At 59.2% G+C, this 228003-nt stretch carries 203 protein-coding genes and 7 pseudogenes (1 of these 210 cut by a window edge); 108 read left to right on the top strand and 102 right to left on the bottom strand.

From position 1 onward, the window contains the following. Positions 1-757: 757 nt before the first annotated feature. Positions 758-1018: a hypothetical protein gene (locus ACZZ0D_RS20010; RefSeq protein ID WP_463554086.1), complete on the top strand. Its 261-nt coding sequence runs from the start codon at positions 758-760 to the stop codon at positions 1016-1018. 297 nt (positions 1019-1315) lie between these two features. Continuing rightward, positions 1316-1783, top strand: a complete 468-nt coding sequence (locus ACZZ0D_RS20005) for a hypothetical protein (protein ID WP_463554085.1) — start codon at positions 1316-1318, stop codon at positions 1781-1783. Positions 1784-1920: 137 nt separating this feature from the next. Here ACZZ0D_RS20005 and ACZZ0D_RS20000 read toward each other — a convergent pair whose 3' ends face one another. The 8 genes from ACZZ0D_RS20000 to ACZZ0D_RS19965 all read right to left on the bottom strand — a co-directional run bounded on the left by ACZZ0D_RS20000 (position 1921) and on the right by ACZZ0D_RS19965 (position 12691). Continuing rightward, positions 1921-2901 carry a peptide ABC transporter ATP-binding protein gene (locus ACZZ0D_RS20000; RefSeq protein WP_053117064.1) on the bottom strand — a complete coding sequence of 327 codons (981 nt, stop codon included), beginning with the start codon at positions 2899-2901 and terminating at the stop codon, positions 1921-1923. Then, complete coding sequence (locus tag ACZZ0D_RS19995) at positions 2901-3869, bottom strand: ABC transporter ATP-binding protein (protein ID WP_129389065.1); 969 nt, start codon at positions 3867-3869, stop codon at positions 2901-2903. The genes ACZZ0D_RS20000 and ACZZ0D_RS19995 overlap by 1 nt, the downstream gene beginning before the upstream one ends. Before the next feature lie 10 nt (positions 3870-3879). Continuing rightward, positions 3880-4806: an ABC transporter permease subunit gene (locus ACZZ0D_RS19990; protein WP_053117066.1), complete on the bottom strand. Its 927-nt coding sequence runs from the start codon at positions 4804-4806 to the stop codon at positions 3880-3882. 11 nt (positions 4807-4817) lie between these two features. Further along, on the bottom strand, positions 4818-5828 hold the full coding sequence (locus ACZZ0D_RS19985; RefSeq protein WP_053117067.1) for an ABC transporter permease subunit: 1011 nt from the start codon (positions 5826-5828) through the stop codon (positions 4818-4820). A gap of 74 nt (positions 5829-5902) precedes the next feature. Continuing rightward, entirely contained in the window at positions 5903-7498 is a 1596-nt protein-coding gene (locus tag ACZZ0D_RS19980) for an ABC transporter substrate-binding protein (protein WP_463554084.1), read from the bottom strand. A gap of 76 nt (positions 7499-7574) precedes the next feature. Continuing rightward, entirely contained in the window at positions 7575-8993 is a 1419-nt protein-coding gene (locus tag ACZZ0D_RS19975) for an OprD family porin (RefSeq protein WP_463554083.1), read from the bottom strand. Positions 8994-9167: 174 nt separating this feature from the next. Next, positions 9168-10766 carry an ABC transporter substrate-binding protein gene (locus ACZZ0D_RS19970; RefSeq protein ID WP_159815356.1) on the bottom strand — a complete coding sequence of 533 codons (1599 nt, stop codon included), beginning with the start codon at positions 10764-10766 and terminating at the stop codon, positions 9168-9170. Positions 10767-11065: 299 nt separating this feature from the next. Continuing rightward, on the bottom strand, positions 11066-12691 hold the full coding sequence (locus tag ACZZ0D_RS19965) for an ABC transporter substrate-binding protein (protein ID WP_159815357.1): 1626 nt from the start codon (positions 12689-12691) through the stop codon (positions 11066-11068). Between the two features lie 1164 nt (positions 12692-13855). Here ACZZ0D_RS19965 and ACZZ0D_RS19960 point away from each other — a divergent pair. Next, positions 13856-14044 (top strand): hypothetical protein, encoded by a 189-nt coding sequence (locus ACZZ0D_RS19960; protein WP_463554082.1) that lies wholly within the window; start codon positions 13856-13858, stop codon positions 14042-14044. Between the two features lie 77 nt (positions 14045-14121). Then, a complete protein-coding gene (locus tag ACZZ0D_RS19955; RefSeq protein WP_463554081.1) occupies positions 14122-14307 on the top strand; it encodes a hypothetical protein in 186 nt (61 codons plus the stop codon). A gap of 112 nt (positions 14308-14419) precedes the next feature. Here ACZZ0D_RS19955 and ACZZ0D_RS19950 read toward each other — a convergent pair whose 3' ends face one another. Continuing rightward, a complete protein-coding gene (locus ACZZ0D_RS19950; protein WP_053117072.1) occupies positions 14420-15136 on the bottom strand; it encodes an SIMPL domain-containing protein in 717 nt (238 codons plus the stop codon). Positions 15137-15540: 404 nt separating this feature from the next. Here ACZZ0D_RS19950 and ACZZ0D_RS19945 point away from each other — a divergent pair, with 404 nt between their 5' ends. The 4 genes from ACZZ0D_RS19945 to ACZZ0D_RS19930 all read left to right on the top strand — a co-directional run bounded on the left by ACZZ0D_RS19945 (position 15541) and on the right by ACZZ0D_RS19930 (position 20121). Continuing rightward, entirely contained in the window at positions 15541-16803 is a 1263-nt protein-coding gene (locus ACZZ0D_RS19945) for an ATP-binding protein (protein ID WP_053117073.1), read from the top strand. After that, positions 16796-17356, top strand: coding sequence for a response regulator transcription factor (locus ACZZ0D_RS19940; protein WP_003221630.1), 561 nt, complete (start codon positions 16796-16798; stop codon positions 17354-17356). Before ACZZ0D_RS19945 ends, ACZZ0D_RS19940 begins: the two co-directional genes overlap by 8 nt. 96 nt (positions 17357-17452) lie before the next feature. Next, a complete protein-coding gene (locus tag ACZZ0D_RS19935) occupies positions 17453-19180 on the top strand; it encodes an ABC transporter ATP-binding protein/permease (protein WP_053117074.1) in 1728 nt (575 codons plus the stop codon). 194 nt (positions 19181-19374) lie between these two features. Beyond that, on the top strand, positions 19375-20121 hold the full coding sequence (locus ACZZ0D_RS19930) for a FadR/GntR family transcriptional regulator (protein WP_463554080.1): 747 nt from the start codon (positions 19375-19377) through the stop codon (positions 20119-20121). Between the two features lie 6 nt (positions 20122-20127). Here the strand turns inward: ACZZ0D_RS19930 and ACZZ0D_RS19925 are convergent, their stop codons facing one another. Beyond that, positions 20128-20475: a hypothetical protein gene (locus tag ACZZ0D_RS19925; protein WP_463554079.1), complete on the bottom strand. Its 348-nt coding sequence runs from the start codon at positions 20473-20475 to the stop codon at positions 20128-20130. Between the two features lie 159 nt (positions 20476-20634). Further along, positions 20635-20838 carry a hypothetical protein gene (locus ACZZ0D_RS19920; protein WP_463554078.1) on the bottom strand — a complete coding sequence of 68 codons (204 nt, stop codon included), beginning with the start codon at positions 20836-20838 and terminating at the stop codon, positions 20635-20637. Positions 20839-21272: 434 nt separating this feature from the next. Here ACZZ0D_RS19920 and kdgD point away from each other — a divergent pair, with 434 nt between their 5' ends. From kdgD to ACZZ0D_RS19895, 5 genes are all read left to right on the top strand, one after another. After that, positions 21273-22184, top strand: coding sequence for a 5-dehydro-4-deoxyglucarate dehydratase (kdgD, locus tag ACZZ0D_RS19915; RefSeq protein WP_053117076.1), 912 nt, complete (start codon positions 21273-21275; stop codon positions 22182-22184). Positions 22185-22246: 62 nt separating this feature from the next. Beyond that, positions 22247-23692, top strand: a complete 1446-nt coding sequence (locus tag ACZZ0D_RS19910; protein ID WP_463554077.1) for an aldehyde dehydrogenase family protein — start codon at positions 22247-22249, stop codon at positions 23690-23692. 235 nt (positions 23693-23927) lie between these two features. Beyond that, positions 23928-25289, top strand: a complete 1362-nt coding sequence (locus tag ACZZ0D_RS19905; RefSeq protein WP_053117078.1) for an MFS transporter — start codon at positions 23928-23930, stop codon at positions 25287-25289. Positions 25290-25300: 11 nt separating this feature from the next. Then, the gene (gene garD / locus ACZZ0D_RS19900; RefSeq protein WP_053117079.1) at positions 25301-26854 is read left to right on the top strand and encodes a galactarate dehydratase; all 1554 of its coding nucleotides are present in this window, start codon (positions 25301-25303) and stop codon (positions 26852-26854) included. A 253-nt stretch (positions 26855-27107) separates the two neighbouring features. Continuing rightward, positions 27108-28049 (top strand): AEC family transporter, encoded by a 942-nt coding sequence (locus ACZZ0D_RS19895; protein WP_159812145.1) that lies wholly within the window; start codon positions 27108-27110, stop codon positions 28047-28049. Positions 28050-28157: 108 nt separating this feature from the next. Here ACZZ0D_RS19895 and ACZZ0D_RS19890 read toward each other — a convergent pair whose 3' ends face one another. From ACZZ0D_RS19890 to gatC, 6 genes are all read right to left on the bottom strand, one after another. After that, positions 28158-28538, bottom strand: a complete 381-nt coding sequence (locus tag ACZZ0D_RS19890) for a carboxymuconolactone decarboxylase family protein (protein ID WP_016984177.1) — start codon at positions 28536-28538, stop codon at positions 28158-28160. Then, positions 28535-29596 (bottom strand): calcium/sodium antiporter, encoded by a 1062-nt coding sequence (locus tag ACZZ0D_RS19885; protein ID WP_463554076.1) that lies wholly within the window; start codon positions 29594-29596, stop codon positions 28535-28537. The genes ACZZ0D_RS19890 and ACZZ0D_RS19885 overlap by 4 nt, the downstream gene beginning before the upstream one ends. A 46-nt stretch (positions 29597-29642) precedes the next feature. Next, the gene (locus tag ACZZ0D_RS19880; RefSeq protein ID WP_212544076.1) at positions 29643-30014 is read right to left on the bottom strand and encodes a septal ring lytic transglycosylase RlpA family protein; all 372 of its coding nucleotides are present in this window, start codon (positions 30012-30014) and stop codon (positions 29643-29645) included. Between the two features lie 220 nt (positions 30015-30234). Beyond that, on the bottom strand, positions 30235-31680 hold the full coding sequence (gatB, locus tag ACZZ0D_RS19875; RefSeq protein WP_008085412.1) for an Asp-tRNA(Asn)/Glu-tRNA(Gln) amidotransferase subunit GatB: 1446 nt from the start codon (positions 31678-31680) through the stop codon (positions 30235-30237). A gap of 10 nt (positions 31681-31690) precedes the next feature. After that, a complete protein-coding gene (gatA, locus tag ACZZ0D_RS19870; protein WP_463554075.1) occupies positions 31691-33142 on the bottom strand; it encodes an Asp-tRNA(Asn)/Glu-tRNA(Gln) amidotransferase subunit GatA in 1452 nt (483 codons plus the stop codon). A 16-nt stretch (positions 33143-33158) separates the two neighbouring features. Continuing rightward, on the bottom strand, positions 33159-33446 hold the full coding sequence (gene gatC / locus ACZZ0D_RS19865) for an Asp-tRNA(Asn)/Glu-tRNA(Gln) amidotransferase subunit GatC (RefSeq protein ID WP_007901429.1): 288 nt from the start codon (positions 33444-33446) through the stop codon (positions 33159-33161). A gap of 214 nt (positions 33447-33660) precedes the next feature. Here gatC and mreB point away from each other — a divergent pair, with 214 nt between their 5' ends. The 8 genes from mreB (at position 33661) to tldD (ending at position 44979) form a co-directional block, all read left to right on the top strand. Beyond that, the gene (mreB, locus tag ACZZ0D_RS19860; RefSeq protein WP_002555108.1) at positions 33661-34698 is read left to right on the top strand and encodes a rod shape-determining protein MreB; all 1038 of its coding nucleotides are present in this window, start codon (positions 33661-33663) and stop codon (positions 34696-34698) included. A gap of 143 nt (positions 34699-34841) precedes the next feature. Beyond that, positions 34842-35972 carry a rod shape-determining protein MreC gene (mreC, locus tag ACZZ0D_RS19855; RefSeq protein WP_082341383.1) on the top strand — a complete coding sequence of 377 codons (1131 nt, stop codon included), beginning with the start codon at positions 34842-34844 and terminating at the stop codon, positions 35970-35972. Next, positions 35972-36463 (top strand): rod shape-determining protein MreD, encoded by a 492-nt coding sequence (mreD, locus tag ACZZ0D_RS19850; RefSeq protein ID WP_053117085.1) that lies wholly within the window; start codon positions 35972-35974, stop codon positions 36461-36463. Before mreC ends, mreD begins: the two co-directional genes overlap by 1 nt. Before the next feature lie 86 nt (positions 36464-36549). Beyond that, the gene (locus tag ACZZ0D_RS19845) at positions 36550-37146 is read left to right on the top strand and encodes a Maf family protein (RefSeq protein WP_463554074.1); all 597 of its coding nucleotides are present in this window, start codon (positions 36550-36552) and stop codon (positions 37144-37146) included. Between the two features lie 58 nt (positions 37147-37204). Beyond that, positions 37205-38662: a ribonuclease G gene (rng, locus tag ACZZ0D_RS19840; RefSeq protein WP_053117087.1), complete on the top strand. Its 1458-nt coding sequence runs from the start codon at positions 37205-37207 to the stop codon at positions 38660-38662. A gap of 75 nt (positions 38663-38737) precedes the next feature. Further along, on the top strand, positions 38738-42541 hold the full coding sequence (locus ACZZ0D_RS19835; protein WP_463554073.1) for a YhdP family protein: 3804 nt from the start codon (positions 38738-38740) through the stop codon (positions 42539-42541). A gap of 130 nt (positions 42542-42671) precedes the next feature. Continuing rightward, positions 42672-43532: a carbon-nitrogen hydrolase family protein gene (locus ACZZ0D_RS19830; RefSeq protein ID WP_053117089.1), complete on the top strand. Its 861-nt coding sequence runs from the start codon at positions 42672-42674 to the stop codon at positions 43530-43532. Positions 43533-43536: 4 nt separating this feature from the next. Then, the gene (gene tldD, locus ACZZ0D_RS19825) at positions 43537-44979 is read left to right on the top strand and encodes a metalloprotease TldD (RefSeq protein ID WP_159812152.1); all 1443 of its coding nucleotides are present in this window, start codon (positions 43537-43539) and stop codon (positions 44977-44979) included. Between the two features lie 90 nt (positions 44980-45069). On the opposite strand, the gene yjgA is transcribed toward tldD, so the two are convergent. Continuing rightward, positions 45070-45594 (bottom strand): ribosome biogenesis factor YjgA, encoded by a 525-nt coding sequence (gene yjgA / locus ACZZ0D_RS19820; protein ID WP_007915377.1) that lies wholly within the window; start codon positions 45592-45594, stop codon positions 45070-45072. Positions 45595-45702: 108 nt separating this feature from the next. Between yjgA and pmbA the strand changes: the two genes are divergently transcribed. The 6 genes from pmbA (at position 45703) to ACZZ0D_RS19790 (ending at position 51061) form a co-directional block, all read left to right on the top strand. Continuing rightward, the gene (pmbA, locus tag ACZZ0D_RS19815) at positions 45703-47049 is read left to right on the top strand and encodes a metalloprotease PmbA (RefSeq protein WP_053117090.1); all 1347 of its coding nucleotides are present in this window, start codon (positions 45703-45705) and stop codon (positions 47047-47049) included. A 242-nt stretch (positions 47050-47291) separates the two neighbouring features. After that, the gene (locus ACZZ0D_RS19810; protein ID WP_159812153.1) at positions 47292-47699 is read left to right on the top strand and encodes a FagA protein; all 408 of its coding nucleotides are present in this window, start codon (positions 47292-47294) and stop codon (positions 47697-47699) included. Then, positions 47680-49056 carry a class II fumarate hydratase gene (locus ACZZ0D_RS19805; RefSeq protein WP_463554072.1) on the top strand — a complete coding sequence of 459 codons (1377 nt, stop codon included), beginning with the start codon at positions 47680-47682 and terminating at the stop codon, positions 49054-49056. The genes ACZZ0D_RS19810 and ACZZ0D_RS19805 overlap by 20 nt, the downstream gene beginning before the upstream one ends. Positions 49057-49083: 27 nt before the next feature. Beyond that, the gene (locus ACZZ0D_RS19800) at positions 49084-49524 is read left to right on the top strand and encodes a hypothetical protein (RefSeq protein ID WP_016984162.1); all 441 of its coding nucleotides are present in this window, start codon (positions 49084-49086) and stop codon (positions 49522-49524) included. A gap of 1 nt (position 49525) precedes the next feature. Beyond that, a complete protein-coding gene (locus ACZZ0D_RS19795) occupies positions 49526-50137 on the top strand; it encodes a superoxide dismutase (protein WP_463554821.1) in 612 nt (203 codons plus the stop codon). Positions 50138-50167: 30 nt separating this feature from the next. After that, a complete protein-coding gene (locus tag ACZZ0D_RS19790; protein ID WP_053117093.1) occupies positions 50168-51061 on the top strand; it encodes a ZIP family metal transporter in 894 nt (297 codons plus the stop codon). A gap of 91 nt (positions 51062-51152) precedes the next feature. Here the strand turns inward: ACZZ0D_RS19790 and ACZZ0D_RS19785 are convergent, their stop codons facing one another. The 10 genes from ACZZ0D_RS19785 to ACZZ0D_RS19740 all read right to left on the bottom strand — a co-directional run bounded on the left by ACZZ0D_RS19785 (position 51153) and on the right by ACZZ0D_RS19740 (position 58175). Further along, the gene (locus ACZZ0D_RS19785) at positions 51153-51428 is read right to left on the bottom strand and encodes an HPr family phosphocarrier protein (protein WP_008085079.1); all 276 of its coding nucleotides are present in this window, start codon (positions 51426-51428) and stop codon (positions 51153-51155) included. Between the two features lie 15 nt (positions 51429-51443). Continuing rightward, positions 51444-52301 carry an RNase adapter RapZ gene (gene rapZ, locus ACZZ0D_RS19780; protein WP_053117094.1) on the bottom strand — a complete coding sequence of 286 codons (858 nt, stop codon included), beginning with the start codon at positions 52299-52301 and terminating at the stop codon, positions 51444-51446. A gap of 2 nt (positions 52302-52303) precedes the next feature. Then, positions 52304-52768: a PTS IIA-like nitrogen regulatory protein PtsN gene (ptsN, locus tag ACZZ0D_RS19775; RefSeq protein WP_053117095.1), complete on the bottom strand. Its 465-nt coding sequence runs from the start codon at positions 52766-52768 to the stop codon at positions 52304-52306. Positions 52769-52779: 11 nt separating this feature from the next. Continuing rightward, positions 52780-53088: a ribosome hibernation-promoting factor, HPF/YfiA family gene (hpf, locus tag ACZZ0D_RS19770; protein ID WP_007912419.1), complete on the bottom strand. Its 309-nt coding sequence runs from the start codon at positions 53086-53088 to the stop codon at positions 52780-52782. Positions 53089-53161: 73 nt separating this feature from the next. Then, positions 53162-54652, bottom strand: a complete 1491-nt coding sequence (locus ACZZ0D_RS19765; RefSeq protein ID WP_053117096.1) for an RNA polymerase factor sigma-54 — start codon at positions 54650-54652, stop codon at positions 53162-53164. A gap of 186 nt (positions 54653-54838) precedes the next feature. After that, on the bottom strand, positions 54839-55564 hold the full coding sequence (gene lptB / locus ACZZ0D_RS19760) for an LPS export ABC transporter ATP-binding protein (RefSeq protein ID WP_053117097.1): 726 nt from the start codon (positions 55562-55564) through the stop codon (positions 54839-54841). Next, positions 55564-56109 (bottom strand): lipopolysaccharide transport periplasmic protein LptA, encoded by a 546-nt coding sequence (lptA, locus tag ACZZ0D_RS19755; protein WP_053117099.1) that lies wholly within the window; start codon positions 56107-56109, stop codon positions 55564-55566. Before lptA ends, lptB begins: the two co-directional genes overlap by 1 nt. Further along, the gene (gene lptC, locus ACZZ0D_RS19750) at positions 56096-56668 is read right to left on the bottom strand and encodes an LPS export ABC transporter periplasmic protein LptC (protein ID WP_053117101.1); all 573 of its coding nucleotides are present in this window, start codon (positions 56666-56668) and stop codon (positions 56096-56098) included. The genes lptA and lptC overlap by 14 nt, the downstream gene beginning before the upstream one ends. Before the next feature lie 8 nt (positions 56669-56676). Further along, the gene (locus ACZZ0D_RS19745; protein WP_339449878.1) at positions 56677-57201 is read right to left on the bottom strand and encodes a KdsC family phosphatase; all 525 of its coding nucleotides are present in this window, start codon (positions 57199-57201) and stop codon (positions 56677-56679) included. Next, positions 57201-58175 carry a KpsF/GutQ family sugar-phosphate isomerase gene (locus ACZZ0D_RS19740; RefSeq protein WP_053117105.1) on the bottom strand — a complete coding sequence of 325 codons (975 nt, stop codon included), beginning with the start codon at positions 58173-58175 and terminating at the stop codon, positions 57201-57203. The genes ACZZ0D_RS19745 and ACZZ0D_RS19740 overlap by 1 nt, the downstream gene beginning before the upstream one ends. Before the next feature lie 275 nt (positions 58176-58450). Here ACZZ0D_RS19740 and ACZZ0D_RS19735 point away from each other — a divergent pair, with 275 nt between their 5' ends. The 10 genes from ACZZ0D_RS19735 (at position 58451) to hisC (ending at position 66396) form a co-directional block, all read left to right on the top strand. Next, on the top strand, positions 58451-59260 hold the full coding sequence (locus tag ACZZ0D_RS19735; RefSeq protein ID WP_159812156.1) for an ATP-binding cassette domain-containing protein: 810 nt from the start codon (positions 58451-58453) through the stop codon (positions 59258-59260). After that, a complete protein-coding gene (mlaE, locus tag ACZZ0D_RS19730) occupies positions 59260-60057 on the top strand; it encodes a lipid asymmetry maintenance ABC transporter permease subunit MlaE (RefSeq protein WP_053117109.1) in 798 nt (265 codons plus the stop codon). Before ACZZ0D_RS19735 ends, mlaE begins: the two co-directional genes overlap by 1 nt. Next, positions 60057-60524, top strand: coding sequence for an outer membrane lipid asymmetry maintenance protein MlaD (gene mlaD / locus ACZZ0D_RS19725; RefSeq protein WP_053117111.1), 468 nt, complete (start codon positions 60057-60059; stop codon positions 60522-60524). The genes mlaE and mlaD overlap by 1 nt, the downstream gene beginning before the upstream one ends. Before the next feature lie 10 nt (positions 60525-60534). Continuing rightward, positions 60535-61182, top strand: a complete 648-nt coding sequence (locus ACZZ0D_RS19720) for an MlaC/ttg2D family ABC transporter substrate-binding protein (protein ID WP_053117113.1) — start codon at positions 60535-60537, stop codon at positions 61180-61182. Beyond that, positions 61179-61484, top strand: coding sequence for an STAS domain-containing protein (locus ACZZ0D_RS19715; protein ID WP_212549714.1), 306 nt, complete (start codon positions 61179-61181; stop codon positions 61482-61484). The genes ACZZ0D_RS19720 and ACZZ0D_RS19715 overlap by 4 nt, the downstream gene beginning before the upstream one ends. Positions 61485-61599: 115 nt before the next feature. After that, positions 61600-61839: a BolA family protein gene (locus tag ACZZ0D_RS19710; protein ID WP_007912386.1), complete on the top strand. Its 240-nt coding sequence runs from the start codon at positions 61600-61602 to the stop codon at positions 61837-61839. 22 nt (positions 61840-61861) lie between these two features. Then, positions 61862-63127, top strand: a complete 1266-nt coding sequence (murA, locus tag ACZZ0D_RS19705; RefSeq protein WP_053117117.1) for a UDP-N-acetylglucosamine 1-carboxyvinyltransferase — start codon at positions 61862-61864, stop codon at positions 63125-63127. A gap of 127 nt (positions 63128-63254) precedes the next feature. Next, entirely contained in the window at positions 63255-63890 is a 636-nt protein-coding gene (gene hisG, locus ACZZ0D_RS19700) for an ATP phosphoribosyltransferase (RefSeq protein ID WP_053117119.1), read from the top strand. 125 nt (positions 63891-64015) lie between these two features. Then, positions 64016-65341: a histidinol dehydrogenase gene (gene hisD / locus ACZZ0D_RS19695; RefSeq protein ID WP_463554071.1), complete on the top strand. Its 1326-nt coding sequence runs from the start codon at positions 64016-64018 to the stop codon at positions 65339-65341. A 2-nt stretch (positions 65342-65343) separates the two neighbouring features. Further along, on the top strand, positions 65344-66396 hold the full coding sequence (gene hisC / locus ACZZ0D_RS19690; RefSeq protein ID WP_212549712.1) for a histidinol-phosphate transaminase: 1053 nt from the start codon (positions 65344-65346) through the stop codon (positions 66394-66396). Between the two features lie 119 nt (positions 66397-66515). Here the strand turns inward: hisC and ACZZ0D_RS19685 are convergent, their stop codons facing one another. The 3 genes from ACZZ0D_RS19685 to algW all read right to left on the bottom strand — a co-directional run bounded on the left by ACZZ0D_RS19685 (position 66516) and on the right by algW (position 70599). Next, on the bottom strand, positions 66516-67235 hold the full coding sequence (locus tag ACZZ0D_RS19685; protein ID WP_463554070.1) for a DUF4198 domain-containing protein: 720 nt from the start codon (positions 67233-67235) through the stop codon (positions 66516-66518). A gap of 12 nt (positions 67236-67247) precedes the next feature. Next, the gene (locus ACZZ0D_RS19680; protein WP_463554069.1) at positions 67248-69353 is read right to left on the bottom strand and encodes a TonB-dependent siderophore receptor; all 2106 of its coding nucleotides are present in this window, start codon (positions 69351-69353) and stop codon (positions 67248-67250) included. 88 nt (positions 69354-69441) lie between these two features. Continuing rightward, positions 69442-70599 carry a Do family serine endopeptidase AlgW gene (algW, locus tag ACZZ0D_RS19675; RefSeq protein WP_463554068.1) on the bottom strand — a complete coding sequence of 386 codons (1158 nt, stop codon included), beginning with the start codon at positions 70597-70599 and terminating at the stop codon, positions 69442-69444. A gap of 103 nt (positions 70600-70702) precedes the next feature. On the opposite strand from algW, the gene ACZZ0D_RS19670 reads away from it, so the two are divergent. From ACZZ0D_RS19670 to cysN, 3 genes are all read left to right on the top strand, one after another. Continuing rightward, positions 70703-71461 carry a Nif3-like dinuclear metal center hexameric protein gene (locus ACZZ0D_RS19670; protein WP_053117132.1) on the top strand — a complete coding sequence of 253 codons (759 nt, stop codon included), beginning with the start codon at positions 70703-70705 and terminating at the stop codon, positions 71459-71461. 236 nt (positions 71462-71697) lie between these two features. Beyond that, a complete protein-coding gene (gene cysD, locus ACZZ0D_RS19665) occupies positions 71698-72615 on the top strand; it encodes a sulfate adenylyltransferase subunit CysD (RefSeq protein WP_008085033.1) in 918 nt (305 codons plus the stop codon). 9 nt (positions 72616-72624) lie between these two features. Next, positions 72625-74523, top strand: a complete 1899-nt coding sequence (gene cysN, locus ACZZ0D_RS19660; RefSeq protein ID WP_463554067.1) for a sulfate adenylyltransferase subunit CysN — start codon at positions 72625-72627, stop codon at positions 74521-74523. Positions 74524-74695: 172 nt separating this feature from the next. Here cysN and ACZZ0D_RS19655 read toward each other — a convergent pair whose 3' ends face one another. From ACZZ0D_RS19655 to ACZZ0D_RS19645, 3 genes are read right to left on the bottom strand one after another with little or no spacing between them, the layout of a single operon-like run. Beyond that, positions 74696-75601, bottom strand: a complete 906-nt coding sequence (locus ACZZ0D_RS19655; protein ID WP_463554066.1) for an acyltransferase — start codon at positions 75599-75601, stop codon at positions 74696-74698. Further along, entirely contained in the window at positions 75602-77701 is a 2100-nt protein-coding gene (gene pta / locus ACZZ0D_RS19650) for a phosphate acetyltransferase (RefSeq protein ID WP_463554065.1), read from the bottom strand. It lies immediately after the preceding gene. Positions 77702-77761: 60 nt separating this feature from the next. Next, on the bottom strand, positions 77762-78088 hold the full coding sequence (locus ACZZ0D_RS19645) for a DUF3565 domain-containing protein (RefSeq protein WP_082341397.1): 327 nt from the start codon (positions 78086-78088) through the stop codon (positions 77762-77764). Between ACZZ0D_RS19645 and ACZZ0D_RS19640 the strand changes: the two genes are divergently transcribed. The 3 genes from ACZZ0D_RS19640 (at position 78057) to ACZZ0D_RS19630 (ending at position 80446) form a co-directional block, all read left to right on the top strand. After that, positions 78057-78542: an FKBP-type peptidyl-prolyl cis-trans isomerase gene (locus tag ACZZ0D_RS19640; protein ID WP_053117141.1), complete on the top strand. Its 486-nt coding sequence runs from the start codon at positions 78057-78059 to the stop codon at positions 78540-78542. The genes ACZZ0D_RS19645 and ACZZ0D_RS19640 overlap by 32 nt on opposite strands. A gap of 122 nt (positions 78543-78664) precedes the next feature. Next, on the top strand, positions 78665-79147 hold the full coding sequence (locus ACZZ0D_RS19635; protein ID WP_463554064.1) for a glutathione peroxidase: 483 nt from the start codon (positions 78665-78667) through the stop codon (positions 79145-79147). A gap of 195 nt (positions 79148-79342) precedes the next feature. After that, positions 79343-80446 carry an NADH:flavin oxidoreductase gene (locus ACZZ0D_RS19630; protein WP_282355775.1) on the top strand — a complete coding sequence of 368 codons (1104 nt, stop codon included), beginning with the start codon at positions 79343-79345 and terminating at the stop codon, positions 80444-80446. A gap of 111 nt (positions 80447-80557) precedes the next feature. Here ACZZ0D_RS19630 and ACZZ0D_RS19625 read toward each other — a convergent pair whose 3' ends face one another. Together ACZZ0D_RS19625 and cysZ are read right to left on the bottom strand one after the other, a co-directional pair. Next, entirely contained in the window at positions 80558-81757 is a 1200-nt protein-coding gene (locus ACZZ0D_RS19625) for a glycosyltransferase family 4 protein (protein ID WP_463554063.1), read from the bottom strand. 42 nt (positions 81758-81799) lie between these two features. Beyond that, complete coding sequence (gene cysZ / locus ACZZ0D_RS19620; protein ID WP_159812166.1) at positions 81800-82552, bottom strand: sulfate transporter CysZ; 753 nt, start codon at positions 82550-82552, stop codon at positions 81800-81802. A 312-nt stretch (positions 82553-82864) separates the two neighbouring features. Between cysZ and trxB the strand changes: the two genes are divergently transcribed. Beyond that, entirely contained in the window at positions 82865-83827 is a 963-nt protein-coding gene (gene trxB, locus ACZZ0D_RS19615) for a thioredoxin-disulfide reductase (RefSeq protein ID WP_463554062.1), read from the top strand. A gap of 188 nt (positions 83828-84015) precedes the next feature. Here trxB and ACZZ0D_RS19610 read toward each other — a convergent pair whose 3' ends face one another. The 6 genes from ACZZ0D_RS19610 to ACZZ0D_RS19585 all read right to left on the bottom strand — a co-directional run bounded on the left by ACZZ0D_RS19610 (position 84016) and on the right by ACZZ0D_RS19585 (position 87158). After that, the gene (locus tag ACZZ0D_RS19610; protein ID WP_102900671.1) at positions 84016-84354 is read right to left on the bottom strand and encodes a HopJ type III effector protein; all 339 of its coding nucleotides are present in this window, start codon (positions 84352-84354) and stop codon (positions 84016-84018) included. Beyond that, positions 84347-84643 (bottom strand): DUF1244 domain-containing protein, encoded by a 297-nt coding sequence (locus tag ACZZ0D_RS19605; protein WP_053117177.1) that lies wholly within the window; start codon positions 84641-84643, stop codon positions 84347-84349. Before ACZZ0D_RS19605 ends, ACZZ0D_RS19610 begins: the two co-directional genes overlap by 8 nt. A gap of 98 nt (positions 84644-84741) precedes the next feature. Beyond that, positions 84742-85113 (bottom strand): dihydroneopterin triphosphate 2'-epimerase, encoded by a 372-nt coding sequence (gene folX / locus ACZZ0D_RS19600; RefSeq protein WP_053117178.1) that lies wholly within the window; start codon positions 85111-85113, stop codon positions 84742-84744. Next, positions 85114-85674, bottom strand: coding sequence for a GTP cyclohydrolase I FolE (gene folE, locus ACZZ0D_RS19595; protein WP_463554061.1), 561 nt, complete (start codon positions 85672-85674; stop codon positions 85114-85116). A gap of 21 nt (positions 85675-85695) precedes the next feature. Then, positions 85696-86406 (bottom strand): dihydromonapterin reductase, encoded by a 711-nt coding sequence (gene folM / locus ACZZ0D_RS19590; RefSeq protein ID WP_463554060.1) that lies wholly within the window; start codon positions 86404-86406, stop codon positions 85696-85698. Positions 86407-86588: 182 nt separating this feature from the next. Further along, the gene (locus tag ACZZ0D_RS19585; protein WP_463554059.1) at positions 86589-87158 is read right to left on the bottom strand and encodes an antibiotic biosynthesis monooxygenase; all 570 of its coding nucleotides are present in this window, start codon (positions 87156-87158) and stop codon (positions 86589-86591) included. A 211-nt stretch (positions 87159-87369) separates the two neighbouring features. Between ACZZ0D_RS19585 and ACZZ0D_RS19580 the strand changes: the two genes are divergently transcribed. Continuing rightward, entirely contained in the window at positions 87370-88329 is a 960-nt protein-coding gene (locus ACZZ0D_RS19580; protein WP_463554058.1) for a MerR family transcriptional regulator, read from the top strand. 3 nt (positions 88330-88332) lie between these two features. Here the strand turns inward: ACZZ0D_RS19580 and ACZZ0D_RS19575 are convergent, their stop codons facing one another. Beyond that, positions 88333-88938 (bottom strand): hypothetical protein, encoded by a 606-nt coding sequence (locus ACZZ0D_RS19575; RefSeq protein WP_053117187.1) that lies wholly within the window; start codon positions 88936-88938, stop codon positions 88333-88335. A 54-nt stretch (positions 88939-88992) separates the two neighbouring features. Next, the gene (locus ACZZ0D_RS19570; RefSeq protein WP_463554057.1) at positions 88993-89469 is read right to left on the bottom strand and encodes a PAS domain-containing protein; all 477 of its coding nucleotides are present in this window, start codon (positions 89467-89469) and stop codon (positions 88993-88995) included. A gap of 153 nt (positions 89470-89622) precedes the next feature. Here ACZZ0D_RS19570 and ACZZ0D_RS19565 point away from each other — a divergent pair, with 153 nt between their 5' ends. Continuing rightward, a complete protein-coding gene (locus ACZZ0D_RS19565; protein ID WP_053117192.1) occupies positions 89623-90078 on the top strand; it encodes a flavodoxin in 456 nt (151 codons plus the stop codon). Here ACZZ0D_RS19565 and ACZZ0D_RS19560 read toward each other — a convergent pair. Next, positions 90068-90955 (bottom strand): LysR family transcriptional regulator, encoded by an 888-nt coding sequence (locus tag ACZZ0D_RS19560; RefSeq protein ID WP_463554056.1) that lies wholly within the window; start codon positions 90953-90955, stop codon positions 90068-90070. The genes ACZZ0D_RS19565 and ACZZ0D_RS19560 overlap by 11 nt on opposite strands. 97 nt (positions 90956-91052) lie before the next feature. Between ACZZ0D_RS19560 and ACZZ0D_RS19555 the strand changes: the two genes are divergently transcribed. From ACZZ0D_RS19555 to ACZZ0D_RS19535, 5 genes are all read left to right on the top strand, one after another. Next, positions 91053-91439, top strand: coding sequence for a CidA/LrgA family protein (locus ACZZ0D_RS19555; protein ID WP_463554055.1), 387 nt, complete (start codon positions 91053-91055; stop codon positions 91437-91439). Further along, the gene (locus tag ACZZ0D_RS19550) at positions 91429-92115 is read left to right on the top strand and encodes an LrgB family protein (protein ID WP_053117198.1); all 687 of its coding nucleotides are present in this window, start codon (positions 91429-91431) and stop codon (positions 92113-92115) included. The genes ACZZ0D_RS19555 and ACZZ0D_RS19550 overlap by 11 nt, the downstream gene beginning before the upstream one ends. Before the next feature lie 132 nt (positions 92116-92247). Beyond that, the gene (locus tag ACZZ0D_RS19545; RefSeq protein WP_053117200.1) at positions 92248-93030 is read left to right on the top strand and encodes a class II aldolase/adducin family protein; all 783 of its coding nucleotides are present in this window, start codon (positions 92248-92250) and stop codon (positions 93028-93030) included. Next, on the top strand, positions 93030-93932 hold the full coding sequence (locus ACZZ0D_RS19540) for an alpha/beta fold hydrolase (protein WP_463554054.1): 903 nt from the start codon (positions 93030-93032) through the stop codon (positions 93930-93932). Before ACZZ0D_RS19545 ends, ACZZ0D_RS19540 begins: the two co-directional genes overlap by 1 nt. A 202-nt stretch (positions 93933-94134) precedes the next feature. After that, positions 94135-95046 carry an SDR family oxidoreductase gene (locus ACZZ0D_RS19535; protein ID WP_463554053.1) on the top strand — a complete coding sequence of 304 codons (912 nt, stop codon included), beginning with the start codon at positions 94135-94137 and terminating at the stop codon, positions 95044-95046. 48 nt (positions 95047-95094) lie between these two features. Here ACZZ0D_RS19535 and ACZZ0D_RS19530 read toward each other — a convergent pair whose 3' ends face one another. Next, positions 95095-95718: a hypothetical protein gene (locus ACZZ0D_RS19530; protein ID WP_463554052.1), complete on the bottom strand. Its 624-nt coding sequence runs from the start codon at positions 95716-95718 to the stop codon at positions 95095-95097. Positions 95719-96389: 671 nt separating this feature from the next. Between ACZZ0D_RS19530 and ACZZ0D_RS19525 the strand changes: the two genes are divergently transcribed. The 4 genes and pseudogenes from ACZZ0D_RS19525 (at position 96390) to ACZZ0D_RS19510 (ending at position 104853) form a co-directional block, all read left to right on the top strand. Beyond that, positions 96390-98183: a DUF1302 domain-containing protein gene (locus tag ACZZ0D_RS19525; protein ID WP_212544053.1), complete on the top strand. Its 1794-nt coding sequence runs from the start codon at positions 96390-96392 to the stop codon at positions 98181-98183. 23 nt (positions 98184-98206) lie between these two features. Beyond that, positions 98207-99575: pseudogene (locus ACZZ0D_RS19520) on the top strand (DUF1329 domain-containing protein). Positions 99576-99714: 139 nt separating this feature from the next. Continuing rightward, entirely contained in the window at positions 99715-102276 is a 2562-nt protein-coding gene (locus ACZZ0D_RS19515) for a LuxR C-terminal-related transcriptional regulator (protein ID WP_463554051.1), read from the top strand. Between the two features lie 165 nt (positions 102277-102441). Next, on the top strand, positions 102442-104853 hold the full coding sequence (locus tag ACZZ0D_RS19510; protein ID WP_463554050.1) for a dermonecrotic toxin domain-containing protein: 2412 nt from the start codon (positions 102442-102444) through the stop codon (positions 104851-104853). A gap of 45 nt (positions 104854-104898) precedes the next feature. Here the strand turns inward: ACZZ0D_RS19510 and ACZZ0D_RS19505 are convergent, their stop codons facing one another. After that, positions 104899-105693: an IclR family transcriptional regulator gene (locus ACZZ0D_RS19505; RefSeq protein WP_053117216.1), complete on the bottom strand. Its 795-nt coding sequence runs from the start codon at positions 105691-105693 to the stop codon at positions 104899-104901. A 164-nt stretch (positions 105694-105857) separates the two neighbouring features. Here ACZZ0D_RS19505 and hmgA point away from each other — a divergent pair, with 164 nt between their 5' ends. The 4 genes from hmgA (at position 105858) to ACZZ0D_RS19485 (ending at position 110622) form a co-directional block, all read left to right on the top strand. Continuing rightward, on the top strand, positions 105858-107162 hold the full coding sequence (gene hmgA / locus ACZZ0D_RS19500) for a homogentisate 1,2-dioxygenase (RefSeq protein WP_463554049.1): 1305 nt from the start codon (positions 105858-105860) through the stop codon (positions 107160-107162). A 3-nt stretch (positions 107163-107165) separates the two neighbouring features. After that, positions 107166-108470 (top strand): fumarylacetoacetase, encoded by a 1305-nt coding sequence (fahA, locus tag ACZZ0D_RS19495; protein WP_463554048.1) that lies wholly within the window; start codon positions 107166-107168, stop codon positions 108468-108470. Between the two features lie 12 nt (positions 108471-108482). After that, on the top strand, positions 108483-109118 hold the full coding sequence (gene maiA / locus ACZZ0D_RS19490; RefSeq protein WP_463554047.1) for a maleylacetoacetate isomerase: 636 nt from the start codon (positions 108483-108485) through the stop codon (positions 109116-109118). 148 nt (positions 109119-109266) lie between these two features. Next, positions 109267-110622: an MFS transporter gene (locus ACZZ0D_RS19485; protein ID WP_463554046.1), complete on the top strand. Its 1356-nt coding sequence runs from the start codon at positions 109267-109269 to the stop codon at positions 110620-110622. Between the two features lie 79 nt (positions 110623-110701). On the opposite strand, the gene ACZZ0D_RS19480 is transcribed toward ACZZ0D_RS19485, so the two are convergent. Continuing rightward, positions 110702-111505, bottom strand: a complete 804-nt coding sequence (locus tag ACZZ0D_RS19480; RefSeq protein WP_463554045.1) for a transglutaminase family protein — start codon at positions 111503-111505, stop codon at positions 110702-110704. Between the two features lie 185 nt (positions 111506-111690). Here ACZZ0D_RS19480 and ACZZ0D_RS19475 point away from each other — a divergent pair, with 185 nt between their 5' ends. Continuing rightward, the gene (locus ACZZ0D_RS19475) at positions 111691-112710 is read left to right on the top strand and encodes a Leu/Phe/Val dehydrogenase (protein WP_053117228.1); all 1020 of its coding nucleotides are present in this window, start codon (positions 111691-111693) and stop codon (positions 112708-112710) included. Between the two features lie 145 nt (positions 112711-112855). On the opposite strand, the pseudogene ACZZ0D_RS19470 reads toward ACZZ0D_RS19475, so the two are convergent. Beyond that, positions 112856-113110 (bottom strand): annotated as a pseudogene (locus ACZZ0D_RS19470) (YebG family protein); the annotation flags it as partial. A 323-nt stretch (positions 113111-113433) separates the two neighbouring features. Here ACZZ0D_RS19470 and ACZZ0D_RS19465 point away from each other — a divergent pair. Next, positions 113434-113934 (top strand): phosphate-starvation-inducible protein PsiE, encoded by a 501-nt coding sequence (locus ACZZ0D_RS19465; protein WP_053117232.1) that lies wholly within the window; start codon positions 113434-113436, stop codon positions 113932-113934. On the opposite strand, the gene ACZZ0D_RS19460 is transcribed toward ACZZ0D_RS19465, so the two are convergent. Together ACZZ0D_RS19460 and ACZZ0D_RS19455 are read right to left on the bottom strand one after the other, a co-directional pair. Then, the gene (locus ACZZ0D_RS19460; protein WP_053117234.1) at positions 113931-114248 is read right to left on the bottom strand and encodes a DUF3509 domain-containing protein; all 318 of its coding nucleotides are present in this window, start codon (positions 114246-114248) and stop codon (positions 113931-113933) included. The genes ACZZ0D_RS19465 and ACZZ0D_RS19460 overlap by 4 nt on opposite strands. 341 nt (positions 114249-114589) lie before the next feature. Beyond that, positions 114590-115966, bottom strand: coding sequence for an L-serine ammonia-lyase (locus ACZZ0D_RS19455; RefSeq protein WP_053117236.1), 1377 nt, complete (start codon positions 115964-115966; stop codon positions 114590-114592). A 135-nt stretch (positions 115967-116101) separates the two neighbouring features. On the opposite strand from ACZZ0D_RS19455, the gene ACZZ0D_RS19450 reads away from it, so the two are divergent. Then, the gene (locus tag ACZZ0D_RS19450; RefSeq protein ID WP_159812191.1) at positions 116102-117049 is read left to right on the top strand and encodes a LysR substrate-binding domain-containing protein; all 948 of its coding nucleotides are present in this window, start codon (positions 116102-116104) and stop codon (positions 117047-117049) included. A 199-nt stretch (positions 117050-117248) separates the two neighbouring features. Next, positions 117249-117656, top strand: coding sequence for an HPF/RaiA family ribosome-associated protein (locus ACZZ0D_RS19445; protein WP_053117239.1), 408 nt, complete (start codon positions 117249-117251; stop codon positions 117654-117656). Between the two features lie 266 nt (positions 117657-117922). Here the strand turns inward: ACZZ0D_RS19445 and ACZZ0D_RS19440 are convergent, their stop codons facing one another. From ACZZ0D_RS19440 to ACZZ0D_RS19425, 4 genes are all read right to left on the bottom strand, one after another. After that, positions 117923-118291: an endonuclease domain-containing protein gene (locus ACZZ0D_RS19440; RefSeq protein WP_463554044.1), complete on the bottom strand. Its 369-nt coding sequence runs from the start codon at positions 118289-118291 to the stop codon at positions 117923-117925. Between the two features lie 237 nt (positions 118292-118528). Then, positions 118529-120862, bottom strand: coding sequence for a TonB-dependent Fe(3+) dicitrate receptor FecA (gene fecA, locus ACZZ0D_RS19435; protein WP_463554043.1), 2334 nt, complete (start codon positions 120860-120862; stop codon positions 118529-118531). 179 nt (positions 120863-121041) lie between these two features. Further along, positions 121042-121974 (bottom strand): DUF4880 domain-containing protein, encoded by a 933-nt coding sequence (locus ACZZ0D_RS19430; protein WP_463554042.1) that lies wholly within the window; start codon positions 121972-121974, stop codon positions 121042-121044. Beyond that, positions 121971-122459, bottom strand: coding sequence for a sigma-70 family RNA polymerase sigma factor (locus ACZZ0D_RS19425; RefSeq protein WP_463554041.1), 489 nt, complete (start codon positions 122457-122459; stop codon positions 121971-121973). Before ACZZ0D_RS19425 ends, ACZZ0D_RS19430 begins: the two co-directional genes overlap by 4 nt. A 186-nt stretch (positions 122460-122645) precedes the next feature. Here ACZZ0D_RS19425 and ACZZ0D_RS19420 point away from each other — a divergent pair, with 186 nt between their 5' ends. The 6 genes from ACZZ0D_RS19420 to ACZZ0D_RS19395 all read left to right on the top strand — a co-directional run bounded on the left by ACZZ0D_RS19420 (position 122646) and on the right by ACZZ0D_RS19395 (position 129054). Next, complete coding sequence (locus tag ACZZ0D_RS19420) at positions 122646-122951, top strand: DUF3649 domain-containing protein (protein ID WP_053117249.1); 306 nt, start codon at positions 122646-122648, stop codon at positions 122949-122951. After that, entirely contained in the window at positions 122948-124534 is a 1587-nt protein-coding gene (locus tag ACZZ0D_RS19415) for a PepSY-associated TM helix domain-containing protein (RefSeq protein WP_463554040.1), read from the top strand. The genes ACZZ0D_RS19420 and ACZZ0D_RS19415 overlap by 4 nt, the downstream gene beginning before the upstream one ends. Then, positions 124534-124860 (top strand): DUF3325 domain-containing protein, encoded by a 327-nt coding sequence (locus ACZZ0D_RS19410; protein ID WP_053117253.1) that lies wholly within the window; start codon positions 124534-124536, stop codon positions 124858-124860. The genes ACZZ0D_RS19415 and ACZZ0D_RS19410 overlap by 1 nt, the downstream gene beginning before the upstream one ends. A 1-nt stretch (position 124861) precedes the next feature. Next, positions 124862-125428, top strand: a complete 567-nt coding sequence (locus tag ACZZ0D_RS19405; RefSeq protein ID WP_053117255.1) for an RNA polymerase sigma factor — start codon at positions 124862-124864, stop codon at positions 125426-125428. Further along, complete coding sequence (locus ACZZ0D_RS19400; RefSeq protein ID WP_463554039.1) at positions 125425-126414, top strand: FecR family protein; 990 nt, start codon at positions 125425-125427, stop codon at positions 126412-126414. Before ACZZ0D_RS19405 ends, ACZZ0D_RS19400 begins: the two co-directional genes overlap by 4 nt. Positions 126415-126624: 210 nt before the next feature. Next, on the top strand, positions 126625-129054 hold the full coding sequence (locus ACZZ0D_RS19395) for a TonB-dependent siderophore receptor (protein WP_463554038.1): 2430 nt from the start codon (positions 126625-126627) through the stop codon (positions 129052-129054). A 201-nt stretch (positions 129055-129255) separates the two neighbouring features. Here ACZZ0D_RS19395 and ACZZ0D_RS19390 read toward each other — a convergent pair. Next, positions 129256-130132: pseudogene (locus ACZZ0D_RS19390) on the bottom strand (helix-turn-helix domain-containing protein). 139 nt (positions 130133-130271) lie between these two features. Here ACZZ0D_RS19390 and ACZZ0D_RS19385 point away from each other — a divergent pair. Next, on the top strand, positions 130272-131174 hold the full coding sequence (locus ACZZ0D_RS19385) for a DMT family transporter (RefSeq protein ID WP_159812200.1): 903 nt from the start codon (positions 130272-130274) through the stop codon (positions 131172-131174). 20 nt (positions 131175-131194) lie between these two features. On the opposite strand, the gene ACZZ0D_RS19380 is transcribed toward ACZZ0D_RS19385, so the two are convergent. From ACZZ0D_RS19380 to ACZZ0D_RS19365, 4 genes are all read right to left on the bottom strand, one after another. Further along, complete coding sequence (locus ACZZ0D_RS19380) at positions 131195-131704, bottom strand: DUF2165 family protein (RefSeq protein ID WP_463554037.1); 510 nt, start codon at positions 131702-131704, stop codon at positions 131195-131197. Positions 131705-131849: 145 nt separating this feature from the next. Then, entirely contained in the window at positions 131850-132824 is a 975-nt protein-coding gene (locus ACZZ0D_RS19375; protein ID WP_463554036.1) for a 2-hydroxyacid dehydrogenase, read from the bottom strand. Positions 132825-133531: 707 nt separating this feature from the next. Then, positions 133532-133906 carry a DUF6124 family protein gene (locus ACZZ0D_RS19370; RefSeq protein ID WP_008088901.1) on the bottom strand — a complete coding sequence of 125 codons (375 nt, stop codon included), beginning with the start codon at positions 133904-133906 and terminating at the stop codon, positions 133532-133534. Positions 133907-134286: 380 nt separating this feature from the next. Continuing rightward, on the bottom strand, positions 134287-135255 hold the full coding sequence (locus ACZZ0D_RS19365; RefSeq protein ID WP_008088899.1) for a LysR family transcriptional regulator: 969 nt from the start codon (positions 135253-135255) through the stop codon (positions 134287-134289). A gap of 280 nt (positions 135256-135535) precedes the next feature. On the opposite strand from ACZZ0D_RS19365, the gene ACZZ0D_RS19360 reads away from it, so the two are divergent. The 4 genes and pseudogenes from ACZZ0D_RS19360 (at position 135536) to ACZZ0D_RS19345 (ending at position 140430) form a co-directional block, all read left to right on the top strand. Then, positions 135536-137035 carry an efflux transporter outer membrane subunit gene (locus ACZZ0D_RS19360; protein ID WP_463554035.1) on the top strand — a complete coding sequence of 500 codons (1500 nt, stop codon included), beginning with the start codon at positions 135536-135538 and terminating at the stop codon, positions 137033-137035. Between the two features lie 141 nt (positions 137036-137176). Continuing rightward, positions 137177-139369, top strand: coding sequence for an FUSC family protein (locus ACZZ0D_RS19355; protein ID WP_463554034.1), 2193 nt, complete (start codon positions 137177-137179; stop codon positions 139367-139369). After that, positions 139359-139559, top strand: a complete 201-nt coding sequence (locus ACZZ0D_RS19350; protein WP_007914106.1) for a DUF1656 domain-containing protein — start codon at positions 139359-139361, stop codon at positions 139557-139559. The genes ACZZ0D_RS19355 and ACZZ0D_RS19350 overlap by 11 nt, the downstream gene beginning before the upstream one ends. A 10-nt stretch (positions 139560-139569) precedes the next feature. Continuing rightward, positions 139570-140430: pseudogene (locus ACZZ0D_RS19345) on the top strand (efflux RND transporter periplasmic adaptor subunit). 52 nt (positions 140431-140482) lie between these two features. On the opposite strand, the gene ACZZ0D_RS19340 reads toward ACZZ0D_RS19345, so the two are convergent. From ACZZ0D_RS19340 to ACZZ0D_RS19330, 3 genes are all read right to left on the bottom strand, one after another. After that, positions 140483-141778, bottom strand: coding sequence for an NHL repeat-containing protein (locus ACZZ0D_RS19340; RefSeq protein ID WP_463554033.1), 1296 nt, complete (start codon positions 141776-141778; stop codon positions 140483-140485). Between the two features lie 203 nt (positions 141779-141981). Then, positions 141982-142380: a DUF4440 domain-containing protein gene (locus ACZZ0D_RS19335; RefSeq protein ID WP_463554032.1), complete on the bottom strand. Its 399-nt coding sequence runs from the start codon at positions 142378-142380 to the stop codon at positions 141982-141984. Beyond that, positions 142377-143747, bottom strand: coding sequence for an MFS transporter (locus tag ACZZ0D_RS19330; protein ID WP_463554031.1), 1371 nt, complete (start codon positions 143745-143747; stop codon positions 142377-142379). Before ACZZ0D_RS19330 ends, ACZZ0D_RS19335 begins: the two co-directional genes overlap by 4 nt. Before the next feature lie 109 nt (positions 143748-143856). Between ACZZ0D_RS19330 and ACZZ0D_RS19325 the strand changes: the two genes are divergently transcribed. Beyond that, positions 143857-144738, top strand: coding sequence for a LysR family transcriptional regulator (locus ACZZ0D_RS19325; protein ID WP_463554030.1), 882 nt, complete (start codon positions 143857-143859; stop codon positions 144736-144738). A 106-nt stretch (positions 144739-144844) separates the two neighbouring features. Here the strand turns inward: ACZZ0D_RS19325 and ACZZ0D_RS19320 are convergent, their stop codons facing one another. The 15 genes from ACZZ0D_RS19320 to yaaA all read right to left on the bottom strand — a co-directional run bounded on the left by ACZZ0D_RS19320 (position 144845) and on the right by yaaA (position 164962). Then, positions 144845-145669 (bottom strand): SDR family oxidoreductase, encoded by an 825-nt coding sequence (locus ACZZ0D_RS19320; protein ID WP_463554029.1) that lies wholly within the window; start codon positions 145667-145669, stop codon positions 144845-144847. Between the two features lie 36 nt (positions 145670-145705). Continuing rightward, positions 145706-146170 (bottom strand): multidrug transporter, encoded by a 465-nt coding sequence (locus ACZZ0D_RS19315; protein WP_463554028.1) that lies wholly within the window; start codon positions 146168-146170, stop codon positions 145706-145708. Between the two features lie 237 nt (positions 146171-146407). Next, the gene (locus ACZZ0D_RS19310; RefSeq protein WP_159812211.1) at positions 146408-147859 is read right to left on the bottom strand and encodes a mannose-1-phosphate guanylyltransferase/mannose-6-phosphate isomerase; all 1452 of its coding nucleotides are present in this window, start codon (positions 147857-147859) and stop codon (positions 146408-146410) included. Between the two features lie 214 nt (positions 147860-148073). Further along, entirely contained in the window at positions 148074-148730 is a 657-nt protein-coding gene (locus tag ACZZ0D_RS19305; protein WP_105705573.1) for an alginate O-acetyltransferase AlgF, read from the bottom strand. Positions 148731-148744: 14 nt separating this feature from the next. Next, positions 148745-149920, bottom strand: coding sequence for an alginate O-acetyltransferase (locus ACZZ0D_RS19300; RefSeq protein ID WP_463554027.1), 1176 nt, complete (start codon positions 149918-149920; stop codon positions 148745-148747). 10 nt (positions 149921-149930) lie between these two features. Next, on the bottom strand, positions 149931-151496 hold the full coding sequence (locus ACZZ0D_RS19295) for an MBOAT family O-acyltransferase (RefSeq protein ID WP_053117293.1): 1566 nt from the start codon (positions 151494-151496) through the stop codon (positions 149931-149933). A 285-nt stretch (positions 151497-151781) separates the two neighbouring features. Then, positions 151782-152906 (bottom strand): mannuronate-specific alginate lyase, encoded by a 1125-nt coding sequence (locus tag ACZZ0D_RS19290; RefSeq protein ID WP_463554026.1) that lies wholly within the window; start codon positions 152904-152906, stop codon positions 151782-151784. 8 nt (positions 152907-152914) lie between these two features. After that, positions 152915-154375 carry an alginate O-acetyltransferase gene (locus ACZZ0D_RS19285; protein WP_053117297.1) on the bottom strand — a complete coding sequence of 487 codons (1461 nt, stop codon included), beginning with the start codon at positions 154373-154375 and terminating at the stop codon, positions 152915-152917. Positions 154376-154385: 10 nt separating this feature from the next. Next, positions 154386-155972, bottom strand: a complete 1587-nt coding sequence (gene algG / locus ACZZ0D_RS19280) for a mannuronan 5-epimerase AlgG (RefSeq protein ID WP_053117956.1) — start codon at positions 155970-155972, stop codon at positions 154386-154388. A gap of 26 nt (positions 155973-155998) precedes the next feature. After that, entirely contained in the window at positions 155999-157480 is a 1482-nt protein-coding gene (locus ACZZ0D_RS19275) for an alginate export family protein (RefSeq protein WP_008077270.1), read from the bottom strand. Beyond that, positions 157477-158982, bottom strand: a complete 1506-nt coding sequence (gene algK, locus ACZZ0D_RS19270; RefSeq protein WP_463554025.1) for an alginate biosynthesis TPR repeat lipoprotein AlgK — start codon at positions 158980-158982, stop codon at positions 157477-157479. The genes ACZZ0D_RS19275 and algK overlap by 4 nt, the downstream gene beginning before the upstream one ends. A 15-nt stretch (positions 158983-158997) precedes the next feature. Next, positions 158998-160167: an alginate biosynthesis protein Alg44 gene (locus tag ACZZ0D_RS19265; protein WP_053117301.1), complete on the bottom strand. Its 1170-nt coding sequence runs from the start codon at positions 160165-160167 to the stop codon at positions 158998-159000. A 35-nt stretch (positions 160168-160202) separates the two neighbouring features. After that, complete coding sequence (gene alg8 / locus ACZZ0D_RS19260) at positions 160203-161684, bottom strand: mannuronan synthase (RefSeq protein ID WP_371262356.1); 1482 nt, start codon at positions 161682-161684, stop codon at positions 160203-160205. A 372-nt stretch (positions 161685-162056) separates the two neighbouring features. Then, complete coding sequence (locus ACZZ0D_RS19255; protein WP_008087506.1) at positions 162057-163373, bottom strand: nucleotide sugar dehydrogenase; 1317 nt, start codon at positions 163371-163373, stop codon at positions 162057-162059. 809 nt (positions 163374-164182) lie between these two features. Continuing rightward, a complete protein-coding gene (gene yaaA / locus ACZZ0D_RS19250) occupies positions 164183-164962 on the bottom strand; it encodes a peroxide stress protein YaaA (RefSeq protein WP_053117306.1) in 780 nt (259 codons plus the stop codon). 252 nt (positions 164963-165214) lie between these two features. On the opposite strand from yaaA, the gene ACZZ0D_RS19245 reads away from it, so the two are divergent. From ACZZ0D_RS19245 to ACZZ0D_RS19220, 6 genes are all read left to right on the top strand, one after another. Continuing rightward, entirely contained in the window at positions 165215-166339 is a 1125-nt protein-coding gene (locus tag ACZZ0D_RS19245; RefSeq protein WP_159812216.1) for a polysaccharide deacetylase family protein, read from the top strand. Positions 166340-166676: 337 nt separating this feature from the next. Next, a complete protein-coding gene (locus ACZZ0D_RS19240; protein WP_053117311.1) occupies positions 166677-168071 on the top strand; it encodes a PhoH family protein in 1395 nt (464 codons plus the stop codon). A gap of 180 nt (positions 168072-168251) precedes the next feature. After that, on the top strand, positions 168252-168725 hold the full coding sequence (gene moaC, locus ACZZ0D_RS19235) for a cyclic pyranopterin monophosphate synthase MoaC (protein ID WP_212544017.1): 474 nt from the start codon (positions 168252-168254) through the stop codon (positions 168723-168725). Next, positions 168722-168964 carry a molybdopterin converting factor subunit 1 gene (gene moaD, locus ACZZ0D_RS19230; RefSeq protein WP_134174740.1) on the top strand — a complete coding sequence of 81 codons (243 nt, stop codon included), beginning with the start codon at positions 168722-168724 and terminating at the stop codon, positions 168962-168964. The genes moaC and moaD overlap by 4 nt, the downstream gene beginning before the upstream one ends. Positions 168965-168967: 3 nt before the next feature. Beyond that, a complete protein-coding gene (gene moaE / locus ACZZ0D_RS19225) occupies positions 168968-169420 on the top strand; it encodes a molybdopterin synthase catalytic subunit MoaE (RefSeq protein ID WP_463554024.1) in 453 nt (150 codons plus the stop codon). A 228-nt stretch (positions 169421-169648) separates the two neighbouring features. Then, the gene (locus ACZZ0D_RS19220; RefSeq protein WP_463554023.1) at positions 169649-170425 is read left to right on the top strand and encodes an ABC transporter substrate-binding protein; all 777 of its coding nucleotides are present in this window, start codon (positions 169649-169651) and stop codon (positions 170423-170425) included. A gap of 100 nt (positions 170426-170525) precedes the next feature. Here ACZZ0D_RS19220 and ACZZ0D_RS19215 read toward each other — a convergent pair whose 3' ends face one another. The 5 genes from ACZZ0D_RS19215 to ACZZ0D_RS19195 all read right to left on the bottom strand — a co-directional run bounded on the left by ACZZ0D_RS19215 (position 170526) and on the right by ACZZ0D_RS19195 (position 175844). Beyond that, positions 170526-171152, bottom strand: coding sequence for a helix-turn-helix transcriptional regulator (locus ACZZ0D_RS19215; protein ID WP_064393297.1), 627 nt, complete (start codon positions 171150-171152; stop codon positions 170526-170528). A 93-nt stretch (positions 171153-171245) separates the two neighbouring features. After that, on the bottom strand, positions 171246-172373 hold the full coding sequence (locus tag ACZZ0D_RS19210) for an NAD(P)/FAD-dependent oxidoreductase (protein ID WP_400651929.1): 1128 nt from the start codon (positions 172371-172373) through the stop codon (positions 171246-171248). A 151-nt stretch (positions 172374-172524) separates the two neighbouring features. Next, complete coding sequence (locus ACZZ0D_RS19205) at positions 172525-173469, bottom strand: ornithine cyclodeaminase family protein (protein WP_463554022.1); 945 nt, start codon at positions 173467-173469, stop codon at positions 172525-172527. A gap of 140 nt (positions 173470-173609) precedes the next feature. Beyond that, positions 173610-175091, bottom strand: a complete 1482-nt coding sequence (gene rhlB, locus ACZZ0D_RS19200) for an ATP-dependent RNA helicase RhlB (RefSeq protein ID WP_463554021.1) — start codon at positions 175089-175091, stop codon at positions 173610-173612. Positions 175092-175187: 96 nt separating this feature from the next. Continuing rightward, entirely contained in the window at positions 175188-175844 is a 657-nt protein-coding gene (locus tag ACZZ0D_RS19195) for an alpha/beta hydrolase (RefSeq protein WP_212544012.1), read from the bottom strand. 468 nt (positions 175845-176312) lie between these two features. Between ACZZ0D_RS19195 and ACZZ0D_RS19190 the strand changes: the two genes are divergently transcribed. The 4 genes from ACZZ0D_RS19190 (at position 176313) to ACZZ0D_RS19175 (ending at position 180475) form a co-directional block, all read left to right on the top strand. Beyond that, the gene (locus tag ACZZ0D_RS19190; protein WP_053117336.1) at positions 176313-177344 is read left to right on the top strand and encodes an amino acid ABC transporter substrate-binding protein; all 1032 of its coding nucleotides are present in this window, start codon (positions 176313-176315) and stop codon (positions 177342-177344) included. Between the two features lie 66 nt (positions 177345-177410). Next, positions 177411-178592 (top strand): amino acid ABC transporter permease, encoded by a 1182-nt coding sequence (locus tag ACZZ0D_RS19185; RefSeq protein WP_400755417.1) that lies wholly within the window; start codon positions 177411-177413, stop codon positions 178590-178592. Between the two features lie 10 nt (positions 178593-178602). After that, positions 178603-179700, top strand: coding sequence for an amino acid ABC transporter permease (locus ACZZ0D_RS19180; protein ID WP_008080192.1), 1098 nt, complete (start codon positions 178603-178605; stop codon positions 179698-179700). A gap of 10 nt (positions 179701-179710) precedes the next feature. After that, positions 179711-180475: an amino acid ABC transporter ATP-binding protein gene (locus tag ACZZ0D_RS19175; protein ID WP_053117341.1), complete on the top strand. Its 765-nt coding sequence runs from the start codon at positions 179711-179713 to the stop codon at positions 180473-180475. 51 nt (positions 180476-180526) lie between these two features. Here ACZZ0D_RS19175 and ACZZ0D_RS19170 read toward each other — a convergent pair whose 3' ends face one another. Together ACZZ0D_RS19170 and ACZZ0D_RS19165 are read right to left on the bottom strand one after the other, a co-directional pair. Then, a complete protein-coding gene (locus ACZZ0D_RS19170; RefSeq protein WP_463554020.1) occupies positions 180527-181015 on the bottom strand; it encodes a type II toxin-antitoxin system MqsA family antitoxin in 489 nt (162 codons plus the stop codon). After that, positions 181012-181323, bottom strand: a complete 312-nt coding sequence (locus ACZZ0D_RS19165) for a type II toxin-antitoxin system MqsR family toxin (RefSeq protein WP_053117347.1) — start codon at positions 181321-181323, stop codon at positions 181012-181014. The genes ACZZ0D_RS19170 and ACZZ0D_RS19165 overlap by 4 nt, the downstream gene beginning before the upstream one ends. A 166-nt stretch (positions 181324-181489) precedes the next feature. On the opposite strand from ACZZ0D_RS19165, the gene ACZZ0D_RS19160 reads away from it, so the two are divergent. After that, complete coding sequence (locus tag ACZZ0D_RS19160; RefSeq protein ID WP_053117351.1) at positions 181490-182149, top strand: FadR/GntR family transcriptional regulator; 660 nt, start codon at positions 181490-181492, stop codon at positions 182147-182149. Further along, positions 182139-183443 carry a CynX/NimT family MFS transporter gene (locus ACZZ0D_RS19155; protein ID WP_463554019.1) on the top strand — a complete coding sequence of 435 codons (1305 nt, stop codon included), beginning with the start codon at positions 182139-182141 and terminating at the stop codon, positions 183441-183443. Before ACZZ0D_RS19160 ends, ACZZ0D_RS19155 begins: the two co-directional genes overlap by 11 nt. Before the next feature lie 124 nt (positions 183444-183567). Here the strand turns inward: ACZZ0D_RS19155 and ACZZ0D_RS19150 are convergent, their stop codons facing one another. Beyond that, complete coding sequence (locus ACZZ0D_RS19150) at positions 183568-184497, bottom strand: IS110 family transposase (RefSeq protein WP_463552436.1); 930 nt, start codon at positions 184495-184497, stop codon at positions 183568-183570. Positions 184498-184894: 397 nt separating this feature from the next. Here ACZZ0D_RS19150 and ACZZ0D_RS19145 point away from each other — a divergent pair, with 397 nt between their 5' ends. The 3 genes from ACZZ0D_RS19145 to ACZZ0D_RS19135 all read left to right on the top strand — a co-directional run bounded on the left by ACZZ0D_RS19145 (position 184895) and on the right by ACZZ0D_RS19135 (position 186727). Further along, positions 184895-185365, top strand: a complete 471-nt coding sequence (locus ACZZ0D_RS19145; protein WP_463554018.1) for a nuclear transport factor 2 family protein — start codon at positions 184895-184897, stop codon at positions 185363-185365. 39 nt (positions 185366-185404) lie between these two features. Continuing rightward, complete coding sequence (locus tag ACZZ0D_RS19140) at positions 185405-185707, top strand: GIY-YIG nuclease family protein (RefSeq protein WP_463554017.1); 303 nt, start codon at positions 185405-185407, stop codon at positions 185705-185707. Between the two features lie 84 nt (positions 185708-185791). Beyond that, positions 185792-186727 (top strand): glutathione S-transferase family protein, encoded by a 936-nt coding sequence (locus ACZZ0D_RS19135; RefSeq protein ID WP_463554016.1) that lies wholly within the window; start codon positions 185792-185794, stop codon positions 186725-186727. 71 nt (positions 186728-186798) lie between these two features. On the opposite strand, the gene ACZZ0D_RS19130 is transcribed toward ACZZ0D_RS19135, so the two are convergent. Then, a complete protein-coding gene (locus ACZZ0D_RS19130; RefSeq protein ID WP_463554015.1) occupies positions 186799-187149 on the bottom strand; it encodes a glutaredoxin family protein in 351 nt (116 codons plus the stop codon). Then, entirely contained in the window at positions 187149-188153 is a 1005-nt protein-coding gene (gene yejK, locus ACZZ0D_RS19125) for a nucleoid-associated protein YejK (protein ID WP_463554014.1), read from the bottom strand. Before yejK ends, ACZZ0D_RS19130 begins: the two co-directional genes overlap by 1 nt. Positions 188154-188672: 519 nt before the next feature. Here yejK and ACZZ0D_RS19120 point away from each other — a divergent pair. Continuing rightward, positions 188673-188954 (top strand): HU family DNA-binding protein, encoded by a 282-nt coding sequence (locus tag ACZZ0D_RS19120; RefSeq protein WP_003221909.1) that lies wholly within the window; start codon positions 188673-188675, stop codon positions 188952-188954. Between the two features lie 206 nt (positions 188955-189160). On the opposite strand, the gene rlmF is transcribed toward ACZZ0D_RS19120, so the two are convergent. After that, entirely contained in the window at positions 189161-190180 is a 1020-nt protein-coding gene (rlmF, locus tag ACZZ0D_RS19115) for a 23S rRNA (adenine(1618)-N(6))-methyltransferase RlmF (RefSeq protein WP_463554013.1), read from the bottom strand. A gap of 224 nt (positions 190181-190404) precedes the next feature. Beyond that, positions 190405-193251, bottom strand: a complete 2847-nt coding sequence (locus ACZZ0D_RS19110; RefSeq protein WP_463554012.1) for a valine--tRNA ligase — start codon at positions 193249-193251, stop codon at positions 190405-190407. Positions 193252-193446: 195 nt separating this feature from the next. On the opposite strand from ACZZ0D_RS19110, the gene ACZZ0D_RS19105 reads away from it, so the two are divergent. Then, positions 193447-196407: an RHS repeat-associated core domain-containing protein gene (locus ACZZ0D_RS19105; RefSeq protein WP_463554011.1), complete on the top strand. Its 2961-nt coding sequence runs from the start codon at positions 193447-193449 to the stop codon at positions 196405-196407. A 4-nt stretch (positions 196408-196411) separates the two neighbouring features. Here ACZZ0D_RS19105 and ACZZ0D_RS19100 read toward each other — a convergent pair whose 3' ends face one another. From ACZZ0D_RS19100 to ACZZ0D_RS19090, 3 genes are read right to left on the bottom strand one after another with little or no spacing between them, the layout of a single operon-like run. Then, positions 196412-196807, bottom strand: a complete 396-nt coding sequence (locus tag ACZZ0D_RS19100) for a DNA polymerase III subunit chi (RefSeq protein WP_282356431.1) — start codon at positions 196805-196807, stop codon at positions 196412-196414. An 8-nt stretch (positions 196808-196815) separates the two neighbouring features. Next, the gene (locus ACZZ0D_RS19095) at positions 196816-197244 is read right to left on the bottom strand and encodes a DNA polymerase III subunit chi (protein ID WP_463554010.1); all 429 of its coding nucleotides are present in this window, start codon (positions 197242-197244) and stop codon (positions 196816-196818) included. A 60-nt stretch (positions 197245-197304) separates the two neighbouring features. Beyond that, positions 197305-198795 carry a leucyl aminopeptidase gene (locus ACZZ0D_RS19090; protein ID WP_159813864.1) on the bottom strand — a complete coding sequence of 497 codons (1491 nt, stop codon included), beginning with the start codon at positions 198793-198795 and terminating at the stop codon, positions 197305-197307. Between the two features lie 308 nt (positions 198796-199103). Between ACZZ0D_RS19090 and lptF the strand changes: the two genes are divergently transcribed. The 8 genes and pseudogenes from lptF to pdxJ all read left to right on the top strand — a co-directional run bounded on the left by lptF (position 199104) and on the right by pdxJ (position 207531). After that, entirely contained in the window at positions 199104-200225 is a 1122-nt protein-coding gene (lptF, locus tag ACZZ0D_RS19085) for an LPS export ABC transporter permease LptF (protein WP_053117386.1), read from the top strand. Beyond that, entirely contained in the window at positions 200218-201279 is a 1062-nt protein-coding gene (gene lptG / locus ACZZ0D_RS19080; RefSeq protein ID WP_053117389.1) for an LPS export ABC transporter permease LptG, read from the top strand. The genes lptF and lptG overlap by 8 nt, the downstream gene beginning before the upstream one ends. A 172-nt stretch (positions 201280-201451) precedes the next feature. Further along, complete coding sequence (lepA, locus tag ACZZ0D_RS19075) at positions 201452-203251, top strand: translation elongation factor 4 (protein ID WP_016986097.1); 1800 nt, start codon at positions 201452-201454, stop codon at positions 203249-203251. A 5-nt stretch (positions 203252-203256) separates the two neighbouring features. Next, positions 203257-204111 carry a signal peptidase I gene (lepB, locus tag ACZZ0D_RS19070; RefSeq protein ID WP_053117392.1) on the top strand — a complete coding sequence of 285 codons (855 nt, stop codon included), beginning with the start codon at positions 203257-203259 and terminating at the stop codon, positions 204109-204111. A gap of 183 nt (positions 204112-204294) precedes the next feature. Then, positions 204295-204984 carry a ribonuclease III gene (gene rnc, locus ACZZ0D_RS19065; protein ID WP_053117395.1) on the top strand — a complete coding sequence of 230 codons (690 nt, stop codon included), beginning with the start codon at positions 204295-204297 and terminating at the stop codon, positions 204982-204984. Then, positions 204977-205879: pseudogene (gene era / locus ACZZ0D_RS19060) on the top strand (GTPase Era). Before rnc ends, era begins: the two are co-directional and overlap by 8 nt. A 167-nt stretch (positions 205880-206046) precedes the next feature. Beyond that, positions 206047-206736 carry a DNA repair protein RecO gene (recO, locus tag ACZZ0D_RS19055; protein WP_053117398.1) on the top strand — a complete coding sequence of 230 codons (690 nt, stop codon included), beginning with the start codon at positions 206047-206049 and terminating at the stop codon, positions 206734-206736. Positions 206737-206784: 48 nt separating this feature from the next. Next, complete coding sequence (gene pdxJ, locus ACZZ0D_RS19050) at positions 206785-207531, top strand: pyridoxine 5'-phosphate synthase (protein ID WP_053117400.1); 747 nt, start codon at positions 206785-206787, stop codon at positions 207529-207531. A gap of 83 nt (positions 207532-207614) precedes the next feature. Here pdxJ and mltF read toward each other — a convergent pair whose 3' ends face one another. Next, entirely contained in the window at positions 207615-209075 is a 1461-nt protein-coding gene (mltF, locus tag ACZZ0D_RS19045; protein ID WP_082341386.1) for a membrane-bound lytic murein transglycosylase MltF, read from the bottom strand. Positions 209076-209360: 285 nt separating this feature from the next. Between mltF and purL the strand changes: the two are divergent. The 3 genes and pseudogenes from purL (at position 209361) to ACZZ0D_RS19030 (ending at position 215038) form a co-directional block, all read left to right on the top strand. Next, a pseudogene (gene purL / locus ACZZ0D_RS19040) lies at positions 209361-213258 on the top strand (phosphoribosylformylglycinamidine synthase). A 5-nt stretch (positions 213259-213263) separates the two neighbouring features. After that, a complete protein-coding gene (locus ACZZ0D_RS19035) occupies positions 213264-213575 on the top strand; it encodes a YqfO family protein (RefSeq protein ID WP_158830387.1) in 312 nt (103 codons plus the stop codon). A 1100-nt stretch (positions 213576-214675) separates the two neighbouring features. Then, complete coding sequence (locus tag ACZZ0D_RS19030; protein WP_053117409.1) at positions 214676-215038, top strand: DUF6124 family protein; 363 nt, start codon at positions 214676-214678, stop codon at positions 215036-215038. Between the two features lie 248 nt (positions 215039-215286). On the opposite strand, the gene nagE is transcribed toward ACZZ0D_RS19030, so the two are convergent. The 7 genes and pseudogenes from nagE to ACZZ0D_RS18995 form a co-directional block, all read right to left on the bottom strand. Further along, the gene (nagE, locus tag ACZZ0D_RS19025) at positions 215287-216999 is read right to left on the bottom strand and encodes an N-acetylglucosamine-specific PTS transporter subunit IIBC (protein ID WP_463554009.1); all 1713 of its coding nucleotides are present in this window, start codon (positions 216997-216999) and stop codon (positions 215287-215289) included. A 23-nt stretch (positions 217000-217022) separates the two neighbouring features. After that, positions 217023-219536 carry a phosphoenolpyruvate--protein phosphotransferase gene (gene ptsP, locus ACZZ0D_RS19020; protein WP_463554008.1) on the bottom strand — a complete coding sequence of 838 codons (2514 nt, stop codon included), beginning with the start codon at positions 219534-219536 and terminating at the stop codon, positions 217023-217025. 257 nt (positions 219537-219793) lie between these two features. Further along, a complete protein-coding gene (locus ACZZ0D_RS19015) occupies positions 219794-220816 on the bottom strand; it encodes an SIS domain-containing protein (RefSeq protein ID WP_110721222.1) in 1023 nt (340 codons plus the stop codon). Next, positions 220797-221903: an N-acetylglucosamine-6-phosphate deacetylase gene (gene nagA / locus ACZZ0D_RS19010; protein ID WP_008081654.1), complete on the bottom strand. Its 1107-nt coding sequence runs from the start codon at positions 221901-221903 to the stop codon at positions 220797-220799. The genes ACZZ0D_RS19015 and nagA overlap by 20 nt, the downstream gene beginning before the upstream one ends. Positions 221904-221927: 24 nt before the next feature. Then, the gene (locus ACZZ0D_RS19005; protein WP_463554007.1) at positions 221928-222659 is read right to left on the bottom strand and encodes a GntR family transcriptional regulator; all 732 of its coding nucleotides are present in this window, start codon (positions 222657-222659) and stop codon (positions 221928-221930) included. A 284-nt stretch (positions 222660-222943) separates the two neighbouring features. After that, positions 222944-223458: pseudogene (locus ACZZ0D_RS19000) on the bottom strand (L,D-transpeptidase family protein). A 74-nt stretch (positions 223459-223532) separates the two neighbouring features. Continuing rightward, positions 223533-224087, bottom strand: coding sequence for an NUDIX hydrolase (locus ACZZ0D_RS18995; protein ID WP_463554006.1), 555 nt, complete (start codon positions 224085-224087; stop codon positions 223533-223535). Positions 224088-224234: 147 nt separating this feature from the next. On the opposite strand from ACZZ0D_RS18995, the gene ACZZ0D_RS18990 reads away from it, so the two are divergent. The 5 genes from ACZZ0D_RS18990 (at position 224235) to purT (ending at position 227520) form a co-directional block, all read left to right on the top strand. Beyond that, entirely contained in the window at positions 224235-224834 is a 600-nt protein-coding gene (locus tag ACZZ0D_RS18990; protein ID WP_053117428.1) for a CoA pyrophosphatase, read from the top strand. 45 nt (positions 224835-224879) lie between these two features. Further along, entirely contained in the window at positions 224880-225404 is a 525-nt protein-coding gene (locus tag ACZZ0D_RS18985; protein WP_007954617.1) for a gamma carbonic anhydrase family protein, read from the top strand. Then, positions 225401-225616, top strand: coding sequence for a DUF1289 domain-containing protein (locus ACZZ0D_RS18980; protein ID WP_463554005.1), 216 nt, complete (start codon positions 225401-225403; stop codon positions 225614-225616). The genes ACZZ0D_RS18985 and ACZZ0D_RS18980 overlap by 4 nt, the downstream gene beginning before the upstream one ends. A 154-nt stretch (positions 225617-225770) precedes the next feature. After that, a complete protein-coding gene (locus tag ACZZ0D_RS18975) occupies positions 225771-226238 on the top strand; it encodes a VUT family protein (RefSeq protein ID WP_053117431.1) in 468 nt (155 codons plus the stop codon). 100 nt (positions 226239-226338) lie between these two features. Beyond that, complete coding sequence (gene purT, locus ACZZ0D_RS18970; protein ID WP_007908992.1) at positions 226339-227520, top strand: formate-dependent phosphoribosylglycinamide formyltransferase; 1182 nt, start codon at positions 226339-226341, stop codon at positions 227518-227520. A 102-nt stretch (positions 227521-227622) separates the two neighbouring features. Here the strand turns inward: purT and ACZZ0D_RS18965 are convergent, their stop codons facing one another. Then, a protein-coding gene (locus ACZZ0D_RS18965; RefSeq protein ID WP_463554004.1) for an MFS transporter crosses the window boundary here: on the bottom strand, positions 227623-228003 show its final stretch. The gene runs 936 nt beyond the window's last position; 381 of the gene's 1317 nt are visible here — the last part of the coding sequence; its start codon lies off the right edge, out of view; the stop codon is at positions 227623-227625.

Below are 228003 nucleotides of genomic sequence, written 5' to 3'. Positions count from 1 at the left end.
GTAAGCAAAAAAACGCTTGCTCCTACGTGCGGCCCGCTCGCTGGGGCTCGGGGTTCCTTCGCTCCGGGATCGATCCGGGCGCAGCGCCTACGGTTTGCTGCGCTGCACCTCCTCTCGCTGTGTTTGGCTTCGCCAAACGGTCGCTGCGCTCCCACGCCCGCATCAATCCCTCCACTCAGCCTTCCGATGTCGCCTGTGGATCAAGATCAAGATCAAGAGCAGGCGAGCTGACACTCGGCCTATTGAGTGGTGAGGAGCACGGGTTTCGGCTTTGGATTTGTGGTGTTTTTGCCCCTCATCGGAACGCCGCCCGCCCAGCCCTTTTCCGAGGGAGAGGGGGCCGATTTGTGAGCCTTTCAGAATCTGGGCTCGACTCGGTATCCCACGTCGGCCTACCTCTCCCAATCACCTCGATCAGTCCCCTCTCCCTCCGGGAGAGGGTTAGGGTGAGGGGCTTTTGATCTCAAGTCGGTTTTTTGTAATCTCTCGATGTACTTGGCCACAACGTTTGGCTGGCCAGTACGGTGCTTGTGCTGTTTAAAATCCGTTGACCCGCCAAGCCACTCGTTCGTCCACCCCGCACAACCCGTCACTTAGGTGATTCAGCTATCAGTGTTATTCAAAAGCAATCTGTCCTTCGAGGGCATTTCCACTCGGCCCTTAGCGTCCTATCTGGTGAACACGGCTGATCGGAACTAGATTTCACACAGCGCCAGTCAGGCACGTATGTCTCACCTGCAAAAAGAAGGAGTCGGTTATGAAGAGCAGATTGCTACGCGTTTTATTGCTATTGAAAGTGATGGTGATGCTGTCCCTCGGCACCGCGACGGCTTGGGCCGAGTGCGAGGATCACGATTCTCAGGCGTTCAACGGGCAGGTGGGGCACAGCGGGATGATGCTCGCCAAGTCCGAATCAGAGCCAGGCGATCAGGGGCAGGGCGGTGCCGCCGACGATGACGACTCGACCACCGACGAGCCGGACACTGATGATCCGGATGAGGGCGATAGCCAGACGTAGATCTAAGATCAAATAAACCCCTGGATGCGATATCCCTGTAGGAGCTGCGGCACGCTGCGATCTTTTGATCTGGATTTTATCAATCAGAATCTAAAGATCGCAGCGTGCCGCAGCGCCTACAGTTTTAACAACGTGTTGTCCGGATCGAGCAAGATCGACTTTTCGTCTGGAACCGTTTGTCAGATTTTCAGGATTATGTAGAGATACCTGTCAGATATGACAGTAGACGAAAGTCATTGAGTCTTTAAAAATGTCCTTGCAGTCTTGGGTTTTTTTATGACTAAAAGGAATGACATCATGAGTAATGAAAAAAGCGAGTATACAGTTGGGGAAATGAAAATATCGGGGCTTGATGTGTCAGGCATTACTACCCGGGAAGTTCACGCTGCCGTAATTCCACTCTATCCAAATTGTACTTTCATAGGTTCTTGGGGGGATGGCGAAAGTATGAGATTGAGTATTCGTTCACTGATTAAAAAAGACGATGTTTACAATGTGGATCACCCAGAAGGTCATGGCTTGGCCAAAGTTTATTATGAACAAGGCGAAGACCTGAAATATTACGGAGTCTCCGGAACAATTACAATTACAGATTTCGATAGTGAGTTACAGAAGGCCAACGTCTACGTTGATGTTTTGATGAAGGACAGGAAGTCGGAAGATACTAAGTCTGTCAGAATCGAAGGTGAGTTTGTTGGTTTTCAAATAATTGAAGTAAACTCGCCAGAAGGTCTGGCTTTAATTGATAAGGGAAAGATTTTTTAATGTTCCCATTAGCTGTAGGTTTCCTTTAATGGCGTTTATGAAGTTTCCCTGGATAAAACTTTTTGTTCATTTTTCAGGTGAGAAAAAATAATCCACAGCATGGATAAAACGCCCACGGTGACGTGGGCGTTCTTTTATTACGCCGCGCCGTCGAGGAATTGCTCGGCGTAGTGGCAAGCCACCTGCCGGTTATCCAGCGGACGCAGTGCCGGTTCTTCGGTGCTGCAACGCTCGGTCGCGTACGGGCAGCGCTTGTGGAAAGCGCAGCCCGGTGGCGGGTTCAGCGGGTTAGGCAGTTCGCCGACGATTTTGATTTTCGGCTTGTTCGGATCCGGGTGAATGGTCGGGGTCGCCGACAGCAGCGCCTGGGTGTACGGGTGCAGCGGGCGTTCGTAGATGTCGTTCTTCGGGCCCATTTCCACCGGGCGGCCGAGGTACATCACCATCACGTCATCGGCGACGTGTTGCACCACCGCCAGGTTGTGCGAGATGAACACGTAGGCGGTATTGAACTCCTGCTGCAGATCCATGAACAGGTTGAGCACCTGCGCCTGAATCGATACGTCGAGTGCCGAGGTCGGTTCGTCCGCCACCAGCACTTTCGGTTGCAGCATCATCGCGCGCGCCAGGGCGATACGCTGACGCTGGCCGCCGGAGAACATGTGCGGATAGCGCTGGTAGTGCTCCGGACGCAAACCGACCTGCTTCATCATCGCCTGGACTTTCTCGCGACGTTCGGCGGCGGAGAGGTTGGTGTTGATCAGCAGCGGTTCGCCGAGCTGGTCACCGACTTTCTGCCGTGGATTCAACGAGGCGTACGGGCTCTGGAACACCATCTGCACGTCTTTGCGCAGTTGCTTGCGCTGAGCCTTGTCGGCGCCGGCGACTTCCTGCCCGGCGATTTTCAACGAGCCGGAAGAAGGCTCTTCAATCAGCGTCAACGCACGGGCGAGGGTGGATTTGCCGCAACCCGACTCGCCTACAACAGCGAGGGTCTTGCCGGCTTCCAGTTCGAACGACACGCCGTTGAGGGCGCGCACGGTCGCGTGACCCTTGAACAGGCCACGGGAGACTTCGTAGTGACGGGTGAGGTCGCGGGCGGTAAGTACGACGGCCATTACGCCACCTCCTGGTTCAGCGGGTAGAAGCAGCGGGCGAGGCTGTGGGCTTTCGGATCAAGGCCTGGACGCTGCGCGCGGCAGCTGTCCTGCACGTACGGGCAACGCGGCGACAGCAGGCAACCCTGCGGACGGTCGTAACGGCCCGGAACGATGCCCGGCAAGGTCGACAGGCGTGAGGCGCCAAGGCTGTGCTCGGGAATCGCCTTGAGCAGCGCTTCGCTGTACGGGTGCGCCGGGATGTCGAACAGTTGCGGCACCTGACCGACTTCAACGGCTTGCCCTGCGTACATCACGCAGACGCGCTGGGCGGTTTCAGCCACAACCGCGAGGTCATGAGTGATCAGCACCAGGCCCATGTTCTGTTCTTTCTGCAACGCCAGCAGCAGATCCATGATCTGCGCCTGAATCGTCACGTCCAGAGCAGTGGTCGGTTCGTCGGCGATCAGCAGTTTCGGCTCGCCGGCAATCGCCATGGCGATCGCGACGCGCTGGCTCATACCGCCGGACAGTTGATGCGGGTAGGCGTCCATACGGCTGGCGGCACCCGGGATTTCGACTTTTTCCAGCAGTTCGATCGCACGTTTGCGCGCTTGCTTGCCGGACATTTTCAGGTGCAAACGCAGCACTTCTTCGATCTGGAAACCGACGGTGTAACTCGGGTTCAGCGCGGTCATCGGATCCTGAAAAACCATCGACAGGTCTTTGCCGACGATCTGCCGGCGCTGACGGTTGCTCAGTTTGAGCATGTCTTTGCCGTCAAAGTTGAGCGAGTCGGCGGTGACGATGCCGGGATGCTCGATCAGGCCCATCAGCGCCATCATGGTCACGGATTTACCCGAGCCCGATTCGCCGACGATGGCCAGTACTTCGCCTTTGTCGACTTTCAGGTCGAGGCCGTCGACCACCGGGGTCGCGGTCTTGTCGCCGAAGCGAACGTTGAGATTCTTGATTTCTAGCAGTGACATGGGAATCTCCTCAGGCGGCGTTCTTGAGTTTCGGGTCGAGCGCATCGCGCAGACCGTCGCCCATCAAGTTGATTGCCAGCACGCTGAGCAAAATGGTCAAACCAGGCAGGCTCACCACCCACCAGGCGCGTTCGATGTAGTCGCGGGCCGAAGCCAGCATGGTGCCCCACTCAGGGGTTGGCGGTTGTACGCCAAGGCCGAGGAAGCCCAACGCAGCAGCATCGAGAATCGCCGAGGAGAAGCTCAGGGTCGCCTGAACGATCAGCGGCGCCATGCAGTTCGGCAGCACGGTGATGAACATCAGACGCGGCAGACCGGCACCGGCGAGGCGCGCGGCGGTCACGTAGTCGCGGTTCAGTTCGCCCATCACGGCGGCACGAGTCAGACGCACGTAGGACGGCAGGGAAACCACAGCAATCGCAATCACGGTGTTGATCAGGCCAGGGCCGAGGATGGCGACAATCGCCACAGCCAGCAGCAATGACGGCAGGGCCAGCATGATGTCCATCAGACGCATGATGGTCGGGCCAATCATCTTCGGAAAGAAACCGGCGAACAGACCGAGGAGGATCCCCGGAATCAGCGACATCACCACCGAAGACAAACCGATCAGCAGCGACAGGCGCGAGCCCTGAATCAGACGCGACAGCAAATCACGGCCGAGTTCATCGGTGCCTAGCAGGAACTGCATCTGCCCGCCCTCAAGCCACGCCGGCGGCGTCAGCAGGAAGTCGCGGTATTGCTCGCTCGGGTTGTGCGGGGCGACCCACGGCGCGAACAGCGCGCAGAAAATCACCAGCAACATGAACAGCAGGCCGGCAACCGCGCCCTTGTTCTTGGAGAAGGCTTGCCAGAATTCTTTGTACGGAGACGGGTACAGCAGGCTTTGATCCGCGGTGGTGGCGGACGTCGCTACTGAGGAAGTTGGAGTGCTCATTGGATTGGACCTCAGCGCTGATGACGGATGCGTGGGTTGGCAAAGCCGTAGAGGATGTCCACTACGAAGTTGACCAGAATCACCAGGCAGGCGATTAACAGGATGCCGTTTTGCACAACCGGGTAGTCCCGGGCGCCGATGGCTTCGATCAGCCATTTACCGATGCCGGGCCAGGAGAAAATGGTTTCGGTCAGGACTGCACCGGCCAGCAGGGTGCCGACTTGCAGACCGACCACGGTGAGTACCGGAATCAGCGCGTTACGCAGACCGTGGACGAATACCACGCGCGACGGCGACAGGCCTTTGGCCTTGGCGGTGCGGATGTAGTCTTCGCGCAGTACTTCGAGCATCGACGAACGGGTCATCCGCGCGATTACCGCCAGCGGAATGGTGCCGAGCACGATGGCCGGCAGGATCAGGTGATGCAACGCGTCGAAGAACGCCCCGACGTCATCGGCCAGCAGCGTGTCGATCAGCATGAAACCGGTGCGCGGCTCGATGTCGTAAAGCAGATCGATCCGCCCGGAAACCGGCGTCCAGCCCAGGCTCACCGAGAAGAACATGATGAGGATCAGGCCCCACCAGAAGATCGGCATCGAATACCCCGCGAGGGAGATGCCCATCACCCCATGGTCGAACAGGGATCCTCGCTTGAGTGCCGCAATCACCCCGGCCAGAAGGCCCAGTATGCCGGCGAACAGTAGGGCGGCCATGGACAGTTCCAGGGTCGCCGGAAATAGAGAGGAGAACTCGGTCCATACACTGGTTCGCGTGCGCAGGGATTCACCGAGATCGCCTTGAGCCAGTTTGCCGATGTAGTCCAGATACTGGGCATACAACGGTTTGTTCAGACCTAGGCGTTCCATTGCCTGAGCGTGCATTTCGGGGTCGACCCGACGTTCGCCCATCATCACTTCCACGGGGTCGCCAGGGATCATGCGAATCAACGCGAAGGTCAGCAAGGTGATGCCGAAAAACGTGGGGATCAATAACCCCAGTCGGCGGGCAATAAAACTAAACATCTTGTGTAGTACCTCATCAGCCGGTTAGGCGTGCCCGGCGTCCCTCGGGGTCAGGGACGCGGGGAGTTTCTTATCTACTTCACCTGGGTGGTGGCGAAGTTATTGGTTGTGAGAGGGCTGATTTGATAACCCTCTACGTTGTTACGCATTGCGGTAAACATCCTGGTGTGGGCCATGCTGATCCATGGCTGATCCTGATTAAACAGCACTTGCGCCTGTTCGTAGAGCGCGGCGCGTTCGGCCGGATCTACTTTAGCCCGTGCTTCATCCAGCAGTGCCTGGAATTTCTCGTTGCACCAACGTGCATAGTTTTCGCCGTTCTTGGCCGCTTCACAACTGAGCATAGGCGTCAGGAAGTTATCCGGGTCGCCGTTGTCACCCGCCCATCCGGCAGACACCATGTCGTGCTCGCCGTTCTTGGCGCGTTTAAGCATTTCGCCCCATTCCATCACACGGATGTCGATTTTGATCCCGACTTTCGCCAGATCAGCCTGCATCATTTGCGCGCCGAGCATCGGGTTCGGGTTGGTCGGGCCGCCGCCGTTACGGGTAAACAGGGTAAACACGGTGCCGTCCGGAACCCCGGCTTCCTTGAGCAGGGCGCGGGCCTTGTCGAGGTCACGTGGCGGATTCTTCAGGTCGTGGTTGTAGCCGAGCAAGGTCGGCGGGTACGGGTTGACCGCGACCGAGGCGTTGCCTTTGCCGAACAGCGCGTTGACGTAGGCTTCCTTGTCGAAGGCGATGTCGATGGCCTTACGCACGCGCACGTCGCTCATGTATTTGTGCGTGGTGTTCATGGCGATGTACGAGACGGTCATCGCGTCGAGTTCTTCGACTTTCAGGTTGCTGTCTTTCTTGATGCTCGGGATGTCATCCGGCTTCGGATACAGCGCGACCTGGCACTCGTTGGCTTTGAGCTTCTGCAAGCGCACGTTGTTGTCGGTGGCGATCGCCAGAATCAGCGCTTCGGCTGGTGGCTTGCCACGGAAGTAGTCCGGGTTGGCCTTGAAACGTACCTGCGCATCTTTGGCGTAACGCTGGAAGATGAACGGGCCGGTGCCGATCGGCTTGCTGTTCAGGTCGCCGGTCTTGTTGGCCTTGAGCAACTGGTCGGCGTATTCGGCCGGGTAGATCGAGGAGAACGCCATCGCGATGTCGGCCAGGAATGGCGCTTCGCGGCGGGTCAGGGTGAACTTGACCGTGTTGTCGTCGACTTTTTCTACGCTTTTGAGCAGTTCTTTGAAGCCCATGCTTTCAAAGTACGGGAAGCCCACGCTCGACAGTTTGTGCCACGGGTGATTCGGATCCAGCTGACGCTGGAAGCTCCAGACCACATCGTCGGCGTTCATGTCGCGGGTCGGCTTGAAGTATTCGGTGGTGTGAAATTTGACGCCTTTGCGCAGATGGAAGGTGTACGTCAGACCGTCTTCGCTGATGTCCCAGGATTCGGCGAGCGCCGGGATCACTTCAGTGCTGCCGGGTTTGAAATCGGCCAGGCGGTTGAAGATGGTTTCGGCCACAGCGTCTGCCGTGACTGCAGTTGTGTACTGAACCATATCGAAGCCTTCCGGGCTGGCTTCGGTGCAGACGACCAAGGGTTTGGCCGAGACGCCAACAGCGACACTCAGCAACGCAGCCGCGATGGCCGCACGTAGGGGAAGCATTTTCATCGATAACCCTCTGCAATCGGTTGAAGACAAAAAGCCGAACGGCCGACTCATCATGAGTCAGCCGTCGGCAGGCGTTTTACAGAATGTTGAACGGAATGGTGGTCACCAGACGGAACTCGTTGATGCTGCCGTCAGCCTGGTTTTCGCTGGCACGGTGAGCGGTGTAAGTGCCGCGAACCGTGGTGGCTTTGAGCGGGCCGCTCTGTACCGCGTAGGTTGCACCGATGCCGTATTCATAGTGGGTTTCGCCGTCCATCGCCTGCACGCCGTCGTAGCCGCCACCCTTGTAGTGAGTGCCGTCGATGCCCCAGCCGCGCGCTTGGTAGATGTTGAATTTCAGACCCGGCACGCCGTATTCGGCCATGTTGATGCCGTAAGAAACCTGGAAGGATTTCTCGTTCGGGCCGTTGAAGTCGGACAGCAGGGAGTTGGCCAGGTAAATGCCGTTGGTTTCGTGCAGGTAGTCGAAGTACTCGTTACCGTTCACTTCCTGATACGAGAAGGTCAGGGTGTGGGCCAGGTGAGTCAGGCCGAACGACAGCGAGTAGGTGTCGTTGTCGATTTCGCCGAGCAGCTTTTTGCCTTCGTCGACGGTTTTGTAGTAGTTCAGGCCGGTGGTCAGGCTCAGTACCGAGCTGTCGCCCAATACGTGAGTGGCGCCGAAGTAGTACTGGTTCCAGATATCTTCAACCTGCGTGCCCCAGAGGCTGGTGGTCAGGCTGGCGAATGGCTGGTAGGAAATACCGGCGGTGTTGACGTGATCGGATTCCACCCGGCCGTTACCGTACTCGGTGCGGAATTTTTGCAGGCTCTGCTCCGAACGTGGCGAGACGCGGTCGAAGGTCGCCACGTCGAATGCCAGGTTGTTGAGCTCTTCGCTGTGGATCGCGACACCTTCGAAGCTCGAAGGCAGGGCACGGTTACCGATCACGTCGACTTGCGGGCTGCTGAAGTTCATGCGGCCGGCGGTCAGGGTGGTGTTGGAAACACGCGCTTTGATGTTGGCCAGGCCCAGTTTGCTCCACTGATCAACCGCGTCGCCGTTGTCTTTATGGGTCAGGGTACGGTTGTTACCGGACGCCGGGCCGGTTTTCGGCGCGCCGCCATTACCGGAGGCCAGGTTCTCGCGATCACGCTCCAGCGCGAGGGCGTTGTAGGCCGCGATTTCAGTGCTGAAACCGACAGTACCTTCGGTGAAGCCCGAGTTGTACTTGACGATGGTGCCCTGAACCCAGTTGATCCGGCGATCAGTCTCAGCCAGTTGACCGTCCTTTTTGTAGGCGAACTTGGCGCCACGCTTCAGTTGCTCGTTGGCGTACCAGTTACGGGTCGAACCGCTGATCGATTGACCTTCGACGAAACCGGTGGCTTCCGCCTGGGCGCTCTTGTCGTTGATCGTCACCGGGGTGAACGCCTGGCTCTGGGTTTCCGCATAAGCGGTTGCGGTGATGCTGTTTATGGCCAAGGCCAGTATCGCGGTGCTGCTCAGTTTCATGGGTGAAGCTCCTTTACTTTCTTTTTATGCCGGCTTTTTTGGGTTGGCCGGTTATTGGTTTAGAACTCATTCACACATCGCAAACGTTTGCCAAATGCCTGATTGGCGAATTTCGGCAAAGCGCTTGCGTGAGGGGCTAGACGGGCCCCTCAGCGTTGCGGCTAATCGGTTGGGTTAATCGATGCTGACACCCGAGAAAACGTTGCGTCCGAAGGGGCTCACCTTGAACCCTTCGATTTTCGTGCTCAGCGGCTGGTTGACCGTCGAGTGGGCGACAGGCGTGATCGGCACTTGCTGTTTCAGCAACTGCTGAGCCTGTTTATAGAGAACGGTGCGCTGGTCGCGGTCGGTGACGACCTTGGCCTGTTTGATCAGCTTGTCGTACGCCGGATCGCACCACATGGAGTAGTTGTTGCCGCCAATGGCGTCGCAGCTGTACAGCGTGCCGAGCCAGTTGTCGGGATCACCGTTGTCGCCGGTCCAGCCAATCAGGCTGATGTCGTGCTCGCCATTCTTGGTGCGCTTGATGTACTCGCCCCATTCGTAGCTGACGATCTTCACTTTCAGACCGATCTTGGCCCAGTCAGCCTGGAGCATTTCGGCCATCAGTTTGGCGTTCGGGTTGTACGGACGCTGCACCGGCATCGCCCACAGGGTGATTTCGGTGCCTTCCTTGACGCCCGCAGCCTTGAGCAGCTCTTTGGCTTTTTCCGGGTTGTAGGCGGCGTCTTTGATGCTGTCGTCGTAAGACCACTGGGTGGGTGGCATGGCGTTGACGGCCAATTGGCCGGCGCCTTGATAAACAGCGTTGAGAATCCCTTGTTTATTCACCGCCATGTCCAATGCCTGACGCACTTCGAGCTGATCGAACGGCTTGTGGCGGACGTTGTAGGCGATGTAACCGAGGTTGAAACCCGGTTTGGAGATCAGTTGCAGTTTCGGATCGTTCTTCAGCGCGTCGACATCGGCCGGACGCGGATGCAGGGTGATCTGGCACTCGTCAGCCTTGAGCTTCTGCACGCGCACGGAGGCGTCGGTGTTGATCGCGAAAATCAGGTTGTCGAGTTTGACCCGGCTCGGATCCCAGTACTGCTTGTTGCCGGTGAAGCGGATGTTCGAGTCTTTCTGATAGCTCTTGAACACGAACGGCCCGGTGCCGATCGGCTTCTGGTTGATGTCGCTCGGTTTGCCGTCGGCCAGCAGCTTGTCAGCGTATTCGGCGGACAGAACGGCGGCGAAGCTCATGGCGAGGTTCTGGATGAACGCGGCGTCGACGCTGTTGAGCGTGAACTCCACGGTCAGCGGCCCGGTCTTCTCGACCTTGGCGATGTTCTTGTTCAGGCTCATCCCGTTGAAATACGGGAACTCGGTCGGATAAGCCTTACGGAATGGCTGCTGTGGATCAAGCATGCGATTAAACGTGAACAGCACGTCGTCGGCGTTGAAATCGCGGGTCGGCTTGAAGTACGGCGTTGTATGAAATTTCACACCTTCACGTAAGTGAAACGTGTACTTGAGACCATCCTCGGAAATGTCCCACTTGGTGGCCAGACCCGGTACGACATTGGTCGCGCCTTTTTCGAACTCGACCAGACGGTTGTAGATCGGTTCGGCGGCATCGTTATCGGTGGCCGTGGTGTATTGCGCGGTGTCGAAACCCGCGGGGCTGCCTTCAGAGCAGAACACCAGACTTTTGCTGGCGGCGAAACTCGCGGACGTGGCGGCCATCAGGCCGGCGCCCAGCAATGCGGAAAAAACCAAGGTATGGCGCATGACGCTCCCTCTTTTTTAGTGTTGTGCAATGCGCCGCGTCTCGTCCTGAAACGTTGTGGTCGCATTGAGCTCAATCCAATACGTACGGCAAACCGGTGGCCCACACAGAAACTGGTCAGAACCCGACGGTATTTGCCGTGGGCCTGGCAGTAAATGCGTAAAAGCCTGAAAACCTCGTAGGAAAAGGCGACGCGGCCTCGCCACTGCAAGTCTCTGCAGCGGAATCGGCTGTAGGCAAATTCCTAACTTCCCGGCAGGTAAAACAGCGGCGACGTCATAAACGTCGCCGCTGCAGTGCCTTATTTGCTGACGCTGACGCCGTAGAAGGAATTCAAGCCGAATGGGCTGATCTTGAAGTCCTGCACGTTGGCGCGCATGGGTTGGTACACCGTCGAGTGAGCGATAGGTGTCATTGGGACTGCATCTTTGAGGACGTGTTGTGCCTCTTTGTACAGTTCGGTGCGCTTACCTTGGTCGGTTGTGCGCTTGGCTTCTTTGACGAGGCCGTCGAACTTCTTGTCGCACCACTTGGAGAAGTTGTTGCCGCTGAGCGAGTCGCAGCCGAACAGCACGTTCAGCCAGTTGTCCGGATCACCATTGTCACCGCTCCAGCCAATGATCATGGCCTGGTTCTCGCCACCTTTGGAGCGCTTGATGTACTCGCCCCACTCGTAGCTGGTGATCTTCACTTTCAAGCCGATCTTGGCCCAGTCGGACTGGAGCATTTCGGCCATCAGTTTGGCGTTCGGGTTGTATGGACGCTGAACCGGCATCGCCCACAGAACGATCTCGGTACCTTCCTTGACGCCGGCTTCCTTGAGCAGCTGTTTGGCTTTCTCAGGATCGTACTTGGCATCTTTGATGGTGGTGTCGTAAGACCACTGGGTTGGCGGCATGGCGTTGACGGCCAATTGGCCCGCGCCCTGGTAAACCGAATCGATGATCTGTGGCTTGTTCACAGCCATGTCCAGCGCCTGACGCACGCGCAGGTCAGCCAACGGGTTTGCCTCGTTGCTGCCCTTGACCTTATCCATCACGTTGTAGGCGATGTAACCCAGGTTGAAACCCGCCTGGTCAGGCATCTTCAGTGCTGGATCTTCTTTCAGCGCTTTCAGGTCGGCCGGACGCGGGAACAGGGTGACCTGGCACTCGTTCTTTTTCAGCTTCTGAATACGTACCGACGGGTCGGTGGTGATGGCGAAGATCAGGTTGTCGATCTTCACGTCTTCAGGCTTCCAGTAGTCCTTGTTCCCGGTGTAGCGGATGTTGGAGTCTTTCTGGTAGCTCTTGAACACGAACGGGCCAGTGCCGATCGGCTTCTGGTTGATGTCGGCGGCTTTGCCTTCCTTGAGCAGCTGGGCAGCGTACTCGGCGGACTGCACCGACGCGAAGCTCATGGCCATGTTCTGGATGAACGCAGCGTCGACTTCTTTCAGGGTGAACTTGACGGTGTGGTCGTCGACTTTATCGATCTTGGTGATGTTGGTGTCCATCCCCATGTCGGTGAAGTACGGGAATTCGGTCGGGTACGCCTTACGGAACGGGTCATCCTTGTTAATCATGCGATTAAAGGTGAACAGCACGTCGTCGGCGTTGAACTCACGAGTCGGCTTGAAATACGGGGTGGTGTGGAACTTGACGCCTTCACGCAGGTGGAAGGTGTAAGTGAGGCCATCGTCGGAGATGTCCCACTTGGTCGCCAGACCAGGAATCACAGCGGTGCCGCCGCGTTCGAACTGGGTCAGACGGTTGAACATGGTTTCAGCTGAGGCGTCGAAGTCGGTTCCGGTGGTGTACTGGCCCGGGTCGAAACCGGCCGGGCTGCCTTCGGAGCAGAACACCAGGTTAGTCGCAGCGGATGCGAAAGGTGCGGAGGCTAACAAGCCTGCGCCGACTAGAAACGGAATGACCGCGTGTTTAAGCATGTTGGCCTCATGATTTGTTGTCATTTTTTAGTAGTGAGGTACGACCTCGTGAGTCGTGCCTGCGGATACTTATGCAGGGGCCATACCCATTGCAAGATCCAGAGTGTGTGCGAGCGTTAAACGGTGGCACGTACGTACCTTAATGTCGCATCTGTGTAAGTTTTGACGCATTTGACCGTTTGCGCGGGTTTTTTACGGTGCAAATGGAGCCCCAAAACGGTGCATTGGTCACGTTGTGTGCGCCGGGGTGGGGCTGGGTGTTACTTATTTATACTGTTGGTTTTTGTAGGATTTTTCTGAGGTTTGGGTGGGGGCTTGGTGGGGGTTGGGTTGTGGATTTTTTTGGAGGTTGTACTGGGTGCAACTGGGGTGCTTCTTTTGGTAGCGCCTTGGGTGAATATCCTTTTTTTCGGGTGTTGCGGATTATGGTTCCGCCCTTACGGCGGGTCACTTTGGCAAACGCCCCAAAGTAACCAAAGGTCTTTGCCCTGACGTCCGGCCCTCGCTGAGGCTCGGGTTCCTTCGCTCCGGGTTCATCCGGGGGCATCGCCTACGGTTTGCTTCGCTGCACCTCCTCTCGATGCTTTCCCCGTATGAATCCCTCCCGCTCAGCCTCCCGACGGGCTCTGAGATCAAGATCAAAAGCAGGCGAGCTGACACTCGGCCTAGTGGTTGGCGTGGGTTTGCCGCGATTTCATGTAGGAGCTGCCGAAGGCTGCGATCTTTTGATCTTCGTTGGATTCGCCCCTCACCCCAGCCCTCTCCCGAGGGAGAGGGGGCCGATTGGTGGGCTTTTCAAAATTTGTGTTCGACTCGGTATCCCACGTCGGCGTACCTCGCCCAAACACCCCGATCAGTCCCCTCTCCCTCTGGGAGAGGGATAGGGTGAGGGTTTGCTTTTGGCTGTTTAAGTTTGCATCCGCGTTTCAGGGGCGCGTTCAGACTCGAGTGCAGTGGAAGGGCTTACTTTCGCTCACTGTTTTTAAATATAAAACGGAAGATGTTTATTTCGAATGGTTCTCCGAAAGTTACATATTTTGACGGCTACCTGTTACTTCTGACAGTAGACGGATTTTTTGATCTTGGGTTGAATGCCACTGCGCCTTTGCGTTTTTATTTGTAAGGGCATCGATGGATTGCAGAACATCTACAGGAAGGGATGATATGAGTTACCCAATTGTCACTGACTATAAAGGCTTCAAGATTCACGAAAATAACCCAAGCGATGCAGGGGATCATTTTCAAGGGTTTTACGCGGACGGTCGGCAATTTACCGGCCTTTGCAAATCCAGATCCGAGGTTGAGCACCTGATTGATGCCAGCCGAGCATACAGTAGCCGTCCAGGCGAGTAACTGTCTTGTAAACCAGACGGATCACTGATGCATAGTGATAAAGAGTGTTTACCACTTTTTTGCACGGAGTGATGGTTATGAACTATCCAAAAGTTATCGAGTACAAAGGGTGCTTGATTAAAGAATATGACCCGCAGTATCAGGCTAACTCTTTTCAAGTGTGTTACATGAACGGGGAACCTATGGGAGGGCTGGAGAAAACCTTAGCTGATGCGAAAGCGCAAATCGACTCCATGGATATCAGTTATAACGATGAAAGTTGAGCTCGATGGTGGATTATTAATTGGTTCATAGTCAGTGTGGTCAATCTGTTGTGAAAATAAAAAACCGGCAATCACTGCTGATCGCCGGTTTTTCATTCAACCCAAAATCAAATCACTGCATCAACACTTCAATCGAGCCATCCGCCGTCATGCTGACCTGGCTTGTGCCCGCTTCAACTTCCGGCGTCACCGGCGCTGCATCCATCGCCGCCGCTTTCATCATCATCGGCGCGCGCAGGTACGGTTGTGGGTAACCGTTGCTGTTGAGGTTCAGGTTGACGATTTTGTAGCCCTTGCCGCCGAGTGCGTCGGTGGCCAGTTGGGCGCGGTTTTTGAACGCGGTGACGGCTTCTTTGAGGAGTTTGTCTTCGCTGGCCTTGCGGGTCGGGTCGGCGATAGCGAAGTCCATGCCGCCCATTTTCAGGTCGCCCAGCAGTTCGCCGGTGAGTTTGGACAGGGCGGCGAAGTCGGAGCTTTCCAGGCGCAGTTCTGCGCGTTCACGCCAGCCGGTGATCTTTTGGCCTTTGGTGTCGTAGATCGGGTAGCTGTTGCGGCTGCCCTGGCGCAGGGTGATGTCTTTGACTTGTTTGGCCTGGCCGAGGGCCTTGTTCATGGCGGTGCTGATGTCGGCGGCGAGTTTGGCCGGGTCGGTGTTTTGTTCTTCGGTGTAGAGGGTGACGATCATCAGGTCGCGGGCGACTTCCGTGCTGACTTCGGCGCGCAGGGAGATCTGGTTGTAGTGCAGCTCATCGGCGGCCAGGGCCGGGAGGCTGGCGACGCTGCCGACGGTCAGGGCGAGAAGGGCGGCGCTGCGGCGAAATGTGTGCATGAAAGCTCCTTGATGAGGGCGCAGGTGATGGTTCGGGGGCCTGCGTGAAACCATCAGACTCTAGCTTTTATGATCCGGTTCGCCCAGTTACAACTTCTATACAGATACCGCGGATCCCAAGTACAGAGAGCTTTTGTGGCGAGGGGATTTATCCCCGTTCGGCTGCGCAGCAGTCGCAAATCAGGCTGATGCGGTATGTCTGGTTGAATGAGGTCGCATGATTTGGGGCGGCTTCGCCACCCAGCGGGGATAAATCCCCTCGCCACAATTGATCTCGGACAGCCATGCGAGGTGGTCAAGTTTGAGAGCCGTACCATGTGGTCGTTTGCCGCACTTTCGCCTCTCAAGCCCGCGGCTTGGTTATACTCCGTGCGATCCGCCTGGAGCGCTCATCAGGAGAGCTCATGCTCGCCCCCGTACAACTGACTTCCGCCACTCGCCAGAACCTCTGGCGGTTGACGTTCATCCGCACCTTGGTGCTCGCCGCGCAGGCGGGCTCCGTAGGCCTGGCCTACTGGCTGCAGCTGTTGCCGTTGCCGTGGGTGCAACTGGCGATGACCCTCGGCTGCTCGACGCTACTTTGCGTGTTCACCGCCGTGCGCCTGCGCACCTCGTGGCCGGTGACCGAGCTCGAATACGCGCTGCAACTGGCCTGTGATCTGGTGATCCACAGTGCGCTGCTGTATTTCTCCGGCGGTTCGACCAACCCGTTCGTTTCCTATTATCTGGTGCCGCTGACCATCGCTGCGGTGACGCTGCCATGGCGTTATTCGGTGGTGCTGTCGGGTATCGCGCTGGCCTTGTACACGGTGATGCTGACGCGGTTCTATCCGCTGGAAACCTTGCCGATCGCCCGTGAAAACCTGCAGGTCTACGGCATGTGGCTGAGCTTCGCACTCGCCGCTGCGGTCATCACCTTCTTCGCTGCGCGCATGGCCGAAGAGCTGCGTCGTCAGGAAGAGTTGCGGGCGATTCGTCGTGAAGAAGGCCTGCGCGATCAGCAGTTACTCGCCGTCGCCACGCAAGCCGCCGGCGCTGCCCATGAACTCGGCACACCGCTGGCGACCATGAGCGTGCTGCTCAAAGAGATGCAGCAGGATCACCCCGATCCGCTGCTGCAGGACGATCTGAAAGTGCTGCAAGATCAGGTCAAACTCTGCAAGGAGACCCTGCAGCAACTGGTGCGCGCCGCCGAAGCCAATCGTCGTCTGGCGATCGATATGCAGGACGTCACCGACTGGCTCGACGAGGCGCTTAATCGCTGGCACCTGATGCGTCCCGAGGCAAGTTACCGTTTCCATCGTCTCGGCCAAGGCACGGTGCCGCGCATGGCGCCGCCGCCGGATCTGACTCAGGCGCTGCTCAATCTGCTGAACAACGCCGCCGATGCCTGCCCGGAAAACCTTCAGGTAACCCTGGATTGGGATGCCGAAGACGTCACCATCAGTATTCGTGACCACGGCGCCGGTGTGCCGCTGGCCATCGCCGAACAGATCGGTAAACCGTTTTTTACCACCAAGGGCAAAGGTTTCGGCCTGGGCCTGTTTTTGAGTAAGGCCAGCGTGACACGCGCCGGCGGCTCAGTGAAACTCTATAGTCATGAGGAAGGCGGCACGCTCACCGAGCTGCGCCTGCCCCACGGCGCCCGAGGAGACCAACATGAGTGACGAAATCCAAGTCGAAGGCGAAGAACTGCCGCATTTGCTGCTGGTCGATGACGACGCAACATTCACCCGCGTCATGGCCCGCGCCATGGCTCGCCGTGGCTTTCGCGTCAGCACCGCCGGTTCCGCCGAAGAAGGCCTGACCATCGCCCAGGCCGACCTGCCGGACTACGCAGCGCTCGACCTGAAAATGGACGGCGATTCCGGTCTGGTGCTGCTGCCCAAGCTGCTGGAGCTGGATCCGGAAATGCGCGTGGTGATCCTCACCGGTTATTCGAGCATTGCCACCGCGGTCGAAGCGATCAAACGCGGCGCCTGCAACTACCTGTGCAAACCGGCCGACGCCGACGACGTATTGGCCGCGCTGCTCTCCGAGCACGCCGACCTCGACAGTCTGGTGCCGGAAAACCCGATGTCGGTCGACCGCCTGCAGTGGGAACACATCCAGCGCGTGCTCACCGAACACGAAGGCAACATCTCCGCCACTGCCCGCGCCCTGGGCATGCACCGCCGCACCCTGCAGCGCAAACTGCAGAAGCGCCCGGTTCGTCGCTGAACCTGCGCTGAACGACTATCGCCAGCCCTCGCGATAAAACGCACCGATCAACTATGATCGGTGCGTGTCTGTTCTTTTCTATATCGAGCCTTTTCCATGAATCAGAACGCTGAATATTCCGCGGTCAACGATGCTGTGCGCGGGCAGTTTTTTCGCAAAGTGTGGGCGATCATCACGCCGTATTGGCGCAGTGAAGAGAAGGGCAAGGCCTGGACGCTGTTGATTGCCGTGATTGCGCTCTCGCTGCTCAGCGTGGGCATCTCGGTGTGGTTCAACACCTGGTACAAAGACTTTTATAACGCGCTGCAAAAGAAAGACGAGGCAGCGTTTTGGCAGTTGATTCTGTATTTCTGCGGCATTGCCGCCGTGGCGATTATCGGCGCGGTGTATCGGCTGTATCTGACGCAGATGCTGACGATTCGCTGGCGGGCCTGGCTCACCGAAAAACATTTCTCCCGTTGGCTTTCCGACAAGAATTACTACCAGCTGGAGCAGGGCGGTTATACCGATAACCCGGATCAGCGGATTTCCGAAGACCTCAATAACTTCACCTCCAACACCCTCGAGCTGGGCATTGGCCTGCTGCGCAATATTGTCAGTCTGGTGTCGTTCTCGATCATTTTGTGGGGCGTGTCGGGCAGTATCGAAGTCTATGGCGTGACCATTCCCGGCTACATGTTCTGGTGTGTGCTGGTTTACGCGATCGTCGGCAGTTGGCTGACGCATTTGATCGGTCGTCGCTTGATCGGCCTGAACAACCAACAACAACGTTTCGAAGCCGACCTGCGTTTTTCCATGGTGCGGATTCGTGAGAACGCCGAAAGCATCGCGTTGTACAACGGTGAACCGAATGAAAATCGTCGCTTGAGCGGCCGCTTCGGCAATGTCTGGCATAACTTCTGGGACATCATGAAAGTGTCCAAGCGGCTGACCTTTTTCACCGCCGGTTACAGCCAGGCGGCAATCATTTTCCCGTTTATTGTGGCGTCGCCGCGTTACCTTGCCGGCAAGATCGAGCTCGGTGAGCTGATGCAGATCAGCTCGGCGTTCGGCAACGTGCAGGAGAGTTTCAGCTGGTTCATCAGTGCCTATCAGAGCCTCGCTTCGTGGCGCGCCACGTGTGATCGTCTGCTGAGTTTCCGTCAGGCGATGACCGATAACGAAGAGCGCAAGCCTGCGATCGATGTGCAGAATCAGGGCAGCGAATTGAAGGTGCACAACCTCGGTCTGGATCTGGCCGACGGTCGTCATCTGCTGACCAGCGCCGACATGACTGTTGAGCCGGGTGATCGAGTCATGCTCAGCGGGCGTTCCGGCAGTGGTAAATCCACACTGCTGCGGGCGATGGGGCATTTGTGGCCAGCGGGGCACGGCAACATTCGTTTGCCAGCGGCGCGTTATCTGTTCCTGCCGCAAAAACCGTATCTGCCGATCGGCACCTTGCGCGAGGCGCTGAGTTATCCACAACCGAGCGAGACCTACGCGCCTGAGCGTTATGCCGAGGTGCTGGAAACCTGCCGCTTGCCACATCTGGTGGCGCGACTGGACGAAGCCAATCACTGGCAGCGCATGCTGTCGCCGGGTGAGCAGCAACGACTGGCCTTCGCCCGCGCACTGCTTTATGCACCGCATTGGCTGTACATGGACGAAGCCACGTCGGCGATGGATGAAGAGGATGAGGCGACGTTGTATCAGGCGTTGATCGATCAGTTGCCGGGGCTGAGCATTGTCAGCGTCGGCCACCGCAGCAGCCTGAAACGCTTCCACCCAAGGCATGTACGCATCGACAGCGGCCATCTCGTCGAGCAACCCGTAACCGCCTGACCCCCACACAAATCCCCATGTGGGAGCGGGCTTGCTCGCGAAAGCGTCGTGTCAGGCAACACTTTTGCATCTGACCCACCGCTTTCGCGAGCAAGCCCGCTCCCACAGGAGGTTGAGGTGCGGCGGGAAGTGATCGTACAACCGCCTTGCGCTATGATGCGCCCAAGCCGAATTCTCGAGACAAGACGTAAATCATGGAAAACTCGCTCAACGCCCCACGCCTCCCGCGCAAGCGCCGCAGCCTGGCCCAGGAACTGGTGACGGTGCTGACCGAGCAGATCCGTGACGGCCTGCTCAAACGGGGCGATAAGCTCCCCACTGAATCGGCGATCATGCAGGAGCACGGTGTCAGCCGCACCGTGGTGCGCGAGGCGATCTCCCGTCTGCAAGCCGCCGGACAAGTGGAAACCCGCCACGGCATCGGCACTTTCGTACTCGACACGCCGAGCCCAAGCGGCTTTCGCATCGATCCGGCCACCGTCGTCACCTTGCGTGACGTATTGGCGATTCTCGAATTGCGCATCAGCCTCGAAGTCGAATCCGCCGGCCTCGCCGCGCAACGCCGCAGTCCGGAGCAACTGGCAACCATGCGCGCCGCCCTCGATGCGCTGAACGACAGCGTCGCCCACGCCAGCGATGCCGTCGCGTCCGATTTCGCCTTCCACCTGGAAATCGCGCTGTCGACCGGCAACCGCTACTTCACCGACATCATGACCCACTTGGGTACCAGCATCATTCCGCGCACGCGGCTGAACTCAGCGCGTCTGGCCCATGACGATCAGCAGCACTACATGAATCGCGTCAGCCGCGAGCATGAAGAGATTTATCAGGCGATTGCCCGGCAGGATTCCGATGCAGCGAGAGCGGCGATGCGGCTGCATTTGACCAACAGCCGCGAAAGGCTGCGCCAAGCTCATGAAGAGGCACAGGCGCAGGGGTGACGGTAATTAAAGTTCGAGTTGAACGGTCAGCACTGGCGACACCGAAATGTTACCGGCGCGGGTAACGGTGTAGTGAAGCTTGGCGTTTGCACGCGGAACGAGTTTTTTCTCAAAAACAGCTTTGGGAATGGCGAAGACGAGTTGCGTTCCTACCGTCGTTGCAGTCAATGTGATTTGGTCTTTGAAGCTGTTGCCGGTAGAAGTTTCTACGTCCAGCGCAACTACATCTCCGACAGCTGAGTTTTCGTAAGTCACTTCGCCGTTAGCGTTTCCATCTAACTTCCCGACATAAAGAACTCCTTTAACTGCTTCCTGGAGTACTGGTGCTGCGAGTGCTTTTACCTGTGCAGTCATGAGTAAATTCCTTTTCGTTATCTCTTTTAACCGTTTTATTGGCGCAAGGGACGGCATGCGCTGTCGGAGCCGGTTCGTTACTCCTCAGTCATTAAGCGGGTAACCGGAAATAGCTGGCACCTGTAAGAAATACCAGTTCCGATGAACGGTTTACGGTGTTCAAGGTTTATGGATTTCGGTTTCGATCTCCACATCGGTAATCGGCGAAGCAATATCAAATGGCACGTTTAGCGTTCTACTGATAACCGCATGGATTTCGTTCAGGCCTTCGAATCTCAGGAGATCGCCTTGGTAGACATGACCGTCGAACTCGAGGCTGCGACGTTTGCCAACGGCGTTTTTCAGTGTGTAGGTCACTTTCATGGCGAATTGCTCTGGGTTGAGTGCCTGTACTCAAATTAGGAGCAGCGGGCGTATGGACGCACCTGTAAGAAATACCAGTTTCGACGAATGGTCATTGGTTCCCCTGACAGCTCCATGTCGTCTGATACATAGCCTTCGCGAGCAAGCCCGCTCCCACATTTGGAATGCATTTCAAGTGTGGGAGCGGGCTTGCTCGCGAAGGGGCCATTCGCCGCAACGCCTATCTCATCCTCGGACAACGTATCTCTCAGTCGTTCGTCATCCTGTCTCCTAAGCCCTTAAAAGCCAGCAAACACAATCCTGTCCGACAAAAAACCACCCGCAACGATGAAATGCAGTTGACGGTTATCTTTTAAGTTGTACGATGACCTACAACTTCGGCGAAGGCTGAACCTGACAATCACAACAATATTGCTACCCAGGGTGTTCGAATAATGAATCCACAAGAACTGAAGTCCATCCTCTCTGCCGGCCTGCTGTCCTTCCCGGTTACCGATTTCAACGCGCAGGGTGATTTCAACCGTGCGGGCTACATCAAGCGTCTGGAATGGCTGGCCCCGTACGGCGCTTCGGCTCTGTTCGCAGCGGGCGGCACCGGTGAGTTCTTCTCCCTGGCCGCCAGCGAATATTCGGAAATCATCAAGACAGCCGTCGACACTTGCGAAACCAGCGTGCCGATTCTCGCCGGTGTCGGCGGTTCGACCCGTCAGGCCATCGAATACGCACAGGAAGCCGAGCGTCTGGGCGCCAAAGGCTTGCTGTTGCTGCCGCACTACCTGACCGAAGCCAGTCAGGACGGCGTTGCCGCACACGTTGAAGCCGTGTGCAAATCGGTCAAGATCGGCGTGGTCGTCTACAACCGCAACGTTTGCCGCCTCAACGCGCCGCTGCTGGAACGTCTGGCCGAGCGCTGCCCGAACCTGATCGGTTACAAGGACGGTCTGGGCGATATCGAGTTGATGGTGTCGATCCGTCGTCGCCTCGGTGATCGCTTCAGCTACCTCGGTGGCTTGCCGACCGCCGAAGTCTACGCCGCTGCCTACAAGGCGCTGGGCGTGCCGGTTTACTCCTCGGCGGTGTTCAACTTCATTCCGAAAACCGCGATGGATTTCTACCACGCGATCGCTCGCGAAGATCACGCCACCGTCGGCAAGATCATCGACGACTTCTTCCTGCCGTACCTCGACATCCGCAACCGCAAGGCCGGTTACGCGGTGAGCATCGTCAAGGCCGGCGCCAAAATCGCTGGCTATGACGCCGGCCCGGTGCGCGCACCGCTGACCGACTTGACCGGCGAAGAGTACGAGATGCTCGCCGCGCTGATCGACAAGCAAGGTGCGCAATAACCCCCGAACAAACCGAGGCCGCTGCGCAATCAGCGGCTTTTGCGTCGAGAGGAGAAAAGGCTGTGACTGATTCCAAGCGTTACGACAATTACATCAACGGTGAATGGGTTGCCGGTGCCGATTACTCGGCCAACATCAACCCGTCCGAGTTGAGCGACACCATCGGCGACTACGCCAAGGCTGATCTGACTCAGGTTAATGCCGCCATCGACGCCGCCCGTGCCGCGTTCCCGGCGTATTCGACTTCGGGCATTCAGGCCCGTCACGATTCGCTGGATAAAGTCGGCACGGAAATCCTCGCTCGTCGCGAAGAACTCGGCACCTTGCTGGCGCGGGAAGAGGGCAAGACCCTGCCCGAAGCCATCGGCGAAGTGACCCGCGCCGGCAACATTTTCAAATTTTTCGCCGGTGAATGCCTGCGTCTTTCTGGCGACTACGTGCCGTCGGTGCGCCCGGGCGTCAACGTCGAAGTCACCCGCGAAGCGCTGGGCGTGGTCGGTCTGATCACCCCGTGGAACTTCCCGATCGCGATTCCGGCGTGGAAGATTGCTCCGGCGCTGGCCTACGGCAACTGCGTGGTGCTGAAACCGGCCGATCTGGTGCCGGGTTGCGCTTGGGCACTGGCCGAAATCATCTCCCGCGCGGGCTTCCCGGCTGGCGTGTTCAACCTGGTGATGGGCAGCGGTCGAGTGGTTGGCGACGCGCTGGTGCAGAGCCCGAAAGTCGACGGCATCAGCTTTACCGGTTCGGTGGGCGTGGGTCGTCAGATCGCCGTCAACTGCGTGTCGCGTCAGGCGAAAGTGCAGCTGGAAATGGGCGGCAAAAACCCGCAGATCATTCTCGATGACGCCGACCTTAAGCAAGCGGTCGAGTTGTCGGTACAGAGCGCGTTTTACTCCACCGGTCAGCGTTGCACCGCGTCGAGCCGCTTGATCGTCACCGCCGGGATTCACGACAAATTTGTCGAAGCGATGGCCGAGCGCATGAAGTCGATCAAGGTCGGCCACGCGCTGAAATCCGGCACTGACATCGGTCCAGTGGTTTCGCAAGCACAGCTTGAACAGGACATGAAGTACATCGACATCGGTCAGTCCGAAGGTGCGCGTCTGGTCAGCGGCGGTGGTCTGGTGACCTGCGACACCGAAGGTTACTTCCTCGCGCCAACGCTGTTTGCCGACAGCGAAGCGTCGATGCGCATCAGCCGCGAAGAGATCTTCGGCCCGGTGGCCAACATCGTTCGGGTGGCCGATTACGACGCGGCGCTAGCGATGGCCAACGACACCGAGTTCGGTCTGTCGGCGGGTATCGCGACGACGTCGCTGAAGTACGCCAACCACTTCAAACGCCACTCGCAGGCCGGCATGGTGATGGTCAACTTGCCGACCGCCGGCGTCGATTACCACGTTCCGTTCGGTGGCCGTAAAGGTTCATCCTATGGCTCACGTGAGCAAGGCCGCTATGCCCAGGAGTTCTACACCGTGGTGAAAACCGCGTACGTCGGTTCCTGATACACGCAATACCCCTGTAGGAGCTGCCGAAGGCTGCGATCTTTTGATCCTGTTTTCAAGGTCAAGATCAAAAGATCGCAGCCTTCGGCAGCTCCTACAGGGAACCCGAAATACGAACATCCCGTAATACAGGGAACCCGAAATACGGACATCCCGTAATACAGGGACACCCGGAAAACCGGGCGCCAAAGAAGATTCACCCGCGCATAAAAATAATCAGTGGGAGTACATCTACATGCAATCGTCCAAGCCGACTCACGTCCGCTATTTGATCTTGCTCATGCTGTTCCTCGTGACCACGATCAACTACGCCGACCGCGCCACGATCGCCATCGCCGGCTCCAGCCTGCAAAAAGACCTCGGCATCGACGCGGTCACCCTCGGCTACATCTTCTCTGCATTCGGTTGGGCCTACGTGGCCGGGCAAATTCCCGGTGGCTGGCTGCTCGATCGTTTCGGCTCGAAAAAAGTTTACGCCCTGAGCATTTTCACCTGGTCGCTGTTCACCGTGCTGCAAGGCTTTGTCGGTGAGTTCGGCATGTCCACGGCGATCGTTGCGCTGTTTATGCTGCGCTTCCTCGTTGGTCTGGCTGAGGCGCCATCGTTCCCGGGCAACGCACGCATCGTAGCGGCGTGGTTCCCGACCGCTGAGCGCGGTACCGCGTCGGCGATCTTCAACTCGGCGCAATATTTTGCCACCGTGTTGTTCGCCCCGTTGATGGGCTGGATCGTGTACTCCTTCGGTTGGGAGCACGTGTTTATCGTCATGGGGATTCTCGGGATTGTGTTCTCGCTGGTCTGGCTGAAAGTGATCTACAGCCCGCGTGAGCACCCGCGTATCAACGAAGCCGAGTTCAAGCACATCGCTGAAAACGGCGGCATGGTCGACATGGATCAGACGGGCAAAAAGTCCGACGGCCCGAAATGGGACTACATCCGTCAGTTGCTGACCAACCGCATGATGCTCGGCGTATACCTGGGCCAGTACTGCATCAACGGCATCACTTATTTCTTCCTGACCTGGTTCCCGGTGTACCTGGTGCAAGAGCGTGGCATGACCATTCTCAAGGCCGGTTTCATCGCCTCGTTGCCGGCGATCTGCGGCTTCATTGGCGGCGTGCTCGGCGGGGTCATTTCCGATTACCTGCTGCGCAAAGGCCACTCGCTAACCTTCGCCCGCAAAGCGCCGATCATCGCCGGCCTGCTGGTTTCCAGCAGCATCGTGGCCTGCAACTATGTTGATGTGGAATGGATGGTGGTCGGCTTCATGGCCTTGGCCTTCTTCGGCAAAGGCGTTGGCGCGCTCGGTTGGGCGGTGGTTTCTGACACCTCGCCAAAACAGATCGCCGGTCTGAGCGGTGGCCTGTTCAACACCTTCGGCAACATCGCTTCGATTACCACGCCGATCGTGATTGGCTACATCATCAGCTCCACCGGTTCGTTCAAATGGGCGCTGGTGTTCGTCGGTGCCAACGCACTGGTGGCGGTGTTCAGCTATCTGGTCATCGTCGGCCCGATCAAACGTGTGGTACTCAAAGAGCCGCCAACCAACGGCGGTGTTGAAGCCAGCGGTAAATTGTCTCAAGCGCATTCCTGAGGAGCGGCGTCATGCAGTTGATTGAACATTCCGACTCGCCGCGCCACATCCGCCTGCACGAGCGGGACAATGTGGTGGTTGTGGTCAACGACCAGGGCGCACCGGCCGGCACTGAGTTTGCCGATGGTCTGGTGACCGTGGAATTCGTGCCGCAAAGCCACAAGATCACCCTCGAAGACATTGCCGAGGGCGGTCAGGTGATTCGCTACGGTCAGGTCATTGGCTACGCGTTGCAGCCGATCCGCCGGGGCAGTTGGGTCAAGGAAGATCAACTGCGCATGCCGACCGCGCCGCCACTGGACAGCTTGCCGCTGTCCACCGACGTGCCGGACGCGCAGGCACCGCTGGAAGGCTTCACCTTCGAAGGCTATCGCAACGCTGATGGCACCGTCGGCACGCGCAATATTCTCGGCATTACTACGACCGTGCAGTGCGTCACCGGCGTGCTCGATCACGCGGTGAAACGCATCAAGGATGAGCTGCTGCCGAAGTACCCGCACGTCGATGACGTGGTGGCGCTGACCCACAGTTACGGCTGCGGCGTGGCGATCACCGCCACCGACGCTTACATCCCGATTCGCACCGTGCGCAATCTGGCGCGCAACCCGAACCTCGGCGGCGAGGCGTTGGTGATCAGTCTGGGCTGCGAGAAATTGCAGGCGGGGCAGGTGATGCACGAAGACGATGCGTCGGTCGATCTCAGCGATCCATGGTTGTATCGCTTGCAGGATTCCAGTCACGGTTTTACCGAGATGATCGAGCAGATCATGCAACTGGCTGAGGTGCGCCTGAAGAAACTCGACCAGCGCCGCCGCGAAACCGTGCCGGCGTCCGAGTTGATTCTCGGCATGCAGTGCGGCGGCAGCGATGCGTTCTCCGGGATCACCGCCAACCCGGCGCTGGGCTATGCCTCGGACTTGTTGTTGCGCGCCGGGGCGACGGTGATGTTTTCCGAAGTCACCGAAGTGCGTGATGCGATTTACCTGCTGACTTCGCGTGCCGAAACCAAAACCGTCGCCGAAGAACTGGTGCGCGAAATGGACTGGTACGACCGTTATCTCGCCAAAGGTGAAGCGGATCGCAGCGCCAACACCACGCCGGGCAACAAGAAGGGCGGGTTGTCGAACATCGTCGAGAAGTCGCTGGGTTCGATCGTCAAATCCGGCAGCAGCGCGATCAATGGCGTGCTCGGCCCGGGCGAACGTTTCAAGCAGAAGGGGCTGATTTTCTGTGCGACGCCGGCGAGTGATTTTGTCTGCGGGACGCTGCAGTTGGCGGCCGGGATGAATTTGCATGTGTTCACCACCGGGCGGGGTACGCCGTACGGATTGGCGATGGCGCCGGTGGTGAAAGTGTCGACGCGCACGGAGCTGGCGCAGCGTTGGCCGGATCTGATTGATATCGACGCCGGGCGGATTGCCACCGGGCGCGCGACGATTGAGGAATTGGGTTGGGAGTTGTTTCACTACTATCTGGATGTTGCGAGCGGCAAGCAGCAGACGTGGGCGGAGAAGCACAAGCTGCATAACGACATTACGTTGTTTAACCCGGCGCCGATTACCTGATGGTTTTGGGGTAGGGCAAAAGCTACCCTCACCCCAGCCCTCTCCCGGAGGGAGAGGGGGCCGACCGAGTTGTCTTGCGCAATACATCGACCTGAAATACCGAGTTGATTATGGATTCAACGAAGTCATTTCAGGTCGGCGGATTTTTTGAATATCCCCCGGTCAGTCCCCTCTCCCTCCGGGAGAGGGCTAGGGTGAGGGGCTTTTGCTTTATCATTGCCACCTAACGACGCTCATCCAAGGCTCTCTCGGCATGCTGGCAATTTTCCTCGAAACCCTGAACATCACCGCGCCGGTGTTTGCCATGCTGTTTCTCGGTGTGTTGCTAAAGCGCATCGACTGGATCAACGACAACTTCATCCACACCGCCTCGGCGCTGGTGTTCAACGTGACCATGCCGGCGCTGTTGTTCCTCGGCATTCTGCACGCCGACCTGCACGCCGCGTTGCAACCAGCGCTGCTGATCTACTTCTCCGTCGCCACACTCGTCTGTTTCGCCATCGCCTGGGGCTGGGCGATTTTCAAGTGCCCGCGTGAAGATCGCGGCATCTACACCCAAGGCGCGTTTCGCGGTAATAACGGCGTGATCGGTCTGGCGCTGGCGGCGAGCATGTACGGCGATTACGGCATCTCCCTCGGGGCGATTCTCGCGGCGTTGGTGATCCTGTTTTACAACACGCTATCGACGATTGTGCTGGCGGTGTACAGCCCTGTGATCAAGTCCGATCCGTGGAGCATCTGCAAAAGCGTGTTCAGCAATCCGCTGATCATCAGCGTGATTGCGGCGGCGCCGTTTGCCTATTTCAAGATCGGTTTGCCGGGGTGGCTGGAGACTTCCGGGCAGTATCTGGCGCAGACCACGTTGCCGCTGGCGCTGATCTGCATAGGCGGCACCCTGTCGCTGGCGGCGTTGCGCAAGAGCGGCAACATGGCGCTGAGTTCGAGTCTGGTGAAGATGATCGGTTTGCCGGTGCTGGCGACGCTCGGGGCGTGGTTGTGCGGCTTTCGTGGGGCGGAGTTGGGGATTCTATTTCTGTACTTCGGCAGCCCGACGGCGGCGGCGAGTTTTGTCATGGCGCGGGCGGCGCAGGGTAATCATGAGTTAGCGGCGGCGATTATTGTGCTGACCACGTTGATGGCAGCGATTACCACCAATGTCGGGATCTTTGTTTTGCAGTGGGGTGGGTGGATCTGATTTTGAGTTTGTGTTGTTGCTGAGGGCCTTTTCGCGAGCAAGCCCGCTCCCACAGGGGAATGCATTCCAAATGTGGGAGCGGGCTTGCTCGCGAAGGCGTCGGTTCAATCACTCGGGTTTCTGATAGGTATCGATCACTTCCTGCGCCGCGCGAAACGCATCAATCGCCGCCGGCACGCCGGCATACACCGCGCAATGCAGCAGCGCCTCACGAATCTCGTCCACCGTGCAGCCGTTGTTCAGCGCCCCACGCACATGGCCTTTCAACTCTTGCGGACACTTCAGCGCCGTCAGCGCGGCCAGGGTAATCAAGCTGCGCGTCTTCAGCGGCAAACCTTCGCGATTCCACACGCCGCCCCAGGCATGTTCATTAACGAAATCCTGCAACGGCTGGGTGAACTCGGTGGCGTTGCCCAGCGCGCGATCAACAAATGCATCGCCCATTACCTGGCGGCGAACTTCTACCCCGGACTTCTTCGATTCGGTCATGGCATATCACTCTTGTGGTGTTGGCGGCGCCAGGCGCGGATGGACGTAAACAACAAATACCCCAGCAGCGGCGGCAGAACGTAAAACAGCATCAGCCGCTCCAGTTTGCCGGCCAGCGGCATGCCGGTGGTGAACGACACCACGTGCAGCCCGTAGACCAGATACAAACCGAGCAGCAACAAACCTTCGGCGCGGGTCACGCGGTAGCCGGAATAGAACACCGGCAGGCACAGCGCGGCGACGCCGAGCATCACCGGCAGGTCGAAATCCAGTGCGTTCGGCGATACCGACAATGGTGTCGGCGCGATCAACGCGGTGAGGCCGAGCACGCCGAGCAGGTTAAACAGATTGGCGCCGATCACGTTGCCCACGGCGATGTCGCGTTGGCCGCGCAGGGCGGCGATCAGCGAGGTCGCCAGTTCCGGCAGCGACGTGCCGACAGCGACCACGGTCAGACCGATCACCCGTTCCGAGAAGCCCAGATCCGTCGCCACCACCACAGCGGCGCCGAGCAGCAGATGCCCGGCGAATACCAGCATCGCCAGCCCGACGATGATCATCAAAACGCTGGCAAGCCATGAGGTTTTTACCGCGTCGGGTTGCGCGGAATGCGGTCGCGCCGAGTGCCGTGACTGACGCAACAGCAGGCCGAGATACAACGCCAAAGCGCCGAGTAAGAGAACGCCGTCGAAGCGGCTGATTTCCTCGTTCCACGCCAACACGAACACCAGCAGACTGGCGCCGATCATCAGCGGAATGTCGAGACGCACCAGTTGCCGCGACACGCGCAGCGGAATGATCAGCGCCGACAGGCCGAGAGTTACAAGGATGTTGAAGATGCTGCTGCCGACCACGCTGCTGACGGCGATGTCGGGGTTGTGCCCCAGCGCGGCTTGCACGCTGACGGCCATCTGCGGCGCACTGCTGCCGAGGGCGACAATGGTCAGGCCGATGATCAGTGGACGCACATGCAGACGCTCGGCCAGCCGCACCGCCGCGCGCACCATCAGTTCGGCGCCGAAGATCAGCAGGCACAGGCCGGCGAGCAATTCGATCACGCTGATCAGCGGTAAATCGGTCAGTCCGAAAATGGTCAGCGCTCCATCAGTCGAGGGCCTGCACGCGAACCCGCGCGGTACCGCTGCTGAGCATACCGAGTTGTTTGGCGGCTTCGCGTGAAACATCAATCAGGCGTCCACGCGTATGCGGGCCACGATCGTTAATGCGCACCACAACGGACTCATCGTTTTTCAGGTTGGTGACCTTCACCCGCGTGCCAAAGGGTAGCTGGCGGTGGGCGGCGGTCAGGGAATTCTGGTTGAACGCTTCGCCACTGGCAGTGCGTTTACCGTGGTGCTTGGCACCGTAATAGGAGGCGACACCGGTCTGGTCGTAACCGTGCGGGTCGATGGTGTCGGTACTGGCGCAACCGGCCAGCAAAGAGAGCAGGGCGCAGCTGATGAACAAACGCTTCATTCAAAGGTTTCCCGAAACTAGTGCAGGGTGAGCTTTTGTGGCGAGGGGATTTATCCCCGTTGGACTGCGCAGCAGTCCCAAAATCTGAGAGCTCGGTTTATCTGGTGTAAATCAAGCTCGGCATTTGGGGCCGCTTCGCAGCCCAACGGGGATAAATCCCCTCGCCACAGATCACTCCCACAGGAGATGGAGCCAGGCTTTGAGTCTGGCTCCATTTGCATCAGCCTTCGAGCTTGCTTTTCAGCAGTTCGTTCACTTGCTGCGGGTTGGCTTTGCCTTTCGACGCTTTCATCGCCTGACCGACAAAGAAGCCGAACATCTTGCCGCGTTTGGCTTCATCCGCCGCGCGATACTGTTCAACTTGCTCGGCGTTGGCCGCGAGCATTTCGTCGAGCACCGCCGAGATTGCGCCGCTGTCGGTCACTTGTTTCAGGCCGCGTTTTTCGATGATCTCGTCTGCGCTGCCTTCACCGTTGGCCATCGCTTCAAACACCACCTTGGCGATCTTGCCGGAGATGGTGTTGTCCTTGATGCGCAGCAGCATGCCACCCAACAGTTCCGCCGACACCGGCGACTCGTCGATGTCCAGGCCTTGCTTGTTGAGCAGGCTGCCCAACTCGACCATCACCCAGTTCGCCGCCAGTTTGGCGTCGCCGCCGATGCTCGCGACTTTCTCGAAGTAATCGGCTTGCTCGCGGCTGGTGGCCAGCACGCTGGCGTCGTAGACCGACAGACCGAATTGCTCCTGGAAGCGCTCGCGTTTCTGCGGAGGCAGTTCCGGCAGGGTGGCGCGCACCTCGCCGAGGAACGACTCTTCGATGACCACCGGCAGCAGATCCGGATCGGGGAAGTAACGGTAGTCGTTGGCTTCCTCTTTCGAACGCATCGGACGGGTCTCGTCCTTGTTCGGATCGTACAGACGGGTCTGCTGGATCACTTTGCCGCCGTCTTCGATCAGCTCGATCTGACGCTGGATCTCGGAGTTGATCGCCTTCTCGATGAAGCGGAACGAGTTGACGTTTTTGATCTCGCAACGCGTGCCGAATTCAACCTGACCTTTCGGACGGATCGACACGTTGCAGTCGCAACGCAGCGAGCCTTCGGCCATGTTGCCGTCGCAGATGCCCAGATAACGCACCAGCGCGTGGATCGCCTTGACGTAAGCCACGGCTTCCTTGGCGCTGCGCATGTCCGGCTCGGAAACGATTTCCAGCAGCGGCGTGCCGGCACGGTTCAGGTCGATACCGGTGGCACCGTTGAATTCTTCGTGCAGGCTCTTGCCGGCGTCTTCTTCCAGGTGCGCGCGGGTGATGCCGACACGTTTGACCGTGCCGTCTTCCAGCGCGATGTCCAGGTGGCCCTTGCCAACGATCGGCAATTCCATCTGGCTGATCTGGTAGCCCTTCGGCAGATCCGGGTAGAAGTAGTTTTTACGGGCGAACACGTTGTGCTGACCGATCTCGGCGTCAATCGCCAGACCGAACATCACCGCCATACGCACCGCTTCCTGGTTCAGCACCGGCAACACGCCAGGCATGCCCAGATCGATCAGGCTGGCCTGGGTGTTCGGCTCGGAACCGAATGTGGTGGAACTACCGGAAAAGATTTTCGACCGGGTGGTGAGCTGAGTGTGAATCTCCAGCCCGATCACGACTTCCCATTGCATGTGTGTCTCCTCAGAAGCCGGTTGGGGTGCGGGTGTGCCAGTCAGTGTTGAGCTGATACTGGTGGGCAACGTTGAGCAAGCGGCCTTCCTGGAAATACGGCGCAAGCAACTGCACGCCCACCGGCAAGCCGTCGACAAAACCGGCCGGCATCGACAGGCCCGGCAGGCCCGCGAGGTTGGCGGTGATGGTGTAGACGTCTTCCAGATAAGCAGCGACCGGGTCACTGTTCTTCGCGCCGAGTTTCCAGGCCGGGTTCGGCGTGGTTGGGCCGAGGATGATGTCGACTTCATTAAACGCAGCCATGAAATCGTTCTTCACCAGGCGACGGATCTTCTGCGCTTTCAGGTAGTAGGCGTCGTAGTAACCGGCGGACAGTGCGTACGCGCCGACCATGATCCGGCGCTGCACTTCCGGGCCGAAGCCTTCGCCACGGGAGCGCTTGTACAGGTCGATCAGGTCTTTCGGTTGCTCGCAGCGATGGCCGAAACGCACGCCGTCGAAACGCGACAGGTTCGAAGAAGCCTCTGCTGGCGCGATCACGTAGTACGCAGGAATCGCGTGCTGCATGTTCGGCAGGCTGATTTCCTTGATCACGGCACCGAGCTTCTGCAGCTCTTTAATGCTGTTCTGGATCAGCTCGGCGATGCGCGGGTCGAGACCGGTGCTGAAGTATTCCTTCGGCACGCCGATGCGCAGACCTTGCAGCGAATCGCCCAGGCTTGCGGAGTAATCCGGAACCGGCTCATCGATGCTGGTGGAGTCGTTCTGATCGAAGCCAGCCATGCCTTGCAACAAAATTGCGCAGTCTTCGGCCGTGCGCGCCAACGGGCCGCCCTGATCGAGGCTGGAGGCGTAAGCGATCATGCCCCAGCGCGAAACACGACCGTACGTCGGTTTCAGGCCGGTGAGGTTGGTGAACGCTGCTGGCTGACGAATCGAACCGCCGGTATCGGTGGCCGTCGCCGCTGGCAACAGACGAGCGGCAACTGCGGCCGCCGAACCGCCGGACGAACCGCCCGGTACGTGTTCCAGATTCCACGGGTTTTTCACCGCGCCGTACCAGCTCGACTCGTTGGCCGAACCCATGGCGAATTCGTCCATGTTGGTCTTGCCCAGGGTCACGGCGCCGGCAGCGGCCAGTTTCGCAACGACAGTGGCGTCGTACGGGGCCTTGAAGTTGTCGAGCATCTTCGAGCCGCAGCTGGTGCGAATGCCCTGGGTGCAGAACAGGTCTTTGTGGGCAATCGGCGCGCCGAGCAGGGCGCCGCTCTCACCGTTGGCGCGGCGGGCATCGGCGGCTTTCGCCTGCTCGAGGGCCAGCTCTTCGGTGAGGCTGATGAAACTATTGAGCTGCGGATCGAGCTGGGTGATACGCGCCAGCAGGACTTTGGTCAGCTCTTCGGAGGAAAACTTTTTATCGGCGAGACCGCGGGCGATCTCGGCCAGAGTCATTTGATGCATTGCAGGCTCTTTCCCTTTAGTCGATGACTTTCGGAACCAGATACAGGCCGTTTTCGACCGCTGGTGCGATGGACTGGTAGGCCTCGCGGTGATTAGTCTCGGTCACGACGTCGGCACGCAGGCGCTGACTGGCTTCCAGCGGGTGGGCCAGAGGCTCGATACCGTCGGTATTAACAGCCTGCATTTCGTCGACCAGCCCGAGAATGCTGTTGAGGGCGGAAGTAATGTGTGGAAGATCAGCATCATTGAGGCCAAGGCAGGCCAGATGAGCAATCTTTTCCACGTCGGAGCGTTCTAGCGCCATCGGGATTCTCCAGTGGAAAACAGAACACACGGCGTCCGTGTGTTAGATTGTTCGGAACACTACCGCACTTCTACGGTCATAAGGCCGCGATTGTGGGGCTTGGTGCACAGAAAAGCGGCCAATTTAACATATTGGCGCCTTGCCCAAAATCCCTGTCGTTGTTAGAGTTTGCCGCACTTTTTTACCCACGCGTTGCCTAGGCTGCCCCTTTCCCATGTTCAAGAAACTGCGTGGCATGTTTTCCAGCGATCTTTCCATTGACCTGGGCACTGCCAACACCCTTATTTACGTGCGCGAGCGCGGTATCGTCCTGAATGAGCCATCGGTTGTGGCTATTCGGACACACGGTAATCAGAAAAGTGTCGTCGCTGTCGGCACCGAAGCCAAGCGCATGCTCGGTCGTACGCCGGGCAACATTGCTGCCATTCGTCCGATGAAAGACGGCGTGATCGCCGACTTCAGCGTCTGCGAAAAGATGCTGCAATACTTTATTAACAAAGTTCACGAAAACAGCTTTCTGCAGCCTAGCCCTCGTGTGCTGATCTGCGTTCCATGCAAATCCACCCAGGTTGAGCGTCGCGCCATCCGTGAATCGGCCCTCGGTGCCGGTGCCCGTGAAGTGTTCCTGATCGAAGAGCCAATGGCTGCTGCGATCGGTGCCGGCCTGCCGGTCGAAGAAGCGCGCGGTTCGATGGTCGTGGATATCGGTGGTGGTACCACTGAAATCGCACTGATCTCCCTGAACGGTGTGGTCTATGCCGAATCCGTACGCGTTGGCGGCGACCGCTTCGACGAAGCGATCATCACCTACGTGCGCCGTAACTACGGCAGCCTGATCGGTGAATCCACCGCTGAGCGCATCAAACAGGAAATCGGTACTGCCTACCCGGGCGGCGAAGTTCGCGAAGTCGATGTTCGCGGTCGCAACCTGGCAGAAGGCGTTCCACGCGCATTCACCCTGAACTCCAACGAAGTGCTGGAAGCTCTGCAAGAGTCCCTGGCAACCATCGTTCAGGCCGTGAAAAGCGCGCTGGAGCAATCGCCGCCGGAACTGGCTTCCGACATCGCCGAGCGTGGCCTGGTGCTGACCGGTGGTGGCGCGTTGCTGCGTGATCTCGACAAGTTGCTGGCGCAGGAAACCGGTCTGCCGGTGATCGTTGCCGAAGATCCGCTGACCTGTGTTGCTCGCGGCGGTGGCCGTGCATTGGAAATGATGGATAAGCACACCATGGATCTGCTCTCCAGCGAATAAGTGCTGGGTTGCAATACGTGGGTGAGCGCGCGCAGGCAGCACTTTGCAGTGCTGCCTGTTGGCGTTTATCTTCTGTCAGTCTTCATCCAGGCCGGTTTGATGCCGTATGAATAAACAGAACATTTGCCTGGGAGGAGCGGCTTATTAAACCGCTTTTCGCCAAAGGCCCTTCGTTGGGTGTGCGCCTGTTGGTGCTGGCCGTGCTGTCGGTCGCGCTGATGGTCGTCGATGCCCGCTTCAGTCTGCTCAAGCCTGCACGCAGCCAGATGTCGCTGGTGCTGATGGATGCCTACTGGATCACTGACCTGCCCGGACGTTTATGGGAAGGCGTGGCCAGTCAATTCGGCAGCCGCACCGAGCTTGTCGCCGAAAATGAAAAACTCAAAACCGAAAACCTGCTGCTGCAGGGTCGCATGCAAAAGCTTGCCGCCCTCACCGAGCAGAACGTTCGGCTGCGCGAGTTGCTGAATTCTTCCGCACTGGTCAACGAAAAGGTCGAAGTGGCCGAGTTGATCGGCATGGATCCCAATCCCTTCACCCATCGCATCATCATCAATAAAGGTGAGCGCGATGGCGTGGTGCTCGGTCAACCGGTGCTCGATGCGCGCGGCTTGATGGGCCAGGTGGTCGAGTTGATGCCGTACACCTCACGTGTATTGCTGTTGACCGACACCACTCACAGCATTCCTGTGCAGGTGAACCGTAACGGTCTGCGCGCGATTGCCAGCGGCACCGGTAACCCGGAACGTCTGGAACTGCGCCACGTTGCCGACACCGCCGACATCAAAGAAGGCGATCTGCTGGTCAGTTCGGGTCTCGGCCAGCGTTTCCCGGCCGGTTACCCGGTGGCGACCGTCAAGGAAGTGATCCACGATTCCGGTCAGCCCTTCGCCATCGTCCGCGCCGTGCCGACGGCAGCCCTGAATCGCAGCCGCTACATGCTGCTGGTGTTCAGCGACACCCGCACGCCGGAAGAGCGCGCCAATGACGCCGCGCAAGCCCAGGAAAATCTCGACGCGCAGGGCGGTGGCCCGGTGATCCCGGCCACTGTGCCGAAAACCGTCACGCCACCTGCCGCCGCTGCGGCGACTCCAGCAGCAACGCCCGCCGCACCGGCCGCTGCCGCTGCGACACCGGCCAAGCCGGCTGCGAGCAAACCGCCAGCGGCGTCAAAACCGCCCGCCGCCAGTAAACCTCCGGCCGCTCAGCCGGCTGCACGGCCAGCGGCGAAACCGCCGGTGACTGCGCCCGCCACCACCGGGAGACAAGAATAATGGTCGGAGCGACTGCCTCGCGTAACGGCTGGATCGTCTGGCTGACCTTTGCCATCGGCCTGCTGCTCAGTGTTTCGCCGTTGCCGCAATTCATGGAAATCCTCCGCCCGCTGTGGCTGGCGCTGCTCCTGACGTTCTGGGCGCTGTACATGCCGCAAACGGTCGGGATGGTCACCGCGTTTTGTCTGGGGCTGGCCGAAGACGTGCTCTACGGCACGCTGCTGGGGCAGAACGCCTTGATCCTCACGCTGATTACTTTCCTCGTCCTGTCGTTGCAGCAGCGCTTGCGCATGTTCCCGATGTGGCAGCAGTGCCTGGTGATTCTGGTGATCTTCGGCCTCGCCCAGCTCGTGCAGCTGTGGCTCAGCGCGTTGACCGGCAACCGTCAACCGACGCTGGCGCTGGTATTGCCGGCACTGGTCAGCGCCTTGCTCTGGCCGTGGATCAGCTTCGCTCTGCGTGGATTGCGCCGCCGCTACAAGATCAATTGAGTCGATCAGGCATGTACCCGCACCGGTGACGCCGCCAACAGGGAAGAGTATTTGTGAGGCAGGGCACTAAACAGGGAGATGTCGTGATGAAGTCGCTTTACCTTGCCTCAGGTTCGCCGCGTCGGCGTGAATTGCTCACGCAGATCGGCGTGCCGTTCACCGCCATCAGCGCGGACATCGATGAAACCCCTTTAACCAACGAATCCCCTTCGGCCTACGTCGAGCGTCTGGCGCGCGGCAAAGCCGAGGCCGGGCGACGCACGCTCGTGTCTGCCGAACAGCATTGTGTGCTGGGCGCGGATACCGCTGTGGTGCTCGACGGTAAAATTCTCGGCAAACCGGTGGACGAAGCCGACGCATGCGCCATGCTGATGATGTTGTCCGGCAAGGAGCATGAAGTGCTGACGGCAATCGCCGTACTCGACGACGAGCGTTGCGAGTCGCGCGTGGTGCACAGTCTGGTGCGGTTCCGCCCGATCAGTCGTGAAGAAGCCGCGGCCTACTGGGCCAGCGGTGAACCCCGCGACAAGGCCGGTGGTTATGGCATTCAGGGCCTCGGCGCAGTGTTTGTCGCCGGGCTCAATGGCAGTTACTCGGCGGTGGTCGGGTTGCCTGTTTGCGAAACCGCAGAACTGCTGGGCCATTTCGGCATACCCTGTTGGCAAAACCTAAGCGCGCAATGAGCGTCGTACGAAACCAGATGCGGCCATTATCGTGAAAATGTCTGAACGAGATCCTGCCATGAGTGAAGAGATTCTGATCAACATCACGCCGATGGAGTCGCGCGTGGCGGTGGTCGAAAACGGTGTGCTGCAAGAAGTCCATGTCGAGCGCACGCAAAAACGCGGGATCGTCGGCAACATCTATAAAGGCAAGATCGTCCGGGTACTGCCGGGCATGCAGGCGGCATTCGTCGACATCGGTCTGGATCGCGCCGCGTTCATTCATGCCTCGGAAATCTCCCTGCGCGAAGGCTCCTCCGTTGAAAGCATCAGCGCGCTGGTGCACGAAGGCCAGAGCCTGGTGGTGCAAGTCACCAAAGACCCGATCGGCTCGAAAGGCGCCCGCCTGACCACACAATTGTCGATCCCATCGCGCTATCTGGTGTACATGCCGCGCACCGCCCATGTCGGCATTTCCCTGAAAATCGAAGACGAAGCCGAACGCGAACGCCTGAAAAAGGTGGTCAGCGATTGCGTGGCCAAAGAAGGCATTCAGGAGGCGGGCGGCTTTATTCTGCGCACCGCGGCCGAAGGTGCCGGCGCTGAAGAAATCCTCATGGACATTCGTTATCTGCGCCGTTTGTGGGATCAGATCAACGAACAAATCAAAACCATCGGCGCGCCGAGCGTGATCTACGAAGACCTCGGTCTGGCCCTGCGCACCCTGCGCGATCTGGTCAGCCCGAAGATCGAGAAGATCCGCATCGACTCGCGGGAAACCTTCCAGAAAACCACGCAGTTCGTCGCCGAGCTGATGCCGGAGATCGCCGATCGTCTGGAACATTACCCGGGCGAGCGACCAATTTTCGACCTCTACGGCGTTGAAGACGAAATCCAGCGCGCCCTTGAGCGCAAAGTCCCGCTGAAATCCGGCGGCTATCTGGTGATCGATCCGGCGGAAGCCATGACCACCATCGACGTCAACACTGGCGCGTTCGTCGGTCATCGCAACCTTGAAGAAACCATTTTCAAGACCAACCTCGAAGCCGCCACCGCGATTGCCCGGCAGATGCGCCTGCGCAATCTGGGCGGGATCATCATCATCGACTTCATCGACATGGAAGATGAAGAGCACCAGCGTCAGGTGCTGCGCACGCTGGAGAAACAGCTGGAGCGCGATCACGCCAAGACCAACATCATCGGTATCACCGAGTTGGGCCTGGTGCAGATGACCCGCAAGCGCACCCGCGAAAGTCTTGAACAAGTGCTGTGCGAGCCGTGCAGCAGTTGTCAGGGTCGTGGCAAATTGAAGACTCCGGAAACCATCTGTTACGAGATTTTCCGCGAGATTCTGCGTGAGGCCCGTGCCTATCAGGCCGAGGGTTATCGCGTACTGGCGAACCAGAAAGTGGTTGATCGACTGCTCGATGAAGAATCGGGTAACGTCGCCGAACTTGAAGGGTTTATCGGTCGCACCATTCGTTTCCAGGTGGAAACCATGTATTCCCAGGAACAATACGACGTGGTGCTGCTCTGATCCCCTGCGTCACATTTTTTCTACCGCGGCTGGCCTCAGCTTTTCGCAGTTTTATTGCCATGGGAGCCATCTGACATGGAGCGTCTGACACGCATTCTGGCCGCACTCACCCGTTGGGGGCTGGGCCTGTGCGCGTTGGTTCTGGTGTTGATGGCGTTGTACGTCAGCCTCGGCCGCGAGCTGACCCCGCTGGTCGCCGAATACCGCACCGACATCGAAGACAAGGCCAGCGCCGCCCTTGGCATGCCGTTGCAGATCGGCGAGCTGGAAGGTAACTGGAGCGGCTTCGCCCCGATTCTGTTGGCACGCGATGTGATGGTCGGCAGCGGCGCCAATGCGTTGCGTCTGGATCAAGTGCGCGCCGTGCCTGATCTCTGGGCCAGCCTGTTGGCCCGTGAAGTGCGCATTGCCCATCTGGAACTCAATGGCCTGAAGATCAGCCTCAAGGAAGCCGAGGACGGCAGTTGGGCGCTGGAAGGTCTGCCAGTGCAGAACGATCAACCGCTGGATGCGCAGCAGTTGTTCAATCGTTCGCAAATGATTCAGCAACTCTCGGTGCTCGACAGCCAAGTGACCCTGCAGCCGCAGGATCACGCGCCGATGACCCTCACCTATGTCGGCATCAACCTGAAAACCGGCGCCAGTCGCCAACGTCTCGATGCCCGTTTGACTCTGCCGGACGGCCAGCCCGTGGCGATCAACCTGCGCACGCGCCTGCGTCCGGAGCAATGGCAGGACAGCACGGTCGAGGGCTACGCCAGTCTGCCGCAAAGCGATTGGGCGAAATGGTTGCCCGAGCGCCTGACCCAGCAATGGAATTTCTCCGAGATCAAGGCCGGCGGTGAGGTCTGGATCGATTGGGCCAAGGGCACGCTGCAAAGCGCCTCTGTTCGCTTGAACGCGCCGCAAGTCACCGGCGCCTATGGCGAGCGCAAGCCTATCCAGATCAACAACCTCGCCATCAACGCGTACTACCGCGACGGTGGCGACGGCGCGGCAGTGACGTTCGATTCGCTGGCGATGAATTTCGGCGAAACCCGCTGGGAATCCCGCGTCCAACTGCAACAGACCCGCGCCACCGACAAAGTGGAAGAGCTCTGGCATCTGCAGGCTGATCGTCTGGATCTGACGCCGATCACGCCACTGCTCAACGCGCTCGGGCCGTTACCGAAAGGTTTCGCCGAAGTGGTCGATCACCTGAAAGTGACCGGTGGCCTGCGTAACGTGCTGCTGGATTTCCGTCCGGCGGCCACTGACGGCACAAAATTCAGCTTCGCCGCCAACCTCGACAAGGTCGGCTTCGATGCCTATCACGGCGCTCCGGCTGCACGAAATGTCAGCGGCAGCCTCAGCGGCAACCTCGACGGCGGCGAACTGCGCATGGACAGCAAAGATTTTGTCCTGCACCTCGATCCGATTTTCGCCAAGCCATGGCAATACATTCAGGCCAATGCGCGCCTGACCTGGAAACTCGATAAAGACGGCTTCACCCTGATCGCGCCGTACCTCAAGGTGCTCGGCGAAGAGGGCAAGATTGCCGGCGACTTCCTGATCCGCCTGCATTTCGATCACAGCCAGGAAGACTACATGGACTTGCGCGTCGGTCTGGTCGACGGCGACGGTCGCTACACCGCCAAATACCTGCCAGAAGTCTTGAGCCCGGCGCTCGACGAATGGCTGCGCACGGCGATCCTCAAAGGCGCGGTGGATGAGGGTTTCTTCCAGTATCAGGGCTCGCTGAGCAAGGACGCCAAAGAGGCTGATCGCAGCATCAGTCTGTTCTTCAAGGTGCATGACGCTGAACTCGCATTCCAGCCGGGCTGGCCGCACGTCAGCAAGGTCAGCGGTGATGTGTTTATCGAGGACAGCGGTGTACGCATTCTGGCGAAAAAGGGTCAGTTGCTCGACACCCAGGTCAGCGATGTCTCGGTCAATATTCCGCATGTGCCGTCCGGGCAGAACTCGCACTTGCTGCTGGATGGCGCGTTCGCCGGTGGTCTTGGCGATGGCTTGAAGATTCTGCAGGATGCGCCGATCGGCACGGGCGAAACCTTCGCCGGTTGGGAAGGCTCAGGGGATCTTCGTGGCAAGCTCAAACTCGACGTGCCGCTGGGCAAAGGCGAGGAGCCGAAAGTCCTCGTCGATTTCAAAACCGCCAATGCGAAGTTGAAACTGGCCGAGCCGAAGCTGGAGCTGAGCCAACTCAAGGGCGATTTCCGCTTCGACAGCGCCAAGGGCCTCAGTGGGCAGAACATCAGCGCACGGGCCTTCGACAAACCGGTGACCGCGCAAATCTTTGCCGACGGCAGTCCGGGCAAACTCAAAACGCGTGTTGCGGCGACAGGGCAGGTCGAAGTCAAGAAGCTCACCGACTGGCTGGCGGTGACGCAACCGTTGCCGGTGTCCGGGACGATTCCGTATCAACTGCAATTGAATCTGGACGGCGCCGACAGCCAATTAATGGTCAGCTCCAACCTCAAGGGCGTGGCGGTGGATCTGCCGGCACCGTTCGGCATGGCGGCGGATGTCGGGCGCGACACGGTGTTCCGCATGACCTTGCAAGGGCCGGAACGACGTTACTGGGTAAACTACGATCAACTGGCCAATTTCACCTATGCCGCGCCATCAAGCGGTTTTGCTGACGGTCGCGGTGAGTTGTTCCTCGGGGCGGGCGAGGCGGTGTTGCCGGGCGCCAAGGGTTTGCGCATCCGCGGTGTGCTGTCGGAGCTGGACGTCGCGCCGTGGCAGGATCTGGTCAACAAGTACGCCGGGCAGGATCCGGGCGGCAGCGCCAACAAATTGCTCAGCAGCGCGGATATCAAAGTCGGCAAGCTGACGGCGTTCGGCACCACGCTGGATCAGGCGTCGGTGCAGCTCAATCGCAAACCTGGCGCGTGGGCGCTGGCCCTCGACAGTCAGCAGGCCAAAGGCACCGCCAGCCTGCCCGACGCCAAGGGCGTGCCGATTGCGGTGAACATGCAATACGTGAAGCTGCCGGCGGCGGATCCGAATGTGCAGACCGACGAGAACGCCCCCGATCCTTTGGCCTCGGTCGATCCGACTAAAATCCCCGCGCTGGATATCACCATCAATCAATTGTTCCAAGGCCAGGATCTGGTCGGTGGCTGGTCGCTGAAAATCCGCCCGACCGCCAAAGGCATCGCCTTGAACAGCCTCGACATGGGCCTCAAAGGCATCCTGTTGCAGGGCAACGGCGGCTGGGAAGGCGCGGCGGGTTCGAGCAACAGCTGGTTCAAAGGCCGGATCAGCGGCAAGAACCTCGCCGATGTGCTCAAGGGCTGGGGTTATGCGCCGAGCGTGACCAGCGAAGACTTCCACATGGACGTCGATGGCCGCTGGCCGGGCTCGCCGGCATGGCTGGCGACCAAGCGTTTCTCAGGCACCCTCGATGCCTCGCTGAACAAAGGTCAGTTCGTTGAAGTGGAGGGCGGCGCGCAGGCGTTGCGCGTGTTCGGTCTGCTCAACTTCAACTCGATTGGTCGTCGCTTGCGCCTGGACTTCTCCGACCTGTTCGGCAAAGGCCTGAGCTACGACCGGGTTAAAGGCCTGCTGGTGGCGACCAACGGTGTTTACGACACCAAAGAGCCGATTCGCCTGACCGGGCCGTCGAGCAACATCGAACTCAACGGCAAACTGGACATGGTTGCGGAGCAAGTCGACGCCAAGTTGATGGTGACCTTGCCGGTGACCAACAACCTGCCGATTGCCGCGCTGATCGTCGGTGCCCCGGCGATTGGCGGTGCTTTGTTCCTGATCGACAAGCTGATCGGCGACCAGGTGGCGCGTTTCGCCAGCGTCAAATACACCGTCAAAGGCCCGTGGAAAGAGCCGAAAATCACTTTCGACAAGCCTTTTTGAGTAGCATGATCCTATCACCCGCGTAGGAGCTGCCGAAGGCTGCGATCTTTTGATTTTGTTTTTAACAGCCAGATCAAAAGATCGCAGCCTGCGGCAGCTCCTACAGGCCCGTTGATGTTCAGGAGTGGCCATGTCTTTTGCGGTGATTCAAATGGTCAGCCAGAGTGACGTGCTGGCCAATCTGGCTCAGGCCCGGCGCCTGCTCGAACAGGCTGCCGCCGGGGGCGCGAAGCTCGCGGTGCTGCCGGAAAACTTCGCCGCCATGGGCCGTCGCGACGTCGCTGATATCGGCCGCGCCGAGGCATTGGGCGACGGCCCGATCCTGCCATGGTTGAAACAGACCGCCCGCGACCTCAAGTTATGGATAGTGGCCGGCACATTGCCGCTGCCGCCGGTGGATCAACCGACGGCGAAGGCCAATGCCTGTTCGCTGCTGGTCAACGAACACGGCGAAATCGTTGCACGCTATGACAAGCTGCACCTGTTCGATGTCGATGTCGCCGACAATCGCGGCCGTTACCGCGAATCCGATGACTATGCTTATGGCAGTGGCGTGGTGGTGGCGGACACGCCGGTGGGCAAATTGGGCCTGACCGTGTGTTACGACCTGCGCTTCCCGGAGCTGTACAGCGAATTGCGCGCGGCCGGTGCTGAATTGATTACCGCACCGTCGGCATTTACCGCGGTGACCGGCGCGGCGCATTGGGACGTACTGATTCGCGCGCGGGCCATCGAAACCCAGTGTTATGTGTTGGCGGCAGCGCAGGGCGGAACCCATCCGGGGCCGCGCGAAACGTTTGGCCATGCGGCGATTGTCGACCCGTGGGGCCGCGTGCTGGCGCAACAGGATCAAGGCGAAGCGGTGTTGTTGGCCGAACGCGATAGCAGTGAACAAGCGTCCATCAGGGCGCGGATGCCGGTGACGAGTCATCGGCGGTTTTTCTCGCAGGGCGCACAGCGACCTGCTTCAGAACATGAATTTAAGGCGTAAACCTATGAGCGAGTTGTTGTCCTCAGTCAGTGATCACCTGTTGGCACCGGGCGGCGTGACCATCGAGAGCCTGCAAGGCGTACTCGGCGATCTGGCCGGCCCGGGCATCGATGCCGCCGACCTGTATTTCCAGGGACAGATCTCCGAGTCCTGGGCGCTGGAAGATGGCATCGTCAAGGAAGGCAGCTTCAACCTCGATCAGGGCGTTGGCGTGCGCGCGCAATCCGGTGAGAAAACCGGTTTCGCCTACAGCAACGCGATCACCCTCGAAGCCCTCGGCGCAGCGGCTCGCGCGGCACGTTCGATCTCCCGTGCCGGGCAAAACGGCACGGTGCAGGCGTTCACCACTCAAGACGTCGCTCAGTTGTACGCGCCGGATAACCCGCTGGAAGTGCTGAGCCGCGCCGAGAAAGTCGAGTTGCTCAAGAGCATCGATGTCGCGACTCGCGCGCTAGATCCTCGTATCCAGCAAGTCAGCGTAAGCATGGCCGGTGTCTGGGAGCGGATTCTGGTCGCGTCCACCGACGGCGGTCTGGCGGCGGATGTGCGCCCTTTGGTGCGTTTCAACGTCAGCGTGATCGTTGAGCAGAATGGTCGTCGCGAGCGCGGCGGACATGGCGGCGGCGGGCGTACCGACTACCGTTATTTCCTCGCCGAAGACCGCGCCATGGGCTACGCCCGTGAAGCGTTGCGTCAGGCGCTGGTGAACCTCGAAGCGATCCCTGCCCCGGCCGGTACTTTTCCGGTGGTGTTGGGTTCGGGTTGGTCTGGCGTGCTGTTGCACGAAGCCGTCGGCCACGGTCTGGAAGGCGATTTCAACCGCAAGGGCAGTTCGGCCTACAGCGGGCGCATGGGCGAAATGGTTGCCTCGAAGCTTTGCACCATCGTCGATGACGGCACCTTGAGCGGCCGTCGCGGTTCGCTGAGTGTCGACGACGAAGGCACGCCGACCGAGTGCACCACGCTGATCGAAAACGGCGTGCTCAAGGGTTACATGCAGGACAAGCTCAATGCGCGTCTGATGGGCGTGGCCCGTACCGGTAACGGTCGTCGTGAATCTTACGCGCACTTGCCGATGCCACGCATGACCAACACCTACATGCTCGGTGGCGAAAGCGATCCGGCGGAAATCATCGCGTCGGTGAAGAAGGGCATCTACTGCGCCAACCTCGGCGGCGGTCAGGTCGACATCACCAGCGGCAAGTTTGTGTTCTCCACCAGCGAGGCGTACCTGATCGAAGACGGCAAGATCACCGCGCCGGTCAAAGGCGCGACGTTGATCGGCAACGGCCCTGAGGCGATGAGCCGGGTGTCGATGGTCGGTAACGATCTGGCGCTGGACAGCGGTGTGGGGACGTGCGGCAAGGATGGGCAGTCGGTGCCGGTGGGCGTGGGTCAGCCGACGCTGAAAATCGATGCGATCACCGTCGGTGGTACGGGCGCATAAGAAACGTGTGTAGGAGCTGCCGCAGGCTGCGATCTTTTGATCTTTAAAAAGCAAAGATCGCAGCCTTCGGCAGCTCCTACAGGGATGAGATCAACGCAGGCCGCGTTGAGTCTCGTCCAGCTCACGGATGTACTTGAAGATCTTGCGGCTGGAAGCAGGAGGTTTGTTTTGCGCAACCTCGTGCTGAGCCTGACGGATCAGGGAACGCAATTGCTGGCGATCGGCGTCCGGGTACTCGACGACGAATTTTTCCAGCACGGCATCGTCGCCCGCGATCAGGCGATCGCGCCAGCGTTCCAGGTTATGGAAACGCTCGTTGTATTGGCGAGTGGAGGCATCGAGTTGATCGAGCAAGGTCAGAATCGCGTCAGTGTCCTGGTCGCGCATCAGTTTGCCGATGAACTGCAAATGCCGTTTCCGCGCGATATTCGCGGTGTGCTTGGGCGCATCGGCCAAGGCCCGGCGCATGGCGTCGGTCAGTGGCAGTTTTGCGATCAAGTCAGGCTTGAGTGTTGTAAGGCGCTCGCCAAGGTCAACCAGAGCATGCAGCTCGCGTTTGACCTGAGATTTGCTTTTTTCTCCCGTATCGAGGGAGTCGTCGTAAGAATCAACCATGGTGGCAGTCCGCAAAGAAACGCCGCCATGATAACCAGTCGGGGGCCGCTTGTCCGGCCCGGTCGCTCGATGGCCCCAGCCGAAAGCAGAATTTGAGTGGAGATGAGCATGAGTGCAGTTGAAAGCGTCGGCCCGCAGGCATTGCCGGCACTGCAGGAACAGGTCGAGCAGATCATCGCCGAAGCCAAGCGTCAGGGCGCCAGCGCTTGTGAAGTCGCGGTGTCGCTGGAGCAAGGCCTGTCCACGTCCGTGCGTCAGCGCGAAGTCGAAACAGTCGAATTCAACCGCGATCAGGGGTTTGGCATCACCCTGTACGTCGGTCAGCGCAAAGGCTCGGCCAGCACGTCAGCCACCGGGCCTGAAGCGATTCGCGAAACCGTCGCGGCGGCGCTGGCGATTGCCAAGCACACCTCTGAAGACGAAGCCTCTGGCCTGGCCGATGCCGCGCTGATGGCCAAGGATCTGAAGGATTTCGACCTGTTCCACGAATGGGACATCACCCCGGAGCAGGCGATCGAGAAGGCGTTGATCTGCGAAGCGGCGGCGTTCGATGCCGACGCGCGGATCAAGAATGCCGATGGCACCACCCTCAGCACCCACCAAGGCTGCCGCGTTTATGGCAACAGCCACGGTTTTATTGGTGGTTACGCGTCGACCCGACACAGTCTGAGCTGCGTGATGATCGCTGAGGCCGACGGCCAGATGCAGCGCGATTATTGGTATGACGTCAGCCGTCAGGGCAGTTTGCTGGCGGATCCGGTGAGCATTGGTCAGCGAGCTGCGCAACGGGCCGCGAGCCGTTTGGGCGCGCGTCCGGTGCCAACCTGTGAAGTGCCGGTGCTGTTCTCCGCCGAACTGGCCGGTGGCTTGTTCGGCAGTTTTCTCTCGGCGATTTCCGGCGGCAGCCTGTATCGCAAATCGTCGTTCCTCGAAGGCACGCTGGGGCAGAAGCTGTTCCCGGAATGGCTGACCATCGATGAGCGTCCACATCTGATGCGCGCCATGGGCAGTTCGGCCTATGACGGCGATGGTCTGGCGACGTACGCCAAACCGTTCGTCGAAAAGGGCGAATTGGTCTCGTACATCCTCGGCACATATTCCGGGCGCAAACTCGGCATGCCGAGCACCGCTAACGCCGGCGGCGTGCACAACCTGTTCGTCACCCATGGCGACGAAGACCAGGCGGCGCTGTTGAAGCGCATGGGCCGTGGTTTGCTCGTCACCGAATTGATGGGCCATGGCTTGAACATGGTCACCGGCGACTATTCACGCGGCGCGGCGGGTTTCTGGGTCGAGAACGGTGAAATCCAGTTCGCGGTGCAGGAAGTGACCATCGCCGGCAACATGCGTGACATGTTCAAGCAGATCGTCGCGGTCGGTAATGACCTGGAACTGCGCAGCAACATTCGCACGGGTTCGGTGTTGATCGAGCGGATGACCGTCGCGGGCAGCTAAACCGCAACCGTCACAAAAAGGCGCGCCATCCACCCGGATGGCGCGCCTTTTTCATGCCTGACACAAATCCCCTGTGGGAGCGGGCTTGCTCGCGAATGCGCTGTGTCAATCAGAGATGTTGTGACTGAAAGACCGCATTCGCGAGCAAGCCCGCTCCCACAGGGGAGTGTGCAAATCTCAGGCTTGTTTTGGTTCTCATTATCATCTAATAATAAATCTCATTATCGGATGAGCCCCGGATCATGAGTTCTGCCTTGCACGAGCAGCCGTACCTCGAAAGCTGGCGATGGATGAGTCGCCAGATCCGTTGCGCGATGGATCCTGACGAACCGCGCCTGATCGAACACTACCTCGCCGAAGGCCGGTACCTGTCTTGTTGCACCGCGACCTCACCCTGGACGGTCGCCGAAACCTCCTTCCGTTTGCTGCTCGACACGGCCACCGACATCGCGCTGCCGTGGCACTGGCGCAGCCTCTGTCTCGACCAAGCCTGGCGCCCGCTGCGTGAAATGGAGCGCCTGTCCCTGTGCAAATGCCGGCTCAAACGCTGGCAGCGCTACACCTGGCAGCTCGCCACTTGCGAACTGCTTCCCTCGATTCCTCTTATTGAACTGGTGCAAGGATTTTCAGATGACCAAGACACGTATTGAGCGCGACAGCATGGGCGAACTGCAGGTGCCGGTGGACGCTCTCTACGGCGCGCAGACCCAGCGCGCAGTGGATAACTTCCCGATCAGCGGCAAACGGATGCCGACGCAATTCATTCGCGCGCTGATCCTCGCCAAAGCCGCCGCCGCCCGCGCCAACGTTGAGCTGAACCAGATCAGCGCCGCTCAAGGCAAAGCCATTAGCGACGCCGCGCAAGGCCTGCTCGAAGGCGATTTCATGCAGCATTTTCCGGTGGATATTTTCCAGACCGGTTCCGGCACCAGCTCGAACATGAACGCCAACGAAGTGATTGCCACCCTCGCCAGCCGCCTGCTCGACGAGCCGGTGAACGCCAATGATCACGTCAACTGCGGCCAGAGCAGCAACGACATCATCCCGACCACCATCCACGTCAGCGCCGCGTTGGCCCTGCACGAACAACTGCTGCCAGCGCTGCTGCACCTGGTGCAGGTGATCGAGCGCAAAGCCGAGCAAGTGCATCACCACGTCAAAACCGGCCGCACGCATTTGATGGACGCAATGCCGGTGCGCATGAGCCAGGTACTCAACGGCTGGGCGCAGCAGCTCAAGGCCAATATCGCTCATCTGCAGGATTTGTTGCCGAGCCTGCAATCCCTCGCGCAGGGCGGCACAGCGGTCGGCACCGGGATCAACGCACATCCTGAGTTCGCCGCGCGTTTCAGCCGTCAGTTGAGCCAATTGACCGACGTGCAATTCACCCCGGGCAAAGACTTGTTTGCGCTGATCGGTTCGCAAGACACCGCTGTCGCCGTCTCCGGCCAACTCAAAGCCATCGCCGTCACTTTGATGAAAGTCGCCAACGACCTGCGCTGGATGAACTCCGGCCCGCTCGCCGGCCTTGGTGAAATCGAGCTGGAAGCCCTGCAACCGGGCTCGTCGATCATGCCGGGCAAGGTCAATCCGGTGATTCCGGAAGCCACCGCCATGGTTGCCGCACAAGTGATCGGCAACGATTCGGTGATCACCATCGCCGGCCAGTCGGGCAACTTCGAATTGAACGTGATGCTGCCGATCATCGCGCAGAACCTGTTGAGCAGCATCGAACTGCTGGCCAATGCCAGCCGCCTGCTCGGCGACAAAGCCATCGCCAGCTTCAAGGTCAATGAATCGCGCTTGAAAGAAGCGTTGTCGCGCAACCCGATTCTGGTCACTGCGCTCAACCCGATCATCGGTTACCAGAAAGCCGCCGAAATCGCCAAGCAGGCCTACAAAGAAGGCCGTCCGGTGATCGACGTCGCCCTGGAACACACCGATCTGTCACGCAGCCAACTGGAAGAGTTACTCAATCCCGAGAAACTCACCGCCGGCGGCGTGTAAACCCCGCAACCGCTTTGGAGGCTCACCATGGAGCACTGGAAACGCACGATCGAACGGGCCAATCGCTGCTTCATGTTGGGCGAACTGATCGACGCCCGTGAGGCTTACCTGCAAGCCCTGGCCCTGGCGCAAGTGTTGTTCGAACGCTGGGCGGACGCCGACGAAGCGGTGGCGGCCTGCGTCATCTCGCACCACAACCTCGCGGATTTACACCTGCGCCTGAATCAACCGGAGGAGAGCGCCGAATACCTCTGCGCCATCCATCAACGGCTGTTGCAAACCATGCAGGACGAACGCCAACGCCTGGCATTGCGTGAAGCGGCGCTGCGCCAGAGCAGCAAAACCTATGTCGAGCTGCTGAATTTCATCAGCGAACACGGCGAATACCCGCGCACTCAACGCCTGCTGCACCCGGATACCGGCAATGCGCGCCGCGCGCCTGCCCCACATCACCATGGAGTCCATTGAAATGGCTTTTACCTTGCCCGCTTTGCCTTACGCCTACGATGCCTTGGAACCGCATATCGATGCGCAGACCATGGAGATTCACTACACCAAACATCACCAGACCTACATCAACAACCTCAACGCGGCGGTAGAAGGCACTGAATACGCCGAGTGGCCGGTGGAAAAACTGGTCGCCAGCGTTAAGGATCTGCCGGAAAAACTCCGTGCGGCGGTGATCAATCAGGGCGGCGGTCACGCTAACCATTCATTGTTCTGGGAAGTGATGGTGCCCAACGGTGGTGGCAAGCCGGATGGCGCGCTGGCCAAGGCCATCGAAGAACATCTCGGTGGTCTCGATAGCTTCAAGGACGCCTTCACCAAAGCTGCACTGACCCGTTTCGGCAGCGGCTGGGCCTGGCTCAGCGTGACCCCGGAGAAGAAATTGACCGTGGAAAGCAGCGGCAACCAGGACAGCCCGCTGATGAACGGCAACACGCCGATTCTCGGTCTCGACGTCTGGGAGCACGCCTACTATCTGCGCTATCAGAACCGTCGCCCGGAATACATCAACGCGTTCTACAACGTGATCAATTGGCCGGAAGTTGCTGCGCGCTATCAGGCCGCACTGGTTTAAGTCATCTATAAAAACAATCCAAGGCTGACTATGGGCACTGAAACACTGGCGATCGGAAGTGGGCGTATGTTTCGTTACGCAGTGGGATCGCTATTGCTGTTGGCGGGCATGACCTTGCTGGTTGCCCACGGACTGGCATGGCTGAATCTGGAACCGAGGCTATTACGGGCGTTGCAGGGCGGTGCGATCTGCGCGCTCGGCACGGCGCTTGGCGCTGTTCCGGTGCTGGTGATTCGGCGCATGCCGCAGGCACTCAGCGATACGTTGCTGGGATTTGGTGCCGGGGTGATGCTGGCGGCGACGGCGTTTTCGCTGATCGTGCCGGGCATCGCCGCTGCTGAGAGCCTGGGCCTGACGCCGTGGGGCGCCAGTGGCCTGATCTGTTTTGGCATCATGCTCGGTGCGTTCGGGTTGTATCTGGTTGATCTAAAGGTCTCGGGCGCGTCCCCGGAAATGCTCGTCGGCACTGTCGATCGCCCAGTGATTCCGCCACGGATCTGGTTGTTCGTGTTCGCCATCATTGCCCATAACATCCCTGAAGGCATGGCCGTCGGTGTGTCTGCCGGTGGCGGCATGCCGGATGCGGACAGCCTGGCCATGGGCATCGCTTTGCAGGATGTGCCGGAAGGTCTGGTGATTGCGTTGGTATTGGCCGGGGCGGGGATGTCGCGGGTCAAAGCGTTTTTGATCGGCGCGGCGTCTGGACTGGTTGAACCGGTGTTTGCGCTGTTGTGCGCGTGGCTGGTCAGTCTTGCGCAGGTGTTGTTGCCGTTAGGGCTGGCGCTGGCGGCGGGGGCGATGTTGCTGGTGGTGACCCACGAAGTGATCCCCGAGTCGCGACGCAATGGTCATGACAAACTGGCCAGTCTTGGCTTGTTGAGCGGATTTTGTTTGATGATGGTGATGGATACCGCATTAGGTTGAAGATCAAAAGATCGCAGCCTTCGGCAGCTCCTACATTGGAATGCGTTCACTGTAGGAGCTGCCGAAGGCTGCGATCTTTTGACTTTTGCTCTCAGCCACCTTCATCGAAGTAGTTGTTGATCAACGCCACCAGCGCATCCAGCGCTTCCTGTTCCTGATGCCCTTCAGTACTCAAATAGATCTTGGTGCCCTTGCCAGCCGCCAGCATCATCATCGCCATGATGCTTTTGCCATCAACCGTGGTCTCCGGCGTGCGACCCACTCTGATCGTGCAATCCGGATACTGCCCGGCCACGCCAACGAACTTGGCCGATGCGCGGGCATGCAGGCCCAGTTTGTTGATGATTTCGATTTCCAGAGCAGGCATCGCGGTGTGAATCCTTTAAGTGAGGTCGCGGTGGCGAACCTGGACGTTCTTCAGGGTTTTCTGCAGGGCCTGACCCAGACGTTCGGTCAGGTAGACGGAGCGGTGATGCCCGCCGGTGCAGCCAATGGCAATCGTGACGTAGGCGCGGTTGCTCGCTGCGAAGCGCGGCAGCCATTTGTGCAGGTAAGTGAAGATGTCCTGAAACATTTCTTCGACGTCAGGTTGCGCTGCCAGATATTCAGCCACCGGCGCATCGAGCCCTGATTGCGCACGCAGTTCCGGCTTCCAGTACGGGTTGGGCAGGCAGCGCACATCAAACACCAGATCGGCATCCACCGGCATGCCGCGCTTGAAGCCGAATGACTCAACCAGATACGCCGTGCCCGGCTCCGGCTGATTCAGCAGGCGCAGCTTGATGGTGTCGCGCAACTGGTACAGGTTCAGACTGGTGGTGTTGATCTTCAGATCAGCCAGGTCGGCGATCGGGCCGAGCAGGGCGGTTTCATCCTGAATCGCCTCGGCCAGCGAGCGGTTGGCATTGCTCAGCGGGTGGCGGCGGCGGGTTTCCGAGAAACGCTTGAGCAGGGTTTCCTCGTCGGCATCCAGGTACAACACATCGCATTGAATGTGCCGGCTACGGACGACTTCGAGCAATTCGGGAAAGCGTGACAAATGGCTTGGCAGGTTGCGCGCGTCAATCGATACGGCGACCAGCGGTTGCGCCAATTCGGTGTGAATCAGCGCTCGTTCGGCCAGTTCCGGCAGTAAACCCGCCGGCAGGTTGTCGATGCAGTAATAACCGTTGTCCTCAAGGACATCCAGTGCGGTGCTTTTACCCGAGCCGGAACGGCCACTGACGATGATCAAACGCATGATTACTGCCCGTTTTGCTCGTCCAGTACGACCTGGTACAAGGCTTCGTTGCTCGGAGCGCTGCGCAGTTTATCGCGCACATCCTTGCGATCCAGCATGCTGGCGATCTGGCGCAGCAATTCCAGGTGCGCATCGGTGGCGGCTTCCGGAACCAGCAGAACAAACAGCAGGTCAACCGGCGCGCCGTCGATGGCGTCGAAATCGATAGGGGCTTGAAGGTGCATCAACGCGCTGATTGGCGTTACACAACCTTTCAGGCGGCAATGGGGAATGGCGATGCCGTTGCCAAAACCGGTCGAGCCGAGTTTTTCACGGGCAATCAGAGCCTCGAAGACATCTTGCATCTCCAGATCCGGCACTTCGCGGGCGATCAGGTTGGCAATTTGTTCGAGGGCTTTCTTTTTACTGCCGCCCGGCACGTTCACGAGGGAACGGCCGGGGGTCAGGATACTTTCAAGTCGGATCATGGAATGGGGGGTTATCGACCGGTCGCGCCCTGGAGGAGGCTCTGGGTCTTTTCCTTATGCTTTTTGAGTTGGCGATCCAGCTTGTCGGTCAGTGAGTCGATCGCAGCATACATATCAGTATCTTCTGCGTTGGCGACCACTTCGCTGCCGGGAATATGCAAGGTGGCTTCGATTTTCTGCTTCAGCTTTTCGACACACATCGTGACTTGCACGTTGGTGATCTTGTCGAAATGTCGCTCCAGTCGTTGGAGTTTTTCCTCGATGTAGGAACGCAGAGGTTGGGTCACTTCCAGTTGGTGTCCACTGATGTTGACTTGCATACAGCTTCTCCTTCGTTGCCAGTGCATAAAGCGGCAGGCTGGATAGCCTGCCACTGGAACGCTGTAACGTGGCTTACATCAACCGCTTGCGTTCGCTCGAAGGCGCGATCCCGAGGGATTCGCGGTACTTGGCGACGGTGCGGCGAGCCACCTGAATGCCTTGTGCCTCCAGTAAACCAGCGATCTTGCTGTCACTCAACGGCTTTTTCTGATTTTCCGCGGCAACCAGTTTTTTGATGATCGCGCGGATCGCCGTGGACGAGCATTCACCGCCTTCGGAGGTGCTGACGTGGCTGGAGAAAAAGTATTTCAGTTCATAAATACCGCGCGGGGTATGCATGAATTTCTGCGTGGTCACCCGGGAAATCGTTGATTCGTGCATGCCGACTGCTTCGGCGATGTCGTGCAGCACCAACGGCTTCATGGCTTCGTCGCCGTACTCCAGAAAACCGCGCTGATGCTCGACGATCTGGGTGGCAACTTTCATCAGGGTTTCGTTGCGGCTCTGCAGGCTCTTGATGAACCAGCGGGCTTCCTGCAACTGATTGCGCATGAAGGTGTTGTCGGCGCTGGTGTCGGCACGACGCACAAAACCGGCGTACTGCGCGTTGACCCGCAGGCGTGGCATCGATTCCTGATTCAGCTCGACCAGCCAGCGCTCGTTGTCCTTGCGCACGATGACGTCAGGGACGACGTATTCGGCTTCGGTGGATTCGATCTGCGAGCCCGGACGCGGGTTGAGGCTTTGTACCAGTTCGATGACCTGGCGCAGCTCGTCTTCCTTGAGCTTCATACGGCGCATCAACTGGCTGTAATCACGGCTGCCGAGCAGATCGATGTAATCGCTGACCAGACGTTTGGCTTCCGCCAGCCAAGGCGTCTTGGCCGACAGCTGACGCAATTGCAGCAGCAGGCATTCGCTGAGGTTGCGCGCGCCGATACCGGCCGGTTCAAATTGCTGGATGCGGTGCAGGACGGCTTCGATCTCGTCCAGTTCGATGTCCAGTTCCGGATCGAACGCCTCGAGAATTTCTTCGAGGGTTTCGTCCAGGTAGCCCTGATTGTTGATGCAATCGATCAGGGTCACGGCGATCAGGCGATCGGTGTCGGACATCGGTGCGAGGTTGAGTTGCCACAGCAAGTGGCTTTGCAGGCTTTCGCCGGCGGAGGTGCGGGTGGTGAAATCCCACTCGTCATCATCGCTGCTGGGCAGGCTGCTGGCGCTGGTCTGGTAAACGTCTTCCCAGGCAGTGTCGACCGGAAGTTCGTTGGGGATTCGTTCGTTCCATTCGCCGTCTTCGAGGTTATCGACGGTCGGTGCGGCTTCCTGATAGGAAGGTTCCTGGATCTCGGTGGGCTTCTGTTCGGCGTTGTCGGCCATGGGATCCGAGTTGTCGAAGTCGTCGCCTTCTTCCTGGCGTTCGAGCATCGGATTGGATTCCAGAGCCTCCTGGATTTCCTGTTGCAGATCCAGGGTCGACAATTGGAGCAGGCGGATGGCCTGTTGCAGCTGCGGTGTCATCGTCAGCTGCTGGCCCATTCTCAAGACTAGCGATGGTTTCATGGCAGGGGCTTAACACCTTATTCGCCGGCGCTATGCGCCATCCACTACAGGGCGCCGAAGCGCCAAACTTAAGCAAATTATATGCCTGAAACTGAAGTGTTTGCCTAGAGCGCTGTAACAATTAAGCGTATTAAATCCAGCTTGAATCGATACAGCACTCCGGCTGCGCACCGGGCACTGTGACGCTTACAGGCGGAACTCGTGACCCAGATACACTTCCTTGACCAGTTCGTTGGCCAGGATGGTTTCGGCGTCACCTTCGGCGATCAGTTGACCGTCGTTGACGATGTAAGCGGTTTCGCAGATATCCAGCGTCTCGCGGACGTTGTGGTCGGTGATCAGAACACCGATGCCCTTGGCCTTGAGGTGGTGGATGATCTGCTTGATGTCGCCGACCGAGATCGGGTCGACACCGGCGAACGGTTCGTCGAGCAGGATGAATTTTGGTGCGGTGGCCAGCGCGCGAGCGATTTCCACCCGGCGGCGTTCACCACCGGACAGGCTCATGCCGAGGTTGTCGCGGATGTGGGTGATGTGGAATTCCTGCAACAGGCTTTCCAGCTCTTTGCGGCGACCGGCCTTGTCGAGTTCCTGACGGGTCTCGAGGATGGCCATGATGTTGTCGGCCACCGACAGTTTGCGGAAGATCGACGCTTCTTGCGGCAGATAGCCGATACCGGCCTTGGCACGACCGTGCATTGGCTGGTGGCTGACGTCCAGATCGTCGATCAGCACACGGCCCTGATCGGCCTGTACCAAACCCACGATCATGTAGAAGCAGGTGGTTTTACCGGCACCGTTCGGGCCGAGCAAACCAACAATCTGGCCGCTGTCGATCGACAGGCTGACATCACGCACGACCTGGCGGCTTTTATAGGCCTTGGCCAGGTGCTGAGCTTTCAGAGTTGCCATTACTGGGTCTTCTCGTCGGTTTTCTTCTTCGGCTGGATCACCATGTCGATACGCGGACGCGATTCGGTGACTTTGCTGCCGGTAGCGCGACCGGCGCTGGCCAGTTTCTTCACGGTGTCATAGACGATTTTCTCGCCCTGAGTCGTGTTGTTGTCCTTGTCGACGACCTTGGCCTTGTCGATCAGCACGACGCGGTTTTGCGCGGCGTGGTACTGAATCGTCACGCCCCAGCCCTGTACAGGCTTGGCGTCACCCTGGGTTTGCAGTTGCTCGAAGTAGGCAAGGTTACCCACCGACGTTACAACGTCGATATCGCCGGCTGGCGTGCGGGTGATAGTCACCGTATTGCCTTTAACGATCATCGAACCCTGGGTGATGATCACATCACCTTTATAGGTGGCGATGCCGTTCTTGTCGTCCAGTTGGGCGTCGTCGGCCTGAATACGGATAGGTTGCTGCTGATCGTTCGGCAGAGCCCAGGCGCTCACGCTTCCCAGTGCTGCGCCCAGACTGAGCAAAATAGGGAGGGTTTTAACGAGCCTCATACTGTCCTCTTACGTTCGATAGCAGGTGTATCCTGCTTTCCTTCAGGTACGCTTTCATGCCAACGCCGGTTGATACACCGCCAGCGCCGTCGATTCTAACGGGTTGCTCGGTCTGCGCATATTGCTCCTGAGGGAACACGGTCATGCGCGTGGAAGTGACCAGCAGGTCGCGGTTTTGTTCGTCAGTGCGTTTGATACGCACCGAGTCAATCAATTCTACTTGTGTACCGCCCGGATTCACTTCGCCGCGCTCGCTGGTCACGTGCCACGGAAAGTCAGTGCCGCGGTACATGTTCAGGTCGGGTTTGGTGACCAGAACGATGTCGGTCGCCTTGACGTGCTCGGCTTTGTCCGACGTCATTTCATATTGCACGCCGCCATCCGGCAGGTATTGCAGAGTGTGCGTGTTGGTCGCGTACCAGTCGATCGGGTTTTCCTCGGTCGTCACTGGCGGCTTGTCGAGAAAGCGTTCCGGGCTGATGTTCCAGTAGCCGACCGCAGCAAACAGCGCAGCGATGCAGCCAAACAGCAGGAAGGTGCGAAATTTTTTGCTGAACATGGTTTGGCTCACAGGTACGCGGCGTTGGCCGCATCGAGGCGGCCCTGGGCGCGCAGGATCAATTCGCAGAATTCACGGGCAGCACCTTCGCCGCCTCGGGCCCGGGTCACGCCATGGGCGTTTTCGCGGACGAAATCAGCAGCGTTGGCAACCGCCATGCCCAGGCCTACGCGGCGGATCACCGGCAGGTCAGGAAGGTCGTCACCGAGGTAGGCGACCTGTTCATAGCTTAGGCCCAGTTGTTCAAGTAGACCGTCGAGAACCACCAATTTGTCTTCACGCCCCTGAAAAAGGTGCGGGATGCCCAGATTTTTCGCCCGACGTTCAACCACTGGTGTCTTTCGACCGCTGATGATGGCGGTTTGCACGCCAGCGTTCATCAACATTTTGATGCCCTGACCGTCGAGGGTGTTAAACGTCTTGAATTCGCTGCCGTCTTCAAGGAAGTACAGGCGGCCATCGGTGAGGACGCCATCGACGTCGAACACCGCCAGTTTGATCGCTTTGCCGCGTTGCAGCAGATCGTTGCTCATTACATGACTCCTGCGCGCAGCAGATCGGAGAGGTTGAAGGCGCCAATCGGGCGATCATCCTCATCGACGACTACCAATGCGTTGATTCGGTGGTCTTCCATGATTTTCAGCGCTTCGGCGGCGAGCATGTCGGGCCGGGCGGTTTTGCCGTGAGCGGTCATCACCTGGTCGATGGTCGCGCTGCGGATGTCGATGCTGCGATCCAGCGTGCGGCGCAAATCACCGTCGGTGAAGATCCCGGCCAGTTTGCCGTCGGCTTCAACAATGGCGGTCATGCCCAGACCCTTGCGGGTCATTTCCATCAAGGCGTCTTTGAGCAGGGTGCCGCGTTGTACTTGCGGCAGCTCCTGGCCGGCGTGCATGACGTTTTCGACTTTCAGCAACAGACGACGGCCCAATGCGCCACCAGGATGGGAAAACGCGAAATCTTCAGCGGTAAAACCGCGAGCTTCGAGCAGCGCCACCGCCAGGGCATCGCCCATAACCAATGCAGCCGTCGTCGACGAGGTCGGTGCCAGGTTGAGCGGGCAGGCTTCGTGCTCGACGTGAACGTTGAGATTGACCTCGGCAGCCTTGGCCAGCGGCGATTGTGGATTGCCGGTGACGCTGATCAACTGGATGCCCAGACGTTTGATCAACGGCAGCAGGGTGACGATCTCGTTGGTCGAGCCCGAATTGGACAGGGCCAGAATCACGTCATCACGAGTGATCATGCCCATGTCGCCGTGGCTGGCTTCGGCCGGGTGTACGAAGAATGCAGGGGTGCCGGTGCTGGCCAGGGTGGCGGCAATCTTGTTGCCGATGTGCCCGGATTTGCCCATGCCGACCACGACTACACGGCCTTTACTGGCCAGAATCATCTCGCAAGCGCGTACGAAATCGGCGTCGATATGGGGCAGCAAGCCTTGAACGGCTTCCACTTCGAGGCGGATGGTGCGTTGTGCCGATTGAATCAGGTCGCTGGTTTGGCTCATGTCAGAAATCGTATAGCCCGATGAAAAGGCGGCGATTATAGCGGTTATGTGGCAAAGCCTCACGCAAGTTCGTCGTGCTTTGTCATTCGCCGTAACTAAAAGCCCGAAAAAGCGTCTGTAACCCTGTCATATCGTTGAACACGGCCCGGCACAAGCCTTGGGCGCGCGCCCTTTGCAGTGATATAGTTCGCCGCCAGTTCGGCCTGCCCGGGATGTATGTGCTTTTCCAGGAAAGCCTGGCGTCCGAGTGAGAGGCTGCATCGCAAGGAGTTTAGATGAGTGCCGATAACGCCTACGCGGTCGAGCTGAAGGGAGTCTCCTTCAAGCGCGGTGCGCGCAGCATTTTCAATAACGTCGATATCCGTATCCCGCGCGGCAAGGTCACCGGCATCATGGGGCCTTCCGGGTGTGGCAAGACCACGCTGCTGCGGTTGATGGGCGCACAATTGCGTCCAACCAGCGGTGAGGTCTGGGTCAACGGTCAGAACCTGCCGAAGCTTTCGCGCAGCGATCTGTTCGACGCGCGCAAGCACATGGGTGTGCTGTTTCAAAGTGGCGCCCTGTTCACCGATCTCGATGTTTTCGAGAACGTCGCTTTCCCCCTGCGCGTTCATACCGAGTTGCCGGAAGAAATGATCCGCGACATCGTCCTGCTCAAATTGCAGGCGGTGGGTTTGCGCGGCGCCATCGAGCTGATGCCCGATGAGCTGTCCGGTGGCATGAAACGTCGTGTTGCATTGGCCCGCGCCATTGCCCTCGATCCACAGATTCTCATGTATGACGAACCGTTCGTCGGTCAGGATCCGATCGCCATGGGCGTGTTGGTGCGCCTGATCCGTCTGCTTAACGATGCGCTGGGGATCACCAGTATCGTGGTTTCCCACGATCTGGCCGAGACCGCGAGCATCGCCGACTACATATATGTCGTCGGTGATGGTCAGGTGTTGGGGCAGGGCACGCCGGACGAGTTGATGAACTCGGACGAGCCGCGTATCCGTCAATTCATGACCGGCAACCCGGATGGCCCGGTGGCGTACCACTTTCCAGCGACGGATTACCGCGCAGATCTTCTGGGGAAGCGTTGATGCGCAGACTTTCATTAATAGAACGCGTACGCCGTTTCGGCGCAGCTGCGATCGACGCCATCGCGGTGTTCGGTCGGGCAACGTTGTTCCTGTTTCATGCCTTGCTGGGGCGTGGCGGTATCAGCGGCGGCTTCGGCCTGCTGGTCAAACAGCTGCATTCAGTCGGCGTGATGTCGCTGGTGATCATTGTTGTTTCCGGGATTTTCATCGGCATGGTGCTGGCGCTGCAGGGCTTCAGCATTCTGTCGAGCTACGGTTCGGAGCAGGCGGTCGGGCAGATGGTTGCGCTGACGTTGTTGCGTGAACTCGGCCCGGTCGTCACTGCTCTACTGTTCGCCGGGCGTGCCGGTTCTGCGCTGACTGCAGAAATCGGCAACATGAAGTCCACCGAACAGCTGTCCAGCCTGGAAATGATCGGCGTCGACCCACTCAAGTACATCATTGCCCCGCGCCTGTGGGCCGGCTTCATTTCCCTGCCGGTGCTGGCGATGATTTTCAGCGTGGTGGGTATCTGGGGCGGTTCGTGGGTGGCTGTCGACTGGTTGGGCGTGTATGAAGGTTCCTACTGGGCGAACATGCAAAACAGCGTCAACTTCACCAGCGATGTGCTCAATGGCGTCATCAAGAGTGTAGTTTTTGCCTTTGTCGTCACCTGGATCGCCGTATTCCAAGGCTATGACTGCGAGCCCACTTCCGAGGGGATCAGTCGTGCCACCACCAAGACCGTGGTATTTGCCTCGCTGGCAGTGCTCGGCCTGGACTTTATTCTGACCGCTTTGATGTTTGGAGATTTCTGATGCAAAACCGCACCCTGGAAATCGGTGTCGGCCTGTTCCTGCTGGCAGGGATCCTGGCTTTGCTGCTGCTTGCACTGCGCGTCAGTGGTCTGTCTCCGACATCGACCACCGACACGTATAAACTTTATGCCTACTTTGACAATATCGCCGGTTTGACGGTCAGAGCCAAAGTGACCATGGCCGGTGTAACCATCGGCAAGGTCACGGCGATCGATCTGGATCGCGACAGCTTCACCGGTCGGGTGACCCTGCAAGTGGATAAAAAGGTCGACAACCTGCCGACTGACTCCACAGCGTCTATCCTGACCGCGGGTCTGCTGGGAGAGAAGTACATCGGTATCAGCGTCGGTGGCGAAGACAAGCCGCTGACAGATGGTGGAACCATCCACGACACGCAGTCGTCTCTGGTACTGGAAGACCTGATCGGTAAATTCCTGCTCAATACCGTTAGCAAAGATGCCAAATGAGGAGCTTTGAATGATCTCTATCTTGCGACGCAGTCTGTTGGTATTACTCGCGGCCCTGCCGTTGATGGGTAATGCCGTTGCTGCTGCGACTTCGGCACATGATCTGGTTCAGGACACAACCACCCGGTTGCTGGCCGACCTGGCTGCCAACAAAGAAAAGTACAAGCAGGATCCGAGCGATTTCTACACCGCGCTCAACACCATCGTCGGGCCGGTAGTGGACGCCGAGGGCATCTCCAAAAGCATCATGACGGTCAAGTATTCGCGCAAGGCCACCCCTGCGCAGATGAAGACCTTCGAAGAAAACTTCAAGAAAGGTCTGTTCCAGTTCTACGGCAACGCTCTGCTTGAATACAACAACCAGGGCATTACCGTCGATCCTGCCAAGGATGAGTCGGGCGATCGCACCAGTGTTGGCATGGTTGTAAAAGGCAGCAGCGGCGCGATCTATCCAGTGCAATACACGCTGGAGAAGATCAACGGCGAGTGGAAGCTGCGCAACGTGATCATCAACGGCATCAACATTGGCAAACTGTTCCGTGACCAGTTCGCTGACGCGATGCAGCGCAATGGCAACGACCTCGACAAGACCATCAACGGTTGGGCGGGTGAAGTGGCCAAGGCCAAGGAATCCACCGAAAAGAACCCAGCGCAATGAATGAGGCAGCAGTTCGTATGAGTGATGTCGACGAGCTATTGCTCAGCGGAGTGCTGGATTACCGCACCGGCCCTGACTTGCGAAAGGAAGGGCAGGCGTTGATCAAGTCCAGCAAGGCGTCAGCGCTGGTCATCGATTGTTCGGCAGTGAAGAAGTCCAGCAGCGTCGGCCTGTCGTTGCTGCTGTGCTTCATGCGCGATGCGCAAGCGGCCGGCAAGGCTGTGAGCATCCGCGCAATGCCCGAAGACATGCGCGAAATCGCTCAGGTCAGCGAACTGACCGAGCTGTTGGCGCATCCCTGAACCCGCATCTATAAAGAAGCCCCCCGTCAGAGTCCTGCCATGCGGGGTTCGCAGGCGCGGGGCTTTTTTGTATGATGTCCGACCCGTGCGCACAGGGCGCCGATTGAGGTTGAGCATGCAGGCCGTAGAAGTGAAGAGCTTCCTTGAAGGAAAGCTGCCCGGAACGTTGGTAGAAGTTGAGGGCGAAGGCTGCAATTTCCAGCTGAACGTGATTAGCGATGAACTGGCGGCGTTGAGCCCGGTGAAGCGTCAGCAGCAGATCTATGCCCATTTGAACCCATGGATCACCGATGGCAGCATCCATGCGGTCACTATGAAATTTTTCAGCAGCGCGGCCTGGGCCGAGCGCACCTGAGCCTAAGGGCGTCGAGATTCTTATGGATAAATTGATTATTACCGGTGGCGCTCGTCTTGATGGCGAGATCCGCATTTCCGGGGCAAAGAACTCTGCCCTGCCGATCCTGGCTGCCACGCTGCTGTGCGATGGCCCGGTGACCGTTGGCAACCTGCCGCATCTGCACGACATCACCACCATGATCGAGCTGTTCGGTCGCATGGGCATTGAGCCGGTGATCGACGAGAAACTCAGCGTCGAAATTGACCCGCGCACCATTAAGACCCTGATCGCCCCGTACGAACTGGTGAAAACCATGCGTGCGTCGATTCTGGTACTGGGTCCGATGGTTGCCCGTTTCGGTGAAGCCGAAGTCGCACTGCCTGGCGGTTGCGCCATTGGTTCGCGTCCGGTCGACCTGCACATCCGTGGTCTTGAAGCCATGGGCGCAGTCATCGACGTCGAAGGCGGCTACATCAAGGCCAAGGCGCCTGAAGGTGGCCTGCGCGGTGCAAGCTTCTTCTTCGATACCGTCAGTGTGACCGGTACCGAGAACATCATGATGGCCGCTGCTCTGGCCAAAGGCCGCAGCGTGTTGCAGAACGCCGCTCGCGAACCTGAAGTAGTTGACCTGGCGAACTTCCTCAACGCCATGGGCGCCAAGGTTTCCGGCGCCGGCACCGACACCATCACCATTGATGGCGTTGAGCGTCTGGGTTCGTGCTTCTACAAAGTGATGCCTGACCGTATCGAAACCGGCACCTACCTGGTCGCTGCTGCCGTGACCGGTGGCCGCGTCAAGGTCAAGGACACCGATCCGACCATCCTCGAAGCCGTTCTGGATAAACTCCGTGAAGCCGGCGCAGAAATCACCTGCGGTGAAGACTGGATCGAGCTGAACATGCACGGCAAACGTCCGAAAGCCGTGAACGTGCGCACCGCGCCGTACCCGGCTTTCCCGACTGACATGCAGGCACAGTTCATCTCGCTCAACGCCATTGCCGAAGGCACTGGTGCGGTGATCGAGACGATCTTCGAAAACCGTTTCATGCACGTATACGAACTGCACCGCATGGGCGCCAAGATCCAGGTCGAAGGCAACACTGCCATCGTTACCGGTACTGAAGTCCTCAAGGGCGCGCCAGTCATGGCCACCGACCTGCGTGCTTCGGCCAGCCTGGTGATCTCGGCTCTGGTTGCTGAAGGCGACACCCTGATCGACCGCATCTACCACATCGACCGTGGTTACGAGTGCATCGAAGAAAAACTGCAGATGCTGGGCGCCAAGATCCGTCGCGTTCCGGGCTGATTGCTGCACGTGGACACAGGGACGTGTCCGTTGAATTCGTTTTGAGTCGAGCCGGTTTCCGGCTCGATGTGTGTCCGGCGCCGATTGCGACCGGGCATGAGTACCTTGATAAGGACTGACGTTTCCCATGTTGACCATCGCACTGTCCAAGGGCCGCATCCTTGACGACACCCTGCCGCTTCTCGCCGAAGCGGGCATCGTGCCGACCGAGAATCCGGACAAGAGCCGCAAGCTGATTATTCCTACGACTCAGCCAGACGTACGTCTGCTGATCGTGCGCGCCACTGACGTGCCGACCTATGTCGAGCATGGCGCGGCCGACCTCGGCGTCGCCGGTAAAGACGTGTTGATGGAATACACCGGCCAGGGCCTGTACGAGCCACTGGATCTGCAAATCGCGCAGTGCAAACTGATGACCGCCGGCAAGATCGGTGCGCCAGAGCCCAAGGGCCGACTGCGCGTGGCGACCAAGTTCGTCAACGTCGCCAAGCGTTACTACGCCGAGCAGGGCCGTCAGGTCGACATCATCAAGCTTTACGGCTCGATGGAGCTGGCACCGCTGATTGGTCTCGCCGACAAGATCATCGACGTCGTCGACACCGGCAACACCCTGCGCGCCAACGGTCTGGAACCTCAGGAACTGATCGCCACGATCAGCTCGCGCCTGGTGGTCAACAAGGCTTCGATGAAAATGCAACACGCCCGAATCCAGGCGTTGATCGACACCCTGCGCAATGCAGTGGAGTCTCGACACCGCGGCTGATTCACCTGCGCGACGTTAAGTCGCGCCCGTCTATCCGCCTCATAGCCAGAATCTCAGGTGCCCAAGCGGAAACGACTGCTAAGTTAGGGCGCCTGAGTTTTTGCCATTCCTATGAGGCTCTCGCTATGACCGCAACGACTGCAATTCGCCGACTCAACGCTGCTGACCCGGATTTCGCGCATCATCTGGATCATCTGCTGAGCTGGGAAAGTGTGTCTGACGACTCGGTCAATCAGCGGGTGCTGGACATCATCAAAGCTGTGCGCGAGCGCGGTGACGCGGCGCTGGTCGAGTTCACCCAGAAGTTCGACGGCCTCGAAGTCGCGTCGATGGCCGACCTGATCCTGCCGCGCGAGCGTCTGGAACTGGCGCTGACGCGCATCACCGTGCCGCAGCGCGAAGCACTGGAAAAAGCCGCCGCCCGCGTGCGCAGCTACCACGAAAAACAGAAGCAGGATTCCTGGAGCTATACCGAGGCTGACGGCACCGTGCTGGGCCAGAAGGTCACGCCGCTGGATCGCGCCGGTCTGTACGTGCCGGGTGGCAAGGCGTCGTACCCATCCTCTGTATTGATGAACGCGATTCCGGCCAAAGTGGCTGGCGTGACCGAAGTGGTCATGGTCGTGCCGACCCCGCGCGGTGAGATCAACGAGTTGGTGTTGGCCGCCGCCTGCATCGCCGGCGTCGACCGCGTGTTCACCATCGGCGGCGCGCAAGCCGTTGCTGCCTTGGCTTATGGCACCGAAAGCGTGCCGAAAGTCGACAAGGTGGTTGGCCCGGGCAACATCTATGTCGCCACGGCCAAGCGCCACGTGTTCGGTCAGGTTGGCATCGACATGATTGCCGGCCCTTCGGAAATCCTCGTGGTGTGCGACGGCCAGACCGATCCCGACTGGATCGCCATGGATCTGTTCTCGCAAGCCGAGCACGACGAAGACGCGCAGGCGATTCTGGTCAGCCCGGACGCCGAGTTCCTCGACAAGGTCGCCGCGAGCATCGACAAACTGCTGCCGACCATGGATCGCGCGACCATCATCGAAACCTCGATCAATGGCCGTGGTGCGTTGATTCAGGTGAAGGACATGGCCCAAGCCATCGAAGTCGCCAACCGCATCGCCCCGGAACACTTGGAGTTGTCGGTCGCTGATCCGCAAGCCTGGTTGCCGCAGATCCGCCACGCTGGCGCGATCTTTATGGGCCGTCACACCTCCGAAGCGCTGGGCGATTACTGCGCGGGCCCGAACCACGTATTGCCGACCTCCGGCACCGCGCGGTTTTCGTCGCCGCTGGGTGTGTATGACTTCCAGAAACGTTCGTCGATCATCTTCTGCTCCGAGGCCGGTGCCTCTGAACTGGGCAAGACTGCGTCGATTCTGGCCCGTGGCGAATCGCTGAGCGCCCACGCGCGCAGCGCCGAATACCGCATCAAAGACGAATCGAAGGGGAACTGAACATGAGTAAATTCTGGAGCCCGTTCGTTAAAGATCTGGTGCCGTACGTGCCGGGCGAACAACCGAAGCTGACCAAACTGGTCAAGCTCAACACCAACGAAAACCCGTACGGGCCATCGCCAAAAGCCTTGGCGGCGATGCAGGTCGAGCTGAATGACAACCTGCGTCTGTACCCGGATCCGAACAGCGATCTGCTGAAAACCGCTGTCGCCAACTACTACGGCGTACAGAGCAATCAGGTGTTCCTCGGCAACGGTTCGGATGAAGTGCTCGCGCACATTTTCCACGGTCTGCTGCAACACGATCAGCCGCTGCTGTTCCCGGACATCAGCTACAGCTTCTATCCGGTTTACTGCGGTTTGTACGGCATCAAGTTTGATGCGGTGCCGCTGGACGCGCAGTTCCAGATCGACCCGGCTGACTATGCCAAGCCGAACGGCGGGATCATTTTCCCTAACCCGAACGCCCCGACCGGTTGCCTGCTGGCGCTGGAAGCGGTCGAGCAAATCCTCAAGGCCAGCCCGGATTCTGTGGTGGTTGTTGATGAGGCGTACATCGACTTCGGCGGCGAGACGGCGATCAGTCTGGTCGATCGTTATCCGAATCTGCTGGTGACGCAGACCCTGTCCAAATCGCGCTCGCTGGCCGGTTTGCGCGTGGGTCTGGCGGTGGGGCATCCGGACTTGATCGAGGCGCTGGAGCGGATCAAGAACAGCTTCAATTCCTATCCGCTGGATCGTCTGGCGATTGTCGGTGCTGCTGCCGCGTTCGAAGATCGCGAGTATTTCGACAAGACCTGCCGGTTGGTGATCGAGAGCCGCGAGTGGGTGATCGCTCAGTTGCAGGCCAAGGGTTTTGAGGTGTTGCCGTCGGCGGCGAACTTCATCTTTGCGCGGCATCCGCAGCATGATGCGGCGGGGCTGGCGGCTAAATTGCGCGAGCAGGGCGTGATTGTGCGGCACTTCAAGCAGGAGCGGATTGCGCAGTTCCTGCGGATTTCGATTGGCACGCCGGAGCAGAATCAGGCGCTGATCGACGGTCTGGGCGAGCTTTAAACCACCGCTGCACCCTGTAGGAGTGAGCCTGCTCGCGATGCGTTTCAGCATTCAACATGTGAGTTGAATGACACACCGCAATCGCGAGCAGGCTCACTCCTACAGGGGATTTGTGGTGGTTACTCGTGATGTGGTTCGCCAAGGAAGGTCAGTGAGCTGAACAAGCCGCGACTGTTCACATCAGCACTGTCCTTGACTGGCACCTCAACCTGCGCCGCAATCACATTCAGCCCTTCATTTCTCACCAATACCTGCGCCCGGCCATCCTTATCCGTCTCGGCGCTCAACGTGTTCGGCGCATTGCGATAGTCGCCAATCAACTTCACCGCCGCCGCCGGTTTGCCATCCAGCAACACCCGCACCGGCAATGATTTCCCCGGCCCCACCGTCAGTGGATCAACCTCCGGCACAATCAGCAGCTTGATCTGATCCAGCTTCGGCAACTTCGCCCCCGGCTGATAAATCGCCAGACTGTATTTAAACGTCTCCGTCGCCTCGACAGCGCCCGGTACTTTGCTGCGGCCTTCATTTATCCACTTCTTGTCAGCCGTCTGCGACCACATGCCGTTATTCAGCGCCACGGCCATCACCGCAGGCGACTTCAGCGGTTTCAAACGTGCGTGATCGGCGAGTCGCTCAACGCTGACCGGAATCATCTTGCCGCCCGCGTCATAAGCCCAGGCGCCGCTGATTTTCTGCGCCTTGAACGCGTTGTCTTCGGCGCCATGGCCGTAGATCACTTCGATATTGCCGCGCCGTTGTTCGGTCCACAGGCCATGAGCCGAGACTTGGCCGGCGAACAGGGCGGCGATGAGCACGAGGGTTTTGCCGTATTGCATGTTGACGTCCTTTTACAGATTGAGTGTCAGGCTGACGGTGAAATTGCGCGGCTCGCCGGGGTTGACCCAGTAATTGCTGTACGAGCGCTCGTAGTATTTTTCGTCGAAGAGGTTGTTCAGGTTCAGGCCGACGGTGACGTTATCGCTGGCCTTGTAGTGGGCCAGCAGGTCGACGGTGCGATAGGCCGGCAATTCAAAATCGCTGCCGGATTCACCGGAACGGTCGCCGACATAGGTGAACGCGGCGCCAACGTCCGAGCCGCGCAAACGGCCATCCTGAAACTCATACACCCCGAGCAGACTGCCACTGCGTTTGGCCACGCCGAGGATGCGGCTGCCGGTGGGAATCACCGCGTCACCCTGGGTGACTTCGGCGTCGATATAAGCGAAGGCACCGATCACCCGCACGGCATCGGTGACTTGCCCGGTGACTTGCCAATCGAAGCCGCGACTGCGCGCCTTGCCCATCGCGCGGCTGGTGTCGGTGCCCGGGTCGAGGGCGAGGACGTTTTCCTTGTCGATGTGGAAGAAGGCGAGGGTGCTGCTCAGGCGCTCGTCGAACAGCTCGTTCTTGATGCCGACTTCGTAGCCGACGCCTTCTTCCGGGTCGAAGGATTTACCGGACGCGTCGAGGCCATTGTTCGGTTTGAACGAGGTCGAGGCGTTGGCGAACAGACCGGTTTGCGGCGTCAGTTGATAGAGCAGGCCGGCGCGTTGGGTGAGGGCGTCATGCCGTTGGTTGCTTGTTGCGTTGCGGCTGTGATCGTCGATGTGTTGATCGAAATGTTCGAAACGCGCACCGATCATCCCGCGCAGTTTGTCGGTGAAGATGATTTGATCCTGCAGGTTCAGCGCATGGCTTTCGACGTGTTCGAACGTATCCGTGCCCGAACGTGCACCGTTGGGTTTCGGCTGGCCGTAGATCGGGTTGTAGATGTCGATCGCGTAGGGGCCGCCAGCAATCGTGGTGACGCGCTCGTTCTTGCGGAAGTTTTCGTATTCGGTGCCGATCAGCAGTTCGTGTTGCCAAGGGCCGAGGTCGAACAGGCCACGCAGCTCCAGTTGGGTAATGCTGTCGTGCCAGTTGGTGTCGCGCTCGCGATAGCGGCGGTTGACGGTGTGGCCGTCGGCATTCAGCGGACGCGCTTCCGAAGCGAAGCCCCAGAGTTTGCCGTCCTTGTAATGACTGGCCAAGCGCAACTTCCAGCTGTCGTTGAGGTGATGTTCGAGGGTCGCTTGCAGCAGGTTGTTGTGGTTGTCGATGTTGCCGTCGTTGGGCTCACCGAGGAAGGTCGAGCGCGACACGCCGCTCCATGTGTTGTTCGGCGCAACGATGCCGCGATCAAACGTGGAGCTGTGGCGGACGATTTCGCTTTCCACCAACAGCGACGTGTCCGGGTTCAATTGCCAACTGATCGAAGGCGCGACGAACACGCGCTTGCTGTCGACGTGGTCGCGAAAACTGTTGTTGTCCTCGACCGCGAGGTTGATCCGCGAGAGCACATCGCCCTGATCATCCAGCGGCGTGTTGACGTCCAGCGCAGTGCGATAGCGATCCCAACTGCCGGCGCTGGTTTGCAGCGTGGTAAAGGCTTCGGGCTGCGGTTTCTTGGTGACGATGTTCACCGTGCCACCCGGATCGCCTCGACCATAGAGGCTGGCGGCCGGGCCTTTGAGCACCTCAATGCGCTCGATGTTGGCCGCATCCGGCGTGCTCGGGTAACCGCGATTGGCGGTGAAACCGTCCTTGTAGAACTCAGAGGTGGTGAAACCGCGCACGCTGTACTCGTAAAGCGTCAGGCCACCGAAGTTGTTCTGCTTCGACACGCCGCCAGCAAAATCCAATGCGCGCTCAACACTGCTGCTGCCCAGATCCTTGAGCACGCTGGCGGGTACTACGCTGATTGCTTGCGGGATATCACGAATCGCCGTGTCGGTTTTGGTCGCGCTGGACGAACGCGTGGTGCGATAACCCTTGACCGGGCCGGTCGGCGATTCGTAATCGGAGATGACGCTGATGGCGTCGAGTTCGAGGGGTTGCGGTTCTTCGGCGAAGGCCGGATCAACCAGCAAACCGAGGCTCAGGCCGAGCAGGGAGGCCTTTGTACGAGACGACATGTTATGTTGTTCCAATTTCTGAAATTGAAACAATATAACATGACTTTTGAGAATGTCTTTTATTCGCGCGCCTGGCGCGAAAAAAGTTTTACTCTTCTTTTTCCTGCACTGGCGCTGGTGGTGGACGCAGGCCGATTTCAGCGGTGAGCTTCAACTCTTTGCCGTTACGCATCACCTGAATCGTCACCTTGTCAGTCGGTTTGATCCGCGCAACCTGGTTCATCGAGCGACGACCATCCCCGGCTGGCTCGCCATCAATGCTCAGGATCACGTCACCCAATTGCAGGCCGGCCTTCTGTGCCGGGCCATCGCGGAAGATCCCCGCGACGACAATCCCCGGGCGCCCGGACAAGCCAAACGACTCGGCCAGTTCCTGGGTCAGTGGCTGCACTTCAATGCCCAGCCAGCCACGGATCACCTGACCGTGCTCGATGATCGACTTCATCACTTCCATCGCCAGTTTCACCGGAATGGCAAAACCGATGCCCTGCGAGCCGCCGGACTTGGAGAAAATTGCCGTGTTGATGCCGGTCAGATTGCCGTTGGCATCGACCAGCGCACCACCGGAGTTGCCCGGGTTGATCGCCGCGTCGGTCTGGATGAAGTCTTCGTAGTTGTTCAGGCCCAACTGATTACGCCCGGTGGCGCTGATGATGCCCATGGTCACGGTCTGGCCGACGCCGAACGGGTTGCCGATGGCCAGCGCGACGTCGCCGATGCGGATGTTGTCGGAGCGACCGACGGTGATGGCTGGCAGGCTTTTCAGGTCGATCTTGAGGACGGCCAGATCGGTTTCCGGGTCGCTGCCGATCACCCGGGCGAGGGTTTCGCGACCGTCCTTCAAGGCGACGACAATTTGGTCGGCGCCGCTGGTCACGTGGTTGTTGGTCAGAATGTAGCCTTCCGGGCTCATGATCACGCCGGAGCCGAGGCTCGATTCCATACGCTTTTGCTTCGGCGAGTTGTCACCGAAGAAGCGGCGGAACTGCGGGTCTTCGAACAGCGGATGGTTCGGCTTGTTGATGACTTTGGTGGTGTAGAGGTTGACCACCGACGGCGCCGCGATGGTCACCGCGTCGGCATAGGACACCGGGCCCTGCTGCACGCTGGTGGTTTGCGGGGCCTGTTGCAGGTTGACGTCGAGGCTCGGCAGCCCGACCCATTGCGGGTAACGCTGAATAATCAACAGAGCGATAAGCACACCGGCCAACAGCGGCCAGCCCATAAAACGCAGCGCCTTGAACATTAAGCACGTCCTGGAAAAGTTGCAGGCGGGGTCAGACCGCCCATAATGTCGCGCATTATACGAGGCCGCGCGTGCCTCTGAACGGGATATTTAGGAGTCTTTCATGGCCGTTGCCCTCAGCACCCTCGTCGAAGAAGCCGACCGTTACCTTGGCAGTGCGAAAATCGCCGATTATTGCCCCAACGGCTTGCAGGTCGAAGGCCGGCCGCAGGTGATGCGCATTGTCAGCGGCGTCACCGCCAGTCAGGCCTTGCTCGACGCTGCCGTTGAGGCCGGGGCGGATCTGGTGCTGGTGCATCACGGTTACTTCTGGAAGGGCGAAAACCCGTGCATCACCGGCATGAAACAGCGCCGGTTGAAGACGCTGCTCAAGCACGACATCAGCTTGCTCGCCTATCACTTGCCGCTGGATCTGCACCCGGACGTGGGCAATAACGTGCAACTGGCGCGTCAGTTGGACATCACGGTGGAAGGGCCGCTGGATCCGGATAACCTGAAAATCGTCGGCCTGGTCGGCTCGTTGAAAGACCCGATGACCGCCCGCGACTTCGCCCGCAAAGTGCAGGAAGTCATGGGCCGTGAGCCGCTGCTGATTGAAGGCAACCCGATGATTCGTCGGGTCGGCTGGTGCACTGGCGGTGGCCAAGGCTACATCGATCACGGCGTCGCGGCGGGCGTCGATTTGTTCCTCAGTGGCGAAGCGTCCGAGCAGACTTTCCACAGCGCGCGCGAAAACGACATCAGCTTCATCGCCGCCGGCCACCACGCCACCGAACGCTACGGCGTGCAGGCACTGGGCGATTACCTGGCAAAACGCTTCGCCCTCGAACACATCTTCATCGACATCCCCAACCCGATCTGACTGACACGACCTCTGTAGGAGTTGCCGAAGGCTGCGATCTTTTGATCTTGTTTTTAAAGATCAAAAGATCGCAGCCTTCGGCAGCTCCTACAGGGGCGGGTTGGCCGAACTGTGAGGCATATTCATATGCTCTTTCGTTCTAGCCCGCGTCCTGATTAGAAGAAGGTCGCTGTGCTAGGATTCCCCGCTCGAACACGGCCCGCTGGCCGTTCATAAGAAAGTTTTCGTGAGTAGCCATGGTCGACAAACTGACGCATCTGAAACAGCTGGAGGCGGAAAGCATCCACATCATCCGCGAGGTGGCCGCCGAGTTCGATAACCCGGTGATGCTGTACTCCATCGGTAAAGACTCCGCCGTGATGCTGCATCTGGCACGCAAGGCGTTCTTCCCGGGCAAGCTGCCGTTTCCGGTGATGCACGTCGACACCCGCTGGAAATTCCAGGAGATGTACAAGTTCCGCGACAAGATGGTCGAAGAACTGGGCCTGGACTTGATCACCCACATCAACCCCGATGGCGTGGCGCAGAACATCAACCCGTTCACCCACGGCAGCGCCAAGCACACCGACATCATGAAAACCGAAGGCCTGAAACAGGCACTCGACAAACATGGTTTCGACGCAGCCTTCGGCGGCGCCCGTCGCGATGAAGAGAAATCCCGCGCCAAAGAGCGCGTGTACTCGTTCCGCGACAGCAAGCATCGCTGGGATCCGAAAAACCAGCGTCCAGAACTGTGGAACGTCTACAACGGCAAGGTCAACAAGGGCGAATCCATCCGTGTATTCCCTCTGTCGAACTGGACCGAACTGGACATCTGGCAGTACATCTACCTCGAAGGCATCCCGATTGTGCCGCTGTACTTCGCCGCCGAACGCGAAGTGATCGAGAAGAACGGCACGCTGATCATGATCGACGACGAGCGCATCCTCGAGCACCTGTCCGACGAAGACAAAGCGCGCATCGTCAAAAAGAAAGTGCGTTTCCGCACCCTTGGCTGCTACCCGTTGACGGGCGCCGTGGAGTCCGAAGCCGAAACGCTGACGGACATCATTCAAGAAATGCTCCTGACGCGAACTTCCGAGCGCCAGGGCCGTGTCATCGACCACGATGGCGCCGGCTCGATGGAAGACAAAAAACGTCAGGGTTATTTCTAAGGGGTTGTCATGTCGCACGTATCTGATTTGATCAGCGAGGACATCCTCGCCTACCTGGGCCAGCACGAACGTAAAGAGCTGCTGCGCTTTTTGACTTGCGGTAACGTCGATGACGGCAAGAGCACCCTGATCGGGCGCTTGCTGCACGACTCGAAAATGATCTACGAAGATCACCTCGAAGCGATTACCCGCGATTCGAAGAAAGTCGGCACCACCGGTGACGACATCGACCTGGCATTGCTGGTTGACGGTCTGCAGGCCGAGCGTGAGCAGGGCATCACCATTGATGTTGCTTACCGCTATTTCTCCACCGCGAAACGCAAATTCATCATCGCCGACACCCCCGGCCATGAGCAGTACACCCGCAACATGGCCACCGGTGCCTCTACCTGTGACCTGGCGATCATCCTGGTCGACGCGCGTTACGGCGTGCAGACCCAGACCCGTCGCCACAGCTTCATTGCTTCCCTGTTGGGGATCAAACACATCGTCGTCGCCATCAACAAGATGGATTTGAAAGGCTTCGATGAAGGTGTGTTCGAGTCGATCAAGGCCGACTACCTGAAGTTCGCTGAAGGCTTGAAGATGAAGCCGACCAGCATGCACTTCGTGCCGATGTCTGCCCTCAAAGGCGACAACGTGGTGAACAAGTCCGAGCGCTCGCCTTGGTACACAGGCCAGTCGCTGATGGAAATCCTCGAGACCGTGGAAGTCGCGGGCGACCGCAACTTCACCGATCTGCGTTTCCCGGTGCAGTACGTCAACCGTCCGAACCTGAACTTCCGTGGTTTCGCCGGCACGCTGGCCAGCGGCATCGTGCACAAGGGTGACGAAGTCGTGGTGCTGCCGTCGGGCAAGAGCAGCCGCGTGAAATCCATCGTCACCTTCGAAGGTGAGCTGGAACACGCCGGTTCAGGTCAGGCAGTGACGCTGACCATGGAAGACGAAATCGACATCTCCCGTGGCGACCTGTTGGTGCATGCCGACAACGTCCCGCCAGTCACCGACAGTTTCGAAGCGATGCTGGTGTGGATGGCTGAAGAGCCGATGCTGCCGGGCAAGAAATACGACATCAAACGCGCCACCAGTTACGTGCCGGGCTCGATTGCCAGCATCGTTAACAAGGTTGATGTGAACACCCTGGAAGAAGGCCCGGCGAGCGCGTTGCAGCTCAACGAAATCGGCAAGGTGAAGATTGCGCTTGATGCGCCAATCGCCCTCGACGGTTACGAAAGCAACCGCACCACCGGCGCGTTCATCATCATCGATCGCCTGACCAACGGCACCGTCGGCGCCGGCATGATCGTCGCGCAGCCAGTGACGCATGGCACTGCCACGCACCACGGCAAACTGGCGCATGTTGCGACTGAAGAACGTGCTCAGCGCTTCGGCCAGCAACCGGCCACCGTGCTGTTCAGCGGTCTGTCGGGCGCGGGCAAAAGCACGCTGGCTTATGCGGTCGAGCGCAAGCTGTTCGACATGGGCCGTGCGGTGTTTGTGCTGGATGGTCAGAACCTGCGTCAGGACCTGAACAAAGGTCTGCCACAGGATCGTATCGGCCGCACGGAGAACTGGCGTCGTGCCGCACACGTGGCGCGTCAGTTCAACGAAGCGGGTCTGGTGACGTTGGCTGCGTTTGTCGCGCCAAGCGCTGAAGGTCGCGAGCAGGCCAAGGACCTGATCGGCAAGGATCGTCTGCTGACGGTCTACGTACAGGCCTCGCCGGCCGTGTGCGCCGAGCGTGATCCGCAAGGTCTGTATGCCGCCGGTGGCGACAACATCCCGGGCGAATCCTTCCCGTACGACGTGCCGCTGAATGCCGATCTGGTGATCGACACGCAGACGCTGAGTCTGGAAGAAGGCGTCAAGCAAGTGCTGGATCTGCTGCGTCAGCGTGGCGCGATCTAAGCGTTAGCGACAAATAAAAAGCCCGCCGATGAGTGATCATCGGCGGGCTTTTTTATTGGAGCCAACTCGGTCAAAACTGTGGGAGCGGGCTTGCTCGCGAAGGCGGTGTGTCAGTTCACATTGATGCTGACTGATCCTCCGCATTCGCGAGCAAGCCCGCTCCCACATGGGTTCAGTGTTTGGCTGGATATTCGCGGTGCATCTGTTCCAGCAGCGCATCCTTGTCCAGCCACAGCTGATTGATCCAGCCCTGAAACTGCAAACGATACTCGCCGTCCTGATCGTAATTCTTGCCAATGAATTGCTGCGGAATCTTCAGCTCTTCAAAATGCACCACCACGTCGCGCACATTGCCGCAGAGCAAATCCCAGAACCCCGGACGCCCGGCCGGGTAGTGAATCGTCACGTTAACGATCGACTCCAGTTGTTCGCCCATCGCATCCAGTACAAACGCGATGCCGCCAGCCTTCGGCTTGAGCAGATATTTGAACGGCGATTGCTGCTGCGCATGCTTGCCCTCGGTAAACCGCGTGCCCTCGACGAAGTTGAAAATCCCCACCGGATTATTGCGAAATTTCGCGCAGGTTTTACGCGTAGTTTCGAGGTCTTTGCCTTTCTTCTCCGGGTGCTTGGCCAGGTACGCCTTGGAGTAGCGCTTCATGAATGGAAAGCCCAGCGCCCACCACGCCAGACCAATCACCGGCACCCAGATCAGCTCCTGCTTGAGGAAGAATTTCAGCGGCTGAATCCGACGGTTGAGCACGTATTGCAGCACCAGAATATCGACCCAGCTCTGGTGGTTGCTGGTGATCAGATACGAGTGCTGATAGTCGAGGCCTTGCAAGCCGCTGAGGTGCCAGCGCGTGCGGCGCACCAGGTTCATCCAGCCTTTGTTGTTGCTGATCCACGCTTCATGGGTGTGGCTCATCAGCCAACCGGCGATGCGCTGGGTGAAGGCAAACGGCAACGCCTTGACCAGCGCCACGCAAAACAGAAACGAGCAGAGCAGAATCGTGTTGAGCGCCAACAGCAGCGAGGCGATCACACCGCGCACGGGTGCAGGTAGAAAATCCAGCATTTACACATCCATAGGTCGGTTGGCGGCTTGAATCGCGGTGAGGGCGATGGTGTAGACGATGTCATCGACTTGCGCGCCGCGCGGCAAATCGTTCACCGGTTTGCGCAGGCCTTGCAGCATCGGCCCGAGGCTGACGCAATCGGCGCTGCGTTGCACGGCTTTGTGCGTAGTGTTGCCGGTGTTCAGGTCAGGGAACACAAACACCGTGGCGCGACCGGCGACCTGACTGTTCGGCGCCAGTTGCCGGGCGACTTCAGCGTTGGCCGCAGCATCGTATTGCAGCGGGCCGTCGATCAGCAGCGTGTGCTGTTGCTCGTGGGCGAGCAAGGTGGCCTCGCGGACTTTTTCGACTTCCTCGCCAGTGGCCGATTCGCCGCTGGAGTAACTGATCATCGCCACGCGCGGGGTGATGCCGAACGCCGCGGCCGAATCGGCGCTTTGCAAGGCAATTTCGGCCAGCTCGGTGGCACTTGGGTGCGGGTTCATCACGCAGTCACCGTAGACCAGCACTTCCTCCGGGAAGAGCATGAAGAACACCGACGACACCAGCGTGCAGCCCGGTGCCGTTTTGATCAGCTGCAACGCAGGGCGGATGGTGTTGGCGGTGGTGTTGATCACGCCCGAGACCAAGCCGTCGACTTCATCCAGCGCCAACATCATGGTACCGATCACCACGGTGTCTTCCAGTTGCTGCTCGGCCATCGGCGCATTAAGGCTTTTGGTTTTGCGCAGGGCCACCATCGGCTCGACGTAGCGTTCGCGGATCAGATCCGGATCAAGAATCTCCAGCCCCGGCGGCAATGTGATGCCTTGGGCGCGGGCGACGGCTTCGACGTCTTCCGGTTTCGCCAGCAACACGCAACGGGCGATCCCGCGTTCCTGACAGATCGCCGCCGCTTGCACAGTGAACGGCTCGCTGCCTTCAGGCAGGACGATGCGCTTGTTCGCTGCCTGCGCACGCTGAATCAATTGATAACGGAACACCGCTGGCGACAGGCGCATTTCCCGAGGCGTGCCACAGCGCTGGTGCAGCCATTTGGCGTCGAGGTGGCTGGCGACGAAGTCAGTGATGATCTCCGCACGCTCGCGGTCATCAATGGGGATTTCCTTGTTCAAACCGTTGAGCAGATTGGCGGTGTCGTAGGAGCCAGTGCTCACCGACAACACCGGCAGACCGGCCTGCAACGCGCCACGGCAGAGATCCATGATGCGCGGGTCGGGCAGGGTGTCGCTGGTCAGCAACAGCCCGGCCAGTGGCACACCGTTGATCGCGGCGAGGCTGACGGCGAGGATGATGTCGTCGCGATCGCCCGGCGTCACCACCAGCACGCCGGGCTTGAGCAGCTCGACGGTGTTGCGCATGGTGCGCGCGCAAATGATGATTTTGGTCATCCGCCGGGTTTCGTAATCACCGGCGTTGAGCACCTGCGCGCCCATCAGATCGGCAACGTCGCGAGTGCGCGGGGCGTTGAGTTCTGGTTGATACGGAATGCAGCCGAGCAAGCGGAAATCACCGCTGCGCAGCAACGGCGAATGTTCCTTCAGGCGCGCGGCGAAGGCGTCCATGCTTTCGTCGGTTTTGACCTTGTTGAGGATCACGCCGAGGACTTTCGGGTCTTTCGGCCCGCCGAACAATTGCGCCTGTAATTCGACACGCCCGGAGAGTTCGGCGAGCACTTCGTTTTCCGGCGCGGAGACCAGAATCACTTCGGCGTCGAGGCTCTTGGCCAAATGCAGATTGACCCGTGCGGCGTAACTGGCGCTGCGGGTCGGCACCATGCCTTCGACGACCAGCACGTCTTTGCCGACGGCGGCTTGCTGATAAAGGGTGATGATTTCTTCGAGCAACTCATCGAGCTGACCGTCGCCGAGCATCCGCTCAACGTGAGCGAGGCCCAGCGGTTGCGGCGGTTTCAGGCCGTGGGTGCGCGCCACCAGTTCGGTGGAACGCTCAGGGCCGGTGTCGCCCGGGTGCGGCTGGGCAATCGGTTTGAAGAACCCGACTTTCAGGCCCGCTCGCTCCAGCGTGCGCACCAGCCCGAGGCTGATGGAGGTCAGACCCACGCCAAAATCGGTGGGTGCGATAAAAAAAGTTTGCATGCGAATTCTCTAAAGTTGCATGGCAATGGTGTCAGCTTATGTCTGGCTGACTACCGAAATTCAGTCGCCAAGGTTATCGCTAACCGAGCCTTGTGCGCACCAACCGCAGGCAAAGGGTTGGCCTATTTTTTCAATACGTTGCGCCGGGTCGAGTACCCACGCCCGGGTTTGCCATGGCGGCTGATGGCGCAGGTGCTGGGTGTGGCCACAGGAAAGCTCGGCCACCCAATGGCCCTCTTCGTCTTGATGGAAGCCTGTGATCGTTGAAACCCGTTTGTCCGGGTTGTGTTCGCTTTCGCGCGATTGCTTCGCTAAACTTGGCCTTTCTATATTCTTATGCAAAAGGTCTCGCCCCATGCTGATCGCCGCCAATAAGGCTGTCTCCATCGACTATACCCTGACCAACGACGCTGGTGAGGTCATCGACAGCTCCGCCGGCGGCGCTCCGCTGGTCTACCTGCAAGGCGCAGGCAACATCATCCCGGGCCTGGAAAAAGCTCTGGAAGGCAAAACCGTTGGTGACGAGCTGGACGTTTCCGTTGAACCGGAAGACGCTTACGGCGAATACGCCGCTGAGCTGGTCAGCACCCTGAGCCGCAGCATGTTCGAAGGCGTTGACGAGCTGGAAGTCGGCATGCAGTTCCACGCTTCGGCGCCGGACGGCCAGATGCAAATCGTCACCATCCGTGACCTCGACGGCGACGACGTGACCGTTGACGGCAACCACCCGTTGGCCGGCCAGCGTCTGAACTTCAAAGTGAAGATCGTTGACATCCGTGATGCCAGCCAGGAAGAAATCGCTCATGGTCACGTCCATGGCGAAGGTGGCCATCACCACTGATTTCTGCGCTAAGCTTCGAGTACTGGAGAGGCGCCTGCGGGCGCCTTTTTAGTCCGCGGCTGTCCTTGGTGGTCTCGCCAAGTGGCTGTTTCGAGTAGAACACGGGAATCTTGGAGTTCGTCATGAGTGCTTTTCACGACCTTAAGTTGACAGCCCTGAATGGTCAGGAGCTACCGCTGGCGCCTTTCAAGGGCCAAGTCGTGCTGGTGGTCAACGTCGCCTCCAAATGCGGCTTGACCCCCCAGTATGCGGCGCTGGAAAACCTCTATCAGCAGTTCAAAGGCAAAGGCTTCAGCGTGCTGGGCCTGCCGTGCAACCAGTTTGCCGGTCAGGAACCCGGTTCTGAAAAGGACATTCAGGATTTCTGCAGCCTCAACTATGGCGTGACGTTTCCGTTGTCGAGCAAGCTCGAAGTCAACGGTCACGAACGGCATCAGCTCTACCGTCTGCTGGCGGGCGAGGGCGCGGAGTTTCCCGGTGACATCACCTGGAATTTCGAGAAGTTTCTGCTCGGCAAGGACGGCCGGGTGTTGGCGCGGTTTTCGCCGCGTACGGCGCCGGATGATCCGACCATTGTTCATGCGATTGAAAAAGCGCTGAGCTGATCAAGCAAGATCAAAAGATCGCAGCCTTCGGCAGCTCCTACAGGTGACCTAAAAATTCCATGTAGGAGCTGCCGAAGGCTGCGATCTTTTGCTTTGCGTCTTTTGATCCTTAATCACCGAAATCAATAATGCTGTTCAACGGCTTCGGCTCTCCATATTATCGCCGTCATAAAGTCATCTCTGTGGAGCCTCTCGATGCCCGTTCAAGCCTTGTTCAAACCGTTCCACCTCGGTGCCCTCGAACTGCCGACCCGCGTGGTCATGGCGCCGATGACCCGTTCATTCTCCCCGGGTGGCGTGCCCAATTCGAAAGTCATCGAGTACTACCGCCGTCGTGCGGCCGCCGGTGTTGGCTTGATCATCACCGAAGGCACAACCGTTGGCCACGTTGCCTCGAACGGTTACCCGAACGTGCCGCAGTTCTTCGGTGAAGCGCCGTTGGCCGGCTGGAAAAAAGTCGTCGACGCCGTTCACGCTGAAGGCGGCAAGATCGTTCCGCAACTGTGGCACGTGGGCAGCGTGCGTCGCATCGGCACCGAGCCGGACGCCAGCGTGCCTGGTTACGGCCCGTCGGAAAAACTCAAGGACGGCCAAGTCGTGGTGCACGGCATGACCAAACAAGACATTCAGGACGTGATCGCTGCGTTCGCCCAAGCGGCCAAAGATGCACAAAGCATCGGCATGGACGGTGTGGAAATCCACGGCGCCCACGGTTACCTGGTCGACCAGTTCTTCTGGGAAGGCAGCAACCAGCGCACCGACGAATACGGCGGCAGCCTGGCCAACCGTTCGCGTTTTGCCATCGAGTTGATTCAAGCCGTGCGTGCTGCGGTCGGCGAAGGTTTCCCAATCATCTTCCGCTTCTCGCAGTGGAAGCAGCAGGATTACACCGCGCGTCTGGTGCAGACCCCGGAAGCGCTGGGCGAATTCCTCAAGCCGTTGTCCGACGCTGGCGTGGATATTTTCCACTGCTCGACGCGCCGTTTCTGGGAACCTGAGTTCGACGGCTCTGACCTGAACCTCGCTGGCTGGACGCGCAAGCTGACCGGCAAACCGACTATCACCGTTGGCAGCGTTGGTCTGGATGGCGAGTTCCTGCAGTTCATGGTCAACACCGACAAGGTCGCGCAACCGGCCAGTCTGGAGAACTTGCTGGAGCGTCTGAACAAAGAGGAATTCGATCTGGTGGCGGTGGGACGTGCGCTGCTGGTTGACCCGGACTGGGCGCTGAAAGTCCGCGAAGGGCGTGAGCAGGATATTTTGCCGTTCAGCCGTGAGGCGTTGATGTCGCTGGTTTAAGCGGCGCCTGTTACGACCCCTTCGCGAGCAAGCCCGCTCCCACATTTGGAATGCATTTCAAAATGTGGGAGCGGGCTTGCTCGCGAAAGCGGTTTCAAAGGCAACGATAATTCAAGGCAGTGTTTGAGCCTCAGGCACCACCAAATCCCCCAAACATGCCCCACGCAAATGGCTCTCAAACTGCTCGATAATCGCCGCCCATCCCTGGCGACTCGCATGCTGCCGCGCATTCAGGCGCACGCAACGCAAGCGCTCATCCTCTTCCAATAACCACACCGCCGCCTCGCAAAACGCCTCTTCGTCCCCGGGCATCGCCAGCACGCCGCTGTAGCCATGGCGAATATGCTGCGCCGCCGCAGCCTGATCGTACGCCACCACCCCCAACCCTGACGCCAACGCCTCCAGCACCACGTTGCCAAAGGTTTCGGTCAGGCTCGGAAACAAAAACACATCCCCCGACGCATAGTGCGCCGCCAGCGCTTCGCCACGCTGGGCACCGCAAAAAATCGCCTCAGGCAAATCCTTCTCCAGCGCCAGCCGTTGCGGCCCGTCGCCGACCACTATCAGTTTCAGATTGCGCTGTGGATAAGCGCTGCGCAGTGCTTCGAAGCTGGGCTTGAGCAGGCCCAGGTTTTTCTCCGGCGCGAGGCGTCCTACGTGAATCACGGCAACGTCGCGCTCGCCGAGTTCCCATTGCTCACGCAAGGCGTTCAGGCGTTTGCTCGGGTGAAACAACTGGCTGTCCACACCGCGCGACAACAACGCCAAACGCTCGAAATGCCGACGCTCCAGTTCCAGACGTTGACTGGGACTGGGCACCAGCGTCATTGCCGAACGATTGTGAAACCAGCGCAAATAATGCGTGAGCATCCGCGTCAGCAGGCCGAGGCCGTACTGACTGGTGTATTGCTGAAAATTTGTGTGAAAGCCGCTGACCACCGAAATCCCCAGGCGTCGCGCCGCGCGCAAAGCCGATAAACCCAGCGGGCCTTCCGTGGCGATGTACAGCACATCCGGGCGCTGGCGTTTCCATCGGCGCAGCAATTTGTGCATCGACGACTGGCCCCATTGCAGGCCCGGATAGCCCGGCAGCGGCCAGCCTCGGCACAACAGCAGCGCGTCGTCATCGCTGCGCTGCGGATCGCCAGCCTGACGCGGGCGCACCAGATCCACTTGATGCCCGCGCGCGCGCAGTCCATCGCACAAGCGGCCAAGGGTATTGGCCACGCCGTTGATTTCCGGTGGGAAGGTTTCGCTGATGAGGGTGATATGCAGAGCTGTCGTCATGACCTCAGTGTCGGCTGAGGCCATGTCGTCGTTGTGACGTTCGCATGATGGATTTGTGACGCCGCGTTAGCGTTGAGTCACCAGGTTCTCGGCGCCACGCTCACGCACCCAGAACAGCGTCGCACCAGCGACAGCAGCCGGCATCATCAGAATGTTGACCACTGGAATCAGCAGCACCAGATAGACGATCCCGCCAAAACTCATGCTCTGCCAGCGCTTCTGCCGCAGCCAGGCGAGCATCTCGTTCCAGCCGAGTTTGTGGTTGTCTGCCGGGTAGTCGATGTACTGGATCGCCATCATCCACACGCCGAACAACAGCCACAGCGGCGCGGCGATGATGTTCACCACCGGGATGAACGAGAGGATGAACAGGCCGATTGCGCGGGGCAGGAAATAGCCGAGTTTGCGCATTTCCCGGGCAAGGGTGCGCGGCACCATCTCGATCAGTTCGCCCCAGCTGAAGGCCGGGAAGTCATCGGTGCCGCGCACGACCACTTCGACTTTTTCCGCGAGGAAACCGTTGAACGGTGCGGCGATCACGTTGGCGAGCATGGTGAAGGTGAAAAACACCATCAGCGCCACCAGCACCACGAACAGCGGCCAGAGGATGTAGCTGAGGAAGCTCAGCCATTCCGGCAGCGACGGCATCAGCGTGTCGACCCAGAGGCTGAACTGGTGGCCGGCCAGATAGATCAATCCGACGAACAGCACGAGGTTGATCGCCAGCGGCAGCAACACGAACAAGCGCAGGCCAGGGCTGAGAACCAGTTTGAGGCCTTCGCGCAGGTATTGCGGGCCGGACAGAACAGGGGCGGGCATAAGGTGCTCCGAGCAAGGGAAAACGCGCCGACCTTACCGACTTTGCAACGGCGGCGAAAGCACGGTAGAGCGATCGACATTCACTGTAACAAAGACGTCCATCTCGTCAGTGTGTCGGCATAGAGACCACCTATGAGCTGGATTGTTAATCCGTATTTCCTTAATCTTGCCCCCCTCGATACGCTGCACCCAACTTTTTACAGGACTGTCGAGCTCAAGCCTTCCCCAAGGTTTTCCACGGTCCTTTTTTATTTCCGCCGGCAGTCCGGCGATCCGTGCCAGTTTTTTCGGCCCGGTCAACAGGAGCAGGTCATGTCTGAAGTCCGTCATTCGCGAGTGATTATTCTCGGTTCCGGCCCTGCCGGTTACAGCGCTGCGGTATACGCGGCCCGTGCCAACCTCAAGCCACTGCTGATCACCGGCATGCAGGCCGGCGGTCAACTGACCACCACCACCGAAGTCGACAACTGGCCGGGCGACGTTCACGGCCTGACCGGCTCAGCCCTGATGGAGCGCATGCGCGAGCACGCCGAGCGTTTTGAAACCGAGATCGTTTTCGATCACATCAACGCTGTGGATTTCGCTGCCAAGCCTTACACCCTGACCGGCGACAGCGCGGTTTACACCTGCGACGCCCTGATCATCGCCACTGGCGCCAGCGCCCGTTATCTGGGCCTGCCGTCGGAAGAAGCGTTCATGGGCAAAGGCGTTTCGGCCTGCGCAACCTGCGACGGTTTCTTCTACCGCAACAAGCCAGTCGCTGTGGTCGGCGGCGGCAACACCGCGGTTGAAGAAGCACTGTACCTGGCCAACATCGCCAGCACCGTGACCCTGATTCACCGTCGCGAAACCTTCCGCGCCGAGAAGATCCTGATCGACAAGCTCAACGCTCGCGTCGCTGAAGGCAAGATCATCCTCAAGTTGAACGCCACTCTCGACGAAGTCCTGGGCGACAACATGGGCGTGACCGGTGCGCGTCTGAAGAACAACGACGGCAGCTTCGACGAAATCACCGTCGACGGCGTGTTCATCGCCATCGGCCATACCCCGAACACCTCGCTGTTCGAAGGCCAGTTGACCCTGAAAGACGGTTACCTGGTGGTGCACGGCGGCCGTGAAGGCAATGCAACTGCGACCAGCGTCGAAGGCATCTTCGCTGCCGGTGACGTGGCTGACCACGTTTACCGTCAGGCCATCACCTCGGCCGGCGCCGGCTGCATGGCGGCACTGGACACCGAGCGTTACCTGGACGGTCTGCAGAACGCATCGTTCTAAGATCGCAGGCATAAAAAAACCGGCCAGATTGGCCGGTTTTTTTATGCCCGAGATTCCGAACCACCGCATAACCAATGTGGGAGCGGGCTTGCTCGCGAAGGCGACGTGTCAGGCAATATTTTTGGTGACTGACACACCGCTTTCGCGAGCAAGCCCGCTCCCACAGGGATTTTGTGTGGATAGAGGGATCAGCGGCGGGTCAGGGGTTGGGCGGTGAACTTGACGCCGGCCAGACCGTGTTTGATCAACGCACGAATGTTGCCGTGATCACTGCCCTCAGGCGTCGCCACTACCGAGCGGTAATGCTCGCCAAACGCCAGCAGCGCTTCTTCATCGCTCAGGCCTTCCAGCAGCGCCAGGCCCAAGGTCTTGCACGAACCTTCGTTCTGCCCGGCGGCGTTTTCTACGCCACCGTTGTTGAAGGCTTGCGGCTGGTAGTCGTAACCGGCAGCAATGAAAGCCAGGGTGTCGGCGAAAGCGTGCTCGCCGCTTTTCAGGCTGGCGCGCAGGGTGTTCAGGTCACTCATGGGTTTTTCCTTTGGCGAACGCCGCTTGCTGGTCGGCGCTGGCTTCTTGCTGATATTGGGCTTTCCACTCGGCGTACGGCATGCCGTAAACCACTTCGCGGGCGTCATCGAGGCTGACGTCGATCTGGCGCTCGTCGGCTTCGGCCTTGTACCACTTCGACAGGCAATTGCGGCAGAACCCGGCGAGGTTCATCAGGTCGATGTTCTGCACGTCCTTGCGGCTGTCCAGGTGGGCGACCAGCCGGCGGAAGGCGGCGGCTTCGAGTTCGAGGCGTTGTTGCTCGTTCATGGAGGTCTCTTCGAGACAGCTTCAAGCGGCGAGCTTCAAGCTGCAAGTTTGAATTGTGGGTGGCGGTAGCTTAACGCTTGCAGCTCGAAGCTTGAAGCTCAGCGGCTTGCCGCGAGAGTGATCGATACCGATTCGGCAAATCGCAGCGCATGCGGCTTGTCGACTTCGACTTCGGCGTACAGCACCGAACCGTTGCTCATCACCAGATCGAGCAATTCCTGCGTCAGGCGTTCAAGCAGCGCAAAACGGTTGCCCTCGACGTGAGCGATGATCGCTTTGGTGATCGTGCGGTAGTTCAGCGCGTGATCGATGTCGTTGTCACGCACCGCTTCTTGCGCGGCGTACAGAATGGTGACGTTGATCAGCACATCCTGCTTGTTGAGGATCTCGTCCTCGTTGATCCCGATAAAGGTGCGCAAGCGCAGATCCTTGACCCGGATGCGCGCCATTCCCGGTTGAAGTTGTGGCATTTACTTGCTCCGTCCAATCAATTGCAGGAACTCCTGACGGGTGTTGCTCGACTCGCGGAAGGCGCCGAGCATGACCGAGGTGTTCATCGTCGAATTCTGTTTTTCCACGCCGCGCATCATCATGCACATGTGTTTGGCTTCGATGACCACGGCGACGCCAGCGGCATCGGTGACCTGTTGCACCGCGTCGGCGATTTGCCGGGTGAGGTTTTCCTGAATCTGCAGGCGTCGGGCGAACATGTCGACCAGCCGCGCGATTTTAGATAATCCCAGCACCTTGCCCGTCGGAATATAAGCCACATGGGCCTTGCCGATGAAGGGCAGCAGGTGATGTTCGCACAACGAGTACAACTCGATGTCGGCGACGATGACCATCTCGTCACTGTCCGAAGCAAACAGCGCGCCGTTGACGATTTGCTCGACGCTCTGTTCGTAACCGTGACACAGGTATTGCATCGCTTTGGCCGCGCGCACCGGGGTGTCGAGCAACCCTTCGCGGTCGGGATTTTCGCCGAGACCGATGAGGATTTCACGGTAGTTTTCGGGCAGGGAAAGGCTCATGGACATCCTCGCAGCTAGGCGTTATTTGACGTGCCGCCCGCCGTTGACGGTCAGGGTCGTACCGGTGACATAAGGGTTGTCGAGCAGATAGCGCAGGCTCTGGTAGATCACTTCGCTGCCGGGCTCGATGCCCAGCGCCGATTTGGCCAGCGCTTTGGTGCGGTACGCCGCGTCGTCGTCGGGATTGAACAATAGCAGGGCCGGCGCGATGCCGTTGACCTTGATTGCTGGCGCAAAGCGCGCGGCGAAGGACAGCGTCAGGCTGTCGAGCCCGGCTTTGCTGGCGCAATAGCCGATGTGTTTGCTGCTGCCCTTGCGCGTGACATCGTCGCTGATATGGATGATGTCGGCGGGTGTCGAGCGGTGCAACAAATCGGCGCAGTGCAGGTTGATCAGGTAGGGCGCGAGCATGTGCAGATTGATCATGCGCATGAAGGCTTCGGCCTCGCTGCCCGGGGTTTCGGCGAGCCATTCGGAGGCGTTGTGCACGATGGCGCGCAGGCTATCGGTGTGGCTTTTCAGTTCGCTGATAAAGGCGAGAATCCCGGCTTCGCTGGAGAAGTCGGCGAACAGGCCGATGGCGCCCAAATCGCGCAGTGTTTGTACGCCGGGACGTTCGGTGCGGTAGGTGAAGATGACGCGATGACCGTCTTCAAGCAAACGCTGCGCGCAGTGCAGACCGACACGCTGGCCGGCGCCGGTGATGAGGATCGGGGCTGCGGAAGTGGACATGAACGGCTCGCATCGCGGTGGGAGCAAAAACTATAACAGCGACACGGCTTGCCCACCTATTGTGCGGGCTTTGCGCTTTTGCTTTAAGTGGGAGCGGGCTTGCTCGCGAAGGCGTCGTGTCAGGCAATACTTTTGCTGACTGACACACCGCTTTCGCGAGCAAGCCCGCTCCCACAGGTTATTCAGCGATTTTGGGTTACTGGCTCGGCTGGCACACGTCGAACCGGCGCGCTGTTCAACCAATTCGCCAGTAACCGCGTCGACAACGGAATAAAGAAATAAACCATCAATGGCGTCAGGCACAGCGTGCTGATGAACACCCGCGGCAGCAGGCTCATTTCGCCGAGCAACGGCCCAAGCACAAAGTTGAACAGCATCGACACCGGAAAGAACGCCAGCCAGATCGCCACCGCCTGTTTCCAGCGTGGCGGACGTTGACCGGCCGCGCCGAACCAGCCTTCGATGCCGCTGACGCGATGTTCCTTAGGATGGGCAAACAGATCGCTGCCCCGATCCAGCCATGCCGTACGCGAAGCCGAATGCTCCCACGCATGCAACGTCTGTTCGTCGACGAAGCGGAAAATGATTTGAAATTCGTTATCACCGGGCGGCGGAGCGAGCACGCCAGAGCCGAGATAACCGGGAAAGTCGGTGGCCAGTTGTTCGCCTTCGCGCAACCAGGCAATCAGATCCTGGTAGCGACCATCGGCGACGCGACGCGCGACCATCAGCGTGACGGGGGAAGTAGACATTGTGTATCTCCGTATTTCGTTCGCGGCACTCCGGGTAGGAGTTTCGCCAGACGCGCGCCGGGGTAGAGGCCCGCGTTTATTGCCAAGCAAGGATTATTCCTGAATTTCGCGATTTAACCAGAGACTTTCGTCGCAGTTCATCGCTTTTACCTTTAGCGGGCATTGCAGCTAGAATAGGATCCAATCACTTCACATGGACGTCGAACGCGAAATGCCTGTCATCACGGAGCTGAGCCCTGTTTCACGGGCGTCTGACGCGCTCGAGCGCGAAGACCTTTTTCCCATTCGTGAAGTGTCCCGACTCACCGGGGTCAACCCGGTCACGCTGCGTGCCTGGGAGCGACGTTACGGTTTGATCGAACCGACGCGCACCGAAAGTGGGCATCGGCTGTATTCAATGACCGAAATCGAGCGCGTTCGCAGCATTGTCGAGTGGATCGATCGTGGCGTCTCCGTGAGCAAGGTCGGCAAAATCCTCGCGAAAACCGAACCGCTAAAAGCACTGGCGCACATCATTTCCGATGATCAGGTTCAAGCCGATTACCAGCAATGGCAGCATCAGGTAAAGCGTGCTGTCAGCGCCTTCGACGATCTTGAACTGGATCGAGTCTACGGCCAGATTTTTTCTTCTTATTCGCTGCCCGTGGTTTTTCAGGACATCCTGCTGCCGCTGTGGCGGCAATTGCTGCTGGGGCAGGACGCCTTCGGACACACCAGCGAATGGCTGTTCTACGACGGCTACCTCAGAACCCGCGTACTGCAGCGGATCATCGCGTTACGCACCACGCAGCCCCGCAAGATTCTCGTCAGTGCATTGGCCGGTCAGTGCCGTGAACTGGAATTGCTGGTGGCCGCGCTGTTTTTGAGCAGCAGCGACGCCGGTGTGCGAGTGCTGACGACCGGTCAGCCATTCGATGAATTGACGCTGGTCTGCGAAAAGATCAAACCACAGGCGCTGGTGCTGTTTTCCAATCATGCACCGGCCGTTGAACTGCCACGGCGTTTGAACCGTTTGGCATTGAGTCTGGATTGTCAGGTGTTGCTGGCGGGGGATGCGGCGGATCTGGCAGAGGAAACTCTGGCCGGATCGTCAATCGGTTGCCTGGGCAATGAAGGCGCGACCATGCGTCAGCGGCTGACGCAATTTCTCGCGGGCAAACTCGATACCTGAGACTCAGGTGTGCAGGGCAGGGTGGGTCAGGCGATGTTGTTGCAGAATGAACTGGCGCAGGCGCTCGGTTTCATCGGCATCGGTCTGGCTCAGTTCGTAGGCGAAGAAACCTTTGTCGGTCTCACGCTCGAAATTGCCGCGTAGGGAAATTCGCTCATAGCCTGAAGGGCTGAACCACAGGGCGAAATGCTTCGGCGGTTTGGTCTTGTTGCGCACTTCCAGCAACACGCCTTTGTGGGACACCTCATGAACCCACAACGTCCCCGGTTGGCCATTGGCATTTTCCAGCGCCACCGGCTCGTCCAGTGCCAGGCGCCATGGCCGCACCATCGGGCCGTCTTCGTAAATGCTCGGCACGCCGAGGCGCAAATGCAGCGCGTGGAACTCGTCTTCCACCAGGTGCAGCGGGAAAGTCATCTGTTGGTTTTCGAAGTTGGCCTGAATGGTCACTTGTTCGTGAGCGGCCAGGCGCGTGAGCAAATCACGGATCTGCGAACCGCCATTAACCAGCAGACTCGACGTCGCATCCCGCACATTTAGCTGCGGGTTGTGCTGCATGGTCTGGATAAAATCCAGCTCATCCTGAGTGAGGAGGGCGTCGCGTTGCATGGCTAGCTCGAAAGATATAGTTACAAAGTCATTGGTGATTGTAGTTAATGACAATTAGTTCGCTGATTTGTTTGCGCCGTTCGTCGCTTTCAGTTCTGCCAGCTGTGCTTTCAGTGTCGCGACCTCGTCTTCGAGTTGAGCAACACGTTGCTGAGCCTTGACCTGAATCGTTACATCTTTCTGTACACCGACGAAATAAGTCAGCCCGTCATCAGCGCTTTTTACCGTTGAAAGCGACAGTTCGTTCCAGAACGGTGTGCCGTCCTTGCGATAGTTACGCAGGATTTCCCGGCACGATCCATTGTTGCGCAGCACCTCGCGAACCCGCTCCAGACTGGCCTGGTCGCGGTCTCCGGCCTGTAGAAAGCGGCAGTCCTGATAGAGAATCTCTTCGCTGCTGTAGCCAGTCAGCTGTTCGAACGCGGGGTTGACGTAAATCAGGATGGTGTCCTGATCGCCTTCCTTTTCCGCTACCACGATTCCATCGTTGGAGGCGTTGATCACCATTTGCAGCAGGCTGGCGTTGATCATCTGTGAGTCCGTTCAGAATGGCCGAGGGTTCGCATTCTAGATAAACCGTCAGCGCTGTCTACTGGCCATTATCGCCAGTTGAGATCCAATCGCAGCTTTGCGGCTCGGGCTGCTACTATCGCCGCTCATTTTTTCAGTTTCAGGATCAGATTGATGAAAGTCGCCATCCTCTCCGGTTCAGTTTACGGCACCGCCGAAGAAGTCGCCCGCCACGCCCAGAACCTGTTGAAAGCCGCTGGCTTTGAAACCTTCTACAACTCGCGGGCCAGCCTGGCGGACATTCAAGCGTTCGGCCCGGAAGCATTCCTCGCGGTGACCTCGACCACCGGCATGGGCGAGCTGCCGGACAACCTGCAACCGTTGTATTCGACCATTCGCGATCAACTGCCAGCAGCGTGGCGCGGTTTGCCCGGCGCGGTCATCGCCTTGGGCGACGCCAGTTATGGCGACACCTTCTGCGGTGGCGGCGAGCAAATGCGTGAACTGTTCGGCGAACTGGGTGTGCGTGAAGTGCTGGAGATGCTGCGCATCGACGCCAGCGAAAGCGTGACCCCGGAAACCGACGCCGAGCCTTGGCTGGCGCAGTTGATCGACGCGCTCAAGGGCTGATCGGCCGCTCGCGCAGGAGTGCCAGCCACGCCTGCGCGGCATTCGACAAATAGGCGCCCTGACGCCAGATAAACGCGATGTCCCAGCGCAGATAGTCCGGCGCACGCAAGGTCAGGCGCACCACGCCTGAACGCACCAGCCCGCGCGCCACCACGCTGGGCAACAACACCACGCCTTGCCCGGCGGCCACCAGCGCCGCAAGAAAATCCGCCTGACCGCTGCGCCCGCCTTCCTTCGGCGTAAAGCCCATTTGCTGGCACGCCTGCAGCAAACGATCGTTGAGCACGAAGCTGCGCTGATAAAGCAGGAACGGCGTATCGGCGAGCTCCTCCAATCCGATCTCGCCGCGATCCGCCAACGGGTGATCGATCGGCAGCAGCGCATCGAGTTTCTCATCGCAAAACGGCTGACAGTCGAACTGCGGATCCTTCGGCAACAAACTGCCACCCAATTCCAATTCACCGTTGAGCACGGCTTGCTCGATGTTGCGGCTGCCGCCCTCGAGCAACTGCACGCTAATGTTTGGATAGCGCCGGCGATATTCAGCAAAGAGCCCGGCGAACAAAGCATCGCTGCCCAACAGCGGCAGACCGAGGCGCAACTCGCCACGGGCCAGATGACTGAGATCGTCCAGTTCGACCAGCAATTCGTTGCGTAAACGCAGCATCGCTTCGGCGCGCTGCAACACCACGCTGCCGGCGGCGGTGAGGCGCAACTGTGAACCGAGGCGTTCCAGCAGCGGCGTGCCGAGGCTCTGTTCCAGTTGCGCGACTTGTTTGCTCACCGCTGATTGGCTGATGTGCAGGGTTTTCGCCGCTTGGGTAAACCCGCCCTGATGCATGACTTCGACAAAGCTGCGCAGCTGTTTGAATTCCATATGCCTGATTCCGTTTTGGAATGGCTTTGAGTCTAACAATTCGCTTCGGGGATGGCAGGTCACTTCGTAAAATAGGCTTCTGTAAGGAGCCAATCTCATGAACGCCGCCCGCTTCAAACACCTTTCACGTCTCTTCGTCGAACTCGCCGTGTTGCTCGGTATCTACCTGCTCGGCTGCCAACTCGCTGCGTGGCTGGCCTGGCCGATTCCTGGCGGCGTGATCGGCATGGCACTGTTGCTGCTGGCCTTCGCGTTCGGCTGGGTCAAACCGGCGGCGCTGCAATTGGGTGCGGGCTTGTTGATGGCCGAGATGCTTTTGTTCTTTATCCCGGCGCTGATGAGCCTGCTCGATTACGGCACGTTGCTGCGCAATGACGGCTGGCGGATTTTGCTGGTGATCGCCGCCAGTACCTTGATGGTGATGCTGGTGACTGCATTCACCGTGGAGTTGGCCGTGCGCGCGAGGCGTTCCCATGAAGCTTGAATGGATGCCGATGTTCTGGCTCGCCTTCACCTTGCTGGCGTACTTGTTCAGCCGCTGGATTTATCGGCGCACCGGGCGCTATGTGTTGTCGCCGCTGATTTTGGTGCCGGCGCTGTTGCTGGCGCTCGCCGTGCCGCTGCACACCGCCTATGCCGAATATTCCAGCAACACCCATTGGCTGATGTTGGTGCTCGGCCCGGTGACCGTCGCGTTCGCTGTGCCGATCTGGCAGCAACGGCGTTTGCTGATGCGGCACTGGTCGGCGCTGATGCTCGGCATGGTGGCCGGCAGTGCGGCATCGATCGGCACCTCGTTCGGCTTGGCCAAGGCATTGGCGCTCGACAGTTCGGTGACGATGTCGCTGGTACCGCGTTCGATCACCACGCCGTTCGCCATGCCGCTCGCGCAAAACCTCGGCGGTGTGCCGGAGCTGACCGCGGTGTTTGTGATGTTCACCGGCGTGTTCGGCGCGATGCTCGGCGGCGTGCTGTTGAAGTGGTTGCCGCTGCGCAGTGCCTTGGCACGTGGCGCATTGTTCGGCGTTGGCGCGCACGGTGCCGGGGTCAGTCGCGCGCATGAAGTGGGCGGTGAAGAAGGCTCTGTCGCCGGGCTGGTGATGGTGCTCACCGGGTTGCTCAATCTGTTTGCTGCACCTTTGTTGGCGTCGTTGCTTTGACATGGATCCAAGCTGTTTGCACGACTGACCCGGTCAGTCATCAAGCTGGCTGCCAATGCAACTACGTGATTGCCTGCACCTGACTAGACTGCTCACACGTTGCAGAACAATAAGAACGCAGAGGTGCATACAGTGAGCGTAGCCCCCGTCCAATCGTCCCTTAACGTCAAAGACCAGGTCAGTGCTGCGGAATGGCAGACCCGTGTCGATCTCGCCGCTTGTTATCGTCTGGTCGCCGCCCATGGCTGGGACGATCTGATCTTCACGCATATTTCCGCCAAGGTGCCGGGCACCGAAGACTTTCTGATCAATCCGTTTGGTCTGATGTTTCATGAGATCACCGCGTCGAGCCTGGTGAAGGTCGATCAGGCCGGCAACAAACTCATGGACAGCCCGTACGAAATCAATCCTGCCGGCTATACCATCCACAGCGCCGTGCACGAAGTACGGCACGATGTGGTTTGCGTCCTGCACACGCACACCGCCTCGGGTGTCGCGGTGTCGGCGCAAAAGCAGGGCGTGTTGCCGATCAGCCAACAATCGTTGTTCGTGCTGTCGAGCCTCGCCTATCACGGCTATGAAGGCGTGGCGCTGAACCACGAAGAGAAGGCGCGTTTACAGGCCGACCTCGGCGAAAATAATTTCCTGATGTTGCACAACCACGGTCTGCTGACCTGTGGCAGCACCATCGCCGACACCTTTTTGATGATGTTCACCTTCCAGCGCGCCTGCGACATTCAGGTGATGGCGCAAACCGGTGGCGCTGAACTCATCGCCATCGAACCGCAAATTCTGGCAGGCGCCAAAGCGATGATCGCCGGCGTCACCAAAAGTGCTCAAGGCATGGGTGGCGCGCTGGCCTGGCCAGCGCTGCTGCGCAAACTCGATAAACAAGACCCCGGATATAAACTCTAATGCCTCTTGCCGAGATTCCTCTGTGTGTCTGGCGTAAACGCAGCCGGACGTTTGTCTTTCGTGGTCAGCCGATCCGTTACTGGACGGCGGGGCAGGGCGAGCCGCTGCTGCTGATCCACGGTTTCCCGACCGCCAGTTGGGACTGGCATTACCTGTGGCAGCCACTGGCCCAGCGTTATCGGGTGATTGCCTGCGACATGCTCGGTTTCGGCGATTCGGCCAAGCCGATCAACCACACCTACAGCTTGCTGGAACAGGCGGATTTGCAGCAGGCATTGCTCGCGCATCTGCAGGTCGAGCAACCGGTGCATGTGCTGGCGCATGATTACGGTGACAGCGTTGCGCAAGAACTGCTGGCCCGGCATTACGAAGATCGCCTCGAAATCGCCAGTTGCGTGTTTCTCAATGGTGGCCTGTTTCCGGAAACCCATCGGCCGGTGTTGATGCAGAAACTGCTGCTCAGCCCCTTGGGCTGGATGATCGGCCGCGCGTTTACCCGCGATGCGCTGGTGAAAAGTTTTCGGCAGATCTTTGGGCCGAACACCCGCCCGTCAGAGAGCGAACTGGATGATTTCTGGAGCCTGGTCGAGACCAATCGTGGGCCACGGATCATGCACAAACTGATCAGCTATATTCCGGAGCGTCGAGTGCAGCGTGATCGTTGGGTCGCGGCGATGCAGCGCGGTGAAATTCCTCTGCGGGTGATCGATGGCGAAGTCGACCCGATCTCTGGTGCACACATGGTGCAGCGTTATTGCGAGTTGATTGCTGATGCCGACGCTGTGCTCCTGCCGGGCATTGGTCACTACCCGCAAACCGAAGCGCCGGTGCAGGTGCTTAAGCACTATCTGGAATTTCGCGAACGCCAAGTGCTGCCGCCGCGCAAAGTGGCCTGTTCCTGAAGATCAAAAGATCGCAGCCTTCGGCAGCTCCTACACCGATCCCCTGTAGGAGCTGCCGAAGGCTGCGATCTTGTGCTTTTCAAACCTGACTATCCCCCAACCTTATCGCACACCATTCAGCCCCAGCCCTGTTCGTTGTGACACCACGCCCGGTGCCTGACACTCGGACTCAATGTCCCATTGGCCTGCTGGAGTTGCCTCGATGAATGAGTCTGTGCATTTCGAAGATAAAGTCGTGATCGTCACCGGAGCCGGTGGTGGCCTTGGCCGCGCCCACGCACTGCTGTTCGCCAAACAGGGCGCGAAAGTGCTGGTCAACGACCTCGGCGGCTCGGCTCAGGGTGAAGGCGCCAATGCCTCCGCTGCCGACCGCGTCGTCGCTGAAATCCGTGAAGCCGGCGGCACCGCCGAAGCCAACCATGACTCGGTCACCGACGGCGACAAACTCGTGCAAAACGCCCTCGACGTCTTCGGCCGCGTCGACGTGGTGGTCAACAACGCCGGCATCCTGCGCGACAAGACCTTCCACAAAATGGACGACGCCGACTGGGATCTGGTTTACCGCGTCCACGTCGAAGGCGCCTACAAAGTCACCCGCGCCGCATGGCCGCACCTGCGCGAGCAAAACTACGGTCGCGTGATCTTCACCGCCTCAACCTCCGGCATCTACGGCAACTTCGGCCAGTCCAACTACGGCATGGCCAAACTCGGCCTCTACGGCCTGACCCGCACCCTGGCCATCGAAGGCCGCAAAAACAACATCCTCGTCAACGCCATCGCGCCAACTGGCGGCACGCGCATGACCGAAGGCCTGATCCCGCCGCAAGTGTTCGAACAACTCAAACCGGAACTGGTCAGCCCGCTGGTGGTGTACCTGGCCAGCGAGCAATGCCAAGAGACTTCTGGACTGTTCGAAGTCGGCGGCGGCTGGATGGGCAAAGTGCGTTGGGAGCGTAGCCTGGGTGCCGGGTTTGATCCGCGAGTAGGTTTCTCGCCGGAAGATGTCGCGGCGCACTGGCAGCAGATTTGTGATTTCGAAGGCGCGGCGCATCCGAAGGACAATATTGAGGCGCTGAAGGAAATGATGGCGAATTTGCAGAAGTATTCGCTGTAAGGGACGTTTTAGCCTCGCTGCGTTCTCGACATGGCGAGGCTCTTTCTTTTATTCCTCGTACCGTTTATCAATTATGAATTCCGGGAGTCTCCAATTTGGGCCCGGAACGGCGACAGCCTCTGTGCCCTCAGCCAATACGCCCTCATGAAATAATTCCTCGTATGTTTTACACAGTTCACCGCGTGCTATGACTTCAAATCGATAACGCCCGAACAGTGTATCGAGGGCGGGAAATGCCAAACCTATTGCCAACACTGATAACAAATCCCTGAGATTTTCTTGCCTGACAGCCTGCTCGAGTTTTGCAGGCGAACTCTTGATTCTGCTGATGCATTCAAATGCTTCCAGCTCCTGCTTTTTCGCAGCGTCAATCGCCTCGGCGGTGTAGCGCAATGCCTCATCATCACCCAGTTTTAAATCTTCAAGTGTGGCCGAATGGACGTTATTCCAAAGCGACGGATTACTTTTGGGAATGTAGTCGTCAGCAAGCCCCATCGCTCTGAATCGCTCCATCATTCGAATCGCATGCGCATAGTACCGGCGATCGGTGTCGGTCATCGCAAGCTTGCACTCCAGGATGGCATCAAGACGCGCAAGCATGATGAGGTCGGCAGCAGATCCTTTTCTTTCGATTTTTGTCTCTGCGGCTTTAACAGAATCTTGTTCCAACATTCGTTTTACTCGCTGCAAGTTTTTCGGATTTTCGGAGCGATTAACCTACATCAGCTTTTGAACGGACATATCTGCATCGTTCGTCAGTAATGACGCGCGTATTTGTATGAATAATCTTTAGCCCTGAATTAAAGCTTGGCATCAGCGGGTCAAAAAGAGATTTCCTACAACTGATGGGAAAACTTCCTGATGAATGCAGGAGAGGTGGGTAAAACGGCGCCCATAAAAAAGGCCGCTGCAAACGCAGCGGCCAAGGTAAGACGTTGGATCAAGGAGCTACAAATCAACGTCAGTGAACACCGGGGCGATAAACCGACCACTTCGATTCATCTGAAATCTGTCAGCAATGGCCAGCGTTGCTCCTGGCCTGTGCTTCGCGCTTTACGGCGTATCCCGTGAAAGCCCGCTCAGAATAAGCACTTCGGCCTGTAGGAAAAATAGCGATTCCAGACATGCACTGTTGCGGGGCATGCAACAGTCGCTGCGTCCCGGCATGCGCCATGCGTTGCGCTGATGATCCTCCATCCAGCTCACGGATGAATCGCGCAAAGCCCCGTCCTGTGCGGGGATTCATCCTTTCGAGCGACAGCGCGAATACCTCCTTGGTGCGCTTATCGTCCCGTGCCGGCGGCAGTAGGGTGGGGCCTTCTGTCACTCACCGGGGAAGACGCATGACAAAAACAACAATGCGAGCCATCTTCACACCGCAAGCGCTGGCCGCTGCGGTGGCTCTGGGTTGCTGTGCCCAGGCGCAGGCGGTTTCGTTCAACATCGGCGAAATCGAAGGGACGTTCGACTCGTCCTTGTCGATCGGGGCGAGCTGGGGCATGCGCGATGCCGACAAGTCGCTGGTCGGCACGGTCAACGGCGGTACCGGGCAATCTTCCACGGGTGATGACGGGCGCCTGAACTTCAAGAAAGGCGAGACCTTTTCGAAAATCTTCAAAGGCATTCACGACCTCGAACTGAAGTACGGCGACACCGGTGTGTTTGTGCGCGGCAAGTATTGGTACGACTTCGAGCTCAAGGACGAAGACCGCGAGTTCAAACAGATCAGCGACAGCGGCCGTAAGGAAGGCGCCAAGTCTTCCGGCGCGCAGATCCTCGATGCGTTCGTCTATCACAACTATTCCATCGCTGATTTGCCGGGCACTGTGCGCGCCGGTAAGCAGGTGGTGAGCTGGGGCGAAAGTACCTTCATCGGCAACTCGATCAACAGCATCAACCCGGTCGACGTTTCCGCGTTTCGACGTCCCGGTGCCGAGATCAAGGAAGGTCTGATTCCGGTGAACATGTTGTTCGGTTCGCAAGGTCTGACCGATCAACTGACGGTTGAAGGCTTTTACCAACTGGAGTGGGATCAGACCGTTCTCGACAACTGCGGCACGTTCTTCGGTGTCGACGTGGCGGCGGATGGTTGCAACAACGGCTACACCGTCGGCAGTCCAGCCATTGCACCGTTTGTGCCGTTGACCCAGGCATTCGGTCAGGGCATTCAGGTCACTCGCGAAGGGGTGGTGATTCCCCGTGGCGGCGACCGCGATGCGCGGGATTCCGGGCAGTGGGGCACGGCGCTGCGCTGGCTCGGCGACGATACCGAGTACGGCCTCTATTTCATGAACTATCACAGCCGCACGCCAACGGTGGGCACCACCACGGCGGGGCTTTCGACGCTGGCGGCGTTGCCGGGCATGGTCGGCATAGCCAACGGTCTGGCGCCTGGCAGCGGTGCGGGTCTGGCGCAGAGCGTGATGCTCGGACGCGGTCAGTACTACCTGGAATACCCGGAAGACATTCGCCTGTACGGCGCGAGTTTCTCCACCACTTTGCCGACCGGCACCGCGTGGACTGGCGAGATCAGCTACCGGCCCAACGCGCCGGTGCAGGTCAACACCAACGACTTGACGCTGGCGCTGCTCAACCCGATTGCCGGCGGTGCGGCCTCGCCACTGGCGACGTCGCCGGGCGCGGACAACAAAGGTTATCGCCGTAAAGAAGTGACGCAAGTGCAGAGCACCCTCACGCACTTCTTCGATCAGGTGTTGGGCGCTGAACGTCTGACCGTAGTCGGCGAAGCGGCGGTGGTGCACGTCGGTGGGCTGGAGTCGCGCAGTCAGCTGCGTTATGGCCGCGACTCGGTCTACGGCCAGTACGGTTTCGGCGGCGACACCGATGGCTTTGTCACATCGACGTCGTGGGGCTACCGCGCTCGGGCGATCCTCGATTACGCCAACGTGGTCGGCGGGATCAACTTCAAACCCAATCTGTCATGGTCGCATGACGTTGCCGGTTACGGGCCCAACGGCCTGTTCAACGAAGGCGCGAAAGCGATCAGCGTCGGCGTCGATGCCGACTACCGCAACACCTACACCGCGAGCCTCAGTTACACCGACTTTTTTGGCGGTGACTACAACGTCCTCGAAGACCGTGACTTCGTGGCCCTGAGCTTCGGCGTGAACTTCTGATCTGCCCGAGAAGGATGACTGCAATGCGCAAAATGATTCTGCAATGTGGTGTGCTGGCCCTGAGTGTGCTGGCGGCCAACGTGATGGCGGCGGTGTCGCCGGATGAAGCGAACAAACTCGGCACCAGCCTGACCCCGCTCGGTGCTGAAAAGGCCGGCAACGCCGATGGCTCTATCCCGGCGTGAGCACGGCGGCATTCCGAAAAACGCCGCCGCGGTGGACAGCAAAGGTTTCCTTGCCGACCCCTTCGCCAACGAGAAACCGTTGTTCACCATCACCCCGGCCAACGTCGACAAGTACAAAGACAAGCTGTCCGAAGGCCAGGTGGCGATGTTCAAGCGCTACCCTGAAACCTACAAAATTCCGGTCTACACCACTCACCGCACCGTCGCCGTGCCGCCGGAAATCTACGAATCGGCCAAGCGCAGCGCGCTCAACGTCACCACCATCAACGATGGCAATGGCCTGGCCAATTTCACCGGCAACCGCTACTACGCCTTCCCGATTCCGAAGAACGGCGTCGAAGTGTTGTGGAACCACATCACCCGTTACCACGGCGGCAACGTCAGACGCATCATCACGCAGGTGACCCCGCAGACCAACGGCAGCTACACACCGATCCGCTTCGAAGAAGAGATCGCCGTGCCGCAACTGATCAAGGATATCGACCCGGAAAAAGCCGCCAATGTGCTGACCTTTTTCAAACAGTCGGTAACTGCTCCGGCGCGTCTGGCCGGCAACGTGCTGCTGGTGCACGAAACCCTCGATCAGGTGAAGGAGCCGCGTCTGGCGTGGATCTACAACGCCGGTCAGCGTCGGGTGCGTCGGGCGCCGCAAGTGGCGTATGACGGCCCGGGCACGGCGGCGGATGGCCTGCGTACTTCGGACAACTTCGACATGTTCTCCGGCGCACCGGATCGCTACGACTGGAAACTGGTCGGCAAAAAGGAAATGTACATCCCGTACAACAGCTACAAACTCGATTCGCCGAGCCTGAAATACGATGACATCGTCAAGGCCGGGCACATCAATCAGGATCTGACCCGTTACGAACTGCACCGTGTCTGGGAGGTGATCGGTACGGTGAAACCGAACGAGCGGCACATCTACGCCAAGCGCCACATGTACATCGATGAGGACAGCTGGCAAGTCGCACTGGTCGATCACTATGACGGTCGCGGTCAACTGTGGCGCGTGGCCGAAGGTCACTCTGAATATCACTACGAGCATCAGGCACAGGCTTACACCCTCGAAGCGCTCTACGACATCATCGCCGGTCGCTACATTGCCCTGGGCATGAAGAACGAAGAGAAACACAGTTACGAATTCGGCTTCGAAGCTAAGGCGGCGGATTACACGCCATCGGCCTTGCGCGCCGAGGGCGTTCGGTAACGGTCTGGATACATCGGCAAGGCAAAAGGCGACCACTTGGTCGCCTTTTTTATGGGAGCCAATCAGCGCGCTGAATACTCGTCAACAAGGTGCCCGGAGCGGGCTAGGGTGAGTGCACAACGATAAGAAGGCTCACTCGATGACCGCCATGACGCCCTGCCTGGATCGCCGCGGATTTCTGCCCAGGCTTTCTTCCCATCATCAGTCGCGTACGCGTTTGAGCGCGCCGTTGCTCGAATCCGTGGCGCGGGTGCGGCTGGTGTGCGCGCCGGCCGGCAGCGGCAAAAGTGCATTGCTTGCTGAATGTCTGTTTCAGGCGCCGCCCGCGTGCGAGGTGCGGTGGTTGCCGTTGGCTGGCGCAACGCTCAGTCCCGCCGACTTCTGCCAGCGTCTGGCGCAGACGTTGGGACTCGCCGAGCGGGTGGATGAGGCGCGGTTGATCGCGACGCTGGCACGTTGGGCTGAGCCGACCTGGTTGTTTATCGATGACTACTGCCGCCTGCCCGATCCGGAGTTGGACACGTTGCTTGATCGCTTGCTGGCGGTCAGCAGCCCGGCACTCACGTGGTGGATCGGCACGCGCCGACGTCCGCAATGCAACTGGCCACGTTTGCTGCTCGACGATGAGTTATATGAATCTGAAAGCGTGACCCTCGCCCTGACCCAAGACGAAATCGCTAGCGCGCTGACGCATTTGACGCCACAGCAGGCCGGCAGTGTTGCCGGGCGAATTTTCCAGCGCACCGGCGGCTGGTGCGCCGGGGTGCGCATGGCGCTGCTGCAAAAGTGCGACTGGACGCAAAGCCTTCAGCCGCAACAACGGGTCGATACGCTGCTCGATTATCTGCAGCACGAACTGTTCAGCAGCCTTACGCCGGAGCTGGCCGAGGCCTGGCGGGTGTTGGCGCATCTGCCGCGATTCAATGCCGAACTGTGCGAGCACTTGTTCGGTGCCGGTGAGGGCGCGCAACTCTTGCGCACGCTGCAAACCCTGGGCTGCTTTATCGAGCCGTGGCACGAGTCGGCGGAATGGCTGCAAGTGTTCCCGCCGCTCGCGCAAGTCATGCGCGAAGAGCAATGGCCGGCGAGCCGTTCCTGGCATCGGCGTGCCTGTCAGTTTTTTACCGTCGGCAAGGATTGGCGTTCGGCCTTCGAACAAGCGCTGCTCGCCGAAGAATTCGAAGTGGCTGTCAGCCTGTTGCAGCACTTCAGTTTCGAGCATCTTTTTGAAGAGCAGACCGTGGTGTTGTTGCTGCAATTGCACGAGCAACAAGGCGAAGAGTTGATCCTCAGTTCGCCGCAACTGGTCGGGCTGTTTACCGGGGCGCTGTTGTTCGCCGGGCGGTTCGAGCAAGCAGAACAATGCATCGCGCATATGACGCGATTCCTGCCACAACCGTCGGCGCAAGCTGAGCGGCAATTAATCGCCCGTTGGCAGGCGCAACAGGGTTGGCTCCTGCATTTGCAAGGGCAGATGCAGCCTGCGCAGGAACACTTTCAGCAGGCGCTGGCCGAGCTGGCCCCCGAGACGTGGCCGACCCGGCTGCTGTGCCTGTCGGGGCTGACTCAGCAGGCATTTCTGCGCGGTGAACTCGACGTGGCGCATGCGTTCAACCGGCAAGCGCTGTGCCTGGCGCGGGCGCATGATTCATTGGTCTTCGAAGGCCTGCTCGAACTAGATCATGCGCACCTGCTCGAACAGCGCGGTGCGAGTGCGCGGGCCGAGGCGTTATTGAGCAACATGGATGAATTGCTTCGCGAACACACTGTGCGGCTGACGCCTTTGCACGGCAGGATCGCGCTGCTGCGCGGCCGCCTCGCACTTAATCAGGGGCTGGACGAACGCGCGGCGGCACTGTTTCAAAGTGGCCTGAATGATTGCCTGCGCAGCCACGACAAACGAGTGCTGTACGGCTATTTGGGCCAGGCGCAATTGGCGGCCAATCAGCGTGATTTTGAGCTGGCCTTCAATCGGCTCCGGGCGGCTGAACGCTTGATGCAGCAGCGGCAGATTCCCGACACGGTCTATCGCGGTGTGCTGCTGCAGGTCAGCAGCCATTTCTGGTTGCAACAGCAACGTCAGGATCTCGCTTGTGAAGCGCTGAGCCGCGTGTTGCGTCATTACCAGGGAGCTCAAGCTGTGCAGGCTCCGCCAGCAACCGTGTTGCTGATCCCGAGAATTGAATACCTGCTGATCCTTGCTCGCGCTGCCAGTTCGCCGATGGACGCTGAGCACCTGGCGCAGTTGCAGCGCAGGATGAACCAGGCCCAATCCAGCGCGATGAACGCCTTGCACACGGAATTGCAGCTGGTCATCGCCGAGCTGCTGTGGCTCGCCGGCCGCAAGGATGAAGCCGATAAAGCCTTGCGACAGGGGCTGCGGCTGGCGGCGGATTTTCAGTGCCGTCAGGCGTTGCAAGAGTTGAGTCTGCGCAGGGCCGAGATGCTGCAAACGGTGGCGCTGCCATCGGCTCATCATGCGGATTTTGAAAACTCCGCCAGTTTGCCTTTATTGAGTCAGCGCGAACTTAAAGTTTTGAAGCTGATTGCCCTCGGTTATTCGAATCAACAGATTGCCGATGAAATGTTTATCTCGTTACACACGGTAAAGACTCACGCTCGACGTATTAACGTAAAGCTCTGCGTAGAGCGCCGGACTCAGGCGGTCGCGAAGGCAAAGTTGTTAGGCGTGCTGAGTTAGAAATAAAGCGTGCTAACAGCACGTTGAAGTCATTGAGACGTTTTGCATGCTTTGCCCATATTTTGAATTGCTTGTCGGTTTTTTTGTTTTCGTCAACTGAAGTAATTTTTGCCCGTTGACCTGCCATTCGGCTGGTTGTGTTCTGAAATAACTCAGGGGCATTGAATGAACTTGTTTGATAAGCGAATTTTGGCGAACGTGCAAGAACCTGCAAAATGGCTGGGAAATGCCGAGGGTGATAAGCAGCTCGAGTTTGCGCAGTTAGAACAACAGCTTGTTGCCAGTCGACTGCATCTCGAACGACAACTGGGGCACCTGACCGATCTCCAGTCGTATGCGCGCTTTGTCATTGCTGATTCGATCAGGCTCGATTTTGGTAGGGTATTGAATCCTGATCAAATCACCGTTCGTTCACAATATGTTTTCAAAGTAGGCCCGCACCTTATTCAGCAGGACAACTCACGGAGTCTGACTGAGTTTGCGCTGTATGGGCTGCACGACAAATCGTCACGTGGGCGCCTGGAGTGCCTGGGGGAGGGAGTGCCTGCGCGGATGAACCAGCGATGGCTTGAAAACTCCATGGACACTTCAGATCTACGCGCTGATTACGGTGCGAGTTTGCGCAAGACTTACGAAAAAAGCACTGTCATCGAGGCCATGGCGGCTTTCGTAAAACAGCAGCTGTTACTGAGCGCTTTTTCGGCGCGGCTTCAGGGACATCTCAATCAAACCAATCTTGAGCGTGTTCGGCGCGCGGTCGAAGGTGAGGCGGGGCTCGTTGTCAGTTGCCTGAAACTGGAGTTGCCCGGAACTAACAATCGGCCACTTAAGGATCTCGTCGTCATCGGTTCTGAGCAGCCAGGTCAGGGTGGCTGGCTTCTCTATGCGCCGGGCGCTCCAATCGATCGCGAATGGCGCGAACTGCCGGATCTGCGCAGCCTGAGTCTGGAAATCGGTAGCTGGGCCGCGACTGAAAAGGGCTGCGATTACCTCGCCTGGCAATCTCATGCAATGGATCGGCAGGCCATTTCCAGTCATCTTAAGAAGGTCGTGCAGTTACCCTCACTGTGGCGAGGTGTGGAGGTGGGGCCTACTTCTTACCGTGGCTCGGAAGTGATGTTGAATCTGGTGTACAACCTGCGAGCATGGATTGTGGCGCAGGAGGAAAGTGTCACACCTTATGCCTATCGATCGGCCACTGCAGTCCAGCGTCAGCTGTTTACTCGCGTCAATACCGAACTTCAAGCACTGCAAGCAGTGAGCGTGCGTCAGGGTGGATTTGTTTCGTACGAACAATTCTGTTTTGACCTCATCAAGAAGCTTGTTGAAGAGCATTTGTCGGAAAAAGGCGTTTATGTTTCGATCAATCCAGATCAGATCCGGATTGAGATCAGCGAAGACCAACAACTGACCTTGACTCAGTTGATCGTTGGTGAAGTATCTTTTTATGCCAACCGTGTCGGCGAGCCAAAATATCCGAGATTTATAGTCACGGGTGGTCATCCGCCGCTCGATGCGCTGGATATTCGAAATATCTCCAGTTGGTCGAAGAGGCTGCGGCCGGGCGAACAGTACATTAATATGTTGCGCACTGTTCAGCTGAATCCACAGCATGTGACGGGCGCCTTCAATCGCCGCCTGTATTTGGCGATCTTGAAGCGAAAAATGTATATAGCAGTCATGCAGGCGTTTTTCAGTGGCCAACTAAGTGCTCAAGCATTACCTGAGTTACTTAATGTAGTTGCGGACGTTGATGGCGTGCACCCTCCCAAAGCGGTTCTGGAAGAGATTTCTCAAATTGGTTACAGCGCGCTGTGCAATTTGCACATCAAGAGAGCAAAGGTTGTAGGCGTGTTCGTCTTTCGGATACAGCTGGGCAGTCACGTCGAAGAATATCTCTTCGCCCCCGATGCACCGGATGGTCGTGAACTCTGGCCATTCTCCGAGTTTGTCGACGCGGTGAAATCTCGCGGTTATGGTCGGTATTTTTATGAAAAAGTTGAGGAAAAATATCAAAACAAGGTCAAAGATTATCTGGAGCAACTCGAACTACGAAGCAATTTTACCGAGGCTCCTGCGCTTGAACCCTATGCTCGAATCGAGAACTTCCAAGCGTGCTATAGCGAGTTTATTTACAAAGTGATTTCCGATGTTGATGAAAAAACCCAAAGCATGGCCGAAATCATTTTTGGGCTGATTTTTGACGGCGTTGTCACGGTCGTCACCGCACTGAGTTTCGTATTCCCGCCGGTGGGCGTTGCCTTGAGTGTTGTGCTGTTCACAAAAGAGGCCGTATCCGGGCTGGATGCACTCGTTCAGGGTGATCGGGCGAAAGCGCTGAAGCATTTTGTGGGAGCAATTGCGGAACTGGCCTCGTTGGGCAAGGCTGCCGCGGGTAAGCGCGCCGCGTCCACATTGCAACGTAACTTCGTTTCACTGCTCGGTGACGTTTATAAAGTCGAGAGTTTTTACAGGCAGGCAACAGGACATGCTGGTCTGCCCGGTCTGGCAAAGGAGGCCATTCAGGAGATCCTGGATGGCCCTCAAGCCCTGACCAGTAAAACCACGGTTATCTGACCCAGTACCGTGCCATGCCACAGCGTCGCACGCTAATGGCGCTGCTCAGCGACTGACTTCATCGCTTTGGTAGCCCATTCGCCAGCTCACGGCCCGCGTCGCCGCCAACAAGCGCTGCGCCGCCGGGCCGTTTTCGTCAGCGTGAAACAACGAGGTCGGGCCGACGATAGTGAGCACGGCTGCGACCTGGCCGACGGCATTGAACACCGGCGCGGACAACGCGTCCACGCCGGGCATCAGCAAGCCGTGAACATGGTGCAGACCGCGTTCGCGGATCTGTTCGCACAGGGTTGTGTAAGTCTTTTCGTCTTTGAGCGGGTGATCAGCAACGGCGATTTCCTGCTCGCGCAGATCATCGGTTTCCCGATGCGGCAGAAACGCGCTGAACACCAGTCCCGTCGAAGAACTGAGCAGTGGCAGAACCGAACCGAGTTGTGTCACCACCGTCACCGCACGCACGGCCGGCTCGATATGGACGACGGTTGCACCCTGATTGCCCCACACCGCCAAAAAACAGGTCTCGTTGAGCTCGTCACGCAATTCGGCCAACGGCAGGGCGGCGACTTTCAGCACGTCCATACTGTTGAGTGCGGCCAAACCCACACGTAGCGCTTCGCGACCGAGACCGTAATGGTTGGTGGCGGCGTTCTGCTCGGCGAAACCCGAGGCGATCAACGCCTGTAAATAGCGATGCACCTTGCTCGCCGGCATCTGTACGTGTTCGGCCAGACGCGACAGCGAGGTCGACGGTGACAGCTCGGCCAAAGCCTTGAGGATGTCGGTGCCGACTTCGGCGGAGCGGACTTTCTGTTTGCCGTTACTGTCGCTGGTTTTTTCCATGGTGCGGCCGGGTTCCGATACGAATGGGCGTCTTTATAGCTTGACGCTGGATAGCGAGCAAATTACGTTATGCGTAATCGAATTACGATAATAACAACCCCGGCGTGCCGAAACCTCTGAGCCAGAGCGATGGGCCACTGCCGACTCCCTGTTCAGGAGGCTCCATGAACCTCGATTCAACCGCTCAGGCGCTGGCGTATCAGTCCGGTTTCGGCAACGAATTCAGCACTGAAGCGTTGCCCGGCGCGCTGCCCGTCGGCCAGAACTCCCCGCAAAAAGCCCCGTACGGCCTCTACACCGAATTGTTTTCCGGCACCGCGTTCACCATGGCCCGCAGTGAAGCGCGGCGCACCTGGATGTACCGGATTCAGCCGTCGGCCAATCACCCGGCGTTCGTCAAACTGGAACGGCAATTGGCCGGTGGGCCGTTGGGCGATGTGACACCGAATCGTCTGCGCTGGAATCCGCTGGAGATCCCGACCGAGCCGACTGATTTCATCGATGGTCTGGTGAGCATGGTGGCCAACTCCGCCGCCGAAAAACCGTCCGGCATCAGCATTTACAACTACGCCGCCAATCGTTCGATGGAACGCGTGTTCTTCAATGCCGACGGCGAACTGCTGCTAGTGCCGCAACTCGGCCGTCTGCGCATCGCCACCGAGCTGGGCGTGCTGGAAGTGGCTCCGCTGGAAATCGTCGTGCTGCCGCGCGGCTTGAAATTCCGCGTTGAACTGCTCGACCCACAAGCGCGCGGCTATGTCGCCGAAAACCATGGCGCGCCGCTGCGGCTGCCGGATCTGGGGCCGATTGGCAGCAACGGTCTGGCCAATCCGCGCGACTTTCTGACGCCGGTCGCTGCTTACGAAAATCTGCAGCAGCCAACCACGCTGGTGCAGAAATTCCTCGGTCAGTTGTGGGCCACCGAACTCAATCACTCGCCGCTGAACGTGGTCGCCTGGCACGGCAATAACGTGCCGTACAAATACGACCTGCGCCGTTTCAACACCATCGGTACGGTCAGTTTCGATCACCCGGATCCGTCGATCTTCACCGTGCTGACGTCGCCGACCAGCGTGCACGGTCTGGCCAACCTCGACTTCGTGATCTTCCCGCCGCGCTGGATGGTCGCCGAAAACACCTTCCGGCCACCGTGGTTCCACCGCAACCTGATGAACGAATTCATGGGCCTGATTCAGGGTGAATACGACGCCAAGGCTGAAGGCTTCGTGCCCGGCGGCGCGTCGCTGCACAGCTGCATGAGCGCCCACGGCCCGGACGGCGAGACCTGCACCAAAGCGATCAACGCCGAGCTCAAACCGGCGAAAATCGACAACACCATGGCCTTCATGTTCGAGACCAGTCAGGTGCTGCGCCCAAGCCGTTTCGCCCTCGACTGCCCGCAACTGCAATCTACTTACGACGCTTGCTGGGCCACGCTGCCCGCCACGTTCGACCCGACCCGGAGATAACCCATGACGCAGAATTCCATCACCCGCAGCTGGGTCGCTTCAGCCAACGGTCACGCAGATTTCCCACTGCAGAACTTACCGCTCGGTGTGTTCAGCGTGGACGGTTCGGCGCCGCGCGCAGGCGTGGCGATTGGCGAACAGATTTTTGATCTGCAAGTCGCGCTGGAAGCCGGGCTGTTCGACGGCGCCGCGCGCAGTGCCGTCGAAGCCATGCACGGCGGCCAGTTGAACGCGTTTTTTGAACTCGGTCGCGACGCTCGCGTTGCTTTGCGTGAGCGCCTGCTGGAACTGTTCAGCGAAGGCAGCACGCACCGTGGCAGCATCGAAGCGCAAGGTGCAAAACTGCTGCCACTGGCCGCCGATTGCCAACTGCACCTGCCGGCACGCATCAGCGATTACACCGACTTCTACGTCGGCATCGAACACGCGCAAAACGTCGGCAAACTGTTCCGTCCGGATAACCCGTTGCTGCCGAATTACAAGCACGTGCCGATCGGTTACCACGGTCGCGCCTCCACCGTGCGTGCCTCCGGTACCGATGTGCGTCGCCCGAAAGGCCAGACGCTACCGGCCGGTCAGACTGAGCCGACCTTCGGCCCGTGCGCGCGACTGGATTACGAACTGGAACTGGGCATCTGGATCGGTCAGGGCAACGAGATGGGCGATTCGATCGCCATCGGCGATGCCGCTGATCACATCGCCGGTTTCTGCCTGCTCAACGACTGGTCGGCGCGCGATATCCAGGCGTGGGAATACCAGCCGCTGGGCCCGTTCCTGTCGAAGAGCTTCATCACCAGCGTTTCTCCGTGGGTCGTAACAGCAGAAGCGCTGGCGCCATTCCGCACCGCGCAACCGAAGCGTCCGGAGGGTGATCCGCAGCCGCTGCCGTACCTGTTCGAACAACGTGATCAGGACGGCGGTGCTTTCGACATCGAACTGGAAGTGCTGCTGCTCACCGAAGCCATGCGCGAACAGAATCTGCCAGCCCATCGCCTGACCCTGAGCAACACCCGCTACATGTACTGGACAGTCGCGCAAATGGTCGCGCACCACAGCGTCAACGGTTGCCAGTTGCAGGCCGGTGATCTGTTCGGTTCGGGCACTTTGTCCGGCCCGGAAAACGGTCAGTTCGGCAGCCTGCTGGAAATCACCGAGGGCGGTAAAAAACCGATCGAACTGGCCTCCGGCGAAGTGCGCAAATTCCTTGAAGACGGTGACGAAATCATCCTGCGTGCACGTTGCGCCCGTGATGGTTTTGCCTCGATCGGCTTCGGCGAATGCCGTGGCAAAGTGTTGGCGGCGCGCTGACAGGAGCGGTTTATGGATCTCTATACCTACTACCGATCGACCTCGTCGTACCGCGTGCGGATCGCATTGGCATTGAAGGGTCTCGACTATCAGGCACTGCCGGTCAACCTGATCGCACCGGCCGGTGGCGAGCATCGGCAAGCGGCGTATCTGGCGATCAATCCACAGGGCCGGGTGCCGGCCTTGCGCACTGATGAAGGCGAGTTATTGATCCAGTCGCCGGCGATCATCGAGTACCTGGAGGAACGTTATCCACAGGTGCCGTTGTTGCCGGAAGACCTCGCGGCCCGCGCCCATGTGCGCGGCGTGGCGGCGGTGATCGGCTGCGACGTGCATCCGCTGCACAACGTCAGCGTGCTCAATCGCCTGCGCCAGTCGGGGCAGGAAGAGCCGCAGGTGGTGGAGTGGATCAGTCACTGGATCGGCCAAGGCTTGGCGACGGTGGAGCAGTTGATTGGTGATAGCGGTTTCTGTTTCGGCGAGTGGCCGTGTGTGGCGGATGTTTACTTGATTCCGCAGTTGTATGCGGCTGAGCGGTTCAATGTTTCGTTGGAGGCTTATCCGCGAATCTGCCGAGTGGCGGCGCTGGCCGCAGACCATCCGGCATTCATCAAAGCCCATCCCGCGAATCAACCTGACACCCCGTAATCCCCTGTGGGAGCGGGCTTGCTCGCGAAGGCGGAGTGTCAGCTACGGAAATGTTGACTGACCCACCGCCTTCGCGAGCAAGCCCGCTCCCACAAGGGGTATCGGTTGCTGCACCAAAAAATCATAAAAACAAAACAGGTACCTTGCGATGCACAACCAGATTGCCAGCTTCCGTGCGGCACTCGACGCCCGTCCTGTGTCCCGTTATCAGTGGTTGCTCCTGATCCTGCTCGCCTTGCTGCTCGTCACCGACGGCTACGACGCGCAGGTGCTCGGTTACGTTGTCCCGGCACTGGCTCAGGATTGGGGTCTGGAAAAAGCCGCATTCGGACCTGTTTTCAGCGCCAACCTGCTCGGTTTGACCATTGGTTCGCTGGTGGTCACACCATTGGCTGACCGCTTCGGCGTGCGACGGATTCTGCTTGCTTGCGTGCTGATCTACGCCACGCTCACCGTGTTGATGGTGTTCGCCGATTCCCTGAATACGCTGATGATCGCGCGTTTTATCTGCGGCATCGGCATGGGCGGCGCGATGCCCAGCGCGATGGCGTTGATGTCGGAATATTCGCCACCACGCTTGCGTACTTTGATGGTGACGCTGGCGGCGTGCGGTTTTTCGTTCGGTGGTGCGGCGGGTGGTTTTGTCGCGGCCGGATTTATCGATCAATTCGGCTGGCAAGCGGTGTTCCTCGCTGGCGGCGTGACGCCGTTGCTGCTGTTCCCGTTCCTCTGGTGGATGCTGCCGGAGTCGCTGCCGCGTTTGCTGCGTGACGCGCCGCCGTATGCGCGCCTGCGCAAAGTCACCGCGCGAATGTTGCCGGACTGGCAACCGCCAGTGGCGAGTGTCGAGCAAAACGAACGCGAGCAGGGCAGCAAACTGACCGTGGTCGAATTGTTCCGCAACGGCTACGCGCGACCGACACTGCTGATTTGGGCGACGTTTTTTGTCAGCCTGATTCTTCTGTATTTCATGATCAGCTGGCTGCCGACGTTGCTGCTGGAAAGTGGCCTGACACTCAACGAAGCCAATCTGGTGACGTCGATGTTCCTGTTCGCCGGCACCCTCGGCGCGATTTGCATGGCGTGGTTTGCCGACCGTTTAAAGCGCAAGGTGCGGCTGTTGTCTGGCGTGTTGGCCGGCGCGGCGCTGTGTACGATTTTGCTCGGCCTTAATCACGACAGCCCGCGTTATCTGGTGGCCTGCGTGTTTGCGGCGGGGTTCTGCATCATCGGCGGGCAACTGACGTTGAATGCGTTCGCCAGTAACTTCTATCCGGCGCACGTTCGCGCCACGGGCACTGGTTGGGCATTGGGTGTAGGGCGTTTTGGTTCGATTCTCGGGCCCTTGTTCGGAAGTCTGCTGCTGGCGATGCACATTCCCGTGGAGCAGATTTTCTTCTTCTGCGCGATTCCGGCGGTCATTGCGGCGCTGCTGATCATCCAGGTGCGCTCGCCTTCCGAGGGTGGTTCGGTTGTTGGTGTTGCGGCGCCTTTTAAATCTTGAAGATCAAAAGATCGCAGCCTTCGGCAGCTCCTACATGAGATCACCTGTAGGAGCTGCCGATGGCTGCGATCTTTTGCTTTTAATGGACGACAGAATTAGGCGGCAAGTGGCTGAGCCGGTCGGTCAGGCGCAGACGCTGGATCGGATCATCGCTCAGCAACAACGCACGCTCCAGATCGAAGCGCTCGGCATTCGGGCAATCCAGCCGCTGATACAAACTCGCCCGCGCCAGATAATCAGCGGCAGCAGCATCGCCCAGTTCGAGTACCCGTTCAGCGTCGATCAGCGAGGCAATGTAGTCCTCATGGGTCAGATGCAATTGCCGCAAGTTGCGCGACAAACGTTGCAGCATCTGCACCGGCGAGGCGGTCAGTAAATGCTCGGCGTTGAGCTTCATGTTCGGCCCGTACTGGCGCTGCAACAACTCGCGACAATCATTCGGATACAGGCGTCGACCGCCGCAGGGATCAAGCAGGTGATCGGCCCCTGGTACTCGCAGCAGAAAGTGCCCGGGGAAGTTGACCCCGACCAGCGGAATCTCCAGGCCCTGTGCCAACTCCAGCGCAATCAACGCCAGCGCCAAAGGCTGACCGCGACGGGTCTGCATGACTTTCGGCAGCATCGCCGCCTGCGTTCGTAACGGCAAAAAATCATCCTGAGCGAAACCCAGATCGGTCATCCGCCGCAGCAACGGTTGCGCCAGTTCACTGACCGGCAGCATCGGCAGCCCATAACTAACGCGCTGTTGCAGCTCTTTGAAGTCGTGCAGCAGCGCCGCCGGGTCGACGTCTTTTTCGTGCTCGGCAGCAATCCACAACGCGGCTTCTAACAGCGCGGGCGGTGAACGGTGCAGGCACTCGAAAAATCGTTGACGCGGACTCATCGCAATCTCCCTCGAATGCCTCGTTTTAGCCCCGTCAGTGCTATTCGTCCAGTGGCGGATTTTGCAGCGATTGAGTTATGCCGCAAAACATCTGTCTTCGAGGCCGCTTATTCCGGTGCGCTCCAGCAATTTTCAGGCGCAAGCCTATACTGGCGTTCTACAAGAAGTGATTCGGGAGCCCAACAATGTTTGCGCTCATGCAAAGCACTCGCCTGGATTCGCTGCACCTTAGCGTCGACCCGGTTTCAGGGTTGAAGGCGGTCATTGCCATCCATAACAGTCGCCTCGGGCCAGCCCTGGGCGGGTGTCGTTACCTTGCCTATCCGAATGATGAATCAGCCATCGAGGATGCCATTCGCCTGGCTCAGGGTATGAGCTACAAAGCCGCGCTGGCGGGATTGCCGCAGGGCGGTGGCGTTGCGGTGATCGTGCGGCCGGCGCATGTGGAAAATCGTGCGGCGCTGTTCGAGGCGTTCGGCCGCTGCATCGATCAGCTTGATGGCCGTTACATCACCGCCATCGACAGCGGCACCTCAGTGGCGGACATGGATTGCATCGCTCAACAAACCCAACACGTCACCAGCACCACCTCGGCGGGCGATCCGGCCCCGCATGCGGCAATGGGCGTGTTCGCCGGTATTCGCGCGACCGCCATGGCGCGGCTGGGCAGCGATAATCTTGAAGGTTTGCGCGTGGCGATTCAGGGTTTGGGCAACGTCGGGTATGCGCTGGCGGAGCAACTACACGCGGCGGGTGCCGAATTGCTGGTCAGCGATATCGACCACGGCAAGGTGCAACTGGCGATGGAGCAACTCAACGCGCATCCGATTGCCAACGATGCGTTGCTCAGTACGCCGTGCGACATTCTTGCGCCGTGTGGGCTGGGCGGGGTGCTCAACAGTCACACCGTCACACAATTGCGTTGCTCGGCGGTGGCGGGCTCGGCGAACAATCAACTGACGCATCTGGACGTGGCTGATCAACTGGAACGGCGCGGAATTCTCTATGCGCCGGATTATGTGATCAATGCCGGTGGGCTGATTTATGTCTCGCTGAAGCATCGCGGCGAGGAATTGCCGACAATTACCGCGCATCTGTCGAAAATCAGTTCGCGGCTGACGGAAGTGTTTGCTCATGCGCAGGCGGAGAAGCGTTCGCCAGCGCGGGTGGCGGATGAGTTGGCGGAGCGGGTTTTGTATCGGTGATGGGGGGAAGATCAAAAGATCGCAGCCTTCGGCAGCTCCTACAGGGGCTGCGATCCTTTGTTGATTACTTCGGGGCTTTTGCCGCTTTCGCAGGCTTGGCCGGCGCTTCAGCGACTTCCACCACTTCAGCGTTCTCGACAGGCTCGGCCGGTGCGTTGATCAGCTCCGACAGCGCGTCAGGCTGGCTCTTGAACGCCCGGGCGAACACATCGCGATTCTTCGCCATGTAGATCCCGGCTTCTTCCACTTGCTGTTCAGTCAGGGACGGAACGGCTTTTTGCAGGACATCGGCCAGATATTCGGCCAGTTCGAGCATTTTGTCATGACGGTCAGCTTCGGCTTTATCCATGAACAAGCGCTCCAGATCTCGGCTGCTGCGGTATACCACTTCGACGGCCATTCACCACCTCACATGCCTTCACATTAAGTTGTCTTGACGACTACTGTATCCATATACAGCGAAAAGGATAAGCGAATCCCTGCGCCATGGGTAGTGGGATTTTAATGTAGACCGGATTTAGGGTTTGTCAGTGGGATCGTGTTGGGGCCATTCGCGAGCAGGGATCGTGCAAACCCGAGGCCTGCGACCAAACGCCACGGCGCGGGTTTGGTGATGGCTCGCCATGATGGCGTGGCCTCTTTTCTGCATGAAAACCGTTACGTGCAGAAAACCGTCACGTCCAACGCGCATCATCCGCTCGCATCGAGCTAAGGAACATCATCGTGAAAATAAACTGGGCCGAGAAACTGCGGCAAAACGTGCATCAACTGGCCGAGTCCCTGGGCAACCTGTTCGTCGAAACCTTCCACTATCTGGCGCTGTTTGCCATCGGTGCGGTGACGGCATACGCGGCGGTGATGGAGTTTCTCGGGATGCTCGAGGAAGGCCACATCAAGATCGATGACATTCTGTTGCTGTTCATCTATCTCGAGTTGGGCGCGATGGTCGGGATTTATTTCAAGACCAACCACATGCCGGTGCGCTTCCTGATCTATGTGGCGATCACCGCGCTGACGCGCCTGTTGATCTCCAACGTCTCGCACCACAACCCGCCGGACATGGGCATCATCTACCTGTGCGGCGGGATTCTGCTGCTCGCGCTGGCGATTCTGGTGGTGCGTTACGCCTCGTCACAATTTCCCTCGGTGAAAATCGAGAAACCACAGCGCACCCTCGGTACAGGTTCCAGCGAGCATCCCGAGGTCGAGAAGGGCGAGCTTTAAAGTCCGGCCGCTGGTCGGGGCTGATCAATGATTTTTTGCGGTGGCGGGGTCAGTCCGTCGCCGCTGGTCATCGATTCGAGGATCGCCATGGCGCTGTGGCCCTGTTCGATGGCGATGCCGAATTGAATGCTCTGCACCAGGCGTTTAAGGCGCGCGGGATCGTTGCGTTGTTCGGCGCTGATCATGCGTTTGGCCACGATCCGGCCGTTGTTGGATAGGGTCAGCATAATGCTGCCGTCCAGCCCTTGAATGCTCAGGTTGATCTGATAATCCGGCGCGAAAGCATCGGTAATGATCTGAAATGGATTGTCCATGATGCGTCACCGCCTGATTGAACGTGCAGTTGTTGACCGGCCGTGATCGGGTTGGTTCGCCAGACCTGATCACCGGCCATTCCGTGGCCATTCGCGAATTGCTCGTGTAGGAGCTGCCGCAGGCTGCGATCTTTTGATCTTCGGTGTTTTGATTTCAGTCATGAAGATCAAAAGATCGCAGCCTTCGGCAACTCCTACCATGGAGTTTGCAAGGGACATGCCGGAAAAATTGTCGAACAATGAACACGGCGATAAAAAAGGCGAGCCACGGGGCTCGCTTTTTTTTATCGCGCGGTTTCAGGGCAGAACTGCGCAGATGACCGCTGACAGTGCAATCGCGATCAGCACTCCACCCAGTTCACCGCCAGGCCGCCGCGCGAAGTTTCTTTGTACTTGTCATGCATGTCGGCGCCGGTATCGCGCATGGTGCGGATGACCCGATCGAGGGAGATGAAGTGATTGCCGTCGCCGCGCAGGGCCATTTGCGTGGCGTTGATCGCTTTCACCGCCGCGATCGCGTTGCGCTCGATGCACGGCACTTGCACCAGCCCGCCGACCGGGTCGCAGGTCAGGCCGAGGTTGTGTTCCAGACCGATTTCGGCGGCGTTTTCCAATTGCTCCGGAGTGGCGCCGAGCACGTCAGCCAGACCCGCAGCGGCCATTGCGCAGGCCGAGCCGACTTCGCCCTGACAACCCACTTCGGCACCGGAGATCGAGGCATTTTTCTTACACAAAATACCGACGGCAGCCGCGCCGAGAAAGAACGCGACGACATCGTCGTCAGACGCGTCCGGATTGAATTTCATGTAGTAGTGCAGAACCGCCGGAATGATCCCCGCTGCACCGTTGGTCGGTGCAGTGACCATACGTCCACCCGCCGCGTTTTCTTCGTTCACCGCGAGGGCGAACAGATTCACCCATTCCATTGCAGACAGGGTCGAGCTGATCACATTCGGTTTGCCGATTTCCAACAGGCTGCGGTGCAATTTCGCTGCACGACGCGGCACATTGAGACCGCCGGGCAGGATGCCTTCATGGCGCAAACCTTGTTCGACGCACTCCCGCATCACCGACCAGATATGCAACAGGCCCTGACGGATTTCGGCGTCGCTGCGCCAGGCGCGCTCGTTGGCCATCATCAGCTCGGACACCCGCAAGCCATGCTTTTTGCACAACGACAGCAGTTCGGCGGCGCTGGAAAAATCGTACGGCAGCACCACGTCGCCGGCCGGGGCTACACCCGACTCGGCTTCCGCCGCTTCGACGATGAAACCACCACCGACCGAGTAGTACGTTTGCTCAAGCAGCACGTCGGTTTCGCCGAAGGCTGTCAGCGACATGGCGTTGGGGTGGTAGGGCAGGCTCTCGTCGAGCAGTAGGAGATCTTCCTGCCAGTTGAAGGCAATCGCGCGTTGACCGGCGAGGGACAGTTGGCCTGACTCACGCAATTGCTGGATGCGCGGGTCGATGGTCGACGGATCAATGCTGTCCGGCCATTCGCCCATCAGGCCCATGACCGTGGCGCGATCGGTGGCGTGACCGACGCCAGTAGCGGAAAGCGAGCCGTACAGGCGGATTTCCACGCGCCGCACATCATTGAGTAACCGCTGGTCGATCAGCGCTTGAGCGAAGGTCGCAGCGGCGCGCATCGGGCCGACGGTGTGGGAACTGGACGGGCCGATGCCGACTTTGAAAAGATCGAAAACACTGATAGCCATACTAAAGCCTTGCAAGTCATGGAGTAGGAATCGCCGCCATTTTTTGTAGGCCAAGCGCAATGTCGGCGATACTGCCTCTCTCGGTCTGACGTGACCAACGAAACTTCCTAAGACAGCCTTTAGCAGGACTAAACGATGAGTCGTCAATTGCACGCACAGACCTATGTCTGGCTGCAGGTGTTTTCCTGTGCCGCACGGCACCTGTCATTCACCCGATGCGCGGAAGAACTGCACATCACCCCGGGCGCGGTCAGCCAGCAAATCCGCCAACTGGAAGAGCGCCTCGGCTTTCGTCTGTTTCACCGGCGTGCGCGGGGCGTGGAGTTGAGCGCGGAAGGGCAGCGGCTGGCGATCACGGTCAACGAGGCGTACGGCAGCATCGATGCGGAATTGCGTCGACTCGATGCCGGGATGATCAGCGGCACGCTGCGGGTACGCTCGATTCCATCGTTTCTGAGCAAATGGCTGACGCCACGCTTGCCGCGCCTGCAACAGCGTTTTCCGGATATCCAGTTGCGACTGGTGGCGGAGGACAGCAGCGTGCCGTTGCACGAAGGCGACTTCGATCTGGCGATCGATCTCAACGACGGCAGCTATCCGGGATTGTTATCCACAGCCTTGCTCGATGAGCAGATTTTCCCGGTGTGCGCGCCGAGCCTGCTACGCGGTCGCCCACCGCTGCACGGGCCGGCGGATCTGGGGCATTTCCCGCTGCTGCACGACATCACCGCCTGGCGCGGCAGTTATGAATATGCGGAGTGGGAGTTTTATCTCAACGCGATCGGCTTCGAAGGCGCCGACGTACGGCGCGGGCACACCTTCAACCGCAATCACCTGACCATCGAAGCGGCGATTGCCGGCATGGGCGTGGCGATTGCCCGGCGCACATTGCTTAACGATGAGCTGGAGCGGGGCGCGTTGATCGTGCCGTTCGGCTTGTCGGTGCCCAATCACAAACGTTACGTGTTGCTCTATGCGCCAGGGGCGCTGAGCCATCCGGGCGTGCGTGCGGTGCATGATTGGCTGGTCGAAGAGGCGGGGATTTTTCGCAGCTTGCACCCGTTGAACGACGGGCAATTGTGAGCAGATTTTGCCGGGTTGCGAGGCGACCCAACTCCCGACCTTACCAGCGCTTTACTCGGTTGTCCGGCTTTTTTTGCGAATGAATATTTATCTTTTCTCAGGGGTTGAAATGTTCGGCAGTCGGGCCGATTGTTGTAACCAAGGGGTCAGGAAATTCAATTCAGGCCCCTCGCGAGCTAGCTGAAATAAGGGATGAACTATGCAAATCCAAGTCAACAGCGATAACCATGTTCAAGGCAGTAAACGACTGGAGGAGTGGGTACGTACAACCATTGAGAGCACGCTCGACCGTTATGAGGAAGACCTGACCCGTGTCGAAGTCCATCTGAGCGACGAGAACGGTGACAAACCAGGACCGCATGACATGCGCTGCCAACTGGAAGCGCGGCCAAAAGGCCATCAACCGATTTCCGTGACCCACAAAGCCGATTCGCTGGAACAGGCGATCGACGGCGCTGCCGAAAAACTCGAGCACGCCCTGGAGCACCTCTTCGGCAAACTGCGAGGTAAACCACGCGCCGCTGTAGTGCCCTTCACCGGCAAGGCCAACGACAAGCTGTTGGCGGAAGAATTTGACGAGAACGAACAGGCAGCGATCAACAGTTGATGCGCTGATTCTATAAGCCAACCTGATGAGAACGGGCCTGCGAATGCAGGCCCGTTTTTTTTGTGTTGTGGGATGGTTTTGGGTATCGCAGCAGAAAGCAGCCCCTCACCCCAGCCCTCTCCCAGAGGGAGAGGGGGCCGACCGAGGTGTCTAGCGGGGTACATCGACCTGAAAGACCGCGTTGATTATGGATTCGGCAAAGCAGAATCAGGTCGGCGTGACTCACAAGCATCCCCCAATCAGTCCCCTCTCCCTCCGGGAGAGGGTTAGGGTGAGGGCAATTTTCGAGCTGCCGCTATTCGTATGATCTGCTCCAGTACGTCATCCATCTGCTGAAGTACCTCCAGATTGCTGAACCGTACGACCTCAATGCCCTGTTGATACAGGTAGAGAGTTCGGCGCTGATCATGAATCAATCCCGACGTTTCAAAGTGCTGCCCACCGTCCAGCTCAATCGCCAATTTCAGCTCAGCACAGTAAAAATCCAGCACGTAAGGCGGACAGGGAAACTGTCGGCGGAATTTAAGATTGGCGATCTGGCGGGAGCGTAATTTCTGCCAGAGCAGGAGTTCGCAGTCGGTTTGGTTAGCGCGTAACTGGCGGGAGAATTGGACGAGGGTGGGGCGGGTTTGCATGCTTCACGATCCTTGTGAAGTTGATTTGATATTTTACTGTAGCCGAGAACCCTCACCCCAGCCCTCTCCCAGAGGGAGAGGGGGCCGACCGAGGTGTCTTGCGGGGTACATCGACCTGAAAGACCGAGTCGATTATGGATTCCGCACAGCACGTTCAGGTCGACGGAGATCGTGAGCATCCCCCAATCAGTCCCCTCTCCCTCCGGGAGAGGGTTAGGGTGAGGGGCTCTTCAATCCTCAGAACGCTACCGAAGTCTGCACATAAACCGTCCGCGGTTCCCCCACATACTTGCCTTTGTTGTTGTCATCAAACGAGCGCGTGAAGTACTGCGTGTTAAAAATGTTCTTCACCCCAACAGCCACATTAAGATCCGACAACTGCGGCCCAAAGTCATACCCCGCGCGGCTGCTGAACAGCATGTACCCCGGGATCTTGCCCGTACTGCCATCAGCACTTTCCTTCGAGGTATTGGCGTTATCAGCAAACTGATCACTCTGGAAACTGCTGTCCAGATTCAACTTCCACGCCCCCTCGGTGTAACCCACGCCAATCGTGCCCTTGTGCTTTGACGAGAACGGCACCCGATTACCTTTGTTCGGCCCGTCTTCACGAATAGTCGCGTCAACGAAAGCGTAAGTCGCGTAAACATCGAAACCCGCCAGCGCCGGGCTCAAGTCATCCAGCGCGTAGTTGACGCTGGTCTCGATACCCTGATGACGGGTCTCACCCCGGGCGATCACCGAATCGTTGGTCTGATTACTTTCATACTGATTGTCGAAGTTGATCAAGAACGCACCAATCTCCGCGCGCAACGCGCCATTGTCATAGCGAGTACCAAGCTCCCAGGTGCGGGCCTTTTCCGGTTTCACTTCACCGCTGCTGACACGGTTGGGCATCTGGCTGTACTGCACGCTGCCGAACGAGCCTTCGGTGTTGGCGTACAGATTCCAACTGTCGGTCAGGTGATACAGCACGTTCAACGCCGGCAGCGCGGTGTTGTAGTCGCCTTCATATTTGACGTTGGTCAGGTTGTTGGTTTGCTGCGAGTCGATCATCTCGTAGCGCACGCCCGGGGTGATCGTCCATTTGCCGATGTCGATGCGGTCGTCGACGAAGAACGCATTGGCTTCGGTGCCGCCACGGGTATCGCGGTCGTTGCGGCTGTTGGTGGTCGGGTATTCGTTGCTGGCGATCGGCGTGCGATAGCGCAGTTCGTGGCCGGCCTCGTTGATGTAGCGGTAGCCGATGCCGACTTCATGGCTGGTCGGGCCGAGGTCGAAGCCTTGGGCGAAGCGAGTTTCCAGGCCGCGTACCCAATACTCGCGCGGCGACAGCGAAAGGAAGCTGCCCTGATCCAGATAACCGCTGCGCAGGGTTTTGGTGAAGAAAGTATTGGCGGTGAATTCGCGGCGATCTTCCTGATAGCGATAGCCGAAGTTGAACATGGTGCGACGGCCCCAGAACTGGTCTTTCGAGCGGGTCGACTGATACGGATCGGCATCGTAATCGGCGACGTTCAGCCCGCCCGGCATGTCGGCCTTGCCTTCGTAATACTGCGCCATGGCGTTGAAGCTGTTGGCCTCGTCGAGCTGGTATTTGCCCTTGAGGATCAGGTCGTCGATTTCGCTGTCGCTGTGTTCGCGCCAATCACCGCCGCGCGTGCCGGAGTAGAGCAATGCGCCGCCGAGACCGTTGGCGTTGGTGCCGCCAGCCAGCAGGTTGGCGCTGGTCTTGAAGCCGTCGTGGCTCGACGAAGGGCTGGTCTCAGTCTGGAAGCCACCCTTGACCGTAGGCGCTTCAGGAATCGCGCGGGTGACGAAGTTGACCACGCCGCCGACGTTCTGCGGGCCGTAACGCACCGCGCCGCCGCCGCGCACCACGTCCACCGCATCCATGTTGCCCATGCTGATCGGCGCGAACGACAACTGTGGTTGGCCATAAGGGGCGAACGGCACGGGAATGCCGTCCATCAACACGGTCGAGCGTGCGGCCAGACGCGGATTCAAACCGCGAATGCCGAAGTTCAGCGCCATGTCGTGGCTGCCGGTGCCGTTGTTTTCCGGGGCGTTGACGCCGGGAATGCGGTTGAGCACATCGCGGGCCTGGGTCGCGCCCTGACGTTCGAACTCTTCGCGGCGGATCACATCGCGCGCGCCGGGGTGTTCGAAGACGTTGATCTGCGCGGCATCGCCGAGCCAGTCGCCGACGACTTTCGAGGTGTCCAGCTCCAGCGCGGCATCGGTGATCGGTTGCAGGCTGAACGCGTTGTTACCTTCGGCGCGTGCTTGCAGACCGGTGCCTTCGAGCAGCGCATTCAAACCTTGCTCAGGCGTATAGCTGCCCTCCAGGCCATGGCTTTGTACGCCGCTGGTAACTTGTGAACCGAAAGAAATCAGCACACCCGCTTCACGGCCAAACTGGTTGAGGGCATTTTCCAGCGACGACGGTGCGATGTGATAAGCCTTGGCGTCGGCCGCCATCGCGGCGGGCAGGGCGCTGAAGCTCAGGCTGGCGCCGAGGACGAGATTGCGCAGGCTGCGGGCCAATGGCGTGAGGCGGGTGGGGTGCATGGTGGATGATCCTGAGAAGGTTGAATCAAGGGGGCTTTCCTTCTCTGTCACGCCAGATCTGAAAAACGGCTCATTTATTTTTCAAGGATCAAAAGATCGCAGCCTTCGGCAGCTCCTACATTTGCAATGCATATCTCCTGTAGGAGCTGCCGAAGGCTGCGATCCTTTGATCTTGTTCCTTACACCCGCGCCTCAACGGTCACCCAGTACCGGGTAAAGCGCTTCACCTTCACCGGCAGACTGATTTCCAGCAGATCAAGAATCCGCTCACTGTCGTCCAGCGGATACGTCCCGGAGATCAACAAGTCAGCGACCTTACTGTCGCAATTAAGCTGCCCGCGACGATAGCGACCGAGCTCATCGACAAAATCCCCCAAGCGCATATGCGCCGCCACCAACATGCCGTCCACCCACGCTCCACTGTTGGCATCCAGCGCTTTCGCGTCACCAACAAACGTCGAGGTAAAACTCAGTTGCCGAGCCACCGGCAGCAGCATCGGCGCACGCCCATCGGCGCTTAGTTCGACCCGCCCTTCAAACAACGCCACCTGCGTGCGATCGGCCAATTGCCGCACATTGAGACGCGCGCCCTGGGTTTTCAGAATGCCCTGCGCCGTACGCACTTCAAACCCGTGCGACGCGGTCAGGAGCATTTCGCCTTCAAGCAAACGAATCAAACGCTGATCAACACGCACGTCAGCCGCACTCGCCGTGTTGAGGTGCAACTGATCGCCCGCACCCAACGCCACCTTGCGCCGCTGACCAACCGGGCTGCGGTAATCAGCAAGCAGCGACGGCAGCGGATTGTGCTCACGCATTCCCCAGGTCGCAGCCGAACCGGCGCCAAGAATCAGCAACAATTTCAGCGCCTGACGTCGACTGCCCGACTTCGGCCCGTTCAACACCGCATGCGCCAGCGGTGAAGACACACCGCGCAACCGCTGATTGACCCGCTGAATGTGTTCCCACGCCCGCCGATGTTCGCTGTGCGCCTCCAGCCATTGTTGCATCGCCATCTGCTCGCGCGGGCTCAGGGCGCCTTGCTGCATTTCCATCAGCCAGTGCACAGCCTGTTCGGCCACCTGCGAAGAAAAATCCGGCGCGCGATTCATAGGGCGAAGTAGCAGCGCATCGCCACTTTGTTCAGATGACGTTTGACCGTGGCCACAGAAATGCCGAGTTCAGCGGCGATCTGTGGATAAGTCAGGCCATCGACCTGCGCCAGCAAAAACGCGCGTTTGACCTGTCGCGGCAAGCCGTCGAGCAACTCATCGAGCTCCATCAGGGTTTGCAGGATGATCGCTTTGTGTTCTTCCGAGGGTGCGAGCATTTCCGGCATCTGCGCGAGGGTGTCGAGGTAGGCGCGCTCCAGATCCTGACGGCGGTAGTGATTGAACAACACGCGCTTGGCGAGGGTGGTGAGGAACGCGCGCGGCTCAATGATCACCGGTGGATCGCGAGCGGTCAGCACTTTGATGAAGGTGTCCTGCGCCAGATCCGCCGCGCTGTCCGGGCAGCCGAGTTTGCGCCGCAGCCAGCCGGTCAGCCAGCTGTGGTGGGCCTGATATAGCGATTCGACGGGATGGGCGGACGACAACGATGACTCCGGGCGTTTTGTTGACGCGGTAGAGAGGTGCGTTAGAGAACAAGAACTGTTCGCATTGTAGGGTGCGCTGACGGTGTCCGGCAATCAGATGCTTTTGCGTATGAGAATATTTATCATTAATATTGCTCGACTGTTGTTCGGCTTGTCGGCCGGACGTTTTCGTTTCAGGGTCGAAACATGAAAGCCAAACTCGCCACACTTCCCATGTCCTATCGTCTGGCCGTTACCTCGCGGGTGCTGGCGGCGGTGTTTGGCGGCTATCTGGTCGCGGCGCTGGCCAGTGTCACCCTGACCATGTGGTTGCCGCTCAACCGCGCCGAAGCCGTGGTGACCGGCATGACCGTCTCGTTTCTGGTTTATCTGGTGGCGGTGTTGTGGTGCTTTGCCTGCCGCACGGCGTGGTCGGCGTGGGTCGGTTTGCTGGTGCCGAGCGTGATTCTGGCGACCATCTCCGGCGCCGCTCGCGGGTTGGGCTTTGCATGAAAGAGGGTTTTCGCCAGGCCATGGCCTGGTTGCACACGTGGGTCGGGCTGGTGTTCGGCTGGTTGCTGTTCGCGATTTTTCTGACCGGCACGCTGGCCTATTTCAATGATGAAACCACGCACTGGATGCAGCCGGAAATTCCCTCGCGACCGTTGAATGCCGAGGCGAGCCTGACGCTGGCGCAAAATTATCTACAGCAACATGCCGCCGGCGCCTCGCGCTGGTTGATCGACTTGCCCGACGCCCGTGATCCCGGGCTGACCGTGCGCTGGCAACAATCACCGGGCAAACCCGGCGAGCGCGGCCGCTTCGAATCGAAAACCCTCGACGCGCAAACCGGCAGCGAAGTGCAGGGCCGCGAAAGCATGGGCGGCGAGTTCTTCTACCGCTTCCACTTTCAGCTGCAAATGCCCTATCCGTGGGGGCGCTGGCTGGCGACGATCGCCGCGATGGTGATGTTCGTCGCGCTGATCACCGGGATCATCACCCACAAAAAAATCTTCAAAGACTTCTTCACCTTCCGTCCGCGCAAAGGCCAGCGCTCCTGGCTCGACGGGCATAACGCGGTCGGCGTGCTGGTGCTGCCGTTTCACCTGATGATCACCTACAGCAGCCTGGTGATTTTCATGTCGATGGTCATGCCGGCGAGCATTTTGGCGTCGTACGGCAGCGACGTGAACAAGTTTTATGATGAGGTTTTTCCTGCATCCAATACCCCGGAACGCGCCAACATTGCGCAGGCGCTGGCGCCCATGGCACCGCTGTTGGCCAAGGCCAGCGAGCAATGGTCGGGCGGCCATACGGCGCGACTGTCGGTGAACAATCCGGGCGACGCCAATGCGACGGTGGTGCTGTCGCGTGCCGGCGACCGCGTGGTGCACGATTTCGGCCGTGCGGTGACGTTCAACGGGGTCAGCGGGCAGATGCTCGGCAGCACACCGAATCAGCCGATGGCCATGGCGGTCGGCGGCGCTTTCTATGGTTTGCACATGGGCCACTTCGCCGGGCCGGTGTTGCGTTGGCTGTACTTTATTTGCGGGCTGGCCGGCACGGCGATGATCGGCACCGGGCTGGTGATCTGGCTCGGCAAGCGTCAACTGAAACATGCGAAGAGCGGCGTGATGCCGTTCGAACTGCGGCTGGTTGAAGTGCTGAACATCGCCAGCATGGCCGGGCTTGTGACGGCGATTGCGGTGTTCTTCCTGGCTAATCGTCTGTTGCCGATTGGCCTCGCCGGGCGTGCGGATTGGGAAGTGAATGCGTTCTTTATCGCCTGGGGTCTGAGCGTGGTGCACGCGCTGTTGCGACCGGGGCGCAAGGCGTGGGTCGAGCAACTGGCGTGCGGCGCGTTGCTGTTTACTGCTGTGCCAGTGATCAACGCGCTGACCACGTCGTGGAATCTCGCTGCAACCCTGACGCAGGGCGATTGGACGCTCGCCGGTTTCGATCTGACCTGCCTCGCCACCGGCGTGTTTCTCGCGTGGGCCGCATGGAAAATGCAACACGCCGCCAGCACTGTCAGCGTGAAAAATCCTCGTCGCGAAAAGGCCCGGGCGATCACCCTTGAGCAGGGAGCGAACTGATGCTGCTGGCGCTGCTGCTGTGCTATGCCGGGTTCACCGCGTTGTGTCTGTCGATGCCGCGACATCACGATGAATTGCTCGGTCACAAACCTTCGGCCTCGCGTCGTCAGGCGCTGAAAATCGGCGGATGGTTGTTGCTGTGTTTGTCGCTGTGGGCGGCGGTGACGGTGAACGGCTGGAGCTTTGGCCTGGTCGACTGGTTCGCCGTGCTGATGCTCAGCGCATTGACGCTGGTGTTGCTGATGCCGTATCGCCCGCGTCTGGCGTTGGCGCTCGCCGGGCTGAGTCTGTTGGCCAGCCCGGTGGCGGCATGGGCGCAGTGCTGACGTGCTGATCGGTCTCCCTCCGGAATCCCGCGACGACGAACCGCGCGGGGCGCGTGCGCATTTTCTCCAAGTGTTCCTGTCCCAGCGCTCGCAGATGGAAGCGCTGGTGAATCGGCGCGTCGGCTGCCGGGCGACAGCGGCGGATCTGGTGCAGGATCTGTTTCTGCGTTTCTGGCGCCGACCGCTGGTGCAAGTCGAAGAGCTCAGCACTTATCTTTTGCGCTGCGCCGGCAACATCGCCATCGACCATTTGCGCAGCGAAGGTACGCGCTCGCGAGTCAACGAAGGCTGGCAACCGGATGAGCCGCACAGCCACGGCAGCGAGCCGCAAGCCGCGCTCGAAGCGGGCAATGATCTGCGTCATGTCGAAGCTGCGTTGCGTGCATTGCCCGAGCGCACCCGACAGATCTTTTTGCTCAATCGCATCCACGGTCGCAAGTACGCAGACATCGCCAAAGCCATGGGCCTGTCCCAAAGTGCCGTGGAAAAACATATGATGCGCGCCCTCGAGGCCTGCAAGGCCAGCCTGCGCGAACCCGCGCCACGCCTGCCAGGGAAAGCACCGTGAAGCCAACCGATTACGTCACCCCGACACCGGCTCAGGAGCAGGCTGCATTCGCCTGGCTGAGCCTGTTGCATGACCGGCCAAGCGCGGGCGATCAACTCACCTTCAGCCAATGGCTACGCGCCGATCCGGCGCACGCCGAGGCTTATGCGCAGGCGCAAGTGGTCTGGGAGCTGAGCGAAGGCCCGGCGCGAACATTGGCCGATGAAGACGCTTTGGCGCTGCAGGGTTATCTCGATGCGATGGATCGACCGCGTCGTCCGCAGCTGTTGCGGTGGTCGGGTGCGCTGGCGATGGCCGCGTGTCTGTTGTTGATGATCAGCCTCGGCACCGGGTGGCAGCCGCAGCGCTGGATTGATGATCTGGGGGCGGATTACGTTTCCGCGCCGGGGGAAATTCGCACGGTGACATTGGCTGATCAATCGCAAGTCACCCTCGATGCTGACAGTGCGATTGCAGTGGATTTCAGCCGGGGTGAGCGGCATGTGCAGTTGCTCCGTGGCGCCGGATTTTTCACGGTTACGCACACCGGTGAGCCGTTTGTGGTCGAGGCCGAGAAAGGTTCGGCGCGGGTGCTTGGGACGCGATTTGAAGTGCGACTGCAAGCGCATGGCGCGCAGGTGACGGTGTTGTCCGGGCGTGTCGGGGTGACGGCGGATCGTGATGGCGAACAGCAGATTCTCACGGCCGGGCAGCAAGTCGCTTACGGCGCGGGATCGGCGGAAGAACTGCATGCCGTGGACAGCGAGGCGCAACTGGCCTGGCGGCAGGGTTGGCTGACGTATTACAAGTCGACGCTGGGGGACGTGGTGGAGGATTTGCGCCGGTATTATCCGGGGCGGATTGTGCTGCTCAATGATGAGCTGGCGGCGCGCAAGGTCAGTGGCAGTTTTCCGAGCAAGGATCCGCAGGCGGTGTTGAATTCTTTGCAGGGGGTGTTGGGGTTTGAGCAGCATCAGGTGCTTGGGCATCTGATTATTTTGCGTTAAAGCGACTGGCCTCTTCGCGAGCAAGCCCGCTCCCACATTTTGGAATGCGTTCCCCTGTGGGAGCGGGCTTGCTCGCGAAGGCGTCGGCCCCGACAACACACCTGCAAAAATATTTTCAAATTGTGATGAGGTAAACCCAGGCCCCATCCGTGTAGTGACTGAAACTGCGAGTCATTCGCATCCGTTGCGGTTCTACACAGGTCATGAGTCATGAAGTCCAGGGCAAAATCGGGTTCGGTCAAACAGTGGTTAGGCGTGTCGGCGTTGAGCTTTTCGGCATTGGCGCTGTTACCGATGAGCGTGGCGCGCGCCGCTGAAACCGTCAGCAGCCAGCCGCAAAAGCAGTTCACGTTCAGCCTGGCCGCCAAACCGCTGCCGCAAGCCTTGAGCGATTTCAGCCGCGTCACCGGGCAGAGCGTGGTCTACACCGATGAAGCGCCGTACGACCTCACCGCCCCGGCGGTCAACGGCCAGATGAGCGCGGAACAGGCCCTGCAAAAGTTGCTCACAGGTTCCGGTCTGAGTTTCCGCCGTACCGACAGCCACACCCTGGCACTGGAGCCGCAACCCACCGCAGGCGCGTTGAACCTCGGCGCCACTACCATCACTTCGATGCGCGACGATTCGTTGAGTTATCAGCCGCCGGAAACCAGTTCGGTGATGCGCTCGTCGGCCTCGCTGCAAGAAGTCCCGCAGACCGTCAACGTCATCCCGGCGCAGGTTATCCGCGATCAGGCGCCGCGCAATCTCGACGATGCACTGGCCAACGTCAGCGGCATCACTCAGGGCAACACCTTGGGCAGCACGCAGGACTCGGTGATGACCCGCGGGTTTGGCGATAACCGCAACGGTTCGATCATGCGCGACGGCATGCCAATCGTGCAGGGCCGAGGCATGAACGCCACGGTCGATCGCGTCGAAGTGCTCAAAGGCCCGGCCTCGTTGCTCTACGGGATTCAAGACCCCGGCGGCGTGGTCAACATGGTCAGCAAGAAGCCGGAACTGGCGCAATACAACGCCCTGACCCTGCGCGGCTCGACCTACGGCGACGGCAAGAATGGCAGCGGCGGCACTTTCGACAGCACCGGTGCGCTGGGCGATTCCGGGCTGGCCTATCGCATGGTGCTCGATCACGAAGACGAAGATTACTGGCGCAATTTCGGCACGCTCCGCCAAACCCTGATCGCACCGTCGCTGGCCTGGTTCGGCGAAAGCACCAAGCTGTTGTTCGCCTACGAGCATCGCGAATTTCTCACGCCGTTCGACCGTGGCACGCTGATCGATCCGCGCACCAATCATCCACTGGATATCTCGCGCAACGAGCGCCTCGACGAGCCGTTCAACAACATGGAAGGGCGTTCGGATCTCTATCACTTCGAAGCCGACCACGAACTCAACGACGACTGGAAAGCCCACTTCGGCTACAGCTGGAATCGCGAAACCTACGACGCCAGTCAGGTTCGCGTGACCGCCATCGACACCAACAAGGGCACGCTGACCCGCAGCATGGACGGCACCCAGAACGCGATCAGCACCGACCGTTTCACCACCGCCAGCCTCGAAGGCAAGGTCAACGTGTTGGGCATGCAGCATGACCTGGTGTTCGGCGTCGATGACGAGTACCGCAAGATCTACCGCGCCGACCTGATCCGCCAGAAAAGCCTGAGCACCTTCAGCTACGTCAATCCGGTGTATGGCCGTGAAGTCGAAGGCACCACGGTCAGTGCCGCCGACAGCGCGCAGACCGATGAACTGCGCAGCGATTCGGTGTTTATGCAGGACTCGATTCACCTCACCGATCAATGGATTCTGGTCGCCGGCGGGCGCTTTCAGGAGTACGACCAGTACGCCGGCAAAGGCGTGCCGTTCAAGGCCAACACCGACAGTAACGGGCAGAAATGGGTGCCGCGCGCGGGGCTGGTGTATCGCTACACCGACGCTTTGTCGTTCTACGGCAGCTACACCGAATCGTTCAAACCCAACTCGACCATCGCCCCGCTGAGCGGCAGCAGCACCGTGCTCGACGGCAGTATCGCGCCGGAAGAAGCCAAGTCGTGGGAGCTGGGCGCGCGCCTCGATCTGCCAGGACAAGTCACCGGCAATATCGCGCTTTTCGACATCAAGAAACGCAACGTGCTGGTGGCCAATGCTGAAGGCCCAACGACGATTTACAGCGCCGCCGGCGAAGTGCGTTCGCGCGGTCTGGAACTGGATTTGAGCGGTCAGTTGAGCGAGCGCTGGAGCATGATCGGCAGCTACGCCTACACCGATGCCGAAGTCACGGAAGACCCGGACTACAAAGGCAAGCGCCTGCAAAACGTGGCGAAGAATAGCGGCTCATTGTCGGCGGTGTATGACTTCGGCAGCGTGATCGGTGGCGATCAATTGCGCGTCGGTGCCGGGGCGCGGTATGTCGGTGAGCGGGCGGGTAACGCGGTGAATGATTTTGATCTGCCGAGCTATACCGTGGCGGACGCGTTTGCCACTTACGACACCCAGGTTGAAGGGCAGAAGGTCAAGTTTCAGCTGAATGTGAAGAACCTGTTTGATCGCACTTATTACACGTCGGCGGCGAGCCGGTTCTTTGTGTCGATGGGGGATTCGCGGCAGGTTTCGTTGTCGAGTACGTTGGAGTTTTAAGTCAAAATCAAAAGCCCCTCACCCTAACCCTCTCCCGGAGGGAGAGGGGACTGATTGGGGGATATTGGAGAACTCCGCCGACGTGATCGATCTTTACCGAATCCATAATCGACTCGGTCATTCAGGTCGATGTACAACGCCAGACACCTCGGTCGGCCCCCTCTCCCTCCGGGAGAGGGCTGGGGTGAGGGGAACCAGGCCTCAACGCAAAAACGCCTGCCGATACTCCCCCGGCGTTCCGCCCAACACCTGCTTGAATCGATTGGTAAAGTGGCTCGCACTGGCAAACCCGCAAGCCAGGGCAATCTCCCCCAACGGCAACGCCGTACCGCGCAACAACTCCCGCGCCCGATCCAGACGTCGCGCCAGCACGTACTGATGCGGCGGCAAGCCAAAACTCATCCGAAACATCCGCGCAAAGTGATATTCCGACAATGCACATAATCCGGCCAACTGCCCAAGGCTGATCGGCTCGGCCAACTGGCTGTCGATGAACTCCACCAGTTGCCGACGCTGATGCGCTGCCAGCCCACCCTTCAAACGCAAACCCTGACGCGCGCCAACCTGGCTGAGCAAAGTGTGGCTGATCAATTCGTGAGCGATGCTACTGGTCAGCAAACGCTCGGCAGGCTCGTCCCAGTTCAACGTCAGCAATTGTCGAAAGCGCTGCGCTTGTTGTGGATCTTCAAGAAAAGTCTGCTCGCGCAATTGCATCTCACGCGGTTCACGATCCAGCAGCGTGACGCAACCGAGGGCGAATTGTTCAGCGCTGAAATACAGGTGCGCCAAACGAATATCACCGTTGATCACCCAGCCCGATTCGTGATCGGCGGGCAGGATGCACAGCTTGTCCGGCCCGCCTTTTTGCCCCGGCTGGCCGCGACGGAAAGTGCCGGTGCCGCCAGCGATGTAGCAGGACAGCGTGTGATGGCTCGGCGCTTCGTATTCCTGCGCGTCGTGATGGTTGGTTCCACAAAGCTGCAGACAAGCCGTCACCGAGCTCGGCGCTGTGCACAAGGCGTGCGTTCGGCGAGCGGTTGAGGGCTTGAAAGACTTGCAGGTTATCGATTGCGGCCATGATCGGTTCTCTCCAACGCCTTGCATCCTACTCCGTAGACTTCGCGCTGCCAGCCCACTGCCGGACAAAAGCGCAAGAATCTGCAAGCGCCGAAGGCAAGCCTCGGCAGACACTCAAGGCCTATTGAGGAGTAAGCGCCATGAACCTGTCGTTGTATTTGCTGACCGTGCTGATCTGGGGCACTACCTGGATTGCCTTGAAATGGCAGTTGGGGGTGGTGGCGATTCCGGTGTCGATTGTTTATCGATTTGGCCTCGCGGCGCTGGTGCTGTTTGTGTTGTTGCTGCTCAGCCGTCGGTTGCAACCGATGAACCGTCGCGGTCATTTGATTTGCGTGGCGCAGGGCTTGTGCCTGTTCTGTGTGAACTTCATGTGTTTTCTGACGGCGAGCCAGTGGATCCCCAGCGGTCTGGTGGCGGTGGTTTTTTCCACGGCAACTTTGTGGAATGCGTTGAATGCGCGGGTGTTCTTTGGGCAACGCATCGCGCGCAATGTATTGATGGGCGGGGCGCTGGGGCTGTTCGGTCTGGGCATGTTGTTCTGGCCCGAACTGGCCGGGCATCAGGCCAGTCCGCAAACCTTGTTGGGACTGGGTCTGGCGTTGTGCGGCACCTTGTGTTTTTCGGCGGGCAACATGCTCTCGAGCCTACAGCAGAAGGCGGGCCTCAAGCCGCTGACCACCAATGCCTGGGGCATGGCGTATGGCGCGGCGATGTTGTCGGTGTGGTGCCTGGTCAAAGGCATTCCGTTCGACATGGACTGGTCGCCGCGTTACGTCGGCGCGCTGCTTTACTTGGTCATCCCAGGCTCGGTGATCGGCTTTACCGCTTACCTGACGCTGGTCGGCCGCATGGGCCCGGAGCGCGCGGCGTATTGCACGGTGCTGTTCCCGGTGGTCGCGCTTAACGTTTCGGCGTTTGCCGAAGGTTATCAGTGGACGGCGCCGGCGCTGGTCGGGCTGGTGCTGGTGATGTTGGGGAACGTGTTGGTGTTCCGTAAACCGAAAACAGTCTTGGTTCCGCCACACGGTAAGTTAGCTTGATATGAAAGAGCGCTGTTTTATCAGCGCTCGACTTTCAAGGTGATGTAAATCATTACCGGGAAGATGAAGTCAACAATGTGCCGAGCCCAGTCTTTTGCATTCCATGATTGCGAAGTGTCCATGTCGAACCATTCGACGCCGACGGTTTGCAGGCAGACGTAATAGATGAAGATGGCAACCAGTATGCCCATGATCGAGAACTTCTTGGCTTCATGGAAAGCGTCCGCCGAGTCATTGACCTTACGGTACAAATGATAAGTCCCCATCAGGCAGAGCACGGTGTACGTGACTTCCATTGTAATGATGAACCAGTAAATCCGGTGGTGCAGATACGGTGAGTCGATCGCCCGGTACAGAATGTTTTCGTTGGCGGTGGTGGTGTCCATGCTCAGGATGTGAGCAACGTATTCGTAGTTTGAATTGTAGTCGGTAAAGTTATGGGTGATCACTAACAGACCAAAGAAGCTGATGTAGGCCATCAAGATAACTTTGCTGTAGCGGATAAGTTTTTCGGTGGTCATGTTGTTCAAGGTGTTCGCTCTCCATAGCGCGTTATCGTTAATTCGATAGTCTGGAGAGCTTATAGCGCTTGACTTTTATTAGGGTTAAAGTTGAATTTCAAGTTATGTAGTCAAGTTGTGGCGGGCAAGTGCAAGTTTTGCACTTGCCCGTTTTTTATCCGCGCCAGACTTGTGGGTTGACCAGATCCTGCGGGCGTTCGCCGAGCAGGGCGCTGCGCAGGTTGGCGAGGGCACGGTTGGCCATGGCTTCGCGGGTTTCGTTAGTTGCGGAGCCAATGTGCGGCAGGGTCACGGCGTTTTTCAGTTGGAACAGTGGCGACTCGGCCAGCGGTTCTTTTTCGTAGACGTCCAGACCGGCGCCGCGAATGCGGTTGTTCTGCAGGGCTTCGATCAGCGCGGGTTCGTCGACGACCGGGCCACGGGAGATGTTGACGAGGATGGCGCTTGGTTTCATCAAGGCCAGTTCGCGGTGGCTGATGAGGTGGCGGGTTTTGTCGCTGAGTGGCACCACCAGGCAGACGAAATCCGCTTCGGCGAGCAGCTGGTCGAGGCTGCGAAATTGGGCGCCGAGTTGTTGTTCAAGGTCTGTTTTGCGGCTGTTGCCGCTGTAGATGATCGGCATGTTGAAGCCGAGGTGGCCACGGCGGGCGATGGCGGCACCGATGTTGCCCATGCCGATGATGCCGAGGGTTTTGCCGTGTACGTCGCTGCCGAACAGCGGGGCGCCGACGCTGGCTTGCCATTGGCCGGCCTTGGTCCAGGCGTCGAGTTCGGCGACGCGGCGGGCGCTGCTCATGATCAGGGCGAAGGCGAGGTCGGCGGTGCTTTCGGTGAGGACGTCGGGGGTGTTGGTGAGCATGATGCCGCGTTGGTTGAAGTAGTCGAGGTCGTAATTGTCGTAGCCGACGGAGACGCTGGAGACGACTTCGAGTTTGGTCGCGGTTTCGAGTTGGGCCTGGCCGAGTTTGCGGCCGACGCCGATGAGGCCGTGGGCGTGGGGCAGGGCTTCGTTGAATTGGGCGTTGATGTCGCCGGTTTTTGGGTTGGGGACGATGACGTCGAACTCTTGTTGCAGGCGTTCGATCATTGGCGGGGTGATGCGGCTGAAGGCCAGGACAGTCTTTTTCATTGCTGAGGGCTCGACGGGCTTGATTGCAAGCAAGCTAACATTTTCTCGCTTTGATTGTCTCGGGGGGCTTGGCGGCCTTTGGGCCGACCATGTTCTTGGGGTTTTGGGTGTATATCTGTTTTTTTTGTGATGGCGGATTGAGGTTTCGCCCTTACGGCGAGTCACCTTTTCCAAACGCCGAAAAGGTAACCGAAAAGGCTTTGCTCCTGCGTTCGGCCCGCTCGCTGGGGCTCGGGGTTCCTTCGCTGCGGGATTGATCCGGGCGCAGCGCCTCCGGTTTGCTTCGCTGCACCTCCTCTCGCTGTGTTTGGCTGCGCCAAACGGTCGCTGCGCTCCCACCCCCGGATCAATCCCTCCACTCAGCCTTCCGACGTCGCCCGTGGATCAAGATCAAAAGCTTTGTCGAGCTTGCGCTCATCCTGTGTAGGAGCTGCCGCAGGCTGCGATCCTTTGATCTTGCTTGTGCTTGTGTAGGAGCAGAGCTTGCTCGCGAAGGCGGCCTGACAGCAGACCCATTTCTTGCAGACTGCACACAATTCCTGTGGGAGCCTGGCTTGCCAGCGATGGCGGCCTGACAGCCGACCAATTCCTGCCAGATGTACTCAATCCAACTGTAGGAGTGAGCCTGCTCGCGATAGCGGTGTGTCAGGCGCCCAACATGTTGAATGTGCTGACGTCTTCGCGAGCAGGCTCGCTCCCACATTGGATTAGTTGTGGGTTGGGGTTTGGGATATTTCATGGTTATCCAGCGCCCGGTTCACCGCCAGTTCGGCGAGCATGATGATTTGCTGGATCGCCAGAATCGTTCTTCGCTGCGGGAGTTCGATGTAGGCGGCGATGTCGCTGGTCATGAGGCTGGCTTGTGCCAGTGATTCGCAGGCGTGGACCAGCAGGCTTTCGTTGTCCTGATTGGGGGCGACCTGGAACATGGTGCTGGGTTTGTGGAAGCGCAATGTGAGTGCGTTGGGTTTGAGGTAGTGGTCGAGGGCGCGTTCGGCGGCTTCGTGGAATCTTTTTGAACCGGGGAATTCGTAGGGGGTGGTGTCTTCGAGTTCCGGGGGATTCGGTGTTGGTTTGATCATGGTGAAGCTCCATTCGGGAAGTGGAGTTCGCCAAGCACTGCGACCAAGCAATAGGGTGGCGAACCGTACGCGGGTTGGTCGACCAGGGAATGGAAACCCGGCAGAGCCGAAGCTCTCCCACGCACGGCTCGCCATTAAGCAAGCTTGCAAAGTGCGCCATTCTAAACCCGAGCGACCAAGCCCGGTCGCTGATTCGTCAGCGACACCCAAAGCCTATCCACCTCGCTTCCGACGGACAACCGACGCGACCTGTCGGAAACATCCGCGAAATTCCCGTTCTGTAGGAGCTGCCGTAGGCTGCGATCTTTTGATTTTTAAACGGCAAGATCAAAAGATCGCAGCCTGCGGCAGCTCCTACAGGGGCGTGGTGTGTTTAAAGGTCAGTTGGCGACTCGGGCGCCGGCGAGGGTGCCGCTGAGTTCGTAGGCGGCCAGTTCGGCTTGGTGCGCGGCGAGGATTTCTGGCAACGACCCGCGCAGGTATTCGACCCACGTTTTGATCTTCGCATCCAGATATTGCCGCGACGGGTAGATCGCATACAGGTTCAATTCCTGCGAGCGGTAGTTCGGCATCACCCGCACCAGCGTGCCGTTGCGCAAACCTTCAATCGCCGCATACACCGGCAGCACGCCCAGGCCCATGCCGCTGATGATCGCGGTTTTCATCGCGTCGGCGGAGTTCACCAGAAACGGTGAGCTGTTGATGGTGACCACTTCCTGGCCTTCCGGGCCGTCGAACGCCCATTTCTCCAAGGGGATCACCGGGCTGACCAGGCGCAGGCAGGCGTGGTTGAGCAGGTCGCTGGGTTTTTGCGCGGCGCCGTTGGCTTTCACGTAGGCCGGGGAGGCGCAGACGATGCTGTAGGTGATGCCCAGGCGTTGCGAGACGAAACCCGAATCGGGCAGTTCGCTGGCGAGCACGATGGACACGTCGTAACCCTCGTCGAGCAAGTCCGGCACGCGGTTGGCCAGGGTCAGGTCGAAGGTCACGTCCGGGTGGGTTTTGCGGTAGCGGGCGATCGCGTCGATGACGAAGTGCTGGCCGATGCCGGTCATGGTGTGCACTTTCAACTGCCCCGCCGGGCGCGCGTGGGCGTCGCTGGCTTCGGCTTCGGCTTCTTCGACGTAGGCGAGGATCTGTTCGCAGCGCAGCAGGTAACGTTTGCCCGCCTCGGTGAGGGCGATGCGCCGGGTGGTGCGGTTGAGCAAGCGGGTTTGCAGGTGGGCTTCCAGGTTGGAGACCGCGCGCGAGACGTTGGCGGTGGTGGTGTCGAGTTGCACGGCGGCGGCGGTGAAGCTGCCGGCTTCGGCGACGCAACTGAAGGCGCGCATGTTTTGCAAAGTGTCCATGGGGTGCTCTCAAGGGAGATGGCAAATTGTGACACGAAGTTTCGGGGGCTGAGACCCCCGACCAAGGGATTATCTCGTTAACCGTAACAAAGATTCACAGAAATCCCAGCTTATCGCCGCACAGGGCCTTCCATAGAATTGCGCCGATCCCTGTAGGAGCTGCCGCAGGCTGCGATCTTTTGATTTTGTTTTAAGGGAATCAAGATCAAAAGATCGCAGCCTGCGGCAGCTCCTACAGAGAACACGCCCCGCCTTATCCTCTTCTCAGGAATTCGCAGCTGTGCCGCGTCGCATCAACAGAGCGCTTTTGCCGCTCAGTGTTCTGGCTTTTACCCTGGGTCTCAGCGGCTGCATCTCAACTGACGGAATTGCCCCGCAGGGCAAGGCGTTGGAAGCCAATTCACTGGCCACCGACGACGCCATCGCCCACGCCGCCCGTGACGCCAACTGGCCCACCGCGCAATGGTGGCAAGCCTACGGCGACCCGCAACTCAACCGCTGGATCGACCTCGCCGTGCAAGGCAGCCCGAGCATGGCCATGGCCGCTGCGCGTGTGCGTCAGGCCAAAGCCCTAGCCGGTGTTACCGAAGCGGCGGAGTCGTTGCAGATCAACGGCGAATCGACGCTCAAACGACACAACTGGCCGACCGATCAGTTCTACGGTTCGGGCGAGCTGGCCAACACCACGACCTGGGATAACAACGCTGCGCTGGGTTTCAGCTACGCCCTCGACCTCTGGGGCCGCGAAAGCAATAGCAGCGAGCGCGCGGTGGATCTGGCGCACATGAGCGCGGCCGAAGCGCGACTGGCGCAGCTGGAATTGCAGAACAACATCGTCCGCGCCTACATCGAACTGTCGCTGCATTACGCCCAGCGCGACATCGTCGCGGCGACGCTCAAGCAGCAGCAACAGATTCTCGATCTGGCGCAGAAACGTTTGAACGGCGGAATCGGCACGCATTTCGAAGTCAGTCAGGCCGAAACACCGCTGCCGGAAACCCATCGGCAAATCGATGCGCTGGATGAAGAAATTGCCCTCAGTCGCAATCAACTTGCCGCGCTGGCGGGTAAAGGGCCGGGGGAGGGCGCGCAGTTGCAGCGCCCGACTTTGTCCCTTGGCGCTGAGTTGAAACTGCCGTCAGCATTGCCCGCCGAATTGCTCGGTCAGCGACCGGACGTAGTCGCCAGTCGCTGGCAAGTGGCGGCGCAGGCGCGTGGGATCGATGTGGCGCATGCCGGGTTTTATCCCAATGTCGATTTGGTCGGCAGCCTCGGTTACATGGCCACGGGTGGCGGCGCGCTGGAGTTTTTGACCGGCAAGAAACTCAATTACAACGTCGGCCCGGCGATCTCGCTGCCGATCTTTGACGGTGGGCGTTTGCGTGCCGAACTCGGTGAAGCCTCCGCCGGTTACGACATCGCCGTGGCGCATTACAACCAGACGCTGGTGAATGCGCTGAAGAACATTTCCGACCAGTTGATCCGCCGCGAATCGATGGACAAGCAGCAAGGCTTTGCCGCTGAGTCGGTGGCCACGGCGCAGAAGACTTACGACATCGCGATGATCGCTTATCAGCGTGGGCTTACCGATTACCTCAACGTGCTCAATGCGCAGACGTTGCTGTTCAAGCAGCAGCAAGTGCAGCAGCAGGTGCAGGCGGCGCGTCTGAGTGCGCATGCCGAATTGGTGACTGCGTTGGGTGGTGGTCTTGGCGCCGGCAACGACGTACCGAGTGCTGAGCAGACAGCGGCCCCGAAAACCCCGGTTCTCCTGCGTTGAACACAAAACCCAATGTGGGAGCGGGCTTGCTCGCGAAAGCGGCGTATCAGTCGACATCGATGTTGAATTTGAACACGCCTTCGCGAGCAAGCCCGCTCCCACAGGATCCCGGCCCGCCCCGACTTTTCTGAGCAGAATTTAATGACTCCCTTGCCCGCACCATTGCGCTGGCTCTACTCCCTGGAATGGCGCCGTGGATTTTTCGACTGGGCGCGCAGCGATGGCGTGACCTGGGTTTACATCTTCAAGGTGTTGCTCGCCGCATTTCTCACGCTGTGGCTGGCCATGCGCCTGGAATTGCCGCAACCGCGCACGGCGATGATCACCGTGTTCATCGTCATGCAGCCGCAGAGCGGCCAGGTGTTTGCCAAGAGTTTCTATCGCTTCCTCGGCACGTTGGCCGGCTCGGCGATGATGGTCACGCTGATCGCCTTGTTCGCGCAAAACACTGAACTGTTTCTCGGCTCATTGGCGATCTGGGTCGGCATCTGCTCGGCCGGTGCCGCGCGTTGCCGCAACTTCCGCGCCTACGGTTTTGTCCTTGCCGGTTACACCGCCGCGATGGTCGGTTTGCCCGCGCTGGCGCACCCGGACGGCGCATTCATGGCTGCCGTGTGGCGAGTGCTGGAGATCTCGCTGGGCATCCTTTGCGCGACCGTGATCAGCGCCGCGATCCTGCCGCAAACCGCCAGTGCCGCCATGCGCAACGCCTTGTATCAGCGCTTCGGCGTGTTCGCATTGTTCGTCACCGATGGCCTGCGCGGACGCAGCAAAGCCCAGTCTTTCGAAGCGAGCAACGTGCGCTTTATCGCCGAAGCCGTTGGCCTCGAAGGTTTACGCAGCGTGACGGTTTTCGAAGACCCGCACATGCGCCGGCGCAACGGTCGCCTGAGCCGTTTGAACAGCGAATTCATGGGCATCACCACACGCTTCAACGCCTTGCATCAATTGCTTGAACGCCTGCGTGTCAACGGCGAAGAACACGTGGTCGCGGCGATCAGACCGGGCCTGCAGGATCTCGCCGAAGTGCTCGACGGCTTCAGCGGCCGCGCCCTGACCAGCCCCGATGCCGCCCGTTTGGCAACTGCGCTGGCAACCTACAAAGAAGGTTTGCCGACACGCGTGCGAACCTTGCGCGCGATCTTTCAAGACACCGACCCCAGTGAAGCCGAGCAGCTGGATTTCCACACCGCGTACGAACTGCTTTACCGCTTCGTCGACGACCTGCACAGCTATGCACAGACCCACGCGTCACTCGCCGATCACCGTCACGAACGCGAGCGCTGGGATGAACCGTTCACCCCGCAAACCAACTGGTGGGCCGCTGCGGCATCAGGCATACGCGCCTCGTTCATTCTGGTGGTGCTCGGCAGTTATTGGGTCGCCACTGCATGGCCAAGTGGCGCGACGATGACCCTGATCGCCGCCGCCACCGTGGGCCTTTCGGCTGCCACACCCAACCCGAAACGCATGGCTTTCCAGATGGCTTGCGGCACCTTCCTCGGTGCCCTGATCGGCTTCGTCGAGATGTTTTTCATCTTCCCGTGGATCGACGGTTTTCCATTGCTGTGCGTGATGCTCGCGCCAGTGATCGTGCTCGGCTCGTTCCTCACGTCGCGCCCGCAATACGCCGGTGTCGGCCTTGGTTTGCTGATCTTCTTCAGCACCGGTTCGGTGCCGGACAACCTGACGATCTACAACCCCTACACCTTCATTAACGACTACATCGCCATGGTCATGGGCATGCTGGTCTGTGCCGCTGCCGGGGCGATTATTCTGCCGCCGAACAGTCGCTGGCTGTGGAAACGTCTGGAGCAGGATCTGCGCGGCCAAGTGGTTTACGCAATCAGCGGCAAACTAAAAGGCCTGGCCTCGAGCTTCGAGAGCCGCACCCGCGATCTGCTGCATCAGGCTTATGGTCTCGCGGCCGGGGAACCTAAGGTGCAAAAGAATCTGCTGCGCTGGATGTTCGTGGTGCTCGAAGTCGGCCACGCGATCATCGAGTTGCGTAAGGAACAGGCGATCCTGCCGGTGCACCCGGCCTATGCCGAATCGCAGCCGTGGCGCCAGGCAATTCGCGTGATGGGTCGCGCGTTGGTGCGGCTGTTTCTGCAACCCAACTCCAGCAATCTCGAACGCGCACTGGTCGCTGTCGATCACGCAATCAGCCGTGTCGCGGCGACCGATGAGCCGTTTGCGCCGCATTTCGATACCTCCGCATTGCGCCGGGTGAAGAGCTATCTGCACTTCATCCGCACCTCGTTGCTCGATCCGCAATCACCGCTCGCTGCCTACGCCGTCGCCAAGCCCGAAGGACTTGCCCATGCCTCGTGAAATCGCTTTCCACGGCGTGTACATGCCGACCATGACCCTGATGTTTTTCATCGCTGCGGCACTGGCCTGGGCGGTGGATCGGTTCCTGTCCGGGTTCGACCTGTACCGTTTTTTCTGGCACCCGGCGCTGCTGCGTCTGAGTCTGTTTACCTGTCTGTTCGGCGCCATGGCGCTGACTGTCTACCGTTGAGAACGTCCCCATGAAAAAGTTTTTCAGCCTGCTCGCGACCCTGCTGGTGCTGGCCCTGGCGCTGTGGATCGGCCGCACGTTGTGGGAGCACTACATGAACACGCCGTGAACCCGCGATGGCCGCGTGCGTGCCGACATCATCAACGTCGCCGCCGACGTCACCGGCGAGGTGATCGACGTGCCGGTGCGCGACAACCAACTGGTGAAGAAGGGCGATTTGCTCATGCAGATCGACCCCGAGCACTACCGCATCGCGGTCAAACAGGCGCAGTCGCTGGTCGCTTCGCGCAAGTCGACGTGGGAGATGCGCAAGGTCAATGCCCACCGTCGCGCCGATCTCGACAACCTGGTCATTTCCAAGGAAAACCGCGACGACGCCAGCAACATCGCCGACGCCGCGCTCGCCGATTACCAACACGCTCAGGCGCAACTGGAAGCCGCCGAACTCAACCTCAAACGCACCGAAGTGCGCGCGGCCGTCGACGGTTACGTGACCAACCTCAACGTGCATCGCGGTGATTACGCCCGTATCGGCGAAGCGAAAATGGCCGTGGTCGACATGAACTCGTTCTGGGTTTACGGCTTCTTCGAAGAGACCAAACTGCCCCACGTTCGCGTCGGAGATAAAGCCGACATGCAATTGATGAGCGGCGAAGTGCTCAAGGGCCACGTGGAAAGTATTTCGCGCGGCATCTACGACCGCGACAACCCGGAAAGCCGCGAGCTGATTGCGGATGTGAACCCGACGTTTAACTGGGTGCGGTTGGCCCAGCGGGTGCCGGTGCGGATTCACATTGATGAGGTGCCGGAGGGGGTTCTGTTGGCGGCGGGGATTACCTGTACGGTGGTGGTGAATCAGGCTGGGGAGTGACTATGGAAATTCCCCGCCTGTGGGTAGGCGGGGATTCAGCGGCGAGGCAGGTTCAACTGAAGAAGCATTTCATAGTGCCAAGACCCTCAGGTTTGATACCCGTAATGTTGGCGCTGACAATGACTCGTCCGTCCTGACGGGAGATCAGTTGCACGGGAGGGTTGCGCACGGTGAAATCCGCCTCGGTGTAGCCGGTGCCATTGAACGCTGTGTCCAGACTTGCGTCTGGATTAAAGCGGGCGACCAGTGCCCACCATTGACCGGTTGCAAGGATGATTTTGTTGTCGGTTTGCGCCAGTGCACTGCTCCAATCGTTATCACGTCCTTCATCAAACTGGGTCAGCAGGGGCTTGCCTTGGTTGAACATGAGATGGGGACTGCCTTGGGGAGTCAGTGCAACCATCAGTCCGGCCACACTGCCGCCACTTTTTGAAGCCGCTGCACCTGCCGCCAGCAGGGTGCCATCGGGTCGTTCAATCACAGCATTGAACAACGTGCTTTTGTCGGTCAGATCGATGTAATGGAAACCGGGTGAGCGCGGATCGCCGAACGTCGTGTCGACCTGGCCGTTATCCTCCAGTCGCGCAAAAAACGCGCGATTGTCCCCCGGCGTGGATCGAACATACCCAGCCAGCACAATGCTCTTTCCTTGGGATAGACAGCCATTGATCGCCGTTGAAGCCAACGGGTCTGCCAAGGTGAACTGCCAACGGCCGCTGCCGTTGAAAGTCGTATCCGGTTGACCGTTGGGCTGCAGGCGCAACACTACGCCAGTGGTAATCAGAGAGCCGTTGCGCTGCGTGTAATTGAAGCTGATTAGCAGTTTGCCATCGGATCGAACATGCACTGCACAGGAGTCGGTCATGAGTTCCTGATCCGACGGCGTTTCTATAATGAGGTTGCCGTTGTCGCCGAATGACGTCTGCGGCTGGCCATGCTGATCGAAGCATGCAATCGCCAGGTCGGCCCAGCCTGTCAGATTCTCTGTCCAGCCTTGCAGGTAGATGTGGCCGGCTCCATTTTCCTGCACGGTGAGCTTGCCACCCCCGCAAGACGCAGGATGAGCGAAGCTGCCCAGTCGCAGACCGTTGTCAGCAAAGGTTGGATCGCCAGTGCCATCAGCATTGATGCGACCCAGTACATATTTGTACCGATCCTCATGGAAGACCTCAGCACTGAAAACTGTCTTGCCTTGCAAATCACTGTAGATGCCCCGGAAGAGAGCCAAAACTTCGAATGCAGGATCCCTTCCGAGTAAATCCTGCAGATAAGCCATGCCATTATCGTTACCGAAATCTGTATCCGGTGTGCCGGGTAAACCAGACGATTTAGCGTTTGAAAGTGTCATGTGCGGACTGCCTTCAGTAATGAATGAGGAGTGGCACCAGTCTCTATTCAGCCACGGTGCGCAAGGCATTCACGACAACTTTCGCTCGATTGTCACTCAGGAAACTGTGGGTGCTTGTCGGACACTTTATGGGCGCTTTCTTTGGAAGCGTCTACTGTCAGAAATTACAGGTGACAGGCAAAAAAAACGGTGGCAGGGCGGCATCAGCCCTGACAGAACGTCTCGTGCAAATGCCGCCAGATGACCCGCCCGGATTCAGCTTTTTCAAACACCACTGTCGAGCGTCGATCCGTATTCAATCCGCTCGCATCCGTCTGCAGTTCACGGTAACTCACCGTGGCCCCGTGTTCATGCAACGCAATGGCACGCAGTTCGCTGAGCTCAATGTTGAATCCGGTTTTCTTACCTCCAGCCATCCGAAACAGAGCGCTCAACGCCGCGAAATTCAGCATCCGGCCCAGCGGCGAAATCATGGAGAACTCAGGCGAAAACCGCGCTAGCAGTCGCTCCAGTTCAGCGTCGTCTCCCTCCACGGCGAACCATCGCTCGATGGCTTCGTGTGCCTGAATCACTTCATCAAAATATTCGCTGTAGTCGGTCATATGGATTTTTCCTTCAGGGGATTAGGCGCCAGCAGGGCGAGCACGGTGGTTGAGTCGAAGCGCAGCACGCTGACCATCGGCAGCAACGTGAGCAGCGCGGCAGCGAGGAAGCAGTAGCGAAAACCCTCACCACCCAAAGCCCCCAACAAGGAGCTGAGCAACGCCGCGCCGAGGCAAAAACCAAGCTGACGATTGATATTCCACAGCGCACTGGAGTGGCCCATTTTTTCTGGCACGATGCCGACGAATGCCAAGGTCTGCGCAGTGACGCTGCACAGGCTGCCGCCGAGGCCCATCAGGCCGTAGGCGATGATCAGCGGCGTGCTGGCGGGTTGTTCGATGCGCATCAGCAAGACGATACCGAGGCATTGCAGGAGCATGCCAGCGCTCAACAGCGGCTTCGGCCCCAGGCGATTGAAACTGCGTTTGCCGAGCATGATCGCCACGCCCGAACCCACTGCCCATGGCAGCATCAACGCCCCGATTTGCGCTGCGCCTAAGCCGAGATTGTGCAGGTACAACACGGCGATCATGTGGGTGCCGGTGAACACGCCGGGCACGCACAGGTAGATCAGCATCGCCAAGCGCAGCGACGGGTTTTTGATCAGTTGCAGATCAAGAATGGCGTTGGGTTTACGCCAGCCGTCACGCAGATAAATGCACAGGGTCAGGACGCTGAGCACGAGGACAAAGAGACCGAGGATGCGGGTGTCTGTTTCGCTCAGCATGCTGACGGCGATCAACAACAAACTCAGCGCAGTCGCCGCCAATAGCAAGCCGCGCGCATCCAGCGTCGGGCGTTCACTCGAAGGCTGATCGGCTTTCAGCCAGAACAGACCCAGGCCAAACGCGAGCAGCGTCACCGGCAAATTCAGGTAGAAAATCCACCGCCACGACAACGCCTGAACAATCAATCCGCCCGCCGCCGGCGACAGTGCCGGCACCATCAGCGCCACCAGCAACACCACGCCGGTGAAATGCGCGCGCTGCGACGGCGGAAACTGTCGATACGCCAACGCCTGACCCACCGGCAGCAACAACCCGCCACCGAGCCCTTGCAACAGGCGCCAGCCAATCAAGCTTTCGATCGATGCCGCTTGCGCCACCAGCGCCGAGCCAATCCCGAACAACAGCAGCGAGGCGAGAATCAGCCGTCGTTCGCCGATCCGTGCCGCCAGCCACACGCTCAGCGGAATGATCAGCGTCAGCCCGAGCATGTAGGCGTTGGTGATCCACGCCAGTTGCGTCACCGAGGCATGCAATTGTTGGGCGATGTCGGGGTAGGCAATGCTGGCGACGAACATGTTCAGCAAGTCGAGGGCGAAGCCCAACAAATACACCAGCGCGACTTTCGAGCGATAAGCCATGGCAGCTTCCCTGTGATGAGACGTGCAGGGTAGGGCGCTTCTGGTGATAGGAAAACGCTGGTTTGGCTGCTAGTTTGTCAAAATTATTTTGACAAGGAGCGCCGTGGTCATGGTCAGTCTGGATCGATTCGACACCTTCAAAGCTGTGGTCGAGGCCGGCTCGTTGACCGCTGCCGCCGACACATTGGGCCAGACTCGCGCGGTGGTGAGTTTCAATCTCAAGCGGCTGGAAGAGGAATTGGGCGTGACCTTGCTCACGCGCAACACCCGGCAACTGGCGCTTACCGATGCCGGGGAGCGTTTTTATCGACGCTGCTTGCGCACGCTGGATGAAGCGCGACTGGCCATTGAGGAAGCGCGTTCGGAACATTCACAGCTCAAGGGCACGTTGCGGATTACCACGACGGTGGAGTTCGCGCTGGCGCAAGTGGTGCCGGCGCTGGAGGTATTTCGTCAACAGCAACCGCAGTTGAATATTCACCTGTCGACGTCTTCGACGCATGCCGATCTGATCTCTGAACGGTTTGATATGGCGATCCGTTTGGGGCGCATGCACGACTCCAATCTGCGTGCGGTGCAGCTGTCGACGTTCGAGGTGTTTGCGGTGGCAGCACCGGGGTTGGTCGAGCGCTTTGCGTCGGTTGATACGCTGGCGGTGCTGGAGTCGATGCCGACATTGGGGCACGGGCGGGTGCCGGAGATGACGGTGACTGATCCGCACGGTGCTGAACATTTCTACCAGCCGAAACCGGGAACCACTGCGATTGTTGCGGACAACTCGGCGACGCTCAGGGCCTTTGCCTTGACCGGGCAGGGTGTTGCGATTTTGCCGCAATGGTTGATTCAGGAGGATCTGGAGTCGGGGCGGTTGGTGCGTTTGCTCCCCGACTACCGCTTTGCCCAGCAAGGGGTGTACGCGCTGTACCCGGATACCCGGCATTTGCCGCTGAAGGTGCGGGCGTTTATTGATTTCATGAAGGGTTGGGGCTGAGGATTTTCGGTGTAGGGTCTGGCCTCTTCGCGAGCAAGCCCGCTCCCACATTTGGAATGCATTCTCCTGTGGGAGCGGGCTTGCTCGCGAAGGCGTCAACTCGGTCTCAGAGCTGCCTCTGCAACCCGAACCGCCTCATCAACACCGACTCCAGCAACCCCTTCGGCAACAACGCCGCCAACAGCGGTAACGCCCGGCTGCCGTTACCAATGCGGATCAAGCGCGGCGGGTTACTCTGCCGCACGGCCTTGAGCAAATCAGCGGCAAACTCAGCAGCCGGCGTCGGCTTGTCCTGCGAAGCCTTGGCCCGCGCGCGAATGCCTTCACGCAACGGAAACCACGGCGATTGTTCATTGATCAACTGCTCGGCCTCATGCCCGGCATTCTTGGCGAAGCTCGACTGAATCGCCCCCGGCTGCACTTCCATCACACGAATGCCGAACGGCGCCAACTCCATGCGCAAGGCATCGGTCAATGCGTGCACCGCCGCTTTCGAGGCGCAGTAAGCACCGGCAAACGGCGTGACCAAAACCCCTGACACGCTGCCGATATTCACCACCAGTCCCTTGCCCCGCCGCAGCACCGGAAACAACGCGCGGGTAACGCCGACTATGGAAAACACATTGGTTTCGAACTGCCGCTGCATCGCCGGCACACCGCCGTCGAGCAACGGCCCCATCGCGCCATAACCGGCGTTGTTGATCAGCACGTCGAGGCCGCCATGCTCCTGACTGATTCGCTCGCCGAGTTGCGCCAGCGCCGCGCCGTCGTTGACATCCAGTTGCACGGCGGTAAAACCGGCCGCACTCAATGCAGCGACATCGTCGGCCTTGCGCGCACTGGCCCAGACTTCGTAGCCCGCCGTTTTAAACGCATCGGCAAGCGCGCGGCCGATGCCGCTGGAACAACCGGTAATCAACGCAACGGGCATGGCGCATTCCTTGTGCAAAAAAGTTGGGAAGGGGGATCAGTCGGAGAAACTACCCTGCAAATGCTCGGCGCGGAACTCCAGAGTTTGCGGGCGATAACCGGGACGCAGTGGCGGCAATGGCAAACAGTCTTCCCATGTCGAACCGGCCTGCAATTCGCCGGGGCCACGGTAGCGCGGCGCGGTGTATTGGTTGTCGGCCAGGTTGACCGTGTCACCCGGCGCGTAGGCTGCAATGCGCCAGCGCAGTTCGGTCAGCGGCACGCTGTTGCCGTTGTTCATCTTCAGTTGCAGCGGGCGATCGGCCGGGCATTGCTCCGGCGCGTAGCTGATGCGTAACTCAAGACGCGCCAGTTGCTTGATCTCGCGGTTGTCCAGCCACACCACCCACATCGCTACCAGACCGAGGCCGATAGCGGCTGCCACTGACACCGGAAAGGCTTTGGCCGGATAGCGCAGCAACAGGATCAGCCAGGTGATGACCAGCAAAATGCCGATGAACATGTGTACAACCTCTAGGAGAGAGAGGGTCATCCTACCTAAGCGTAGGTGAGGTTGGCGATGGGAAGGGCAAAGTCAAAAGATCGCAGCCTGCGGCAGCTCCTACAGTTGGAACACGTTTGCCCTGTAGGAGCTGCCGCAGGCTGCGATCTTTCGCTTCTAAAAAAAAAGCCCCCGCCCAACCCGCTGCGGATAGGGAACGCAACGGGCTGGACGAGGGCTTCTTGTTTTGCCGATCAGTTACTGCGCGATGGTTTTCACCGACACGCCGCGTTCGATCGGGGTGGAGCGGCCGTAGATGTCTTCGAAGCGTTCGATGTCGTCTTCGCCCAGGTACGAGCCCGACTGGACTTCGATGATTTCCAGCGGGATCTTGCCCGGGTTGCGCAGGCGATGCACCGAGGCGATCGGGATGTAGGTCGACTGGTTTTCGCAAAGCAGGAACACGTTTTCATCGCAGGTCACTTCTGCGGTGCCGCTGACCACGATCCAGTGTTCGGCGCGGTGGTGGTGCATCTGCAGCGACAGGCATGCGCCCGGTTTTACCGAGATGTGCTTGACCTGGAAACGCCCGCCCATGTCCACCGAGTCGTACGAGCCCCACGGACGATAGACTTCGCAATGGTTCTGGGTTTCGCTGCGGCCCTGCTCGTTGAGCGTGTTGACCATTTGCTTGACGCCCTGAACCTTGTCTTTGTGGGCAATCATCATGGCGTCTTTGGTTTCGACCACGACGATGTTTTCCAGACCGATCACCGACACCAGTTTGCCGTTGCCATGGATCATGCAGTTCTTGCTGTCCTGGATGACCACGTCGCCTTTGGTGACGTTGCCGTTGGCGTCTTTCTCGTTGACTTCCCACAGCGACGACCAGCAACCGACATCGCTCCAGCCAGCGGTCAGCGGCACCACGCAGGCGCGCTGGGTTTTTTCCATCACGGAGTAGTCGATGGAGTTGTCCGGGCAGCAGGCGAAGGTGGCTTCGTCCAGTGTCACGGTGTCGGCATCCTGCTCGCTGCGCTCAAGGGTCAGCAGGCAGGTGTCGTAGATGTCCGGATCGTGCTTTTTCAGCTCTTCGAGGAAGCGGCTGGCGCGGAACAGGAACATGCCGCTGTTCCAGTAGTAACCGCCGGACTGCACGTACTCGGTAGCGCGTTTGACGTCAGGTTTTTCGACGAAGTGCGAGACGCGGCTGACGCCTTCGGGCAGCAGCGAATCCGCAGTGGATTTGATGTAGCCGTAACCGGTTTCCGGTTTGGTCGCCGGTACGCCGAACAGCACCATTTCGCCGTTTTCAGCGGCGACGGTGGCGAGGGCGAGGGCGCGTTGCAGGGCTTTCTGGTCTTCGAGGACGTGGTCAGCCGGCAGCACCAGCATCAGTTCGTCGCGACCTTCATTGACCAGCATCATCGCGGTCAACGCCACGGCCGGCGCGGTGTTGCGGCCGAACGGTTCCATCAGGATGCGCTGGCATTCCAGATTACGATTGCTCAACTGCTCGTTGACGATGAAGCGGTGATCCTTGTTGCAGACCACGATCGGGGTGTCCATGCCTTCGAACACCAGGCGCTCGAGGGTCTGCTGGAAGAGCGTGTGTTCGCCGGTCAGGGCGAGGAATTGCTTAGGGAACTGCTTACGCGAAAGCGGCCAAAGACGTGAACCGCTACCACCTGACAAGATCACCGGAATCATATTGTTTACTCCATAAAATCGATTGGTTAGAGGCACGAACGCTGTGTCGTTTCACTCTTGTTTTTGTTTCGTACCCAAACTGACAACCCGATCAAGGGTGGGAGGGGGCTTGCTCCCGAAGGCGGTGTATCCGTCGACATATCTGTTGAATGTCGTACCGCTTTCGCGAGCAAGCCCGCTCCCACAGGGGATAGACGTCAGTCAGGAAAAATGATTAGCGAGTCGATACCGGGCGTTTTACCCAGACTGGCGACAGGCTGCTGCCGCTGCCGGTGACGTACAGCACCGCAGCTTCGCCGCGCTCAAGGGCGACCGGTTTTACGTCGCCGACTTTCTTGTCACCTTCGTACAGCGCCAGGCTGACTTTCACCGGGTTGATTTCACGTTCGCCACGGCCCTTGGCGGCCACGTTCGGCACCACGTCGGTCTTGCCGTCGGCGGTCTTCAGGGTCAGCGGTTTGTCGCTGAGGTTCTGCACGCGCACCAGGGATTTCTGCTTGTTCTTGAACGGCGGCTCTTCGATCAGTTGCGGCGCGCCGGAAGCGTTGTTGACCAGGGTGTAGTAATGGTCACCGGCGAGTTTCACCGGCAGGGTCTGGCTGCCGACTTTGGCGCTGTAATCACCGCCCGGCATGAAGCTGAAGTCGCTGCTGGCCAGTGGCGCAACGTCGCTCAGGTTGGTGCTGCCGACGGTGGCACTGACTTCAGCGTTGCTGGCGTTGTAGACACGCACAAAGGACGAGCCTTTCGGTGCGGTCGGGCCGTACAGCGCGGCGTCACCACCGGCGAAAGCTTGAACCGACAGCACGCTCAAACCTGCAACCAGTGCAATGCGTTTTGCGAGACGACGAGGAGTAGTAGTGAAAGTCATGGTGTACCTCTCTTTCAGTTTTGCGCCCGATCGGGCGTCTCGGATTTAGTGTTGATTGCTACGTTTTGTTGGCGCGCGCCGGCTTGTTTAAGCTCTGCGACCCACTGCGGGTCGGCGTCGCCGATTTCGTTGTTCACAGGCAGATATCGTTCAGGAAACTCCCAGATCAGCACCTGTGGCGGGCTGTTCTTGAAGTCATCGCTTTTCAGGTAGCTGAGCATCGGCAGGATCGGGCCGTGGCCGTCTTCGGCGTAGCTCACCACGTCGCTGTGCAGCGTTTGTTTCAGTGCACCGACGAAGTTCCAGTTGGGGTTGGCGCTGTAGCTGGTGCCGACCAGTGCCACCGGCACTTCATTGCTGGCGAACAGCGCGTCGTCACCGGCAGGCTGATCGCCGGCCGCGACGGTGTTGCGCTTTTGCAGCGGCTCTTGCGCCGGCATCAGGTTTTCAAACAGCGGATCGAGTGGCAGGAACAAGCGCAGATCGCCCTTGTGCGTGACCTTTTCCGCTGGCGTAGTGACGAAGCGCTGCGGCTCGCCGCTGAGCGGGAACTTGTCAGCGATGGTTTTCGCCAGAGTGTTTGCTGCAACCTCGGCGCCTTCCGGCGTCCAGTGCGTATCGGTGCGCAGGAACACTTGCTGACCGCTTTGCTTGGCCTGTTGGAACGGCTTGAGCAAGTCAGGGGCGAGGATCTTGTCGGCGGCTACCCGAGCATGGAAATCCTGATAGAGATTTTCGTGAATGCTTGCCGGTTTCACTTCACCCAGATGCTCCGGGTACAGACGAACCTTGGCCGGCACGATTGCCATCACCAGTTTCACGCCTTTCTCTTTGAGGGTCTGGCGCACGCCTTCGACCAGCGCGTAGTTGCCTTGCAGGTTCAGCTCTTCGTTGACGATCGGGTTGAATTCTTCATCGCTGTACAACCACTGATCGCGGCCGAGCACCACGCCCGGACGACCTTCGTTGAACAGTTTGAAATCCAGCGCGGCCCAGAGGTTAGTGCCCAGACGCTTGATCGGGAATTCATCGTCGTAGTGGGTTTCCACAGCCTTGGTCCAGCGGCCGTTGAGCACCGTCGCATCGGCATTGGTGCTGAAGCCGAAGAAGCTGCGAACCGACCACAGACCCAAGACCAACAGGGTCACCAGGAACAGGGCGATGTAGAAGATGCGTAATGAGCGGGTCATGTCAGATCCCTCAGAACTGGAAGTAAAGGAACGGCGAGAAGCTTTGCGCCGAGAGTTTGAGAATCGAGGCGATGAACAGCAGCAGGATCAAGCCGCGCATCACGTAGCGCGACCAGTCCGCGCTCCAGTAGGCCGGTTGCACCTGGGCTTCGACGCCGACGGTGTAGCCAGGCTCGTGGATGCTCGCCGGGTTTTCGCCGGGTGCGGCTTTGATCATTCCCGGAGTCGCCGTCGCTGGGCCGTTGGCCTCGACGTTGACTTCAGGTTTGCTCTTGGCCGGCGGCTGGTTGGTGTACAGATCGCGCAGGCCGAAGAACGCCAGCGTCACGTAAGCCACCACCAGAGTTGCCACTTGCAGACCGGTGAGGCTGGCCTGATTGAGTTCCGACAACGACCAGTCGCCGAAGCTGAACATCGCGCCGTACATGCGACCGGCAACGTGCAGGTTCTCGGCGCGGAAGATCACCCAGCCCATGACCACGAGCAGGAAGGTCAGCGCCCAGCGGATCGGATTGAGGCTGCGTGGCGAAGTGTTCAGGCCCAGCGCTTTTTCAATCGCCAGCCACATGCCGTGCCAAGCGCCCCAGACGATGTAGGTGATGTTCGCGCCGTGCCACAGACCACCGAGGAGCATGGTCAGGAACAGGTTGCGATAGGTCATCAGCGTGCCTTTACGGTTACCGCCGAGGGTGATGTACAGGTAGTCACGCAGCCAGGTCGACAGGCTGATGTGCCAGCGACGCCAGAACTCGGTAATCGACTGGCTGATGTACGGCTGTTTGAAGTTTTCCATGAAGCGGAAACCCATCATCAAGCCAAGACCAATCGCCATGTCGCTGTAACCGGAGAAGTCGAAATACAGCTGCGCGGTGTAGGCCAGTGCGCCAAGCCACGCGTCACCGGTGGTCGGGTTTTGCAGGGCGAAGCAATGGTCAGCGACCACCGCGAGGGTGTCGGCGATGAAGACCTTCTTGATGAAACCCTGCATGAACCGCGTGCAGCCCTCGGAGAATTTATCGAGGGTGTGCGTGCGGTTGTTGAACTGGTCGGCGAGGTCGCGGAAACGCAACACCGGGCCGGCAATCAAGTGCGGGAAGATCGCTACGAAGGCGGCGAAGTCGATCAGGTTGCGCGTGGCCGGGGTGTCGCCGCGATACACGTCGATGATGTAGCTGATCGATTCGAAGATGTAGAACGAGATACCGATCGGCAGCAGTACGTGGGTGAGGATGAACGGTGACAGACCGACCGACGTCATCATCGCGTTGATGCTGTCGACGCCGAAGTTGGCGTACTTAAAGTAGCCGAGGATGCACAAATCGACTGCGACACCGAGCAACAGCCAGCGCTGCGCCGGTTTGGTTCTGACACCGGCGGCACCGACTTTGAGGCCGATCCAGTAGTTCCACAATGTGACGGCGGCGAACAGCGCGAGGAAGTCCACACGCCACCAGGCATAGAACACGTAGCTGGCGATCAGCAGCAGCAAATTGCGATAGCGTTGCCCGCTCAAGTAGTACAAGCCGAGAAAGATCGGCAAGAACAGAAACAGGAACACGTTGGATGAAAATACCATCCCGATCTCTCCATGTTTGAACCAACAGTCAAGGGCCAAAGCCCCCCCAAACCCCCCGTGGTAGTGGAGGGGTGACACAGTGCTTGCTTGAGGTCGGAGCTGGCCGTCAGACCGCGCCCCTCACCCCCCGCCCTCTCCCGGAGGGAGAGGGAGCCTGATCTCCATTGTTTTCAGAAATGGAGATCGACTCGGTATTTCATTTCGGCGTAACTCGCACAGCCACCTCGGTCAGTCCCCTCTCCCTCCGGGAGAGGGTTAGGGTGAGGGGCTTTTGCTTTTCGCCTTTCAAGAGCCCTTGTTGCCCTTTTCATGGGACGGGTCGTAGACCTTGGTCAGGTCGCCGCCGAGGCGGAAGGTCTTGAACGGCTGCATGCCGCGCTTCTTCTCGATGACATCCGGCGCACAGGTGTAGAGCGTGCAGAACGGTTCGAGCCAGGCGAATTTCATGTCCTCTTTCAGGTCGGTCATGTCCTGCTCTTTGCCGTTCTTCTTCTCGAATTCATCCGGGTCTTTCACCCCCGACAACACCCGATCACCCAGACGCTTCAGCGCACCGTTGTTTTCCTGACGCAAATCGACCCCGTTGACCTGAGCGAAACTGGCGATCATCGCCAGCGGCGGCAGGGCGTAGTTGTGATAGGCGAGGGCGCGTTGCTGGCGCTTGAGTTCGTTCGGCAGGTAACCGTCGGCATCGACTTGATTGGCGCCGACCTTGTATTCCTTCACCGCCCAGTCAAACAGGTCGCGGCGGTTGGTCGCGACCGAGGTCGCCATCACCGACCATGCGGCCCAGTACGAGTGGTTGTTGGTTTTTTCCAGCGGCAGGTTGTCCCAGTCGCTGACCACTTGGTCGGCCATTTTGCTGAACCACGCCTCGATCACCTGCGCTTCCTGCTGATGCTGCGCCAGCGGATGCGAGTCGGAGAACTTCAGGCGAATGTACGAAGAGGCCATGCTGCCCAACGCCCATTTGCGCATCGACTTGCCGGTGTGGTTGAAGTCTTTCGACATCAACGCGTCGGCCTTGGCCCACGCGGTCAGCCAGTTCAGCGTGCAGTCGAGCTGTTCCGGACGACCGTCGCGCATGAACTGCATCACCCGTTTGGCGGTGCCGCGTTCCAGCGTGGTGATGTCTTTGGTGGTGTCGCGGAAAGCTTTTTCCGACTGCACGTTCAGCGTTGAACGCGCCTTGTCCGAGCCTTCGTATTTGCTGCGAAATTGCAGCGCCCCGGTGTACGGCGTCGGCATGGCATCGCAGCCTTCGCTGTTGTCGCCGGTCTTGAATTTATCCACAGGCGCGAAATAGCCCTGCGGTGGACGCAGTGGCGCGGCGGCCTGAGTGGCCCCGGCGAACATCGCCAGGCTCAGCAGCGTCGGTGCCAACAGATTTTTGAGTTTCGGATTTCGCATAGCAGACCTCATTGCCCGACCTGAGCGGTTTGTTGCCCAGCGCCCGGGAATACGTTGCGTTTGCAGATTTTCGCTTCGACTTTTTGTGGCGCGGTGCCCGCTTCCGGGCCCTGAACTTCGACCGCCAGCAGGTTCTGCGTGGCCCAGTCTTCGTCCGTGCGCAACTCAAAGGCGAAACGACCGTCGGTGTCGGAGGTTTCCGGTTTCTCGATCTTGATGTCCTCGTGGCGACCGTTCATGTACCAGAGGGTGGCTTGCAGGGTTTTCACCGAAGGGTCGGCGAAGCGGATGTCGACCTGATGGCTGCTGTTTTGCAGGTTCAGGTTCTTGCTGTTGACCAGCAGTTCTTGTTTGCCGCCCGGCTTGAGCGTGGTGCTCGCGGACATCTGTGCGTCTTTGCCTTCGCAGCCGTTGTCGAGCAGGGACATCATCTGGCGATAGATGGTCTCCTGGTCGAGGCGATACAGCGGCGAGAATTCCCAGATGAGAATTTTCGGCGGGGTCTTCTGAAATTCGTCGCTGCCGAGGTACTGCAGCATCGAACCTTCCAGACCACCGCCGGGGAACGCGACGTTGAGAATGTCGGCGCCGATGGCTTCTTCGAGGAAGCCGGCGAAGTTGTAGTTCTTGCCGCTGTGCGACGTACCGACGAGGGTGATTTGCGGGTTGCCGGAATCACCGAACAGGTCGCCGTCGCCAGCCTCGCCCTTAGGCTCGGTGGTGAATTGATCCATGTACTGGATCGCGTAACTGGTGCCGCAGAGTTGCCCGGCCATGTTGTGCAGGGTGCCGGTCTTGCCCATGCGCCCGGAGCGTTTGGTTTCGAATTCACGCTTGGGCACGTCGGCGAAGGCCGGGATCTGCTTGACCTTCTCTGCGACGATTTTCGCCGTGCGCTGTGCACCGTATGGCGTCCAGTGTTGGTCGCCGCGGAAGTAGAAATCGTGGGCGGGCAGGGTGTCGGGCAGCGATTCGTTGGTCAGCGGCGACAGGTCCGGCACGACGTAACCCATCTTGGCGAAACGCCCGAGCATGGTCTTGTAGTTGCCCAGCGCTTTCTCGTAATCGAACGCGGCTTTTTCCTGCGGGTTGAGCTTGTTGCGGTTCACCAGGCCACGGGTTGGCTGGTAAACAATCACCAGCTCGACGCCTTTGGCCTTGAACGCATCGTGCAGCTGTTGCAGGCGTTTGTAGCCGGCCGGGGTGGTGTTGAACTCGGTGCGCAAATCTTCCTGAGTCCGGAACAGCCAGTCGCCTTGCGCCTGCACCAGCGTGGTGAAGTTCTGCTGATAACGCGTGGTGTAATTCTTCGCGTCATGCGCCGCCGGGCACAGGTTGCAGCACGGTTCGGCGCTGAACTTTGGCGGCGTGGCGGCGGCGCCTTCGTCGGCGCGGGCGCCGTTGCTGGCCGCGAGAATGCCCACGGTCAGGGCCGACAGGCTGAGTAATTTGATCAAGTGTGGGTGCATAAAATTATCCTCAGTCCTGCATTTCGGTCTGGCGTTCGACAGGGTCGATCAGCACGGCTTTCTGCTGGCGCACCAGCAGGTCGAGAATTTCATCCTGGCGCTCGCCGAGGATGCCGTTGAAGCTGATGCCGCTGGATTTGGTCGGCGCCAGCATCGACACGCGATACAGCTCGACACTCAAAGGCGAATCGATCGACAGCGGGCCGCTGCCATTGGCCGCCAGCTCACCGCCGACGACGATCAGCGACACCTGCGCATCGAACGGATCGAGCTTGATGTCACGGTCGGTGTCGCTCAGGTCCTTGATGTGGCCGTAAACGCCGGTCAGGCCGTTGGCCATGGCGACGTTTTCGTAGAGGCGGATGTTCACGCTGTTACGAATACGGATGCCGTGGCGTTTGTTGCTGATGACCTTGTTGCCCCACAGCAGATTGTCGGCGGACTCGTAGAGCGTGATGCCGTCGGTGTGGTTCTTGTAGATCTCGTTGTAGGCAATGATGTTGTTGACGCTGTTACGGTCGATCACCAGGCCCGAGAGGTGGTTGTCGAAGCTCTTGTTGTTAAAGATGAAGCTGTCGTTGACCTCACGGGAAATAATGATCCCGTGCTTCTTCTTCGTGCCGTGCACAGTGTTCTCGGCAATGATCAGGCCGTGAGAACGGTCGTGCGGGTCGATGCCGTAAACGATGTTGTCTTTGTAGGTGTTGCCCTTGACCACGAAGTCGCGGGTCTCGTAGCAGTAGAAGCCGTACCACATGTCGGAGAACTCGGAACCGACGATCCAGCCAGTCGGTTCGGGACGCTTGAGCACCTTGGCCATGTTCGGCGTGTACTGGGAAATACTCACGCCGTACGACTTACTGTTGGCGTAGCCGAAGCTAGCCATCTTGCTGTTGACGATGTAGGTCTCGGTGCCGCCCCAGGCCAGCAGGAACGGACGGAATTCCTTCGGCGAACGGAAGGTCGCCGGGCCGTTTTCCTTCTCGCGCCAGCCAGTGATCTTGGTGTCACGCACGAAGAGCTGACCGTCGTTGACCAGGAATGAGCCGGCCTCTTGCGACAGGCGCAATTCCTGGGTCTGGCCATCGATTTCGAGGATGCCTTTACGGCCAACCACGATCGGCAGCTTCGACAGGTACACGCCCGGCGAGGTTTCGCTGAAATACTGCTTGGGCAGTTTCTGCGCCAGATCCTTGAGGTTCATGTAGCCGTCGTCGACGAAGATCGCCTGCGGGATGCCGTGCTGACGCACCACCCATTCGGCCATCTTGTTGTCGCCGCCGATGAAGTCCTTCAGGGCGTCTTCCTGCATCATCCGGCGCACGCTGATCTTGCCCGGTTTGCTGCGGACGATTTTCGCCGCAGCGGCTTCGGCGGTGAAGCCGGACAGGTCGGGCAGTTTTGGCGCGGCCAGATTCAGCGCGTCGGTTGGCGCGCTGCTGACGGTGTAGGTCTTGGCCTGTTGCAGTTCTTTGGCCACGGTGGCCGGCTTGGCCGGTTGCGGCGCCGTCGGCTCCACGTTGGCGAAGGCGCCGGCGCTGGCCAGCAGCATCGCGCCGGCCAGCAGGCTGAGTGAGCCTATCCTGGTGCTGATCATGTCGGGCACTCCCTTGGCGGTTTGCATCAGAAGCGCCAGATCACGTCGATGAACGCGCGGTGCATGTACGAATCAACCTGCTTGCCGTAGGCATCGCCCGGTTTGAACACACCGCCACGGAAACGCACGAGGGCCGAAGGCTCGTCGATCGACTGGCTCAACGCCGCGGGCAACAGGCCTTGCTTGAAGTACTTGGTGACGACCAGATCCATCTCCTGACCGAGATCCTTGTTGCCGTCTTCAAGCGGCAGCGAGGTGCTGGAAAGAATGGCGCCGGTGGCGTCGTCGGTGTTGTTTTCCACGGCGTTGATGCCGTTGCTGCCGACTGGCTTGTTGCCGTCGACACGCCAGAACTTGTGGTAGATCAGGCTGGCGTCGTACTCGTCGTTGACCATCCACGAACCGAACAGCGTCGCGGTTTGCATGTTGTTCATTTCGCCACGGAAGGCTTCGCCGAAACGGTGAACCCGCGAACGCGTACCGGTGTAGTTGGAGCGGTTGCTCTCCAGACCGTTCTGCTCGTAATCGGCGCTGGCGCGGGCATACGCACCGCCGACTTGCCATTGCGGATCGAGGCGCAGACGCACACCGATGTCGGTGGCCCAGCCGTTGACGTCATCGCTGCGCTTGGCTTGTGCCGGGCGCGAACCATCGGCGTTCAGTGCGTTGACCGTGTCGCGGTCGCCGCTCATGCCGGTGATGCTGCCCCAGTAGTTGACGGTGTTGGTGTTGCGCCAGTTGTAGGCGTCGCTATCGGCGGTCAGGCCGAGCCAGCTGATGTCGCCGTTCTCGGTTTTATCCAGCGAATCACGCGGGACACCCGGCTCGGCGTAATCGAGTTTGCCGTCGTCGTGGGTATGGTGACCACGAATGCCGACCCACTGGCCCGGTGTCCACTGGTAAGCGGCATCGGCGTAGGCGTGCAGACGATCTTTGTCTTTCGGCGCCAGCTCTTTCAAGTCGGTGCGGTATTCGCTGAAGCGTTCGGCGACACCGGCGTTGGCGCGCAACAGGGTGGTGTCGAAGGTCCAGTTCAGCGCTTCGATGTTGGTGTCGCGCCATTGGCCGTCGTCATTGCGCAGGCGCTGGCGACCGAACTTGAGCATCTCGCCCGGGTATGGCGTGAGGCCGCTGTAGCCGACCCAGAACTCGCGCATCGCCAGGTAGTTTTTCTTGGTTTTGCGATCGCCGTTGTCGGTGGCTTGTTCACCGTCGGATTGTTGCAGGGTGTCGGTTTCGATGATGTCGGTCGAGGTCACGGCCTGACCCATGGCGTAGGCGCTCCACGCGCCGCTCTCGCCGTAGATCCACGGACGCAGGTCGAGGCCGACGCCGTTGACGTCGCCGCCGCTGGCGGTGCCGAGGTCGCGATCGTCTTCGGACTGGCCGGTGACTTTCACTTCGAGGCCGAAGTTCTTGGTTTCAGTCATCGCGGCCAGTGTCGGGCAAGACCAGATCAGCGCGAAAGTGAGGCCAATGCCGGCCTTCACGAATGGATTCAACTTCATAATTTTTCCTCGCCGTCTTCTTCTTGCAGGGCGTGCAGTTGCAGCGTGTTCTGGTTCAGAGCGCCACGGCTGGCTTGCTCCTGTTGCAGCAGACGTTGGGCTTCGGCCAGACGCTCGGGCGGCAATTGCGCGGCGAGGGTGGTCGCCAGCTCATCGGCTTGCGGGGTGTTTTGCGCCTTGGCCAATTGGCTGAAGACGTAGGCGTTGAGCGGGTCGGGCTTGGTGCCCTTGCCTTGGGAGAACAGTTGCGCGATGGCGAAATCGGCGCTGTTCTGGCCGTTGCGCGCAGCGGTCAGCAAGTGGTCGAGCGCCTTCTGCGGATAGACCTTGCCGAGGTAGCCACGGCGATAGATCTGGCCGAGGTAGTAGTCGGCGGCGACTTCACGGCCAACGGCTTTCTGGAAATGTTCTTCAGCGACTTTCGCGTCAGCCGGAACCATTTTGCCTTCGTAGTAGAGCTTGCCCAGCAACAGCTCGGCGCGTGGCTGGTCGGCGGCGCGGCCGTTGTCGAGGTACTTCATCATCTGGTCGACGTCGCCCAGTTCCGGGTAGTCGTAAAGCAATTGCGCGAGGGTCACCCACGATGCTGGGTAGCCTGGAGCGATCGGCTCGAGCAGCGACTGCGCGGTTTTTTCGTCGGGCTTGCCCAGGGTCGAATCAGCCAATACACGGGCCACCGAATCGACGCGCTGGGCGGTGACGGTGCCACGGCTGTAACCGGCCTGCATCTGTTTGATCAGCTCGGCTTGCTGTTCTGGCTGGGCACGTTTCTGATAGACCGTGGCCAGTTCGACGTAGCAGATGTCGGTGGTGTTGAGCGCGGCTTTGCAGATTTTTTCCACGTCATCCAGGTGCTGGTCGTAGGTGCCTTGGGTGCGATACAGCAGCACCTGCGCCAGACCTGCTTCCGGATAACCGGATTTGCGCCATTGATCGATCTGCTGCTGCGCGTTGATGTTCGGGAAGCTGTGCGGGTATTGCAGGTACAGCATCGCCAGCGGGATCAACGTGTTGCCTTCGCCATTGGCGGCGGCTTTTTTCAGCAGGCTTTCGGCTTCGTGGTGCTCGGCTTCGGTGGAACCCGGTTTGGCCACCAGCAGGCGACCCAAGCGTGCCTGAGCACGCGGCGAAACACTGGCGGCGGCGCGGTAAGTCGCTTCGGCCTGTTTCATTTGCTCAGGGTCGCGGCTGTCGACCTGGATATCGGCGAGGCCGACTTGCGCTTCGCTGTAACCCAGATCGGCCAGTTGCTGATAATTCTGCGCGGCGGTGGCGGTGTCGCCACGTTTGAGCGCTTCGTTGGCCAGACGCTGATCGGGCAGGCCGGCGCAACCGGCGAGACTCACCGCCAATGCAACTGCACACAGAGGCCCCATGTGGGAGCGGGCTTGCTCGCGAAAGCGGTGTGTCAGCCCACACGGATTTTGAATGTTGAACCGCATTCGCGAGCAAGCCCGCTCCCACAAGGGCTGCGGCGTGTTCGAGAGAGTTGGAGTAGTCACAGGCATGTCCTCGACTTAAAGACCGGCAGCCATGGCTTTGTCGATCAGCCAGTTCAGGTTCGGGCCACGGTCGCTGTTGACTTCCACAGGGCGGCCGGCGAGGTTGCTGTCGAGCGGCTCGTCTGGCTGGATCTGTACGCGGATGTCAGAGGACAGGTCGGCGCTTTTCAGGCTGGTGCTGCTGACGATCTTGCCGGTGCGGGTCTTGTCTTCGCCGGCGATCTGGAAGCTCACCGGAGTGCCCGGACGCACGTCGCCGAACTGGCGATAGGAGAAGCGCGCATCAACGGTGGCTTGGGTGTTGCGCGGCACCAGTTGGAAGATCACGTCGCCCTTGCTCGCGTATTGACCGTCAGCCACCAGTTGCTGGGCCACGGTGCAATCGCAGGGCGAAGTCAGGGTGCCGGTCATTTGTTTGCCGAACAGTTCTTCAACCTTGGCCGGGGACAGTTGATCTTCTTCCAGATGGCCCTTGAGCACGTCGAGCATGCTGGTGCTGAAGGTCGCCAGTGGCGCGCCTTTGGCGGCAACGCCGTCGGACTTGATCAGGCTCTGCACGGTGCCGTCGCGGGGCATGGTGATGTTCATCCCCGGCACGCTGACCAGACCAGCCTGCGCGTGGCTGACGAAGTACATGCCGTACACCGATTTGAAAATGAAGCCCGCCGCGACCAGACCGACGACAAACACACCGGCGCTGAAGGTCACTGCTTTCAGGCGACCGAACGGGGTCATGCCGGAGCCGCCGTCCTTCACTTTGCGCGCCTTGGTGAAGTTGTCGCGCTGCAGCGTTGCCAACACTTCACCCATGCTGACGATGTCGCCGGCCAGGTGCGAAGTGATCAAGTGGCGCAGGGTGGAAATGTCCTGCGGCTCGAGGTTCTGAAACTGGCAACCGACGCGGCCGGTCTGGCGGTCGTAAGAACGGATCTGCAGCTCTACATCCATCGCCAGCCCGAGGTTGTCGATGACGAATTGCAGACGCGCCTTGTGCACATCGCCAGCCTTGAGCGGCAACTGCCCGGCGTTGAACGCCAGACCACCGGCCGACAGGTCGATGACCCGCGCTTCAACCGGTGTCCGGTCGGGGCCGAAAAAGCGCAGTTTGGCCGGGATTTTCACGCGGGCGTGTTGGCGCTGGGCTTCGGATTCATGCACTACGTTGGCGTTGACGGCGGTATTCATAGGGGCGATTTCCTTGTTAATTCAATAGGGGCGGGTCAGACCATCATCAGCAGCACGGCGACAAAAATGCTGCCGGCGGAGAAGGTCATGGTCCGAGACGACCAGGTGTTGAACCAACGTTGAAAGCTGGCGAGATCACGGGTCAGGGATGTGGGTTGGCGCGTCCAGGATTGTTGGTCGAGGCGGAAGAACACGTAGATCTTCACCAGCGCGCCGACGATCTGGTTGTAATAAAGAATCGCGGGATAAGCCGGGCCGATGCGGTGACCGGAGCACGACAGCAGCAGGGTCAGAATCAGGCGGGTGATGCCGATCCACAGCAGGTAAACGAGGATGAACGCGGTGCCGTATTTGAAGCTGGCGATGATCGCCACGGTCAGGCCGAGCAGTGACGTCCACATCGATACGCGCTGGTCGAACAGCACCACCGAGGTGAAGGCGCCGAGGCGTTTCACACCCAGGCCCAGTGCTCGCGAGTTCTGGCGCAGGTTGTTGCCGTACCAGCGGAACATCAGTTTGCGGCTGGCCTTGATGAAGCTCTTTTCCGGCGGGTGTTCAACGGTGTTGATCGCCGCGTCAGGCACGTAGAAGGTGTCGTAGCCAAGGCGCATCAGGCTGAACCAGCTCGACTTGTCGTCGCCGGTCAAAAACTTGAAACGGCCCAGACGCCAGTGTTGCAGCGAGTCGCTTTCAACGTCGGCGATGAATTCCGGGTTGGTCACCACTGACGCTTTGAACACCGACATACGCCCGGTCATGGTCAGTACGCGCTTGGACAGGGCCATCGAGCACATGTTGATGTGGCGCTGGGCGAAACGCAGCTTGTGCCATTCGCTCATGATGTAGCCGCCGCGCACTTCGCAGAATTCGTTGGTGGTCAGGCCGCCGACGTTGCCGAACAGCTGGAACCACGGCACGGTCTTGCGCACGGTGCCTTCGCCGAGCACGGTGTCGCCATCGATCACGGCGACCACGGCACGGTCGTCCGGCAGGTGACGGGAGATCGCGCGGAAACCGTAGGCCAGGCCATCACGTTTACCGGTGCCGGGAATGCGCACAAAGTCGAGCTTGACGCGCTCTGGCGGATTCATCCGCGCCCACAGCGCCTTGACCAGCAGCTCATCGGACATTTCCACGATCGAGCAAACCACGGTGGTCGGCAGTTCGCAGTCGATGGCTTCGCGGATCACCGAGCTGTAGACCTGCGCTGTGGTCAGCGCGTCGATACGGAAACTGGTGACCATCAGAAACACATGCGACGGATCCGCCGCTTTACCCAGCTTGCGCACTTTGCGACGCAGGTGCGGGTAAACGATGTAGAGAAAAATCATGCCGCGCACAAAGTGCGTTGCACCCATCGAATAGCGCCAGATACCCACGGCGCCAATCAGGAAAATGAAGTCCTTCGACTCGGAGTCGAACGTGGACGTGGGCAGCATCAAGGCCAGGCCCATCAGCAAACTTAGGTAAAACAGCCAACCGGCGGCCTGAAGTAGGCCGTGTTTTAGCCTGTGCATAATCTGCATCCGTCTCTATCTCGGGCCGGGCCCGATGGGGTTAAGGCAGGCTTACAAAAAACTGCGATGTCACGCGCAATTCGGGTGATCCCTGTAGGAGCTGCCGAAGGCTGCGATCTTTTGATCTTTGCCGGTTCACTCGGAACTCAAGCGTTGCCGGTAAAGATCGCAGCCTCGTTTCACTCGACAGCTCCTACAGGGCTCGCTGCAATCCGTGAGTCCCTGTAGGAGCTGCCGAAGGCTGCGATCTTTTGATCTTTGCCGGTTCACTCGGAACTCAAGCGTTGCCGGTAAAGATCGCAGCCTTCGGCAGCTCCTACATTTGGGTTCTGTTGCACGGCGTCGCGAGGGCGGCGCCGTGCAACGTCTGCCTTACCAGCAGATACCTTCGGTGCGAGTACCGGCGTCGGTGGCCTTGGCCATGAAGCCCACCAGGTCGATGACCTGTTTGCCATGCGGAGCCTGTTGCGCCAGCGCACGGAATTTCTCGTCGCGGTTGCCGAGGATGATCACGTCGGAGTTGTCGATCACCGAATCGAAGTCCGCGTTGAGCAGGGACGATACGTGCGGGATTTTCGACTCGATGTAGTCTTTGTTCGCGCCGTGAACACGGGCGTACTCGACGTTGCTGTCGTAGATGCTCAGGTCGTAACCCTTGCCGATCAGCATCTCGGCCAGCTCGACCAGCGGGCTTTCGCGCAGGTCGTCGGTGCCGGCCTTGAAGCTCAGGCCGAGCAGGGCGACTTTGCGTTTGTCGTGGCTTTCAACGATGTCGAAGGCGTTCTGCACTTGCGATTCGTTACTGCGCATCAGCGAGTTGAGCAGCGGCGCTTCGACGTCCAGGGAACCTGCGCGGTAGGTCAGGGCGCGCACGTCTTTCGGCAGGCACGAACCGCCGAAGGCGAAGCCCGGGCGCATGTAGTACTGGGACAGGTTGAGGGTCTTGTCCTGGCAAACCACTTCCATCACTTCACGGCCATCGACGCCGACCGCTTTGGCGATGTTGCCGATCTCGTTGGCGAAGGTCACTTTGGTCGCGTGCCAGACGTTGCAGGTGTACTTGATCATCTCGGCAACGGCGATGTCCTTGCGGATGATCGGCGCGTCGAGTTCTTCGTACAGCGATTGCAGAACGTCGCCCGAAGCCTTGTCGAATTCGCCGATGACGGTCATCGGTGGCAGGTCGTAGTCGGCGATGGCGGTGGATTCACGCAGGAATTCCGGGTTGACCGCGACGCCGAAATCGACGCCAGCCTTCTTGCCGGAGCAGTCTTCGAGAATCGGGATTACTACGTTGGCAACAGTGCCCGGCAATACGGTGCTGCGTACAACGATGGTGTGGCGGGTGGTTTTTTCACGCAGAACAAAACCGATCTCGCGGCACACGGCTTCGATGTAGTTCAGTTCGAGGTCGCCGTTCTTTTTGCTCGGCGTACCGACGCAGATCATCGACAGGTCAGTGTCACGAATCGCTTCGGCGAAGTTGGTCGTGCCACGCAGACGACCGGTTTGAATACCCTGTTGCAGAAGTTCGCCCAGGCCCGGTTCAACAATGGGAGATTTGCCAGCGTTGATCATGTCGATCTTGTCTTTGGCAACATCGACGCCAACCACGTCATGGCCCCGTGCAGACAGGCAACCGGCACATACTGCGCCAACGTAACCCAAACCAAATATGCTGATGCGCATCGCAATTACCTCTGTATATATCAGGCCTTAGAAGGCCGGAGTTAATGGTGTTCAGCGTTCACTAGTGCACTCGAAAGTGCGGCTTACAGGCGCCACAATGCCGTGTGCAGGCATACAAAGTTCCGAGTGTCTAAATAAGTGCACTCAAGATGTGCGCAACCAGGCCTTATAGTTATGACTTGCCCTGTTATGCAGCGGATCTTCCTTTGGAAGACTCAGGTGCATTCGTCTTGCGCGCTTGATGGCGGGCAGGAAGGCCCGTAGATCAAGCGGTTTGGTGCTCAGGCGAGCACGTTTATAGGGGCGCGGCCTTGGCCTTGTAGGGGATATTAACGCTGCGTATCTCCTGTCCTTCAGTGTACTTTGCGACCGGTTAGTCATCTAGGCAAGTTGCTGTGACAACTTGGTTATATGGCTAATTGTCCTACGTAAGTTATCTCGTACAAACTCGGCGAGAATCGTTACCGGTGGTATGAACTACGCATTTGGACATAGTTCCAGTCCGCTCATCGCGCCATCTGAAATTTTTTGAAATATTGACAAAGATGGCACTGGTCTCAATTTGATAGCACTTTCCGTTTCGCCCTTTATTGATAGGGGCGTCATTGCGCTAGATAGTTTTGTGCCACTACCGTGAAAAAAGTTACGTGCCACTACTGAAAAAAATGATCAGTGTCGAGTGAAACTAAAATTAGAAAGGACAGGGATTGTTTTCTGGCGCCATAAAAATGGCGAAATGAAGCGAGGAATTTTTGACGTCGTGCGAGCTGCACGACTCTTTATAAAAAGAGTCGTGCATTAGGCATGCTTTATTCGGGGGCGTGGTCGCGTAGAAATACCAGGTTGTCAGGTTTCGACTGTTCGGCGCTGTAGCGATAACCCTGCACATCGAACTGCTTGAGCTGGGCGGGATCGTTGATCTTTTCCTGAATCACGAAACGGCTCATCAGGCCACGAGCCTTCTTCGCGTAGAAGCTGATGATCTTGTACTGGCCGTTCTTCTGATCCTTGAACTCGGTGTTAATGATCCGCGCGTTCAACGCCGTGCGTTTAACCGCCGAGAAGTATTCGTTGGATGCGAGGTTGAGCAGCACGTCGTCGCCCTGATCGGCCAGCGCTTCGTTGAGCCATTCGCTGATGCGCGTGCCCCAGAAGGCGTACAGGTCTTTGCCACGGGCGTTGGCCAGTTTGGTGCCCATTTCCAGGCGATACGGTTGCATCAGGTCGAGCGGGCGCAGCAGGCCATAGAGGCCGGAGAGCATGCGCAGATGCTTTTGCGCGTAATCGAAGTTGGCTTCGCTGAAAGATTGTGCGTCGAGGCCGGTATAGACGTCGCCCTTGAAGGCGAGCAGCGCTTGCTTGGCGTTTTCCGGGGTGAACGCGGGCGTCCAGCTGCCGAAACGCGCGGCGTTGAGGCCGCCGATCTTGTCGGACACGTGCATCAGCTCACTGATCTGCGCCGGGGTCAGGTCGCGCAATTGCTGGATCAGTTCCTGAGAATGGTCGAGGTACTGCGGCTGGGTGAAGCGCTGGGTCGCCGGCGGTGTTTCGTAATCGAGGGTCTTGGCGGGGGAAATCACCATCAGCATGAAGTCGTCTCCTTTAATCGTGGGGGCGATTCTAGGGGGTTGTCCGAGTTGACTCCAGCTATCAAGCCCATAGGTGATCGACGGCTCACCTCAGATCCTTTGTGGGAGGGGGCTTGCTCCCGAAGAGGCCCTGTCAGTCGCTGTATGTGTTGAATGACCCACCGCATTCGCGAGCAAGCCCGCTCCCACAGGGATCAGCGGCGTGTCTAATCAGCTATAGTGCCGCGCGGGTTTTGTTATGGAGACGCCCCTTTGCGCATTGTTCTTTTATTCACCGCGTGGCTGTTGAGCTTCGGTGCCATCGCGGCGCCGGGTGATGTGGCGACGCTGGATCGCAGCACCTGGCCGGAGCAGCTCAGCAGCCCGACGCTGTTCGACGTCGCCTCGCGCGCCGAAATCCTCATGTTCGCCCGGGGCCTGCTCGGCACCGAAGCGCTGGACGAAACCGCGCTGGCCCAGCGCCTAGGCCTGCGCACGGTGAATATCGACGCGGTCAACAGCCTGCGTCAGCGTCTCTGGCAGCGCCTGTTGGCCAACTACAACTACGCCCAGCAAAGCTGCGATCAGGACGCCTCGTTCTGCTTCCTCGTCGAAGACCTGCCGACCCTGCGCGAGCAAGCCGCCAAATTCGTCGTCAGCGATGACAGCTATTACACCAAGTGGGCCGAGCCGAGCCGGATCTTTCATGTGCAGTATCTCGATGAACTGATGCGTAAGGCCGCGCTGTTCCCGCAGACTAGCAGCGAAGTCGATCGTTTCGGCGACTACGAGCGCAACGGCGACGAGATGCACGACCGGCTGTTTCTGCTGACTTTCGACAGCGCCGCGAATCTGCAACCGGACAATACCGACTGGCTCACCGGCTATCTGCGCAAGGCTAATCTGAGCGGCACGTTCTTTGTGTTGGGCAAGGATATTCAGGCACGCCTGAGCGATCGTTCGGTGAGTAGCCTGCAAACCGAGTTCTCCAGACAGTGCGTCGGCGTGCAGGGCTGGGAGTTCCGCTCCCACAGCCACTGGCAGGACTGGCAGGATTCCGTGCGGCGCAGCGCCGATCTGGTAAAGAACAAACTACCGGAAAACTACGTGCCGCTGTTCCGTCCGCCGGACGGCCAGCGTCGCAGCGATGCGCAAGGTTTCTTTAACACCCAGGGCCTGCAAGTGGCGCTGTGGGACATCGATGCCCAGGACGGTGCCGGCAAACTCAAGGGTGCGCCGAGCGCGCAACGGGTGCTGACCCTGATGCTGTTGTGGCGTCACGGGGTGATCAATTTCAATATGAAACAGGACGCGGTGAAGACCTCGTTGCCGTGGCTGATCACGCAAACCGCGCAGAGCGGCATCGGTTGGGAAGACTGTCAGGACGCGTTTCGCTGAGAAACGCTAAAAGCCCGGAAACATTGGGCTTGGGGTGATTTTTTCAGAGAATTTGCTGCAGGTGGACTTCCGACTCTAACGGTGTCGACGGAGTCCGCCAAGGGCTTTTCGTCACTTTGCAAAATAAACTTAAAAAAACCGTCAAAGTACTTTTTTATGTCATCGGTTTTGGAGTATTACGAAGACAGACCGCCGAAACCTGCAACACAGGTGGCGTCTTCCAAGACCCGTTTGTTTGCAGTCACTTGAATCTCCGCAGGTGAGATTTCGGCAGTCACTTCGAGGCGCAGCACCGCTCAGGTATTGCGTCTACTGGCTCTGACATAGGTGACCGAGTATGGATGATCACGGACGTAGCCCTTCCTCCAACCAGCCAATCCTGTATGTACTCGATACCAACGTATTGATTCACGATCCAAACGCCCTGCTGAATTTCGAAGAACACCACGTCGCGATCCCGATGACCGTGCTTGAGGAGCTGGACAAGCTCAAGAGCGGGCATCACAGCGTGGCCGCTGAATGCCGACAGGCCATCCGGCTGATCGACAAAACCCTGGGCGATGCGTCCCCGGAAGATGTCGAACTGGGTGTGCCGATCCAGCGCGGCAAGGGCGGGCCGAAGGGCTTGCTGTCAATTCTGATGAGCAAGCAGGCCGAATCGAACCTGATTCTGCCCGAGCATCTGAACGACAACAAAATCATCAACCAACTGATCGACCTGCACACCCGCGACCCGAAAAAACCGGTGGTGCTGGTCACCAAAGACATCAACATGCGCCTGAAGGCGCGCGCCTGCGGTATCGCCTCCGAGGACTACAGCACCGACCAACTGGTCGACGACGTGTCCCTGTTGCCGAACGGCTACCACAACATGACCGGCTCCTTCTGGGACCGCGTGAGCAAGGTCGAAACCCGTCAGGATCACGGCCGCACCTGGCACCAGGTACAACTGATCGACAACCTGCCGGCCGTGCACATCAACGAGTTCATCATTGATGAACAGGGCTTCGTCGGCTGGATCAAGGAGATTGAAGAAGACCGCCTGCTGATTCTCGACCTGCATCAGGAACCGCTGCTGCACCAGGAAGCGTGGGGGCTCAAGCCGCGAGACATCTATCAAAGTCTGGCGCTGTACGCGCTGCTCGATCCGGACATTCATCTGGTCAACCTGTCGGGTGCGGCAGGCTCCGGTAAAACCATTCTGGCGCTGGCCGCTGCGATCGAGCAGACCATGGTCAGCAAACGTTATCGCCGCATCATTGCCACCCGCAGCGTGCAGGGCCTGGATCAGGAAATCGGCTTCCTGCCCGGCACCGAAGCGGAAAAAATGGAGCCGTGGCTGGGCGCCATCACCGACAACCTCGAAGCCTTGCACATGGATGACGAAAACACCCATGGCAGCGTCGACTACATCCTCAGCAAAGTGCCACTGCAGTTCAAATCGCTCAACTACATTCGTGGTCGTAGCTTCCAGCAGAGCCTGATCCTGATCGACGAATGCCAGAACCTCACACCGCACCAGATGAAAACCATCATCACCCGTGCCGGCGCCGGTTCGAAAGTGGTGTGCCTGGGCAACCTCGCACAGATCGACACCCCTTACTTGTCCGCGACCAGCTCCGGGCTGACCTACCTGACCGAACGCTTCAAGGATTTCCCGAACGGTGTGCACATTACCCTGCAAGGGGTGCCTCGCTCGATCCTGGCTGAATACGCCGAAACCCATCTGTAACTGCATCACAACCAAAACCGGGCGGCCCCAAAAGCCGCCCGGTTTTTTCTGGATAAATGCATAACTAATGTGGGAGCGGGCTTGCTCGCTCCCACAGGGGATAGTGGTGATTTCATAATCAATGATGCGGAAATTTGACCCGCAGGTTTACAATCCCCGCTCCTGATCAGGAGTAATCCCGTGCTGACTCATCTCGATTCCCAAGGTCGCGCCAACATGGTCGACGTCACCGAAAAAGCCGTGACGTTCCGTGAAGCGACGGCCCAAGCGCTGGTGCGCATGCTCCCCGAAACGCTGCAGATGATTGTCAGCGGCGGCCATCCCAAGGGTGACGTGTTTGCCGTGGCGCGCATTGCCGGCATTCAAGCGGCGAAGAAAACCAGCGATCTGATTCCCCTGTGCCACCCGCTGATGCTCACCGGCGTTAAAGTCGAACTCAGCGCTGACGGCGCAGACACCGTGCGCATCGTCGCCCGCTGCAAACTGTCCGGGCAGACCGGCGTCGAGATGGAAGCACTGACCGCCGCCAGCGTCGCCGCCCTGACCATCTACGACATGTGCAAAGCCGTCGATCGCGGCATGACTATCGAAAGCGTGCGTCTGCTGGAGAAGGTCGGTGGCAAGAGTGGGCACTTTCAAGCGGAGCAGCCATGAACCTGACCGTGAAGTTTTTTGCCCGTTACCGTGAAGCGCTGGGCGTGGATTCGCTGAAGGTTGAAGGTGATTTCGCGACTGTCGACGACGTGCGTGCATTGCTTGCGCAACGGGATGGCGCTGAAGTACTGAGCGAGCAGAACCTGATGTGCGCACGCAACGAAGACCTCTGCCAGCTCGACGAGCCGGTGGTCGATGGCGACGAAGTGGCGTTTTTCCCCACCGTGACCGGAGGCTGAGCCATGGCGATTCGTGTGCAGGCCCCGCCGTTCGACCCGGGCGCTGAAGTCAACGCGATGCACGCGGCCAACGTCGGTGTTGGCGCGGTGGTGAGTTTTGTCGGTTACGTGCGCGACTTCAATGATGGACTGGATGTGGCGGGGATGTTCCTCGAACACTATCCGGGCATGACCGAAAAAGCCCTCGGCAAAATCGCCATCGAAGCCGAGCAGCGCTGGCCGCTGTTGAAGCTGGAGGTGCTGCATCGCATCGGCGCGCTCGAGCCGGGTGAACCAATCGTGTTCGTCGGCGCCGCCAGCGCCCATCGCCAGGCCGCATTCGATGCCTGCGCCTTTGTCATGGACTACCTGAAAACCCGTGCGCCGTTCTGGAAGAAAGAAAACACCAGCGACGGGCCGCGTTGGGTTGAAGGGCGGGACAGTGATCATGCAGCGGCGGATCGCTGGAAGAAGTAAATCAAAAGATCGCAGCCTTCGGCAGCTCCTACATTGGGTCGGCATACCCTGTAGGAGCTGCCGAAGGCTGCGATCTTTTGCTTCTTCCCCGAATTGACGATTTGTACATATAAGTCCAAGATAGATTTAAAAGTACAACGCGCTTCAATCTCGCCGCTCGAAGCTCCCCTGCTCGCAGCTGCTCTTCTTCATCTTGCCAAACCAACAACAACCCGCGAGAGAACGAACATGAAGACACTCCCCCTCATCACCGGTCTGGCCCTCAGCCTGTTGTCCTGCGCCAGCGTGTTCGCCGCCGAGCAAACCCTGCGCATCGGCATCGAAGCCGCTTACCCGCCATTCGCCTCGAAAACCGACAAGGGCGAGATCGTCGGCTTCGACTACGACATCGGCAACGCCCTGTGCGCGCAGATGAAGGTCAAGTGCGTGTGGGTGGAAGGTGAGTTCGACGGTCTGATTCCTTCGCTGAAAGTGAAGAAGATCGACATGGCGCTGTCGTCGATGACCATCAACGAAGACCGCAAGAAGTCAGTGGATTTCACCCACAAGTACTACTTCACCTCGTCGCGTCTGGTGATGAAAGAAGGCGCCACGGTAGACGATCAATACGCCAGCCTCAAAGGCAAGAACGTCGGCGTTCAGCGTGCGACCACCACCGATCGTTACGCCACCGAGGTGTTCGAGCCCAAGGGCATCAACGTCAAGCGCTACAGCAACAACGAAGAGATCTACATGAACCTGGCGGCGGGGCGGCTGGATGCGATTTTCGCTGACACCATTCCGCTGAATGACTTTTTGACGATGCCGCGCGGCAAGGGCTATGCGTTTGTCGGGCCTGAGTTGAAGGATCCGAAATACGTCGGCGAGGGCGCGGGGATTGCGGTGCGCAAGGGCAATGCGGAACTGGTCAGCCAGTTGAATGGCGCGATTGATGGCATTCGCGCGAGTGGCGAATACCAGAAGATTTCCGAGAAGTATTTCAAGTCCGACATTTACGGCGACTGATAGTCCGCCATCGCGACAGGCTCACTCCTACATTTGGAATGCGTTCCCCTTGTAGGAGTGAGCCTGCTCGCGATGGCGTCAGAGAAATCACCGCAAATCTCTAGCCCTTCATTTCCTTCAAATGCTTGTACACCGTCGCCCGCCCCATGTTCAGCACATTGGCCACGTAGTTCGAAGCGCTCTTGCCCTTGAACGCGCCCTCGGCGTGCAGCGCCAGCACCAGTTCGCGTTTGTGATCGCGGGTCAGCACATTCAGGCTCAACTGCCGCTCGCGCAGCCAGGCGTGGAGGAAGGTGTTGATGCGTTCCTGCCAGTCATCGCGAAACAGTGAATCCGGTTGCGGGATCAGTTTGCTCGGCGACAGGAACAGATCCAGCGCCGCCTTGGCATTCTCGAACAGCGAAATATTCAGATTGATGCACAGCACCGCCAACGGCAGACCTTCGCTGTCGCGCAGCACGCTGCTCAGGCTGCGAATCTTCTGACCGTCCCAGTTGAGCTTTTCGTACGGGCCGATATTACGGTCGCTGACATCCTCGCTGAGCATGTCTTCCAGCGATGAGTCGTCGCCAATCTCGCGTTTCGACAGGTTGTTGGCGATGTAGTCGACCTTCTGCGTGCGCAGGTCGTGCAGCACCACTTCGGCGTGCGGAAAAAACAGCGTGGCGATGGCGTCGGCGATGGCGCGGAAGTTATCCAGCGCCGGATCGAATTCGGGGGCGGTCATGACAGTGGAGCTCCAGGCAGCGTCAGCGCCCCCGTGAACAGGAGGCGCTCCGAGTGTGCCGCAATCCGTTGAGCGAGTCATCCTGACGGGCATTCAAGCGAGGCGGGCAGGGGAGAGCATGGCGCTGCTCAGACCGAAGTTGCGCAAGTGTTCAGGCAAAGGTTCGCCGCGAACCAGCGCCGCGCTGGCCTGGCCCATCGCCGGCGATGTCTGGATGCCGTAACCACCCTGCGCCGCGACCCAGAACAGCCCCGGCACCTGCGGATCGAAACCGCTGAGCAGATCACCGTCGGCGACGAAACTGCGCAGACCGGCCCAGGTGCGGGTCGGGCGGCGGATGGTCAGCGTGGTGGCTTCTTCGATCTGGTAAATGCCCATGGCAATGTCCAGTTCTTCCGGTTGCACATCGTGGGGTTCGACCGGGTCGGCGTTGGCCGGTGAGCCGAGGAACATGCCGGCGTCGGGCTTCATATAGAAGGACTCGTCAAGGCTGACCAGCATCGGCCAGTGATGAATGTCGACGCCTTCGGGGCCGGCGAAGATAAAGGCGGCGCGGCGTTTCGGTTGCAGGCCCAGCGGTTTGGCGCCGGCTAGCGCGCCGATCTTGTCGGCCCAGGCGCCGGCGGCGTTGATGATCACTGGCGCGCTAAAGGTCTGGCCGTTGGTTTGCACCTGCCAGAGGCCGTCGGCGTCGCGGCTCAGGCCGAGCACTTCGCAGTCGGTGTGCACTTCACCGTGGTTGCGACGGATGCCGCGCAGGTAGCCCTGATGCAGGGCATCGGTGTCGATGTCGCTGGCGCTCGGGTCGTAGATCGCGCCGTGGACTTTTTCCCGACGCAGGATTGGCAGACGCGCGCAGGCTTCGTCGGCAGTGAGCAGTTGCATCTCCGGCACTGTGGCTTTGGCGCTGAGGTATTGGTTGTTGAGTTCGGCGTTGTCACCGGTGAAGTCCACGGTCATTTCGCCACGTGGGGTCAGCAGTGGGTGTTCGCAGAAACCGCTGGGCGGGTTATCGAAAAACGCCCGGCTGGCCTGGGTCAGTGCGCGGACTTGCGGCGTGCCGTAGGCAGCGGTGAACAGCGCGGCGGAACGTCCGGTGGAATGATAGGCCGGGTGCGACTCACGTTCGAGCACGATGACTTTAGCCTGCGGCGACAGCCAGAACCCGGTGGAAGCGCCGGCAATCCCGCCGCCGATGATGATGAAATCTGCCTGGCTCATGAAGGTCTCCAGTGAGTACGCAATATCAAGGCGTTCGCTATCCCCCTGTGGGAGCGAGCCTGCTCGCGAAAGCGGTGTATCAGTCGACATCTTCGGTGAATGTCAGACCGCATTCGCGAGCAGGCTCGCTCCTACAGGGGGATTTTTGGTGTTAGTGGGTTAGGTGATACACCGCATTGGCGAGGGCGATGTCTTCCAGGCCCAAACCGATTGAACGGAAAAACACGTGACGGTCGTAACCCGGACGCTGCACTTTTTCACTGAGCAGGTCAGCGAGGTCACCAACGATCGCATCCTTGCTCCAGCCATGCTGCTCACTGGCAATCAGCATTTCACCCGCCGACCCTGGCGTGGTCAGTCGATAGTCGCAGAACACCTGCATGTCGTTGAGGCTCTGCGGCGGCACTTCGTGGGCGCGCGGAGCGTTGGTGCTGATCGAGGTGATCAGCGCCGGTTTGCTCAACTCAGCGGGATCAATCACCGGGCCCGCCGATGAGGTGCAAAGCATGATCACATCCGCATCCACGAGGGCGGTTTCGCGGCTGTCGGTGATCTTCAGATTGGGCGTGATGGCTTTCAACAGTGCCTGGGATTGAGCGTCAGCGCACAGGCTTGGCGAATACAGACTGATGCTCTGCCAGTCACGCAGCGACTTCACGTAATGCAGATGCGCCTGTGCAACCTTGCCGCTGCCAATGATCGCCAAATGTTTAGCGTCCAGAGGCGCGAGCGCATCAACCGCCACCGCTGTGGTCGCCGCCGTTCGCGCAGTGGTCAGTTCACCCGCATCACAAAGCAGCAATGGCTGGCCGGTTTTCATCGACATCAACAGCGTCCACGCTGTCACCAGCGCACCTTGTTCGCGAACGATGTACGGCGAGGTCTTCACGCCGTAAACGCCATCCTCGGCCAGCACGCCCAGATAGTTGATGAAGTCGCCAGCACCCTGCGGGAACTCGACCAGTTGCTGCGCCGGCTGCACGGCTTTGCCGTTGGCAAGATCACGAAACAGCTTGCGCAAGATCTGCGGCACATCGATACGCGCCAGCAACTCACGGGCCTGGGCTTGGTCGATCACGTAGGGCGTACTGGACATTTCATACTCCGCAGACAAAAAACTAAACTTGTTTGTCCATTATGGACTTTTAGTTTTGTCGGGCAAGCACCTGCGGCAAAAAATCCAGACGAAAAAAAAGCGCAGTCCGTTGCCGGCTGCGCATTCTTTTTTAGCGTCGCTTACTGCTGCGGACGCTTGCGCTCGACCGCACGCAACAGATGCGTCGGTGGCGTTTCACAACTGATCTTGCGACCGAGCTTCTCTTCGATAGACGGCAACTGATAGGAGTCGTCCTCACCGGCGAAGCTGATCGACACGCCGTCAGCGCCCGCACGACCGGTACGGCCGATGCGGTGCACGTAGTCGTCCGGCACTTCCGGCAGGGTGAAGTTGATCACATGGCTGATGCCGTCGATGTGAATACCGCGACCGGCCACATCGGTGGCGACCAAGACACGAATCTTGCCTTCGCGGAAACCTTCCAGAGTCTTGATACGTTTGTGTTGCGGCACGTCGCCGGACAACTGCGCAGCGTTCACACCGTCGCGCACCAGGCGCTCTTCGATGCGGCGGACTTCGTCCTTGCGGTTGGCGAAGACCATCACCCGCTCCCAACCATTATCGTTGACCAGGTTGTAGAGCAGTTTGTACTTGTCGGCACCGGCCACGGCGTAGATGTGTTGCTCGACGTTTTCGTTGGCGACGTTGGTGATTTCGATTTCGACGATCGACGGATCGGTCGTCCACTGCTTGGCGAGGTTCATCACGTCTTCGGTGAAGGTCGCAGAGAACAGCAGGGTCTGGCGTTCGCTTTTCGGCGGGGTCTGACGAATGATCTGCCGCACTTGTGGGATGAAACCCATGTCGAGCATGCGGTCGGCTTCGTCCAGCACCATCACTTCGACCATGTCCAGGTGCACGTCGCCGCGCTGGTTGAAGTCGAGCAGGCGGCCCGGGGTCGCGACGAGAATGTCGCAGTGGCGCGCTTCGAGGTGCTTGAGTTGCTTGTCGAAGTCCATGCCGCCAACGAAGGTCATCACGTTGAGGCCGGTGTACTTGGTCAGGTCAGCGGCGTCTTTAGCGATCTGCACCACCAGCTCACGGGTCGGCGCGATGATCAGCGCACGGGGTTCGCCCATGTAGCGTTCTTTCGGCGGCGGTGTTTGCAGCAACTGAGTGATGATCGAGATCAGGAACGCGGCGGTTTTGCCGGTACCGGTCTGCGCGCGACCAATGGCGTCTTTGCCGGCGAGGGTGAAACCCAGCACCTGCGCCTGGATCGGCGTGCAATACGGGAAGCCCAGATCCTGAATGGCGTGCATCAGTTCTGGCGCTAGTTTGAAATCGTGAAAACGGGTTTTGCCTTCTTGTGGCTCGACGACGAAATCTTCGAGTTTCCACGGAATGACCGGTGCCTTGGGCTTCGGTTCGCGACGCGGTCTGGCCGGTTTCGGCTCTTCACTGCGCGCAGGCTCGGCGGCGATGGGCGCGGCCGGAGCGGGTTGCGGGTCTTGCTTCGGTGCTGCTACGGCAGCGGGGCGGTCGGCCTGGGGCGCATCGTGGCGATGACCGGGGGCGTGCGACGGCGCACTGGGAACTGGCGCGAGCTGCTCAGCCTCGCTTTTACCGAACATTTTCTTGAGTGCTTCGAGCACGGTCATCTCATCAATTGGTTAAGGAATGTACGCCGGCCAGTGTAATGCAAGAAACGGGCGCGGCGTAGTGTGATGATCAACGGGCAGGCAATGCTGTCGCGATTAGCGCAGACGTTCGCTCAACCAGACGCCAATGTCGCGAATTTCTTCGGGTAACACTTCGTGCTCCATTGGGTATTCCTGCCATGTCACGGTGACACCATGCTTCACCAAGTGCTCGTAAGCACTGCGGCCCATCGAGTTCTGCACCACGTTATCGAACTGACCGTGCAGGCACAGCACCGGAATCCGCTGCTGGCTGGCCGATAACTCCAGCTCATCACTGAACGTCGGTGCATACGTCGACAACGCCAGCACGCCACCCAACGGCCCCTGCCATTTCAAGAAAGCGGTGTGCAACACCACGGCGCCACCCTGGGAAAAACCGGCGAGGAAAATTCGCGAGGCGTCTATTCCGCTGGCGCGCTGGTTTTCGATCAATTCGATGATGCGATCCGCCGACGCTTCCAGCTCATCGCGATCGATCGCCCGCGCCGGGCTCATGGCTTTGATGTCGTACCAGCTCGGCATGGCATATCCGCCATTTATCGTAACGGGACGTGTCGGCGCCTGCGGCAATACAAAACGCGTGCTCAACAGGCTTTCCTGCAACGCTTCGGCCACCGGCAAGAAGTCGTAGCGGTCGGCGCCGAGGCCGTGCAGCCAGATCACGCAGGCGTCTGCGGGCTTAACAGGCTGAAGAATCAAGGGCTCGGTCATGGCTGCTCCAATTGTGTGCGGGCGCTCTCATTGAGTGCGTGATTGAAGGGCGCGCCCGATTGATCTGTTAAGAAGATGTCGCAAGGGTACAAGTTTTGCTATTGACCTGTCGCTAAAGCGCTTCAGCGATCGGTGTGGTACGGGCTTTGCTATGGCTTCAGGCGTGCAACCGATCTCGCGCCTGGCGGTAACACTATCAGTGTACCCCGTGGGCCGGGATTGCAAAAAATCCGGTGATGGATGTTCGCCAAGGGCCGCTACGGGCTTCGCGAACGTGAAAGGGCTACCGCCCGTTCGGCCGATTGGTGAGAAGTGAGTGATCCATTTTGTGGATCTTCTCCTACTAGACTCATAGCGAAGGTCTTACGTCGGTTGACCCAATAAAAAGCCAACAAGGGTCAACACCGCCTCAAAAGGGTGCGACTGGACTCAAGCTCCGACACAACAAGAGCAAAACTGGAGGTTTGAATGAAGATGTTGAAATCCACCCTGGCCATCGTGACTGCAGCAACAGTACTCGGTGTCAGCGGGTTCGCTCAGGCGGGTGCAACCCTGGATGCAGTGCAGAAGAAAGGTTTCGTGCAGTGTGGCGTGAGCGACGGTCTGCCGGGCTTCTCGGTACCGGATGCAACCGGCAAGATCCTCGGGATCGACGCTGACGTCTGCCGCGCTGTGGCCGCTGCCGTATTCGGCGACGCGACCAAGGTCAAATTCAGTCAGTTGAACGCCAAGGAGCGCTTCACCGCGCTGCAGTCCGGCGAGATCGACATCCTGTCGCGCAACACCACCATGACCAGTTCGCGTGACGCGGGCATGGGCCTGAAATTCCCGGGCTTCATTACCTACTACGACGGCATCGGCTTCCTGGTGAACAACAAGCTCGGTGTGAAAAGTGCCAAAGAGCTGGACGGTGCAACCATCTGCATCCAGGCCGGTACCACCACCGAGCTGAACGTTTCCGACTACTTCCGTGGCAACGGTCTGAAATACACCCCGATCACTTTCGACACCTCCGATGAAAGCGCCAAGTCGCTGGAATCCGGTCGTTGCGACGTGCTGACCTCCGACAAGTCCCAACTGTTCGCCCAGCGCAGCAAGCTGGCAGCGCCGAAGGACTACGTGGTTCTGCCGGAAACCATTTCCAAAGAACCACTGGGCCCGGTCGTACGTAATGGCGACGACGAGTGGCTGGCCATCGTGCGTTGGGTTGGCTACGCGCTGCTCAACACCGAAGAAGCCGGCATCACGTCGAAAAACGTCGAAGCCGAAGCCAAGTCGACCAAAAACCCGGACGTCGCTCGTATGCTCGGTGCTGACGGCGAATACGGCAAAGACCTGAAACTGCCGAAAGACTGGGTAGTACAAATCGTCAAACAAGTCGGTAACTACGGCGAAATCTTCGAGAAAAACCTCGGCAAGAGCACTCCGCTGGAAATCGACCGCGGCTTGAACGCCCTGTGGAACAACGGCGGCATTCAGTACGCACCACCAGTGCGCTAATGGTTCTATCGCCCGGCGGGCCAACCGCCGGGTGATGTTCTTGTTCCATTTTTTGCGGGGCACTTCATGCAAAATTCAATCGGCGCACCTAAGCAGAGGCTCAGCCTCAGCGATCCACGAGTGCGTGCGTGGCTATTCCAGATCATCACGATTGTCGCGGTGGTTTCGCTGGGCTGGTTCCTGTTCGACAACACTCAAACCAACCTGCAGCACCGGGGCATCACTTCCGGTTTCAGCTTTCTGGAGCGCAGTGCCGGGTTCGGCATCGCTCAACATCTGATCGACTACACCGAAGCGGACAGTTATGCCCGCGTCTTCGTCATCGGTTTGCTCAACACTTTGTTGGTGACAGTGATCGGCGTGATTCTGGCGACGATTCTCGGCTTCATCATCGGTGTGGCACGGCTGTCGCAGAACTGGATCATCAGCAAACTGGCGACGGTGTACGTGGAAGTTTTCCGCAACATTCCGCCGCTGCTGCAAATCCTGTTCTGGTACTTCGCGGTATTCCTGACCATGCCGGGGCCGCGCAACAGCCACAACTTCGGCGACACCTTCTTCGTCAGCAGCCGTGGCCTGAACATGCCGGCCGCGCTGGCCGCTGATGGTTTCTGGGCGTTCGTGATCAGCATCGTGGTGGCCATCGTCGGCATCGTGCTGATGTGCCGTTGGGCCAACAAGCGCTTTGAAGCGACCGGCGTACCGTTCCACAAGTTCTGGGTGGGCCTGGCGATTCTGCTGGTGATCCCGACCTTGTGCGCACTGATCTTCGGCGCGCCGCTGCACTGGGAAATGCCCGAGCTCAAAGGTTTCAACTTCGTCGGTGGCTGGGTGCTGATCCCGGAACTGCTCGCGTTGACCCTGGCCCTGACCGTGTACACCGCGGCGTTTATCGCCGAGATCGTGCGTTCGGGGATCAAGTCGGTCAGCCATGGCCAGACCGAAGCGGCGCGTTCGCTCGGCCTGCGCAACGGCCCGACCCTGCGCAAGGTGATCATTCCGCAAGCCCTGCGCGTGATCATTCCGCCGCTGACCAGCCAATACCTCAACCTGGCGAAAAACTCTTCGCTGGCGGCCGGTATCGGTTACCCGGAAATGGTTTCGCTGTTCGCCGGCACCGTGCTCAACCAGACCGGTCAGGCGATCGAGGTGATTGCCATCACCATGAGCGTGTACCTGGCGATCAGTATCAGCATTTCCCTGCTGATGAACTGGTACAACAAGCGCATTGCGCTGATCGAGCGGTAAGGAAAAGCGCATGAGTACTCATACTTTCAAACCCGACATGCCCCCACCGAACAGCAGCATCGGCGTGGTCGCGTGGATGCGCGCGAACATGTTCTCCAGCTGGCTCAATACCCTGCTGACGCTGTTTGCGTTCTACCTGATCTACCTCGTCGTGCCACCGATTCTCAGCTGGGCAATCATTGATGCCAACTGGGTCGGCACCACCCGCGCCGACTGCACCAAGGACGGCGCCTGCTGGGTGTTCATTCAGCAGCGTTTCGGGCAGTTCATGTACGGCTATTACCCGGCTGAATGGCGCTGGCGCGTCGACCTGACCGTGTGGCTGGCGGTGATCGGCGTGGCGCCACTGTTCATCTCGCGCTTCCCGCGTAAAGCGGTGTACGGGCTGAGCTTCCTGGTGATCTACCCGATTGTTGCCTGGTGCCTGCTGCACGGCGGCGTGTTCGGCCTGCCACAGGTGGCGACCAGCCAATGGGGCGGCCTGATGCTGACCCTGGTGATCGCCACCGTCGGTATCGCCGGCGCCTTGCCGCTGGGGATTGTGCTGGCGCTGGGTCGACGCTCGAACATGCCGGCGATTCGGGTGGTCTGCGTGACCTTCATCGAATTCTGGCGCGGCGTGCCGTTGATCACCGTGCTGTTCATGTCCTCGGTGATGCTGCCGCTGTTCCTGCCCGAAGGCATGAACTTCGACAAGCTGCTGCGGGCGCTGATCGGCGTGATCCTGTTCCAGTCGGCCTATGTCGCTGAAGTGGTGCGCGGTGGCCTGCAAGCGATTCCCAAAGGTCAGTATGAAGCGGCTGCAGCGATGGGCCTCGGTTACTGGCGTTCGATGGGCCTGGTGATTCTGCCGCAAGCCCTGAAGCTGGTGATCCCCGGCATCGTCAACACCTTCATTGCGCTGTTCAAGGACACCAGTCTGGTGATCATCATCGGCCTGTTTGACCTGCTCAATAGCGTCAAACAAGCCGCTGCCGATCCGAAATGGCTGGGCATGGCCACCGAAGGCTACGTGTTCGCCGCCCTGGTGTTCTGGATTTTCTGTTTTGGTATGTCGCGCTATTCCATGCATCTGGAACGCAAGCTCGACACTGGCCACAAGCGTTAGGAGTTTTGAGATGAGTGAAGTAATCAAAAAGCCTGTGAGCCCTGAAGGCATTATTCAGATGCAGGGCGTCAACAAGTGGTACGGCCAGTTCCACGTGCTGAAAGACATCAACCTCAACGTAAAACAGGGCGAACGCATCGTTTTGTGCGGCCCGTCGGGTTCCGGCAAATCAACGACGATTCGTTGCCTCAATCGTCTGGAAGAACACCAGCAGGGCCGCATCGTCGTCGACGGCGTGGAACTGACCAACGACCTCAAGCAGATCGAAGCGATCCGCCGCGAAGTCGGCATGGTGTTCCAGCATTTCAACCTGTTCCCGCACCTGACCATTTTGCAGAACTGCACCCTGGCGCCGATGTGGGTGCGCAAGATGCCCAAGCGCAAGGCCGAGGAAATCGCCATGCATTACCTGGAGCGCGTACGCATTCCGGAGCAGGCGCATAAATTCCCGGGACAACTGTCCGGTGGTCAGCAACAGCGTGTAGCGATTGCCCGCGCCCTGTGCATGAAACCGAAAATCATGCTGTTCGATGAACCGACTTCAGCGCTCGATCCGGAGATGGTGAAAGAGGTGCTCGACACCATGATCGGCCTGGCGGAAGACGGCATGACCATGCTTTGCGTGACTCACGAAATGGGCTTCGCGCGGACTGTGGCGAACCGCGTGATCTTCATGGACAAGGGTGAGATCGTTGAACAGGCTGCGCCAAATGACTTCTTCGACAACCCGCAGAATGAGCGGACGAAGTTGTTCTTGAGTCAGATTTTGCATTGATGGTTTTTGCGTAAATCAAACCCGGCCTTGTGCCGGGTTTGTTTTTTGGGGTCAGGAGACGGTGAGGGTTTCGTGTTCTTTGTGGACGGTGTGCTTGAAACCGCGCAGGTCAGCGCCTTCAGCCAAGGTCTGGATATCGACGAGCATGTAGGGATGTCGATCCAGCAAACGCATCAGCAGCACCAATGCTTTGGGTGGAAGTAACTCACCACGCTCGTAACGAGAGAACGCGTTATGCCCGCCACCGGAGAGCAATTGCACCGTCTCTTTTTGCGTCAGGTGCAATTTGCGTCGAATGCGTTTCATCTCGGCGCCGATCATTTGTCTGGCAGCGAGAACCAGCTCGTCACCGGCGTCGCTGTAACGCTCTGCACTATCGGTGTTGAAATCCCATTCCACTTCACCGCACTTCTGGCACTCCCAACCGGACAGATCGTCTACTCGGCGCTCCATGCCTTTGACACTCAGGGTTTCTCCGCGACCCTGGAAATGCCTCATTCCCTCACGTGCACCGCAGCTGACACATTGCTGGGTTTTCATGGGTTTTTCTCCTTGAAAGAGATTACCGGTGGGCCGCCGCCGGGGCGGTAGGTCACCTTGATGTAAATCTCCTGATCTCGTGAATTGATGTGATACACGTCTTGCCAGATTCGATGATCGTCATAAGTAGTCATCGATTTGTACAGCATCCTGGTTTGCAGCTCGAAGACGATCTCTAGCATTTCGCTGAGGTTGAAGCCGAGCTTCTCAGCTGATTTGACCGAAGTTTTGGTGAAAGCTTTTTGACCTAACCGCCTGACCTCAGCCTTGATCACCGCCAGCTCATAATGGGGTGTGTTCTTTTCCATAAGAAACCAAAACCCTGTCCCTGAAATTACCCTTAAAGGGTAATTTTGACTAATCGAAAATGCCGCTCCATGTGTCGCCTTTTGACCCTAGGTGGTTGCCGTCCTACATGGGTCTGACTAACATGTCGGAAAATTCATCCTATGATTGGATGAAAGGGCGAATCCTATGTCAGACATTTCTCCACTCATTAAACGATCCTTGGTCGATCAGGCCCTGGATCAACTCCGCCAGCGCATTAACAGTGGTGCCTGGCAGGTCGGCGAACGCTTGCCGACCGAACCCGAGCTCTGCGCTGAGTTGGGCATTAGCCGCAATACCGTGCGCGAAGCCATGCGTGTGTTGGCGTTTTCCGGATTGATCGAGATTCGCCAGGGCGACGGCAGCTATTTGCGCGCGCTGGTTGATCCGCTCGATACGCTGAAGGCGTTGTCGCGTTGCTCGCTGGAGCAGGCGCGGGAAACTCGGCACATCCTAGAAGTCGAGGCAATCGGTCTGGCGGCGTTGCGTCGCACCGATGAGGACCTCGCCGCTTTGCGTGAAGCCCTCGGCACCAGCGGCAGTCACTACCACGGCGACCTCGACACCTACATCGCCTGCGATCTGGTGTTCCACCGCCGACTGGTCGACGCCGCGCACAACCCGACCCTCAGCGAGCTCTATCGCTATTTCTCCAGCATCGTCGGCGCGCAATTGCGCCAGACCCTGAACATCGTCCCGCGCCGTCAGGAAGTGTTCGACCTGCACATCGAGTTGCTCGATGCCGTCGAACAACGCGACCCGGAACGGGCCAAAGCCTTGTCGAGGCAGTTGATCAATGAACCTTGAAACCGAGAAATCCATGTCCCGCAGTAAGCTATCCACAACCCCGAAACGCACGGCAGAGCTTGAAGAGCTGCTGATCGACGCCGAGGCCGATGACGAGCAGGTGCAACACAGCCACCCGCTGGTGCGCCGGCCGTGGCTGTTGCTGTTGGGGCTGATTCTGGTGGCGTTGAACTTGCGCCCGGCGCTGTCGAGCATGGCGCCGCTGCTCAGCGACGTTTCCAAGAGCCTCGGCTTGTCGGCGGCGCAGGCCGGTTTGCTGACCACACTGCCGGTGCTGTGCCTCGGTTTGTTCGCGCCGCTGGCACCGATTCTGGCGCGACGTTTTGGCGCCGAACGCGTGGTGCTGGGCATCCTGCTGACACTGGCCTGCGGCATCATTTTGCGTAGCAGCTTTGGTGAAATCGGCCTGTTTGCGGGCAGCGTATTGGGCGGCGCAAGCATCGGCATTGTCGGCGTATTGCTGCCGGGTATCGTCAAACGCGACTTCGCCAAACACGCCGGCACCATGACCGGCGTTTACACCATGGCCCTGTGTCTGGGTGCGGCAATGGCGGCGGGCACCAGTGTGCCGTTGAGTGAACATTTTGGCGGAGACTGGACAATTGGCCTGGGCTTCTGGGTCATCCCGGCGCTGGTGGCGGCGTTGTTCTGGCTGCCACAGGTCGGGCAGAAACACGGTGCACACAACGTCGCCTATCGCGTGCGCGGTTTGCTGCGTGATCCGCTGGCGTGGCAAGTGACGTTGTATATGGGCCTGCAATCGTCGCTGGCGTACATCGTGTTCGGCTGGTTGCCGTCGATCCTGATTGGTCGCGGGCTGACCCCGACGCAAGCGGGGCTGGTGTTGTCCGGCTCGGTGATCATCCAGCTCGCCAGTTCGCTGGCCGCGCCGTGGCTGGCCACTCGCGGCAAGGATCAGCGTCTGGCAATTGTCGTGGTGATGGCGTTGACCCTGGGGGGCCTATTCGGTTGCCTGTATGCGCCGATCGAAGGCCTGTGGGGCTGGGCGATTCTGCTGGGCCTGGGGCAGGGCGGTACGTTCAGTCTGGCGCTGACGTTGATCGTCTTGCGTTCGCGCGATTCGCACGTCGCGGCGAACCTGTCGAGCATGTCCCAAGGCTTCGGTTACACGCTGGCGTCGATGGGGCCGTTTGCGGTCGGCGTGGTGCATGACTGGACGGGCGGCTGGAATGCGGTGGGCTGGATCTTCGGCATCATCGGCACCGGCGCGATCATCGCCGGCCTCGGCGCCGGGCGAGCGCTGTACGTGCAAGTACAAAGCGAAAGAATCTGAATCCAATGATTTCAAAATGTGGGAGCAACTGTCTTGATACCCTTTATTTTGAATGCAGGGTGATAGGCAGCTGATCTCCCACAGCCCATAGCCGTGCATTTTTTCCCAGAAACACCGCTCTATTTCAAGCCAACTGTTCCTTCCATGGCGTTCGATCCCGGATCATTGCGTTCAGTCTTATCAACAGCACACGCATGCAGGCGATCAGCGCTACTTTTGCGCATTTTCCTTTGTCGCGTAGGGTTTGATATCGAGCCTGAAACTCGGGCTGGCGCATAATCACGACCCAACTTGCCATGTACAGCGCGCGGCGAGCGGAAAATCTTCCCCCCTCAATGTGTCGAAGTCCTTTGTGTTTCCCGCTGTCGTCGTTGTAAGGGGCTATACCTGCCAAAGCTGCTATTTCGTGGCGTCCAATCTCACCCAGCTCAGGTAAATAGGCCATTAAACTGGCAGCCGTCACGAGCCCGATACCCTTGACCGAGCACAAGCGTGCAGCTTTATCACTGTCCAGTTTTTTCGCACTTTGACGGATCAGCTTTTCTATCGACTTTATTGCCTGGGTTAGATAATCGATATGGCTCTGCAACAAGGGTTTCACCAAATCTGCTGAAGCCGTTTTGATGCGTCGCAAATCGTCACTTTGTTGCTGAACAAAGTTTTCACGCTGCTGTACGAGCGCACGCAAATTATCCTGCTCAGGGCTAGAGACTCGACTGTTTGGCGACTTTATGACTTCTGCAAACTGCGCAAGAAGTCGTGCATCAATCGGGTCGGTTTTAGCGCGTTGGCCCATTGCACTGGCAAAGCTCTTGGCGCGGCGAGGATTGATTCGTATAACGTCGAACCCCCCGGCCTGAAGCGCTTTCATGACCTCTCGCTCATAACCACCTGTGGCTTCAAGCAACACGCGATTGACCTTATAGCAATTAAACCAATCAATAAGCTTGGGGAAGTCACTGATGCTATTGGAAAAACTCGCACCTACGTCTTGCGGGTTAATCCGAATCTCAAGAGTATCTTTGGCGACATCGATACCGGCGCAGGAAAACATGGCGGAATCCTCTTACACTCAAAGGTGAGAGCACTCTGGTTGGGCACCACGCTTGTACTGTTCGAGGTCGGCTCGTTCAACTGTTCGGGCTCAATAACCAGAGCGAGAGATGATTGGCAGCTTGGGCTCCCACACGTGCTTTAAGCACCCCGGGCATTCAGCTTGCCAACCATCCCTCTCATCCCGATTCTAACTCCTATGCAAGACACAAGCGGGCTTGCTCGCGAATGCGGTGTATCAGTCGACATCTATTTTTAATGTCAGACCGCTTTCGCGAGCAAGCCCGCTCCCACACTGGTTTTGTGTACTGCGGGTATTCGATGTGCGAATGCCGATAGTGTTTCTTCGTATTGCGGATTATCGTGCTGGCAATCTGTACCTATTTTGGAGATTGCCCATGAGCGAAGCCCACAGCGCGTTGATCACCCGCTTCTACGAAGCCTTCAAACGTCTGGACGCCGAGGCCATGGCCGCGTGCTACACCGATGACGTGGTGTTCAGCGATCCGGCCTTCGGCGAACTGCGCGGGCGCGATGCCGGCGACATGTGGCGCATGCTCACCACCCGCGCCAAAGACTTCTCCCTGACCTTCGACAACGTCCGCGCTGATGAGCGCAGCGGCAGCGCGCACTGGGTTGCGACCTACCTGTTCAGCCAGACCGGCAACGTCGTGATCAACGATATCCAGGCCCGTTTCGTCTTCCGTGACGGCAAGATCTGCGAGCACCACGACCATTTCGATCTGTGGCGCTGGTCGCGTCAGGCTCTGGGTTTCAAAGGTCTGCTGCTGGGCTGGACGCCCCTGGTACGCAACGCCGTGCGTGCGCAGGCGTTGAAGGGACTGAAGGCATTTCAGGCCGGTCGCTGATAAGATCGCGGCCTGTTTCCTACACGTCTTGATCCCGAAGTGACCAGCCTTAGCGAAAAATCTGTCGATGTTACCGAACCGGTGAACAAGTCCTGGTTCGTCTACCTCGTTCGTGCGGCCAACGGCTCGTTGTACTGCGGCATCAGCGATGACCCGGTGCGCCGTTTCGCCAAGCACCAAAGCGGCAAAGGCGCGCGGTTCTTCCTTTCCAGCCCGGCGATGGCGTTGGTGTACACCGAGCTTTGTCGCGATAAAAGCGATGCTTTGCGTCAGGAACGGCTGATCAAAAAACTGCGCAAGAGCGCCAAGGAATGCCTGGTCGCGTCTTATCAATCTGACTGATCGGTTCCCATCAGCCAGATCTGTAGGCTGCTAAGCAAATGCACGCTAAGCTGCCGACTCACTTTCTGAGCGGCGGAGCCGAGCATGTCCGAGTTGATTCTGCATCATTACCCGACTTCTCCATTTGCCGAGAAGGCCCGCCTGCTGCTGGGTTTCAAAGGTTTGTCGTGGCGCTCGGTGCATATCTCGCCGGTGATGCCCAAGCCGGACCTGACTGCCCTGACTGGCGGCTACCGCAAAACCCCGGTGCTGCAAATCGGCGCCGACATCTATTGCGACACTTCGCTGATCGCCCGTCGCCTGGAGCAGGAAAAAGCCCTGCCGAGCTTCTTCCCTGAAGGCCAGGAAATGACCACCGCGAGTTTCGCCACTTGGGTTGATTCGGTGGTGTTTCAACATGCCGTAAGCCTGGTGTTTCAGCCGGAATCGGTAGCCGTGCGTTTCGGCAAGCTGCCGCCGGAAGCGATCAAAGCGTTTATGGCTGACCGCGCCGGTTTGTTCAGTGGCGGCAGCGCCACACGTTTGTCCGCTGAGCAGGCCAAGCATCAATGGCCGACGATCATGCTGCGTCTGGAGCAACAACTGCAGCGCGAGCAGGGCGACTTCCTGTTCGGCGAGCCGTCGATTGCCGACTTCGCGCTGGCGCATCCGCTGTGGTTCCTCAAAGCTACTCACGTCACCGCGCCGTTGGTGGATGAGTATCCGGCTGTTTCCGCGTGGTTGGGTCGAGTGTTGGGTTTTGGTCATGGTGCGGCGAGTGCGATGACTGCTGAGGAGGCGTTGGAGGTTGCCCGTAGCGCGACGCCGGCGGATCTGCCGAAAGAGCAGTTCATTGACCCGAACGGGTTCAAGGCAGGCCAGCAAGTGGCGATCTCGGCGACGGATTACGGTGTTGATCCGGTGGTGGGTGAGTTGCTGTTTGCCGGTAGCGAGGAGCTGATCATTCGTCGCGAAGACGAGCGTGGCGGCGTGGTGCACGTGCACTTCCCACGCTTCGGTTTCCGCATCGAGGCCCGCTAAAAGCAAATGATCGCAGCCTTCGGCAGCTCCTACATGGGACTTGTGTAGGAGCTGCCGCAGGCTGCGATCTTTTATTTCAGGGCGGCGAGGATCTCGTTAGGGTCAAACCCGCGAATCAAGGTGCCGTTGACATCAATCAACGGAATCCCGCGTCCACCCAATGCCTCATACGCCTTGCGCGCATCGGCATCCTTCTCGATGTCGAACTCCTTGAATGGAATCCCCTTGCTGTCGAGAAAACGCTTGGTCTGTTTGCAGTAACCGCACCAGTCGGTGGCGTAGAGCACGACGTTGGCTTGCGCCCGCGTCTGCTCGGCAACCATCTGCGAAGGGTTGAACACCCGCTCGATCTTGCCCCAGTTCTGATACACCACGACCACCAGCAGAACCAGCGCGACCTTCTTCAGCACATTGGCAAGCATCAGTTGCGCCGCTTCAGCTGATCGGTCAGCGACGTCGGCAAACCTTTGATCACCAACGTGCCGGCCTCTTCGTCGTACTCGATCTTCGAGCCCAGCAGGTGCGCTTCAAAGCTGATCGACAGGCCTTCGGCGCGGCCGGTGAAGCGGCGGAATTGATTCAAAGTGCGTTTGTCCGCTGGAATCTCTGGCGACAGGCCGTAGTCCTTATTGCGGATGTGATCGAAGAAGGCTTTCGGGCGCTCTTCGTCGATCAGCTCGGAGAGTTCTTCCAGGCCCATCGGTTCGCCGAGTTTGGCCTGGCTGCTGGCGTAATCGACCAGAGTTTTGGTCTTCTCGCGCGCGGACTCTTCTGGCAGGTCTTCGCTTTCAACGAAATCGCTGAAGGCCTTGAGCAGCGTGCGCGTCTCGCCCGGGCCGTCGACGCCTTCCTGGCAGCCGATAAAGTCGCGGAAGTATTCCGAGACCTTTTTGCCATTCTTGCCTTTGATGAATGAGATGTACTGCTTCGATTGTTTGTTGTTCTGCCACTCGGAGACGTTAATCCGCGCCGCCAAGTGCAGCTGGCCGAGGTCGAGGTGGCGCGACGGGGTCACGTCCAGCTCATCGGTCACCGCCACGCCTTCGCTGTGGTGCAGCAGGGTGATCGCCAGGTAATCAGTCATGCCTTGCTGATAATGCGCGAACAGCACGTGGCCGCCGACCGACAGATTCGACTCTTCCATCAGCTTCTGCAGGTGCTCGACCGCGACTTTGCTGAATGCGGTGAAGTCCTTGCCGCCCTCCATGTATTCCTTCAGCCAGCCGCTGAACGGGAACGCGCCGGATTCCGGGTGAAACAGGCCCCAGGCTTTGCCCTGTTTGGCGTTATAGCTCTCGTTGAGGTCGGCGAGCATGTTCTCGATGGCCGCGGACTCGGCCAGTTCCGTGTCACGGGCGTGCAGAACTGCGGGCGTGCCGTCGGGTTTTTTGTCGATCAGGTGGACGATGCAATGACGGATCGGCATGGGCTTCTCGGCTGTTGGAAGGGAGGAGGGCAGGCTCCCCCGAAAAAGCGCTAAGTGTACCCGATTCTCGGCACGGGCCTGTTGTAGGAGCTGCCGCAGGCTGCGATCTTTTGATCTGGCATTTTAAAAAAACAGGATCAAAAGATCGCAGCCTGCGGCAGCTCCTACATAAGCGGGAAACTGCGTTGGCGGCAGTACAAATGGGGGGTTGTAGGGCAAAACCGGGGCGTGCGACCGGGCTTATGCAGTTTTTTCGCGGTTTAGAGCAATAAAGCTGACCAAATGGGTAGCTAGAGGCGGATATTTCCTTGTCTCTGTGCTAGTTTTGCCCGGTCTTACGCGAAGTCACTGCGTTAAGCGTGCAATCAGCATTTGTCAGGTCGAACCAAACCCTGATTTCGGTATCTATAACCCGACTCGTCGTGGTTATCGCCGAGGGTGCCAGATCCAGAAGATCGGGCTCGATGGCTGACACTGCACTCTGCAATCCATATGAATTTGATAGGGAAGGAACACTACATGGCTCTTACTAAAGACCAACTGATCGCCGACATCGCTGAAGCTATCGACGCGCCGAAAACCACCGCGCGTAACGCTCTGGACCAACTGGGCCAAATCGTTGCCGATCAGCTGGAAAACGGCGGCGAAATCACCTTGCCAGGTATCGGCAAGCTGAAAGTGACCGAGCGTCCTGCCCGCACTGGCCGTAACCCTTCGACTGGCGCTGCCATCGAAATCCCTGCGAAGAAAGTGATCAAGCTGGTTGTGGCCAAAGGCCTGACCGACGCTGTGAACAAGTAAGACGCAGCAATAAAAAACCGTGCTCCGGAGTGATCCGGGCACGGTTTTTTTGTGCCTGCTTTTTACAGGCGGCACAAATCAAATGTGGGAGCGGGCTTGCTCGCGAAAGCGGTCTAGCAGTCGAGATTAGCGTTGACTGACACACTGCCTTCGCGAGCAAGCCCGCTCCCACATTTAGTTTTGCATTTCTTCAGAAATAGCTTTGTTTAGCGCACCCAACGCTCGCGGCGCCAGATCTGCTGCTCGGACTTGGTCTGGAACGTCCACGCCACGAAACGGCTCTGCTTCTGGCCCTGCGACATTTCCACGACCTGGCTTTCTAGCACGCCGGCCTTCTTCAGTGCAGTTTCAATGGCTGGCAAGTTCGACGCCTTCGACACCAAGGTGCTGAACCACAGCACTTTGTGCTGGAAGTTCGCGCTCTCGGCGATCAGTTGCGTCACGAAACGCGCTTCGCCGCCTTCACACCACAGCTCGGCCGACTGGCCACCGAAGTTCAGCACCGGCAGTTTGCGTTTCGGATCGGCCTTGCCCAGGGCGCGCCATTTGCGCTCGCTGCCCTTGGTCGCTTCGTCCATCGAGGCGTGGAACGGCGGGTTGCACATGGTCAGGTCAAAGCGCTCGCCCGGCTCAAGCAGGCCGATCAGAATGTGCTTGCGGTTTTCCTGCAAACGCAACTGGATCACCTTGTTCAAGTCGTTGGACTGAACAATGGCTTTGGCGGCAGCCACCGCCGTCGGGTCGATTTCAGAACCGAGGAAGTGCCAGCGATATTCGCTGTTACCGATTAACGGATACACGCAGTTGGCGCCCATGCCGATGTCGAGCACGTTGACGATCGCGCCGCGCGGCACCTTGCCGTCGTTCATGCTCGCCAGCAGGTCAGCGAGGAAGTGCACGTAATCGGCACGGCCCGGCACAGGCGGGCAGAGGTAATCTGCCGGGATGTCCCAATGCTGGATGCCATAGAACGACTTGAGCAGCGCCCGGTTGAACACGCGCACCGCATCGGGGCTGGCGAAGTCGATGCTTTCCTTGCCGTACGGGTTGGTGATTACGAACTTCGCCAGTTCCGGCGTGGTCTTGATCAGCGCCGGGAAGTCGTAACGACCCTGATGGCGATTGCGCGGGTGCAGGCTGGCCTTTTCGCGCGGCTCGACGGCCTTGGCCGGGGTCGCGGAGTCAGGCTTCTTGCGCGCAGGTTTGGGGGGGCGGGGGGCGTTCATGGGCGTGGTCGATTCGGGTATGGCTGAAAGTGGCAGGTATTGTCCCACATTGACGAGCTATGCGCCGATCCCATGTAGGAGGTGCCGCAGGCTGCGATCTTTTGATCTTGGTTTTTAAAAGCCAGATCAAAAGATCGCAGCCTGCGGCAGCTCCTACAGGGGAAATGTGCTGGGCATGAAAAAGGGAGGCCACTTGGGCCTCCCTTTTTCAATGCGATTTGCCGTTACAGGCTGGCAATCCGCGCGTGTTGCTCGGCCAGTTTGGCCAGAGCTTGTTCAGCCTCGGCCAGTTTGGCGCGTTCCTTCTCGATGACTTCGGCCGGGGCCTTGTCAACGAAACCGGCGTTGGACAGTTTGCCGCCAACACGCTGGACTTCACCCTGCAGACGCAGGATTTCCTTGTCCAGACGCGCCAGCTCGGCGCCCTTGTCGATCAGACCGGCCATCGGCACCAGCACTTCCATCTCGCCAACCAGCGCGGTGGCGGACAGCGGCGCTTCTTCGCCAGCCGCCAGAACGGTGATCGATTCCAGACGCGCCAACTTCTTCAGCAGCGCTTCGTTCTCGGTCAGACGGCGCTGGTCTTCAGCGCTGACGTTCTTCAGGTAGATCGGCAGTGGTTTGCCCGGGCCGATGTTCATTTCGCCACGGATGTTGCGCGTGCCGAGCATCAGTTCCTTGAGCCATTCGATGTCGTTCTCGGCGGCCGGATCGATGCGCTCTTCGTTGGCCACTGGCCACGGTTGCAGCATGATCGTCTTGCCCTGAATACCGGCCAGCGGCGCGATGCGCTGCCAGATTTCTTCAGTGATGAACGGCATGAACGGATGCGCCAGACGCAGCGCCACTTCCAATACGCGAACCAGCGTACGGCGAGTGCCGCGCTGACGTTCAACCGGCGCATTCTCGTCCCACAGCACAGGCTTGGACAGTTCCAGGTACCAGTCGCAGTACTGGTTCCAGATGAACTCGTACAGCGCTTGCGCCGCCAGGTCGAAACGGAACTGATCGAGTTGACGGGTCACTTCGGCTTCGGTGCGTTGCAGTTGCGAGATGATCCAGCGATCCGCCAGCGACAGTTCGTAAGCTTCGCCGTTCTGGCCGCAGTCTTCGCCCTTGTCCAGAACATAACGCGCGGCGTTCCAGATCTTGTTGCAGAAGTTGCGATAGCCTTCAACGCGGCCCATGTCGAACTTGATGTCGCGACCGGTCGAAGCCAGCGAGCAGAAGGTGAAGCGCAGGGCGTCGGTGCCATAGCTGGCGATGCCGTCGGCGAACTCGTCGCGGGTCTGCTTCTCGATCTTCTTCGCCAGTTTCGGCTGCATCATGCCGGAGGTGCGCTTCTGCACCAGGTCTTCCAGCTCGATACCGTCGATGATGTCCAGCGGGTCAAGGACGTTGCCCTTGGACTTGGACATCTTCTGGCCCTGACCATCACGCACCAGACCGTGAACATAAACGGTCTTGAACGGTACCTGCGGCGTGCCGTCCTCGTTCTTGATCAGGTGCATGGTCAGCATGATCATCCGGGCAACCCAGAAGAAAATGATGTCGAAGCCCGTCACCAGCACGTCGGTGGAGTGGAATTTCTTCAGGAACTCGGTTTTTTCCGGCCAGCCCAGGGTGGAGAACGTCCACAGACCGGAACTGAACCAGGTGTCGAGAACGTCGTTGTCCTGTTGCAGCGCTACGTCCGGGCCAAGATTGTTTTTGGCACGCACTTCGGCTTCGTCGCGACCGACGTAGACTTTGCCCGACTCATCGTACCAGGCCGGAATCCGGTGGCCCCACCACAGCTGACGGCTGATGCACCAATCCTGAATGTCGCGCATCCACGAGAAGTACATGTTTTCGTACTGCTTCGGTACGAACTGGATGCGACCGTCTTCAACGGCAGCAATCGCAGGCTCGGCCAAAGGCTTGGTCGACACGTACCACTGGTCGGTCAGCCACGGCTCGATCACGGTGCCCGAACGGTCGCCTTTCGGCACTTTCAGGTTGTGATCGTCAACGCTGACCAGTAGGCCGGCGGCGTCGAACGCAGCGACGATCCGCTTGCGCGCTTCGAAACGCTCAAGACCGGCGTACTCGGCCGGAATTGCGCCGTCGATGCTGTCGTTCAGCGTACCGTCGAGGTTGAACACCTGGGCTGCCGGCAGCACGTTGGCGTTCTTGTCGAAGATGTTCATCAGCGGCAGGTTGTGGCGCTTGCCGACTTCGTAGTCGTTGAAATCGTGGGCCGGGGTGATTTTCACGCAGCCGGTGCCGAATTCAGGGTCGCAGTAATCGTCGGCGATGATCGGGATGCGGCGGCCAACCAGTGGCAGCTCGACAAACTTGCCGATCAGGGCTTTGTAGCGCTCATCGTTCGGGTTCACCGCGACGGCGGAGTCGCCGAGCATGGTTTCCGGACGGGTGGTCGCGACGATCAGGAAGTCGTTGCCTTCAGCGGTTTTCGCGCCGTCGGCCAACGGGTACTTCAGGTTCCACAGGAAACCTTTCTCGTCGTGGTTTTCCACTTCGAGGTCGGAAATCGCCGTGTGCAGCTTGGTGTCCCAGTTGACCAGACGCTTGCCGCGATAGATCAGACCGTCTTCGTGCAGACGCACGAACGCTTCTTTAACGGCTTCCGAGAGGCCGTCGTCCATGGTGAAGCGCTCGCGGCTCCAGTCAACGGACGAGCCGAGGCGGCGGATCTGACGGCTGATGTTGCCGCCGGACTGATCCTTCCATTCCCAGACTTTCTCGAGGAATTTTTCGCGGCCCAGATCATGGCGATTCTGGCCCTGGGCTTCGAGTTGACGCTCCACCAGCATCTGCGTGGCAATACCGGCGTGGTCGGTGCCCGGCTGCCACAGGGTGTTGCGACCCTGCATGCGGCGGAAACGGATCAAGGCGTCCATGATCGCGTTGTTGAAACCGTGACCCATGTGCAGGCTGCCGGTGACGTTCGGCGGCGGGATCATGATGGTGTAGGAGTCGCCCGCGCCTTGCGGGGCGAAGTAGTTCTCGGACTCCCAGGTGTTGTACCAGGAAGTTTCAATGGCGTGCGGCTGGTAGGTCTTATCCATGCGCGGCGGGACCCTATTGGCATTAATTCAGGAAAAGCCGACGAGTATAGCGGGGCATGGGGCCGAGGGCGAGCGGGTGCGGATCGAGTGTCTGTCCGTGCGCGCAATGATTTGTGCGCCTATACCCATTGTGACGTTCTGGCCGGCGGTGAATCGCGGGGTTTCTGCCGCGCCTCTTTGACTTAGAGTGACTGAATGAAACTGTCCGAGACTTCACTGAATACCAATACGCCGTCGGTGATGGCCTGTGATGCCCGTGGTCTGTCGGTGCGAGAAGTGCAATATCACCGCCATCCCGATTCGCCAGCGATCACCCAGGCACGCATTACCTGTCATCAGTTCGATGCGCGCGGCATCAACGTTCGAAGCGCTGACCCGCGTTTGAATGAGGCAGGGTTGGCCAACTTCATCCATATCACGAGCCTTTCCGGCACTGTGCTGTGCCAGGAAGGCGTCGACAATGGCACTGTCGTGACGCTGAATGACGCGGCTGGCCGGTCGTTCAGGGTGGTGAGCAACATTCGCTCCGGTGACGATGGCGCAGACATCAATCGGCATGCCCTGACCCGAATCTTTCAATACGAAAGCAATAATCTGCGAGGACGCCCGGTTAGCCTTGTCGAGCAGAACGCAGAGGGTGTCCGCCGAATCAGCGAGCGCTGGCGATATGCGGGGAACAGTGACCTTGAAGCGTCTCAGAACCTGGCCGGGCAATGCGTGAGCCACTACGACACGGCGGGTCTGGTCAGAGTCGACAGTCTGGCGCTAAGCGGCGTAGCGCTGTCCGTTACTCGTCGTCTGCTGGCGAACGCCGAAAACCCGGACGCCGTTGCCGATTGGCAAGGCGAAGACGCTCAGGCTTGGGATGCATTGCTGGCGGCCAAGGGCTTCACCCACCAGACCACCACCGATGCGACGGGCGCGGAACAGACCGCCACGGACGCTGCGGGCAACCGACAGCGCATGGCATATGACGTGGCCGGTCGGCTTACGAGCCGTTGGCTAACCCTGAAAAATCGGCTCGAGAAAAACATTGTGAAGTCCCTGACTTACTCGGCGGCCGGCCAAACGCTGCGCGAAGAACACGCTAATGGCGTGGTGACTCGATGGGGATACGAGGAAGAGACGCAACGCTTGCTGGGGATAAATGTACAAAGGCCGGTCGGTCACGTGTCCGGGGCGAAAGTCTTGCAAGATCTGAAATATCAATATGACCCGGTCGGTAATGTGCTCGGCGTGCGTAACGATGCAGAAGAAACCCGCTACTGGCGTAATCAGGAAGTCGTGCCGCAGCACACTTACGTCTATGACAGTCTCTATCAATTGGTCAGCGCCACCGGACGTGAGATGGCGAATGCCGGCCGGCAGCGTGGCTTTCCTGTCGTATCCAGTTACGACAACGCCACGTTCACGACCTATACGCGCACCTACAGCTACGACAAGGCGCGCAATCTGACGCGGATTCGCCACTGCGCGCCAGCGTCCAATCATTGCCACACCACAACCGTCACGGTCAGTCACCGCAGCAATCGCGGCGTGACAAGTCTCCTTTGCACTGATCCGCGAGAAGTGGACGGCTGGTTCACCGCAGGCGGGCAGCAAACAATCCTGCAACCCGGTCAACCGCTGGCCTGGACGTCCCGCAACGAAATTCTTAAGGTCACTCCGGTTGAGCGAGGTGGCGCAAAAGATGACGTCGAGAGCTACCGCTATGACGGCGGCAGTCAACGGCTCTTGAAGATCACTACCCAGAACACCATCAGCGCCACGAGGGAACAGCAGGTGATTTACCTGCCCGCGCTGGAGCTGAGGACTATGAAAATCAACGGCACTGAAGTGCAGCGTTTACAGGTCATCAGCGTGGGAGCTAGCGGCCAGTCGTCGGTACGGGTATTGCACTGGGAGGGCGAAGCGCCTAAAGGCATTGGTAATGATCAGTTTCGTTACAGTCATGATGATCTGATCGGCAGCAGCGGGCTGGAAGTCGATGCGCAGGGGAAAGTGATCAGCCGCGAAGAATACTTTCCTTACGGCGGCACGGCAGTCTGGACGGCGAGAAATACCGCGGAGGCGAGTCTCAAAACCGTCAGGTATTCAGGCAAGGAGCGCGATGCAACGGGGCTTTACTACTATGGCTGGCGTTACTACCTGCCATGCATTGGACGCTGGTTGAGTGCTGATCCGGCCGGAGCGATAGACGGGATGAACCTGTATGTCATGGCCGGCAACAACCCGGTCACATTCCGTGACAGTAACGGGTTATCAATACAAGGCCAGGAGGCCAGGCGCCGCGTGGGTGAGACGTTTGTTCATCCTCGGCATATGCCTGTCTTTGAAAGAATTTCAAGGGTGCAAAATATTGCCCTGAGCGTTCGTGAATCAGGCAGTCACACGATCAATGCGTTGGGTGAAGGCGCGGCCGCCAAAGGGCATGACATTCTTGAGAAAACCATAAAGCGAAGTTCGCTGACGGGCGTTTATGGTGAGCTGGCTGGGGCCATGCTTCAGCGGGCCGAGAGCAGCGGGTTTGCCGGGCGAGTGGGCAAGTGGAACAAGGCGGGCCTGCAGGGTGTTTATGCGCGCAATAACGTAAGTTTTGAAGACACGACTTACGACATCAATTTGCAAAGCCCCGTAGAGCACGAACTGGTTGATTCCTGGATCAAGTTCAAGATCGTCACGCCTTATACGGGCGATTACGACATGCATGACATCATTCGTTTCAGCGGCGGCAAGGGGCATGTCCCTGAATCGGGAAGTGTCGATGAGACAGAAGTAAAGGATCTGATCAATCTTGGCGTCGCAGCATCTGACCCGGCGAGGTCATTTGAAGACGTCTCGATGAATGTTGTTCGTCATGGGCCGCAAGTGAACTTCGTATCTTATATGTGGAAAAACGAGTTTGAAAAAGTCCAGGCCGACAATGGTTATCTCGGTGCAGTGGCGCGGCCAGGCCCGTTTCCGATAGCGATGGTGCACCAGGGGCGGTGGAGCATTCTGGAGAATAGCCATGAGCTGTTCGAGTTCTACGGCTCTACCAATACCGTTGTTCCGGAACACTGGGCGCAAGAATTTGTGGGGCGAGGAGGGGCAATGGTCGCCACTCCCCGGCACGCGAAAATTCTGGATAAGTTCCGCAGGGCAAATACGGTCTGAAAGCTTATTCGTATTGGCTGAGCAGCCTTTCCATCCGCGCATCGAGGCGCCGTTTGATTTCGGTTTCGATGTGCGGCGCGAAGTCGTCGATCACGTCTTGCATGATCAATTGCGCAGCGGCGCGCAGTTCGCTGTCAAGGTGGAGCAGGGCGTCCGGGCCTTTATTCACCGCTGCCGCAGGTTGCGCGGACGGTGCGGGCGTTGGCGCAGGTTGCGGTTCGACGGCTTGCGGTTCATTGCCAACCGCTTCGAACAACATCGGAATCTGTTCCTGTTCACCTTCATCGACCGTATCGGTCAACAGCGGTGGTTGCAGGTTGTCGTCGCCGAGCAACTGACGGATCGATTCGAGATCGTCGAGCAGGTGTGTCGGCTTTTGCTGCGGTTTCGGAGTGTCCATTGGAATGCTCAGAGTCGCTGTAAACGGTGATCTTGCAGAGGATAGCCCTGTTCGCGGTAGAAGCGAAAACTCTCCCGCGCCGCGGCACGAATCGTCGGGTCTTCGACCACCACTTCCGCCACCCGGGCGAACTTGTTGGCGAAGGCCGGGACTTTCAGGTCGAGGTTGACCAGCAAATCCTGATGCTGACCGCAGTCATCGCCCAGTCCCAGCACGATCAAGCCGTCCGGCTCGGTGTCGGCAGGGCCATGCGGCACGAAGCTCTCGCCCTTGAACGCCCACAGGCGCGCATCGAGATCGTCACGCTGAGCGGCATCGCCGCAATGCAGGTAGATGCGGTGGCCCATGCGCCAGGCTTTCTCGGTGAGCTTGCAGGCAAAATCCAGACGAGCCGATGGGTCGGCGCTGGGCAAGATATAGAAGTCGACTTTGGTCATTGCGGTTCCAGAACGGCAAGCGGCGTCACCGGAAAGTGACGCCGCCGCCCATCAACGGGTTCAGGCTTTGGCGCGATCGAGCAGGTACTGGGTCAGCAGAGGCACCGGGCGGCCAGTGGCGCCCTTGTCCTTGCCGCCACTGGTCCATGCGGTGCCCGCGATGTCCAGGTGCGCCCAGTTGAGGTTCTTGGTGAAGCGCGACAGGAAGCATGCCGCTGTGATGGTGCCAGCTTTCGGGCCGCCAATGTTGGCGATGTCGGCGAACGGGCTGTCCAGTTGCTCCTGGTACTCGTCGAACAGCGGCAGTTGCCAGGCGCGGTCGTCAGCAGCCTGGCCAGCGCTGAGCAGTTGGCCGATCAGTTCGTCGTTGTTGCCCAGCAGACCCGAGGTGTGCGCACCCAGTGCGACGACGCAAGCGCCGGTCAGGGTGGCGATGTCGATCACCGCTTGTGGCTTGAAGCGCTCGGAGTAGGTCAGCGCGTCGCACAGCACCAGACGGCCTTCGGCGTCGGTGTTGAGGATTTCCACGGTCTGGCCGCTCATGGTGGTGACAATGTCGCCTGGACGGGTCGCGTTGCCGCTCGGCATGTTTTCCGCGCAAGCGAGGATGCACACCAGGTTGATCGGCAGTTTCAGCTCAAGCACGGCGCGCAGGGTACCGAACACCGAGGCAGCGCCGCCCATGTCGTACTTCATTTCGTCCATGCCGGCGCCCGGCTTCAGGCTGATGCCGCCGGTGTCGAAAGTGATGCCTTTGCCGACCAGTGCGTACGGCTTCTCGGATTTCTTGCCGCCGTTGTATTGCATGACGATCAGACGTGGCGGTTGCTCGCTGCCTTGGCCGACGGCGTAGAAAGAACCCATGCCCAAAGATTTGATCTTCTTCTCGTCGAGGACTTCGACCTTCAGATCCTTGAATTCTTTGCCCAGGTTTTTGGCTTGTTCGCCAAGGAAGGTCGGGTGGCAGATGTTCGGTGGCAGGTTGCCCAGATCACGGGTGAAGGCCATACCGTTGGCGATCGCGGTGGCGTGATTCACGGCGCGCTGCACTTCAGCCTGGGCAGCCTTGATGGTCAGCAGGGTGATTTTCTTCAGCGCGCGCGGTTCGGCTTTCTGGCTTTTGAACTGGTCGAAAGTGTATTCGCCGTCCACCAGGGTTTCCGCCAGCAGTCGGGTTTTGCCGTAGCTGTCGCGGTTTTTAACAATAACTTCATCCAGCGCCAGCACGGCGTCGCTGCCGTTCAGGCCTTTCAGAGTATTGAGGATACCGGCAACGATTTTGCGGAACGGACGGTCGCCCAGTTCTTCATCCTTGCCCACGCCAACCAGCAGCACGCGCTCGGCTTTGAGGTTAGGCAGGCTGTGCAGCAGCAGGCTTTGACCGACTTTGCCGGCCAGATCGCCACGCTTGAGGACGGCGCTGATCGCGCCACCGCTCAGTTCGTCGACCTGTTTGGCGGCGGCGCCGAGTTTGCGGCCTTCGCCGACGGCAACCACCAGGGTGGCGGTTTTCAACGTTTCTGGGCTAACGCTTTTTACAACCAGTTCCATGTCCGGATCCCTGAATGAATGGTCAACATGCAGGCGTTCGACGGTGTCCGCAGTCGCCTGCTTATAAATAGAAGAGGCGCAGGCCAAAGCCTGCGACAAGGGCCGCAGTTTGAACCTCGCTCCCCGCGCCTGACAACCCTCGGTTGTACGATCTGCAACGGATTACAGACATGGATGAGTGTGCGCAGTGACAGGCGCCCCCAATCACAGGATAATGCCGCATCTTTTTCCGACGGCTCTGCGTTGCGGGCCGGTCGGTGTGTTTGCTTGTTTGGCCGCCTTAGCCTGACAACCCTGGAGTGTCTGGTTTGATCGTCTTCCGTTATCTGTCCCGCGAAGTCCTGCTGACCCTCAGCGCCGTGAGTGCCGTGCTGCTGGTCATCATCATGAGCGGTCGCTTCATCAAATATCTGGCTCAGGCCGCTGCCGGCCAGCTCGATCCGGGCTCGTTGTTCCTGATCATGGGCTTTCGTCTGCCGGGGTTCCTGCAACTGATTCTGCCGCTGGGTCTGTTCCTCGGGATCCTGCTGGCCTACGGTCGCCTGTACCTCGAAAGCGAAATGACCGTGCTCTCGGCCACCGGCATGAGCCAGCAGAAGCTGTTTCGCATGACCCTGTTCCCGGCGACCCTGGTGGCGTTGGTGGTGGCATGGCTGAGCCTGGGCTTGGCCCCGCAAGGCGCCAACCAGTTTCAGTTGCTGCTGAACAAGCAGGATGCGCTGACCGAATTCGACACCCTCGAACCGGGTCGCTTCCAGGCGCTGCGCGACGGTACGCGGGTGACGTACACCGAAACCCTGACCGACGACCGGATCAATCTGGGCGGCGTGTTCATTTCGCAGAAAAACCTCGGTGCCGACAAGAAGGATCGCGGGATTTCCATTCTGGTGGCCGAGTCAGGTCTCCAAGAGAGCCGCAAGGACGGCACCCGCTACCTGATCCTCAAAAACGGTTACCGCTATGACGGCAGCCCGGGTCAGGCGGATTATCGTGCGGTGCATTACGAAACCTACGGTGTGCAGTTGCCCAAGCCGGAAGTCAGTGAAGAAGTCACCGACCGTGACGCCATGCCGACCTCAGCCTTGCTTGGAAGTGATGACATCCGCTCCAAAACCGAACTGCAATGGCGTCTTTCCCTGCCGCTGCTGGTGTTTATCGTGACCCTGATGGCGGTGCCGCTGTCGCGGGTCAATCCGCGTCAAGGGCGTTTCCTCAAGCTGCTGCCGGCGATTCTTCTTTATATGGCTTACCTGACCATCCTGATTGCCGCCCGTGGCGCCCTCGAAAAAGGCAAGATCCCGCCGACCCTCGGGTTGTGGTGGGTGCACGCGATCTTCCTGTTTATCGGTCTCGGCCTGCTCTATTGGGAGCCTCTACGCTTGAAGATGGCCAGCCGTCGCAGCGCTGCGCTGGAGGTGGCCCGTGGTTAAACTCGACCGCTACATCGGCAGCAGCGTGTTTATGGCGATCATCGCCGTGCTGGCGATCATTCTGGGTCTGGCGACGTTGTTCGCTTTTATCGATGAAATGAGCGACGTCAGCGACACCTACACGCTGATGGATGTGCTGAGCTTCGTGATGCTCACCGCGCCGCGCCGTCTCTACGAAATGCTGCCGATGGCCGCGTTGATCGGCTGTCTGATCGGTCTCGGCAGTCTGGCCAGCAGCAGCGAATTGACGGTCATGCGTGCCGCTGGTGTATCGATCGGGCGCATTGTCTGGGCGGTGATGAAGCCGATGCTGGTGCTGATGCTGGCCGGTTTGCTGATCGGCGAATACGTCGCGCCGGCCACCGAAAGCATGGCTCAGGCCAATCGCTCGCTGGCTCAGGGCAGCGGCGATGCGCAAAGTGCCAAGCACGGTATGTGGCACCGTCAGGGTGAAGAGTTCATCCACATCAACGCCGTTCAACCCAACGGTTTGCTGTACGGCGTGACCCGTTATCACTTCGACAAAGAGCGTCATCTGCTGAGTTCGAGCTTCGCCAAAAAAGCAGAATTCGACAAAGATCACTGGCAGCTTAGCGGTGTCACCACCACGGTTTTCCATGAGCGCAGAACCGAAGTGGTCAATGTGCCGGCCGAGCGTTGGGACGTATCCCTGAGCCCGCAGTTGCTCAGCACGGTGGTGATGGCGCCGGAATCGCTGTCGATCAGCGGTCTGTGGGGTTACATCCACTATCTGTCTGAACAAGGCCTGAGCAACGGCCGTTATTGGCTAGCGTTTTGGGTCAAGGTGTTGCAGCCGCTGGTGACTGCTGCGTTGGTGTTGATGGCGATCTCGTTCATCTTCGGCCCGCTGCGTTCCGTGACCCTTGGTCAGCGTGTGTTCACCGGTGTGCTGGTCGGCTTCACCTTCCGCATCGTCCAGGATTTGCTCGGCCCTTCGAGCCTGGTGTTCGGTTTCTCGCCGCTGTTTGCGGTGCTGGTGCCGGCCGGCGTGTGTGCGCTGCTCGGTGTCTGGCTGCTGAGACGGGCCGGTTGATGCCGCCGGTTTTGCCAGTGTTTTAACCTCGAAAACGCCTCGGTCGACAGACCGGGGCGTTTTTGCATGCAATCCGGGTGACAGGTGAACGTGACGCTTGCGCCGTGTATCAGGTACAATTCCCGGCTATTTTTCGGCGGGCTATGCCTGCAGCCTTTTTGAGTGTTGATCCGTGAGTGATTTGAGTCATATCCGCAATTTCTCCATCATCGCCCACATTGACCATGGCAAGTCGACGCTGGCCGATCGCTTCATCCAGATGTGCGGCGGCCTGGCCGAGCGTGAAATGGAAGCCCAGGTACTGGATTCCATGGATCTGGAACGTGAACGCGGGATCACCATCAAGGCCCACAGCGTTACCCTGTACTACACCGCCAAAGACGGTATCAAGTACCAGCTGAACTTCATTGACACCCCGGGCCACGTCGACTTCACCTACGAAGTCAGCCGTTCCCTGGCCGCGTGTGAAGGTGCACTGCTGGTGGTCGACGCCGGTCAAGGTGTTGAAGCCCAGTCCGTGGCCAACTGCTACACCGCCATCGAGCAGGGCCTTGAGGTCATGCCGGTGCTGAACAAGATCGACTTGCCACAGGCTGATCCTGATCGCGTCAAAGACGAAATCGAGAAGATCATCGGCATCGATGCCACCGACGCCGTCACCTGCAGCGCCAAAACCGGCCTGGGTGTCGACGAAGTGCTCGAGCGTCTGGTGCACACCATTCCTGCGCCGACCGGCAACATCGAAGATCCGCTGCAAGCGTTGATCATCGACTCCTGGTTCGACAACTACCTGGGCGTTGTCTCCCTGGTGCGTGTGCGTCATGGCCGCGTGAAGAAGGGCGACAAGATCCTCGTCAAGTCCACCGGCAAGATCCATCTGGTCGACAGCGTGGGCGTGTTCAACCCGAAGCACACCGCTACTGCTGACCTGAAGGCCGGCGAAGTAGGCTTCATCATCGCCAGCATCAAAGACATTCACGGTGCACCGGTCGGTGACACCCTGACCCTGAGCTCGACCCCGGATGTTGAAGTGCTGCCCGGCTTCAAACGCATCCAGCCGCAGGTTTACGCCGGTCTGTTCCCGGTCAGCTCCGATGACTTCGAGGATTTCCGCGAAGCGTTGCAGAAGCTGACCCTCAACGACTCGTCGCTGCAATACACCCCGGAAAGCTCCGACGCACTGGGCTTCGGCTTCCGTTGCGGCTTCCTCGGCATGCTGCACATGGAAATCATCCAGGAGCGCCTCGAGCGCGAGTACGACCTGGACCTGATCACCACCGCGCCAACGGTAATTTTCGAACTGGTTTTGAAGACCGGTGAAACAATTTACGTCGACAACCCATCCAAGCTTCCGGATGTGTCGTCGATCGAAGACATGCGCGAGCCAATCGTGCGCGCCAATATCCTGGTGCCGCAGGAACACTTGGGTAACGTCATCACCCTGTGCATCGAGAAGCGTGGCGTACAAGTCGACATGCTGTTCCTCGGCAATCAGGTGCAGGTCACTTACGACTTGCCGATGAACGAAGTGGTGCTCGACTTCTTCGACCGTCTCAAATCCACCAGCCGCGGCTATGCTTCGCTGGATTACCATTTCGATCGTTACCAATCAGCTAATCTGGTGAAACTGGACGTGCTGATCAACGGCGACAAGGTCGACGCTCTGGCGCTGATCGTGCACCGTGACAACTCGCACTACAAAGGTCGCCAGTTGACCGAGAAGATGAAAGAACTGATTCCTCGTCAGATGTTCGACGTGGCGATTCAGGCCGCCATTGGCGGTCAGATCGTGGCACGGACAACCGTCAAGGCGCTCAGAAAGAACGTATTGGCCAAGTGCTACGGCGGTGACGTTAGCCGTAAGAAAAAACTGCTTGAAAAGCAGAAGGCCGGTAAAAAACGCATGAAGCAGGTCGGCAACGTGGAAATTCCACAAGAAGCCTTCCTTGCAGTGCTCAGGTTGGATAGTTAGGTCCTATGTCACTAAATTTCCCGCTGTTGCTGGTCATCGCCGTGTTCGTCTGCGGCCTGTTGGCGTTGCTTGATCTGTTGATCCTTGCACCGCGTCGGCGTGCCGCCATTGCCTCTTATCAGGGCAGTGTCGGTCAGCCAGATGTCGTGGTGGTCGAGAAACTCAACAAAGAGCCGCTGCTGGTTGAATACGGCAAGTCGTTCTTCCCGGTGTTGTTCATCGTGCTGGTGCTGCGTTCGTTCCTCGTGGAACCGTTCCAGATCCCGTCCGGTTCGATGAAGCCAACCCTGGACGTCGGCGACTTCATTCTGGTGAACAAGTTTTCTTACGGGATCCGCCTGCCGGTGATCGACAAGAAAATCATCGAAGTCGGTGACCCACAGCGTGGCGATGTCATGGTGTTCCGCTACCCGAGCGACCCGAACGTCAATTACATCAAGCGTGTAGTCGGCCTGCCGGGCGACACGATTCGCTACACCGCTGACAAGCATCTGTTCGTCAACGGCGAGTCGATTGCCGAGCAGATGATCGGCTCCGAGCCGGGCACCCTGGGCAGTGCCGAGCTCTATAAGGAAAAACTCGGCGCTGCCGAGCACCTGATCCGCAAGGAAATGAGCCGCTACCGCGCCACCCCGGATCGTTCGTGGACAGTGCCTGCCGGGCACTACTTCATGATGGGCGACAACCGCGACAACTCGAACGACAGTCGCTACTGGGATGATCCAAAGATTCCCAAGGATCTGCTGGGCATGGTTCCCGACCAGAATATCGTCGGCAAGGCCTTCGCGGTCTGGATGAGCTGGCCGGAACCGAAACTCAGTCACCTGCCGAATTTCTCGCGGGTTGGCCTGATCAAGTAATCACACACGGCGCTGTTGAACACAGCGCCGAATGCATTTCTGGCGTCGACACAATCGGCTCCGGGGCATGAAGCCAACGATATTCAGGATGTAATTTTTGAACACAGCGTTAATTGTCCCAGGCCCGCGCCGTACCCCGGCGATGGCGGTGGAATCCAGCTTTGAACACAGCGTGGGTAAACCGTGAGCGCCTCATTAAGCCGTCTCGAGCGACAGCTCGGTTACACCTTCAAGGATCAGGAGCTGATGCTGCTGGCCCTCACGCACCGCAGTTTTGCCGGGCGCAACAACGAACGCCTGGAATTCCTCGGCGATGCCATCCTCAACTTCGTCGCTGGCGAGGCGTTGTTCGATCGCTTCCCGCTGGCCCGCGAAGGCCAATTGTCGCGTTTGCGCGCACGTCTGGTAAAAGGTGAGACGCTGGCCGTACTGGCGCGCGGTTTCGACCTTGGCGACTACTTGCGACTGGGTTCCGGTGAACTGAAGAGCGGCGGTTTCCGTCGCGAATCGATTCTGGCCGATGCCCTCGAAGCCTTGATCGGCGCGATCTACCTCGATGCCGGTATGGACATGGCGCGCGAACGCGTCCTGGCCTGGCTCGCTGGCGAGTTCGAAGGTCTGACCCTGGTCGACACCAACAAGGATCCGAAAACCCGCCTGCAGGAACACCTGCAATCGCGCGGTTGCGATTTGCCACGCTACGAAGTGGTGGATATCCAGGGCGAGCCGCACTGCCGAACCTTCTTCGTCGAGTGCGAAGTTGTCTTACTGAATGAAAAAAGCCGAGGTCAGGGTGTCAGCCGTCGTATTGCCGAACAGGTAGCGGCCGCTGCAGCACTGATTGCCCTGGGCGTGGAGAATGGCAATGACTGATACAAACGCAACTCGCTGTGGCTATGTTGCCATCGTCGGCCGTCCCAACGTCGGTAAGTCGACGCTGCTCAATCACATCCTCGGCCAGAAGCTCGCGATCACTTCGCGCAAGCCGCAGACCACTCGCCACAATATGCTCGGGATCAAAACCGAGGGTGACGTGCAAGCGATCTACGTCGACACCCCGGGCATGCACAAGGGTGGCGAAAAGGCCCTGAACCGTTACATGAACAAAACCGCTTCGGCCGCGTTGAAAGACGTCGACGTGGTGATCTTCGTCGTTGACCGCACCAAGTGAACCGACGAAGACCAGATGGTGCTGGAACGCGTGCAGTACGTGACCGGCCCGCTGATCGTCGCGCTGAACAAGACCGATCGCATCGAAGACAAAGCCGAGCTGATGCCGCACCTGAGCTGGTTGCAGGAACAACTGCCGAACGCGCAGATCATTCCGATTTCCGCACAGCACGGGCACAACCTCGACGCGCTGGAAAAAGTCATCGCCGATCACCTGCCGGAGAACGATCACTTCTTCCCGGAAGACCAGATCACCGACCGCAGCAGCCGTTTCCTCGCCGCCGAACTGGTGCGCGAGAAAATCATGCGCCAGATGGGCGCCGAGCTGCCGTACCAGATCACCGTCGAGATCGAAGAGTTCAAGCAGCAGGGCAAAACCCTGCACATCCACGCCTTGATCCTCGTTGAACGTGACGGTCAGAAGAAGATCATCATTGGCGACAAGGGCGAGCGCATCAAACGCATCGGTACCGAAGCGCGCAAGGACATGGAGCTGCTGTTCGACTCCAAGATCATGCTCAACCTGTGGGTGAAGGTGAAGGGCGGCTGGTCCGACGACGAGCGTGCACTGCGTTCGCTGGGTTACGGCGACCTGTAAACACGCGGTTGTCGCAACACCGAAGAAACCTGTGGGAGCGAGCTTGCTCGCGAAGAGGATGTAACATTCAGCATCGATGTTGACTGTCACACCGAATTCGCGAGCAAGCTCGCTCCCACAGTGGTTTTGGGGTGAATATAAAATCGCGCTTTTCCCATGAGAGTTCCATGTCCTCAAACCCACCTCCCGCCCAACCCGCCTACGTCCTGCACTCGCGCGCCTACCGTGAAACCAGTGCGCTGGTGGATTTCCTCACGCCGCAAGGTCGGCTGCGGGCGGTGTTGCGCAGTGCGCGGGGCAAGGCCGGGACGTTGGCGCGGCCGTTCGTGTCGCTGGAAGTCGAGTTTCGCGGCAAGGGTGAGTTGAAGAATGTCGGGCGCATGGAAAGTGCCGGCACTTCGGCGTGGCTCAACGGTGAGGCGCTGTTCAGCGGTCTCTATCTCAATGAACTGCTGATCCGTTTGCTCCCTGCTGAGGATCCACACCCCGGTGTATTCGATCACTACGCCGCGACCTTGCTGGCATTGGCTGAGGGCCGTCCGCTGGAGCCGCTGCTGCGCTCATTCGAATGGCGCTTGCTCGACGATCTTGGCTACGGTTTCTCGCTGAACACCGATATCCACGGCGAACCGATAGCCGAAGACGGCCTCTATCGCCTGCAAGTGGATGCCGGCCTGGAGCGCGTTTTTCTGCTGCAACCCGGCCTGTTCAACGGCGTCGAATTGCTGGCCATGGCCGAAGCCGACTGGACTGCACCGGGCGCACTGTCCGCAGCCAAGCGCCTGATGCGCCAAGCCCTCGCCGTCCACTTGGGCGGCCGTCCTCTCGTTAGTCGCGAGCTGTTTCGCAAGCCCTAGCCCCGTGTATGCTGTGCGCCGAATCTTTTTCTTCAGGAGCGCGCACCCGTGACCACCAGCAATCGCATTCTTCTTGGCGTGAACATCGACCACGTCGCCACCCTGCGTCAGGCCCGTGGTACGCGCTACCCGGATCCGGTCAAGGCTGCGCTGGACGCGGAAGAGGCGGGCGCTGATGGCATCACTGTTCACCTGCGTGAAGACCGCCGGCACATTCAGGAGCGCGACGTACTGCTGCTCAAGGATGTGCTGCAAACCCGCATGAACTTCGAAATGGGCATCACCGAAGAAATGATGGCGTTCGCTGAGCGCATTCGTCCGGCGCACATCTGCCTGGTGCCGGAAACCCGTCAGGAACTGACCACTGAAGGTGGTCTGGATGTGGCGGGGCAGGAAGAACGGATCAAGGCTGCGGTTGAGCGTCTGTCGAAGATTGGCAGCGAAGTGTCGCTGTTCATCGATGCTGATGAGCGGCAGATTGCGGCGTCGAAGCGCGTTGGCGCACCGGCGATCGAGCTGCACACCGGGCGTTATGCCGATGCTGAAACCCCGACGGAAGTGGCTGAGGAGCTGAAGCGCGTTGCGGATGGCGTGGCGTTTGGTTTGGCGCAGGGTTTAATCGTCAATGCCGGCCATGGCCTGCATTACCACAACGTTGAGGCGGTGGCGGCGATCAAAGGGATCAACGAGCTGAACATCGGCCATGCGCTGGTGGCGCATGCGTTGTTCGTGGGCTTCAAGTCCGCTGTGTCCGAGATGAAAGCGCTGATACTGGCTGCTGCGCTCAAGGGCTAAGATCAAAAGACCGCAGCCTTCGGCAGCTCCTACATTGGAATGTGTATCCCTGTAGGAGCTGCCGAAGGCTGCGATCTTTTGCTTCAAAGCGGGGCAGGTTCTTGAGCGGGTTTTGACTTGTCGATGCCAGGCACATGCAGATTGCCCTCAGCCACTTGATCACCCTCAAGCTGCGGCTGCGTCACCCAGGTCAGAATGTCGTAATAACGACGAATGTTCGCCACAAAATGCACCGGTTCGCCGCCACGGGCGTAGCCATAGCGGGTTTTGCTGTACCACTGTTTCTGCGCCAGACGCGGCAGGATCTTCTTCACGTCCAGCCACTTGTCCGGGTTCAAACCTTCTTTGGCGGTCAGTTTGCGCGCGTCATCGAGGTGGCCGCTGCCGACGTTGTACGCCGCGAGGGCGAACCACGTGCGATCCGGTTCCTTGATCGAATCGTCGAGCTGATCCTTCATATAAGCCAGGTACTTGGCGCCGCCCATGATGCTCTGCTTCGGATCAAGTCGGTTCGACACGCCCATCGCCTGCGCGGTGTTTTGCGTCAGCATCATCAGCCCGCGCACACCGGTTTTCGAGGTGACGGTCGGCTGCCACAGCGATTCCTGATAACCGATCGCCGCCAGCAGGCGCCAGTCGACTTTCTCTTTTTTCGCGTAATTCTTGAAGTGCTGTTCGTACTTCGGCAGGCGCTGCTGCAAGTGCTGGGCGAAGGTCGTGGCGCCCATGTAGCCAAGCACGTCAACGTGGCCGTAGTAGCGATCTTTCAAGCGTTGCAGGGTGCCATTCTTTTGCACCTTGTCCAGATACGCGTTGATCTCGTTGAGCAGACTGTTGTCTTCGCCCGGGGCCACGGCCCAGCTCTGGTTGCTGGCATCGCCAAGGTCGAAGGCGACGCGGATGTTGGTGAAGTACACCTGGTTCATCGCCACTTCGTTGGAATCGACGAGGGTCAGGTCGATCTGGCCTTCATCGACCATGCGCAGCAGATCGACCACTTCAACCGCGTCGGATTCTTCATATTCAATGCCGGGGAATTTCTTTTTCAGCTCCGCCAGTTGCTCGGCGTGGGTGCTGCCCTTGAGCACCATGATCTTCTTGCCTACCAGATCGCCGGCGTCGGTAGGGCGCGACTGGCCGTTGCGATAAATGATCTGCGGGGTGACTTCTAAATAAGAGTGGGAGAAACGCACCTGTTGCTTGCGATGCTCACTGCTGACCAGCCCGGCGGCGGCGAGTACCGGGCCGTTGGGTTTGCCGATCTGATTGAAAAGGTCGTCGAGGTTGTCAGCGGTCTCGATCTTCAGCTCGACCCCCAAATCGTCGGCGAAACGCTTCACCAGCTCGTATTCGAAGCCGGTTTCACCGCTGCGATCCTGGAAGTAGGTGGCGGGGCTGTTGCGTGTAATCACGCGCAGCACACCATCCTCCTTTATGCGCTCCAGCGTGTTGGGTTTATCAACACAGCCACTGAGCATCAGGAAGAGTCCGGTTGCGATCAGCCATTTGGCGTACCGCGGACGCAAAGCCGTTGGGAAAAACATGTGCGCAGTATACGCAAACGGCCACTGGCGCCATATCTCGACGGTGCAGGATGACTCTGCTGGCCGTCACAAAACCGCACTAAACCCAGCAGGAATGGGGCTTCGCGGGTTTTTGTTACAGTAAAAATAAGCAGGTCTCAGATCGCTGATTTACCTGACTCCGGAGTCGGAAACACAGATTGATACCCGAGTGCAACCGTGCGTAGCGTTTCGGGTGATGTTGAGGGCGGTTTAGGCTAGAATGCACGGCCTCAAAGCACACCCCTTCCCGAGGCTGTCCCGAAGATGTTGATCCTGCGCGGCGCTCCTGCCCTTTCTGCCTTTCGCCACAGCAAACTCCTTGAGCAACTGAGCCAGAAGGTTCCAGCTGTCAGTGGCCTGTATGCTGAATTCGCTCACTTCGCCGAAGTCACCGGCGTCCTGACCGGCGACGAACAGCAGGTGCTAGCGCGCCTTCTGAAGTACGGCCCAAGCGTTCCGGTACAAGAGCCGACCGGTCGTCTGTTTCTGGTGTTGCCGCGTTTCGGCACCATCTCGCCATGGTCGAGCAAGGCCAGCGACATCGCCCGCAACTGCGGCCTGAGCAAGATCCAGCGTCTGGAGCGCGGTATTGCCTTCTACGTGGCCGGTCAGTTCAGCGAAGCCGAAGCCCAGCAGATTGCCGACGTGCTGCATGACCGCATGACTCAGATCGTGCTGGCCAACCTTGAACAGGCCGCCGGTCTGTTCAGCCACGCCGAGCCGAAGCCGCTGACCGCGATCGACATCCTCGGTGGCGGTCGTGCCGCGCTGGAAAAGGCCAACACCGAGCTGGGCCTGGCCCTGGCCGAAGACGAGATCGACTATCTGGTCGACGCCTTCAACGGTTTGAAGCGCAACCCGCACGACATCGAACTGATGATGTTCGCCCAGGCCAACTCCGAACACTGCCGTCACAAGATCTTCAACGCCAGTTGGGATATTGATGGTGAGAACCAGGAAAAAAGCCTGTTCGGCATGATCAAGAACACCTACGTGATGCACAGCGAAGGCGTTCTGTCGGCTTATAAGGACAACGCCTCGGTGATCGTCGGCAACGTCGCCGGCCGTTTCTTCCCGAACCCTGAGACCCGCCAGTACGGCGCGGTGCAGGAGCCGGTGCACATCCTGATGAAGGTTGAAACCCACAACCACCCGACCGCGATTGCTCCGTTCCCGGGTGCATCGACCGGTTCCGGCGGCGAAATCCGTGACGAAGGTGCAACCGGCCGTGGCGCCAAGCCAAAGGCTGGCCTGACCGGTTTCACCGTATCGAACCTGCAAATCCCGGGCTTCGAACAGCCGTGGGAAGTGCCGTACGGCAAGCCTGAGCGCATCGTTACCGCCCTGGACATCATGATCGAAGGCCCGCTCGGCGGCGCCGCGTTCAACAACGAATTCGGTCGTCCAGCCCTGACTGGCTACTTCCGTACCTTCGAACAGTCGATCACCACCCCGCACGGTGACGAAGTTCGTGGTTACCACAAGCCGATCATGTTGGCCGGCGGCATGGGCAACATCCGCGAAGAGCACGTCAAGAAAGGCGAGATCGTCGTGGGCTCCAAGCTGATCGTCCTCGGCGGCCCGGCGATGTTGATCGGTCTGGGCGGCGGCGCGGCTTCCTCGATGGCCACCGGCACCAGCTCGGCGGATCTCGACTTCGCTTCCGTACAGCGTGAAAACCCTGAGATGGAGCGTCGTTGCCAGGAAGTCATCGACCGTTGCTGGCAACTGGGTGACAAAAACCCGATCAGCTTCATCCACGACGTCGGCGCGGGCGGTCTGTCCAACGCCTTCCCGGAACTGGTCAACGACGGCGACCGCGGTGGCCGTTTCGAACTGCGCAACATTCCAAACGACGAGCCGGGCATGGCCCCGCACGAAATCTGGTCCGAACGAATCCCAGGAACGTTACGTTCTGGCCGTCGGCCCTGAAGACTTCGCGCGCTTCCAGGCGATCTGCGAACGCGAGCGCTGCCCGTTTGCCGTTGTTGGTGAAGCCACCGCTGAACCGCAACTGACCGTGACCGACAGCCACTTCGGCAACAACCCGGTGGACATGCCACTGGAAGTGTTGCTGGGCAAGGCCCCGCGCATGCACCGCTCGGTGGTTCGCGAAGCTGAAATGGGCGATGACTTCGATCCGTCGAACCTCGACATCAGTGAATCCATCGAACGCGTTCTGCATCACCCGGCCGTGGCGAGCAAGAGCTTCCTGATCACCATCGGCGACCGCACCATCACCGGCCTCGTGGCCCGTGACCAAATGGTCGGCCCGTGGCAGGTTCCGGTGGCCGACGTTGCCGTCACCGCCACCAGTTTCGACGTTTACACCGGTGAAGCGATGGCAATGGGCGAGCGCACTCCGCTGGCTCTGCTGGACGCCCCGGCGTCGGGCCGCATGGCCATCGGCGAAACCCTGACCAACATTGCCGCGTCGCGCATCAACAAGATCTCCGACATCAAACTGTCGGCGAACTGGATGTCCGCTGCCGGCCACCCGGGCGAAGACGCGCGTCTGTACGACACCGTGAAAGCGGTCGGTATGGAACTGTGCCCTGAGCTGGGTATCACCATTCCGGTGGGCAAGGACTCGATGTCCATGGCCACCCGTTGGAGCGATAACGGCGAAGAAAAAACCGTGACCTCGCCGATGTCGCTGATCGTGACCGGTTTCGCGCCAGTGGCTGACATCCGTCAGACCCTGACCCCGGAACTGCGTATGGACAAGGGCACCACCGACCTGATCCTGATCGACCTCGGTCGCGGTCAGAACCGTATGGGTGCTTCGATCCTTGCACAGACCCACGGCAAGCTCGGCAAACACGCGCCGGACGTTGATGACGCTGAAGACCTGAAAGCCTTCTTCGCGGTGATCCAGGGCCTCAATGCCGACGGTCACCTGCTGGCGTACCACGACCGTTCCGACGGTGGTCTGCTGACCTCCGTGGTGGAAATGGCCTTCGCCGGTCATTGCGGTCTGAGCCTGAACCTCGACGGTCTGGCAGAAACCACCGCCGACATCGCCGCCATCCTGTTCAACGAAGAACTGGGTGCGGTGATTCAGGTTCGTCAGGACGCCACGCCAGACATCCTCGCGCAATTCAGCGCGGCCGGTCTGGGCGACTGCGTGTCGGTGATCGGTCAGCCGATCAACAATGGCCAGATCAACATCACCTTCAACGGTGACACCGTGTTCGAAGGCCAGCGTCGTCTGCTGCAACGCACCTGGGCTGAAACCAGCTACCAGATCCAGCGTCTGCGCGACAACGCCGACTGCGCCGAGCAAGAATTCGACGTGCTGCTGGAAGAGGACAACCCGGGCCTGAGCGTCAAGCTCAGCTACGACGTCAACCAGGACATCGCCGCGCCTTACATCAAGAAAGGCATTCGCCCACAGGTTGCCGTGCTGCGTGAGCAGGGCGTCAACGGTCAGGTGGAAATGGCCGCTGCGTTCGACCGCGCTGGTTTCAACGCGATCGACGTGCACATGAGCGACATTCTCGCCGGCCGTGTCGACCTGAACGAGTTCAAAGGTCTGGTGGCGTGCGGTGGGTTCTCCTACGGCGACGTGCTCGGCGCCGGTGAAGGCTGGGCCAAGTCGGCATTGTTCAACAGCCGTGCCCGCGATGCGTTCCAGGGTTTCTTCGAGCGTAACGACAGCTTCACCCTCGGCGTGTGCAACGGTTGCCAGATGATGTCCAACCTGCACGAGCTGATCCCGGGCAGCGAATTCTGGCCGCACTTCGTGCGCAACCGCTCCGAGCAGTTCGAAGCGCGCGTGGCGATGGTGCAGATTCAGGAATCGAACTCGATCTTCCTGCAGGGCATGGCCGGTTCGCGTATGCCGATCGCCATCGCTCACGGTGAAGGTCACGCCGAGTTCTCCAGCGAAGAAGCACTGCTGGAAGCTGATCTGTCGGGTTGCGTGGCGATGCGTTTCGTCGACAACCACGGCAAGGTCACCGAGAAGTATCCGGCTAACCCGAACGGTTCGCCGCGCGGGATTACCGGTCTCACCAGCCGTGATGGCCGTGTGACGATCATGATGCCGCACCCGGAGCGGGTGTTCCGTGCCGTGCAGAACTCGTGGCGTTCGGAAGACTGGAACGAGGACGCACCTTGGATGCGTATGTTCCGTAATGCACGCGTCTGGGTTAATTGATCGTCGTGTATAAGCTGGCGTTTTTTGTTCCTGACAGTCATGTCGAGGTGGTCAAAGGGGCTGTGTTCGCTGCCGGTGGTGGGCGGATCGGTGACTATGACCACTGTGCCTGGCAGGTGCTTGGGTCTGGCCAGTTTCGACCTTTGGACGGCAGTCAGCCGTTCATTGGTGAGGCGGGGCAGGTTGAGCGGGTTGAGGAATGGAAGGTTGAGCTGGTGGTGGTGGATGAATTGATTGTTGCTGTTGTGGCGGCGTTGAAGCTTAGTCATCCCTACGAGACGCCGGCTTATGAGGTGTGGCGGCTGGAAGATTTCTGATAGCCGCTTATTACAAGAAACCCGCAGATGAGAGATCGTCTGCGGGTTTTTTGTTGCCCCCGATTTTTTGCGCGATGGTGTTTTTAATGTGGGAGCGAGCCTGCTCGCGAAGGTGCCGGCTCAGGCAATAATGTTCTGACTGACCGAGTACATATCCATTGCTGCGGTAACGGCTTCTCAGGGTTCCGCCCTTACGGCGGGTCACTTTTGACAAACGCCTCAAAAGTAACCAAAAAGGCTTGCCCCAACGTTCGGCCCGCTCGCTAAAGCTCGGGGTGCCTTCGCTCCGGGATCCATCCGGGCGCATCGCCTCCGGTTTGCTCCGCTGCACCTCCTCTCGATGCATTTGGCTGCGCCAAACGGTCGCTGCGCTCCCACCCCCGGATAAATCCCTCCACTCAGCCTGCCGACGGGGCCGGTGGATCAAGATCAAGAGCAGGCGAGCTGACACTCGGCCTATTGAGTGGTGAGGAGCACTGCGCGATCGGCTTTGGTTTTGAAGTGGATTCGCCCCTCACCCCAGCCCTCTCCCGGGGGAGAGGGAGCCGATTTGTGGGCTTTTCAGGATCTGAATTCGACTCGGTATTTCACGTCAGCGTAGATCCACCAAACACTTCGGTCAGTCCCCTCTCCCTCTGGGAGAGGGGGGAGTGAGGGGCTTTTGATCTATGTCAGGATCTGAATTCGACTCGGTATTTCACGTCGGCGTACATTCACCAAACACCCCGGTCAGTCCCCTCTCCCTCTGGGAGAGGGCTAGGGTGAGGGTTTGCTTTGGTCTGTTTAGATATGTGTAGAAATAGCAGAACCTTCCCACAAGGTTTTCAGGTTGTCCGTCGGACGCGCGCTCTCTAGTCTTTGCCTGTCGCTGCCAATTCAGCGACCGGGAGGTGAGATACCCGATTTGGATCCCCAGACAAGTGCCCCCATAATTGCGGCCAGTTAACGCTGTCAGCAATTCCTTATGGCGGCTATGTGCGGGCGGACTTCGGTTCGGCCGGTTTCGGGGTTCTATCGGTGATCTCACTCCGTACATGGCTGCCACCTCTTCTTCGAGTGAGATCGGGAGCAAGTGGCTGCAAACTTAAAGGACTTGTTCGATGGACAAACTGATCCCCGATCCACCCCCCGAAACCACCACCCCACTCGAAGCCGCCATCCGCGCCGAAGACTTGGCAAAAAACCGCGAAGCCATCAAACGCGCCCTCGATTTCTACCTCAGCCCCGAACCCGCCAAACCCCGACAGCCGAGCACCATGTTCCTCGTCCACCCCAGCGTCGACACCGAAAGCCTGCTCGCCCACGCTTGTGAATCGTTGGCCTCAGCGAACGCCATGGCCAGCAACTTCGCAACCGAGCTAGGCGGCTTGCAACGCAGCACGGCACTGGCCATCCAGCAAATCATCATGCTCGCCGAACTCGCAGTAAACCGCGCACTGGATCGAGTCGATCCACAAACCTGACGACCGCGTCATCGTTCATCGCCAGCAGGCTGGCTCCCACAAGGTCGTGCACAATTTTGAGAACAGTGAAGAACCTGTGGGAGCCTGGCTTGCCAGCGATGACGGCCTGATTCTTCGGATTGATAGCTTCCCTGTAGGAGCTGTCGAGTGAAACGAGGCTGCGATCTTTTGCTCTTGCTTATGATTGTAAAAAAGCAAAATCAAAAGATCGCAGCCTGCGGCAGCTCCTACAGGGGTGATGTGTGGGGTCAGACTTTGGCGCTGACTTCGCTGCGGTTGACCAGGCTTTCGAGTGCCCCGCTCAAACTCGCTGCTTTATCCCCCACCAGCAAATGCCAGACCCCGCCATCCAACTGGCTGACACCGTGACAACCCAGATCCTTCAACTGCGCCTCGGACAACGCCTTGCCATCCGCCAATTGCAGGCGAATCCGTGTCATCGCAATGCAATCCAGTTGCAGCACATTGTCGCCACCGCCCAATGCATTCAGCCATTGCTGCGCCTCGGAACCGGCAACGGCCATAACTTTCGGCTCATGAACAACAGCGGTTTCAACCAAAACTGCACGTCCGAGAGAAGGCATCGCCAGTCGAATCTCATCCGCAATGCTGTCCGCCATCGGCCCGACAACCACCTGCAAACTGCCACCTTTACCCGGTCGCACAACCGCCATCGCACCCAGCGCTTTCAGATCAGCATCCGAAGCCCTGTTGCGATCAACCATCTCCAGCCGCAGCCGCGTGGTGCAGGCGCCAACCGTCAGCAGATTTTCAGCGCCGCCCAACGCCTTGATGTATGCACTGGCGCGCTCGTTTTCAGTCAGTACGGCTTTTTCACTGACAGCGACCTCCTCACGCCCCGGCGTTTTCAGATTGAAGCGACGAATGCAGAAGTCGAAGACGAAGTAGTAGATCACCGCGTAAGCCAACCCAACCGGGAACACCAGCCAACCATTGGTGGACTTGCCCCAGCCGAGAATCATGTCGATAAAGCCGCCGGAGAAGGTGAAGCCCAAGTGGATGTTCAACGCATTGGTAATCGCCATCGACAACCCGGTCAGCAACGCATGCAGCAGAAACAACAACGGCGCCAAAAACATGAAAGCGAATTCAATCGGTTCAGTCACCCCGGTCAAAAACGAGGTCAGCGCCATCGACAGGAAAATCCCGCCCATGACTTTGCGGCGTTCCGGCAGCGCATTGCGGTACATCGCCAGACACGCTGCCGGCAGGCCGAAGATCATCATCGGGAACATGCCGGTCATGAACTGGCCGCCCTTCGGATCGCCGGCGAAGTAGCGCGACAGGTCGCCAGTCACCAATGCGCCGGTAGTCGGGTCGGTGAAGTTGCCGAACACGAACCACGCCATGTTGTTGAGGATGTGGTGCAGGCCGGTGACGATTAGCAGGCGGTTGAACACGCCAAACACGAACGCGCCGATGCTGCCGCTTTCCATCATCAAGGCGCCGAAGGCGTTGATGCCGTGCTGGATCGGCGGCCAGATGTAGCCGAACACCACGCCCAGACCGACCGCTGCAAACCCGGTAACAATCGGCACAAACCGCCGGCCACCGAAGAACGCCAGATACTCCGGCAGCTTGATGTCCTTGAAGCGGTTGTACAGCGCGCCAGCCATCAGGCCGGCGACGATGCCGGCGAGCATGCCCATGTTGATGCTCGCATCGAGCACCTTCAGCGTGGAGATCATCACCAGGTAACCGATCACCCCGGCGAGGCCGGCGGTGCCGTTGTTGTCCTTGGCGAAACCGACGGCGATGCCGATGGCGAAGATCATTGCCAGGTTGGCGAAGATCACTTGGCCGGCATCGTGGATGATCGCGATGTTCAGCAGGTCAGTGTCACCCAGACGCAGGAGCAGGCCGGCAATCGGCAGGATCGCGATGGGCAGCATCAGCGCGCGGCCGAGGCGTTGCAGGCCTTCGATAAAGAGTTGGTACATGGCGTTTGTCCTTGTTGTTTTTGTTAGCGCAGTGGCCAATGTTGATGACAGGCATGGCGCACGGCGGCGGCACTGCTCAACTTGAGCAGGTCGCGACTGAGGCGCTGGCATTCGGCTTCGTGCACCTGGCGCACGCGATCCTTGATTTCACCGATCTGCACCGGGCTGACCGACAATTCGGTAACGCCCAGACCAATCAACACCGGCGTCGCCAGCGGATCAGAGGCGAGGGCGCCGCAGACGCCGACCCAACGCTTGTGCACCGCCGCGCCTTCGCAGGTCATGGCGACCAGGCGCAGCAGCGCCGGGTGCAGGGCGTCGACGCGGGCGGCCAGACCGGCGTGATCGCGATCCATGGCCAGGGTGTATTGCGACAAATCGTTGGTGCCGATGGAGAGGAAGTCAGCGTGTTCGGCGAGTTGTTCGGCCTGTAATGCGGCGGCGGGGACTTCGATCATTACGCCGATTTCTGGACGCTGAGCGATGTTCATCTCCAGGCACAGCGCTTCTACGCGCTGGCGAATGTGCAGCAGTTCGTCGACTTCGGTAACCATTGGCAACAGGATTCGGCAGCGACGCAGCGGGCTGACTTGCAGCAGCGCGCGCAGTTGCTGATCGAGGATTTCCGGGCGGGCCTGAGCCAGACGAATGCCGCGCAGACCGAGCACCGGGTTGGCTTCGATCGGCAGCGGCAGGTAATCGAGTTGCTTGTCGCCGCCGACGTCGATGGTGCGGATGATGACTGACTTATCGCCCATCGCATCGATCACAGCTTGGTAGGCGCAGCGCTGTTCTTCGACATCCGGCGCGGTCTGCCGATCGACGAAGAGAAACTCTGTGCGCAGCAGACCGACGCCATCGGCGCCGTTGGCGAAGGCGTCTGCCGCTTCAGCGCTCGAGGCAACATTGGCGACGACTTCGATGTGCACGCCATTACGGGTTTCGGCCGGCAGATGAGCTTTTGCCTGTTGAGCATCGCGACGTTGCTGACGATCGATTTGCGCCTGCTGAACTTCAGCCAAACGTTCAGCGTTTGGCGTCAGTTCCAGACGTCCACCGTCAGCATCGAGCACCACCGATTGACCTTGCGGCTGATCAAGCAGTACCGACCCCAACGCCACCATGCAAGGCAGACCTTTGCCGCGAGCGAGAATCGCCACGTGCGAAGTCGCGCCACCCTCGGCCATGCACAACCCGGCGACACCTTGGGCGCTGAGTTGCAGCAGATCCGAAGGCGTCAGTTCATGTGCGGCAACAATGGCACCGGCCGGCACATCGTAATTCCACGCCTCACCGAGCAACGCACGCAGCACGCGTTGTTTGAGATCGCGAAGATCGTTGGCGCGCTCAGCCAGCAGCGCGCTGCCGGTGTGCTGCAGGACTTCGCACTGCACATCGATCGACTGGCTCCAGGCGTGAGTCGCCGCAGTGCCTTGTTCGATGGATTGCTGTGCCGCGTCGAGCAGCGCCGGGTCTTCCAGCAACGCCAAATGCGCGGCGAAGATTGCTTCTTCATCGGCATTCTTGTGCTTTTTCGCTTGAGCGAGAGTGCCGTCGATTTCGCTGCTGACGTGTTGCAGTGCAGCTTCAAGCACTTGCTGTTGTTGCAGCGGATCGTGATTGCCCGCGTCCACCGGCAAACTGATCGCGTTCAAGCGAAACAGCGGCCCACCGACGAATCCCGGCGCAGCGCAAACCCCGTGCAACACGCCAGCCTCGGCCGGGCGTTTAAGAGGGGCAACACTGACCGGTGCCGCCGCGTGATGATCATCCGGCAGCGCCGTGGCCAATGCCGTGAGCAACGCTTGCAGCGCCGCTTCAGCATCCGGCCCCTGACAGCTGACTTGCACTTCATCCTGTTCGCCAACCGCCAGGCCCATCAAACCGATCAGGCTGTTGCACGGCGCCGATTTACCGGCGAAGTGCAGTTGCGACTGGCTTTTGAAACCTTGCGCGGTCTGCCGAATCAGCGCTGCCGGGCGCGCATGCAAACCGCCGCGATGCGCCACCAACACATGACCCTGAACCTCCGGCCCGCCGACGACTTCGGCGCTCGCTGCCGAACCGTTACGCGCCAAAATGTGCAGCAATGGTTCGCCGACTTTCACCGCTTTGAGGGTGATCGGGCGTACCTGGAAATCCTGACTGTTGGTAAGGATCAACAGGCTGACGAGGCTTTTGCATTGCTGGCCGACCTTGTCGAGGTCGTAGCGCAACAACGGCTGACCCTTGGTTACGCGAACACCTTCCTTGACCAGCATCGAGAAACCCTCGCCGTTCAACTCAACGGTGTCGAGGCCTAGATGCAGGAGGATTTCCGCGCCGTTGTCGGCACGTACGGTGAGAGCGTGGCCGGTGCGCGCGACGTGGATGATTACCCCGGCGCACGGCGAGTACAGCGTGTCGTTGATCGGGTCGATGGCGATGCCGTCACCCATCGCGCCGCTGGCGAACACCGCGTCCGGGACTTTGGCGAGCGTGAGCACCGGGCCGCTGAGCGGGGCGCTGAGGGTCAGCTCTTTATTGTTGTTGTGCATGGCTCGGTCTCATCAGTAATTTCGCTGGCCCTTGTAGGAGCTGCCGAAGGCTGCGATCTTTTGATCTTGTTTTCTGTGAATCAAAATCAAAAGATCGCAGCCTTCGGCAGCTCCTACAGGGGTTGTGCATCAATCAGCGGTTTAGCGTCCGCCGACAGGGTTGTGCATCAATCGGCGGTTTTGCGTCCGCCGACAGGGTTGTGCATCGATCGGCGGTTTTGCGTCCGCCGATAGGGTTGTGCATCGATCAACGGGTGTCAGTGCGTGCGGGTTACTTTGCTCAGGTGGCGCGGCTGATCCGGATCCATGCCACGGGCCACGGCCAAACCTGCCGCCATCACGTAGAAACTCTGGATCGCCAGAATCGGATCGAGCGCTGGGTGCTCGGCGCGGGTCAGTGTCAGGTCGCGTTCGCTCACGTCATCCGGCGCGGCCAGCAACACACGAGCGCCGCGTTGGCGCATTTCTGCCGCCAGGCTCAACAAGCCAGCCTGTTCAGCACCGCGCGGTGCGAAAACCAGCAACGGATAATGTTCGTCGATCAACGCCATCGGGCCGTGACGCACTTCGGCGCTGCTGAACGCTTCGGCCTGAATCGCCGAGGTTTCCTTGAATTTCAGCGCCGCTTCCTGAGCGATGGCGAAACCGGCACCACGGCCAATCACCATCAAACGCTCGCAATCGCGCAACGCTTCGATGGCCACGCTCCAGTCCTGTTTTGCCGCTTCGCGCAAACCTTCAGGCAGGGCGTTACCGGCCTCGAGCAATTCGCTGTCCTCTTTCCAGTGCGCGATCAACCGGGCGCTGGCGCTGAGGGTGGCGATAAAACTCTTGGTCGCGGCGACGCTGCTTTCAGTCCCGGCGAGCAGTGGCACGCTGAACTCACACGCAGCTTCCAGTGGCGAATCGGCGGCGTTGACCATCGACACGCTCAGCGCGCCACGTTTGCGCAACAGACGCAGGCTGTTGACCAGATCCGGACTCTGCCCCGATTGCGAAAAGGCGAACGCGACCTGACCGCTGACCTTCAACGGCGCTTGCTGCATGGTCACCACTGACATCGGCAACGACGCCACCGGCACACCCAGTTGCTGCATGGTCAGGTAGGCGAAGTAGCTCGCCGCGTGGTCGGAGCTGCCGCGCGCAACGGTCATCGCCACTTGCGGCGGCTGACGGCGCAGGCGTCCGGCGATCTCGATCATTTGCGGGTCGAGCTGTTGCAGTTGGGCTTGCACGGCCTCGAACGAGGACAGCGCCTCCTCAAGCATTTTTGAAGTCAATGTCTTCTCCTTCGACCATGACGGCGGTCAGTGTGAGTGAGCGATCGAGCCGCACGCAGTCGGCCCAGGCACCTGGTGCAAGGCGCCCGCGTTCGGTGATGCCGAGGTAGTCGGCGGGGAATTGCGAAAGACGTTGCGAGGCTTCGGCGATCGGCAAACCGATCTTCACCAGGTTGCGCAGGGCCTGATCCATGGTCAGCGTGCTGCCGGCCAACGTGCCATCGGGCAGGCGCACGCCGCCCAGGCATTTGGTCACGGTGTGGCTGCCGAGCTTGTATTCACCGTCGGGCATGCCGGCGGCAGCGGTCGAATCGGTGACGCAATACAGGCAAGGGATCGAGCGCAGGGCCACACGAATGGCGCCGGGATGCACGTGGAGCAAATCCGGAATCAGTTCGGCGAATTTGGCGTGTGCCAGTGCCGCGCCAACGATCCCCGGCTCGCGGTGATGCAGCGGGCTCATGGCGTTGTAGAGGTGGGTGAAACTGGTTGCGCCAGCCTCCATTGCAGCAACGCCTTCCTCGTAACTGCCGAGGGTGTGGCCGATCTGCATGCGCACGCCCCGGCTGCTGAGTTCGCGGATCAAGCCGTCGTGACCGGCGATTTCCGGGGCGATGGTGATCACGCGGATCGGCGCCAGTGCCAGATATTCTTCGACTTCGGCCATCAACGCGGTGTGGGCGAAGTTCGGTTGTGCACCGAGTTTGCCGGGATTGATGTACGGGCCTTCGAGGTGGACGCCGAGCACTCGTGCAGCACCTTTCGGACGCTGTTCGCAGAATTCTCCGACTTCCTTTAACACGCTGGAGATCTCGGCACTCGGCGCGGTCATGGTGGTGGCCAGCAGCGAGGTGGTGCCGAAACGCACGTGGGTTTTGGTGATGGTCTCGAAAGCGCTGGCGCCTTCCATGATGTCTTTGCCGCCACCGCCGTGGACGTGCAGATCGATGAAACCGGGCAGCAGATACGGCAGGTCATTGCTCGCTGGATCGCAAGGCACGCCTTCGATCGACACGACTTTGCCGTGTTCGTGGATCAGCCGGCCGCGAATCCAGCCGCTGGCGGTGAGGATGTTGTCTTCGGACATTTCGGTTCTCGCTTATGGCTGCGCTTAACGGCGAAGCTCTGCAACAAAGTCGTAGTAGTCGTTGCGGCAATAGGTGTCGGTGACTTCGATCGGTGTGTTGTCTTCGAGGTAGCCGACCCGGGTCATCAGCAGCATCGCGGTGCCGGGGGCGATGCCGACCAGCGCGGCGAATTCGTCCGAGGCGTTGATTGCCTGAATGTGCTGCAAGGCGCGGACGATCGGTTTGCCGATGCCGTCGAGGTATTCGTAGAGCGAATCGCCGACCAGTTGCGGCTTGGGCATGATCGAGGCGGGCAGGGTGCTCATCTCGATGGCCATAACTGTGTCATCGGCTTTGCGCAGACGCTTCATGCGCGCGACCTTGTCGTTCGGCGACAGGCTGAGGCGGATCAGTTCTTCGTGGGTCGGCAGGGTTATTTCGCGCTCCAGCCATTTCGAACTGGGTACGAACCCCTTGAGGCGCAGCATTTCGCTGAAGCCCGACAGACGCGACAGCGGTTGCTCCAAGCGCGGGGTGATGAACGTGCCGGAACCTTGCAGGCGACGGATCAGCCCTTGATCAACGAGGACTTCGAGGGCTTTGCGCGCGGTGACGCGGGAGATGCCGAGCAACTCGCTGAGATTGCGTTCCGAGGGCATCGCTTGCTCGGACTTCCACTGCCCTGAATGGATGGCGGCTTCAAGGTTGCGCGCCAGTTGCAAGTACAACGGTGTCGGTTGAGTGTCGTCGGGGCGTAAGGCCTGGAGGTCATTCATGTAGTTCGTTTCCGGCACCGATGTAGGATTGTTTTGATTCGGTTGTCGGACGAAAGCTAATACCACTTGAATACCATGTCAACGCAGTGAAATGGCCTGTAGCCCGCTAATATCGGGGCTTTGAGATCTGGTGGTCTGAAGTGGTATTAGAGGTGGAGGCTTGAAAGCAAAAGATCGCAGCCTGCGGCAGCTCCTACAGTGGGAAGTGGTATCACCTCTGTAGGCGCTGCCGCAGGCTGCGATCTTTTGATTTATTTTTTTTGCAGGTGACCAGTGGTTGATCGTTAAGGGCGGATTTCGACCATCGTGCCGTCCGGCACCAGGCTCCACACTTCACGCATATCCACATTGCGCATGGCGACGCAGCCGTCCGTCCAGTCCAGCGTGTGGAACAGGTCTTCCGGGGTTTCTTCGGAATCCGGCGTGCCGTGGATCATGATCATGCCGCCAGGCTCGACGCCTTCACGACGGGCGCGGGCTGAGTCGCTGATGTTCGGGTAGGAAATGTGCATCGACAGGTTGAATTTGTCGCTGGTCTTGCGCCAGTCGATCCAATAGAAACCTTCCGGCGTGCGCTTGTCGCCTTCAATCAGTTTCGGACCTTTTTCGCGCCCTTGCCCAGGGAGATGCGATAGGTCTTCAGCGGCTTGCCGTCGGCGATCAACTGCAGTTGATGCGCCGATTTGAGTACCAGGACTTTTTCGATAAGCGGGGTATTCGCCGGCGTCACGGTGGTCACGAAGGACGCTTGGGAGACGCTAACGAACGACAGGCAGAACAGGGCAAGCAACCAGCGCATTGAAACGATTCCCCAAGGAGTGACGCAGATAAGTGTTGTGTAGGAGCTGCCGCAGGCTGCGATCTTTTGATCTTCTAACCGACAATGACCGGCTGCACCAACGGCGGAATCGATTCCGAACGAACCGGATACACCTCAACCCGCCGATCAGCGAAGAAGCATTCTAAGGTACGACCCACCGTCCTGAAAGCCAGCTCGTCCCATGGAATGTCGGCTTCGTCGAATAGTTGCACTTCAAGGCTCTCGGGGCCGGCAGCAAAATCCAGATCAACCAGTTCGGCGCGGAAGAACACATGCACCTGACTGATGTGCGGCACGTCGATCAGCGTATAGATGCTCAGATTACGCACGCGGGCGCAGGCTTCTTCGGCGGTTTCGCGCACGGCGGCCTGTTCGATGGTCTCACCGTTTTCCATGAACCCGGCAGGCAACGTCCAGTAACCGAGGCGCGGCTCGATGGCGCGGCGGCACAGCAGCACTTTCGTGCCCCAGGTCGGCACGCAACCGGCGACGATATTGGGGTTTTGGTAGTGAATGGTCTGACAGCTGTCACAGACAAATCGCCGCCGCGAATCGCCTTCGGGAATGCGCTGGGTGACCGGGTTACCGCAGTGGCTGCAAAATTTCATGCTGGGCTTCCTGAATGCTGCGCCTATCTTGGCGTGCAGCGGTGTCGGTCGGCAAGTTGTCGTTTCGCGACATGGCGAGATTCGGGGGCTTGGGCGGCTGCAATGATTGGTGCATGATGCAGGGTAAGGCACCGATCGAGAACACTCATGCTGGACGAGCTACTGCATAGGGTAAGCAACCACACACCGCGCACGCTGGAGACTGACAAACGTTTCCCCGAGGCCGCCGTTCTGGTGCCGATCACCCGCAGTGACCAACCGGAACTGGTGCTGACCCTGCGCGCCAGCGGGCTCTCGACCCATGGCGGCGAAGTGGCTTTCCCCGGTGGACGCCGCGATCCCGAAGACCCGGATCTGATCTTCACCGCCCTGCGCGAAGCAGAGGAAGAGATCGGCCTGCCGCCGGGACTGGTCGAAGTCATCGGCCCGCTCAGCCCGCTGATCTCCCTGCACGGCATCAAGGTCACGCCTTATGTCGGCGTAATCCCCGATTTCGTCGAGTATCAGCCCAACGATGCCGAGATCGCCGCGGTTTTCAGCGTGCCGCTGGAATTCTTCCGCAAAGACCCCCGCGAACACACCCATCGCATCGACTATCAAGGTCGCAGTTGGTACGTGCCGAGCTATCGCTACGGCGATTTCAAGATCTGGGGCCTGACCGCGATCATGATCGTCGAGTTGATCAATCTGCTCTATGACGCCAAGATCAGTCTGCATACTCCGCCTAAAAGCTTTATTAACACCTAAGCCATCGTTCGAATGGCCATCACCGTGAGCCCTGAGGAAAACAAGATGAAATACCGCCTGGGCGACGCCCGTGTCGAGACCCACCCGCAGAGCTGGGTCGCCCCCAATGCCGTGCTGGTAGGCAAGGTCAAACTGGAAGAGGGCGCCAACGTCTGGTTCAACGCTGTGCTACGTGGCGACAACGAACTGATCCTGATCGGCAAGAACAGTAACGTGCAGGACGGCACCGTGATGCACACCGACATGGGCTATCCGCTGACCATCGGCACCGGCGTGACCATTGGCCACAACGCCATGCTGCATGGCTGCACCGTTGGCGATTACAGCCTGATCGGTATCAACGCGGTGATTCTCAACGGCGCGAAGATCGGCAAGAACTGCATCATTGGCGCCAACTCGCTGATTGGTGAAGGCAAGGAAATTCCGGATGGTTCGCTGGTGATGGGCTCGCCGGGCAAGGTTGTGCGTGAGCTGACCGAGCCGCAGAAGAAGATGCTTGAAGCCAGCGCCGCGCACTATGTACATAACTCCCAGCGTTATGCGCGTGATCTGGTTGAGCAGGAAGAATGAACACGCCAGAAAGACCGGTTGCCTCGCCATGCGTGAATATTTGTGCGCTGGATGAGGATGATGTGTGCACCGGGTGCCAGCGTACGGTGGAAGAGATTACCCGCTGGAGCCGCATGAACAATGACGAGCGCCGGGTGGTGCTGGGGTTGTGTCATGAGCGGGCGAAGGCGAGTGGGTTGGTGTGGATGATCCCCGGGACATCGGGCTCCTGAGCCAACGCTTTCGCGAGCAAGCCCGCTCCCACATTGGAATGCACTCCCCTGTGGGAGCGGGCTTGCTCGCGAAGGCGGCGGTACATTCACCACTTCTTATTGGCGCAAAACCAACCCTCAAGTAATCTGTGCGCCAATCTGCCAGGTCGCCCCCATGATTTTCCTCATCGCCTACATCAGCAGCGTCGTGCTGATTAACTTCGCCTTCTCCACCGCTCCGCACCTGGACATCATCTGGTCGGCCTGGGGCGGTCTGGTGTTCGTGCTGCGCGACATGGTGCAAATCCGTTTCGGCCACGGTGCGATCGCGGCGATGCTGGCGGCGCTGGTGCTGTCTTACGTCACCTCCGACCCTTCCATCGCGCTGGCCAGCGCCACGGCATTCGCGGTCTCCGAGATCATCGACTGGCTGGTGTTCAGCATCACCAAACGTCCGTTGCGCGACCGCTTGTGGATCAGCTCGGCGCTGAGCATTCCCCTCGATACCTTTATCTTTTTCGGCATGATCGACGCCATGACGCCACCGGTGATCATCACCGCGCTGCTGTCGAAATTCGCCGGTGTAACCGTCGTCTGGCTGATCATGGCCTGGCGCGATCGCAAACAGGCCGTCGCCAGCTGAAGCCAAACCCTCGGGTTCATGTAAAATGCCGCGCTTTCTCCCCATGGAAAGCGCGTCTGGCGTCGCTTTCCTCGATGATCCGCTGCTTTGACGACCTGAGATGACCCGTATCGGAACTCCGTTGTCGCCAACCGCGACCCGCGTATTGCTGTGTGGCTGTGGTGAGTTGGGCAAGGAAGTGGTGATCGAGCTGCAACGCCTGGGCGTTGAAGTGATCGCCGTTGACCGCTACGCCAACGCGCCGGCCATGCAAGTCGCCCATCGCAGCCACGTGATCAACATGCTCGACGGCGCCGCCCTGCGCGCGGTGATCGAAGCCGAGAAGCCGCACTTCATCGTGCCGGAAATCGAAGCCATCGCCACCGCCACCCTGGTTGAACTGGAAGCCGAAGGCTTCACCGTGATCCCGACCGCGCGCGCTGCGCAACTGACCATGAACCGCGAAGGCATCCGTCGTCTGGCCGCTGAAGAGCTGGATCTGCCGACCTCGCCGTATCATTTTGCAGACACCTTCGAGGACTACAGCAAAGCTGTCGAAGACCTCGGTTTTCCATGCGTGGTCAAACCGGTGATGAGCTCGTCGGGCAAAGGCCAAAGCCTGCTGCGCAGCACTGATGACGTGCAGAAAGCCTGGGATTACGCGCAAGAGGGCGGTCGCGCCGGCAAAGGTCGGGTGATCATTGAAGGCTTTATCGATTTCGACTACGAAATCACTCTGCTGACCGTTCGCCACATCGGCGGCACCACGTTCTGCGCGCCGGTCGGCCACCGTCAGGAGAAGGGCGACTACCAGGAATCGTGGCAGCCACAAGCCATGAGCCCGATTGCCCTGGCTGAATCCGAGCGTGTTGCCAAAGCCGTGACTGAGGCGCTGGGTGGCCGTGGCCTGTTCGGCGTTGAGCTGTTCATCAAAGGTGATCAGGTATGGTTCAGCGAAGTCTCGCCACGCCCGCACGACACCGGTCTGGTGACGCTGATTTCGCAGGATCTGTCGCAGTTCGCTTTGCACGCTCGCGCGATTCTGGGCCTGCCGGTGCCGTTGATCCGTCAGTTCGGGCCTTCGGCTTCGGCGGTGATTCTGGTGGAAGGGCAGTCGACCCAGACAGCGTTCGCCAATCTGGGTGCGGCGTTGAGCGAGCCGGACACGGCGTTGCGTTTGTTCGGCAAGCCAGAAGTGAATGGCCAGCGCCGTATGGGCGTGGCGCTGGCGCGGGATGAGTCGATCGAGGCTGCGCGTGCCAAGGCGACCCGTGCTGCTCAGGCTGTTGTCGTAGAACTCTAAACCGGGTCGCGGCATTCGCGAGCAGGCTCGCTCCCACATTGGTTTTGTGTATGCCACAGACCTAATGTGGAGCGGGCTTGCTCGCGAAGCTTTTATCTTCTGTCAGGCCATCCGATTCAGATCATTATCCCGCGTTTCTTTCAGCCACAGCACCGCAATCAAACTCAGCACCGCCGCCCCCGACACATACCCGCCGACATAGCTCAAACCACCCATCGCCACCAGTTTCTGCGCAAAGAACGGCGCCGCCGAGGCCCCGACAATCCCACCCAGGTTATACGCCGCCGAAGCACCGGTATAACGCACGTGGGTCGGAAACAGCTCCGGCAACAGTGCGCCCATTGGTGCAAACGTCACGCCCATCAAAAACAGCTCGATGCACAGAAACAGCGCCACGCCCCAGGTCGAACCCTGCGTCAGTAACGGCTCCATCAAGAACCCGGACAGAATCGCCAGCACGCCACCGATGATCAGCACCGGTTT

This window comes from Pseudomonas sp. AC193, assembly GCF_979258075.1.
The sequence above is the reverse complement of the archived record's forward strand: the minus strand, read 5'-3'. Positions and strand labels throughout refer to the sequence as shown.

Bases quoted from the DNA above. Each gene is read 5' to 3' on its own strand.
- ACZZ0D_RS19895 (WP_159812145.1), top strand. From the start codon at position 27,108: ATGCTGGCAATTTTCCTCGAAACCCTGAACATCACCGCGCCGGTGTTT.
- kdgD (WP_053117076.1), top strand. From the start codon at position 21,273: ATGAATCCACAAGAACTGAAGTCCATCCTCTCTGCCGGCCTGCTGTCC.
- recO (WP_053117398.1), top strand. From the start codon at position 206,047: ATGTCCTCAAACCCACCTCCCGCCCAACCCGCCTACGTCCTGCACTCG.
- ACZZ0D_RS19005 (WP_463554007.1), bottom strand. From the start codon at position 222,659: ATGAATGACCTCCAGGCCTTACGCCCCGACGACACTCAACCGACACCG.
- ACZZ0D_RS19185 (WP_400755417.1), top strand. From the start codon at position 177,411: ATGCAAAATTCAATCGGCGCACCTAAGCAGAGGCTCAGCCTCAGCGAT.
- ACZZ0D_RS19295 (WP_053117293.1), bottom strand. From the start codon at position 151,496: ATGGTATTTTCATCCAACGTGTTCCTGTTTCTGTTCTTGCCGATCTTT.
- ACZZ0D_RS18980 (WP_463554005.1), top strand. From the start codon at position 225,401: ATGAACACGCCAGAAAGACCGGTTGCCTCGCCATGCGTGAATATTTGT.
- ACZZ0D_RS19765 (WP_053117096.1), bottom strand. From the start codon at position 54,652: ATGAAACCATCGCTAGTCTTGAGAATGGGCCAGCAGCTGACGATGACA.
- lptA (WP_053117099.1), bottom strand. From the start codon at position 56,109: ATGAGGCTCGTTAAAACCCTCCCTATTTTGCTCAGTCTGGGCGCAGCA.
- ACZZ0D_RS20000 (WP_053117064.1), bottom strand. From the start codon at position 2,901: ATGGCCGTCGTACTTACCGCCCGCGACCTCACCCGTCACTACGAAGTC.
- murA (WP_053117117.1), top strand. From the start codon at position 61,862: ATGGATAAATTGATTATTACCGGTGGCGCTCGTCTTGATGGCGAGATC.
- ACZZ0D_RS19375 (WP_463554036.1), bottom strand. From the start codon at position 132,824: ATGAAAAAGACTGTCCTGGCCTTCAGCCGCATCACCCCGCCAATGATC.
- hmgA (WP_463554049.1), top strand. From the start codon at position 105,858: ATGAACCTCGATTCAACCGCTCAGGCGCTGGCGTATCAGTCCGGTTTC.
- rlmF (WP_463554013.1), bottom strand. From the start codon at position 190,180: ATGAACGCCCCCCGCCCCCCCAAACCTGCGCGCAAGAAGCCTGACTCC.
- ACZZ0D_RS19570 (WP_463554057.1), bottom strand. From the start codon at position 89,469: ATGATCAACGCCAGCCTGCTGCAAATGGTGATCAACGCCTCCAACGAT.
- gatC (WP_007901429.1), bottom strand. From the start codon at position 33,446: ATGGCGCTAGAACGCTCCGACGTGGAAAAGATTGCTCATCTGGCCTGC.
- ACZZ0D_RS19625 (WP_463554063.1), bottom strand. From the start codon at position 81,757: ATGGCCTCAGCCGACACTGAGGTCATGACGACAGCTCTGCATATCACC.
- purT (WP_007908992.1), top strand. From the start codon at position 226,339: ATGACCCGTATCGGAACTCCGTTGTCGCCAACCGCGACCCGCGTATTG.
- yaaA (WP_053117306.1), bottom strand. From the start codon at position 164,962: ATGCTGATGGTGATTTCCCCCGCCAAGACCCTCGATTACGAAACACCG.
- ACZZ0D_RS19130 (WP_463554015.1), bottom strand. From the start codon at position 187,149: ATGCTTGCCAATGTGCTGAAGAAGGTCGCGCTGGTTCTGCTGGTGGTC.
- ACZZ0D_RS19325 (WP_463554030.1), top strand. From the start codon at position 143,857: ATGGTCAGTCTGGATCGATTCGACACCTTCAAAGCTGTGGTCGAGGCC.
- ACZZ0D_RS19800 (WP_016984162.1), top strand. From the start codon at position 49,084: ATGGAGCACTGGAAACGCACGATCGAACGGGCCAATCGCTGCTTCATG.
- hisG (WP_053117119.1), top strand. From the start codon at position 63,255: ATGTTGACCATCGCACTGTCCAAGGGCCGCATCCTTGACGACACCCTG.
- ACZZ0D_RS19995 (WP_129389065.1), bottom strand. From the start codon at position 3,869: ATGTCACTGCTAGAAATCAAGAATCTCAACGTTCGCTTCGGCGACAAG.
- gatB (WP_008085412.1), bottom strand. From the start codon at position 31,680: ATGCAATGGGAAGTCGTGATCGGGCTGGAGATTCACACTCAGCTCACC.
- mreD (WP_053117085.1), top strand. From the start codon at position 35,972: ATGGTCGGAGCGACTGCCTCGCGTAACGGCTGGATCGTCTGGCTGACC.
- ACZZ0D_RS19095 (WP_463554010.1), bottom strand. From the start codon at position 197,244: ATGACCAAAGTCGACTTCTATATCTTGCCCAGCGCCGACCCATCGGCT.
- ACZZ0D_RS19505 (WP_053117216.1), bottom strand. From the start codon at position 105,693: ATGGAAAAAACCAGCGACAGTAACGGCAAACAGAAAGTCCGCTCCGCC.
- ACZZ0D_RS19410 (WP_053117253.1), top strand. From the start codon at position 124,534: ATGCTGCTGGCGCTGCTGCTGTGCTATGCCGGGTTCACCGCGTTGTGT.
- ACZZ0D_RS19740 (WP_053117105.1), bottom strand. From the start codon at position 58,175: ATGAGCCAAACCAGCGACCTGATTCAATCGGCACAACGCACCATCCGC.
- pta (WP_463554065.1), bottom strand. From the start codon at position 77,701: ATGCAAACTTTTTTTATCGCACCCACCGATTTTGGCGTGGGTCTGACC.
- ACZZ0D_RS19300 (WP_463554027.1), bottom strand. From the start codon at position 149,920: ATGACCCGCTCATTACGCATCTTCTACATCGCCCTGTTCCTGGTGACC.
- ACZZ0D_RS19210 (WP_400651929.1), bottom strand. From the start codon at position 172,373: ATGAGCCAGGCAGATTTCATCATCATCGGCGGCGGGATTGCCGGCGCT.
- algW (WP_463554068.1), bottom strand. From the start codon at position 70,599: ATGTTCAAGGCGCTGCGTTTTATGGGCTGGCCGCTGTTGGCCGGTGTG.
- ACZZ0D_RS19370 (WP_008088901.1), bottom strand. From the start codon at position 133,906: ATGATCAAACCAACACCGAATCCCCCGGAACTCGAAGACACCACCCCC.
- ACZZ0D_RS19460 (WP_053117234.1), bottom strand. From the start codon at position 114,248: ATGGACAATCCATTTCAGATCATTACCGATGCTTTCGCGCCGGATTAT.
- ACZZ0D_RS19385 (WP_159812200.1), top strand. From the start codon at position 130,272: ATGAACCTGTCGTTGTATTTGCTGACCGTGCTGATCTGGGGCACTACC.
- ACZZ0D_RS19365 (WP_008088899.1), bottom strand. From the start codon at position 135,255: ATGGACACTTTGCAAAACATGCGCGCCTTCAGTTGCGTCGCCGAAGCC.
- algG (WP_053117956.1), bottom strand. From the start codon at position 155,972: ATGATCAGCACCAGGATAGGCTCACTCAGCCTGCTGGCCGGCGCGATG.
- ACZZ0D_RS19630 (WP_282355775.1), top strand. From the start codon at position 79,343: ATGCCCGTTCAAGCCTTGTTCAAACCGTTCCACCTCGGTGCCCTCGAA.
- folE (WP_463554061.1), bottom strand. From the start codon at position 85,674: ATGAGCCTTTCCCTGCCCGAAAACTACCGTGAAATCCTCATCGGTCTC.
- ACZZ0D_RS19950 (WP_053117072.1), bottom strand. From the start codon at position 15,136: ATGCACACATTTCGCCGCAGCGCCGCCCTTCTCGCCCTGACCGTCGGC.
- ACZZ0D_RS19160 (WP_053117351.1), top strand. From the start codon at position 181,490: ATGTCAGACATTTCTCCACTCATTAAACGATCCTTGGTCGATCAGGCC.
- ACZZ0D_RS19355 (WP_463554034.1), top strand. From the start codon at position 137,177: ATGACTCCCTTGCCCGCACCATTGCGCTGGCTCTACTCCCTGGAATGG.
- ACZZ0D_RS19985 (WP_053117067.1), bottom strand. From the start codon at position 5,828: ATGTTTAGTTTTATTGCCCGCCGACTGGGGTTATTGATCCCCACGTTT.
- ACZZ0D_RS19880 (WP_212544076.1), bottom strand. From the start codon at position 30,014: ATGAAGCGTTTGTTCATCAGCTGCGCCCTGCTCTCTTTGCTGGCCGGT.
- ACZZ0D_RS20010 (WP_463554086.1), top strand. From the start codon at position 758: ATGAAGAGCAGATTGCTACGCGTTTTATTGCTATTGAAAGTGATGGTG.
- ACZZ0D_RS19310 (WP_159812211.1), bottom strand. From the start codon at position 147,859: ATGATTCCGGTGATCTTGTCAGGTGGTAGCGGTTCACGTCTTTGGCCG.
- ACZZ0D_RS19290 (WP_463554026.1), bottom strand. From the start codon at position 152,906: ATGCGAAATCCGAAACTCAAAAATCTGTTGGCACCGACGCTGCTGAGC.
- pmbA (WP_053117090.1), top strand. From the start codon at position 45,703: ATGAGTGCAGTTGAAAGCGTCGGCCCGCAGGCATTGCCGGCACTGCAG.
- moaD (WP_134174740.1), top strand. From the start codon at position 168,722: ATGAACCTGACCGTGAAGTTTTTTGCCCGTTACCGTGAAGCGCTGGGC.
- ACZZ0D_RS19180 (WP_008080192.1), top strand. From the start codon at position 178,603: ATGAGTACTCATACTTTCAAACCCGACATGCCCCCACCGAACAGCAGC.
- ACZZ0D_RS19575 (WP_053117187.1), bottom strand. From the start codon at position 88,938: ATGCAACGCGACGCCCTCCTCACTCAGGATGAGCTGGATTTTATCCAG.
- ACZZ0D_RS19920 (WP_463554078.1), bottom strand. From the start codon at position 20,838: ATGAAAGTGACCTACACACTGAAAAACGCCGTTGGCAAACGTCGCAGC.
- ACZZ0D_RS19455 (WP_053117236.1), bottom strand. From the start codon at position 115,966: ATGGCTATCAGTGTTTTCGATCTTTTCAAAGTCGGCATCGGCCCGTCC.
- ACZZ0D_RS19155 (WP_463554019.1), top strand. From the start codon at position 182,139: ATGAACCTTGAAACCGAGAAATCCATGTCCCGCAGTAAGCTATCCACA.
- ACZZ0D_RS19805 (WP_463554072.1), top strand. From the start codon at position 47,680: ATGACCAAGACACGTATTGAGCGCGACAGCATGGGCGAACTGCAGGTG.
- ACZZ0D_RS19560 (WP_463554056.1), bottom strand. From the start codon at position 90,955: ATGGAATTCAAACAGCTGCGCAGCTTTGTCGAAGTCATGCATCAGGGC.
- ACZZ0D_RS19105 (WP_463554011.1), top strand. From the start codon at position 193,447: ATGAAACTGTCCGAGACTTCACTGAATACCAATACGCCGTCGGTGATG.
- ACZZ0D_RS18990 (WP_053117428.1), top strand. From the start codon at position 224,235: ATGCTGGACGAGCTACTGCATAGGGTAAGCAACCACACACCGCGCACG.
- ACZZ0D_RS19350 (WP_007914106.1), top strand. From the start codon at position 139,359: ATGCCTCGTGAAATCGCTTTCCACGGCGTGTACATGCCGACCATGACC.
- ACZZ0D_RS19135 (WP_463554016.1), top strand. From the start codon at position 185,792: ATGTCCGAGTTGATTCTGCATCATTACCCGACTTCTCCATTTGCCGAG.
- ACZZ0D_RS19485 (WP_463554046.1), top strand. From the start codon at position 109,267: ATGCACAACCAGATTGCCAGCTTCCGTGCGGCACTCGACGCCCGTCCT.
- nagE (WP_463554009.1), bottom strand. From the start codon at position 216,999: ATGTACCAACTCTTTATCGAAGGCCTGCAACGCCTCGGCCGCGCGCTG.
- ACZZ0D_RS19680 (WP_463554069.1), bottom strand. From the start codon at position 69,353: ATGTCGTCTCGTACAAAGGCCTCCCTGCTCGGCCTGAGCCTCGGTTTG.
- ACZZ0D_RS19790 (WP_053117093.1), top strand. From the start codon at position 50,168: ATGGGCACTGAAACACTGGCGATCGGAAGTGGGCGTATGTTTCGTTAC.
- ACZZ0D_RS19935 (WP_053117074.1), top strand. From the start codon at position 17,453: ATGAATCAGAACGCTGAATATTCCGCGGTCAACGATGCTGTGCGCGGG.
- mltF (WP_082341386.1), bottom strand. From the start codon at position 209,075: ATGTTTTTCCCAACGGCTTTGCGTCCGCGGTACGCCAAATGGCTGATC.
- ACZZ0D_RS19430 (WP_463554042.1), bottom strand. From the start codon at position 121,974: ATGAATCGCGCGCCGGATTTTTCTTCGCAGGTGGCCGAACAGGCTGTG.
- ACZZ0D_RS19640 (WP_053117141.1), top strand. From the start codon at position 78,057: ATGCTGATCGCCGCCAATAAGGCTGTCTCCATCGACTATACCCTGACC.
- ACZZ0D_RS19810 (WP_159812153.1), top strand. From the start codon at position 47,292: ATGAGTTCTGCCTTGCACGAGCAGCCGTACCTCGAAAGCTGGCGATGG.
- ACZZ0D_RS19150 (WP_463552436.1), bottom strand. From the start codon at position 184,497: ATGTTTTCCTGCGCCGGTATCGATGTCGCCAAAGATACTCTTGAGATT.
- ACZZ0D_RS19685 (WP_463554070.1), bottom strand. From the start codon at position 67,235: ATGCAATACGGCAAAACCCTCGTGCTCATCGCCGCCCTGTTCGCCGGC.
- ACZZ0D_RS19980 (WP_463554084.1), bottom strand. From the start codon at position 7,498: ATGAAAATGCTTCCCCTACGTGCGGCCATCGCGGCTGCGTTGCTGAGT.
- ACZZ0D_RS19515 (WP_463554051.1), top strand. From the start codon at position 99,715: ATGACCGCCATGACGCCCTGCCTGGATCGCCGCGGATTTCTGCCCAGG.
- ACZZ0D_RS19955 (WP_463554081.1), top strand. From the start codon at position 14,122: ATGAACTATCCAAAAGTTATCGAGTACAAAGGGTGCTTGATTAAAGAA.
- ACZZ0D_RS19715 (WP_212549714.1), top strand. From the start codon at position 61,179: ATGAATGAGGCAGCAGTTCGTATGAGTGATGTCGACGAGCTATTGCTC.
- lptC (WP_053117101.1), bottom strand. From the start codon at position 56,668: ATGTTCAGCAAAAAATTTCGCACCTTCCTGCTGTTTGGCTGCATCGCT.
- ACZZ0D_RS19530 (WP_463554052.1), bottom strand. From the start codon at position 95,718: ATGTTGGAACAAGATTCTGTTAAAGCCGCAGAGACAAAAATCGAAAGA.
- ACZZ0D_RS19540 (WP_463554054.1), top strand. From the start codon at position 93,030: ATGCCTCTTGCCGAGATTCCTCTGTGTGTCTGGCGTAAACGCAGCCGG.
- ACZZ0D_RS19960 (WP_463554082.1), top strand. From the start codon at position 13,856: ATGAGTTACCCAATTGTCACTGACTATAAAGGCTTCAAGATTCACGAA.
- ACZZ0D_RS19305 (WP_105705573.1), bottom strand. From the start codon at position 148,730: ATGACTTTCACTACTACTCCTCGTCGTCTCGCAAAACGCATTGCACTG.
- ACZZ0D_RS19610 (WP_102900671.1), bottom strand. From the start codon at position 84,354: ATGAGTGACCTGAACACCCTGCGCGCCAGCCTGAAAAGCGGCGAGCAC.
- ACZZ0D_RS19835 (WP_463554073.1), top strand. From the start codon at position 38,738: ATGGAGCGTCTGACACGCATTCTGGCCGCACTCACCCGTTGGGGGCTG.
- alg8 (WP_371262356.1), bottom strand. From the start codon at position 161,684: ATGCACAGGCTAAAACACGGCCTACTTCAGGCCGCCGGTTGGCTGTTT.
- ACZZ0D_RS19635 (WP_463554064.1), top strand. From the start codon at position 78,665: ATGAGTGCTTTTCACGACCTTAAGTTGACAGCCCTGAATGGTCAGGAG.
- ACZZ0D_RS19795 (WP_463554821.1), top strand. From the start codon at position 49,526: ATGGCTTTTACCTTGCCCGCTTTGCCTTACGCCTACGATGCCTTGGAA.
- ACZZ0D_RS19735 (WP_159812156.1), top strand. From the start codon at position 58,451: ATGAGTGCCGATAACGCCTACGCGGTCGAGCTGAAGGGAGTCTCCTTC.
- cysN (WP_463554067.1), top strand. From the start codon at position 72,625: ATGTCGCACGTATCTGATTTGATCAGCGAGGACATCCTCGCCTACCTG.
- ACZZ0D_RS19030 (WP_053117409.1), top strand. From the start codon at position 214,676: ATGGACAAACTGATCCCCGATCCACCCCCCGAAACCACCACCCCACTC.
- ACZZ0D_RS19745 (WP_339449878.1), bottom strand. From the start codon at position 57,201: ATGAGCAACGATCTGCTGCAACGCGGCAAAGCGATCAAACTGGCGGTG.
- ptsP (WP_463554008.1), bottom strand. From the start codon at position 219,536: ATGCACAACAACAATAAAGAGCTGACCCTCAGCGCCCCGCTCAGCGGC.
- ACZZ0D_RS19170 (WP_463554020.1), bottom strand. From the start codon at position 181,015: ATGAAAACCCAGCAATGTGTCAGCTGCGGTGCACGTGAGGGAATGAGG.
- ACZZ0D_RS19265 (WP_053117301.1), bottom strand. From the start codon at position 160,167: ATGAATACCGCCGTCAACGCCAACGTAGTGCATGAATCCGAAGCCCAG.
- ACZZ0D_RS19395 (WP_463554038.1), top strand. From the start codon at position 126,625: ATGAAGTCCAGGGCAAAATCGGGTTCGGTCAAACAGTGGTTAGGCGTG.
- ACZZ0D_RS19525 (WP_212544053.1), top strand. From the start codon at position 96,390: ATGACAAAAACAACAATGCGAGCCATCTTCACACCGCAAGCGCTGGCC.
- ACZZ0D_RS19905 (WP_053117078.1), top strand. From the start codon at position 23,928: ATGCAATCGTCCAAGCCGACTCACGTCCGCTATTTGATCTTGCTCATG.
- ACZZ0D_RS19195 (WP_212544012.1), bottom strand. From the start codon at position 175,844: ATGACCGAGCCCTTGATTCTTCAGCCTGTTAAGCCCGCAGACGCCTGC.
- ACZZ0D_RS19330 (WP_463554031.1), bottom strand. From the start codon at position 143,747: ATGGCTTATCGCTCGAAAGTCGCGCTGGTGTATTTGTTGGGCTTCGCC.
- ACZZ0D_RS19320 (WP_463554029.1), bottom strand. From the start codon at position 145,669: ATGCCCGTTGCGTTGATTACCGGTTGTTCCAGCGGCATCGGCCGCGCG.
- ACZZ0D_RS19420 (WP_053117249.1), top strand. From the start codon at position 122,646: ATGAAAGCCAAACTCGCCACACTTCCCATGTCCTATCGTCTGGCCGTT.
- ACZZ0D_RS19340 (WP_463554033.1), bottom strand. From the start codon at position 141,778: ATGACACTTTCAAACGCTAAATCGTCTGGTTTACCCGGCACACCGGAT.
- ACZZ0D_RS19445 (WP_053117239.1), top strand. From the start codon at position 117,249: ATGCAAATCCAAGTCAACAGCGATAACCATGTTCAAGGCAGTAAACGA.
- folX (WP_053117178.1), bottom strand. From the start codon at position 85,113: ATGCCACAACTTCAACCGGGAATGGCGCGCATCCGGGTCAAGGATCTG.
- ACZZ0D_RS19475 (WP_053117228.1), top strand. From the start codon at position 111,691: ATGTTTGCGCTCATGCAAAGCACTCGCCTGGATTCGCTGCACCTTAGC.
- ACZZ0D_RS19655 (WP_463554066.1), bottom strand. From the start codon at position 75,601: ATGCTGGATTTTCTACCTGCACCCGTGCGCGGTGTGATCGCCTCGCTG.
- ACZZ0D_RS19215 (WP_064393297.1), bottom strand. From the start codon at position 171,152: ATGACCGCCCCCGAATTCGATCCGGCGCTGGATAACTTCCGCGCCATC.
- ACZZ0D_RS19585 (WP_463554059.1), bottom strand. From the start codon at position 87,158: ATGTCTACTTCCCCCGTCACGCTGATGGTCGCGCGTCGCGTCGCCGAT.
- ACZZ0D_RS19550 (WP_053117198.1), top strand. From the start codon at position 91,429: ATGAAGCTTGAATGGATGCCGATGTTCTGGCTCGCCTTCACCTTGCTG.
- rng (WP_053117087.1), top strand. From the start codon at position 37,205: ATGAGTGAAGAGATTCTGATCAACATCACGCCGATGGAGTCGCGCGTG.
- ACZZ0D_RS19145 (WP_463554018.1), top strand. From the start codon at position 184,895: ATGAGCGAAGCCCACAGCGCGTTGATCACCCGCTTCTACGAAGCCTTC.
- ACZZ0D_RS19645 (WP_082341397.1), bottom strand. From the start codon at position 78,088: ATGGAGACAGCCTTATTGGCGGCGATCAGCATGGGGCGAGACCTTTTG.
- ACZZ0D_RS19480 (WP_463554045.1), bottom strand. From the start codon at position 111,505: ATGAGTCCGCGTCAACGATTTTTCGAGTGCCTGCACCGTTCACCGCCC.
- ACZZ0D_RS19925 (WP_463554079.1), bottom strand. From the start codon at position 20,475: ATGACTGCACAGGTAAAAGCACTCGCAGCACCAGTACTCCAGGAAGCA.
- ACZZ0D_RS18975 (WP_053117431.1), top strand. From the start codon at position 225,771: ATGATTTTCCTCATCGCCTACATCAGCAGCGTCGTGCTGATTAACTTC.
- nagA (WP_008081654.1), bottom strand. From the start codon at position 221,903: ATGTCCGAAGACAACATCCTCACCGCCAGCGGCTGGATTCGCGGCCGG.
- ACZZ0D_RS19110 (WP_463554012.1), bottom strand. From the start codon at position 193,251: ATGGATAAGACCTACCAGCCGCACGCCATTGAAACTTCCTGGTACAAC.
- cysZ (WP_159812166.1), bottom strand. From the start codon at position 82,552: ATGCCCGCCCCTGTTCTGTCCGGCCCGCAATACCTGCGCGAAGGCCTC.
- maiA (WP_463554047.1), top strand. From the start codon at position 108,483: ATGGATCTCTATACCTACTACCGATCGACCTCGTCGTACCGCGTGCGG.
- ACZZ0D_RS19710 (WP_007912386.1), top strand. From the start codon at position 61,600: ATGCAGGCCGTAGAAGTGAAGAGCTTCCTTGAAGGAAAGCTGCCCGGA.
- ACZZ0D_RS19240 (WP_053117311.1), top strand. From the start codon at position 166,677: ATGGATGATCACGGACGTAGCCCTTCCTCCAACCAGCCAATCCTGTAT.
- ACZZ0D_RS19605 (WP_053117177.1), bottom strand. From the start codon at position 84,643: ATGAACGAGCAACAACGCCTCGAACTCGAAGCCGCCGCCTTCCGCCGG.
- tldD (WP_159812152.1), top strand. From the start codon at position 43,537: ATGAGCGAGTTGTTGTCCTCAGTCAGTGATCACCTGTTGGCACCGGGC.
- ACZZ0D_RS19785 (WP_008085079.1), bottom strand. From the start codon at position 51,428: ATGCCTGCTCTGGAAATCGAAATCATCAACAAACTGGGCCTGCATGCC.
- ACZZ0D_RS19940 (WP_003221630.1), top strand. From the start codon at position 16,796: ATGAGTGACGAAATCCAAGTCGAAGGCGAAGAACTGCCGCATTTGCTG.
- ACZZ0D_RS19285 (WP_053117297.1), bottom strand. From the start codon at position 154,375: ATGCACCCACACTTGATCAAATTACTCAGCCTGTCGGCCCTGACCGTG.
- ACZZ0D_RS19450 (WP_159812191.1), top strand. From the start codon at position 116,102: ATGAGTCGTCAATTGCACGCACAGACCTATGTCTGGCTGCAGGTGTTT.
- gatA (WP_463554075.1), bottom strand. From the start codon at position 33,142: ATGCATCAAATGACTCTGGCCGAGATCGCCCGCGGTCTCGCCGATAAA.
- moaE (WP_463554024.1), top strand. From the start codon at position 168,968: ATGGCGATTCGTGTGCAGGCCCCGCCGTTCGACCCGGGCGCTGAAGTC.
- garD (WP_053117079.1), top strand. From the start codon at position 25,301: ATGCAGTTGATTGAACATTCCGACTCGCCGCGCCACATCCGCCTGCAC.
- ACZZ0D_RS19965 (WP_159815357.1), bottom strand. From the start codon at position 12,691: ATGCTTAAACACGCGGTCATTCCGTTTCTAGTCGGCGCAGGCTTGTTA.
- ACZZ0D_RS19440 (WP_463554044.1), bottom strand. From the start codon at position 118,291: ATGCAAACCCGCCCCACCCTCGTCCAATTCTCCCGCCAGTTACGCGCT.
- ACZZ0D_RS19120 (WP_003221909.1), top strand. From the start codon at position 188,673: ATGGCTCTTACTAAAGACCAACTGATCGCCGACATCGCTGAAGCTATC.
- cysD (WP_008085033.1), top strand. From the start codon at position 71,698: ATGGTCGACAAACTGACGCATCTGAAACAGCTGGAGGCGGAAAGCATC.
- ACZZ0D_RS19335 (WP_463554032.1), bottom strand. From the start codon at position 142,380: ATGACCGACTACAGCGAATATTTTGATGAAGTGATTCAGGCACACGAA.
- hisD (WP_463554071.1), top strand. From the start codon at position 64,016: ATGACCGCAACGACTGCAATTCGCCGACTCAACGCTGCTGACCCGGAT.
- ACZZ0D_RS19945 (WP_053117073.1), top strand. From the start codon at position 15,541: ATGCTCGCCCCCGTACAACTGACTTCCGCCACTCGCCAGAACCTCTGG.
- ACZZ0D_RS19970 (WP_159815356.1), bottom strand. From the start codon at position 10,766: ATGCGCCATACCTTGGTTTTTTCCGCATTGCTGGGCGCCGGCCTGATG.
- ACZZ0D_RS18995 (WP_463554006.1), bottom strand. From the start codon at position 224,087: ATGAAATTTTGCAGCCACTGCGGTAACCCGGTCACCCAGCGCATTCCC.
- ACZZ0D_RS19100 (WP_282356431.1), bottom strand. From the start codon at position 196,807: ATGGACACTCCGAAACCGCAGCAAAAGCCGACACACCTGCTCGACGAT.
- ACZZ0D_RS19275 (WP_008077270.1), bottom strand. From the start codon at position 157,480: ATGAAGTTGAATCCATTCGTGAAGGCCGGCATTGGCCTCACTTTCGCG.
- ACZZ0D_RS19930 (WP_463554080.1), top strand. From the start codon at position 19,375: ATGGAAAACTCGCTCAACGCCCCACGCCTCCCGCGCAAGCGCCGCAGC.
- ACZZ0D_RS19415 (WP_463554040.1), top strand. From the start codon at position 122,948: ATGAAAGAGGGTTTTCGCCAGGCCATGGCCTGGTTGCACACGTGGGTC.
- lptB (WP_053117097.1), bottom strand. From the start codon at position 55,564: ATGGCAACTCTGAAAGCTCAGCACCTGGCCAAGGCCTATAAAAGCCGC.
- fahA (WP_463554048.1), top strand. From the start codon at position 107,166: ATGACGCAGAATTCCATCACCCGCAGCTGGGTCGCTTCAGCCAACGGT.
- ACZZ0D_RS19580 (WP_463554058.1), top strand. From the start codon at position 87,370: ATGCCTGTCATCACGGAGCTGAGCCCTGTTTCACGGGCGTCTGACGCG.
- ACZZ0D_RS19255 (WP_008087506.1), bottom strand. From the start codon at position 163,373: ATGCGCATCAGCATATTTGGTTTGGGTTACGTTGGCGCAGTATGTGCC.
- mlaD (WP_053117111.1), top strand. From the start codon at position 60,057: ATGCAAAACCGCACCCTGGAAATCGGTGTCGGCCTGTTCCTGCTGGCA.
- ACZZ0D_RS19535 (WP_463554053.1), top strand. From the start codon at position 94,135: ATGAATGAGTCTGTGCATTTCGAAGATAAAGTCGTGATCGTCACCGGA.
- ptsN (WP_053117095.1), bottom strand. From the start codon at position 52,768: ATGATCCGACTTGAAAGTATCCTGACCCCCGGCCGTTCCCTCGTGAAC.
- ACZZ0D_RS19720 (WP_053117113.1), top strand. From the start codon at position 60,535: ATGATCTCTATCTTGCGACGCAGTCTGTTGGTATTACTCGCGGCCCTG.
- yjgA (WP_007915377.1), bottom strand. From the start codon at position 45,594: ATGGTTGATTCTTACGACGACTCCCTCGATACGGGAGAAAAAAGCAAA.
- rapZ (WP_053117094.1), bottom strand. From the start codon at position 52,301: ATGCGTTTGATCATCGTCAGTGGCCGTTCCGGCTCGGGTAAAAGCACC.
- ACZZ0D_RS19830 (WP_053117089.1), top strand. From the start codon at position 42,672: ATGTCTTTTGCGGTGATTCAAATGGTCAGCCAGAGTGACGTGCTGGCC.
- mlaE (WP_053117109.1), top strand. From the start codon at position 59,260: ATGCGCAGACTTTCATTAATAGAACGCGTACGCCGTTTCGGCGCAGCT.
- ACZZ0D_RS19315 (WP_463554028.1), bottom strand. From the start codon at position 146,170: ATGTTCATCGGCATTTTGCTGGTCATCACCTGGCTGATCCTGTTGCTG.
- folM (WP_463554060.1), bottom strand. From the start codon at position 86,406: ATGTCCACTTCCGCAGCCCCGATCCTCATCACCGGCGCCGGCCAGCGT.
- ACZZ0D_RS19670 (WP_053117132.1), top strand. From the start codon at position 70,703: ATGGCCGTTGCCCTCAGCACCCTCGTCGAAGAAGCCGACCGTTACCTT.
- fecA (WP_463554043.1), bottom strand. From the start codon at position 120,862: ATGCACCCCACCCGCCTCACGCCATTGGCCCGCAGCCTGCGCAATCTC.
- ACZZ0D_RS18985 (WP_007954617.1), top strand. From the start codon at position 224,880: ATGAAATACCGCCTGGGCGACGCCCGTGTCGAGACCCACCCGCAGAGC.
- ACZZ0D_RS19220 (WP_463554023.1), top strand. From the start codon at position 169,649: ATGAAGACACTCCCCCTCATCACCGGTCTGGCCCTCAGCCTGTTGTCC.
- ACZZ0D_RS19510 (WP_463554050.1), top strand. From the start codon at position 102,442: ATGAACTTGTTTGATAAGCGAATTTTGGCGAACGTGCAAGAACCTGCA.
- ACZZ0D_RS19090 (WP_159813864.1), bottom strand. From the start codon at position 198,795: ATGGAACTGGTTGTAAAAAGCGTTAGCCCAGAAACGTTGAAAACCGCC.
- rhlB (WP_463554021.1), bottom strand. From the start codon at position 175,091: ATGACCGTGCTCGAAGCACTCAAGAAAATGTTCGGTAAAAGCGAGGCT.
- ACZZ0D_RS19890 (WP_016984177.1), bottom strand. From the start codon at position 28,538: ATGACCGAATCGAAGAAGTCCGGGGTAGAAGTTCGCCGCCAGGTAATG.
- ACZZ0D_RS19565 (WP_053117192.1), top strand. From the start codon at position 89,623: ATGAAAGTCGCCATCCTCTCCGGTTCAGTTTACGGCACCGCCGAAGAA.
- mreB (WP_002555108.1), top strand. From the start codon at position 33,661: ATGTTCAAGAAACTGCGTGGCATGTTTTCCAGCGATCTTTCCATTGAC.
- ACZZ0D_RS19165 (WP_053117347.1), bottom strand. From the start codon at position 181,323: ATGGAAAAGAACACACCCCATTATGAGCTGGCGGTGATCAAGGCTGAG.
- hisC (WP_212549712.1), top strand. From the start codon at position 65,344: ATGAGTAAATTCTGGAGCCCGTTCGTTAAAGATCTGGTGCCGTACGTG.
- lepB (WP_053117392.1), top strand. From the start codon at position 203,257: ATGTCACTAAATTTCCCGCTGTTGCTGGTCATCGCCGTGTTCGTCTGC.
- ACZZ0D_RS19975 (WP_463554083.1), bottom strand. From the start codon at position 8,993: ATGAAACTGAGCAGCACCGCGATACTGGCCTTGGCCATAAACAGCATC.
- trxB (WP_463554062.1), top strand. From the start codon at position 82,865: ATGTCTGAAGTCCGTCATTCGCGAGTGATTATTCTCGGTTCCGGCCCT.
- ACZZ0D_RS19990 (WP_053117066.1), bottom strand. From the start codon at position 4,806: ATGAGCACTCCAACTTCCTCAGTAGCGACGTCCGCCACCACCGCGGAT.
- ACZZ0D_RS19205 (WP_463554022.1), bottom strand. From the start codon at position 173,469: ATGTCCAGTACGCCCTACGTGATCGACCAAGCCCAGGCCCGTGAGTTG.
- ACZZ0D_RS19190 (WP_053117336.1), top strand. From the start codon at position 176,313: ATGAAGATGTTGAAATCCACCCTGGCCATCGTGACTGCAGCAACAGTA.
- ACZZ0D_RS19175 (WP_053117341.1), top strand. From the start codon at position 179,711: ATGAGTGAAGTAATCAAAAAGCCTGTGAGCCCTGAAGGCATTATTCAG.
- hpf (WP_007912419.1), bottom strand. From the start codon at position 53,088: ATGCAAGTCAACATCAGTGGACACCAACTGGAAGTGACCCAACCTCTG.
- ACZZ0D_RS19845 (WP_463554074.1), top strand. From the start codon at position 36,550: ATGAAGTCGCTTTACCTTGCCTCAGGTTCGCCGCGTCGGCGTGAATTG.
- ACZZ0D_RS20005 (WP_463554085.1), top strand. From the start codon at position 1,316: ATGAGTAATGAAAAAAGCGAGTATACAGTTGGGGAAATGAAAATATCG.
- yejK (WP_463554014.1), bottom strand. From the start codon at position 188,153: ATGCCGATCCGTCATTGCATCGTCCACCTGATCGACAAAAAACCCGAC.
- ACZZ0D_RS19555 (WP_463554055.1), top strand. From the start codon at position 91,053: ATGAACGCCGCCCGCTTCAAACACCTTTCACGTCTCTTCGTCGAACTC.